This is a genomic window from Paraclostridium tenue, from assembly GCF_039521565.1.
Taxonomy (GTDB): Bacteria; Bacillota; Clostridia; order Peptostreptococcales; family Peptostreptococcaceae; genus Paraclostridium; species Paraclostridium tenue.
This window is the reverse complement of the sequence record NZ_BAAACP010000004.1, coordinates 1-172718: the sequence shown is the minus strand read 5'-3', so window position 1 is coordinate 172718 and position 172718 is coordinate 1. Positions and strand designations below refer to the sequence as shown.

Genomic DNA, 172718 nt, shown 5'->3' with positions numbered 1-172718 from the left:
TATAATTTTTATCTTATCTGTTATATTCCCATCCTCTTTATCTGTTGCCGTTACACCTTCCATTGGATTAAACTTTTCTCCAACTTTTATTGTCTTATCACTCGCATTTATTATTGGTATTTCATTTTTTATAAGTACTATTGGTTGAGTTACATTCCCTGAAAATTCAGAATTTGCCTTACCAACATTTACATTCTTTGAAAAAGAATAACTCTCACTATTACTATTTATATCTTTCCATAAAATTTTATTAGTATTTTTATCATATAATCCATTTCCAGAAATATTTGACGGAGCTATTTTATCTCCCATTTTATCAGTTACTATGTTATCAATTTCTATAGATCCTAATTGTTTTACTTCTTTTGATTTCAATTTTATATTTTGATTATCTAATTGTAAAAAAATTAAATGATTTAAGTTAACTATAGAACTTATATTACTTATCTGATTAGATCCTAAGTTTAAAAATCTTAATTTAGTTAGCTTTTCTAAAGAATTTATATTACTTATATTATTATTATTTAAATTCAAATAACTTAAATTGGTTAAATTTTTTATAGAATTTATATCATTTATCTTATTATCACTTAAGAATAAACCTGTTAAATTAGTTAAACTTCCTATAGAACTTATATCACTTATTTGGTTATAACCTAAAAGAAGCATTTTTAATTTAGTTAAGCTCTCTATGGGTTTTATATTACTTATTTGATTAAAATCTAAATGCAAATAATTTAAGTTAGTTAAATTCCTTATTGGGCTTATATCACTTATTTGATTATCAGTTAAGTGTAATTCAACTAATTTTGTTAAATTTACTATTGGATTTATGTCACTTATTTGATTTTGAGATAAAGATAATTTAACTAAATTTTTTAAATTGGCTATCGGACTTATATCACTTATTTGATTTCTATTTAAGTACAAAGTAACTAAATTTGTTAAGTTTGATATCGGACTTATATCACTTATCATATCTCCATCTAAATATAAGTAAGTTAATTTAGTTAATTTAGATATAGGACTTATATCACTTATTTTTTCTCCATCTAAATGTAAGCTAATTAAATTTATACAATATTGTAGTCCATCTAAATTCGATATATTTGACTCATGTACATTTAACCTTTTTAAGGATTCTAATTCAGACTTACTTATATCTGCATCCAAATCTTTCTTTCTTAACTGTTCATTTATTGCTCTTTTTAAATTTATATCTTTAATATCAATTATTTCACTGCCTTTAACTTTTTCATTTATATCTTTATCATTGTTATTTACTACAGGTTTGTCTTCAAGATTTATGCTATCATCTTTAATTTCATTTTTAGTTTTAGTGTCTATATTTTCAGGATTAGAAATTTCTGTATATGGTTCAATTTTTTTATCCATAGAAACTGAATCTAAAGATTCTTCTTTTTTTAAATTAGTGCTAGTTTCATTTTTATTATTAGATTCTATTTCATCTGCTAATGCATTTACCATCATTGATTGCAAAATCACTGTTGTTGTAATTACTCCCACAATTGTCTTTTTAACATTATTTTTTTTACTCATTTTATTACCATTCTCCCCTTGCTTTCTTAATTTAAATAAAATTTTATTAAACTAAATAACTCCAAATTATGTAAATATTTATCATTTGATATTTTTACCCCAAAATTTTCTTTAAAATCGCAAAAAAATATGAGTAGCATATGCTACTCATATTTATATAACTACTTCTATTGTGATATCTCCATAAGCTTTGCATGTACAACCATACGAGCACCTTCATATTCATAACTACAAGTAGATAAAGTCAAAATTTTATCTTTTGGAGTTACTTTTAGTTTAGATTTCACAATAGATTTATTTTCTATTTTATTTAAAAAGTTTCTATATTCATTTTCTGTTTTAAAATTAGTCTCATTATAATTATCTTTTAAATCCGTTGTATATGCGGAAAATACCTCATAAGTCAGTTTCTTACCTTTTGGAGTTAAAATAGTTATTTTATTATTTTCATTAAAAAATTCTTTTTCGTTAAATTTATCCAACTGAGCAAACATAGTATCATTCTTCATAGAATGACCATATAAAATAGTATTTTCATCATTGAATTTATTATTTCTAAAATCTAAAAAAATAGATCCTGATACTAAATAATTTTTATTTATATCCTTATCAAGATAATAATTATTATCTTTTCCTTGGAGAATTGGATAGTTTATATTTGTATTATTAATAGTTAACCATCCTCTATAATCTTTATTTATATAATATAAATCTAAAGTTTCATTATTTTTTTCTATGTTTTTATCTTTTATTTCTTGAATCTCTTTATATATATTATCTGCTTTTTTATAGCTTATTATTTTTTGAACAATCTTATATGAACTAAATAAAAATATTATTACTAAAAATATATTTACTAAAGTCCTAATTTTATTTTTCTTCATTAATTGAATCACTCCCAATATGGTGGTTTTTTTAGTATTTTAGGTAACTTTGTATTAAAATCACCTTTTGCTGTATTAATTTGCGATTGAGTGATAAAAATACAATCAGCTAAGTTTGCACCTCTTATATCTGCGTCTCTCATATCTGCACCAATTAAATCTGCCTTACTTAAATCAACATCTCTAAGATTTGTGGCAATAAGAAATGCCCCTCTTAAATTAGCACCTTTTAAATTAAATTTTCTAAGATCTAAACCGATACAATCTAATCCTTTAGGTATATTTTTACTTTTATTTTGTTTACAACAAGCTTTATTTCTAACCATTTCACTAGTTTCAGAAAGCAATATATTAACTTTATCTTGATGTGACATTACATCTAATTCTATAAGAGATTTGCAATCTAAATAAGTAATTCTTTCTGTTTCTTTTATCATAAGTCTAATTTTATCATGTATAGAAGTATTTTCTTTAAGTGAAATTGCTTGATTTAAATACCAAAGCATTTCATGGAGTTGTCTCATAATTAGAAAAGCATCAAACATTTGATTTTTAGATTTTGTTTCTTTTCTCCAATCACGTCCATTAAATGTAATTTGAGCTACTTTTTGACCTGCTCCAAAACAATCATATGCACTACACCCTTTAAGACCTTTTTTTCTAAGATTTTTATGTATAGAACATCTAAAATCAGATTGTAAGTTTATGCAAGGAATACCAGCAACTTTATCATTTGGAAACCCTTCTGATTTTGAAAAATATAGTGAAACACAACAAAGTCCAAAACAGTTTTCACAATCAGCTCTTAAACTTTTATATACATCTTTACAACTATCTAAATATTTCATATTTATCTACCTCATTTTTTAGTAAACTCTTTTAGTTAAATCATTATACTTATGTATATTTTTTCCAATGCATTCATTAGTATATATTAGTTATAAAATTATGTCTATATTCTTAATAATGTCTAAATCTAAAATATAATTTCTAAATGCATTGCCATTAATATAACAAATTTCATAAAACATTGATAAAATAATAATATAGGAGGGATAAAATGGAATTTGATAACAAAGATAATATAAAAAATTTAATAATACAAAAAGCCTCTGAGCTTTTTATAAAACAAGGATATACAAAAACTACTATACGACAAATTGCTGATGCTTGTAATTTAGGGCGTGGTCATCTTTATTATTATTTTAAGAAAAAAGAAGAAATAGTTTTGTATTTGTATAAAAATTTAATAGAAAAAATATATTCTTATATAATTAGCCACCCTAATAAATCTATTGACCCACTACTTAGTTATGCAATAACTCAATATATATACATAAAAGTAATTGCAACAAATGATGCTTTTTTTAGAATGTATATAGAAGCCTCAGAGATTTACTCAATTAGAAAAGAATACCTAAAGACTTTATCAGATATATTAAATTCTAACTTAGAAAAACTAGATTATGACTTTAAAAAACAAGATATAAACTTAAGTCTTATAATAGGCTCTGCCGGTGAAGATACTCTCTTACGTAGATTTTATAAAAAAGACATAGACTTAAATCTTGATGAAATAATTGAAAGTACTATAAAAACAAGATTATTATTACTAAATATAAACCATGAAAAAGTAAATGAAATAATTTTAAAAACAAAAGAAGAAACAAAAAATATAAAGATTTATGACATAATAAAAAGTATAAATATAGTTGACATATAGGTTGTACTAATCCTACAATCTATCTGTATAACAATTTGGGCATGCCTAATATTTTAAGGGGGAATAGTCTATGAGGGGATTATCAAAGCAAATAGCTAGAAAAAGTAAGTTAATATTAGTAATAGCTATATTATTACTAATCCCATCAGCAATTGGATTTTTAAAGACAGATATAAATTATGATATTTTAAGTTATCTGCCTAATGACCTATCGACAACACAAGCAGAAGAAATTTTAAAAGATAATTTTGATTGTGGTTCACTTGCTATGTTAATAATTGAAAACATGAAAGATAAAGATGTATCAAAGCTTAAAGAAAAATTAACCACAGTTGAAGGTGTAAATGACGTTTTATGGATTGATGATTTTTTAGATTTATCAGTTCCAAAAGAAATGTTACCTAAAGATATAAAAGACCTCTTATACACAGAAAATTCAACTTTGATGGTTATAAAATTAGAAGAAGGTTCAGCGGCACTTAAAACTTTAAATGCTGTTGAGAAAATTAGAAGCATAACAGGTAAACAAGTATTTCTAAGTGGTATGGCAAGCATAATAAAAGATACCAAAGACATTTCAGATAAAGAAACTCCACTATATGTAATTGTTGCAGTTATACTAACTTTAATAGTTTTAACTTTTACAATGGACTCCTTCGTTACACCATTTATATTTTTGATAAGTATAGGTTTTGCTATAATCTACAATTTTGGAACTAATATAATCTTTGGTGAAATTTCATACATAACCAAGGCTTTAAGTGCAGTACTTCAACTTGGAGTTACTATGGATTATTCAATATTCTTACTTCACAGGTATGATGAAGAACGTGAAAAGTATGATAATCATATAGATGCAATGGCAATAGCAATACAAAATACCACAACTTCAGTTTTTGGAAGTTCTCTAACTACAATAGCAGGGTTTTTAGCACTTTGTTCCATGGACTTAGCCCTTGGAATGGATATGGGATTAGTTATGGCAAAAGGAGTTTTACTAGGAGTCATTTGTACTGTTACAGTACTTCCTGCTTTAATATTAATCTTTGATAAGCAAATTCATAAATACAGACACAAACCAATTTTACCTACATTTAAAAAATCATCTCAAATAGTTGTAAAGCATTATAAATTACTAGTAGTTTTATTTTTAATATTATTTATACCTTCAATAATAGGTTCAAACAATGCAAAAGTATATTATAATCTAGACGAATCTTTGCCTGATGACTTACCTTCTATAATTTCAACTAACAAGTTAAAAAATGACTACAATATGAATAGCACAAATATTATTTTAATTAAAGATTCTCTTAAAACTTATAAGGTTGAACAAATGGTTAAAGAAATAGAAAGTTTAGATGGTATAAATTCTGTGGTTGCACTTGAAAAATTTATAGGTCCTTCAATAGTCCAGGATATAATACCTAAAGATTTACTAAAAGCTGTAAAATCAGGGGGATATGAACAACTCTTAGTAAATTCAGAATATAGAGCAGCAACTGATGAGGCAGGTATTCAAATAGATAAATTAAATAAAATAGTTCATAAATATGATAAAGATGGACTTGTCGGAGGAGAAGCTCCTTTAACAGATGACTTAATAAAAATTGCAGATAGAGATTTTAAGATCGTAAGTTTAGTTTCAATACTAGCAATATTTATAATTATAGCTATAGTATTTAAATCAATATCATTACCTGTAATTTTAGTTTTGGCAATTGAATCAGCAATCTTTATCAATTTGGGCATACCTTATTACACTGGTACAGTAGAACCATTTATAGCTTCTATTGTAATAGGAACTATACAACTTGGTGCAACAGTTGATTATGCAATACTTTTAACCTCTAGATATAAAGAAGAATTAGCTGTAAATAATAATAAGTTTGAAGCTATGAAAGCTTCCATTCAAAGTAGTGCAAGATCTATAATTACAAGTGCATTATCCTTTTTCTCTGCTACAATAGGCGTTGGACTTATATCTAAATTAGAAATGATAAGTGCATTATGTGACCTTATGGCAAGAGGCGCTATAATTAGCATGTTTATAATCATTTTTATGCTTCCTGCAATTTTATTAGTTTGTAACAATTTTATTATAAAAACTAGCAAAAATTTCGTGGTTTCAAAATCTATAGATTTAAATAAGGGGGAAATATAAATGAGAAAACTTAACTTACCTAAAAAATCGGTGGCTACTTTAACTTCACTAATGATATTTTTTAATACTGGTATTTGTTTTGCTGATACAAAAAAAGAAGAGACTGTATACTCAATATTAAAAGATAATGGAAATGTTGAAAAAACAATAGTATCTACTTGGATAAATTCAGATAAAAAGCTCGGCAAATTTACTGACTTAAGCAACCTAAAAAATATAACTAATGTTAAAGGTGATGAAAAACCTACTATAGATAAAGAAAATTTAAACTGGAATATAAATAAAGAAGACTTATATTACAAAGGTGATAGTAATAAAAAACTACCTATTGATGTTGATATAAACTATGAATTAAATGGCAAAAAAGTTAACCCTAAAGATATTAAAGGTAAATCTGGAAAGTTTAAAATAACTATTCAACTAAAGAACAATGAAAAAAGAATTAAAAATATAGATGGTAAAAATAAAGAATTATATGTTCCATTTTTAACAGCTACAGAAGTATTGCTTCAAAGAGATAATTTTAAAAATGTAAAAATAAATAGCGGCGAAATTGTTGATGATGGTAAAAATTGTAGTGTAACTTTTGCATCTTTGCCTGGTTTAAAAGAATCTCTGGATTTAAGTAAAGATATCAAAAACTATTTAGAATTAGAAGATACTTTGATTATCCAAGGAGATACCAAAAAATTTGAAATGCCAAATATAATGATTCTTGCTTCTCCAAAACTTCCAGACCTTAAAAATATAAATGAAAATTCAACATTAAATGATTTATCAAAAGCTTTAAATGACCTATCAAAAGGTGGAGATGATCTTTTGGCTGGCTCTAAAAAATTATTGGATGGAAATAATGAGTTAAATTCTAACTTTGCTAAATTTGACCAAGGTGTTAAGGCTTTAGACAAAGGCTCTAATGATTTAAATAGTGGCATAAATAAATTAAATGATTCTACTCCAACTTTAAATAAAGGAGCAAAAAGTATTAATAACGGTCTTAATCAATTAAATGCTTCTCAAGAAAAAGTTTCAAATGGTGTTGATGCTTTTGTAGAAAATGCAAATAAACTTTTTGAAGCTTATTCTAATATTAACTCAGGTATTACAAATGCTAGTGATGGTGCTAATGCCCTTAAAGAAAGTCTAAGTAATGGTAGTTCTGGTGTTGATTCTTTAATAACTTCAACTAATAATATAGACCAAATATCAGGAGGTTTAAATAATATAGCAAATGCTTTAAGTGAAATAAACCCAGAATTTGCTGACCAATTAAGATCAATGTCAAATTCTTTAAGTCAAGTTTCTCAAGGTCAAAGAGATGGTTTAAATAATTTAAAAGCAGGAATTAACAATGTAGTTGGAGGTGCTAATAATTTAAGTTCAGGACTTTCAAACTTAAAACATGGCTCATCTGATTTTAATTCTAATTTTAAATCATTAGTAAATGCAGGTTCTACACTTAGTGGAAGTCTTAAAAAACTATCAGATGCAACTAGCCAATTAGAAAATGGAAGCAAACAACTTGTAGCTGGAACTGATGAATTAACCAAAGGTTCAAATCAATTAGCAAGAGGCTCAAAAACTTTAGCTGATAGTACTAAAATTTTAAATGATAATTCAAGCAAATTACTTAAGGGAACTAAAGATTTAGCAAAAGGCTCAAATGATTTATACACTGGAGTTAACAAATTTAAAAAAGAAGGTTTAGATAAACTTTATAAAGAAGGAAATACAAAATTATCTGATATCCAAGGATTACTAGATGTAAAAGATGAAATTATGAAATTATCAAAAGAATATAATAACTTCTCTGGGTTAAGCAAAGATATGAATGGTAGTGTTAAGTTTATAATGAAAATAAATGATTAATTTTTTAAGACAGGTATTGCACCTGTCTTTTTATATTTAAACCTATGTAAAGTTAACTTGACAATAAATAATTATGCTATTACAATCTATGTAAAGTTAGTTTTACAAACCGAGGTGATATTTTGAAAAATAAGCTTGAAGAAATAAGAAAACAACATGGATTAACTCAAGAAGAATTAGCTACAAAGTTAGAAGTCTCTAGGCAAACTATAAATTCTTTAGAAAAAGGAAAATATAATCCATCAATATTGCTTGCATTTAAAATTTCTAAATTATTTAAAATGCTTATAGAAGATATATTTATTTACGAGGGGGAGTAAGATTTATGAAAAAAGGGGTAAATTTCTCGATTTTAATATGCGGAATAGTTATGTTTATTGGCAACTTTTTAATTAACAATGAAATTTTTAGTAAATTATCTTTAACTATATCTATTATATTACTTATAATTTTATCAATTAAACTTTTAGTAAATAAATTTATAGATTTAGACCCAATTTACAAAAAGACTAAAGAAATAGATTTAAATGATGAAAGAAATGTAGTAATAAAAGATAAATCATCATCCAAAACTATTGTAACTATGCAATTTATATTAATTATTATTTTAATAATATGTTCATTTATGGAGTTAAATTCAAACTTAAGTCCAATAATAGGTGATACTTTATTTGCTGTACTAATACTACAAACTATATTATTTATAATATTTAATAACTATTACAAAAGAAAAATCTAGATTAACTTAAACCTTTAAGTTACATTACCAAAAATGCTATTATAAAATAGAAATAAAATTTTAATTACAAATCATTTAATAAAATGTAATACCTTGGATTGTATGAATTAAAATTTATATATAAAAGGTCTATTAAATTTTAGTTTAATAGACCTTTTATTTTCTATATTTAAATATCTGACATTTCTAAATTTACAGTTTGAGTATTATCTATAATACTTAAACTTTCATAATCAGGAATATCTTTTTCTAAATTTATAGGTAGGTATACTCTAAATTTAGAGCCTTTATTTACTTCACTTTCTATCTCAATTTTACCCCCATGAATTTCTACAATCTCTTTTACTATGCAAAGTCCTATTCCACTACCTTCATTTTTTCTTGTATATAAATTTTCTACTTGATAAAATCTATAAAAGATATAATTCAATTTATCATTTGGTATTCCTACACCATCATCTTCTACTTCTATAATTAGATTTTCAAACTCTGTCCAAATAGATAAATTTATATTCCCATTTTCATGTGTAAATTTAATGGCATTTGATATTAAATTTAATATAACTCTTTGAATTTGAAACACATCTATAGCTGTGTTTATTTCCTCTTCTTTTGTATCAAATATCATTTTGATATTTTTTCTTTTAGCAAAACAAAGACTTGATTCAAATATATTTTCTACAACACTTACTATATTACACCTTTCTAATTTTAACTTAAACATACCTGATTCAGCTTTAGTTATATCAATTATATTGTTTGATATCTTTAACAATCTATATGAATTTTTATTAATATTTTCTATTTTTTCTAAAAGGTAATCACTATTTATTTTTTTATTAGCACTACATTCTAAAACTCTAGTGGTCCCTAGTATTATATTTATAGGCGTTCTTAATTCATGACTTAAATTAACTATAAAATCAGATTTTAACTTTTCTCTTTCTAAAGCTTTTTGTTTTTCTTCTAATTCTTTTTCTTTTATTTTTCTACGCTTAGTTGCAATTTTAATTATTACTAAAATTACGATTATAATTACTATCACCATTATTAATATTAACCATTTCATCCATATAGGAATTAGAAACTCAAAAATTTCTTTATTCATTACATTAACATCTTTATCTACAAAAAAAGGATTTATATTATATTTATATATACTTTTATAATCAACATAAGCTTTTGCAATTGGCTCTGTAGTGTTTTTAATGTCTTCTATACTAACTCCTTTTCTTAATTTAACCAACATCTCACAAGCTATTTCACCAAGTTCTTTTCCTATATCAATATGCCCTCCAACTATACCTGCGTTCATATAAGTTTGGTCATTAGAATATATAGGTGCATTACTATATTTTTTTATTTCATCTACTGTATATTTAGGACTTTTGTATGTTTTTGAACTTATACTTTGAAATTCACCTGCTATAATATTTACTGTATTATCTGAGTTTTTTATCTTTTTTAATTGACTAGTTATATCCTCTATATAATTGCCTTTTATATAACGTATATTTACTTTTTCTTTTAAATAAGTCTTTACTAATCTGTCTATTTCATATTTTACTGAATTTCCATACTTAGAATCTTCAATTATTAAATTTATATTTTTCATTTTAGGGTTTAAGTCATAAATCAAATTCATTAAATTTAAACTATCATCTCCATGATAAATACCCGCCATATAGGACTTTTCTTCTTTCATTCCAGTAGCTTTATTGTCTACTCCACTAAATATAATTGGTAGCTTATAAAAATTACTGTTTTTATTTAATACTTCTGAACTAAAAACATCATAAGCTTCATCATCTACTGTATATATAGCATCAATACTTCCCTTTGTATATTTTTCATTTAACATACTTTTTAATGATTTTACATACTTATTATCATAATTATTTCTAAAGTCTAAATACTCAACGTTAAAATTAATATCTTCTTCATTATTTTTTTCTATATATGATAATAAACCATTAAATATACTTGATTCCCATATATGCCCCTGATGATATGAGTTTAAAACTAATACATTAAATCCTTTATCTTTAGTGCTATTTGCATGTACTTTATTAACTAACTTACATGTAAAAATACAAATTAATATTAATATTAATATATATTTATTTTTACTTTTTGAAACCTCTATTGTCAAAAAACTCCACCCCTAATGTATATTAAATTAACCTAATCCCCTAATTAATATATAATTCTACACAATAGTTTTTTTTCCTTCAGTTTTTGTGAAATTTTATGTTTTAAATATTTTTTAATTAAATAAAAAAGCATAGACTATATTTTAAAATTTAGTCTATGCTTTTTATTATATTTTTAATTTATAAATTTTTTAATGCATCTAATTGTTCTTCTAATTCAAAATCTTTATGATTTTGCTCTAATATTTTCTTACCTAATAATTCTTTATCCATTAGTTCTTCATCTTTTTTTATTTTTTCATATTCTTTTTCTTTTGAATCCTTGTTCAACTTGAACATCTCCAATCTGTAGTAATTTATAATTATAAATATACCCTTTATTTTTAAGTCAAATCACTAATGTAAGCTCTATAAATATATCCCCTATAAAATTATATACTTTTATTTAATAGTCTAAAATACACGTCATTTTATAAAAAGCTTAATTTAAAGTTTTATCTTCTTGGTTTATGTTTAGTAAGATTTTAGATACTATAAAAAGTACAGGTAATTCTATTAATGGTCCTATTATAAGAGCAAGTGATATAAGTGGTTTGTTAGGAAATGTCGCTACAGCTATTGCAAGAGCTATAGGTGAATTTCTAGCTAATGTAGTTAAATTTAAAGATACATTATCTTCATGACTTAAATTTAGTTTTCTTCCTACAAATTGTCCAACAATTAAATTTATTATAAAAAATAATAATACAGGTATTAATAATTGTAAAAGTATCTGAGGATTTTTAAGAAGTATTTTTCCTTGTGATGCAAACATAAAAACTATAGCTATATTTAAAAAGTAACCTTGGTAATCGCAGGCTTTTGAAACTATATTTTTCTCAAAATAATCTATTCCCTTTTTACTTATAGCCAACTTTCTATATATTAAAGCTCCAAAAAGAGGTATTATTAAACTTACAATTACTCCATTTAAAAGATTTAAAACATCCATTTGAACACTTGATCGTCCAATTAAGAATACATAAACTGGAAGTAAAGTTAATTGAAGTATTAAATTTAAAGGCAATATAGATGCCCCTAATGCTACATTTCCTTTAGCTATTCCAGTAAAAATTAAATACCAATCAGTACACGGTGTTACCATAAGCATTACAAAACCTATTAATAAATCTGGATTGTTATTTAAAAATATTCTTCCAAGTATAAATACTAAAATAGGTGTCCATATAAAATTTATACAAATAGATGTTAGTGTAAATTTTATATTTTTAAATGATTCAGTTATATTTTTTATTGGAATTTGTATAAATACTAAAAATAACATTACCATTAAAGAAGGCATTATTAAATACTCTGAGTATGTTTGTAATAAATCTATCTGACCTAATATTATTCCTATAAAAACCATAAATAATATTATAAAACTTTGAAATTTATTTACATTTTCCATATTATAAGCTCCTTTCATAATTCATATTATAACATAAATGATATGGATTATCATTTTCTTTTCAATTCATAAATTACACATAAACTAAAAAGATGTAGCTTTTAAAAGCTACATCTTTTTAGTTTATATTTAATTTAAAATTCTTTAAATCATCAAGTTCTAAAGGTTTACTATAAAGATAACCTTGTACGTAAAATTTATTAGATGAGGTATCCTTTATAAAATCAACTTGATATTGTTCCTCTACTCCTTCAATTACTATATTTTTTTCTTTCATACAAGATAAATAATCAAAAACTTCTATAACAGTTTTACTAATATCTGTTTCGTGAATGTTATCAATAAAATATTTATCAAGTTTAATAATATCAAATTTAAATTGCCCTAGTATAGATATATTTGAATACTCTACTCCAAAATCGTCTAATGCAACTAAAAATCCATATTTTCTAAGCTTTTCTATATTTTCCTTTGCTTTTTTTTGATCTTTATAAGAATTGTTTTCAGTAATCTCTATACATATGGATTTTTCTTTTATATTTGAATTTTTTATTATTTCTTTAAATCGACCTAATATATTATCATCTTCAACTTCTTTTAAAGATATATTCATAGAAACATAAAACTTTTCTGATAAATTATCTATTTTTTTAAGCTTTTCATAATCTTTTATTATTTTTTTAAGTATCCATATAGATATTTCACCCATCATATCATATTTTTCAATATTATCTATAATTATACTTGGCATTATAAGTTCATTGTTTAGTTTAAGTCTAATTAATGCTTCAAATCCTACAATTTCATTTTCCTTAGGATTTACTATTGGTTGATAATGTATTATATAATTATTTTCTTTTCTATAGTTTCTAATTTTTCTTCTGTTTATACATTTTCTAATTTTAGGATAAATATTAAATGTAAAAATAAATGTAGCTAATATTAATATCAATATCTTAAAAATCACATTTGTAATCTTTATATTAATGCTTTCTTTCCTAAGTTTTTTACTACAAAATTTATATATTATATTTTCATAGTAGTGTTTAGAAAATATATTATTTTTATAATCTTTTAATTTTAGCAACGCCATACCATTTTCATATTCTTTTTCACCATTATTAGTTATATTGTATAAATTTATCAATTCATCTAAAGAAGTTTCTATATATTCTAGTTCTAATGTTTTTTGTGCTAAATTTATAATATTAATATAAATATTTATTGCTTCATTATACTTTTTTTCTTTTGTATATAATTTAGCCAACGACTTATAGTAGATAAATTCTTTATTTTTATAAAAATTTTGTTTATCATTATCTATAAGATACTTGGCTTCTTTTAAATATTTGTTAGCTAATTTAAAATTTTCTTTTTCTAAATAATATTCAGCTTCTACTGTTTTTTTAACTGCTTTTAAGTCATCAAGTTTATTTTCATCTATATATTTTTCATAATTTTCTATTTTGTTTATATAATTTATAGCCTTTTCATTATTTTCTAATAGACTTTCTATTTCTGCTAAATTTATAAATTTATAAAAAATTAAATCAGCTTCTGATCTTTTATTTTTTATTTTAATATTTTTATTAAAATCCATTATTCCTAAAGCAAGTTTATATTGTCCAGTTTGCTTTGCTACTAATGCCATTTCTATAATTGCTCTATATAATTCTTCATCATTACCTAATCTTTCCGCTAAATCTATAACACTTAAACTATGTTCCATAGAGTAAACATATTTAGATGAAATTTTATTTAATTTTGCTAATTTTTTATAAAAATAAAGTTTTGATTCTTTGTTTAATAGATATTCGTAGTTTTTCATCTTATTATAACTTTTTAAAGCTAATTCTCTTCCTTTTTCTGTATCTATTAAACATTCAAATGTCTCCCAAATTATGTTTTGATATTTAACATATTGATTTTTATCTAAACTTTCAAAACTCTCTTTTGCATAATCTATAGCTTTATCTATATTTTTACTATTTTTAGCATCTTTAGCTAAATAATAGTAACTATAAACTTTTGCAAAACTATTTGTTTTTTCACTTAAACTACTTAGTGTCTTTTCAAAGTAGTTTTTAGCCAATTTTTCATTTTTATCATAGTTTAGACTAATATAACCTAAAATAAAATAATCATTAGATTCCTTTTTACTTTGTTTATTAATTTTATTTTTAGCTTTTTTTAAAAATGTCTCACTTAATTTCTCATTATCTACATAATGTTTTTCTATATTTTTTACTATCTGTTGATTTTCTTTACTTATATAAATTTTCCCAATTAATAAAATCAATACTATGATTAACAGTATTATTAGACAATACTTTGTTAGTTTTTTTATTTAAACCCTCTCCCCCTTAATATTCTTTAAATCTTATTTTTTTAATAAGATTTTAATTAAAAACTTATCACAATACCCCCCTAAAACTTTTTATACTTAATATAATATTAAATGTCACACTATTAAATTATAACAAAATAAGACCACATTAATGTAGTCTTATTTTTTATTTTAATATAAGTTCTAAAACAATTAACAACATCAAAAATATTTATAACTATGTTTTATATAAAATTTAACTCCTTATATAATTTTTTATAGTTCCTAAAACTAACATTATAGCACTCCAAAATAATGCACTAGCTGTAAATGCAGCATATTCATCTAAATTATGTATTTCTAAAATTCCTAGTGTAAAAATTGCAACAATTAAAGCAATTATTCTCGATATGATTCTATACTTAGTTACTTTTTTTAGTTCAATCGGATTTTTTATATCATTAACTGGAGACAATATAAATATTCCAACAACACTTAACATTGTAAAAGTTCCAATCAAAGATTTGTAAGTAGTCATATCTTCATAATTACTCAAATATATTGTTAGTATATATATACATAAAAATAATGCTAATCGTATTATGTAGTTTTTATTTTTGTATCCATAAGCAAATTTTCTTATTAGTACATAGCATAATAAAAGTATTATTCCTTGAATTACTTTTTTTAAAATTAAACCAACTAATATTACAGATACTACACTTACTACTAGATATATTAAAGCTCTAATATTAGCTTTATACACTTCATACTTTTTTTCATTGATTTTTGTATTTACTACAAAAATCGATGCTATTTTGTCAGTAAGTGATTCAATCATATTCCCTCCTTTGAATAACTTTTTATTAGTTACTCTATATAATTAAATTCATAAATTTTATAACTTATTTTGATTTAAATAGATTAAATTTTTACATAAACCCCTATATGCAGTTTCATAATCCTGAATCTCCAAATTATATCTTTTAGAAAATGGAAATATTTACTATAAATATTATATAATTTCTAAGTTTTTTTTTCAAAAATAAATTTACATATTTAAAATAAGATTTAAAAATAAGATTAAATACAATTTTTAAATAAAAAAAGACTGTTATTTAACAGTCTTTTTTTAAGAAAATATTTATTATTTTTTATAAGGGATTTTTAGGGGGTTAAGAGGAACTTATATAGTTCCCCTATTTTGATGTCTATATCTTAAAATGATTCAATCTTTTTCATAATTTATTATTTCTTACTAATTTGTTGTTATTTGTCTAATCTTGTTGTCTATGTATACAATATATCATTGTTTTTTATATATAGCTATATTATAAAATTTTTTTATATAAAATTTATTTTTTGTAATATACTTTTCACTAAAAAAGCTCCCTAAATATTAATTTTATTTAGGGAGCTTTTTATTAATCTATAAATGTAGTTACATCTTCTAATGGCTTTCTAGGTGGTTGAGCTGGTTGGTTATCTTCAGCAACGCCTAAAGCTATCATAGACATTAATTCATATCCTGGCTTTTCAAATCCTATAAGCTTTTCTATTTCAGTTTTAGCATGAGTAGGACCTGTCATATAACAAGTTCCATATCCCATTTCAGTTGCAGCTAATAAAAAGTTTTCAACTGCTGCTCCTATACTTTGAGCTCCTGATTGTGGTGATACTAAAACATCTAATATCTCTTTTGGAGCATTATTTTCTTTTAATATCTTATATTCTATCATTTTATATTCACAGCCATAAACTAATACTACTACTGGAGCATTTTTAAAACATGTATAATAATTTATTACACTCATATGTATTTTTTTATCTCTTTCAGTTTTAGCTATCTCTCCTATTTTTTCATGACTCTTAGTTACAATATCTGACATTTTATCTATTATATCTTTATTTTGAAGTACAACAAAGTGCCAGTTTTGTTGATGCTTTGCAGATGGTGCAAAAGTTGCTGCCTTTAATAGTTCAATTATATCTTCTTTTGGTACCTTAGTGTCTTTGAATTTTCTTATACTTTTACGGTTATATATAAAACTTAAGTCTGTCATTATTTTGTCTCCTTTATAAAGCTAATTTATTTTCAAATTAATTATATAAATAAATTAGTTTTATGTCAAACTATTTTTTTATTGCTTATTTTAGTATCATTTTCATTATCTTTAATATAATCTATTGTATGAATATTTAAATAATGATATTATATGCAAATAAATAAATTCTATGTATATGAAAGGGGACATTATGACACAGGATATGACTACTGGAAATCCAGTAAAATTGATTTTATATTTCTCTATACCATTACTTATAGGTAATATTTTTCAACAATTTTATAGTATGGTTGATACTATAATAGTTGGAAATTTTTTAGGTGTTAGAGCTCTTGCTGCTGTTGGTTCTACAGGTTCTATGGTATTTTTAATAATTGGATTTGTATTAGGACTTACATCTGGTTTTTCTGTTTTAGTTTCACAAAAATTTGGGGCAAATGATGAAGAGGGAGTAAAATATGCAGTAGGTAGTGCTATTATATTATCTATTATTATGGCAATTTTAATTACTATTGTAAGTATGGTTACAGCCAAACCACTTTTAAATGCAATAAAAACTCCCAGTGATATAATAGATGATTCTTATGCTTATATAATAGTTATTTATGGTGGTATATTTGCAACATTTTTCTACAATATGATATCTAGTGTACTTCGTGCACTTGGAGATAGCAAAACTCCACTATATTTTTTAATTGTTGCATCTATTTTAAATATATTACTAGATTTAGTCTTTATAGTTAACTTCTCTATGGGAGTAGCTGGTGCAGGTTATGCTACTGTTATTTCACAAGGTTTCTCAGGAATTTTATGTTTAATTTATACATCTAAAAAGTTTCCTATATTAAAATTAGAAAAAAAACACTTTAAATTTGATATTAACTATTTTAAAAAGCACTTAAACATAGGTATTCCAATGGCTCTTCAATTTTCAATAACAGCTATTGGTGCAATAATACTTCAAGGTGCTGTTAATGAATTTGGTTCAACTGTCGTTGCTGCACATACTGCTGCTTCTAGAGTTGAGCAACTTGTTATGCAACCTAGTATAACATTTGGAGTGACTATGGCTACTTACTGTGCACAAAACCTTGGTGCTTTAAATATAGAGCGTATAAAAGAAGGCGTAAAAAAATGTACTATAATAAATATAGGTATAGGTATTGTTGCAGGAATTATGCTTGTAGTATTTGGAGAAAGCTTAGTTAAATTATTTATATCAGATGCAGACCCTAATGTTATTGATTATTCTATGAAGTATTTAACTACAGTTTCATTTTTCTTTATACCACTTAGTTTAATATTTATATATAGAAATTCACTTCAAGGTATGGGATATACTTTTACTCCTATGATGGCTGGAGTCTGCGAACTTGTTGCAAGAACTGTAGTTTCATTTACTCTTCCTTTAGCAATTGGTTATACAGGTGTTTGTTTAGCAGGGCCTTTTGCTTGGATTGCAGCTTGTGTACCTTTAATGATTGATTATTTTAGAAAAATTAATAATCTAAATGCTTCAGAGTGTTGCTCTATGAATGCATAAAAGTCAAAACTATAAAAATCTAGTGCTTTTAATAAAACAAAAGAAGTATTGAGCTTACATAACTCAATACTTCTTAATTATTTTATTAAATTAAAATTCTATATCAGAAAATTCTAAAGCAGTCTTTGAATTTGTTGTATCATCATAATATAATTCACAATTTACTACTTCTTCATCTTCTAATACATTTATAGGTAGTCTAATTATAAACTCACTACCCTCATTAACCTTAGACTTAACTTCTATATCTCCTCCATGCAAGCTTGTAAATATTTTTACAAGAGATAATCCAATTCCACTACCTTCATTTCTTCTTATCATTGTATCTTCTACTTGAGCAAATCGCTCAAATATTTTTTCTAAATGACTTTCATCTATTCCAATTCCATTGTCCTTTACAGAAAAAGTTAATAAATTTTCTATTTTGTCAACATAAACGCTTACATATATGGTCATATTATCTTTTGAAAATTTAATTGCATTTGAGATTAAATTTAAAACTATTCTTTCTATCTTATCTGGATCTACGCTCATTATGCATTCTTCATCACTTGTATCAAATATTATATCTATATTTTTACTAGTAGCATATGGTATAACTGACATAGTAATACTTTCTAATAAAATTATAATATCTATATTTCTTAATTTTAAATTCATAAATCCTGAATCTACTTTTGCAATATCTATTATGTTATTTGTAAGCCTTAGTAGTCTGTTACAGTTTTGCTTTATTATATCTATTTTTTCATTATTACTTTCGGAATAATTATTTTGTACTTTTTTCATATTCATATCTAATATTTGATTAGCAGACATTATTACAGCTACTGGAGTTCTTAATTCATGACTTATATTTGATATAAAATTACTTTGTGATTTATTCATACTTTCAGCTAATTCTTTTGCTTTTATTAATTCTTTTTCATAATGTAGTTTTCTTATTGTATATAATATAAATGAAATCACTACTATGACTAAACTTATTATTAACCCCACACTAGTGTATATTATTTCTCTGTATCTATATATAATATCTATAGGTGTATTTATTACTATAGAGTCTTTTGGTAAGTCTTTTTTACTTATTCTATTATCTCTTAATTGATCATAGTCAAATACAAATTTATTTATTTTATATCCATCAATAATTTTTTCCTTAGGCTTTTTACCTTGAAGTATATCTTTAGCCATCAATCCTGCTATTTTACCTTGGTCATAGTGACTTACTACTCTTCCCCCAACAAAACCACATTGAGTCCCATAATCCATAACTGAATATATAGGTACATTTGCATTTTTCTTTATAAATTCATAAGATTCTTTTATAGATTTTAGAGTTCCCATTTTATCTACATAAGAATATATTACTAGTACTACATCATTATTATCTAAATTTTTTAATTTTTTGCCTAGCTCTTCAAATGTCATATTGTATAAAGACATACTTATAAAATTAATATTTTTATTTTTTTCACGCATTTTTTTAAAATCATATTGTTCATTCAAATGATTTGATGATGCATCTGATATAACATTTATATTTTTTCCTTTATGCAACTTATCTATTAATTCTATATTTTCTTGTATAGAAGTATCTTCTGTTACTCCATATATATTTTCTTCTTTGTTAGCTTTTTTAATTCTATCAGGTGAACTCACACCTAAAAATACAATTGGAGTATCTTTAAATAATTCTTTTTTATACCTTAATCCAAATTCAAGTGCTTGATCATCTGCTAAAATTATAACATCATATTTTTTATTATTTTCTAGCTTATACTTAAGTAGTTCATAAAATTTATTAACGTTTTCTTCATCTAAAAATCTTCTTGAATCCATATACTCCATTTGTATATTAACATCTTTTTCTATTCCATCTTTTATGCCCTCCAACTGATCTGAAAAAGTTTCATAATTAGGACTATACGAGCTTATATACAAAACATTTTTCCAACTTTTATATTGCTGTGCACTTACTATGCTAAAAGATGTTAAATAAAACATAATAGTTAAAAAAGGAAATAATAATTTATCCCCATACCTTCGCATCTTTCTCCCCCAAATCTTACCCAATTTTTATATTTTATCTTTGTCTAAATAACTAATGTCAAGTAATATTATATCAATTTTTACAACTTATTTGTTTAAATTTTATTTTATTATATAAATTTTTTATAAATAAAAGCATTGAACTATAATTTAGTTCAATGCTTTATCTTTTTACTTTTTGCTATTGTATTCTTTAATTAATTGTTCTTCTCCCATTTGTACTAATTTTTTACTCATCATAGCACCTAAACTTCCAGCCATAGCCCCAGCTTCATAAGAAGTCCTATTAGCACCATTTACATGAGCACTTGGAATTCCTAACTCTCCTGCAATTTCTAACTTCATTTGATTTAATGCTTCTTTTGCGTTACTTACTAAAGGCTTTTTTGTCATTTTGTTTCCTCCTTGATATGTTTTCATATAGTTTTTGCAAAATAAAACTTTATTATTATGAATTTAATTCTAGGAAAACTCTATTTTGACAAATTTTTAGATTTTTCTATCTTCTAAAGTTTGAATTTTGGTATTATATTGTATTACTTTTTTATACTTATAAATATTCTTCTATAGCTTCTCGCGCTAATCTATCAGCAATATCATTATATTTATTAGAACTATGCCCCTTAACTTTAATAAAAGTGATATCCATATCTTTACTATACTTTTCTATATATCTAACATACTCTTGAGTATACCCATTTTTAGCTTGCCAACTTCCACTAGCCCAAAGTGCTATATTTTTTAAGTCATGATATATACATATCTTTTTTAAATTTTTATCATAAGCTAATTTGATAGCATATTTAGATGCTTCTATTTCACCTACAATATTCCATTGATCCCATTTATCATGTCCTGCAACTTTAAATTCACATACACTATCATTTTTAAAATCAAGTACAGCAATTCCAGAACCAAAAGTTTTTGATACTCTATCATAACTTCCATCAACAAAAGCAATAAAATCAAAATCATCTTTTATATCTTCTGGTTTTATGTATTTTTCAAAACATTTAACTTTTGCACTACTTCTTATAGGTTTTAACTCCCCTTCTTTAGTCCTTATATTAACTTTATCTGTTATTTTAGTTTTTATGCTTTTGTCTTTACTGATTTTAACTTCTTTTTTAATACCTGTAAATTTTTCAGCTTCTTCTAATGTTTTAAAACTTTTATATATAGCTCCTGGAAATTTATTAACTTGCTCTTTACATTCATCCCAAGTATTGTATATACCAGGCCTTTTTCCCACTTTTACTGCATAATATTTATTACTCAAATCATATTCTCCTATCTTTAGTTTCTTTATAATTTAATATTATTATGAATTAATATATTTATCAAATAAATTTAAAATAGTTTACTATTTTTTAATAACAATTAATTTTTTATTTTTCTCTATTGACTTTTTAATTGAAAACAATTATCATTAAATCAAGGCAAGAATAAATAATAATCAATATCAGTTACGCAATAAGATTAATTTCATAATAAGCCTAAATTTATTAAATATTGTATATTTCCTAAGACAAGCAAACGACAAAAAGGACTGTCCTCCAAACTAACAGTCCTTTTTGTATTTTTTGTTGTATATATTTATAGCTTTATTAAATTTTGGGTATATTTTTTTATCAATATGGATTCTTAATATACTTTGAGATAAAAAAATATTAAATAAACTATTGACTTTTTAATTGAAAACAATTATCATTAAATTAAGTTAGTTGATAATAACTTTCAATATCATATATAGGAGGAACTACATATGAAAATTATATATTGGAGTGGAACAGGAAATACTGAATCTATGGCAAACCTTATAGGAAAAGGAATTTCTAGCCAAGGTAAAACACTAGAGTTATTAAGTGTAGAAAAAGTAAATATAGATGATATAAAAAATGAAGATATACTAATTCTAGGTTGCCCATCTATGGGTAATGAAAATCTAGAAGAAGTTGATTTTGAACCATTTATAGAATCCTTACAAAATCTAGGAAATGGTAAAAAAGCTTGTCTATTCGGTTCTTATGGATGGGGAGATGGAGAATGGATGAGAAATTGGGAGGAACAAATGAAAAGTTACGGATTTGAACTTCCACTAGAATCTGTAATAATAAATGAAACACCTGAAGGTGATGAAGCTACTAGATGTGTTAAATATGGCGAGGATATCGCTAAATTATAAATATAACTTATAAAATTAAGCCATAAATTTTATAAGCCAAAATATGTATCCTAAAAAAATATGTTCAAAAAAATAGAGCCATTTTCTGGCTCTATTTTTAAATTTCTTAATTTTATATATTTAATTTGACTTTTGCTTATCATATAAATTTTTAGCATATATAGTAAATCCACCTAGTATAATTGCACATATGAACACATACGCTTCCACTCCCAGCAAACCTACGTTAAATACTCTAGATAATATTATAATCGTCAAATTAACTAGTGTATGAATAAGTATCGCTACAAATAAATACTTTATCTGATTTTTTCTAACTCCATATAAAATAATTATAGATAATCCTATGTGTATAACTATAGCACATAATCTCTCAAATCCTACTATAAAAGCATCTGTTGCAGTGACTCCTAAATAAAATCCATTTCCTGCTAATGCTCCAATTAATATAACAATACAAGAGATGCCTGTAATTAATATAGCTTCTATCCCTCCATGGCCAAATCCAAAAGCTATACCATCATTATAAGTTCTGTTATTTTTTAATATATACTTAAATGCAATATATCTTCCAATTTCTTCAACTAATCCAGCTGTTAATGCTAAAAATATAGCACTTACCCATGGATTTAAAAACATATTTTCATACCACTTCATTTTTGGAAAAATAAAACTTATAAGTGGCAACCTAATTACTATTTGTGTTATAAAAAATATTAACATACCTATAAAAAAACTTTTTATTCTCTTTCTGTCTTTAATTGCAAAATAGGCTAAACTTCCTAAAGGTATTAAAAAGCATATTCCTATACTTAATATCAAAGCTAATATAATTAGCATATTCATTTTTTTCACCTCTATATTGTTATTTTTATAAATTATAAGCTTAAGTTATAATAATATCAATACTTATTTTGCAACCTAAATTGTCAAATAATACCTTAAAAATTCAAAAAAACTAATAGGGCTACTTTAAAATATTAATACTTTAAAGTAACCCTATTAATTATTTAACATATACACTAGATACATATCCATATTTGCCATCAAATTTTATCTTATGCCAATCAAATCTAGTATCTATAACTTCTACCTTTTGACCTTTTTCTAGATGTCCTATAGTTTTAAACACGTAACCTCTGCCACTTCTAACACTAACATCATCTTCTAATGAAATCGCTGTATTTGTGTTAATTTTAGTTTTTATACTTTTATCTATATTTAGTTGATCTTTTATACCATTAACTATACCATCCGCTATCTTATTTTGGTACTCTTTCGTAGTTAGTTTCTGACCTTCTTCATTGCTAGATATAAATCCACACTCTACAAGTACTGCCGGTATCTCATTATCTCTTAAAACTTGTAAATTGCCTTTTTTAAATCCTCTATTGTATCCATTAGTAAAATTTAGCAAGCTATTTTGCATCTTTTGCGCAAAATTTTTATCTGATTCACTATAATAATATGTCTCTAATCCTTTTATATTTGTATCATCTGCTGAGTTTTGATGTATAGATACAAATACATCTGAATTTGATAAATTTGATTTTTTAGCTCTTTCCCTCAGTGATACATACTCATCACTTTCTCTACTCGTTTCCACATCTATTCCAAGCTTTTTAAGCTTTTCTTCAACTTTATTAGCAATTTGAAAATTTATTTTATCTTCCACTCTATCCATATATGATGAACCATTATCTCTTCCACCATGTCCTGCATCTATAAATACTTTATAATTATTTGCATTAGCTACTGTAAGAGTTGACATAAATGCTGTTGATAAGACTAAAGTTGCAATACTTTTTTTAACAGTTTTAATTTTCAAAAAAATTCCTCCTTTTTAACTTTTATGTAATATTTACTCTATAAATTATTATACATATTTTATTATTTTTTTCAATACTGTATACAATAAATTGTAAATATTTGTCTAAATATATATTTTTACAAAAAATAAACTCATTTTATTAAAAATGAGCTTATTTTCTTAATTTTATATAATTGTCAAAAATTAAAATATCAACTAACAATCATAATTTCTATTTTCATAACATTTATTTGGTCTACATATTTTACCTGAATGTTTACAACAATCTTCTTCCCAAGGTACTAATATTGGGTGGCTACAATTTTCTCCAAAACATTCAATAATATTATGAATTCCACATTCTAATTTATATAATAATTCATCTATACACTCTTGCTCCTTTATAGCATTATTTACATCACATAAAGATTTATCTTGAGATATTTGAGCTTTTTCTAAATTTTTAACTATATTACATAAAGATTTTATAGAATCTTCTAAAGCTTTTTGTATCTTCTCTAAATCATTAGCTAATTTACATACATTATCTTCTATTTTACTTAATGCATCTTTAACATCTTCTTGATTTTCTTTAGCATCATTTAAGTAATCACCTAAATGATCATTTTTATTTTTTATTCTATCTAAAATTTCCTTTGCTTTATAAATTTCTTTTTTACATTTTGTGGACTCACAACAGTTATCACTACATTTGTAATAGCATATATTATCCCATTTTCTACTACTGATATTTCCACATTCACTCCACACTTTGTTTTTGCAACTCATAAAATCTCTCACCCTTTTTTCAAGTTTCAGAACTATGTCTCTGTAATATATATTATGATTGCATATATAAATTGTGACTTTTTTAGCTTTTATATCAATTAGTAAATTTTTTTATAAAATGATGTAATACAAAAAATAAATTATTCAGCTTTTATATGTAATATTTTCTCTATAATATACACACATCCTCTAAAGCCAATATATGGTGTGTCTGGACATATACTAACTTTATCTAAATTAGTATTGGTAACTTGTAAATCCATTTTTGAATCATGATACATATCTATACTTTGACCGTCACCTAAAAGTATTAATAATTCTTTATTAGTTAGATAATCCATTCTATCTAATTTTGAAGCATTTAATTCATCACATGTAATTTTATGTAGTATTTCTTTTCTATCAACTTTAAGTCCTAATTCTTTTAGCATATCACTCATACCCGTAACAGTATCCATATCTCCAAATACAGCACAGTCTTTACTTTTTTCATAAAAATAAAGTTTTCTTTTTATATTAAACATACATTTTTTCACATGATGTATTTCTTTATTATACTTGTCTTCATCTAGTTCATATCCATCTATTTTTTTTATAGCTTCTACAAATTTAATAGTATTTTTAAGTCCATATAAATTTTTATAAATATAAGGTATATTACATCTTTCATGCATACATTGTGCTGCCTTTAAACCTTCTTTTTTAACTACTATATTTAAAGATGCTTTTCCTGCATTTTCTATATCTTCTATACTTGAATCAGCTGTAAATACTGTATTTACATTTTTATTAAATAATTCCTTCATAATTCTTTCTAGTTCTTTAATATCTGACGAGTAATTATACTTATCTATATTAAATCCTACTATATTATATTTATTAAAATCTTTATGATTACTTTTAACTATTTTCTTAGCTAATATTTCTAATGCCTCTTCTACCCCTATGTTATATTCGTCTTTTAATTCACCAGTAGTTATAGGTATTAATCGTGAAGTTATATTATCCTCTAACCTTTCACAAATATTTAATATATTATTTTTTATTTTGAAATCTTTAGTTAATATCATAATAAATATATATTTAATATCTGTATTTTTATCTATTTCTAATATAGCTTTTTCGAATCTATCATATTCTTCAAAATTAACATCACCTTGTTCTATATTAATATAGTATACTTTTGCTTCATCTTCACCATTTAAATTTTCTTTATTTTCTACTTTGTAGTTAGTATTTTTAGCTGGTTCAAACTCAACAACGCAAGCATCTTTTATAGATGATAATGTCCATATTATACCTACTTCATCATTAGCTACTGGGAAATGTTTATAAACATTCATACATAATACCTCCCATATTGTTGTTTTAATATAAATTTGACTAAACTTTTTACTATAGCTAGATTATCTATTCTGCCTACATATGGGTTATGTCTTTTTTAGTAAATTTTATTTAAATGGTTTATTTTATTTTCATAATCTTTTATTTTGGTAAAATATAGGTAAATTGTCCTAAATCATTTAAAAAGTCTACAATTTTAAAAGCCATCATCGAATCGTTTTCATATATAAGCCTTTTAGCTTTTAGTACTTAACTTTTCCCAAGAAAACTTTCTTTTTTGCTAGATTCTGTTTTATTTTATACCCAATATTTTTAATGTTAATCTTAAATTTCTTTTAATTTTATATTTAAATATAAAATAATTTGTATATAAAAAAATTATAGTAATAAATTTTTCAAAATAAAAAGAGAGTCCCATACTCTCCTTGTTTATAATTTAATATTATTAAAAATAATTTTTCCATCAACGATGATTTTAATAATTTAATTCAATTCTTAAAGCTATCCAAATGCTTACAAAACTCATTAAATTCTTCTATGTCTTTTATATTTTGCAAATCACAAATTCCAATCATATACTTACTATATTTATGATATAAAAATTGAACTTTATACATCTCACATTCACTAAATCCATCTTTAAAAGAATATGTATAAGGTATAAAATCATTTAAATTACTTTCAAAATACTTTATTTTAGCAAAGCAAAGTTTATGTATTTGAAAAACCATAGCAAGTGCAGTGTGCCTTTCTACAAACTTTTGTGAAAAATATTCAATAGGCTGATATTTATTTTTTGGATGTCTATATTCCCAATTAAAATTAGAATTTAAATGGAGCCTATATTTTTTTATAACTTTTAATTTTTGTTCATCTAATTTATATTCTATTGAAGTTGATTCCAAAATAATACCCCCCTTTAATTTTATTATATCAACTAATTTTTGGTTTATAAATAATCTCTTTATACTTATAGATTATTTCTATTATATGTAATAGAAAAATTATAAAATACTATAATAAAAAATAGGTAGAAATTGAATAAATTCAAATTCTACCTATTTTTTATTACTTATTTAAAACTTTCTTCAACTGCAACTGCTATAGCAACAGTTGCTCCAACCATAGGATTGTTACCCATTCCTATAAGTCCCATCATTTCAACGTGTGCTGGAACAGAAGAAGAACCTGCAAATTGTGCATCTGAATGCATTCTTCCCATAGTATCAGTCATACCATAAGAAGCTGGTCCTGCTGCCATATTATCAGGATGAAGAGTTCTTCCTGTACCTCCACCAGAAGCTACTGAGAAATATTTTTTACCCTCTTGATAACACTCTTTTTTGTAAGTTCCAGCTACTGGATGTTGAAATCTTGTTGGGTTAGTTGAATTGCCTGTTATAGAAACATCAACTCCCTCATGATGCATTATTGCAACACCTTCTCTAACATCATCGCATCCATAACATCTTACTTTGCTTCTTTCTCCTTTAGAGAAAGCTTTTTCTCTTACTATTTTTAGTTCTCCAGTATAATAATCAAACTCTGTTTGAACATATGTAAATCCATTAATTCTAGAAATTATATAAGCTGCATCTTTTCCAAGACCATTTAATATAACTCTTAAATCTTCTTTTCTAACTTTATTTGCTTTTTCAGCTATTTTTATAGCTCCTTCTGCTGCTGCAAAAGATTCATGTCCTGCTAAGAAAGCAAAACATTTAGTTTCATCTCTTAAAAGCATTCCACCTAAATTACCATGACCAAGTCCTACTTTTCTATCATCAGCAACAGAACCTGGGATACAAAATGCTTGTAAACCTTCACCTATAGCTTCTGCTGCATCTGCTGCTTTCATACATTCTTTTTTTATAGCTATTGCTGCACCTAATGTATATGCCCAACAGGCATTTTCAAATGCTATGTTTTGAGTATCCTTAACTATTTGATAAGGGTCAAATCCCTTTGATTTGCAAAGTTCTCTACATTCTTCTATAGAATTAAATCCGTATTTTTCAAGTACAGAAGTTATTTGATTTATTCTTCTTTCATAACTTTCAAATAAAGCCATTTAAGTTCACCTTCCTTTTTATTATTCATGTCTTGGGTCTATAACTTTAACACCTTCATTAAATCTACCGTATGTAGATTTAGCTTTTTCTAGTGCTTCATTAGCTTCTATACCCTTAGATACCATTTCCATCATTTTTCCAAGGTGAACATACTCATATCCTATTATTTCACTATCTTCATCTAAAGCTACTTTAGTTATGTATCCTTCTGCCATTTCTAAATATCTAGGTCCTTTTTCAAGACTTCCATACATAGTTCCAACTTGACTTCTAAGACCTTTTCCTAAATCTTCAAGTCCAGCACCTACCGGTAAACCACCTTCTGAAAATGCTGTTTGACTTCTACCATATACTATTTGTAAGAACAGTTCTCTCATAGCAGTATTTATGGCATCACATACTAAATCAGTATTTAATGCTTCTAGTATGGTTTTCCCAGGAAGTATTTCAGATGCCATAGCAGCTGAATGTGTCATTCCTGAACATCCTATTGTTTCAACTAACGCTTCTTGTATTATCCCATCTTTAACATTTAATGTTAATTTACATGCTCCTTGCTGAGGTGCACACCAACCTACACCATGAGTTAATCCTGATATGTCTGTTATTTGTTTCGCTTTTACCCACTTACCTTCTTCAGGTATTGGTGCTGGTCCATGATTAGGGCCTTTGTTTATTTTACACATATTTGTGATTTCTGTTGTGTAAATCATAAGAAAGCTCCTTCCTCGGCATAAATTTTTAATATTTTATAAATCATCTACATCTTGTATTGGTCTAATTTGTTTTCCTTTTGGACAACCTGTATAATGTCCATCTGGATCAGACTCACTTGTATTTTCCTCTAAAATAGAGTTTATAACTGAACTTATTCTTTGTTTTTTCTCATTAAAACTCTCTTTTTTAATATTTCTTTTGATATTGTTTTCCTTCATGTTAAATCACCTCATAATTAGGATTGCCAATAATAAAAATATTAAAAATTAAATAGACGAAAACCTAATACGTATTTATTATATTACTATGTTAAATTTAAATCAATGTCAGTTTTATAATACCTAATATTCATATTTTTCTACTTTTTTTGATATATCTTTATTTCGTGATTTTTCAGTAAATTCCAATTTAAATTTATCTTATTAAAACTAAAGATAGCATTACAAAATGCTACCTTCAATTAAGATTTATCACAGTTTTACCATTACTAATTATGATTACACTTACAAGAGTGATTACATATATGTTTGTCATCCTTACATTCTATTTTCCATTCCCAATCATTTGAACTACATCCACATTCTTCTTTATGACATTCTTTAAAACATTGAACACTTGCCTCCAAGCAGTCTTTAGCTTGTTTCATTAATTCTTCGCCTTGTCTTGATAATCTTTTATACTCTTCCCATAAGCAGTTAGCTCTTGAACATTCTTCTATTGATTGTTGTTTTAATCTCTCTGCTCTTTGTTGTGCCTGTCTAGCTTGTTGAGCAATTTTATTAGCTCTTTCTATTATACAATTAGCTTGTTCACATTTTTCTCTTGATATTTGTTGAAACTTACTACATTCACAGCAATCATTATCATATTTTTTGTTGCATCCTTGATTCAATTTACTAAACTTTTTTTTACAGTTATTTGACATAACATTCACCCTTTATATTTTTTCTGATATGATATATTAAATATCAATATCTTAATAATATATATGTATTATTTCTACAAAATGTTATATCTACTATATTTAATTTTTACTGATTATTTTTGAATAGCTTTTATCGGATCTAATTTAGATGCTTTAAATGCTGGTATCATCCCAAATATAATTCCTGTTAATATGGATGTACTTACTGCGTATACAAATCCTTTAAAAGATAATATGGCTTTAAATGGCAATCTATTTGATATATAACCTACCAAAATAATTCCTACAAGTATTCCTAATATACCTCCTACTATAGTTATAAAGGTAGATTCTATTAAAAATTGAGTCATTATATTTATAGGTTTTGCACCGATGGCTCTTCTTATCCCTATCTCTCTTTGTCTTTCAATCACAGACATATACATTATATTCATTACACCTATTCCTCCAACAAATAAAGATACAAGTGTTATAATCTTTACAAATTTATCTATACTTGAAGTCATATTCTCAAGTTCCATATAAGTACTATCCATCTCTTCAGTAATGTAACTACCCTCTAAATCAGGATGTAATTCTTGTAGTTTTATAGCTACGTTGTTAGCTAATTCATATGTATCATATCCTGGAGATACCAATATGTCTATACTATAAATTTCATGATTTCCATAATTATACTTATTAACAAGTTTTTCAAATACTTTTTTAGGCATTAATGAAGTTTGATATTCCATATCTCCAATACCATAAATCATATTAATTTGATTTGCAGTTTCTTGTGTTTGTTCTTTTAAAACTCCTACGATTTCATATATATCTCCATCAATATTAACTCCATTTCCTACAGCATCTTCTGGATTATCAAATAGTTCTGTCGCATTTTGCATAGTTATTAATATAACTTTTCGTTCTTCATCATCATATCCAAAGTTTCTTCCATACCTTACATCTACTTTTTTATCATTCTTATATGAATTTATATCTATAGAAGTTGACTTTTTATCAACATATGCTTCAAATCCATAAGAACTACTCATTTGAGACTCATCACTAGTAGGACCAACCATCTGAACTCCCTCCATAAAAGAAATTGCTTCTATATCTTGTTGAGTAAATGGTTGTAAAAAAATTGAATAATCCATCATGCTATAATTAGAAGGTTCAAATCTTATCGTAGTTTTTTTCTTATTAACTTTATCAGTAGATTCTTTCATCTTAGCTTCAAGACCTGCCCCAATTGAAGTAACTAATATCACAGATGTTATTCCTATTATTATCCATATCATAGTTACAAGAACACGAAGTTTATGTGCTTTTAAATTTGCAAGTGTATTTTTTATTAAATTCATGACTACACCCCCTCAATTATAACACCATCTTTTAACTTTATAAGCTTTGTAGCATATTCAGTTAAATCATTATCATGAGTAACCATTATTATAGTCTTTCCTTGATTATTCAATTTTTTTAATAAGTTCATTATCTCAATACCCGTATCACTATCTAATGCTCCAGTTGGTTCATCTGCAAATATTATTTGAGGATCATTAACAAGAGCTCTAGCTATAGCTATACGTTGTTGTTGTCCTCCTGATAATTGAAGTGGCCTTTGTTTTATTTTATCTAAAAGCCCTACTAATTCTAAATTTTTTTCAACTCTTTCTTTTCTTTCTGCCTTAGAATATCTATTATTATATATCATTGGTAATTCAACATTTTGATATATGTTTAATGTCTCAACTAAATTAAATTGTTGAAATATAAATCCAATGTTAATGTTTCGAAATATTGAGCGTTTATTTTCATTTAAATTAGTTACATCTTCATCCTGAAATAAATAACTTCCCTCATCAAACTTATCTAAAAATCCTAATATATTTAAAAGAGTAGTCTTTCCACTTCCTGATTTACCCATTATCATTACAAACTCACCTTGTTTTATAGATAAGTTTATAGATTTTAAAACATGCAATTTTTCTTTTCCTACACTATAATATTTTTGAATTCCTTTAAGTTTTATTAAGTTTTTCAAATTATTTACCCTCGCTTTCAATTGAACTTTCTTTGCTTGGATAAATACTTTCCCCTTCTTTTATAGTTTTATCATTTGCATATCTTATTACCTCGTCATTTTCTCCTACACCTTCAGTTACTACTGCAAATTCATCATTAGTTTCTTCTGTTTTTACTTCTTGCTTATAGACTATTCCATCTATAACCTTATATAAAAATCTCTTCTCATCTTCTTGAATTAATGAAGTATATGGCACTTTAATTTTTTTATTAGAAACTTCTATAGTATTTTGAACATGGAATCCATTTTTTACATTTGTTAGATCTTTATTTTCTAAGAAATTTATTTTTATATCATAGTAAGACATGTTTTGATTTCCGACATTCTCAACTCCACTTTGATTTGTTGAAGGTCGATCCCCTATAAATGTAATTTTACCTTTAAACTTTTCCTTTGTTGAGTATACTAAAATTTTTATTTCTTGATTTAAACTTACTTTTGATAGATCTTGTTCACTAGCTTGTCCCTTTATATAAAAATCTTCTGATTCTAAAGTCATAATAGGTGGTGTTTGATTTTCTCCCTGTGATTTTTCGTTTATATATACTTTACCACTAAATGGAGCATTTACTGTTGAATACGCTTTATCCTCAAGCTTTTTTACTTGTCTATTTAATTGTTCTATCTCTGATTCTATAGGTTTTTTTAACAATTCATCTTCTATATTCTTTTTTTCATCTTCTTTAGTTTTTATTTGATCTTTTAAATCTTCTATTTCTGAGATAGCACTTTTATTTTTACAAGTAAATAACACTGTGCCTTTTTCTACTTTTTGTCCATCTTCTACTTTTATTTCATCTAATTCTCCATTATCCCCATCTATAAAAAAATCTTCCGATTTATTTGGAACAATTTTTCCATTTACAAATATTTTTTCCTTACCTGGTACAGTGTATATCTCAGGAGTTGCTTTTACTTCTTCCCCTACGTTTGAATTTTTCTTTTTAAAAACAACAAATCCACTTATAAAAATAGCTATTATTACTATTGATCCTATAATAGCTTTCTTTTTCCCCAATTTTATATTTTTTTTCAAAAAAATCCCCCCATATTGCCTTATTTTGTCTTTTACAAATTATATTATATATCAACAGGCATACGTTGTCATCTAATAAAGATTAAAATTTAATTACAACATCTTAATCTTTATTATTCAATTTTTCCATAAAAAAATGAGGGTATACCCTCATTAATTTTCAAATTCAGTATTCTTAACTCTCCATTTTATTAAGTTTATATATAACCAAAATCCATATATACCAAAAGTTATTATAGTTAATATCCACCACTTAATATATTCAAAAAATAATTCTGTTCCGCTTCCTACAAATTTTAATCTTCTTCCATCTATTACAGTATTATCTATTTCCCAACTATATTTTAAACACATTGCCCATGGTGTAGCTATTCCTAGTGTACAAAAACTTATTAATGCTGCTAATATATTAATACCAATTAATCCTAATAAGCTACCTTCAAATCTTGATTTCATACTTAATCCTCCATTAATACTTTTTTAATATTATACATATTAATGATGATAAAGTACATAAACTAAAGTTTAAATTAACCTTAAATTAATCTTAAATAATTTTTTATTTTTAACTTAATTATATTTTCTTATAAATAAAAAAGCTGTATAAAATGCATTTACATTTTATACAGCTTTTTTACTTTAATTAGTTCTCTTCAATTATACCATATCCTAAACCATTTCTTTTATATACTGTGCTTATTTTATCATTTTCTGAATTTCTAAACATATAAAAGTCATGTCCTAAAAGTTCCATTTGTAGTATCGCCTCTTCACTACTCATAGGCTTAATTGAAAATTTTTTAACTCTTTTTATTTTAATATCCTTTTCCTCTATATCATTATCAAAATCATATTCCTCTATATTTTCAAATCTAATACTTTGACTATTGTGTTTTCTATTTTTAATTCTAGTTTTATATTTTCTAAGTTGTTTATATAACTTATCATATACAGTATCTATAGCAGAATATAAGTCTTTTTGGCTATCTTCAGCTCTTATTATATGTCCTTTCACTGGTGCTATTGTTACTTCTATCTTTTGGCACTCTTTTTCAGCACTTATTGTAACTTTAATATCTGTATCTATATTTAGGTACTGTTGCAACTTCTCCATCTTACTTTCTATTTTAGCTTTTATACTTTCTGTAGGTTCAATGTTTTTGCCAATTACTCTTATGTTCATAAGTAGTACCCCCTTGTTATAAAACAATTATTAAATACTTAATTTATTTTTTATCTTGTATTTAATTTAAATTAATTATATACCTAATAAATCATATTTTCTATTCTATTTTTTATAATTTTTTAGTGGTATAATAGTAAGAGTGGGGTAATTTTACACTTTACTCTAAGCATAACAAAAAGCTGTAATAATACTTAATAATAGTATTATTACAGCTTTTATATTTATTGAATTAATTAGTAACTGCTATTTCATCCATTACTGAATTTTCATATTTAGCTATCCATGCTTTTCTTTCTAATTTTAGCATATTAGCTATTTTAGCGTACTCTTCACTAGTGTAATAATTTCTTGGATTATATTTATTTATATCTATACCTTCAACCTCTACAGGCACCATATATCCCCATTCATCATCTTTTATCCACTCAATGTTATCTCTTGCTATTTCTTTCATTATAGTAGTAGATACTTTTATAGTTAACTTTTCTCCTTCAAAGTTTTCTTTTGCACCAACACTTCCTGTATTTAATATGAAACATTCCATATCAGGATTATTTTGTAGTATTTCTTTAAGTTTCATACCTTCTTCTATTTCAGGTCCCATTATAAATGGATTAGTTCCTACGCATCTTTTTGATTGACCAGCTTTAGTTGGGTCTCCAGCCGAAGTTTCTATGGATTCACCTAACATAAATGCATCTAATGCTTGCTTAGGATCTAGTTTTACTACAGGTGGTACTATATCATTTCTTCTAGTTATAAATATTATTTTATTTGCTTTTTCTAAGTCTACAGTATCATCTGTTGTATCTATTTCTTCTCTTAGTATAACACCTCTACCATTTGATGTAAGACTTGTATCATAAAAATCAACTTTTCCATTTTCATCTACTTTTATGTTTTCTAACGCTGCATTTTCACTAGTTGCTGCTTTGTATAAAACACTTTGTTGATCAGGGTTTAACCCTTCTGTTTTTATATAAAATCCATTTTCAGTCCCTACACAGTATCCATTTTCATCCATGAATACAACATCATCTTGTCTTACTATAGCTTTTTCTTCACCCGTTAGTTCATGATCATGTATAGTTAAGGTAGTCTTACCTGTTCCGCTTAATCCAAACATTATAAATCCTACATCTTTTAGATTATTATTTTTATCATAAACTCTAAGAACTTTACTACCAGCATGGAATCCTAATCCACCTGCTTGCTTAACTTTATACATAGCCATTCTTAAAAAAGATTTTTTAGATTCCCCAAAGTAATCACTACCTAGTATAAATGTTACTCCTGACTCTGGGTAAGCAAACATTATTCTTTCTGGCCACTCTGGTACATATATACTTACTAAATCTGGATTTTCTGTATCTGTTGGATTAAATAATGTATTATTCCACATGTGAGCTATTCTAGCATAATTTTTTGAAATATATAGTCTACAGTTAAATGAAAATTTATCATTCATTCCCATTTTTCTATCTACTCTTATCATTTCCTTATCGTTTATATATTCAAAAACCTTAGCTGCTATTTCGTCAGCTTTAGCTTTAGTTATTTCCATTTGGTCTACGCCTGTTTCTATTTCATCAACTATATAAGTATTTTTAGCACTTCTATTTCTAACTTCACTTACATAGCTAGCACTTTTAAATTCAGTTGTTGTTTCCATGTGATTTGATAAATCTCTTAACTCTCTTCTCGTAGGATTTACTATAACTTTCCCAAACAATTCATCATTTATGTTATTTATGTTAAACATAATTCCCCTCCAAGTTTATTTAGTATATCATTTTTACATTATTAGTATATCATATTAATTCAAAAAGTCTACTCTTTTAAAAAAATATTTACATTTTATTTTACACCTTTTATTTTAAAGTGTAAATAAAATAAAAATAGAGCCTATATTATAGACTCTATTTTTTAAATTTAAAGTTGTGTATAAACTTTAAATATATATTTACTTAATAATAAACTTTAGTATTTTACATATTTAAAGTAGATACTATCATATACATAGTTATAACTAACCCCATCCATCCTATAATTGATAATGCCCTAATTAAAACCTTTGAATTCACAAAATCCCCTCCCTAATTCATTAGAGGCTTTATAACCTCATTTGGTATAACAAACTCTACTACTCCCATAGACCCTGGTCCTACCTCATATTTGTCAAAACTAATAACAAGCTCTTTATTTTCATTTATATAAAATTGCTGATCTTTTTTTATAGATTTAAAATTAATTTCAGGATCGATTTCTTCATCTAGCCAATAATATTTATTTTCATCTTTTTTCATTTGATCTTTCATTTGTTGTTTTATATTTTCACTTATAACCTTTATATAATCCTCATTTTTAAATATACCTTGTAAAGTTAATATAGTTTGATTATGTTTATCTATATTGTAGAACTTTCTCTTAGTATCAGAGGAACCTTCCGCAGAATAATTATAAATAACAAGAGATAATATATCATCATTATCAGTTTGGATTTCATACCAAGACTTAACTTCTTTATTTCCTATTTTACTACCTTCTTTTAATGATTTAATTTCCTCTAAATATTGGTTATACATTTGTTTACCTTGTGTTTCAAATTCCTTGTTCAATTTATATTCTAACTCTTTATTATCTAATCCCTCTATTTTAGGAACTTTTATAGATGCTTCATATCCATTTTCTTTTATTTCATAGTTTGAGAAGTTAATTATTTTTACAACACTTCCTATTACAGGAATTTGTTCTAAGTTTTCTGCAAATACTGGACTTATATTAACAGCTCCTATTACTAAGCATAAAGATGCTGCTGTAATTAACCATCTTTGTTGGTTTTGTTTATATTTTTTTTTAGATTCTATAGCATCATTTACTACATATTTTAATCTTTCTGGGATAGGAATGCTTTCATACTCCATTTTCAATTCATCTATTTTATTTATTTTTTTCATAAATTACTCTCCTTAATAATCCTCAGTTTTTATTTTTATCTTAAGCCATCTTAACCCTTTATAAAGTTTTGTTTTAACAGTATTAATATTTTCTGATAAAACATTAGCTATATCTTCAATTTTCATATCTTCAAAATACCTTAAAATAATTATAATTCTATAATCTTCAGGTAATACATCAAGTGCTCTCTCAAGATCTATATCATGATATCTATCATGTACTTCATGCTCATTTATAAATTGTTCTTCAGTAAAACTTATATATTTATTATTTTTTCTTATATAGTCTATTGAACTATTTATTAAAATTTTATAAAACCATGATTTAATAACTTCTATATCTTTAAGTGAATCTATTTTATAAAGTGCTTTACATATAGCATCGTGTACTATATCTAATGCATCATCTTCATTTTTTACATAACTATATGCTATTTTATAGAAACTTTCTTGATTATTTACTATATAGTTTTTAACTTCAGCTTCTTTAATTTTTTTATTTGAGCTCAATAATTTCATTTAAATGTAAAAGCCTCCTTTCTCTCTTCATATATATAGACGTTTTTTATATATCAAAAAGTTTTAATTTTTTCACTTTTATAATATTTTTTTATTTTAATACAAAATATATCTTAATATAGAATTCCCTAAAACATATAAATTTTTATTACTTTTAAATAATGTATTTATATAAGTGATTCACATAAATTAAGAGTATATGCAATTTATTATTTGATATACAACCAGTATATCAAATACTTAAAGATAATTAATTCTTTTATGCAATAAAAAAAGGAGAGTATATACTCTCCTTTTTTTATTGCATAACCTTTTTAACTTCTTTAGCTTTTTTAACATGTTTAATTTCATAAATTGTAAATAATATAAATCCAACTACTGAGAATGCTAATGGTCCACCTATCATAGTAATAGTTTTTGACATACCTTCTGGAGAAGATAATGCTGGCTCTATAATAGTAAATATATTTGCAAATCCTATTATAGCAGTTACAATTACAGATGCTATCATTGCAGCTCCATAAGATTTATATACAACAAATGGCTTATCTAATTCACCTTTTAATTGCTTTTTCTTAAATACAGGGAATGCTGCAGATAAGAACATATATGGTATTGTCATTGCAACATTAGTCATTAAAGTTAATATAGCAAAGAATTCTGCTGCATTACTTCCACCAAATGAAACTATAAGTATCATAGCTACAACTAATATAGCTTGAACTATCATTGCATTTATAGGCATTCCATTTTTTATTTCACCTAGTTTGCCAGGCCATACTTCCTTTGGTGCACCTTGTATTAAAGTCTTTAAAGGCGAATAGCTTAATGTAAAGAATGCTCCAGTTAATGATAAGAACATAGATAATCCAACAAATCTAGCAGTCCATGCTCCCATTGCTAAAGAAGTAGCTTCAGCCATACCTAACCCTTGACCTATTTTAAATCCTAAGTTACTCATTAATATATAAGTAGCATTTGCCATATTAACGTGTTCCCCACCTAATACTTCAGACCAGTTAGTAAACATACCACATGCAAATATTCCAAGTGCATATCCTACAGATATAACTATTGCTGAAATTGCAAGCCCTTTAGGGAAAGTTTTCTCTGCATTTTCAGTTTGGTCAACTAAACCACCTAAAACTTCTAATCCTCCGAACGCAAATACTGCAAATGTTAAGAATGATAATATAGCAAGAGGTGTTTGATAATTTGGACTTGGTGAGTTAGTAAAAGATTGAGCAATATTAGTTATAGGTTCTGCTAATTCTCCAGTTAAAGCAACTACTAGCATTCCTCCACCTAATAATACAATATTAAGTAATGTAACTGCAGTACCACCTACTGATGTTACTTTACTTATTTTATCTACTCCTTTTGATCCTACAAATGTAACTACACATATCCATATAGCTCCTAATATACCTAATGTCTTAACTGAATCTAGTCCAAATATTGTCCAAGTTGCTGTCTTATCAGACCCAAATATTGCATTAGATAGTGGAATCCATAAACTAGATGATACACTTACCATCCATATCATATAAGATGCATACCACATGAATGTTCCTATAAAAGCATATTTAGCTCCTACAGATTTTTCCATCCATGAATACATACCTCCACTTTCTTTTTTAAATGCAGATCCATACTCTGCCATCATAAATGCATAAGGTATAAAAAATAGTACGGCACTTAATACGTACCAAGGTATTGCTGAGTATCCCATCAAATAGAATGCTCTTGGCATGTTAGAAAACCCAAATACTGATGTAAATATCATTAGTATTAATGGCACCAACGTAAGCTTTTTAGTATTATTACTTGGTTTAGACATGTTAATCCCCCTTGAATATAACTATGATTTCTTTTTTATAAATTAATAACAATTTTGTTATTAATTTATCATCCCCTCTTATTCCAAAGATTAACATCATTTTTCTTATTTTTCAATATTATTTATTTTTTACTGAAAATTCATATTTTAATTTTTTTCAAAATAATTAAATAATTGAAAATTTTATTTTAGTATAGATTATAATACATTTTTCTACAATTTATAAACATTCGAGTGTGTTTCCATTTACTTTTATAGGTTTAACTGCTATTTCCTACATTAATTTTCATTTTTCTTTCTTTTGAAGAATTAAATTTAAAATTATATGATTTAATTATTTTTATTTTTTATTAAATATTTTTTATTCATCATTTTTTTAAGAATATAATTTTTTTATAAAATGCTTTATTTTCAAATTAATTTCGTTGCAATTTCATTATATTCTTTCAAATATCTATAAATTAAAAGTTTAAAAATCTAAATATTTTTTTGTTTTTTTATAATAACTATTGATTTTTTATAGATTCCTAAATATAATTATTTTTAATAAACAACAAATTTTAAAACAAGGAGATTAAATTAGTATGATTAATATAAACTTAACTAATTCTTTACAAGTTAATAACTTTTATTTTTATTGGCTATTATAGTTAAGTTTGTATTTATGGTATAGATAAAATAATCATAGATACAAACACAAAAATTGTTTGTATCTATGATGGCTAATTTTAGCTTGTACTTAAGGCCACATAGATAATGCTATGTGGCTTTTTTATCCTAGGCAAATAAGGTCACATAGTGTACACTATGTGGCCTTTTTGCATATAAAATTATAATTAATTAGAAAAGAGGTCAAATTATGAATAAAAATAAAGATATATTAATAATAGGATTCGCCTTATTTTCTATGTTCTTTGGAGCTGGTAATTTAATCTTTCCTCCATACATAGGATTAACATCTGGTAACAACTGGTTAATAAGTTTCTTAGGATTTATATTAGCTGATGTCGGAATAATACTAATATCTATTATAGCGGTTGCAAAAGCTGGCTCATTACAAAATGTTGTAGGAAGAGCTGGTAAAAAATTTGGAATTGTGTTAGAAGTTTTGATGATGCTCTGTCTTGGTCCTATATTAGTTATACCAAGAACTGGTGCAACAACTTTTGAAATGAGTATTTTACCATTGTTTAACAATATCAATCCATATGTATTTTCAATAATATTTTTTGCATTAACACTCATACTTACTATAAAACCAACTAAAGTTATGGATATAATAGGTAAATTTTTAACTCCAATATTATTATCAGCTTTATTATTTTTAATAATAAAAGGTATTTTTTATCCTATTGGTGATTTAGAGAAAGTTAACTCTAATGATTTATTTATAACTGGTGTTACTCAAGGTTATCAAACTATGGATGCTTTAGGTATAGGTGGTGTTGTAGCACTTGTTATGACGTCGTTTTTTAATAAAGGCTATAAAGACAAAAATGAAAATATAACCCTTACTATAAAAGCTTCTTTAATATCATGTATTGGCCTTACTATAGTTTATGGTGGATTAACATACTTAGGGGCCACTGCTTCAACTTTATACAGTAGTAATATATCTCAAACTACTTTGCTCATAAATATAACAAGTACTATTTTAGGTAATTTTGGAACTGTACTTTTAGCTATAATTGTAGGATTTGCATGCCTTACTACATCTATAGGTCTGACATCAGTTACAAGTAAATACTTTGAGGACTTAACTAATAAAAAGTTAAAATATGAATATATAGTAATCTTTATCTGTACTTTTAGCGCTCTAGTTTCAAACCTTGGTGTAGATAAAATAATAAAAATAGCTATTCCTATATTAAGTTTAATTTATCCTGTTTCTATAGTTTTAGTTGTTATGAATATATTTAAAAATGTTTTCACTAAGGATATAACTTTAAAAGGCGCTTCTTATTCTACCCTAATAATTAGCTTACTTACAATTATAGATAGTTTTGGTATTAATATAGATATAATTCACAAACTACCTTTTTCTAGTTTAGGATTTAATTGGGTTATTCCTGCTATATTAGGTGGATTAATAGCTACTTTATTATTTAATGATAAAAAACCAGATAAGTAAATTACTTTGATTTTTAAAATTAAAAATGGCTGTATATTAATACAGCCATTTTACTAAAAATCTTTTATACTTTTCATTTCATATTTATCTAATTGTTCTCTTAATATAGACTTATCTATATTTAATTTTAAATCATCTAAAGTTATATCTAAATCTATATCTGTTTTTATAGTAGCTAACTTTTTAGACATAAAAGCATTTTCTTTTTCTGAAATTAATTTCTTCATAGGATTTCTAATACCTAGCTCATTTTTCCATTCTGTAGCAAGTATCTTTAATCCTTTATCATCTAATCCATCTATAGACTTATATATATCTTCTAAAGTGTCATATTTCTGAAGTAGAGGTATACTTGTTGTATCTCCAAGACCCTTTATTCCAGGTATGTTATCTGATGTATCTCCTGATATAGCCTTATAATCTATAATTTGTGACGGATTTAGATTCTTTACCTTTTTTAAAAGATCTACACTATATTCAAAAGTGTTATTAGGAAGATTAAGATGTTTTAAATCTATATTACATATCTCTGCTAATGAACTTGCTTTTGATGTATTCATCCATACTGTAGTGTTATAGTCTACCAATTGTAAATAATCTTCATCTTTAGTGTATAAAGCTACTGGTATATTTTCTTGAAATTTTTTAGCCAAGGTACCAGCAAAATCATCAGCTTCAAATACATTTTCATAGTTATCACTAGGCTCAGATATAAATACCTTAACTCCTATAGTTTCAAGTATTTCTCTTAATAAATCATATTGCTCTTTTAGTGGAACTTCTATAGGTTTTCTTGTGCCTTTATAATCATCATATATTAATTTTCTAAAAGTCATACGAGTAGAATCTAGACATACAGCTATGTGAGTAGGTTTTTGCTGTTTTATCATAGATAACATAACTTGCATAAATCCGTATACTCCATTTGTATATATTCCATCTTTAGTTTGAAGTATTTTATCATAGTGAAGTTCTTTTTCTTCTATAGTTTTAGCAAACATTATTTGCCTAGGAAGTCTAGCAAAGTAATTAGTGCTTAAAAGTGATGAACCATCTATTATAAGTAATTTGCCTTTACTTTTATCACTATCTAAATTTAAAGATTTTTCTTTAGTTATCTTAACTATATCCTCTGATATAGATTTTTCTTTTTTATTATCTTTTATTGCTTCTTTATTTTTTATTCTAAAATCTGTATTCATTCTAGATCCAACATAACTATTAAGTCTTATATATTCACCTCTAGTTAATTCAGATTCTTTGATTTTATCTTTATTGGCTTGGTTTTGTTCTAGTAAATCAAATAAATCCATATTTGTCTCCTCTTTGTGTAAGTTTAATTAATTATAATAAATTAATTATATCATACTAAGTTAATATTTTTAATGGAAGTAATTATACCATTAATATTCCATATTCATCTAAATAAAAAATTTATTCATTTAATTAGCTTAATTATTTAAGTTTATATATTTAAAATAAAAAAGTTCTAAGATTTTATTTTCTTAGAACTCTTTATTTACTATGCATCAAAATCTACATGTACTTTGCCCATTGGAGTATTTATATCTATATAAGATAAATTAAAGTTTTCATCCATAACATCTATCTTATATTCAAAGAATATATCATCTTCTTTCTTTGACATAAATATATAACTTCCATTTTCTTTTTCTTCTATTTCGTCACATATTTCATCATATATTTCTTCTCCACTTACATATCCATTGTAGCCAGCATTTTTTATTTTATCTTCTATTAATCTGTATATTTCTTCCATTTTGTTACCTTCTTTCTATTCATCTATAAAATACAGTCTACCTTCTGTTTTTATATATTGTCAACCATATTACTTGAATTTTATTTGTAATACTTTTCTTTTAACTTATTAATTTCTACTTTATCTACTCCAATAGCTCTTCCTATGCTTCCATCTAGCATTTGCCATGCTGTATTGTGAACATCTTCAACATTTGTAAAATTTCCTTTTTCCTAATTTTTTAGGTTTTCCAAAAAGAAATCTCTGTGTTTTAGTTTTGTTTTTTCTAGTATAGCCTTTAGTTTATATATATTATCTTGCTTGTACTCAAATTCAGCATCTGATTTAGTTTTATTAAACTCTTTTTCTAAAAGTTCTTGATAAGTATCAGTATAAGATGTTATCTTTCCACCTTCATCTTTAACTTGTATTTTTTCACTACTTTTATTAAAAACTTCTCCAGTAAAACTATATCCAATAATTCCTACAGTAATGACTATAGTTACAATTAATAACGCTTGTTTTATTTTTTTATATTCTCTTTCCTGAAAAATAAAAATCTCCCCCTTTTATTACTTAATTATTATATTTATATTATATATTATCAACCTAATAAAAGGTCTTTTACTTAAAGATTATTTAAAGCAAATATAATTAATTTAATATTTCCTATAAAAAAGAGGGGGATGTTTCAAAATAGATATCTAATGATAACTATTTTAAAACATCCCCTTAAATTTATTGATTATTACTTAATTTTAAAGCTTTATCAAATCTATTAAGTGGTAGTACAGCAATTATTATAGTTGATAATAATCCTTCTACCCCTAAACTTGAAACGTTGTATAAAAATGAATATATAAATACATTCATACCTTCTGGAGCATAGTCTCCAAAGAATACGCAACCAGATATTACATTCATAGATACACTAAGTACTAAAGCAAATAAACATCCTAATATAACTTTTAATTTGTTTTCTTTTCCAAATGTTCCTGCTACTCCAAGTAACATTGTTGGCAGTATATAGTCTAGTAAAAATTGTGCTGGATGAATTATATAAGCACCATTTAATAACTTTAATAAACCATATACTAAACCACCTGTTATTCCTATAGTATTTCCACATAATACTGATAATAACATCGTTGGTAACATTGAAAATAATGAAATTCCTCCACCCTGTGGATATTTTATAAATTCTATCATACTAAGTATATATGATATAGCACTAAACATACCTATTGTAACTATTATCTTGGCATTAAATTTAGTATTTTTTAAACCTTTAAGATAGTATAGAAAAAATACTATACTCCCTATTATTATAATTGCATTAACCATTTTTACCCCTCCATTTTAAACATTCATTATATATATCATCACTTTTTAATATAGCTGATACTATTGCATACCCATCTACATTTATATTTTTAAATGTGTCTATGTTATCTATTGTTATTCCACCTATTAAAACTTTAGGTATATCTACATTTTTATCTATTTTTTCTAATTCTTTTAATGTTACTAATGTTGCATCATTTTTAGTAGAAGTATTAAACATTGCACCTACACCTATGTAATCAGCTCCATTGTTTTTAGCTTCTCTAGCTTCTTTTATATTATGTGCTGATACTCCTATTATTTTATTATCTCCAACTAGTTTTCTAACTTCTTTTAATGGAATATCACTTTGTCCTACATGTACTCCATCTGCATCACAAAGCATAGCAATATCAACTCTATCATTTATTATAAAAAGAACATTATATCTTTTAGTAAGTTCTCTTAGTTTATATGCTTTTTCTAGAAACTCTTTTCCATTAGCATGCTTTTCTCTTAATTGTAATGTTGTTACTCCTCCTTTTAAAGCATCTTCTATACACTTATAAAAGTCTCTTCCTTTTAAGATATCTGAGTCAGTAACTAAGTATAATTTTAATTTTTCTTTCATTATTATATCTCCCTACAATTTTTAAATATATTTAATACTTTTAATTAAATATCATCCTTACTTACTTCTTCATATGCCATATTCCAAAAATCTAATTCATATAAGCTAGACTTTACAAATATTTCTGTAAGTTTTTTTATTTCCTCTTCACTTAAATCTTTACATAGATGATTTGTATATTCTAACCACTCTTTTAATACCTCATCAAATTTATTATCTGAATACATTTTTATCCAATCTTTATAGTAGTTTCCTTCTAAATTGTCTTTGTATGTTTCATATAAATAATGACCAATATAGTTATAACTCCAGTTACAAGGCAGAGTTGCCATTACTATTTCTTTTACTCCACCTGTTAAAGATACTGCTTGCATATAACTTGTATAGCTACTTGAAACCATTTCAAGTTTGCACTTTTCTGCTACTATTGGTGCTACACCTAATCTTTTCATGTACTCAATATGTATCGCAGCTTCATCTTCTATAGATCCATTTGATGCCTTATTGAAAAACTTCATTTCTTTGATAGTATCTGCTTTTACCATTCCCATTGCAAATACTCTTGAAAACTCTTTTAAATATAAATAATCTTGTATAAGATAGCTTTTAAATTTTTCTTTTGGTAGTGTTCCTTCTCCTATTTCCTTTACAAAAGGATGATTTAAGTATCTTTCCCATATGTCTTTAACTTCATCGAATAAATAATCTGTAAATTTCACTAAAATACCTCCACCTTAGAAAATTTTTTTAGTGTTTCTTCATTTAAGTTGTATATATTATCCATTAAACTAACTTTAAAGCTTCCTATTCCTATGTTGTCTTTGTCAGATAATTCTCCGCATAAACTCATTGTAAGAATACCCATACTAGCCCCTTCTAATTTATTTTCACTAACTCCTAAGTAACTACCTATTAAACTAGCACTCATACATCCTGTTCCTGTTATACTTTTTAGCTTTAAAGATCCGTTGTCAACTTTTATAACTTTTTCTCCATCAGTTATAACATCAACCTTTCCTGTTGAAGCTACTACACATTCTAATTTTTTAGCTACTTTTTTTATTATGTCATCTATATTTTCATCTTCTTCAAAAGAATCTACGCCTTTTCCCTTTACATCAAATCCACCTATGTATTTTATCTCTGATGCATTTCCTTTTATAACATCAAACTTAACTTCATTTAATAACTTTTCTACTAATAAAGCTCTCGATTTAGTAGCAAATACACCTACTGGATCTAATACAACTGGTTTATTAAATTTATTAGCAATTTTTCCAGCCTTTAAAAATAACTCTGTATGTGATGAATTCATTGTTCCTATATTTATAACAACGGAACTTGCAAGCGGAATTATCTCTTCAATTTCTTCATAAGAATAACTCATAAGTGGACTTGCACCTAAAGCAAGTGTTATATTTGCACAATCGTTTATAGTTACTTCATTTGTATAATGAAGTACTAATGGATTAACATCTCTTACTTTACTTAATAAATGAAACATATTTTATCCCCCGTTTACCTTAGTTTATTATTTATTTAAATTAAATTTATAGAAATGATGTACAGGACCTACCCCTTTACCTATGTCAAAACTATATTTTATTGCATTTGTTATATATTTTTTGGCCTCTGAAACAGCTTCCTTGACATCTAATCCTAATGCTAAATATGCAGTTATAGCAGAAGATAATGTACAACCTGTCCCATGAGTATTTTTAATATCTAATCTTTCACTTTTATAAATTTCAAAAATATCTTTTCCAATTAAAACATCTACTGCATCTCCATCTAAATGACCGCCTTTCATAAGAACATAATCAGGCCCTAATGATAAGATTTTTTCTCCAACTAATTTCATATCATCTATGTTATTTATTTTAATCTCCGCTATTTCTTCAGCTTCTAGTGTATTAGGTGTTAATATGTACGCTTTAGGTATTAGATACTTAATTAAATTTTCTTTTGCTTCTGGTTTTAAAAGTGAGTATCCACTTTTAGAAATCATAACTGGATCTACTACTAAATTTTTAGGATTATAATTACTCAAAGTATCAACTATAATCTTTATTATTTCTGGACTTGATACCATACCTATTTTTACAGCTTTAGGATATATATCATCAAATACTACCTCTATTTGCTTTTTAATTATTTCCTTACTTAACTCTTCTACTAAAAATACTCCTTGTGTACTTTGAGCTGTAATAGCAGTTATAACGCTCATTCCGTAAGTTCCTATAGCACTGAAAGTTTTTAAATCAGCTTGAATCCCAGCTCCCCCTGATGAATCAGAACCTGCTATTGTAAGAGTTGGTATTTTGTATTTTCCCATTTAATGTCTCCCCCCTTTTATTACAATAAAAAAAGCTATATTCCAACAATAGGAATATAGCTTTTAATTTACTATGCAAATAAATTTCATTTGTATATTAAGTAAAGCTTTCCTACGCTGGCATTATCCAGATCAGGTTTGAGGGTTAATGAATAAAAATTCATCTCTCAGCCATAAGGCACCCCTAGCTATTCATTTTAGATTACAATTTAATTATATATCAGTTTGTATATATGTCAACAAAAACTTATATAAAAAAACACCATCCTAATATTTTATTAAAATGGTGTTTTTTCATTAAGCTAATTCTACTTCTTTTATAGAACCTTCTTCAAATTCTTTTTCACTACTTGCAACAACTAATGTACAAGTATTATCTCCCATTACGTTTACTGTTGTCCTAAACATATCTATTATTCTTTCAACTCCCATTATAAGTCCGATTCCTTCAAGTGGAAGTCCTACTGATTGAAGAACCATAGATAGCATTATCATTCCGACTCCAGGAACACCTGCTGTTCCAACTGATGCTAATGTTGCAGTTAAAACTATTGTTAACATATCATTTAATCCTAGGTTAATACCATAAACTTGTGCTATAAATAATGCTGCAACACCTTGCATTATAGCAGTTCCGTCCATATTTATAGTAGCTCCCATAGGTATAGTAAATGAACGTATACTTTTACTTACTCCCATTTCTTCCATTAGTTCTAAACTTACTGGCACAGATGCATTACTTGATGCTGTTGAAAAAGTAACTGCTGCTACTTTAGTAAATTTACGAACAAAATTTATAAAACTAAATTTAGTAAATAATTTTAATGCTCCTCCATAAACTACAACAACATGTATTAAAAGTCCAAATAAAACTACTAAAATATATTTAACTAATGATCCTATAGCTTGTGTTCCTACAGTTGCAAAAGTATTTGTTATAAGTGCAAATACTCCATAAGGTGCAAATGTCATTATAACACTAACCATTTTCATACAAACTTCATTTGCACTTTCAAAGAATTTCTTTAAAGGTGCAGCTTTTTCTCCAACTAGACTCATTGATATTCCTGTAAGCATTGCAAAGAATATTATTTGCAACATCTCTCCTTTAGCAAAAGATTCTATTGGATTTGATGGTATTATATTTAATACTATCTCTGATAAAGATTGATTTTGTCCAACTGTTGTAGTTTGAGATGCTACTGAACCTAAATCAAGTCCTGCTCCAGGTTTTAGTAATACCCCTATTGCTAAAGATATACATATAGCTATAGCTGTTGTCATTAAATAAAATCCCATTGTTTTAAATCCAATTCTTCCTAGCTTTTTAATATCTTCCATAGCTGATACTCCACATACTAAAGAAACAAACACTAAAGGTACTACCATCATCTTTATAGCTTTAGTAAATCCACTTCCAACTACATTTATAAATCCTCCAAGTAAAAGTGTATCTTTAAAATAGCTTCCTGGCATTTTACTAAGTACTATACCAAATACCATACCAAGAAATAATCCGATTAAAATCTTGCTCGTTAGTCCAAGTTTTTTCATGTATTTATCCTCCGTTTTTTTATTTATGTTTATATTATACATTAAAAATAACTTTTTGTATACTTTTTTAAAGTTTTCGACATTTTTAACTTATTTTTACTTAACAAAATTAATATTTTTAAAAAATAACTTTATTTTATATAATATTATTAATATATTGCTTTATATATTATCTAATATCCGTTAAAAAAACTTATATATCAAACTATTACATATATTTCCTTAAAATATGTTCATAATTATACGATTATTTTTATATAATCAATAAAAAAAAGACTGTAATTAAGCTTTATAAAGCTTAATTACAGTCTTTTTCATCTTTATATTAGTTTAATATTTGTATTTCAATGTTTTGTCTTCCAAAGTTTACACAATCTGATTCACTATTCATAAATATATCTATCTTATTTCCTTTTATAGCTCCTCCACAGTCTTCTGCTGTAAATACCATGTCAAACTTAGGTATATAAACTCTAGTTCCGTATGGTATTACTGAAGGGTCTACAGCTATAGTTCCCCATTTAGGAGTAGTTCCTGTAGCTGTTATATTATGTCCTGAATATGCACTTGCATTTACAGTCATTAAACGTCCATTTTTATTAGTAGAAGCTGTAACTTCTTGTTTTTTAGTTTCTTCTTTTTTAACTTCATTTTTTTCAGTTGTAGCTGAAGCATTATTTTGAGTAGCATTTGACACTACTGTTTTATTTTCTTTTTTAGTTTCATTACTTTGTTGTACTAAAGTATCATTGTTATCTTCTTTATCTTGTTGATTGTTATTAGCTTGAGATTCTGTTAATACATAATCTCCACTTATCCAACCTGTGTTGCCATCTGATAATTGTACTTTGTACCAATTATTTTTTTCTTCTAGTAGTTCAACAACTGTTCCTTCAGTTAATGAACCTATTTTTTCATCTTCTATAGATGGTCCTTTTCTTACATTTAACTTATCAGCTGTTACTGTAGCTTTTTCCTTAGCAGTATAATCTCCATTTACCCAACCTTCTTCTCCGTCTGAAAGTTTTACTTTGTTCCATCCATTACTAGTCTCTAATATCTCAACAACCATTCCTCTATCTAAAGATGCTATTCTTTCATCTTCTATAGATGGCCCTTTTCTTACATTTAATTTTTCTGCTTTTACTACTTCTTTTTCTGCTGCATATATATTATTTGCTGAAGCATACATTCCCCCGATTACTAATCCTAATGTTAACACCAATGATTTTTTAGCTCTTTTATTCATACTCATAAAATTCCTCCATTCAATAAATAAAATTATATATTATTAACTATCTTGTATTTTTAAATTCGCAACTTACGCTTTTGTTACTTTTTTGTAACTTTTAATTAATCTTAATACACTTTTTAGGTTTTGTAAACAGTTTTTAATAAAAAAATTAAAAAGGGTTACAAATCAGTTACAATTTGTAACAAAGCTAAAACATTGAAATTCCAACATTTAATCTATATTTTAAACTGTTTTAATTTTTGCATAAAAAAATTTTATAAATTATCTATTTTTTCATACTAATCTTATATTTGTAACTTATTTTTTAGTTTTTATTTTCTTTTTAAGACTATTTTTAAACCTACTATATTAAATTAGTGACTAGCTTTATATTTATAATCTAATTTTTTAAATTTAATTTCCATTTTAATAACATATATATAGTATAAAAACTAAAGTTTCTATGTTATATAAGCTAAATTAACAAAAGCTTAATCTTAAAATTTTATAGTTTTTAAACAATAAAAAATGAGTGAAGATTACTTCACTCATTTTTATACTTATCCTATTTTTTAGATGAGTCTTCATTATTATTAGTTATCTTAGCTATAACAGGCAATATCAATCCTATTCCCATTAATACTAAAGGTGTTATAACATTTAGTGAAACTCTAAATATCCATTGTGAACTAAATGCTGCTACATCTGTTGGGAACATACCCATTATACATGCAAATGCAGTGAATCCAAAACACCAAGCTCCTACTATAAATCCAAACTTATCATTTTTAATAAACTTATACTCTGTTTTAAACTTATTGCTTAGCTTTTTAAGACCCATATAAGCTAAGAATACCCATAAGTATCTCATTGGCATTACAACTGAATTTAACTTTAATAACCAGTTAAATAATTCATTAGTATTACCTATTCCTAATGCAGGAACTACTATTAAAGTAGAAACTAATATAGCAGTCATTATATACCCATTAACTAAAACCCCATTTTTATTTGTTTTAGATAAAGCTTTAGGTATAAACTTAGCATCTGCTTCACCTAGTAAAACTCTAAGGGGTGCATCTATTGAAAATACTAATGCAGATAATTGGGCAGCAGTATTAGCTAAAGCATATATTATAACAAATAAACTACCTAATCCATAATGTTCTCCAAGTAATTGGAATGCATAATATTGACCATTCATCATTAAATCTTCTGGTATAGCATTAGCATTAAACATCATTCCCATAGCAATAGATCCTAAAAGAGCACATACTGCAACCATTCCAGCTAATACTAACATTCCTTTAGGGAAGTTCTTAGATGGATTTTTTGTATTGTTTACATATGGAGATATTTTTTCACATCCTCCAACTGCAAATACTAACATTGATAAAGTAGTTAAGTATGCAAAGTCAAACTTAGGAACAAATGACTTCACAGTTATATTAGGTGTAGCAACATGTCCGGTTATAGCAGGAGCTGCTAAACCTAGTACTATATATAGTAAAGACATAACAAACATTGACATACCTGCTATATTACCTATAACTTTTAATACTTTTACTCCTTTTGTTGATACATATAAAAATACTAAAAATACTACTAATACCATCGATTGTAATATTAAAGGATTTAATTCTTTTAATACTCCTGCTAATTGTCCAGATGGACTAATTGCCCATGAAAGTGCAATTAATAAAGCTTGTGGCTTTTGAGCTAAATAAGGAACATGTACAACCCAGTATGTCCATCCTGCCATAAATGCAAGCATTGGTGTTGTAGTTGATCTTATCCAAGCTGAAACTCCACCTTGAGAGTCTTTAAATGCAGATCCTAACTCTCCTACCATTAAAGCATATGGTACAAAATATAGGGCAATCATAAATATCCATGAAAATACAACTGTTAAACCTTGATTTGCAAAGTTATTTACAACATTACCAAATCCCCATACCATAACAAATCCCATTAAGGCAATATTTTGCCACGTTAAATTTCTGTTTTGATCAGTCACTAACTTTTTCCTCCTGAAAATTTTGTATGATTTCGTTTTCCATTATATATTATAATATTTTTTTGTCAATATTTAGAATTTAAAATAACATTTATAAAACCTATATAATAATCATAATATTTTGTAAATTAGTTCAGGCTATATATTTTACTATCAAGTTTATATGTACATATTTTTAAAATTTAGCTATAGACATATTAAAATTAAGCCATATTTAATTTTAATAACTTCTTGATTCTAATTTTTTTTGAACTTATTTTTAATTTTGATTTCACATTTTTATAATTTAATTATTATTTATTAATTTTAAAATTTTTTAATAATTTTCTAATATTACACATTATTTACTAAAACATATATCAATTAAAGTACTACATAAATTATTAAGTGATAAATAGCATTTTGTATTTCAAAAAATTTATTTATTTTCTAAATTTTCTTTTTATTAATTGATAACATTTTCATGTATTGTTATACTAATAATATAAACAATATTTATCAATGAAATTTTTTTACTTTTATAAAAAAGTATATTGTTAATAATATATCTTTAATATCAAAATTTTAACTACTAATTGACCCATCTTATTATTTATAACAATAAATTTCTTTAAGTTTATCCTTATTATTTTTTAATTATATATTAGGAGGAATTTTATATGGTTTTAAGAAAAAAACTTGCTTTGTTATTTACCTTATCTTCGGTTGGAGCTTTATCTTTAGTAGGATGCTCTAGCACTGATTCATCTCAAGGAAAGACAAATTCTTCTAATTCTATAGACCCTTATACTTTACTTGCAAATGAAAATGCAAGAAAGGCTATAGTTATGTCTGTAGATACATCTCAAATTGCAGATATTATATTTAATAATGGCTCTAAGGCAATTTCTTTTGTAACTCCAGAAAGTTTAGCCTTTACAAAAGATGGTAAGGACTATAGAGAAATAGCTGGCGATATGGGTTATAAACCAAATGATGAAGAAGCTAAAAAAGCTTGGGAAAAAGCTAAAGAAGAGTTAAACTTTGATACTGTTACACTTGAATTATTGACTTATGAACATGAACTTGATCGAAAACTTGCTGAGTTTATACAAGCAGAACTTAAGGATAATTTAGAAGGATTAGACCTTAAGATAAAACAACAGCCTTTAAAACAAAAACTAGAATTAGCTATAAAAGGTGATTACCATATAAACTTAGATGGATGGGCTGCAGATTATCCTGATCCATTGACTTTCCTTGACCTATTTACTACAGATGGAATGTATGCTAAAAGATTATCTTATTCAAATTCTGATTATGATAAGCTAATAAATGAAGCTAAATTAGCTACTACTCCTGAAGAAAGTTTTGCTAAGTTTGGAGAAGCTGAAAAATTATTCTTAAACAGTGCTCATATATCACCACTTTATCAAGTAGGTGGTTCTTTCCTTCAAAAATCTAATGTTAAAGATATAGTTCGATATACTTACGGTTCTCCAGCTTCATATAAATGGGCAGATATTGATAAGCCTAATAAAGAATTAAATCTAGTTTTAGGTGGTGACATTCCTACACTTAATGTCAGTAAAGCAGCTGATATGGATTCTTTCTACATGCTAACAAATACCATGGAAGGTCTTACAAGAGTTGATGCAAAAGGTGTAGCTACGCCTGCTATGGCTGAAAGCTGGGAACAATCAGAAGATGGTAAGACTTGGACTTTTAAAATAAGAAAAGATGCTAAATGGTCTAATGGAGATCCAGTTACTGCACACGACTTTGAATATTCTTGGAAGAGAACTTTAAATCCTAAAACAGCTTCTCAATATGGATATGTTATGTATGATATAGAAGGTGCTAGTGATTATAATAACGGAAAAGTTGATAATGCTGATAATGTTGGTGTAAAAGCCTTAGATGAGAATACATTAGAAGTTAAATTAAATAGACGTATTAATTACTTTGACCAACTTATGTCATTTTGTGTCTTCTTCCCTCAAAATCAAAAATTTGTAGAATCTCAAGGCGATAAAATTGGTACTACAGCTGAAAATACAATTTATAATGGTCCATTTAAAATGACTAATTGGAAGATGGATGATATTATTGTTTTAAGTAAAAATGATAATTATTGGGATAAAGATAATGTTAAATTAAACACGATCAACTTTAAAGTTGTTAAAGATCCAAATGCTGCAATTAACTTATATGAATCTAATGAAATAGATGTAGTTGGATTATCATCTGAAAATGTTGATAAATATAAAGATTCCAAAGAATTTATGACTACTAAAAAAGCTGAAACTTATTTCTTAATGCTTAATAATAAAGGTTCTAAATAAAATTTTTATGTAAATTTGTAAAATTTGTTTAGAAATCTAATTTTTAGGGTATTTATAATTGCGATAGCTTGTCTTAAATAAAAATTTTAATTCTTGCCTATGAGATTTTTATTTGAAATAAAAAAGGAGCTTCTTAGTCGATCGAAATATCTAAGAAATTGCTCCTTTTTTATTTTATGCTCAAATTCTTTTTAATCAAAATTTTTTTGTAATAATTATACATTTTCAACGTTATATTCACTATCTAATTTTTCTTTATATCCATTTACAAGTGAATCTAGTGCTTGTTTTATTTCATATTCGCTAGGTAATATTACATATCGTCTTGCATCTAATACAAATTTACTTTCCTTATTAACTATATTAACACTAGAAATTTTCTTATTTACACTACCCTTCATATCTAAAAGTAGTTGTGAAAATTCTCCTTTAGTTATATTTTTTAATATTATATAGATTTCTTTTTCTGTAAGTAAGTTCTCATAAGAAACTCTTTCTACTTCTTCATTAAACATTTGCATAACTTCTTTATTTGTATTTTTTATATACTTATTAAGTATAACTCTAGATCCTTTATAAGCTCCTAAAGATCCTAATGCTATACAAACTATATTTAATATAAGATATATAATTGAATTATTTATTAGTTTACCATATTGAGTAATTGCACATAATATAAAAAACGCTAAAGCTCCGCCTAAAAATCCTAATACTAATTTAATATTATTTATTTTATCGTAACTTTCTTTATCTTCTAAGTAAAATTCTTCATCTATAGTATGATCTCTATACTTGTATAAATCTATATTAAGTGAATTATTCGTTGAATGTAGATTATTTGCAAATCTAATGTATTCATTTTTATCTACTGTATTATCTAAGTCTAAGCTATGAATAAATTCTTCTCCAAAAACTTTTATACTTCTTGTAATAGATTTTTTTAGTGCATCTTCTTTAGAGTCTCCATTCCATATAGAAAGAGCGTATTCTATACTTCCAGACATTCCTAAGATATGTTCTGTTTCTACACTTCCATCTATTTCAAAAAAGTCTATTCCTTTTACTTTCCCTTCATTAGCTATAATTTTAGCTTGATTATATGTAAATCTACCTCTTTTTAATATTTTTTTTGGCTCTAATGTTGATTGAGTCATACCTTCTTTTATTCGATCTTCAAAATCCCCTATAGCCTCGTCATATTTATCTATTGGAATTTCAATATTAATAGGACTTCCATCTTCATTTATAAACCTTAATTCACCATAATTTAAGCAAGAATCTACACATCGTTCTCCACTACTGTTATATTTACTTTTTAGTATCTTTGTCATATATAATTTTCACCCTTCGCAAATGAACTTTGATTTTTCTATGGTTTTCACTAATTCACTACATCATCAAATATATCTAGTATAATTAGTGCCCTTTTGTTAAATCAAATATATCTATTAAAATCATTTTTGTTTTATTAAAAACTTCTGTAATTTTAAGAGGTATAGCTAAAACTCTTGAAAAGTTTGATAACATAGATTTCTAGCTTTTCTATTTATAAATTTATTATTTGCATTTTTTCTTATTACTTGTTATTGTCAATTATCTATTCTATAACAAGCCCTCTTTTACTTTTTATAAGTCCAATTTTAAACTTAGAATTTTTATTGCATCTCTACTAAATTTAATAATCTTTTAGTCTTTAAACACTAAAACTCTATCTATACAATATAAGTCCTTTTAATAAAGGATTTATATTGTATTTAATTAGTTAAAAGTTAAGACTTATTATATACATAAATTCTTGAAAGCTAGCTTACTCTATTTTCCTAACTTTTCAAGTTGTATTCTCTATTTTTAGTTCATAGTTTATGTACATAGTACTTACAAAAACCTTCAGCTATAACAGATAAAAACATCATATTTTCAGTAAAGTATCTTTGAGACTTTTCAAATTATAATCTCTTAAAAATTTTTCCCATAATATTTGCCTATTATTTTTTAATTATCTACTTTGAAGATTATTTGCTATTGACCACATTTCATCTACTGCCTGCATACCCTTACTATTATATTGAAATGCTCTTTGAGCTAGTATCAAATCTACCATTTCATTTTGCATGTTTACATTTGACATTTCTACATAACCCTGTAAAATCTTTTTGTTTTGTACAGTTTCAACTTGTGATTGGTCTGCTGTAAATAAACTATCTCCTATAGATGTAAAGTCAGCATCACCTTTAGATGTATATAATTGTATGTCCCCTACTTTATTTTTGTCTAAATATACTTCCCCAAATTTATTTATACTCAAATTTCCATTTTTTAAATCAAGATTTTTTAAATTTCCGTTAATAGTTTGTATATCTAATACATTTCCATTATCATCTACTAATTTTCCTGCAGCATCTAAATTAAATTCACCATTTCTAGTATATGCATAACTTCCATCACTTCTTATAACCCTAAAAAATCCTTCTCCATCTATAGCAAGATTAGTATTTATTTTAGTTTCTTTTATTGCTCCTTGAGAATAATTTCTAGTTACTTGAGATATCCTAGAACCTGTACCTGTTATAGCATCTTTAGAGTTTGTTGGATAAGATCTTTTATCTAGTGATTCTTTATATAAATCTAAAAAACTTACCTCTAATTTTTTATACCCAACAGTTTGAACATTTGTTATATTATTAGATATTGTGTCTATATTAGATTGACTTGATAACATACCCGACTTACTATTATGCATTATATTGTACATATCTTTACCTACCTTACATTTCCTATTTCACTAGCAATTTGTCTAAGTGTAGAATCTATAGTTTGTATAACTCTTTGGTTTGCTTCAAACTCTTTTATAGTTTCCATAGACTCTGCCATAGTACTTATATAATCTACATTTGATCCTTCTACAAACCCTTGTTTTACAGAATAATTATTAGCATTTATTGGATTAGCTCCTGAATATAAATTATCTCCAACTTTTTTAAGACTTTTATAGTTATTAAAATCCATAATATTAAAGTTATAACTATTTCCACCATCTATAATTAATTCGTTGGATGTTGTTAATGTCATTTTACCTCTTCCAACATATATAGGCTCAACATTTTGATTTGCTTTATTTATACCCATAACATTATGTCCACCATTTGTTACTAAATATCCTTGAGAATTAACCTTAAAAGATCCATCTCTAGAATAAAATATATTTCCACCAGAATCTCTTACTTGAAAAAATCCACTTCCATTTAAAGCAAAATCTGAATTATTTTCTGTTGAGATAAAAGTTCCTTGTTTAAAATTAGTACTTACCTCATCTATTTTAGTTCCAAAGCTTACGCCTCCTAAAATCTGTTTAGTTGCGATTCCATTTTTATAGTTATCATTATTTGATAAAATCATCTCATCAAAACTTTTAGATATAAGTTTATCTTCCTTATATCCATTAGTTTTTAAATTAGCTATATTACTTGTTAAAACACTTTGTCTTTCTTGTAAGTTTAGCATTGATGATACAGATGTGTATAATCCTCTTAGCATATTTCCTCCTAATCTAGGTAATTTAATTTTTTCATCATACCTCTTAAATTTAAGATAGCTTTTTTATTTAATTGCGATACTCTAGATTCAGAAACTCCTAATACTTCACCAATTTCTTTTAGTGTTAGTTCTTCATAATAATATAGTGATAGCACTAACCTATCTCTTTCACTTAACATATCTAATGCTTTCGTTACTGTTTCTATTAATTCATCTTTTTCTATAGAATCTTCTATATTTACAGATTCATCTTTAATGATATCGATAAGCTTTAAATCATTTTCACTATCTAAAACAATATTATCAAGAGAGCTTGTGTTTAAATTCAAAGTACTTTTTTTAATCTTATAAACTTCATTTTTTGATATATCCATATAATCTGATATTTCTTCTATTGTTGGTTGTCTAAGATATTTATGTTGTAAGTGTTCTACACAATTTTTATATGATTTTACTTTGCTTAAGCAACCTCTAGATACAGGTGATTGCTTTCTTATCTCATCTATTATATAAGATGTTATTCTTATTGAAGCATATGTAGAAAATTTGACACCTTTTTCTTCATCAAATTTATCACTTGCATCTAGAAGTCCCATAACACCATAACTTACTAGATCTTCAAATTCCATACCTATCTTATTTGTATAATATTTAGACGCAATGCTTTTAACAATAGGCATATTTTGATTTATCAGTTCTTCTTTACTAATCATAACTATAACAACTCCAATCGCTATATATTAACTACACCTTGAGATTTTATTTGAACATCACTAGGTATTTCATTTAATGACAATATAGTTAAATTAGGAAAGACCATTTCTACTAATTTTCTAAATGGTGCTCTTATTTTTGGAGAAACTAATAATATTGGTCTATTGTTATTAAAGTTTATAGACTCTATAGTACTTTGTATTCCTTTAAATATTTTATTAGTAGTATCTGGATCTATAGCAGGATATGTTCCATTTACAGACCTTTGTAAACTATTAGCTACTAAGTTTTCAATTTCCATAGATAATGTTGTTACTGTAATTGAGTTATTATCATCTATTAGCTCAAAGCATATACTTCTACTCATCGCCATTCTTACATATTCGGTAAGTAGCTCTAAATCTTTAGTATTTCTTGCATTATCTGCCAAAGTTTCTAATATAGTAACTCTATCTTTTATAGATACTTTTTCTTTTAATAAGTTTTGGAATATCTTTTGAACTTCTCCTAATGTCATTAAATCTGGTATTAATTCATCTACAACCGCACTATATCTTTCTCTTGTAGCATCTATAATAGCTTTAACTTCTTGTCTTCCCATAAGTTCATGCGATCTAGCTTTTATAGTTTCAAGTAAGTGCGTTACTAATATGGTTGTAGGATCTACAACTGTAAATCCATATAATTCTGCTTCTTCAGCTTTATCTTTTTCTATCCATAAAGCATCTAATCCAAAAGTAGGTTCTTTAGTGGATATACCTTCCATATCTATATCCATTCCCATAGGATTCATGCATAGTAACATATTTGGCATAAGCTCATATGTTGTAACTGGTATTCCTTTTATTTTAATGCTATATTGATTTGGTTCTAATTGTAAATTATCTCTTATTCTTATTGGATGTACAATTATACCCATATCTATTGCACACTGTCTTCTAACAGATACTATTCTTTGTAATAAATCGCCACCATTACTTTCATCTGCTAGTGGAATTATTCCATATCCTATTTCTACTTCTATAGGTTCTACATTTATAAGTGTTGACACATCTTCTGCATTTTCTAAACTTTCTTCAGGAGTAGGTGTCTCTTCTATTTCATGTAATACATCATTTTCTTCAGACTTTTCTTCCTTATTAAGCGTATATCCTATAAATATCGCTCCTGCACCCAAGGTAAAAAATGATAACTTAGGAAGTCCTGGTAAAAGTCCTAATAATACTAATACTATTCCTGCCATAAGTACTGCTCTTGGAATAGACATTAATTGCTTTCCTAATTGATTACTAAAGTTCTCTTCACCATTGACTTTAGTTACTAATATACCTGCTGAAGTTGATATGATTAATGCTGGTATCTGACTTACTAGTCCATCCCCTATTGTAAGTCTTGTATATGTTTGTATTGATTCCATAAAATCCATATCAAGCATTACAACTCCAATTACTATACCTGCAAGTATATTTATTGTAGTTATTATGATTCCTGCAATGGCATCACCTTTTACAAACTTAGATGCACCATCCATAGATCCATAAAACTCAGCTTCTTGTTGAAGCTCTTTTCTTCTTTTTCTCGCTGTTTTTTCACTTATCATACCTGCATTTAAATCTGCATCTATACTCATTTGCTTACCTGGTAAGGCATCTAGAGTAAATCTTGCAGATACTTCAGATACTCTACTTGAACCATTTGTTATAACAACAAATTGAATTATTATTATTATCAAAAATATAATTATACCTACTACATAATTTCCCCCAACAACAAAACTACCAAAAGACTCGATTACATTTCCTGCATATCCTTGACCTAATATAAGTCTTGTTGAGGATATATTAAGTCCAAGTCTAAATAAAGTAGTAACTAAGAGTATTGTAGGAAATATAGATAGTTCTAATATACTAGTTGAAAAAATAGTCATAAGTAATATCAGCACAGAAAATCCTATATTCATAGCTAACATTACATCTAGTAAGAATGGTGGTAGCGGAATTATTATCATAAGTATAATTCCAATTATCCCAAATCCAACTAATATATCAGCTCTTTTTGTAAGATTTAATTTTTCCATTTAAAACCTCTTTTACATTTTTTTGTATCTATTTTTTATCTTATAAACTGCCACTAATACCTCTGCTACTTCTTGATACACCTTTTCAGGTATCTCTTGTTCAATTTCTACCTCTTTATACATAAGCCTAGCTAAAGGCTTGTTTTCTATAATTGGTATATCATGTTCTTTAGCTATTTCTCTTATTTTAAAGGCTACTAAATCAGCTCCTTTTGCAACTACAATTGGTGCTTGGTCTTTTCCCTTTTCATACTTTATAGCTATGGATATATGAGTGGGATTTGTTACAATTACACTGGCTGATGGTACAGCTTCCATCATCCTTCTTGATGACATCTCTCTTTGTTTTTGTTTTATTTTTCCTTTAATTTCTGGATTACCTTCCATTTGTTTATATTCTTCTTTAACTTCTTGCTTAGTCATTTTTAAGTCTTTTTTGTGCATATACTTTTGATAAGCAAAGTCAAGTACTGAAATTACTAGTAATGCTAATAATATGCTTTGTATTAAGCTTTTTATAAGAGTAATAATTGTACTTATCAAATAAGGAAGATATATATCACCTGTTTTAAGTATTCCCATGAAATTTTTCTCCATAAAAGAGTATCCAACCTTAAATAATATAGTTACAAGAATTATACTTTTAATTAAATTTCCAAGTGCCTTTTTTGAAAACATATTTTTAAATCCACTTATTGGATTTAACTTCGATAGCTTAGGTTTTAATGGTTCTCCTGTCATCAAAAATCCACTTTGCATTAAATTTCCTATAGTTGAAAATAAAATAATAATTACACCAATAGGAATTATTATTTTCATAAAACCCGTTAGCATCATCATAAGTAAACTTCCAACGATGTTAAATGAAAATTCATTTGAAAATCCAATATTTAAATACTTTACTATTGATTCTTTAAGTTCTGAAATCACAAAATCAGACATAGAGTAAATTATCATAAGTACACCTAATAAAGTTACTGTTGTTACAACCTCTTTACTCTTAGCTACATTTCCGCTTTTTCTTGCATCTTTTATTTTTTTTGAAGATGGTTCTTCTGTCTTATCATCAGTTGATAAAATTGCACCTAGTGGTGCCATAGCTGATAAATAGGAGCTATGGTGACTTATAAATGTTCCATTTAATATATCTGTCATATGAACTAATAAATTATGTAATTCAGTTAATATAAATGGTAATGAAATTACAAAGAACATTATTCCAACTAATATCTTTAATGGCATTCCTATAATCATTACATTTAACTGAGGAACACTTCTTGATATTAGCCCCATTATAAAATCAGTTATTATAAGAGCTAATATTATTGGTACTGCAATTTTAAATCCAATAACAAAACATTGGATAAATACATTAACTATATATCCATAGTTATTAGTTAGTATAGGACTTCCTACTTTTACAAGTTTAAAACTCTGGCTTATACCTGTTATAAGTTTGTGATGTCCATTCATACTAAAAAACACCATTATTCCAATCCAATAAACCATATTTTCTATTAAAGTATTATTTTCATGACTATTAGGATCATAAATATTTATCATAGATAATCCTAATTGTTGATCTATTAAACTACCTGCTATTTTCAAGCTATTTATACATACACTTGTTATATAACCTAAAACCAATCCTGTTATAGTTTCTATTACTGCAATATGAATAAAATCATATATGCTACTTACTTCTAAATGTACATTAACAGTAAAAGATATTATTACTGACATGAATAAAGTAAAAGTAACTTTAAATGCATTTGGCGTTCCACTCGGAAATATTATATTTATACATGAAAAAAACGCAATCAATCTAATAAATACAAATATCAATTTATAGATTATCCTTTTATTGCTGCTATCATATTCATAATTTTGTTAGTAAACTGTATAAGTTCATTTAGCATCCAAGCTCCTCCAACTACCAAAGTCAATGCTATAACTATTAACTTTGGTATAAAAGATAAAGTTTGTTCTTGGATTTGAGTGGTTGCTTGAAATATACTTACTAATAACCCTACTAATAAAGATAGTATTAGTATCGGTCCTCCTACTAACATTGCTGTATATAAAGTTTCTTTTACTATACTAATTACTACACTTTCATTCATAATGAATACTCTCCTCAATTATTGAAAACTTAACAGTAAAGATTTTATTAATAAATTCCATCCATCTACCATTATGAATAACAATAATTTAAATGGTAATGAAATCATAACAGGTGGAAGCATAAACATTCCCATAGACATAAGTACACTTGATACAACTAAGTCTATTAATAAAAATGGTAAATATATTAAAAATCCAATTTGAAATGCTGTTTTAAGCTCACTAATAGCAAAAGCTGGAACTAATATATATAAAGGAATATTTTCTCTAGTCATCTTTTTTTTGTCTATATCTGAATTTTCAACAAATAACTTTATATCTTCTTGTCTAGTTTGCTTTAATAAAAACTTTCTTACAGGCTTCTCAGCTTTTTCTACAGCTTGTTCAAATTTAATTTCATGATTCATATATGGTTGTAATGCTTGTTCATTTATCTGTTTTACGGTTGGGGCCATAACAAACATAGTCAAGCAAATTGCTAATCCTACTAATACTTGATTAGGTATTGATTGTTGAGCTCCTAATGCTGATTTTATAAACGAAAAAGTTATTATAATTCTTACAAAGCTAGTCATCATAAACACTATAGCGCTTAAAAACATTAGCATTGTAAGAACTAAAAATAATTTCATTAAAGGAGTGTATTCACCTAAGTATGGCGTTATATCATTTAATGTTTGCATCTTCATTCTCCTTTAGTTTGTTTATTACATCCATTGTGTTGTACATATTCTTATTAAATTTAATTTTATTAAATTTAACTTTTTTAAATTTAGAAGGATTAAATTTTAATTTATTACTACTTTTTTTATTTTTTTCAATTTCTTCTAAATCTGCTTTGTTTAAGTCTCTTACTCTTTCTACATTATTAGGTGAGATTAGTAATACACACCCTTCATCTCCAGTTTTCAAAACTATTAAAAAAGTATCTTTACTAATGCTCACCTTTTCTATTACTTTTGCATATCTGTATATGCCCATATTTTGCAAACTAAATCCATTCATCTTATGTGCTATTAAAATTATTAAAAACATTAAGATAATGAATGCACTTAAATTTACTAAATATCGTAACATTTCATCCATAATAAGTTACTTTTGCTCCTTTTTTATATTGAGATTATTTGCTTTGATTTTTAGTGTCTTGTGTTTGTTTATTTTGTTGTGATTGATCATCTTTTTGATCTACAATTAAGATATCAACTCTTCTATTTATAGCTCTATTTTCTGGTGTAGAATTATCTACTAAAGGTTTAAATTCTCCATAACCTTTTACTGCAAATCTTGTTGGCTTTATACCTTTTTTCTCAACAAAGTAACTAACAACACTTACAGCCCTTGCTGTTGATAAGTCCCAGTTTGATGCAAATCTTGAATTATGTATAGGAACATTATCAGTATGACCTTCTACTAAAATATCATTATCCATTCCATTTACTAAAGTAGTTATAGTATCAAGTGCTTGTATACTTGTTGGTTTTAATTCATCTCTACCAGAATCAAATAAAATAGTTTCATCTAATTGTAATATTATACCTCTGTCTTCTTGTCTTACTTTTATAACATTATTAAGATTATTGTTTTCTATTACTTTATTTACTTTTTTCTCTAAATCTTCTTTAACTTCTTTTGCATCTTTTTTAGCTTTATCAATGTCAACTTTTATATCATTTATATCCATTACTTTTGTCACAGCCGTAGATCCTTTTAAAGATTTTTGTAATGCTTCAGATAATTGTTTTAACTTTTGACTGTCTACAGCAGACATTGAATATAGCAGTATAAAGAAAGTAAGAAGTAAGGTTATAGTATCTGCATAGGTGTCCATCCAAGAACTTTCACCCATATCATCATTTTTTCCTCGTCTTCTATCTCTACGCGGCATTTGCTGATCCACCCTCTAACTTATTATAGTAAGCTTTCTTCTCTTTTGGTGTTAAAAAGTTTACTAACTTTTCTTCTATAACTCTAGAGCTATCTCCATTTTGGATACTCATGATTCCACAAATCATCATATCCATACGCTCACACTCTTTTTCACCTTTTATTTGAATATTAGCTCCTAATGGACTTAATACTGCATTTGCCATTAATGCTCCATAAAAAGTAGTTATTAAGGCTGCTGCCATACCTTTTGCTATAGTATCTGGAGTTCCCATATCCGATAGCATTTGTATAAGTCCTATAAGTGTACCAACCATACCAAATGCTGGTGCATATCCTCCCCAGACTTTATAAATTTTAGCACCTTTACTAAAATTATTTTCTGCTTCTGCTACTTCTATTTCTAAAATTTCTTTTATATCTTCCATATCAATTCCATCTATTGCTAGTTCTAGACCTTTTCTTAAGAAATTATCTTCTATTTGTGATACTTCTTGTTCTACTGCAAGAGGTCCATCTTTTCTAACTTTTCTAGCTAATTCTTTGAATTGATCAACTAAATCGACTTTATTTACATTCCCAGATCTTAGGGTTTCTTTTGTCGCTTTAAATCCTGTTTTTATATCATCCATAGAGAATGTTATAAGTACTGCTGCAAATGAACCACCTACTGTTATGGCTAAAGAGGGTGCATCTATAAATGCACCTATCCCTGTACTTCCTAACGATATTCCTAACGCAACGAATCCAAAAACCAGTACAAGCCCTATGGGAGTTAATATATCATTCTTTTTCATATTATCCTCCTAAATTATCTCTTTAAATTTATTATTTCTTGAAGTAATTCATCACTAGTTGTTATAACTTTACTTGCTGCTTGGAATGCTCTTGTTGTTACTATCATTTCTGTAAATTCTTCAGAAAGATCTATATTTGACATCTCTATTGCACCTTGATTTACAAGTCCATGTTTAGTATTAAACATTGGCTCTCCAGAGTTTGCAGTTTGTCCATAAAGATTTCCACTTAAAGACTCTAATCCTTCTGGGTTATGAAATATAGCTATTTTTAAAGTTTGAGCATTTTCAACTTTAGTTCCATCTGCTAAAAGATATGATATTTTACCTTCTTTAGATATATTAAATGATAAAACTTTTTGCATTTTTCCATCTGGATTTCTTTCTTCTTTTGGGATTAGTATTGGCTTGTTATTTCCTCCCTTATCAACTCCCATAACCTTGTATCCATCAGCAGTTACTAAGTTTCCATTTTTATCTAATGTAAATGATCCATCTCTTGTATATGCATTTTGATTTGGACCAACACCTACAACAAAGAACCCGTCTCCGTCCATTGCTAAATCAGTAGGTCTACCAGTTGGTTGTATAGCTCCTTGAGACATGTTTCTAAAGATTCCACTTACCTTTGCACCTATACCAACTTGTCCTGGGTTTACCCCTCCTATTACATTAGGATCATCTGCATTTCCACCAGGAACACTTGAATATATAACTGTTTGATTTAAAGCATCTGAAAATCTTGTAGTTGATTTTTTAAATCCTGTTGTTCCTACATTTGCAACGTTATTACCTACAACGTCCATCTTAGTTTGATTTGACTTCATTCCACTTATTCCTGAATACATTGACTTTAACATAAATTTTATCTCCCTTTTTTATAAATTTATATCTATGTTTTACTTATTTTTACTTGCTTTTATAAGAGATCCATATTCTATGGATTTTATCTCACTTGTTTTATCAACTCTTACATCCATGTATACAATTCCATTTTTCATTTCTATACTTTCAACAACACCAGTTATAGTTTTTTTATTTTCTTCTTCATTTTCTTTTGTTTTTCTTATTTCATTAATATTAATTTCATCTGGGTCATAAGCTTCAATATGCTTTCCTATCATTGAAGATGCCGTACCCATAGCCAAATTTGTCAAAACTCCATTTGTTAATCCTTCAATATTACCCATGCTATTGTTTAAATTTTGCATCTGCTCTAAAGTATTAAACTGAGCTAACTGAGTTATATACTGAGTTGGATCTTGAGGATTCATAGGGTCTTGATGACTCATTTGTGCTACTAATAATTTTAAAAATAAGTTTTTATCTGTTTCTTTTCCAGCCATAACTATAGCTGTTCCATTTTCAGTTTTATTTGAAGATTTAGTGTTGTTTGTTTTCATATTATTTTGTTTTATATTTTTTTGAGTTACGTTCATAAAATTATTCATACTCTAACCTCTAAGCTAATATATTAAAATTCTCTTGCGAGTTAGCTACTTCTTCTATATCTTCTATAGAACTTACTTGCTTATGATTGTTTCTTTTTTGTTTTCTAGGTTCTTCTCTTTTTCCAAATTGTTGATTTAAATTATCTGAAAAGAAATTTTCTGCATTTGGCTTCATAGTCACAACTACATCTTTAGATTTTATACCTAAATCAAATAAGTGCTTATTTATATCACCTATATTTTTATTTAACATTTTAAAAGTATCTTCTTTACTTACATTTATAAATACTTTAGTTGCTTCACTATCTTTCATAAGCTTTATAGTCATATCTCCTAATTCTTTAGGATTTATATTTACTTTTATTTCTTCTATATTATTATTTTTTAAATACTTAACCATCTTTATAAAATCATCTGCCATATTATTTGCTCTTATAGTTACAGCTGGCAAATTTTTATTGGCAATTGAGTCTTGGATAAAAACCTTATTAGATATTGTAGAAAAAGCACTGACATTTTTGTCTAGTATGTTTTCTAAAATATTTAAATCCTTGTCATCTTTTTTAGGTTTCATCTCTACAACGTTGCTTTTATTTGCATTTGTAGATACATTTAACTCTTCATAAGATTTTAAACTTTTTATCTCATCATCTAATTTTTCAATCATATTTAAAGTACTTAAATTATCTACTTCAACTGATTTTTTTGTTTTTTCTACAGTTTTTTTCGACATTTCTTTAATATCTGGATCTATTTCATAATTAGATTTTAATATATTAGAAAATTCTTTTAATAAATTAACTTCTGATTTAACTTCTTTATAATTTTTATCTAAATTTAAATCTTTATCTATATTAAAAATTTTATTAAAATCAAAATCATTACCAAATTCATCTTTAATTAAATCTATTAACTTATCTTCATTTATATCACTTAAATCTAATTGAAGATTTTTGTTATTTAATTTATTAATTATAAAATCCATTTCTTTTTTTACATCATTATCTGTGTTACCTATTTCTTTAAATAGTTTTATATTCGAAATAAGATTTTGTAATAATGACATAATATCCATACTATTATCATTACTAGTGTTGTCTTTATCTAAATCTAAAGAAGAAATTATATCTTCAAAATTAACACTATTTGATAAAAAACTATTTACACTAGTATTTTCAGATGGCTTTTTACTCAATTCTGTAGAAATATTTAAATTAAAATCCATATACAACCATCCTTTATGATATCTTCTTTTTGTTTCTTATGTATGCATATAAAGCAAATTCATCATTTTCTATTTGCTCTTTTCTTTCTTCTTCTTTTCTTAACTTTGTAAGTTTATTTTCTTTTAAAGTTTCTAAAGATTTTCTATTTATCTGTTTTTCAATAAAATTATCTTTTGCTTCAGATACCTTTTTTTCTTTTTCTACTAACATATTGTTACATTCTTCTATTGTTTGGGTAATAAAATATAAGTAGTTAAATCTAATTTTTTGACTAATAGTATCTTCAGATTCATTAAACTTAGAGTATCTTTTATAATCAGAATCTAATGATTTAATATTTTCTTCTAATATTTTTTTATCATTCTGAGCTTTTGTATACTCTAACTTACTTGCTTCTTCTTCTTTTATTTTTATATCTAATAACTTTTGTAACTTAAACTTATATTTTGTCACTTAAAACGCTCCTTGTTATTTAAATATACCTTTTAATTCACTTATACTTTTTTCAAATTCAGTTTTTTCATTTACACCTTGTTTTAAAAATGAATTAACTCTATCTATATATTCAATAGCCATATCTATGTTTTTATTAGAACCATTTTCATATGCTCCTATATTTATTAAATCTTCAGCCTCTTTATAAGTTGCTAATATGTCTCTAGCTAATGATGCAGCATCTTGGTGTTCTTGTTCACAGATTTCTTTCATAAGTCTACTTACACTGTTTAATATATCGATCGCTGGATAATGATTCTTATGTGCTAAATCTCTAGATAAAACTATATGTCCATCTAATATACCTCTTACAGTGTCTGCAATAGGTTCATTAAAATCATCCCCGTCTACTAATACAGTATAAAATGCAGTTATAGATCCTTGTTCTGACATTCCACTTCTCTCCATAAGTTTTGGAAGTAATGCAAATACTGAAGGTGTATATCCTTTTTGTGCAGGTGGTTCTCCTATAGCAAGTCCAACTTCTCTTTGAGCCATAGCAAATCTCGTTACAGAATCCATCATTAATATGACCTTTTTACCTTGATCTCTAAAATATTCCGCAATTGCAGTTGCTGTTAATGCACCTTTTAATCTCATTAGAGGTGATTTATCTGATGTTGCACAAACAACTACAGATTTTTTCATACCTTCTTCTCCTAAATCTCTTTCTATAAAGTCAAGTACTTCTCTACCTCTTTCTCCTATAAGTGCAATAACATTTACATCTGCTTGTGCAGTTCTTGCTATCATTCCTAGTGTTGTACTTTTTCCTACTCCACTTCCTGCAAATATTCCTATTCTTTGGCCTTCTCCACAAGTTAAAAATCCATCGATAGCTCTAATTCCAGTTGGCATAATATTTTTAATTCTTGGTCTTTTCATAGGATCTGGAGGTTCATTTGAAAGACTATATCTTTCTCCACCTAAAATTTCAATATCATCTATTGGATTTCCTATTCCATCAAGAACTTTTCCTAAAAGATCCTCACTACACTTAACACTAAGAGGAATCCCTCTGGCAACTACCCTACACCCAGGTGCCACTCCTGCTAACTCACCTAATGGCATAAGAATTACATTGTTATTTTTAAAACCTACAACTTCACAATTTATAGGTTCATCTGCATAATTGTAAACGGTACATAACTCTCCAACGAAGGATTTTATACCTTCAACTTCTACAGTCAATCCTATTATTTTAGTAACCTTACCTTCTGCTATTACACCTTTTATATCTAAAACTTTATGTTTTAATTTTTCAAAATCTAAATTTATCATAATAGCTCCTCTTTTACTTTTTCTATTACACAGTCAATACCTACAATTAATCTACCTTTATTGGTTTCAATTATTGCATTTCCTGCTTCTATAGAATTATCTGCTAGTACAAAAGCTTGACCTTTTATAGATTTTTCATTTTTTAGAACATTAATTTTTTCATTTATACTTTCTACATAAACTGAATTTGCTTTAATAACAAAATTTTCGCTAATTTCATATTCACTTATAACAGACTCTAGTATATTATTCATAGAATCTATTTCTTTGAATTTTTCTTTAAGTACTTTTTCCGCTATTGTTATACTTAAATCTATTATTTGTTTTTTATTTTCCTTTAAATATTCAACAACTTGATTTTTAGAGTCTATTAAAATACTACTTGCTTGTTGAATAATTTTTTCTGACTCTGACTTTGCTTTTTCAATATGTTCCTCATAAGCTTCTTTATAGCCATCCTCATATCCATTTTGTAATCCTTGTGAATGACCTTCTTCATAAGCTTCTTGTTTTATTTCACAAGCTTTTTCTTGAGCTTCTTCAACAATTTTTGAACTATCTAATTCTGTTTGTTTTAAAATTTCTTCATATTTTTCTTTAGCTTTTAATATCTGTTTTTCTAATTCTTCTTTAGTTTGTTCTAATTCAGTTTTAATTTTTTCATCTTCTTCAACTTGCTCTTTTAAATTTATATTATCTAAGTGAGTAGTTTTTAAAGGCTTAAAACCTTTAAAAACTACTCCATCTGATTTTATAATATTTGTATTTTTAAATGAATTCATCTTCTGAACCTCTAGATAATGTTATTTCTCCAGTATCTTCAAGTCTTCTAACAATATTTACAATAGATTGTTGAGCTTCTTCTACCTGAGATATTTTTACTTTTCCTAGTAATTCTATTTCTTCTCTTAAAGCTTGAGATGCTCTTTGAGATTGGTTTTTAAATATAGCACCTGAAACATCTGAAGATGCACCTTTAAGAGCAAATGCAAGATCTTTAACATTAACCTCTTTAAGAATTCTTTGTATAGCCATATTATCAAGTCTAACAATATCATCAAATATAAACATGTTAGATTTAATTTCTTCAGCCAATTCTTCATTTTTAGATTCAATGAATTTGATTATGCTCTTTTCTGTTTTTCTATCAACATTACTTAATATATCTACTAGACTATTAACTCCTCCAGAACTTTCCATATCTAACTTACCTAGACTAGTTAGCTTTGCTTCTATAGCTTTATCTATAGATTTTATTACAGCTGGTGCTATGTTAGATGTAGTTCCTATTTTTAAGGAAATCTCAAGTTTTAATTCATCTGGTAATTCAGACAATACAAGTGCTGCTTTATCAGGTTGAATATGAGAAAGTAATATAGCTATTGCTTGTGGACTTTCACCTTGTATACATGCAAGTATTTGTTCTGGTTCAGCCTTTCTAGCCGAAACAAAAAGTTTTGTGTATGCATCATACTTTATACCTTCTAGTAACTTAGTTGCCCTTTGACTTCCTAATGCACCATTAAGTAATGATTTAGCACAATCTATACCACCTTCTATAACAAATTCTTTACCTTTATTTAACTCTATAAATTCTTGTAAAACTTCTCTTCTTTCTCTTGGTTTAACAGTATTTATATTAGCTATTTCAACACCTATTTTTTGAATTTTTCTATCAGATAAATTTTTTATTACGCTTGCAGCTACTTCTGGTCCTAAAGTCATAAGTAGTATAGCTGCTTTTCTTGCACCCGTAACTCTTCTAAACTTAGGTATATCCCCTAAGTCAAACGCATTACCTTTAACGCCTTCTTTTTGCAAATAAAATCACCCTTTACTCATTTAACCAACTATTAACTAGATCTGTAACTTGATCTGGGTTATCAGCTGCAAACTGTTTAACCTCATCTTCTAAGCTTATGCTTACTTCGTCTACTTCTTCGTTACTATTCAATCTATTTTGCTCCAATTCTTCTAGTTTTTTGTTGATTAGTTCTACTTCATCTTCTTCTTCTACATTTTCTAACTCTGTAGGTTTACGTTTATTTTTTATAACCATATAAACTACCGTACCTATAAGTAATCCTAAAATAATTAAGATTATTATTCCTGTAACTATTAACATTGTTGATAATGACTTATCTTTGCTTATAGCGTTTTTGATAACTCCAAATGTACTAGTATCTTGTTTTTCTGTTTCAAATCCCATAGAAACTACTTTTACATTATCTCCTCTTTTAGGATCCATTCCTATAGTATTTGCCACCATATCTTGAACATTTCTAACTACATCATCACTTAAATTTCCATTTATAGCTACTGATGCTGTTATCTTATTTATTTCACCCTTTGCTTTTATTGTTTTAGTTTCAGTTTTTCCTGTTTGATACTGAATATTTTGTTCGTTACTTTCAGTACTTCCCGTTCCACTTTCGTTAACGTTACTCATATTATTATCTACGGCTCCACCTGTATTTTGTTTTTCAGTGGATTTACTGCTTGATTTTGATTCATTAGTAATTACTTTATTAGGATCTATTACAAGCTCAGTTTTTTCACTTGCATCAAAGTTTAGATCCGTATTTACAGTTGCTCTTACTTTACCTTGTCCAAATATTGGTTCTAAAAGACCTGTTATTGATCTTTCAAGTTCTTTACTTAAGTCTTTTTCAGCCTTCATAGCCTGATCAACATCACTTAAGTTAGAAGTATTTATATTTCCATTTTCATCAATTAAGCCTTCTGATAGTAGTTTCATATTTTGATCTATTACTTCTACATTTTGTTTAGGTACATTGTCTGTACTTGCGGAAACTAAACATATAATAGATCTTACTTGAGCTGGTTTTAGAGTTTCACCTGGATTTAAATTTAAATAAACTGCAGCTTTTCCTGGTACTGTTTCATTTGCAAAAACTGATTTTTCTCCTTCAGTTATATGTACTCTAGCACTTTCTACTTGTGGAAAAACTTTTATAGTTTTTTCAATCTCCCCTTGAAGCATACGTTGTTTTTTTATTTGGAACTCTTCATCTGTCATACCAAATGATGAACCCTCATCCATTATTTCAAATCCTTTTGAACCATTTGATACATTAGAAGACAATTCCATTCTCAATTTATCTACATCTTTTTTAGGAACTAATATACTATTTCCTTCTATCTTGGTATCCACTTTTTTCGATTCAAGTTCTTTAGTTACCGCTGCTGCATCACTAGATTCTAGTCCTGAAAATAAAACTCCATACTTGTTTGCTCTTGAATAACTTATCCCAAATACTATTGCTAGAATTAAAGATATAATCGCAACTACTATTGCTATTTTTTTCTTTTTAGATAAGGTACCAAACTGTTCTTTTTTAACCAACACAAAATCTTTTACTTTTTGTGGTAATTCCTTTATATTCATCTAAAATTCTCCTTGCTATAAAGTTATAATTGAACTCTATTTAGCTCTTGATAAGCTTCATATACCTTATTTCTAACTTCAATCATTAATTGCATTGACATCTGAGCTTCTTGAGCAGATATCATTACATCATGCATAGAAACATCGCCTCCTTTTAAAAGGCTCTCAACTTTCTTATTTGCATCTACTTGCTTGTCATTAACTTTATCTAATGCATCCTTTATTACATTAGAAAAGTTACTTTCTTTTTCTACACCTTTACTTTTTGTAGCTTTTAACAAATCATTATTTGTTAAGATGTTGTTTACTCCGCTTATAGCACCTATTCCAGTCATAAATCCACTCCTTTTTATCTACCTATTTCTAATGCTTTAGATATCATATTTTTTTGTGCGTTTAATGTATCTATATTAGACTCATAAGCCCTTGAAGCAGTCATTAAATCTGCCATTTCCACTAATATATCTACATTAGGGTATTCTACATAGCCTTGTTTATCTGCATCGGGATGATTGGGTTCATATAGTTTTCTAAGTGGCGACTTATCTTTTTCTATAGAGACTGCTTTTACTCCAAGCATTCCTAACTTTTTGTCGTAATTTTCCTCAAACACAGGAACTTTACGTCTATAAGCTCCACCTTCTTTAGTTCTAGTAGTCTTCATATTGGCAATATTAGATGAAACTATATCCATCCTTAAACGCTCTGCTGATAAAGCACTTTGACTAATTCGCATTCCTCCAAAAATACTCATCTAATTACCTCCCTGTTATGACACTTCTAGCCATTCCTAATTTTATATTAGTTAAAGTTATAAGTGCATTGTATTCAAGGCTTGCAGCTGCTTGATTAACTTTCTCGTTCTCTAAATCAACATTGTTGCCATCTACTCTCATCTTTGTGTTTTCATCTGTTTTGACTTCTATTTTTGGTTTTTTATTTATAGAGTCTTTCAATGTTTCTTCAAAGTTTACATACTTTCTCTTATAATTTGGAGTATTAATATTTGCAATATTGTTAGCAATGACTCTACTTCTAAGTTCTGTTGCATCTAACCCCATCTTGATTAAACTATATGTTTCCATTATTACCTCCTTTTTAGAATAAAAAAAACTACTCTTAAAGAGTAGTTTAATCACTTTTATAATATATCAATGATTGCTAATCGTATTATATAAATTAAAATTAAAATCAGAAAATAAAATATACCTACTTAATGTATAAGTCAAAATCAAATAAATATTTTCTAGTTCTAATATATCTAATAATCTAAGATTAAATATTTAAATGTTTTTGTATACTTATAAAATCATCTTAAGGTATATTAAAAAATCCAATAAATGCTTATATACATTTATACATATTTTTTGATTTTATTTGTAAATTATATAATTATCCATAATTCACGATTTTCATTTTATCAATGATAACAAAAAGTTTATTAACTCTTTGGCAGCTGGCTGGCGTAGTTTATATAAACATTAGCCCCTATAGTTTTGCGTCACTAGATTTCTCTAGATTTGCCTTTGAATATCATTATTCGACTTATATTTCTATTTTATACTATAATTCGACTTAATTCAAGCATTTACTTTAAATTCTAATTTTTCCAACAAATGGTAATTTTCAATATTGTTTTAAAATTAATTTTAAGATATCAAATTATATTAAAATTTACTTTAAAGTGATATGATTTTTTTTAATACTTTAATAAATAGTTTTATAATTAAACATTTATATCTTTTATTAAATTTTATTTTGCATAATTTAATTTTAATTATTTAATTTTTATTATATACAAATTTTAAATACATTAAAATTTGTATACAATATATATTAGAAATAATTCTCAATAATATCTTCTTTTATAAAATTATGAACTTTTTTGCCACAACTTCCATCAGAATTTACGATAACAGTATGTAAAGCTTTTAAACGTCTTTGTTTTTGTTTATCATTTTTTGTTACAACTAAATCGATAAATTTCTCAACTGTCATTCCATCTTCTCCAACTATATAGTTAGCAAAAATATCAAATACATTTTCACTGTAGTATTCTTTTACTAAATCTATATCATATATTAAAACAGGTTTACCTGTAGCCATATATTCAATTAAAACTGATGATCTGTCTGTTATTAAAGCATCAGAAACCTTAAAAGCCTCATAGTAACTTGGTGTATTATCTATAACTATATTTGCAGTAGCTTTTGATGATTCTAATAAATGGCTATATCTTTCATAACACTCTGGAGCTTTAGACTTAACATATGTAAGTTCTAGAGGGTGTGGTCTATAAATAAGACCATATTGTTGATTATTTTTTATAAGTTCAAAAACTTCTTCGATCTCATCTAAAACTTCGTGTCTACCATTTATTACTTTCATAAGATTTGTAGTCCATAAAAATACAGTTTTATCTTTAAATTTATCTTTATAATATTGGCTTATTTCTTGCTTTTCTAAACTATTTACTAAAGCATCAAACTTAGGTGATCCTAAAGATAAAATTTTTTCTTTTTCTAGCCCGCTTGCTTCTGCAATAACTTCAAACGAAGGCGATTGTACAACAACTTTATCAAAACTCCTCGTTGCTATTAAGTTATAAAAATTTATATAAAAAGAAACAGGGTAAGTTCCTAATATCCCATAAGTTATATAAACTAACATGTCTGTATGCTTTTTAAGATTATAAGAAAAATATTCGCTAACCACTTGAGTAGCAGTATTGTATTCATCGTATTGATTATGTACATATATAATATCTGGTTTTAATGATTCTAAGTCAAATTCTCTATAATCAATAACAGGGACATAATCTGGTAGTAAATTTCCTTCATAAGTTAATATTTTCTCTACTTCTCCATTTTCCTTTGAAATTAATCTAAAATAAGGTATTGGCACTACATAGCAATTGCAATTTTCATCTTCACTTGCAGCCTTCCATACACTCTCAAGACTATTCCACATAAAAGCATTATATGGCATAAAAACAATATCAAGTTTTTTATTAACTTTTTCTTGAATTATTTTTATCATTTCAAATAAATGCGCAATAGTTTCATCACAAGCTAATATCTTATTTTCAATGTGATTTTCATGAATACCAATAATATTGTTATAAACTTCTATCGATAATCTATTTAGCTGTTCATCACACTTTTTAACATTATTTAATGCATTTTTAATTGAAACTATCGCTTGTAGTGATATCTCACTCATAAACATGTAATCTGAATCTATATTATTTTTTATATATGTAAGCCCTTCAATTAGAGTTTCTAACAGTTCTAACATTTGTTGCTTTTTATTTATTTTCATAAAATCACATCACTTTCTATTTAAATGTCTTAACTCAGCCCTTGAATAATTATTTTCTCATTAATATAAAATAATGTCTTCCAATATCTGAATATTATTTTATCTCAGTTAAAAATCTCTCGTTTTAAACAACTTCAAATCTATTATCTATAAATTCATCTATAGTTGTATATATTGTTTTATATTCAGCCTTTAATTCTTTAGAATAAAGTTTTTCTAGTATAAGCTGACTTTGAGTAGCTATAAACTAGCATACATATATAATTGATTTTTTATCTAGTATTTTCAATATATTATTAAAATTATTTTTTAGTTTTTTATCCTTTGTATACATAGATGCTACAGCTAACAATACAGTATCAAAGGTACATTTTCTTTTATTATTTTTAACAAATAGTCCATATGTAATAATTATACTTAGATTTATTATTTCTTACTAAATTAGGAATTTTTTTATTTTTCATTAATTTTACCTGCTCTTTTTAATCTGCTATTTATTTATAACCATTTTTAAACCATTCTAAAGCTTCTTGATATTCTTGCATATTGTCAATTTCTTTTAAATTGACTGGAACTGCTTTTAGTGGTAAGTTTGGCGTGATAAGTTTATATACATGATCACTTCCACACTTAAGTTTTTCAGATGATACTTTAAGTAGACCTGTCCATTCATACTCTCCACTTTCTCTTGAAAAACTTGTTACAAATTCTTTTCCATCAATAAAATCTGTTCTTGCATAAACAGGTTCCCTCGTGTATGGATAACAAACTCCTATTGCTTCTTCATCATCATTTAATACAAATCTTTCAAAGTCTTCTGGGTTAAATAAAACATCGCCATCAAGAGAAATTATCATATCTCTTGCATGTTTTTTGCCAAGTGAAAGACTTGCAGCAGTTTTAGTTTCCATATACTTATGATTAAATACGAATGTAATATCCTTTCGATAAGAACAAACTACATCTATTAATTCCTTAGCTTGATATCCTACAACAATTCTTATATCATCAAACTTGTCCATACACTCTAACTGTCTTATTATCAATGGTTTACCGTCAATATCAATTAATGATTTATTAGTATTTAGTCCCAATCTAGTTCCCATACCCGCACAGCTTATAACAATTGTCTTAGAAACTGACACAATCTTCCCTCCTCATAAAATGCATAATCACATACCTTCAATACACTTGGAGCAATATCTCTTACACCACCAAATCCAATTCCGATATCAGCCACTTCTATCATTTTTGCATCATTACTTCCATCCCCAATGGCAACAATTGGACCTTCTAATGTCTTTATAACATCTTCTTTTTTTATTATATGACTTATCCCTTTTATTTCTCCATTTTCTACACAAGCTTTAGATGAAAAATACCTTCCTTTAAATCCCATTTCATCCATAAACTTACAAATCCATGTATCTAAGTTTCCAGTTATAATCATACATCTATCAATATTTTCTAAAATAAATTTAACAAGTTCATCATTTAATTCAATATTTCTAATTATCTCACGTACTTTTTCTATAGATACTTTTTTTAAAAGGTCAACTCTCATAGAGAAACTTTTTTCAAAAGATAGTTCTCCAAGCATAGTTTCTTCAGTTATTTTGCTAATGCTTTCATGTTCACCAATATATTTTGCTATTTCTGGTAATATTTCTACCTTTGTTAAAGTTGAATCTAGGTCAAATACAAATTTATATTCGCTCACGCTATTCCTCCCTTGTGATCTTTCTATAATTGATCTATGCTTTTTTTAGCTTCTTCAACTATATCTTTATCATCACAATTTTCAATTATTTTTTTATAAAATCTCTTAGCTTCTTCTTTATCCCCTAGCAATTCTTTTAAATAAGCAATGTTAAAAACAGTATTAAAATTATTCTTTTTATGTAGCCAGGATTTTTTTAATAAAATTTCAGCTTCATTTAACTTTCCTGTCATTAAAGCTATTACAGCTTTCATATTTAATATTTCAGCTTCTTCACTAAATATAATTTCATACTCTTCAATCATTTTAATTGCTTCATTTAGATTACCGTTATTTATACTACTTTCTATTAATGATTTATATTTCACTTTAAGTTCTTTTAATTCTGCACCTTCATTTAAATTTTCTTCAAACTTAGATATTAGAAGTTTAATACATTTTTTATGATGAGGATTATCAATTAATAAATCTTTTAAATTTCTTATATAAGCTAATTCATCTGTATCTTTGTATTTATCAATTAGATTCATATTAACTACAAATTCATCTTCTTTATTTCTCAATAAAGTTATTAACTCTTCATCTTTTAACTCATTATTATAAACCTGCTTTATGCATTCATATGTATAACTTATATACATTAAAAATAAATTTTCATATTTATCTTTAACTAAGTTGCCATACATTAACAACGATTTAGATAAGCAACTATATACTTGAACCTTTCTATAATCAAGAGTATTTGAAACCCCATCCAAATAATGGTATAATTTAATTATGCAATTTCTTTTAGTTTTTACAATATAATCAGCGAAAGTTTGCATCTCTAGATAACTAACCCCTTTTAAAACATTTTCTATATTGAAATTATTTTCTAAAGCATAATATAAAAGTTCTGCAAAATACACTTCTTTTTCACTATTTAAAATTTCATTGTAAATTTCTTCATTTAAGACTTCTCCTAATCTTATTTTATTTAAAATTCCATAATTTCCACCTATAGTTGAAAGTAATTTATAAATTTTTGGTTTATCATTTTCTTTCACTCTATTTAAAATAGCTTCTATAGCTATTTTAAATTTATTTTCTTGAGCTATAGATCCTGAAATTTTTTCATATAATTCAATTATTTTTTCTTCTTGATTAAGCTTGTAGAAACTCATGAATATAACTAAATATGCATCTTCTAATACTTTTATTGAAATGTCGTCTATATCTTTTACAACCTCTTCATACATTTCTAATTTGTAGTAGTTATCAATTATATTAGATTTACAGTTTTCTTTATGAATTAATGTATCAAAGTTACATTCAATATGACTTGCTTGTGTAGTTATATCATAGTTTTCTAAAAGATATAAATACCTTTTATAGTTTTCTATACTCTTTTTGTATTTGTTTAATTGCTTTTGGCTAGTTGCTAAATAATAATATATATCTATATTTTTATTGTCTTTTTTTATATACTTAGTACATAACTTTTCGCACTTCTCAAATTCAGTTAAATCTATATATAAGCTAGCTAAATCTAAAGTTACAAATATAGGTATATAGTTAATTTTAGTATATATATCATAAGCTTTTTCCATATAATAAAGAGCATCTTCATACTCATTTGCTATTATATAACTTTTTCCTAATTGATAATTCATATATGGATCATTAGGAGATTTTTTTACTTCTTCTATTAAAATTTTTTTATTTCTAACATCTTTTAATTGTTTAATTTCTTCATCTTCAAATAAATATCCATAATGATCAAACATAGCTATATCAGTATATATAGGATTTTTAAATATTGGTTGCTCATGTATAGCTCCTTTATATCCAAATCCTTCATAATTTTTAAATAACCTTAACATAGGAGAGATACTATAACTTTCTCCATCTTGTGAAAGAATATTCTTTAATGTTATACATGCACTATTATATTTATTACATAAATCTGAATTAAAAAATTCTTTAAGCTTATCATAGTTAGTTAACTGTTCATCCGCATCTAATATAAGTATCCAATCTCCACTTGCATGACTAATCGATATATTTCTCATATGTGCAAAGTCATTATTCCAACTGGCAAAAAATACCTTATCAGTGTATTTTTTTGCTATTTCAACAGTGGCATCATCAGACCCTGTATCTAAAATTATAAGTTCACTATTTATCTCTTCCATTAAAGGCTTCAATGCTTTTAAGGTTTTATCCAAATATCTTTCCTCATTTTTTACCATCATCACAATACTTAATAACATATTTAATATCCCTTTCAAATAATTAAATTTAAAAATAAAGAGTAAAGCATATGCTTTACCCCTTAGTTTAAAATTTAATTAATTAGTTAGTTAATTATCTTAATAATTGAGTTACACTCTCAGGTTGTTGCTTAGCTTGTGCAACCATAGCTTGAGATGCTTGAGTTAATATATTTAACTTAGATAACTTAACCATTTCCTTAGCAACATCTATATCTCTTATTCTAGACTCTGCAGCTGATAAGTTTTCAGTAGAAGTTGTTAAGTTAGAAGAAGTACACTCTAATCTATTTTGAGTTGCTCCTAAGTTAGCTCTTCCTGTGTTTATGCTTTCTAAAACTTTATCTACTGCATCAAGGAATGTTTGAGCAGCTTTTGAAGTTGATACATCAGTAACCTTAGATAAAGTCTTAGCTTGAGCAACTAAATCTATTGTAGTTATAGTTCTTACTTCTTTATTAGCTCCTGCTTGTATTGTAAATGACTTAGTTCCACTTAATAAGTTCTTTCCATTGAATTTAGCTTCTTCACCTATCTTAGTCATTTCTTCTTGTAATTGATCTAATTCAGTTTTTATCTTAGCTCTGTCTGTAGTAGAGAAAGTATCATTTCCAGCTTGAACTCCAAGTTCTCTCATTCTTTGAGCTATATTTCCAGCTTCTTGTAAAGCACCTTCAGCAGTTTGTACCATAGATATACCATCTTGTACGTTTCTATCTGCTTGCTCCATACCTCTTATTTGAGCTCTCATTTTTTCAGAAACAGCAAGTCCTGCAGCGTCATCTCCAGCTTTAGTTATTCTTAATCCTGTAGATAACTTCTCCATAGATTTTCCTGATAAAGCAGTGTTTTTTGCCATTTGATTAGTAGCAACCATAGCATTTAAGTTAGTGTTTATTCTCATTTTTATACTCTCCTTAGTTTTTACGACATCCTTGTCTTATTTTTTTATACAATTACTTGGCCAAGTATTGCTTACAATAATATATATCGGAACACTTTTAAAAAACTTTATACTTTTTTATTAAAAATATTTAAATTTTTTTTATTATAATTAATATATGAGTTATTTGCTTGTTTAGACTTCTTGTGTTCCATTATTTCCATCTTAACTTTAATAATATGTTCTTCTATCAATTTATATATTTTTTCATCTATTTTAATTATCCCATCTTCAACAAGCCTTTTTTTAAATAACTTTATATCACTTACATTATCTAAAATTTGTTGTCTTTTATCTAAAAGTTTTTCAATATCATAAGCATTATTATTTTCCAACTTTTCTATAATATCTAGTGATATTTGCTTATACCTTTTAGTTACTTCCTCCATAAAACTACCTCCACAAAACTACACTTGAGCAAAGTAGTTCATTTGAGAATTCAATTTATTCATACTAGCTTCTAATTGTCCAAATTGTTTATACAGCTTCGTTTCTTTATCATCCATTTTTCTTTGAAGTTTTTTTATCATGTCTTCTTGTCTTTTTAATTGTTCTGAGTAATAGTTTTTTACAACAGATGAAGTTTTTTCAAGTCCTGCTTTTCTTGCAAATATAGAAGATGAGCCACCAACATATTTATGCATAGTATTTTTCATATTCTCTAACATACTATCTTTTTCACCTACAAAAGCTTTGAAAACTCGATCGCCTTCATTTTGAAGAGATTTTCTTAATTTATCTTCATTTATAGATAATTGACCTCTTTTATTATAATCTTCATTTGAAGTTAAACCACATTCATTTAAAAATTGAGCATTTTTACCAAATATAGCATTTTGCATACTATTCATAAAACTTCTCATTTCAGAATCATTTCTTAATAATCCTACTTTAGCTTTCTTTTCCCACTTTTCAATTTCTTTTTCACTCATATCTTCCTTTTGAGCATTGGTTAAAGGCTGGTAGTCTTTATTTTTCTTTTCAGTTACAAGTCCATATACCTTATCCATTATTTTGTTGTAATCTTCAACAAACTTTTTCATATTTTCAACTACAGGTTCTACATCTTGAGTTGAATTTATTTCTGTAGTTCCTATAGAATGAACACTATAATTTATTCCATCTATAGTAAATAAATTTGACTCTTGATTTATTTTTATTTCAGGTGATCCATCTTTTGTATTAACTTTTATTTCAGCATTTTCTCCTTTAGATTCTTTACTTAATCCTAAAAAGCTTAATGCATCAGATGAATTACCGTTAGCGTCAACAATATTTAACTTAGCACTTTTACCTGTTTTATTAGTTTTAATAGTGAACTTCCCTGTCATTTCACTAAAACTTGCTTTTACTTTACCATCAGTACTTTCATTTATTTTTGATATTAAAGAATCTAAAGTATCATCAGATTTTATAGTTATTTCTTTTGATATCTCTTTATCTCCATCTCCATATTTTATAGAAAACTTACGTTCTCCTTTTAACCCTAAAGTATCTAGTTTTGCACCTTTAATTATTTTAGTTCCATCTTTAGTTGTATCTGAAGATGTACTTGCAGGTTTAGCTAAGTGCTCTACAGTAAAACTGTAGTCTATATCATTAGCACCCGCACTTCCAGTTGCAGTCATTACTTTTTCATTAGAACTTGATATTTTAACTGAATTCCAAGCTTTTGAACTTGTTATAGAGTCTTTTGATGTTACTGAAAAATATTTATCTTGAAAACTTTTTACATCTTTCATCACATCTCTATATATTTCTTGTTGCCATTTTATAGTTTGTTCTTTTTGCTTTGCTCTATCAACTTTTTTTTGTTCTCCTGAAAGCATTTGTTTTACTACACTATCAGTTTCCATACCCGTCGCAAGTCCTGGTAACCTTACACTATTTACTCTTGTCATAATTATGCCTCCTATTTACCAGTCTTTATTTTTCTATCAACTTCATACCACATATCTCTTATTTCTTCTATTAAAGGTAATACATTATCTATTATATTTACATCTTTTTTTATATTAGCTCTAGATAATTCATTTTTTATAAATTCATAAACATTATATAAATTTTGCATGTATTTACTAGAATCTTTGTCTAGAGTTATCATAAGTTCTAAAAATATATCTTGAACTCTAACTAACTCTTTATGTGCTCTTTCCATATTTTTATCTATTATAGCTAATCTAGCTATCTTTGTATATTTAACTGCACCATCTAGCAACATAAGTAATAATTGTTCTTTAGATGCTGTGTTTACAGAATTTTGTTTATATGTATTATATGGATTTGCCTTATACATAAATTTCTCCTCACCTACTTAAATAACTTAAAAATATCATTAATTTTAGCTATAGCTTTAGAATTTTCATCTTTTACATTTTCATATATTTCTTTTCTGAGTATAACCTTATCTTTAGGTGCATCAATAGCTAGTTTGACACTACCATCATCTATCTTTACAACTTTTATTTCTATATCGTCTCCAATTAGTAAAGATTCATCTTTTTTTCTAGTAATTACTAACATTTTTATCACTTCCTATTTATCAAAGGTTCTTTTATTTGATATTTATCATCTTGTAATATTAATTGTTTCCCTTTATTATTTTTTATATTTATTATTATAGGAGCTTTTAAATTTACTGTACTTTTTTCTAAGGTATTTCCTAGAGTTATTATATTTAATAACAATACATCTTTAGGTGTTTCTATTTGTAATGACTTTATAGTTTCATCATCTAAATTTATTTCATAATCCTTTTTTACATCAAAAGGAGATATAGCTATAAATCCTATATTTTCTTCTTCTGTAGAGTTAATTAATTTAAATTTAGAATCACCTTCAATGTCACTCAGTATAAAAGTTTTGTAATTTTCAAATCCAGGAAGTCCTTTTTCAAATGTTATATTCATAATTACTCCTCCTGACTATCTTAAATAATCCATTACACTAGGTTGTATTAATTTTGACCCAACTTGAATTGATATATTATAAAGCATTTCTGCTGATTTTAATTCTATAAATTTATTTACATGGTCTACATCTTGGTCTAAAGATAATACACCTTTCATATTTAATATATTATCATCATTAAAATCTTTTATTTTTTCTGCAGTATTTACTCTAACTCCAAAGGTAGTTCTTGTATCTACAGTATGATTAAAAAGTTTATCTATATCATCTTTTACAGTTCCTAGTAATTCTTTTTTATTTTTTTCTACGTCTTTACCATTTGATATATCATTCATAAGTTTTGATAAATTATTTATTTGATCTAAATAATTTTTCCCATCATTTTCAAAAATTTCTTTAGCTGAAACATTATAATCCATAGTTATTCCATCTGAAATTTCAGCTTTTAAATCTTTATTATTTACAGCTGGATTTAATTTTAATGTAACAACTCCATCTTTTTCTTCAAATGATACTGGAACTTCATCAACTTCAGTTCCACAAAACATATGTCTTCCACCATGTGAAGTATTTAATGATTCTGCTAGTTCTTTAATTTTTTCATTTAGTTCTGCGTGTATAGCTTTCATTTCTTCATCTGAGTAAGTTCCATTACCTACTTTTAATAAATTGATTTTTATTTCTCCTAGAGTATTCCCAACTTCTGCTAGAGTTGCATCCGTATTATTCATCCAACCTGCTATTTCATCTATATTTTGATTATACTTTTCTGTATATTTAATTTCATTGTTTAAATTCATTATTTTAATGGCCTTGTGCGGATCATCTGACACTCTGTTAATTTGTTTTCCTGAATCAAGTTGTCTATTTATAGCATCCCTTCTTTGTAAGCTTTGTTGCGTATCATACATATGATTTCTAATCATTGAAGAATCTGTTATTCTCATACCTGCCTCCTAAGTTATCTTATTAATCCATTTACTACAACATTTAATAATGAGTCTATAGTTGAAATCACTTTAGCACTTGCATTATATGCATGTTGGAATTGAACTAAGTTTATCATTTCTTCATCTAAAGTTACTCCAGATACGTTAAGTCTTGAATTATCAACATCTTTTAAAATTTTACTTTGATTTTTTTCATTTCTTATAACTTCTTGAGTTTCATTTCCTAACCTTTGAATTATATCATTATAAAAATTGTTTATAGTGATATTTTCTCCACCTATAGATACTTTTTCACCTTTTAATTTATATATCTTTTGTGCTATTTCTGATGACACATTTATATCTGTTTTTTTGCTTAATATATCATCTTTTACTTTTAATATTGGCTTATCTGCAACTTCAAAAAAATCAATTCCTAAAATCTTATTTACATTATCTTTTATACCTTCAGCTAATTTTTTCACATCATCTTTAAAGCCATTTATCTTATCTATCATATCCAGTGAACCTTTTATTTCACCCGATACACCTTTTATTCCTTTAAGATCTGCTTCTGTTATATCTTTTCCATTTTCTAACTTTTCTTTTAATAACTTTTGAACATCTTCATCTTGAATATTCATTTTAAAACTTAGATCATCTAAAATTTTATCTCTTTCATCTAATAAATCATTAGGAGATTTCCCACTTCCTTGGACTAGTTTTATATGTCTTTCTAATTCTTTTAATTGATCTAATTTACCATTTATTTCTTTTATATTTTCATTTAATTTTATTTGAGCACCTTCGCTTAATTTATCTAATTTATTATAAGCTTGATTTATTTTTTTTGATAGATAGTCACTATTTTGTATAACTATATCTTTTGCTCCTTTATCTTTTTCATTTTTAGAAAGCTCTTGCCAACCTATAAAGAAATTATTTATAGATGCTGATATTCCATTTTCTGAAGGTTCATTAAATATTGTTTCCATATTAGTATAGTGATCATATTTAATCTGTATTTCTCCATAATTGTGACTTTCACTTCTAAATTGAAAATCATAAAAAGTATTTCTAATTCTAGTAATGTCTGTAGCTTCAACTCCTGTACCCAGTTGACCTGCACCTAAAGTACTGTTATATCCTGGATAACTATATGCACTCCTTGCACTTTGTTCTACTTTTTGTCTTGAATACCCAGGAGTATTCATATTATTGATATTATGAGAAGTTGTTTGTATTGATGCTTGACTTACACTCATTCCTGTTCTTGCTGATTGTAAGCTACCTAATAATCCTGTCATAGTTTCTCTCCATTTCTCCTATTTGCCTACTTGCCCATAAGCATTGTAAGTACCTATTCCTTGATTTGGTTTTATAACATTCATCATTTTTTTTGTAAAAAATAATCTTTGTTTTAAAATAGTTTGATTTGCTTCTTTTTGCAATTCAATCATTTTTATATTTGATTTTATTTCTTCATATGCTTCTTTAATTTTCTCATCATCACAATTTTCAATTAAAGAACTCATACTAATTTCTTCTGTAATTATATTTCTTCTTTGTATTTCTAACTTAGCTATATCTCTTGATATATTCTCTAAATCTTTAGCTATTTTATCCATCTTTGTTACTTCTTTATTAATTATGAACTCATGCTGTTCATCTAATAAATTTAATAATTTTTTAAATAACTTTCTTTGTTCATATATTATAACTTTTAATTCAGGGTTCAAATCTTTTTCCTCCTAAAGTTTTTCAATTATCTTCTTTGCTAAATCTCTAGAATTTACTTTGTAAGTTCCACTTTCAATTTGTTTTTTTAATCTATTAATTTTTTCCATATCCATTGATTCTTCTTTTGAATTAACTTTACTTAAGTATTTACCTAATTCAGATAGTTCTAATGTATCTGTTTTATTTTTGTTTTTATAATTATTATAATTTTTTATTTTATCCATTTTATATATATTATTGAACGCTATTTTTACATCATTGCTAACTTTCAAAATATACCTCCTCAAGAATTTTAATATTCTTCTTGCATTGATTTTATTTTTGATAACCTTACTGCTATCCTATCATGAATTATCATACTTTCTCCACTTGCTATATTAACTCCATTTACATTTATATCTAAAGGATCTTCTAAACTTTTTTCAAGTTGTATTACATCCCCAACCTTAAAATTAACTATTTTTTCTATTTTTTCACGAGTAGATCCTACTAAAACTTCTAGTTCCATCTTTGCTTCTGATATAGATTCTATAGCATTTATAGGTTCTAATTCACCTAATTCTAATTGTTCAAATTTAGGTTCATAAACTTCTTTTGTTTGTTTTTCATTTTGCATAAATTTATCTCCTTATATCTTATAAATATAAATCAATTAAAAGTCCATTAATTTCATCAATTTGTGATGCCATATCTATATTTTCTTTTTCATTATTAAAGAAATCTCTAGTTATACTTTCTAGTTTTTCATTTACTACATTTACTGTTCTAAAGTAGTTTTGATTCCAAAAACTATCTTTTTTATCTATTTCATAAGCATACTCAACTACAGATTTTAAATATTTTTGTATAGCTTGTTTATAACTAATAACATCTGTATATCCTTTTGTATGTATTAACTTTTTACCTATATCTTTTATTTGATTTAAATATTTATCTACTTCTTCTTTTGTTTTTAATTTATTAACTTGATTAAAACTTTCACTAAAACTTATTCCCTGTTTAATTTTTCTTGTATCTATGCTAGCACTTTCTTGAACTATTTTAAAATCATTTATCTTCATAATTAACCTCTAATAAAATTAACTTATAGCTAATTTGTCATACTTTTGTATTTGCACTTTCCTACTGTATCTATTAATTCGTCTAAATTCATAGGTTTATAACAATAATACCCTTGTACTAAATCACAATTTATAGTTTTTAACATTAAATACTCTGATTCAGTTTCTACTCCCTCTGCTACAACTTTCGCTTTAGTTGTATGAATCATTTTTATTAAACTCTTGATAAACATAGGATTTACATTCATATATTCTACTAATGATTTATCTATTTTTATTTCATCTACATTATAATTTTTTATATAATTTATAGAATTAAACCCTTTACCAAAATCATCTATAGATATTTTTATTCCTGTACTTTTTATTTCGTTTATTATATCGTTTATTTTTATAATATCTTCTATATTTTCACTCTCAGTTAATTCTAGTTTTAATAAATTAAAATTAAAATTAATTTTATTTATACTATTTATCAAATCTTTAATAAAAAATTCATTCTCTAGTTGATTTGGGGATATATTAACCGATAAATCTATTTCTGCATTCACTATATCATTTAAATATTTTATATCTTCACAGGCTTTTTCTAATATCCATTTTCCAAGTATGTTTATATATCCATATTCCTCTGAAAAAGCTATTATTTTTTCTGGATTTATATATCCATGTTCAAAGCTAAACCACCTTATCAACGCCTCTACTCCAACTATCTCTCCACTTTGCAAATCAACTTTTGGTTGATAATATAATTTTATTTCTTCTTTTTTTATAGCTTCTTCTATAGATTTTATACTTATATAATCATCATATCTTTCATTATAAATCTCAAATCCACTTCTTTTTTTTGACAAACTAGACATGCACACTTCCAATTTAGAAGTAGCATCTTCTATATTTAAATCTTTGTCTTTATATATAACAGCTGCAATATTAAATTGAATATATATCTTATACTTATTTTCAACTTTATCTAACAATGTAGCCATTATATTATTCATAAATTTTTTAATATATGCTTCATTTACATTTGGTGTATATATAGCAAATGCAAAATTTGATAGTCTAGCTAAAATCATATCTTTACATTTATAGTTTAAATTTTTAGCTATAAATTTTATTATCTTATTACCTTTTTCAACTCCATAATTAATATTTATAAAGTTTATTCCATCAATTTTAATTCTTATTATAGTTCCATTTGACTTCCATTTTATATAATTACAAAAATACTTTTTATTGTATAAGCCTGTAAGATTATCTTTTCTTGGTATACGCAAAAATATATTTTTCTTAATTTTTTTTAGTTGTCTTTTTTTCATATTTTTCTCCATAAATAAGGAACATACATACTACTATATATAGGTTAAATAAAATTTTAGCCTTTGTAATATTTCATTACCTTAGGAACATATTTTTGAGTTTCTTTTGGCATTAAATATATATCCTCTAAAGACTTAACTCCCCTTCTCATCATTCTAGTAGGTCCTCCATTATATGCCATTAAAGCCATCTCAACATCACCATGATATCTATCTAAATATTCTTTTATGTGCCTTGTACCACCATCTATATTTTGTTCAATATCAAATGGGTTTGTAACTCCTAAATCTCTACAATTTTCCGGCATAAGTTGCATCAATCCTTTAGCTCCTGCTGGAGATTCAGTTTTTGGATTAAAGTCTGATTCAACTTTTATTATTGATTTTATCAATTTTTCATCAACACCATATTTTTTCGATGCTATAGATATAGCATTTTCTATTTTAGTGTTTATATCTTCATTTTTAGAACATACCTTTAATTTATGTCTATTATGTATAGAGTTTACCGTATCTAACTCTTTACTTGAATTTAAACTGTGCTCACATTTACTTACATTCTCAGTCATATTTACATTTTGAATATTATATACTTGATTTTTACTTGCTATCGCTTCTAGTAAATTTATTAACAACATATCAAATCCGTTATTATGACTACTACAATTGCAACTTCTAAAACTATTATTAGACATCAAAGATGCTATTTTAAATAATTCTATATTATCAATCATTTTATCACCTCTACCATATAGTTCTATTAATTATACGTCAATTAACTAAAATACTTGATGTTTTTAAATTTAATAACTTTAAATTAATACAAAAAAATAAGGTCATATTTTTATGACCTTATTTTTTATTAGTCTAGATTTCTTAAATCATCCATTAATTTTGTTTTATCAGCAGTTTTTTCATCTTTCATTTTTATTATTTTTGCAGGAGAACCAGCAACAACTGCTCCAGCAGGAACATTTTCAGTAACTACAGAACCAGCAGCTACAACTGCACCTTCTCCTATTCTAACACCTTCAAGTATTACTGCATTAGCACCTATCATTGCATTATCTTCTACTATAACTGGATCTGCTGAAGGTGGCTCTAACACACCTGCAACTACTGCCCCAGCTCCAAGGTGAACATTTTTACCAAGTGTTCCTCTAGCTCCTATTACAGCGTTCATATCTACCATAGAACCTTCTCCAACTACTGCTCCTATGTTTATAACTGCCCCCATCATTACTACAGCATTTTTACCTATAGTAACCATGTCTCTTATATAAGCACCTGGCTCTATTCTTGCATGCTCATGTAAGTAGTTATACATTGGTATTGCAGAGTTTCTTCTGTCATATTCCATGTGTATATCAACTAACTTATCCTTTTGAGCATCTAAAACTGGCTTTATTGCCTCATAGTCTCCTATTATAGTGAATGAACCGTTGTTTCCAAATACTTTGTAATCTTCAGTTGACTCAGCTTTTAAATCTCCGTTCACATAAACTTTTACTGGAGTCTTCTTCTCAACTGTCTTTATATATCTTGCTATTTCGTATGCGTCATTTAAATTTATCATTCGTTACCTCCTAATTAGCTTAGCATATCGTCCATATTGTAGTATCCAGCTTCTTTATTAACTAAATACTTAGCTGCTGTTATAGCTCCATTTGCAAATATATCTTTAGATTGAGCTCTATGACTTATCATAACTTCTTCATCTAATCCTGCAAATATAGCTTCGTGTTCTCCAACTATTGTTCCACCTCTTACAGCATGTATACCAACTTCATTTTCCATTCTCTTGGCATCTCTTCCGTGTCTTCCGTAGTTATAATTAACTTCTGGTAAAACTTCTTTAACTGCATTGGCAACCATTATAGCTGTTCCACTTGGTGCATCAACTTTTTTATTGTGGTGTTTTTCTATTATTTCTATATCAAATCCCTTTAATGCCTTTGCCGCTTCTTTTACAAGTTTTAGCATTACATTAACTCCTAAAGACATATTAGAAGAATGGAATATTGGTATTATTTTTGAAGCTTCTTTTATTTGTTCTAATTGCTCTTTAGTAAATCCTGTTGTAGCTATTACTAAAGGTGTTTTTGTTTTAAGTGCATAGCTTAACACATCATCAAGTGCAGAGAAATGTGAAAAGTCTATTATAACATCAGCTTCTTCTTTTATCTCACTCATTTTATTATATAATTTATAGTCAGCAGTTTCTCCTGTTGGCATAGAACACCCACAAACTAACTCTGTATCTTTATCTTCATTTACACATCTAGTAAGAACTTTTCCCATCTTACCAAGTGAACCATTTACTATAACCTTTATCATTTTAATCCTCCTAAAACTCAAAACCGTAGTTTACAAGTTCGTCTCTTAAAGCTTTTAAATTATTTTCTTCCATAGGAGCAAGTGGTAATCTTAAATCTCCAACTTCAAATCCTAATATATTCATAGCAGTTTTTACTGGTATAGGATTAACTTCTATAAATAATTTATCTATTAATGCTTTCATACCCAGTTGTAGTTCTCTTGAACCTTTAACGTCACCATTTAAGAATTTTTCTACTAAATCATGAGTTTCTTTTGGGCAAATATTTGCAACTACAGATATAACTCCAACTCCACCAAGTGATAAAAGTGGTAATATAGAATCATCATTTCCTGAGTATATTGCAAAACCTTCTGGCACTAATCTAGCTATTTCTGCTACTTGTGCTATATCTCCACTAGCTTCTTTAACAGCTACTATATTTTCTATTTTTGCAAGTTCTGCTATTACACTAGGTTTTATATTAACTCCTGTTCTTCCTGGAACATTGTATAATATAATTGGTAGTTCTGTACTAGCTGCTATAGTTTCAAAGTGAAGTTTAAGACCTCTTTGATTTGTTTTGTTGTAATAAGGAGTTATTACTAAAAGTCCATCTGCTCCTAATTTTTCAGCTTCTTGGCATAAGTAAACTGAATGCATAGTATCATTAGAACCTGTACCTGCTATAACTGGTATTCTTTTATTAACTTTTTTTACAGTAAAATCTATTACAGCAAACTGTTCTTCATCAGACATTGTTGTAGATTCTCCAGTAGTTCCACAAACTATTAATGCATCTGTGTTATTTTCTATATGATATTCTATTAATTCTCCAAGTTTTTCAAAATCTACACCATCTTCGTTAAAAGGAGTAACTAAAGCAACTCCAGAACCCTTAAATAACATACTCAATACCTCCTAATTTTTATACTAAATCATATTTTAAAAGAAGTTCAGCAATTTGTACAGCATTTGTAGCAGCACCTTTTCTTATATTGTCAGCTACTACCCACATATTTATACCACTGTCTACGCTAAAGTCTCTTCTTACTCTACCTACAAATACTTCATCTCTTCCACTAAGTTCAAAAGCTGTAGGATATACATTATTTTCTATATCATCTACTAATTCTAATCCTTGTGAGTTTGCTAGTAAAGCTTTTAATTCTTCTATATCAAAATCTTTTTCAAACTCTACATTTATAGATTCACTATGTCCATTTACTACAGGTACTCTTACTGTAGTTGCTGTGATTTTTAAATCATAGTCATTTAAAATTTTCATAGTTTCATTTATCATTTTCATTTCTTCTTTTGTGTATCCATTATCCATAAATACATCTATGTGTGGTAAGCAGTTATATGCTATAGGATGTGGATAGAATTTATTTTCTAATCCTTTTATTCCATCTTCTAAATCTTTAGTTCCTTTTACTCCAGAACCTGATACTGCTTGATATGTTGAATATACTATTCTTTTTATATTGTACTTGTCATTAAGAGGTTTTAATGGCACCATTGCTTGTATAGTAGAACAATTTGGATTTGCTATTATACCTTTATGTTCTTTAACAGCTTCTGGATTAACCTCAGGAACTACTAAAGGTACATTTTCATCCATTCTCCATGCGCTTGAGTTATCTACAACAACTACACCTTTTGAGGCAGCTATTGGTGCGTACTTTTCACTTACACTTCCTCCTGCTGAGAAAAGTGCTATTTGTATATCTCTATCAAATGAATTTTCATTTAGTTCTTCTACTGTATATTCTTTTCCTTTAAATTCTACTTTAGACCCTGCTGATCTAGCTGAAGAAAATAAATATAAATTATCTATTGGGAAATTTCTCTCTTCTAATACCTTTAAAAAAGTTCTTCCAACCATACCAGTGGCTCCAACTATCGCAACGTTTACTCTTTTCATATCTATGCGCCTCTTTTCACTTAAAATTTCATAATCCAATAATATATACGTAATTTTAGTATATATTATTTTAAATATCAATGTCTAGTATATAAACATAGCATTAATAGCAATAATTTTTAAAATTTAAGCATTAATGTCCATATCAATAACCTTTATATGTTATATTATGACTTTCATATGTATTTGTGATTCAATTGCAATATCTTATTGTATTGCAAACGCTTAACAATTATGATATAATTCATATAATTTGAATACATCACAAAATAAAAACCGACAGATATTTATTATCTATCGGTTTTTATTTTTTATTTAAATTTTATCTGCATTCATCTACAAATCTCTTGAATAAATTAAGCATATGAGGACTATAATCTACCATCAGTTCTGGATGCCACTGAACACCCAATACAAATTTTTCATTTTCCTTTTGAACAGCTTCTATTATTCCATCATTTGAATATGCTATTACTTTTAAATTATTACCTAAGGTCTTAACACTTTGATGATGATAGCTATTTACTAATACTTTTTCTTTTATAATTTCTTTTAATATAGAATTTTCTTTTATATCTATATAATGAGTTCCTAGATAAGTTTTTGTTTCTTGATTATGTTTTATATGACTTCCTTTTATATATTTCAAATCTTGGTATAAACTTCCCCCTAAAGCTACATTTAATACTTGTAATCCTCTACATATACCAAGTATTGGTTTATTCATTTCTAAAGCTACCTTTATTACTTCTATATCAAATTCATCTATAATCGGATTTATATACCCTAACTCTCTAACAGGTTCTTCTTTATATAAGTTAGGATTTACATCATCTCCTCCAGATATAATTATTCCATCCATAGCACTTACTTGTGCTTTTATATTTTCTTTATTTGTGTTTACAGGAACAACAATCGGTACCCCTCCTGCTTTTTCAATTGCATCTACATAAGCATTTGTAAGATTTACTCTTTCAAGCCCATTAAAAGCTCCTGAATCTATAGTTGCTAATCTTCCCAATACCCCTATTAAAGGTTTCATACTTATCCCTCCATATTAACTAAAGTATTTAACTTAAAATTTGGTCTCATTTCTCCAATTATATCTTTTCGGGCGTTAAATAGTTTTGGGTTTGCAAACTTTTCTAGTTCTTTTAATTCTTTTTTATTTATTAAATTAAGCTGTCTTAAAACTTCCATGGTAGCACATGCAGTTGCTTGAACTGAACCATCCTCAACTTTTATTGCTATTCCAAGTTTATTATTTTTATCTCCAACTAAATATACTCCTTGTGCTCCTGCTTTACCAAATATTCTATCTCCACAAACACTCATAAGTGCAGTGCAAAATCTATCTCTTCCTGCAACCATTTCAGGGTACTTCATCATAGATGATGTTATTTTATTTGCATATTCTTCTTTTTGATCTAACTTTTTAGAATCTGCTAATCTTGAAAATCCATAAGCAAACCTTTCTAGAGGCATAGCATGAACTGGTGCTCCACATCCATCAATTCCAATTATTATATCTTCTTTGTTGTAATCACAAACAAATGATATATTTTCTAAAATTCTTTGTTGAACTGGATGATTTATATCCAGGTATGTATCTAAATCTTCATTTAAATTTTTAGCAGATATTAACATTCCACTATGTTTTCCAGAACAATTATTATGTTCTTGAGTTAAAGGCTCTTTACTTTCTATTAATTCTTTGTATATTTGACTATTGCCAGGGACATGTATACCACAGTTTAACTTATCTACACTTATATTAGCTTTTTGTAATATTTCTCTGGTACACTCTACATGATATTGTTCTCCTGAATGAGATGAGCAGATAAAAGATATTTCTCTATCACTTATATTAAATCTTTTATCTGCTTTTGTTTCTAAGACTTGTATAGCTTGTATTGGTTTTACTGATGATCTTGCGTATATTACTTTTCTTGGATCTCCTAGGGAGTATATAAGTTTCCCCTCTGAATTTACTACGGCTACATGTACGCTATGAGTACATTCAACCAAGCTACCTCTAGTTACTTCTATTGCTTTATTCAAATTCAATCTCCCCCCTAAATTTATTCTTTTATATATATATTTATCTATAATTTAATTAGTACTTTTATTTTTAAATTAATTTAGGGTTTACATCATTTTTTTCATCATCGTATCTATTTAAGTTTTTAAGAGCAGGACCTTCAATTACGTTTCCTTTATAATCAAATCTAGATGCATGACATGGACAGTCCCATGTTTTTTCAGCAGAGTTAAAAGTTAATTCACAGCCTAAATGAGTACAAGTTATATCTACTATATATAATTTTCCATCACTGTCTCTATAAGCTCCACACCTTTTACCATCTACATTAACTACTTTTCCTTCTCCTTTATCTACATTAAAATCTTTCTCTCCAACTTTAAACTTTCCTTTTATATACTCTTTTCCTACATTTAAATTTTCTGTTACAAACTGTGTAGTTAACAAACTACCTTTTCTATTAGGTTTAAATATATTTTCATATTCAGATTTTCTATAACACATTAAATCTTTTATTATAATAGAAGCTAATGTCCCATTACTCATTCCCCACTTACAAAATCCTGTTGCTACATAAACATTATCTTCTTTTTTATTTACATAACCTATATATGGCATATTGTCAAAACTTATATAATCTTGAGCAGACCATTTATATTTAAATTCACTTACTTTAAATTTTTCACCTAGTTTAATTTTTAGCTTTTCGTAAATTTCTTCTTCATTTTTGCATTGTCCAACTTTATGATCTCCTCCCCCTGCTATTATTAAATTTTTACCTTCTCCTGTATAAGTTTTAAATGTAATTCCATTTTCCTCTACATTTAAATACATACCTCTTGGTATTTTTTCTTTGTACTCTCCTCCTAATAAATAAGACCTTTCTCCTTTTTCTTTTGCATAATAAAAATTAAGTCCATCATACCATGGAAAATGGGAAGCCATAATAATATTTAATGCTTTTATTATTTTATGGTCTTTAGTTTTTACTTTATAAATATTTTCTTTTTCATAATCTACAATAGGAGTATGTTCATAGATTTTTACCCCTAGTTTTAGACATACTTTAGTTAGTTCATCTAAATATTTTTTTGGATTAAATTGAGCTTGATTAAAAAATTCTATAGCTCCTTTTACTTCAAAAGGAATATCTAAAGTATTGTGATACTTACATTTTATACCTAAGTTTTCACAAGTATTAAATTCTTCTTTTAACTCTTCTATATAATTTTCATTATCTGCATATATATAAGAAGACAATCTTTCAAAACTACATTCTATTTTGTTATTTTTTATTATCTCTTCTATTAAATCTATAGCTTTTTCATTTCCTTCATAATATAGTTTTGCACTATCTAATCCATACTTATCTCTTATTTTTGAATAAATTATTCCATGTTGTGAAGTAATTTTGCCTGTATTTCTTCCAGAACTTCCACAACCTATTTTATTTGTTTCTACTATAGCTGTTTCAATACCCTTTTTAGATAATAAGTAAGCTGTTGTAATTCCAACTATGCCTCCACCTATTATAAGCGTATCTACCTCTAAATCTTCTTTTAAACTTTCAAAATCTAATCCTTTAGAACTTAACATCCAATATGATTCATTCATAAAATTTTCAACTAGACTATCTAGTTTCTCCTTTCTTATAAATTAATTTCCCTTATATTTGTATATTTCCCTTTTCTTTCTTAATTATTATAAGCACTTATTTTGACTTTAAAAATTTAAAATTTATTTAAGAATGAGTTGATAACTAGTTAAAATTAATAAATCCAGTATAATAAAAAAGATTATAGAGTGTATTAATGTATCTAATTTTAAAAATAACCTTAATAATTTTCTTAATAATAAAATATTTGAATAAACAAAAGAGAGTATCGTATTTCACGATACTCTCTTTTATCTAAATTGGACAAAAGGATTGTATATAACTTAACCAAACGTTAAAGCCGACGCCTTATCAGACTTTTAGTGCGGGAAGGTTATATACAATCCTAATCTCCTAAATTAATACTGATTTATAAAGAAGAACTCACCTGGTCCTATAGGAGCTCCAAGAAGCGCCCAAGCAACTGCAAACACAGTCCATGCAACTAAGAATCCTATAGATATCGGTAACATCATTCCCATTAAGTTACCTATTCCAAAATTTTTCTTATATTTTTGTCCAAAGATTACTATAACTCCCATATAACTCATAAGCGGAGATATTATATTTGTAGATGAATCCCCTATTCTATACATTAACTGTACTCCAGCAGGTGAGAATCCAGCACTCATAAGTATTGGTATAAATATTGGAGCAAGTAAACCATACTTAGACGTACCACCAGCTATAAATAAGTTAACTATTGCTGTAAACCATATAAATGCAATCATCAACATCATAGCCATGAAAGTATTATCTGTTGGTATTTTAGCTACTAATGCTGCACCTAATTGTGCTATATATATACCTAAATGCGAATCATTAAAGAAATTTAAGAACTGTGCAACGAAAAATAATATAACTATTATAGAAGCCATACTCTTCATAGATGTAACCATTGCACCTATAACATCATCTTTAGTTTTAAATGTTCCTGATTTAAAGCCATAAACTATACCTGGTACCAAGAACACTACAAACATTAACATCATTATCATATCGCCACTAAAGAATATAGACTCTAAAAACTTATTTACACCAGTTACTGCCATAGTTCCTTCTGGAGTTATACTAGTCATCGGAACTGTTTTAGATAAATCTCCAACTATTGGTATTACATTGTTTTTATCAAATGGTAAAACTGTTAATAATATAAATGCCACTACTCCAAGTAAACTCATATTAGCAGCTTTAAATGCTTTCTTTTCTTGCTGAGTTAAATCTCCAGTTTTTTCAACAACATCAGCTTCTTTCTTATCATATTTTCCCATACTTGGCTCAACAATCTTATCTATTATAAGAGTTCCGATTAAAACTATTATAAATGTTGATGCCATTAAGAAAAACATATTAGAAGTAGATTTTAACATTGGCGCAAAACTTGTCCCAACTAAAGCATCTCCTGTTTCTGCAGCTGCTTGAGTAAACGGTATTAATAATGCATCAAATGAACCTATAAGTAAGTTTGCACTAAATCCACCCGAAACTCCTGCAAATCCTGCTGCAAGACCTACCATAGGATTTCTTCCTATTGTATAGTAAACTAGTGCCGCAAGAGGTATTAATACAACATATCCTGCGTCAGATGCAATATTTGACATAACTCCTAAAAATATAACAACTGGTGTTACAAGTTTAGCAGGTGTTGCTTTAACTATACTTTGAATTCCTATTGATAAATATCCACTTTGCTCCATTACACCTATTGCTAACATTATTATAAGTATTGCTCCTAGTGCACTCATTCCCATAAAGTTTTTAATAACAGAACCTATTATGTAAGACAATCCATTAGAATATGTTTCTGCTACTGTAGTACCAGAGGCTGTTACTTTTAAAACTTCAATAGGTTTTTGCCCCAATAAATTATTTATAGGGAAACTTCCAAGTTCAGTATTTGCAACTACCCCAAACATTCCAAGTACTGCTGAAAGTAAAAGTACAGCTATTGATATATAAACAAATAATAATGCTGGACTTGGTAATTTATTCCCAACTTTTTCAATTACAGCCATACACGATTGAAGCTTCGATTGCTTTTCTCTTTTACTCGATACATTCAATTCCATAATAATTCCCCCTAAAAAATTTTTAATATGTATGAATCTCTTTTCTTAAAAAGATTATACTATATGCTTTTAATTTTTTCTACAATTTTGAATATTTTAACTTTTAAATATTTTATTTATATTTCGACTTTTTATGTCAATAATATAATTTATTTATATTTAATTTAATTTATCATTTTATATATGTAATTTTTACAAAAAATAAAACAAGGCAAGTGATTATAAATCAAAGCCTTGTTTTATGCGCTTGAAATTTATTGTTTGTCTATGGCAGAAATTTTTATGATATTATATATATAACCATCCCAAGTATTTTTAAACGCTTTCGTTTAAATATTCTAATATACTTTTCCTTATATTATTTTTTCTGCCTACAGTTTCTTTTGAGTTTATCATTGAACTAATAATCGATTCTTCAACAGATTCTATTAAAGCTCTAAACACTAAATCTATTTTTTTTTCATTAATTATGTTAATGCTCACTATATCTCTTTTTTCATAATGATTTATTTTATTTTGTGTTGTAAACGTAACAACTATATCACCACTTCCATTTCCTAAATAAGACCCTGTTCTTCCAAGTGATATACTAGCTCTTTTTGATAATCTTTTTAATTGCCTTTCACTTAGTGGTATATCTGTTGCTATTATAATTATTATAGATCCTTTTTCAAGTTCTGAAATTTCATTGTCAAATGTCTCTTTTATTAATTTTTCTCCATTTATCATTAAATCTTTTTTAAGTCCAAAATTTGATAATACCAAGCTACCTACTGTATATTCTGTTTCATCTAATTTTATAATTCTTGAAGATGACCCTATTCCTCCTTTAAGCTGATAACAACTCATTCCTGTTCCAGCTCCTACTGATCCCTCATCAAATATTTTCTTTGCATTTTTTATAGCATCTAACACATGTTCTTCTTTTAAATAAAAGCTTCTTATATCATTTAAAAATCCATCATTACATTCTAATACTATAGGATTTACAGTTCCAGTTGTATCACCTATATCTTCATTTTCACTTAGCATATACTTAATAAGTCCATTACAAGCTGTACCTATACTTAAAGTATTAGTTAGTATAATAGGAGTTTCTATATTTCCTAATTCCTCTATTTGTATAAGTCCCATGCTTTTTCCAAAACCATTTATTACATAAGAAGATGCCATTACTTTTTCTTTAAATATATTTTCACTATGAGGAAGTACAGCTGTTACTCCTGTTTTTATATCTCCTTCATCTAATGTTACATGACCTACTTTGACTCCATATATATCTGTTATTAAGTTATTTTTACCTTTTTTAAAATTACCTATTTTTATATTGTATTTACTATCAATTCCCACATCTATCACCTCTATATAATCTTTATATTCCTTACTTTTAAATACTTTTATATAAATGTATATTATTTTAAAAGCATATAATTCCTTCTTTTGACAGTCTACATATTTTAATTTAAAATATGTAGTATATATTATTTAAAATTAAGTAGATAGAATGGAGATATGAATTTTGATAGTTATGACGAGAAAAAAACGCATTCTTTATAATATAATTATGGCGTTTCTTTCACTGACAATTGCTACTATTTTAATTGTTCAATTAACACTAAAATTAGGTTATAATTCGGAAATAATTTTAACAAATATAGCTTATACAATTTGGATAATATTTGTTATTGATTTTGTAATTCGATTTTTTATAAGTACTGATAAAAAATCATTTATAAAGAATAATATAATAGACTTAATCTCTATTATACCTTTTCATACATTTTTTATATTACTATCTAATTTAGGAATTTTTCATTTAGGTAAATATATAATTTTATTAAAATTAGTTATGGTGTTGAGAATAGTAGCTATAGTAAAAAGAAGTAATAGTAATTTTTATAGATTTATGAGAACAAATAATTTTAGTTATACTTTGTTTATAGCTTTAATTCTAATATTTTTAAGTTCTATTGCTATGAGTTATTTTGAAAAGTGGAATATAGGCGATTCCCTTTGGTGGAGTATTGTTACTGTCACAACAGTTGGATATGGATATATTTGCCCAAAGACTTTTTCTGGCAGAATTGTTGCATCTATTCTTATGATATTTGGTATTGGCTTTATAGGTTCTTTAACCTCAACTTTATCTACATATTTTATAAAGAAAGAAAATATAAGGCATCATCACCATAAAAAGAAAAATAGCTATACTATCTTAGAAGACAGTATAAAAGATGTATTTATTGGTGCTAGATTTAGTAAAGATGAATATAAAGATATGGTTATACTTGATATCGTAAATAGATTAGAAAACTTTGATGATTTAAGCAAGGATGAAATAAGTACAATGTGTAATGTTCTTAATTCATTAAAAGATAATTAAATTTAAATATTAAAATACAATTATGATATTTATATAAAATTTTATGTATATAAATATCATAATTGTCTATAATGTTAATATAATTTTAAATAAATTTTTAATTATATCACTAAATATACTATACTTATTTCTCCTTTGGAAAAGACGAGTGCTCCACTGACACTCGTCTTTTTATTTTAAATACTCATGAATTTTTTTAATATTTTCTGGCATATTTGCGTCTATTACCCATTTTTTATCTATAATTTTAGTTTCAAAACTTCCTTCAAATGGTATCATATGTTGATTTATAGTAAAATCTTTATCATTTAAGATTTTGCTTTGAAGCTCTTTTATATCATTTATAGGTATATTAGTAGTTACTTGAGACATCATCTCCATACTTACTTCAAATCTTTTACCTGAATCTAACTTTTCATATTTTACAAGTATAGCTTTTAATACATTTCTTTGTCTTTGAGTTCTTTCGTAATCTCCATTACCTACTTTTCTTATTCTACAATAAGCCACGGCTTGTCTACCATTTAAAGTTTTTAAACCACTTCCTTGTATATAATCAGTTCCTGCTGGTAATTTTTCTATGTTGTTTATTTCATTTAAGTTTTGATTTATTTGATTTGCTTCATAATCTTTTAAATCTATATCTACTCCACCTATTATATCAATTACCTTTGCTAAGCTAAAAAAATCTACACTTACATATTTATTTATATCTAATTCAAAATTTGAATTTATAGTTTCCATTGAAAGTTCAGCTCCTCCATAAGCATATGAATGATTTAACTTATCTCTTCCATGACCTTTTATATCTACTAAGGTATCTCTAAGTATTGATACTAGATTTATTGTTTTTGTTTCAAAATTTATATTTGCAACCATTATAGAATCTGATCTTGATTTTTCTTCTTTACTTCTTCTATCTAGTCCAAATAAAGCAATATTCATAGATTTTTCATTTTTTAAAGCTTCTTGTTTTGCTTCTTTCTTTGAAATTTGTTCTTTTTTATGATTTTCTTTTATCATAAATGTTAATATTCCTACTGGAATAAATATAATTAGTAATAAGATTACTATAATTTTTTTATTAATTTTCACAAATTCACTTCCTTACATTTTATTTATGCTCGTTATAATTATTAACAATTTATTATTATAACATAAAAATTCCTAAGCTTTTAAAAGCTTAGGAGTTTTATTCAATAGATTTATTAAATTCTTTTAAGGTTTTAATTTCTTCTATTATTTTGCTTAGATGATAATTAAACACAGGACTTTTATTTTCTTCAACATCAAAACTTATTTCTTCTGTATTGTATAACTCTCTTAATGCATTATAGTTATCTTTATTTAAATACAGTTTACTTTCTAGTAATTCTATTGATTGCATGTGAAAATAAATTTCTCTACATATATTTATTGATTTTTCTAAATTTTCTATATCTGCATCATGCTTTCCACCATAATCTAGTTCATCTGTTAATTTTGAATATATTTTATCAAGTTGTTGTATATTTTTCTTAAATAAGTTTATGTCTAAATCTTCCTCGTTTACGATTTTAGATTCTATAAGTTGTATTGCAGATTTTTCTATATTTTTAAATTCAGCTATTGTTTTTGCTAAATAATTAGGTCTAGCTATTAAGTAGTTTGTTACAACACCTATAATTACTCCAACTGAAGTATCTATAACCCTGTGAATTGAGTAATATGCTGGATTATATGTACCAACACCTAAGTGTATTGCTAAAAATGTTACGCAAGATACTACTACTGAACTTATTTTTAACATATTACAAGTATAAATTGTAAGCATTATACCTATACCACATAAAATAGGCTCTCCTGGTTGAATTAAAGCAAATAAAAATCCGATTATACCACCTACAATTGTTCCTTTTACTCTATTTAATCCTACTTTCATAGAACCCTTTACTGTGTCTTGAACTGAAATTACACAAGCTATTGCACAGTAAAATAATTTTTGAACAAGGAACTTTCCTAATAACAGACATATCATTATTGCTATACCTGTTTTTATAGTCCGCATCCCCATTTTTTTTAACTTCAATGTCTTTACCTCCTAGTATATATCCGATTAGTCTAATTTTTTATGTAATGTATATTTATATAGTATAATTTATTCTTTAAAATTTTGGTATACTTAAAATTTTTTATTTTACAATTTATTTCTATCATATTTATATATATGTAATCATTTCATAATATTATTCAGCAAATCTCAAAATTCAAGTAAAAAAGGATGTCAAATTTAATGACATCCTTTTTTATTTAAATTCTATAATTATATTCCAGCTTGTTCTTTTAAAAAGTTAGCTTTATCAGTTCTCTCCCAAGGTAAATCTAAATCACATCTTCCAAAATGTCCGTATGCTGCAACATTTTTATACATAGGTTTTCTTAAATCTAAATCCCTTATTATTGCTCCTGGTCTTAAATCAAAGTTTTTATTAACTAAATCAACTAAAACTTCATCACTAACTTTTCCTGTTTCAAAAGTATCTATAAATATAGATAACGGTCTAGCAACACCTATAGCATAAGCAAGTTCTATTTCACATTTATCTGCAAGTCCTGCTGCAACTATATTTTTAGCAACATATCTTGCAGCATAAGCTGCTGATCTATCAACTTTTGTAGGATCTTTTCCAGAAAAAGCTCCTCCTCCATGTCTAGAATATCCACCATAAGTATCTATTATTATTTTTCTACCAGTAAGTCCTGTATCTCCTTGAGGTCCACCTATAACAAATCTTCCTGTTGGGTTTATATATATTTTAGTTTCCTCATCTAATAAATCACTTGGTATAACTACTTTTATAACTTTTTCTATTAAATCTCTTCTAATTGTATCATTGTCTACTTCTTCTCCATGTTGAGTAGATATTAATACAGTGTGAACTCTAACAACTTTATCACCATCATACTCAACTGTAACTTGAGTTTTTCCATCTGGTCTTAAATAACTTAACTCTCCATTTTTTCTAACTTCTGTTAACCTTCTTGCTAACTTATGTGCAAGAGATATTGGAAGTGGCATTAATTCTTCAGTTTCATTACAAGCAAAACCAAACATTATTCCTTGGTCTCCTGCTCCTATTTTTTCTATCTCATCATCACTAATCTCTCCACTTTTATTTTCTAAAGCTTCATCAACTCCCATAGCTATGTCTCCTGATTGTTCATCTATAGAAGTTATAACTGCACAAGTATCTCCATCAAATCCAAACTTTGCTCTAGTATATCCTATACCTTTAACTGTTTCTCTAACTAATTTAGGTATGTCTACGTAAGTATTAGTACTTATTTCTCCCGCTACTAGTACTAATCCTGTTGTAACTGTAGTCTCACAAGCTACTCTTGCTAGTGGGTCTTTTTCTAAAAGTGCATCTAATATTGCATCTGATATTTGGTCACATATTTTATCTGGATGCCCTTCTGTAACGGATTCCGATGTAAATAAGTGTCTTGCCATTTAAAATTCCTCCTAAGTTTATCTATTTATTTTATCGCTTACTATAAGTGCTAATTCTCTTAAAATCTTACATGCAACAACTGTGGATACATTTGTATTATCATAATCTGGACTAAGTTCTACAATATCTAATCCTACTAAGTTTATATTTGAATTTTTAAGTACCTTAAATACTTCTTCAAATTCTCTATAACTTATCCCTCCTGGCTCTGGAGTTCCAGTACCTGGAAATATTGATGGATCTAATACATCTAAATCAATAGTTAAATATACATTCTTACCTTCTAAAGATTTAACTATATCTAAAAAAGTATTTATTGTGTGAGTTTCCATATATGTATGCTTTTCTTTTAAAGCAAAATCAAACTCTTCTTTAGTTCCAGATCTTATTCCAAATTGAAATATCTTTCCATCTCCTACAATGTCCCAAATACGTTTTATAACTGTAGCATGAGAGTTTTTGTTATTATTATACTCGTCTCTTAAATCTGTATGCGCATCAAAATGAAGTACATATATATCATTATATTTTTCATAAACTGCTTTAAATGATGGTAAAGTTACTAAATGTTCTCCACCTATCATAAAAGGAACTTTAGAATCATCTACAATAGCTTTCGTTCCTTTATATATTTCATCTAAAACCTTATCCGTATTTCCTATGCTAAGTTCTAAATCTCCAATATCACAAATTTTATAATCATCCATATCTAAATCAAGAATTGGGCTGTATGTTTCAAGTCCATAAAATTCAGGTCTCATAGAAGATGATGCAAATCTAGTTCCTGGTCTATTTGAAGTAGTTCCATCAAAACCTGCTCCAAATACTATAAGTTTACTTTCATTGTAATCATCTTCCATAGACATAAATGTTGGTGTATTATAAAACTTATTTTTCATTTAACATATCCACTACATATTGAGGTAACATAAATGCTCCACTATGAATGTTACTGTTATAATATTTAGTTTTTAAACCTAGTTTTTCCCAATCTTCTTTATTTTGATCATTTATTGGATCATATTTTTTAGACGCAAATCCAAACAACCAATGTCCTGATGGATAAGTTGGTATATGAGCTTGATAAACCTTAACTATAGGGAATAAATTTTTAATTTTTTCATTTGCTCTTTTCATTTCTTTAGCATTAAAATCAAAGTATGGACTTTCATTTTGATTTACAAGTATTCCTTCATCACTTAATACTCTGTAGCAGTCTTTATAAAAATCAACTGAAAATAATCCTTCTCCAGGGCCTATAGGATCTGTTGAATCAACTATTATTAAATCATAAGATTTATCTTTTGAATTTTTTACAAAAGCTACTCCGTCTTCAAAATATAAATTAACTCTCTTGTCATCTAATTTGCAAGCACATATATCTATATACTCTTTAGATGCATCTACTACCATTTTATCTATTTCAACCATATCTATTTTTTCTATTTGAGGATATCTAGTAAGTTCTCTTACAGTACCACCATCACCTCCACCTATAACTAATACTTTTTTTATATTCATATTAGTAGCCATAGGAACATGAACTATCATATCGTGGTATATAAATTCGTCTTTATAATTTACCATCATTAACCCATCTAGAGTTAAAAACTTTCCAAGTTCCTTACTGTCAAATACGTCTACTCTTTGAAATTTTGATTGTTCACTAAATAAGTGTTTATCTACTTTTATTGAAAAACGTACATTATCTGTCCATTCTTCTGTGTACCAAAGTTCCATAACTTAAGTCCTCCAAATTTTTGAATTTAATTTTTTATGTTATTTATATTTATGTTTTTATTTGTCTATTTTACTGGTCTTTTGACCATATTTTATTTGTATGTTATAATTTAATTTGAATTTAATTTTTTATTTGTTTATTTTTATTTAATTTAGGTGATTTTTATTTATATAGCTTCTTGTGGCTTATGAGTAATGTTACCTAAATCTTTTTTTGCAAATTTTTGTATTTTAGAAGTTAAACCTCTTGGTATCTCTGTTGATTCACTTCTTTCTGCTTGTAACAATTCTTCTAATAGTTCAAAACTTTTCCAAGGATCTATATCTCCACAAGTGAAAAAATCAGCTGATGCATATCCGTATTCTGGCCATGTGTGTATAGTTAAATGAGATTCAGCTATTATAACAGCTCCTGAAACCCCCCATGGATTAAAGTGATGAAATACCGAATCAACTATTGTAGCTTTTGCATTTAGTGCCGAATCGTTCATGAATTTTTCTATAAGCTTTGGATCTCTTAATATATCCTCATTACAGTTGTAGTACTCTACTAATATGTGTCTTCCTAAAGTTTCAAATTTCATAGTTGCACTCTCCTTATTCAGTTTTTTGAATTTAATTTTTTATAACTAATATATAATCCAAGTTTTTATCTTTCATATCACATAAATATGCATTATTTTTCTTTAGTAATTTTATGTAATCGATTATTTCTTTTGTAATTTCTTCTCCAGGCGTTACTATTGGTATTCCTGGTGGATAAGCCATTATAGACTCACCTGAAATCCTACCTACACATTCATCAATTAAAATCATTTCTTTGTCTTTATAAAAAGCATCTCTTGGATTTAATTTTTGTATTGGATTTATTTGCTTAGTTTTTATAACTTTCATTTTTTCTTCTTTTTTATAGATATTAGATATTGCTTCTAAAGAATCAATTAGTTTATCAACATCTTCTTTTGTAGTCCCAATGGATATAAGAGCTAGTATATTATACAAATCTCCAAGTTCTACTTGAACTGAAAACTCTTGATAAAGCAAATCATATACTTCATGACCTGTTAAATTAAGTTTTGCTACATTTATGCAAAGCTTAGTTTCATCTACAAATTTAACTCCATCATTTCCTAAATTTTCAGTAGTAACAACTTTAATTCCTTTTATTTTATTTATTCTTGCTTTTGCATATCTTGATAAATTAAGTGCTTTTGATAATTGAGCATCTCCATCTAAAACTAAGTTGGATCTTGCTCCATCAATGCTTGCCATTAATAAGTATGATGATGATGTAGATTGAATCATATTTATACTTTGCAATACCTTACTTGATTCTATACGTTCATTATTTAAAAGTAATGCAGAGGCTTGAGTTAGAGCTCCTCCAGTTTTGTGAATACTTATAGCTGACATATCAGCTCCTAAGCTTATACTTGGAGGTGGTAAATCTTTATGAAATGGAAAATGTGCTCCATGTGCTTCATCAACTAAAACTAAAACATTTTCCTCATGACACAACTCAATTATAGCTTCTAAGTTACTACATGCTCCATAATAAGTTGGATTTAGTAAAAATAAAGCTTTTATATCTTTATGATTTTTAAGTTCATTTTTTATATCTTCATAAGATACATTTAAACTTATTCCAAGTTCATCATCAAATCCTGGTTGTATAAATACAGGTTCTCCACCAGTAAGTATTAAAGCATTAATAACCGATTTATGAATGTTTCTTGGAAGAAGTATCTTATCTCCTGGATTTATAGTGCTTAAAACCATAGCATGTATAGCCGATGTAGTACCATTTGTTATAAAAAAAGCATCGTCTGCATTATAAGCATTTGCTAATAAATCTTGAGCTTTTTTTATAATTCCACTTGGATTTGAAACATTATCCATAAGAGGCGATGAATTTATATCCATTTTCATAATATCCTTACCAAAATACTCATTTAAAACTTCTACTCCTTGATGTCTAACATGACCAGGAACATCAAAACAAGCTATATCTTTATTAGAGTAATCTTTCAAAGAAGTAAGTAATGGAGTTTGTTTATGACTTAATGTAAGGTCACTAAAAAAATTATCTTCTAACTTTTCTCCAATAGCTTCCATTTTAATCCTCCTTTCTATATTTTAAAATCAAATCTAAAAGTAAAGATTATTATTTCTATTCATAAAATTTAGTTTTATTAAACTTACAATATTTATTATATTAAGTTTTCATTTTTTTGCAAGCAATTTTTTTATATTTTTAAAATTTTTTATTATTTTTTAATTTTAGTATTCCTTCTATTTTTATATCTAACTTTTTATTTTTGTTTATATTAATTTTTTATAAGTTTAGTATAACTAACCTTTCGTTTACATTAATTTTTTGTAAGTTTAGTATAACTAACTTATTTTTAAGTTTTTCCAGTACTTTAATTCGATATCTATAATTTTTTAAGTATATCAATGCTAAACTTTTTTAAACAAATCAAAAATTCGTTTTCATATATTTAAAATAAATATTTATTAAAATCTTAATAAAAAAAGCTCGTATTTACATTGTATTTTGTAAATACGAGCTTTTTTATATTTATATTAAGCTAATTCTAAAGCTATATTCATCATTCTTGTAAATGCTGTTTGTCTTTCCATAGCAGTTGTAGCTTCACCTTTAAATGGACAATCTGATATTGTTAATATACAAAGTGCATTAACTCCAGCTCTTGCAGCATTCATGTAAAGTGCAGCTGACTCCATCTCTACAGCTAATACTCCCATTTTAGCCCATTTAGCTAACCCTTCTAATCCATCATCTCCATAAAATACATCACTACATAATATATTTCCAACCTTAGGTTCAACACCTTGACTCTTAGCTATATCTACAGCTTTACTTAGTAACTCATAGCTTGCAGTTGGTGCAAAAGTTCCTGGTAAGTTATATTGTGATGCATAGTTAGAATCTGTGCATGATCCCATTCCTATAACTATATCATGCATTTTTAAATCTTCATGTAAAGCTCCTGCTGAACCTATTCTTATAAGATTTTTTACTCCATAAAAATGAATTAACTCATATGTATATATTCCTATAGATGGACATCCCATACCTGTTCCCTGTACAGATATTCTTCTTCCTTTGTAGTATCCTGTGTAACCATTCATTCCCCTTACAGTATTATATTGAACCACATCTTCTAAAAAGTTTTCCGCTATAAACTTAGCTCTTAGTGGATCTCCTGGTAATAATACTGTTTCTGCTATATCTCCTAATTTTCCGTTATTATGTGGTGTTGGTGCTCCCATTGCCATAATCTTTTTCTCCTTTAACATTTATTTTTTTAACTAATATTTTAATGATACATTATATTCTTTTTTATTAAATAATTTATTTATCTTTGAAACTGATATACTATTTAACTTTTATTAAATTTTATGAATAAAAATACATATATATACATATGTTATCTATTCATTTAATCTATACTTTTTTAATTTGTTATACACTATATCATATATATATTTTACATTTTTTTACCTAATAATACAATACTTTAATTTAATTTTTAGAATTTTTATAATATAATTTAATTTTTAATTTAAATAAATAATAAAACCTTGCATCTTGGCAAGGTTTTATTATTTACTTTATGCTAAATTTTTATTACTTTCCTTTATAACTTGTTGAGCTATATTAGCTGAGTGATCTGCAACTCTTTCTAAGTTACTTAATAAATCTAAGAAAATCACCCCAGCGTCTATATTACAATCATTTTCATTTAATCTTCTCATATGATTTACTCTACAAGTTTTTTCTATCATATCAACTTGTTCTTCTAGCTTTATAACTCTACAAGCTAGATCTACATCAGATTTTTCCATGCACTCTAGTGCTGTATTATAAGTTTCTATAACTTTTTCATATAATTCTTTTAATTCTTTCACTCCATCTTTAGATACATTTAAGTTGTTTTCTATAGTAGACGTTGCAAGTTCCGCAATATTTTCAGCATGATCTCCAACTCTTTCTATATCATTTACAGTGTTAAATAATAAATCTACACTTTCCCTTGAATCATAATTTAGTGAAGTTTTAGATAGTTTTAATAAGTAATTTAATATACTTTTTTGTAATTTATTTATAAACTTTTCTTCTTCAAAAGAAGCATCTACCTTAGATTTTGATTTTTCTAAAAATCCTTCCATTGCATTATTTAAACTTAATTTAGCTTTTTCACCCATTCTTAAAGTTTCTTTTACTGTATTTGATAAAGCTATTGATGGAGTTTCCATCATTCTTTCATCTATGTACTGAACAGTTTTATTTTTATCCTTCTCAGCTTCTTTTTCTGGCATAAGCTTCATAGTAAGTTTAACTATATATTTTGAAAATGGTAATAATAATATAACATTTATTACATTAAATAATGTATGAGCATTTGCTATTTGTCTACTTACATCATCTGGATTTAAATTTTGAACAATCATAGTTATTGGCTTAGTTAAAATCAACATAAAAACAATTGTTCCAATTACGTTAAATACTAAATGCATTACTGCTGCTCTTCTAGCATTTATACTTGCTCCTATACTAGATATTAACGAAGTAACACAAGTTCCTATGTTTTCTCCATATAATATAGGAAGTGCTGCAGTTAAAGGTATTAATCCTTGAGATGCAAGTGCTAATAACATACCCATAGATGCACTTGAACTTTGAACTATTGCAGTTATTCCAAAGCCTAATAATATGCCTAATATCGGTTGATTGCCAAAAGCTACTAAGGCATCTGTAAATCCTTTATACTCAGCTAATGGCTTTACAGCTTCTTTCATAAAATCCATACCAGTAAATAATATACCAAATCCAATTAATATTTCTGCTATTGTCTTTGTCTTTTGATTTTTAGAAAATAGGTATATAACAATACCTATACCTAATGCTAAAGGTGCTATTCCAACCAAATCAAGTGATACTAATTGCGCTGTTATAGTTGTACCTATATTTGCACCCATTATAACTCCTATAGCTTGGGGTAATGTCATAATGCCTGCGTTAACAAATCCTACTACCATAACTGTAGTTGCACTACTACTTTGTATAATTGCTGTAACCAAAGCTCCAACTAGAACCCCCATTAATACATTGCTAGTTAAAAGCTCAACTATTCTTTTTAATTTTTCTCCTGCCGATTTTTGAAGCCCATCTGCCATAAGGTTCATACCATATAAGAAAAGCCCCAGTCCTCCCATCAAACTTATCGCTATTTGCACTTAATTTATTCCTCCTTGATATATAAATATAAAAAATTATTTTACCTCTTTCGTTATTTTAATTTTACCAAATATTTTGTCAATTTTAGTTAAGTGGATGTTAAGAAAATTAATCATCTGTTAACTAAGTGTTAATATATTGTTAAGAGAATGTTAACTGTTAAAAAGCAATTAAGTTTTAGTTAAAAATCGAACTTTTACGTTAAAAATTTTAAAATTTCGTTAAAAGAATAATAAAAGCGAGTAAACTATTAATTTACTCGCTTTTTATATATTTATCTATTAATTACTCTTGTTCCTGTATACCCATTTAATGCTTCTTTTGCTTTTTCCAAGGAAGTTATTATAGCTTTACCATTTTTATTATTCTCAACAAATTCTATACAAGCTTCAATTTTGGGAAGCATAGATCCCTTTGCAAAGTAACCTTCTTTTATATATTCCTTTGCTAACTCTATATCCATAGTATCTATAGCCTTTTGATTTTCTTTGTTGTAGTTTATATACACTTTCTCAACAGCTGTTAATATTAAAAGTGTATCAACCTCTAAATCTGTTGCTAATTTACAACTAGATTTATCTTTATCAATTACAGCATCTACTCCTATATAAGAATTTTCTTCTTTTATTATAGGAATACCACCTCCACCTACAGCTATAACTATACACTCTTTTGATAGTTTTTTAATTACATAAGCTTCTAGAATTTCCTGTGGCTTAGGAGAAGGTACTACTCTTCTATAACCTCTATTACTATCCTCTATAAATTTATATCCTTTTTCCTCACTTATTTTTTTAGCTTCCTCTTTACTATAAAACATACCTACTGGCTTTGTTGGATTAAAAAAAGCTTCATCCTTTTTATCAACAATAACTTGTGTTATTAAACTTACAACATTCATTTTAATACTTCTTTTATTTAACTCTTCCTTTATAGATTGTTGAAGATGATACCCTATATAACCTTGACTCATAGCTCCACATTCAGCAAAAGGAAAACTTGGTGTATTTCCTCCATTACTTGAAGCAAAATCCATAGCCAAATTTATAACTCCTACTTGAGGTCCATTCCCATGACTTACAATTACTTCATATCCTTCTTCAACTAAATCCACAATTATTTTAGAAGTATTTTTTACTAATTTTAATTGTTCTTTAGGATCTTTTCCTAAAGCATTACCTCCAAGTGCTATAACTAAACTTTTCATAGTCTAAACTCCAAGTGTAGCTAATATCAAAGCTTTTATAGTATGCATTCTATTTTCTGCCTCATCAAATACAACAGAATTTTCAGATTCAAATACTTCATTTGTTACTTCCATTTCTGATATCCCAAATTTTTCATATATTTCTTTTCCAACTTTTGTATTTAAATCATGGAAAGCTGGTAGACAGTGCATAAATATAGCATTTTCTTTAGCATTTTCCATAACCTCTACATTAACTTGATATCTTTTAAGCTTATCAATTCTTTCTTTCCATACTTCATCTGGCTCTCCCATAGATACCCAAACATCAGTATATATTACATCAGCATTTTTACTTCCTAAATATATATCATCTGTTAAAGTTATGATAGATCCACTTTCTTTTCCTATTTCTTTACATTTATCTACCAAGTCTTTTGAAGGAAATAAATCTTTAGGAGCACAAGCAGTAAAATTTAATCCCATCTTGGCACAACCTATCATCAATGAGTTGGCCACATTATTCCTTGCATCTCCCATATATACAAAATTTACTCCTTTTAGCTTACCTATTTTTTCTTCTATAGTTAATAAGTCAGCTAATACTTGAGTAGGATGAAATTCATCTGTTAATCCATTCCAAACAGGAACCTTTGAAAATTCACTAAGCTCGTTTACTATTTCTTGAGAAAATCCTCTGTATTCTATACCATCATAAAGTCTTCCAAGTACTCTAGCTGTATCTTTTATTGATTCTTTTTTCCCCATTTGAGATCCACTAGGACCTATATAAGTTACTCCTATTCCTAAATCCATTGCAGCTACTTCAAAAGCACATCTAGTTCTAGTTGAATCTTTTTCAAATAATATTGCTATATTTTTCCCTTCTAGTTTTTTATGTTGTTTTCCCATTTTTTTAGCAGTTTTATAAAGTTTAGCCAAATCCAATAAACATCTTATTTCATCTTCTGTATAATCTAATAAAGTTAAAAGTGATCTTCCCTTTAGATTAGTCATTTTGATACCCCCTAAAATTTATGTCTATTCTTCTCTAATCAATGGCATTGACATACACCTTGGACCTCCTCGGCCCCTCGATAACTCTGATGATGGTATTTTATGAACTTTAATTCCATATTCTTGTAATAACTTATTAGTTATATAGTTTCTTGAATAAACTACAACTTCACCTGGTCTAATACATAATGTATTAGATCCATCATTCCACTGTTCTCTTTTAGAAATTATTTCATCCCCTCTACCACAAGGTATAAGAGTCACTTTTTCTAAATTTAAATAATTTGCAAGTATTTTATCAAGTTCCATGCTAATTTGTTTTATATTTAAAGTCATGTTGTCATTCTTTTTTATTTCATATATATTAAGTGGTCCTTGTATTTGAGGATGCACTGTAAATTTATCATAATCAACTTGAGTAAATACTGTATCTAAATGCATAAATGCTCTACATTTAGGTATATCAAAAGCTAAAATTGTATTTACTTCGCAATCTTGGCTTGAATAAAATAATTCTTTAGCTATTTTTTCAATAGCTTCAGGTGTTGTTCTTTGAGATATTCCTATTGCAATAACCTCATTATTTAATATTAAAATATCTCCACCTTCTATTGAAAATTCAAAATTTCTATCATACCATCTTTTTATATTTTTAAAATCTTTATGGTATTTGAATATATAATCTGAGTATATAGTCTCTCTATTTCTTGTTTGTGAGTACATTTTATTCATACTTATCCCATTTGAAATACTTGAAAATGGATCTCTTGTAAAATATAAATTCGGCATTGGATCTGTTAAAAATGGATAATCATATTCTATATGATTTTTAAGACTTAGACCTTTTATTTCATTTTTTCTTATACCTGCCATAGTTTTTCTTATTAAAGCTTCGTTATCATCTATATCTTTTAAATACATATAAACCAAACTTTTTATTTTTTCATCTTTTATACTTGCTTCTTTTATAAATTGATTTATAAAAGTATCTTTTACATTGTCATCATTTAAAATATCTTGCATTAAATCATGTAAGTAAACTACTTCTACTCCATTTGACCTTAATACATTTGCAAATTCATCATGTTCTTTTTGCATAACTTCTAGGTATGGAATATCATCAAATAATAAATTTTCTAAAGTTTCTGGTGTCAAATTTTCAACTTCTTCTCCAGGTCTATGAAGTAATACTTTTCTAAGTGTGTTTATTTCACTTTTTACATTAATGTTGTTTTTGTTAAATATATTGTCTTTCATGTGAAATTTCACCTCTTTTATATAAAAGTATCTTAATTTATTCTACTAATAAAGGTAATCTAATGTGATATGTTTTATCTTCTTCCATATGACCAATATGTACAAATTATATATTTTTTTTATTTATTAATATAATTTTTGATATAAAGATAAAAAACCTTAGTATAAACTAAGGTCTTTTTTACTAATAAAAATTTATTTAAATGTATTATTTATATCATTTGGCTTATCAGGTCCAGCTCCAGCTCTATAATAAGTAGTTTTATTTCCATATTTATCAATTTCAACTATCTTTTCTTTATCTGTATTAGTGTTCTCACTTTCCATATAAAGCATTTCTTTGAAAAATCCTTTTACTCCGCTTAAAAATGAATTATTTTTCAAAATAAGCACCTCCAACTAAAATTTATGATTTAACATAGTAGTCATTTTTAGTTTTCTCTTATTTGAAAAACAAATACAGTAAATTTTTGCATAAATCTATTTCATAACTTTTTTTATTAATTTTAATTTATCTTTGTATGGTGGAAATACTAATTTTATATCTATTTTACTATTTCGTTTTACAATTCCTTTTTCATAAGTAAAAGTTTTAAAACTATCATATCCGTGATATCTTCCCATTCCAGAAGTTTTAACTCCACCAAAAGGTAAATTTGTAGATGCAACATGAGTTATAGTGTCATTTATACAACCACCACCAAATGTAAAGTTTCTCATAATATATTCACTAAAATCTTTATCTTCACTAAATACATACAAAGCTAGTGGAGTTTTATAAAGATTTAAGTAAAATTTAATATCATCTAAATCACTATATTTTATTATTGGCATTAATGGGCCAAAAATCTCATCTTCCATAACAGCATCATTATAGTTAACATTTACTATTATAGTTGGTGAAATATATCTTTTTTTTAAGTCTATCTCTCCACCAAATACTATTTTTTCACGATCTTTATCTATTATATTTTTTAATCTATTCATATGACGATCATTTACTATTCGTCCAAATTCTTTATTTTCTTTTATATTATCTCCGTAAAATTCAGTTATAGTGTACTTTAATTTTTCTATAAATTTATCGTAAATATCTTCATGAACTAATAAATAATCTGGAGCTATACAAGTTTGTCCTGCATTTGTAAATTTCCCCCAAACTATACGTTTTGCACTTATATCTAACTTTGCAGTTTTATCTACTATAGTTGGAGATTTTCCACCTAGTTCTAATGTTGTCGGAGTTAAATGTTTACTTGCTTTTTCCATTACAATTTTACCTACGTTTACACTGCCTGTAAAAAATATATAATCAAAATTTAGATCTAATAATTTACTATTTACAGTATAATCTCCAATTACAATATCTACATATTTTGTTTGAAAACATTCTTTTATAATTTTTACTAAAACACTTTCAACATTTACAGTGTATTCTGAAGGCTTAATAACAGCTGTATTTCCTCCCGCTATAGCTCCTATTAATGGTTCTATAGTTAATTGAAATGGATAATTATAAGGCCCTATTATTAAAACACTACCATAAGGACAATTATATACATAAGATTTGCCTGGTATTTGAGCTACATCATTTCTAACTCTTTTTACTTTATTCCACTTTTTTATATTTTTTAAAGCATGATTTATAGACCTATATATAAATCCAACTTCTGTTGTATAACTTTCAAATTCAGACTTTCCTAGGTCTTTATAAAGTGCATATATTATATCTTTTTCATACTTTTTTATTGTTGTTTTTAAGTTTTTTAAGGCTTCTATTCTATAATCTATACTTATAGTTCCAACTGAGTTTAAATACCTTTTTTGAGTTTCTAATATATCTATATAAGTTTTCACGTTATCATCTCCAATTAAGTTTTATAAGTTCATTATATATTATTTTTATTACTCATATAGATTTTTACCCTAAAATTAATAAAAGCAAGCATCGTATAAATCATATACTATGCTTGCTTAAATTTTTTTATTTTACAGGTTTAAGTTTTGATGTAAAGTGTCTTAAAACTTTAGGTTGCCAAGTTATTTCATATCCATTTATTTCACTAGCTCTTTCTTTTATAGATATTAAAGCATCTACTATAACATCTAAGTGAGCTTGTGTATATACCCTTCTTGGAACTGCAAGTCTTGTAAGTTCAAGTTCTGATTGGCGTTGTTCTCCTGTAACTGGGTCATTGTCTAACATATATGAACCTATATCACAAGATCTTATTCCAGCTTCTTTATATAACTCAATAGCTAAAGCTTGTGCTGGGAATTGATAATATGGTATATGTGGTAATAATTTTTTAGCATCTATAAATATTGCATGCCCTCCAACTGGTGATTGATAAGCTATTTCTGCTTCATCTAATCTATTTGCAATGTATTCCATTTGTCCTATACGATATCTTAAATAATCATAATCTATTCCTTCATAAAGTCCTACTGCTAAAGCTTCTAGATCACGTCCTGCTAAACCTCCATAAGATACAAATCCTTCAAAAGATATTGTACGAGCTTTTATATTATCATATAATTCTTCATCATCTTTAATTCCTATAAGTCCTCCCATATTTACTATGGCATCTTTTTTAGAACTCATAGTCATCATATCTCCGTAACTAAACATTTCTCTAACTATTTCTTTTATAGTTTTATCTTCATATCCAACTTCACGAGTTTTTATAAAGTAAGCATTTTCAGCATATCTAGCAGCATCTATAAGTACAGGTATATTATACTTTTTAGCAACTTTATATGTTTCTCTCATATTTTTCATAGATACAGGTTGCCCACCAGCAGTGTTGTTAGTAACAGTCATTATTATTACTCCAACATTTTCTGGCCCAAATTCATTTATAAGATTTTCCATTCTAGCTACGTCCATATTTCCTTTAAATGGTGCGTATTTTACAGTATCTAGTGCTTCTGGCACTACACAGTCTATAGCTTTTGCCCCTGTAAGTTCAACATGTGCTCTAGTCGTATCAAAGTGCATATTTGAAATTGCATACTTCCCAGTCTCAGCAAACAAAGGAATTAAAACCTTTTCAGCCGCTCTACCTTGATGTACTGGTTGTATATATTTATATCCAAAAATATCTTTAGCTGCATCTACTAATTTAAAGTAGCTACTAGCCCCCGAATATGACTCGTCTCCTAACATAACTGCTGCCCATTGCTTCGAACTCATAGCACCAGTCCCACTATCAGTTAATAAGTCTATGTACACATCATCTGCTTTTAATGAAAATAAGTTATAATTTGCATTTGCTATCTTTACTTCTCTTTCCTCTTTTGTTGTCATTTTGATTGGTTCTACCATTTTGATTTTGAATGGTTCTGCTACGTATTTTTTACTCATAATAAAGACCCCCATGCTTTTAATAGTTTAACTTTATTTATGATGTATTTAAAATGTCATTGATATGATGTTGATTTGTCTTTCTAACTTTAATATTATCAAATAAACTCTATTGTATCAATACATATATAAAAAATATGAAAGCTTAATTTAGTATAAAAAATTAAGCTTTCATATTTTTATTTAAATTATAAGTATCGATCACTATATAATTTTATACTATTTACATTTATATCTCTTACCAATCTAAAGCTATCTATTACCCAATTAAAATCTTTAATTCTTATACATTTAGTTAAAACTAACATTATAAAATATATGAACATAGAACTAATCACTTTGTTTATAAAGTTACCACTTAAATATGTAGATAAAATCACAGCTAAACTTACACATATAATAGGTTTTAAAACCCAACTAAACAACTTAAACTCTAATTTAGTTGATGTTAAAACATTTATCATATTAAGTACAAAGTTTAAAATATTGCTAGTAAATATAACTATTATAAAACCCTCAATGCCTCTTATAGGTATAATAAAGTATATAATAATTATTCTAACTATCATATCAACTAAATTTATTTTTAAAAGTGTCACTTGTTTATTTAAAGAATTTAATATTCCATCCATAATACGCTCTAGATACATCACAGGAATTACAGGTGCTAAAATTTTTATTATAGTACCTATTTCATTATTATTATATATCATCAATCCAATTTCATCAGAAAATGCTATAAATACTCCTGATGCAAATATCGATATTATAAAAGTTACTCTAAATACATTTGAAATAATAAAATTAACCATTTTATTTCGATTAAGAGAATATGCCTCTGATATTTCAGGGATTATTAAAGTTGCAAAAGAACTTAAAAATACTGCAGGAAAATTAATTATAGGTAAAGCCATTCCTTTTATCATTCCGAATATAGATAAAGATGTTGCTACAGAAGTCCCTGACATTCTAAGGGCATTTGGTATTAGTATATCCTCTATAGTTCTAAGTCCACTTTGGATATATGAACTCGATGCTATAGGAAGTGCAATTTTAGTTATATCAATAATACTACATTCATTATAATTACTACAAGTTACTGTTCTATTTAAAGTTCTTGTCTTAAACGTACACAATATATATGCATATATACAAGATATTATTTGCCCTAAAGCCATGCCAACGCAAATTAAAGCACATATTTTTTCTATATTTGTATCTAAAAATATATTTATAGATACCACTACAATAGACATCATTATTAGTTGTTCTATTATTTCTGTTGAAACTGATTTTACTACTTCTCTAGCTCCATAAAAATATCCACTCAAACAAGAGGATATTCCTATAAATGGTAAACTATAGGATAGTATTTTTAAAGATGTAATAGATCTTTCATCTTTTAGTAATACTATACCTATATATTCAGAACAATAAAAAAGTGCCAAAGATGTAATTAAACTAAAAAATAAACTGTATATACATCCTTTATTTACTATTGACCTTATAGAATTTTTGTTCCCTTTTCCTACTTGTTCTGCTACAAGCCTGGTAATTGCTATTCTAATTCCTGCACTTGAAAATGTAATTGCCATAAAATATACAGACATTATAAGTTGATATAACCCCATTCCCTCAGTTCCTATTTTTTTAGATAAATATACTCTAAAATACATAGAGACCAATCCAAAAATAATAGTAGAAAAAGTCATTATTACTGCATTTATTATAAGTTTCTTTCTTCTCATATAATCACCCATCATATACTAAATTTGTACCTTATACATTTTTAATATATATGTGGTTTTTATAAATAAAATTCTATAATAATTTTATATTAGATGTTAAGCTTGTCACATAATCTAATGCACAAGCTGCATTTTCTTCATTTGCCATTATAGTTAAATAATCTCCACCTATTAAAGTTGTATTTCCTCTTGGTATTATTTCTTTTCCACCTCTTGTTATAGAAACTATTAAACAATTTTCTGGCCAAGTTATATCTTTTATTTGTTTATGATCTATTTCGCATCCTAATTGAACTACAACTTCCATAAGACTCTTTTTAACTTGGCTTGGTACAAATTTATTAGACCCCTTTTCTATCCATCTATGAAGAAGACTTTCATATATAGGTTCAGACTTAAGTAAATCTGATGTTATATACGCAACTACACACACTATAGATAATGCAAGCAGATGGTCAAAACTACCTGTCATTTCACAAATTAATATAATTCCTGTTATAGGTGCTTTTACAATAGACGCAAAATGACCTGCCATAGCAAGTATTATAAAGTTTAATATATACATACTTGGAATATCAAAAACATTTGTTGCTACTATTCCAAATATATTTCCTATTAATGAACCTAAAACTAATAGTGGAAAAAATATACCTCCTGGAACTCCAGATCCAAAACAAATAAATGTAAATACAAATTTAACAAATAAAAATAATAATAGCATCTTTAATGTTATTGAATCATTACCTAAAGACATTATAAGTTCATGACCTCCCCCTAATAATATAGGTGCTGTCAATCCTATAACTCCAGTTATTAAAAATGGGATTATGACTTTTATTTCTGTACTTAATTTAGAGTTTTTAAAAATTGATTGAGTTTTTAAAATACCACTATTAAATATAACACCACTTATTCCTACTGCTATTCCTAATATTATTAAAAGCCAATAATATTTTAAATCCATTGGCTTAACCCCAACAAAACTAAGAGATTTTCCAATTCCTAAAATATTTTTAGTAACAAAATCTGACATTAATGCAGATGACATTACAGATAATAAAACTAATGGTGAAAAGTTTTTATGAACTTCTTCTAACGCAAACATCACTCCAGATATAGGCGCATTAAATGCAGCAGATAAACCAGCACTTGCTCCACTAGTTATTAAATATTTTTCTTCTACACTAACTCTTTTGAAAATTTTTGCAAACCCTTCTCCAACGCTAGCCCCCATTTGAACAGATGGGCCTTCTCTACCAAGAGATAAACCTGCTCCTAAAGCTATAAGTCCACCTACAAATTTATTAATCAAAATTCCAAACCAATTTCCTTTTAGCTTTTGCATCAATATACCTTCAACTTGTGGTATACCACTTCCACCTATCATAGGTTCTTTTTTAAGCATTAAAGCTACTAAATAACCACTTATTATTAAAAGTGCAAATATTAAAACTGTGCTTAACATATTGCCTTTACTATAACTATAAAAACCAATAAATATAGATGATAGTTTCTTTAACATTATTCTATGAAGTACTATGATTAATCCAACTAAAGCACCTATTATTGCACTTTCTAGTATAAGTTTAAACTTTAAATTTTTAGTATGTCTTAATAAATTACAAGTTCTTTCTTTATCCATTTAAAGACCTCCTTTTTTAACCAATATATATTATACTACTAAATCTAACTTTTTTAAATTGTATACAATATGTAAAATTCTTTATTTTAATATTTTTTATAAAAATATTTTAACTTTGTTGATTCCATATTTATTTTTTTTAATATATAATAAAATTTAATAACCAATTATTAGAAAGGGTATTTTAATGACAAAAGAAACACATTCATCTGGAGGGTATCTATTTATAGCATTAACATTTTTTAAATTCGATAGTATATATTTAAATAATTATAATATTTTATATAAATTAATACTTTTTGCAATTTGTTTTCAATCTGCTAATCTAGGATCAATGCTTCCTGATTTAGATACTAGAAAGTCATACATAAGTAAAAAATGGCCTTATCTATCAAAGTTTATATCAAAAAGATGTAAACATAGAGGTTTTACTCATAGCCTTTTAATTTTATTAATCTTATTACAATTTCTAAAATTAATAATTTTAATAGGTGAAAATAATATTATATTAATTTGTATATCTTATGGAATCTTAACTGGATATACTTCACATATAATATTAGATGCTTTTACTTATGAAGGAGTAGATTTATTTTTTCCTTTAGGTTTTAATTTAAAACTTTCAAGACTTAAAACTAGCTCAAAAGGTGAAAGATATGTTTATAAAATTATAAAGTTTATCTCCATGAATCTAATACTTTACAATCTGTATATGTTATTAGAATTAAAAATATAGCCCCTATTTTATTAGGGGCTATATTATATATATATCAGAAAACTCTATTTGAATTTTTTTATTCATATCTATAGATTCATTTATGATATAATTTAGGTTTTCATCTTGAATTATTGTTTTATTAGGTATACTAACTTTAAATTCAGTTCCTACTCCAACTTTACTACTTACATTTATAATTCCTTTATGTAATTCTACTAAAGATTTGACTATTGATAATCCTATTCCACTACCTTCACTTATTTTTGTTAATCTATTATCTACTTGCTTAAATTTTTCAAATACATAATCTATTTTATCATTTGGTATACCTACTCCAGTATCTATAACACTTATATCTATATAATCATCATTACATTTTATTTTCACATCTATTTTTCCAGTCTCTTTATTATATTTTATGGCATTAGATAATAAATTTAGCATTATACGTTCCATTTTATCACTATCAAAAGATATTATTTTTTCTTCTTCATCAGTATCAAATATAAGTTCTATATGTTGAAATTTGCTAAATTCAATAACTGAGTCACAAATACTTTCAACAAAATTTACTATATCTTTATTTTTTGGATTATAATCTAAACACCCTGAATCAATTCTCGTTGAATCAATTAAATTATTTACTAACTTTAAAAGTCTCATTCCATTTTGTTCTATTATATTCAAATATCTTATTAATACATTTATATCTCCATGTTTTATTTTAGATATGCTTTTATCTATTAATTGAACTGATGAAAATATTAAATTCAATGGAGTTCTAAACTCATGAGTTAAATTTGAGAAAAAATCTAGTCTAAGTTTTTCTAACTCTCTTTCTGTAGCTTTTTTTTCAGTTAAATCTATTACAATTCCAATAATACCTACAACTTCTTTTTTATAATCCCATAATGGAACTTTTGTTACTTCTATAAATTTATCATCTTTACTTCTTTCCATATAAGTTTCATCTACTGTAGTGACTTTATATTTTATAACCTTATCATCAGATTGTCTATATATATCTACTTTTTCTTCAGCTATATTTAAATCATAATCTTTTTTACCAATAACTTTTTGTCTATTTAATTCTAATAACTCCCCAAAAGCTTCGTTACAATATAAATATACTCCTTGAATATCTTTATAAAATATTGGTATTGGTAAGTTATCAACTATTACCTCTAACATTTTATTTCTATTTTCTATACCTAGAGCAGTTTTTGAATTTACATAATCATAAACTTTAAACCCATAAGTTCCTATAACATTTTTATCTTCATCAATCATAGGATGTATAAACATACTAACCCATTGATTATCTTCAAATATTACTTTTTCGATGCTACTTTTATTTTTATTTAATACAAGTTTTTCATATTCTTCAATGTATATAAAGTTATTAATATTAATTTGAGAGTCTTTTTTTCCTATTATTTCATCCTTACATATACCAGTCATTTCTTCAAAGTTTTTATTAACTTTTATATATCTACCATTTATGTCTTTTATCCATATAATAGCCTTTAAATTGTTTTGTATAGCTAAGTTGTAATTATTATTAATACTATAAATTTGAAACCACATATAGAAATTATTTTTATCATCTATATTTAAGATTATTTTATATGTATCTTTTAGGTTACATACATACTGATACTTTGTAAACTTATTATCTTTTTCTTTAGAAAATAAATTTAATTCCTCTCTTGACATTCCTAAAACACTAGTTAAATCTTTATCTATTATTCCATATTCATTTTTAATATTTAATTTTCTAAGTAATAAATCATTTCCCCCTTTAATTATATAATCTGCACTTTTAGATTCTATGTTCCCTGTATATTTCCCCCATATATAAGGAATAGGACAACTATCTAAAATTTCTTTATATTTATGGACCTGCAAATTTATCTCCCCTTATTCTCTATACCGATTTATTTACTATAATTATAGCAAATAAATACAAAAATCTCGATTATAATTTATAATCTAGATTAACATTTATGCATAAATATCTGAAAATTCTACTTTTATTTTTTCTATATAAGAATTTTGTAGATTCTTATCTAAGATAACAAATTCAGAGTTTTTTGCTATTTTATTTGGTATTTGTATTTTAAATTTTGTCCCTTTATCTAATTCACTATTAACTTTTATATTACCACCATGCATATCAACTAAACTTTTAACTAGATATAATCCGATTCCACTTCCTTCACCTCTTCTAATTATATTGTTATCTACCTGTTTAAATCTATCAAATATTGAACTTAATTTATGAGGAGGTATTCCTATTCCATTATCAGATATTTCTATCTCTATCATGTCGTCTATTTCTCTTATATATATTTTTATAAGTCCATTGTCTTTGCTAAATTTAATTGCATTTGATAGTATATTTAATATTATACGTTCTATTTTATCAAGATCAAATGAAATAACTTTTTCTTCAATTTCTGTATCAAATATAATTTCTATATTTTTATATTTTGCAAAATCAACTATAGATTGACAAATACCTTCGACAAAGTTAATGATATCATAATTTTGAGGATTGTAATCAAAATACCCTGATGTTATCTTATTTGAATCAATTATATTATTTACTAGCTTTAATAATCTATATGTATTTTGAGTTGCCATATTTAGATATTTTGATATAGACTCTTCTTCTTTTATTCCACTACCTTCTACTTTTAAATTTAATACTTGTAATGAACTAAATATTAAATTTAATGGTGTTCTTAACTCATGAGACAAATTAGTAAAAAATTCAGACCTTATTTTATTTAATTTTTCAAATTCTAGTTCTTTTTTTATATCTATTAACCATATAGTATATTTATTACCTTCTATATTTCTAGATACAAACTCATAATCTTTATTAATTTTTTTTATATGTACTCTAATATTATCTTCCTTTGATACTGACTCTAAAATTTCATTAATATTATCTAGTATAAATACTTCATTTAGTTCTCTTCCTGTAATATCATTTTTTTCTATGTCTAATAACACCTCTAATGTATCACTGATTTTTTCTATTTTAAATGAATAACGACTATTCGAACTTTTTTTTAATTCTCCAAATATATATAAAATTGGAGACGAATTCAATATATATTTTTCATAATAATTGGATTTCATAATAACCCCCACCTTTAAAACAAAATAAAAAATAATTATATTAAAACTTCTATTTATTTACAACTTTTTCCTTTTATATTTTCTTATTTTTTTTAGACATTTTATTTAAAATATATATTTTTAAAGTTTTATCTTGTTTTTATGTTATTTAATAAAGTTTTAATATATTAAAACTTTATTAAATTTTCTATATATTTCATATACAATTTTATTTTTATTAATTTTTATTAAAATCTTTTAATAATAATTACGTAAATTTTTAATATTTGTTGTTTTATATATTAATTACAAATAACATAGGAGTGTGTGTATATGCGTAGATATAACTTTAAAGAAATTAATGATATTTATGGAAAAATTAGTCCATTTGAATTTAAAGATAAATTAATCAAATTGGCAAAGTTTAGAGCTATGGAAAGTGGTAGAAGAGTTTTAGATGCTGGTCGTGGTAATCCAAATTGGACAGCTGCGACACCTAGAGAAGCATTTTTTACATTTGGTCAATTTGCAGTTAATGAAACTCGTGAAACATGGAGTGAAAACGATTTAGCAGGAATGCCTAGAAAAGAAGGTATAGCTACACGTTTTTATAAGTATATTTACGATAATTTAAATATGCCAGGAGCTAAATTAGCTAAAGATATAGTAGATTATGGAATTGAAAAACTTGATTTTGATCCAGATTCTTGGGTTTATGAATTAGCTGATGGTATAATAGGTGATAATTATCCATCTCCTGATAGAATTCTTAATCATATAGAAAAAATAGTTACTAAATATTTAATAAAAGAAATGAAATATGATACTAAAAAAGGTGGTCCTTTAAGTATATTTGCTGTAGAAGGTGCAACAGCTGCTATGTGTTATATATTTGATTCTCTAATGGCTAATGAATTGTTAAGAAAAGGTGATAAGATAGCTATTATGACTCCTATATTTACACCTTACTTAGAAATACCACATTTACCAAGATATGATTTTGAGGTTATTCATATAAATGCTGATGAGGTTGACGAAAATAATAATCATACTTGGCAATACTCAAAAAAAGAATTAGAAAAACTTAGTGATAAATCTATAAAAGCTTTATTTTTAGTTAATCCTAATAACCCTGCATCTATAGCTATAGATGAAAATAGTAGTAATAATTTAGTCAATGTTGTAAAAAATAATCATCCTGATTTAATGATAATATCAGATGATGTTTATGGTACATTTGTTAATGGATTTAAATCTATAATGTCGAGTTTACCTTATAATACAATAGGAGCTTATTCTTATTCTAAATATTTTGGTGTAACTGGATGGCGTTTAGGTACTTTAGCTCTTCATCATGACAATGTATTTGATAAGCTTATAAACGAACTTCCTGCGGATTTAAAATCATCAGTAAACAAACGTTATAGTGATATGAGTTTAAATCCAGATAAAATATCATTTATGGATAGAATAGTAGCTGATAGTAGACTTGTAGCTCTTAACCATACTGCTGGTTTATCTACTCCTCAACAAGTTCAAATGGCATTTTTCTCAGCATTTGCATTAATAGATGATAAAGACTCTTATAAAAAAGTTAATATGTCTATATGTAAACGTAGACAAAAACTACTTTATGACGCTTTAGATGTAGAAATAAAAAAAGATATACATGATGCTTCTTATTATGTAATATTTGATATAATGAAATGGGCTACTAATAATTATGGAGAAGATTTTGCAGACTTTATAAAAACTAATTATAAACCATCTGATATGTTATTTAAACTAGCAAATAACTATTCAATTGTATTATTAAGTGGTCATGGATTTTATGGACCAGAATGGTCTGTAAGAATATCTTTAGCTAACTTAGACGATAATGCTTATACATTTATAGGTAACGCTATAAAAGAAGTCTTAAGTTATTATGTATATACATGGAAAAGAATTAAAACAAATAATTAAAATTATAATATAAAGTAAAAAGGCTTCTATTTAAATAGAAGCCTTTTTACTTTATATTTATCTTCTTAAACTATACTTTATTTCATATCTTCCAATTTTACAATTTCCTAATTTTAATCTAGATACTATTTCTGATTTATCTTTTTCAAAAAATTTTGCACAATCTTCTATAGACTTAAATACTTCAATAACTTCATTTTTTTTATCAATTAATTCAATTCTCTTTTTACCACCACGTCTAATTATTTTCCCATAAACTTTAAAATACTCATCATATTCATAATCCATAGTTTCAAATTTATAATACATATGTATTGGTTCTATTTTATTACTTGATAATATTTCTTCTCTTTTATCTTCTGGAATATCACTATTCCATAGCTCATTATGTAAAAAATTAAATAATTCTACTATATTCATATTCCCTATCTTTTTAGGCGATATATCTACTTTAAGCTTCTTGTTTAAAAATTTTACAGCTTCTCCAAAATAGTCAGTATATCCATATTGTAAATTTTCTTTTATATATTCTATAGGTACTCCTAATTTTTTACTACACTCTTTATATGTTTCAAATATAGTTTCTTCATTTGTATAAACATCTATTGCTTTTATTCTTTTTTCTCTTTGAATTTTAACTAGCTTTATATAATCTTCTTCTTCTTTTGTTAGAATTTCTTGTTTTATATCATTTAGATTTTCTAATTTTTCTTCTTTTGTGTGTTCTTTTTTGATTTCTAATTTAGAAGTGATTTCTTGATTTATATTTGGATTTTCTTTTTTTATATTGTCTTCTTTTTCCTTAATGTTTATAATTTCGACTTCTTCTTTATGTGTTTTATTTTCCTTATTAATTTTTATAAAATTTAATAATTTCTTTAACAAAATTGTTCCTCCTATATCTTCTGTCTCATTCTCTAATCAGCTTTTAGTACTATTATAGTATACTAAAAATTCGTGTATTTATATATAAAAATATACTTATTTGTCAAAATAAGTATATTTTTATATATAAATACACCTACCAAAATTGGTAGGTGTAAGGTTATATCTTAACTAATATTAGCTAGCTTTTTTATTATTATTGTCTTTATTTACATGTTTCTTTTCATAGAAATAATATAATCCGAATCCTATTAAACCAAATAATACTGGTCCAGCTATCATTGTTAATGTATCTTTTAATCCTGATGGCGATGATAATGTTGGTTGTATTATAGTAAATACATTAGCGAATCCAACTAATATACCTATTATTACAGCAAAAGTTAATGCCATTCCAAAACTCTTATAAACTACAAATGCTTTATCAACTTTACCCTCTAATTGTTTCTTTTTAAATGCAGGGAATGCACTTGATAAGAATAAGTAAGGTATAGTCATTGCAACATTAGTCATAAGAACTAATAAAGCAAAGAATTTCTCTGCACTCTTACCACCAAATGATACAATAAGTATCATAATTATAACTATTATAGCTTGAACTTTCATAGCATTTATTGGCATTCCATTTTTTATTTCTCCTAATTTACCAGGCCAAACTTCTTTTGGCGCACCTTCTATAAGAGTTTTTAATGGAGAATAAGTTAATGTGAAGAATGCTCCTGATAATGCTAAGAACATTGATAAACCAACAAATCTAGCAACCCAAGCACCCATTACTAATGAAGTAGCTTCACTAGCTCCAAATGCAACACCTAATTGATATCCTAAGTTTTGCATTAATACATAAGCAACGTTAGCCATATTCACATCATTAGCTGATAATATATCACTCCAGTTAGTAAACATACCACAAGCGAATATACCTAATGCATATCCTACAGATATTACTATAGCCGCTAAAGTAAGTCCTTTAGGGAAAGTTTTTTCAGCATTTTCAGTTTGGTCAACTAATCCACCTAAAACTTCTAATCCACCAAATGCAAATATAGCAAATGTTAAGAATGATAATACAGTTACTGGAGTTTGATATCCTGGGTTTGGAGAATTTGTAAATGCTTTAGCCACATTGTGTATAGGTTCTGCAAATTCACCTTTATTCATTGCTACAACAGCAACCCCACCTATTAATAAAACTAAGTTTAATAATGCAACTGCAGTACCACCTACAGAAGTTACTTTAGTAATTTTTTCTATACCTTTAGTAGATACATAAGTAACTAAAATTATCCATAATGCTCCTATTATACCTAATGTTTTAACTGAACTTAATCCAAATAAAGACCAAGTAGCAGTAGCATCATATCCAACTATAGCATTTGATAATGGTATCCATAAAGTTGAAGCAACATTTACCATCCAAATAATATAAGATGCGTACCACATAAATGTTCCTACAAACGCATATTTAGGACCTACAGATTTTTCCATCCAAGAATACATACCACCTGATTCTTTTTTGAATGCAGATCCATATTCAGCCATCATGAATGCATATGGTATAAAAAATAAAATTGCACTTAATATATACCAAGGTATGGCTGCATATCCCATTAAGAAAAAGGCCCTTGGCATATTAGCAAACCCAAATACTGATGTAAATATCATAAGTACTAAGGGAACTAATGTTAGTTTTTTAGCATTGTTAGTGTTTCCTGCCATTTGATTTCCTCCTGATTGAATTTTATTAATGCTTTTTACTTCAAAGATTAGCTAATCTTTCTTTTTTAAACTAGTTTAACCTTTTCCGTTTTACATATAATATCACAATTCTACATTTTTTCCAATACATTTTAAACTTAATTAAATTTTTAGATTTTATAAATAATTTCAAAAAAATATCTTAATAAATATAGTGATATAATTTATTATTACCTTAATAATATTAAATATTTATATTGAAGTTTTTGTTATTTTTAAGTAAGTTAAATTTCTTATTTTATGTATAAAAAATAGAGGTATTAACCTCTATTTTTTATACATTTAAATCGATTTTCATTCCAATTAAATCTTTATATTCATTTATAGCTGGATTAACTATTTCTTCAACAAATTCAACTACTTGAATAGGAGCTCTTCCTACGAAATTTTTAGGATCCATTATAGATAATATCTCTTCTTTGCTCATCTTAAATGTATCACAATCTTCAAGTATTAAATCTAATAAGTTATTATCTTTACCTTCTTGTTTAACTCTCTTAGCAGCTTCCATAGAATATTCTCTTATTACTTCATGTAACTCTTGTCTATCTCCACCTCTTTTTACGGCTTCCATAAGTATTGTTTCTGTTGCCATAAAAGGTAACTCTTCATTTATATGTTTATTTATTATATTTTCATAAACAACAAGTCCATCTGTAACGTTTATACCTATTTCAAGTATAGCATCAACTGCCATAAATGCTTGAGGTATAGCTAATCTTTTATTTGCAGAATCGTCTAAGCTTCTTTCTAACCATTGAGTAGCTTGTACAAGTGCAGGGCTTAAAGACTCAGCTATAACATATTTAGATAAAGATGCTATTCTTTCACTTCTCATTGGATTTCTTTTATATGCCATTGCAGATGATCCTATTTGATTTTTACCAAATGGTTCTTCTAATTCCTTTAAACTTTGTAATAATCTTATATCGTTTGTCATCTTGTGCATACTTTGAGCTATTCCAGATAATATAGATATAACTTGATAATCTAATTTTCTAGTATATGTTTGTCCACTAACTGCATAAGATGCTTTATATCCCATTTTTTCACAAACTAATTTATCTAGTTTTTTTACTTTTTCATTATCATTTTCAAATAAACTTAAGAAACTTGCTTGTGTACCTGTTGTACCTTTAACACCTCTAAGTTTCATATTATCTATTCTAAAATTTAAATCCTCTAAATCTATAACTAGATCTTGTGCCCAAAGACAAGCTCTTTTTCCTACTGTTGTAAGTTGGGCAGCTTGAAAATGAGTAAACCCTAAAGTTGGTATATCTTTATTTTTAAGTGCAAATTCTTTTAAGTTGTTTATTAAGTTAACTAATTTTATTCTTATAAGCTTTAATGCTTCATCCATTTGAATTACATCTGTGTTATCTCCTACATAAGCACTAGTAGCCCCTAAGTGTATAATTCCCTTTGCACTATCACATTGTAATCCATAAGCTTTAACATGACTCATTACATCATGTCTTACTTCTTTTTCTATTTTTTTAGCTTCTTCAAAATTTATATTATCTATATTAGCTTTTAATTCATTTATTTGCTCATCTGTTATATTAAGTCCTAATTCTTTTTCTGATTCTGCTAAAGCAACCCATAATCTTCTCCAAGTTGAGAATTTAAATTGTGGAGAAAATATATAACTCATATCTTTACTGCAATATCTATCTATTAATGGATTTGCATATGTACTATATTTACTTTCCATATTAACTAGCACCTTCCTTACACCTTTATTTATTATAAATTTATTATATATAATTTAACGAACAATAACAAGTTATTTTTTGTTTATGTTCATTTTATCACTATTCATAATATAATCTATACTTTCACTATCTACAAAGTTTAATACATATTTATACCTAATTGCATAATATTTATCACTCCACCCTAATTGATTTTTAATATCTTCTTCTCCTGCTCCTAATCTTAAACTTATCGCAGCAAATGAATGTCTAAAATCTTTCGCTGAGTAATTACTAAGTCCAGCTATATCTAAAGCTTTCTTTACTATTATCCTTACATTTCTATCAGTTATAGAATTACTTTTTTGACTTATAAATACAAAATCATCAGTTGGCATTATAGGTTCAGGTAATCCTAAGTAATTTCTATAATCTTCTATTAAAGAAAAACAATATGGATGAAGTTTAACAATTCTTTCTTTCTTATTCTTTCCAAGTCTTACATATCCATTATCTTTTTCATCTAACATTAAATCTTTCCATTTTAAATTTACAAGTTCACTTAATAAACATCCTGTAGTTATTAAAAATACCATAATTAATCTATCTCTCATATTTAATCTTGGTAGAGCGTCTATTAGTTTGTTTATCTCTTGAATACTAAGCACGTCATCTTTAGTTTTAATTCTACTTACTTGTGGTTTTTTAACTAATTTAAAAGGATTACTTTCTATATATTCTTCTTTTTTCATAAAATTATAAAAGCTATGTAAATAACTATAAATTTTTTCTGATGTTGATTTTGCATAATTATCTCTCACAAATTCCATAAAGCTATCACAGTTTTCTTTTGTTATTCCTATTAAATCCTTATTTTTATTGAATTCTTTAAATAATATAACTTTGCTTAAATAATCATGTCTAGTAGCTGGATTATGTTTTTTAGAGAAATCTTTAAAAATTTCAAATTCATATTCATTTAATAAAGTTTTTTCTTTCATTTTTATCCCCTTATTTTAAAATTTCTTAAATTTCTTAATTATCTCTAAATACATTCCTAATATATTGAATATATTCATTAATATTGATATACTTTATTTTACGGGTAAAATATATTTAATTAGGAGGTATTAAAATTGCTAGAAATTTTTAGAGCCATTATACTTGGTATAGTTCAAGGTATAACGGAATGGTTACCTGTAAGTAGTACAGGACATCTAATTTTAGTTGAACAATTCGTAAAATTTGATTTTTCAAAAGTTTTTGTAAGTACTTTTATGGTTGTAATACAACTTGGTTCAATACTTGCAGTATTAACACTATATTTTAAAAAATTAAATCCTTTAGACAGTTCAAAAACTGAAAAAGAAACAAAGGATACTATAAACTTATGGATTAAAGTTATTATAGCTGTTATACCATCTGGTATATTAGGTTTATTATTTGATGATCAAATAGATGCTTTATTCTTTAACCCAACCACAGTATCAATAACACTTATAGTTTATGGGGTTATTATGATAGTACTTGAAAATAGAAATAAAAAACCTAAGGTTAATGATTTTTCTCAACTTACATATAAGTTAGCATTTGGAATAGGTATTTTCCAATGTTTAGCTCTTATACCTGGGACATCAAGATCTGGCGCAACTATAATCGGTGCTGTACTATTAGGAGCATCAAGATATATAGCTGCTGAGTTTTCATTTTTCTTGGCTATACCAACAATGTTTGGAGCAAGTGCTTTAAAACTTTTAAAAACAGGTACTAGTTTTAATGGTTTTGAATGGTCAGTTATAGCAGTAGGTTTTATAACAGCATTTATAGTTTCTGTATTTGCTATTAAATTCTTAATGGATTATATTAAAAAACATGATTTCAAAGCATTTGGTTATTATAGAATAGTACTTGGTATTATAGTAATAACTTATTTTAGCTTCATAGCTTAATGTAAATAAAAGAAGCACAATGTGCTTCTTTTATTTTTTTGACTCTACTAGTAGCTTTATTATATCACTTGCACTTTCATTAAAAGTCGTTATTATACTTAAATAATCAGTTGCTCTATTTATAGCTAAATAAACTTTATTCAAATCTCCTACAAAGTCATTAACTTGGTAATCTTGTGTAATATCGTTTATGCTATGATTATATAACATTTCTAATTCACAAAATATTATAGCTTTATACTCTAAGTTTTTGATTGAGTATATATTAGATATAGTTACTCCTGCTTTTTTAGATATATTAGTTAATTCATCATCTCCATAAACATATGGAATATCATTTTCTTCTAAGTCCTTTTTTAACATATATTGAAAATATATAGTTTTACCGTTTTTTAATCTTTTTTTATTAAAAGGATAAACAACAGCTATATCTGAATAATTTAATCCTTTTTTATGCGTTAAATATTCAATTTCCCAAAGAATAGAACTTATCTGTTCTTCTATATCAGAAACTTTTATTATATCAACAGCTTTATTGCTTTCTCTTATAGGACTTGATAAGTAGTAAATATCATCTTTTATATTAGATCTAATACTTTTTATATATTCATTTGAGTTTATGTCAAAGTTATTTACAAATTCAACCAAATGATTGCTTTGTCTATAATTTTTATCTAGAGTAATTATATTATCAAATTTTATATTACTCCATGAGTCTTTAAATATACTTAAATTGCTTGTTATATTAAGCCCTTTACATTCAAATCCATTAAATATAAATTTTGATTTGTATAAAAATTCACGTATAAAATCCAATTGACTACTTTCAAAACTTTCTATTTCATCTATAAAAATTCCTTTAAACATACTTCTATTTTTTATAGTATTTTTAGCTTGTAATACAAGGCTTTTATAAACCTTTTCAGGATTATTTTTAAGTGTGTTATAATCAAATACCAAGTTATATATTTTAGCTAATTTAAATAAAAAAGAAGTAAATGTATGTACCTCAATATTATTATTATCTTTATATAGTATATCTAATCTTTCTTTTATTTCATTTCTAAGTTGCTTAGTATGTGTAAATATTATAAATTTATGATGAGGATAAACCCTAGCTAATTTAATTGCTCTAGCTAATAGCATGGTCGTTTTTCCACATCCTGATGGGCCTTTATATAAAGTATTCCCATATTTTATAGATACTATATCCTCAATCTGATTTCTTTCTAACATAGTAGCTGTATATCTATAATCTTCATTTGAAAAAGATATTTTTTTTAATTTTTTATTTAAATTTAAATTATCATTTATAACATAATATTCTGGACATACTTGTAATAAAAATAAATTGAGTAAAATTTCTTCATTAGATTCACCTAAATATTCATCTATACTCATTTCATAATTCATAATTTTGTAAAGCTTATTTTTATCTATTATATTATTTTCTACAAAATCATTATATTCTTCACTATCGTATATAGTTACGTATGGCATTACAAATATATAGTTATAATTTATGTTATTTCCTATTTTACTCATTTTTTTTCTTAAAAGATCGTATTCTTCTTCCATTATTTCTAAAAGTTCATCTTCTAATATCATAAATAAATCTTCTGTCGTGTCCATAAACTTTATAAATAAGACACGATTATCTTTTATATATAAAAGATCTGTATTTATTCCTTTAAAAGGAGTCACCTTTGGCACTACATTTGCTTCCTCTTTCATAGTTTGATAAAAAATTTCTTCAAATTCTTTTATCTTTAATGCATCTAGTTCGGAATTTATATTTATGTACTGACTCAATTTCTCATCCCCCTTATTTTATATAATTATATCATTTTCATTAACTTTTTTCTATATTTGATATATTTAATATATTATTTCCATCATATAATGCATTTAATCTATTAATTTTAATATTATATTAAAAAGGGAAACTTTAATAAGTCTCCCTTGAATTTACATTTTATAATTATTTTGTAACCATATATTCATCTTTCTTCTTATTTCATTTTTCTTTACTTCATCAAAATTAGCATCATTGATATTATAAGTTTGAACTAATTTCTCAACATTAGAAGGATATTCTAAAAAATTCCCATTTTTATTTTCAAATCCAATACTCATTATATCATAACTATTTTCATTTGTATTTATTACAACTCCATATTCAACAGGCTCATCAATTTTAGTACTATTTGATATTTTTACATATTGGTTTTTTGATAAACTACTAAGCATATTTTATCTCCTTTCATCTTTTAAATTTATTATTATCTTTTTAAGTAAATATTATTATATAGATAACTAAAATTTATATTAAAAAAAGCGAATATATCAATTGATACATTCGCTTGCATTATTTTCTTATTTAGCATATTCTATTGCTCTTGTTTCTCTTATTATACTAACTTTTATTTGACCTGGATATTCTAATTCATCCTCTATTCTCTTAGTCATATCTCTAGCTAATAAATGTATATCTTCATCACTTACATTTTCAGGTTTAACCATTATTCTTATTTCTCTACCTGCTTGAATTGCAAATGATTTATCTACACCTTCATATGAATTAGCTATTTCTTCAAGTTTTTCTAAACGCTTAATATATGCTTCTAAAGTTTCACGTCTAGCACCTGGTCTAGCTGCTGATATAGCATCTGCAGCTGTAACTAAAACAGCTTCTATAGTTTGTGGTTCATAATCTCCATGGTGAGTGCTCATAGCATGAATAACATCTTTAGATTCTTTATATCTTCTAAGTAAATCCATACCTATCTCAACATGAGTTCCTTCCATTTCGTGGTCAACTGATTTACCTATATCATGTAAAAGTCCTGCTCTTTTAGCTAATTTAACATCTGCACCTATTTCTGCTGCCATTATACCTGCTATATGTGCAACTTCTATAGAATGTTTAAGAACATTTTGACCATAACTTGTTCTATAGTTTAATCTACCTAAAAGTCTTATTAATTCTGGATGTAATCCATGAACCCCTGTTTCAAATGCAGCTTGTTCCCCATATTCTTTAATAATATTATCTACTTCTTTTCTAGCCTTTTCAACCATTTCTTCGATTCTAGCAGGATGTATTCTTCCATCAGCTATAAGTTTTTCTAGTGCTATTCTTGCAACTTCTCTTCTTATAGGATCAAATCCTGATAGTATTACAGCCTCTGGAGTATCATCTATTATTAAATCTATTCCAGTTAAAGTTTCTAGTGTTCTTATATTTCTACCTTCTCTACCTATGATTCTTCCTTTCATTTCATCATTAGGTAAATTAACTACTGTTACAGTAGTTTCAGCAACATGGTCTGCTGCACATTTTTGTATAGCATACCCTATTATTTCTCTAGATTTCTTGTCTGCTTCTTCTTTAGCCTGAGATTCTATTTCTTTTATCATTATAGACATCTCACGTCTTACATCTCTTTCTGCATTAGTTAATATAATTTCTTTTGCTTTATCAGAAGTTATACCTGATATGCTTTCTAATTTTTCTAATTGTTGAACTTTGATAGCTTCAATTTGTTCTTCTTTTTTATCAATCTTTTTTAACTTATCATTAAGAACATACTCTTTGTTTTCTAACGTTTGAAGTTTTTTGTCTAAGACTTCTTCTTTTTGTATTATTCTTTTTTCAAATTTTTGTACTTCAATTCTTCTTTCTTTATTTTCTTTTTCTGCTTCATTTCTCCATTTATGGATCTCTTCTTTTGCTTCTAATAGTTTTTCTTTTTGTAGTGTTTCTGCTTCTTTGTTTGCTTTATCTATTATATCATCAGCCATCTTTTCAGCTTGGCCAATTTTAGCTTCAGATATGTTCTTTCTTACAAAGTAACCAACTATAATACCCACAAATATTCCCAATAAAGCGCTTATTATTGCCTCTATGACATCCACCTCCTTTGTTAATGTAAACCGTCAACTACAGTATTTATAACATATGTTTTTATAAACTAAATAAGAATATTTCATTCTCATTTAATTTTATAATTTTTTCTACCTGGTGTCAAGTTAATAGGAGGTATACAGACTATTATTCTCCAATATTTTCTATTGAGTCTTCGTTTTCTTGTTCGCTTTCTCTATGCCCATCTAATTTATAATATTTTCTTACTAAAGCTTCTATTTCTTCTGTTAAATCAGGATTATCTGATAAAAACTTTTTAACATTTTCTCTACCTTGTCCTAACTTAGTATCATTATAGCTATACCAAGCTCCTGATTTCTTAACGATATCTATGTCTGCAGCTATATCTAATAAATCGCCAACTTTAGATATACCTTCACCATACATTATATCAAACTCACATTGCTTAAATGGAGGTGCAACTTTATTTTTAACTACTTTTACTCTTGTTCTACTTCCCATTACTTTATCGCCTTGCTTTATAGTATCTATTTTTCTAACATCTAATCTTACTGAAGAGTAGAATTTAAGAGCACGTCCACCTGTTGTAGTTTCTGGACTACCAAACATTACTCCAACTTTTTCTCTTAATTGGTTTATAAATATAGCAACACAGTTAGATTTTTTTATAGATCCTGTTAATTTTCTTAAAGCTTGTGACATAAGTCTTGCTTGAAGACCCACATGTGAATCTCCCATATCCCCTTCTATTTCAGCCTTAGGTACTAATGCTGCAACAGAGTCTACTACTATTATATCTATAGCTCCACTTCTTATAAGAGCTTCAGCTATTTCTAAACCTTGTTCCCCTGTATCTGGTTGTGAAACTATTAAATTATCTACATCAACTCCCAATGCTTTTGCATATACTGGGTCTAATGCATGTTCTGCATCTATAAATGCTGCTATACCACCTTGTTTTTGAGCTTCTGCTACTGCATGTAATGTAACTGTTGTTTTACCTGAAGATTCTGGTCCATATATTTCAACTATTCTTCCTTTTGGAAGACCTCCTATTCCAACTGCTATATCAAGACCTATAGATCCAGTTGGGATTACATCTATAGCCATTCCACCAGCTTCACCTAGCTTCATTACTGATCCTTTACCAAAATCTTTTTCTATTTGAGATAGCGCTGAATTTAATGCTTTTAATCTTTCTTCTTGTATTCCTGCCATTTATAATACCTTCCCTTCTATAAATCATTTATATTATCTTTAAGTTATAATCAAACATTTGTTCTATACTTATTATAGCTTTTTTACTACTTAAAGTCAATTAAATAATACATTATTAATAGTATTAACTCTAATTATATCAATTTATACATATTTTCCCATAAGTTTAATTGGTTAAAAATAAAAAAGTGAGTATATTCAATATATACCCACCTTTTTATATACTTACTTACTTTCCATAAATAAGTTTCTATTTATATATATATACTCCCACCCAGAGTAAAGAGTAAGTAATGTTGCTATTAATATAATTATTTTGCCTGTATCTAAAAGTAACATATTTCCAGTTTGTGCAGCTAGTAAAAGCACGACTATTGCTATCATTTGTGAAATAGTCTTTAATTTACCTCCAGAGCTAGCTGCTATAACTTTTCCATCAGCTGCTGCAATAGCTCTTAATATACTAACAGTAAGTTCTCTTGCTACTATTATAATAACCATCCATGCTGCAACTAAATCAAATTCTATCATAGTAGTTAGTGCTGATATAACAAGTAACTTATCTGCAAGTGGATCCATGAACTTTCCAAAGTCAGTTATTAAATTATATTTTCTAGCTATATGCCCATCCATTGCATCTGTAACAGAAGCTATTATAAATATCATACAAGCTATTATAAACTTGTTAGGTATGTTTATCATCATTATTATTATAAATACAGGTATTAAAAATATTCTAAATAAAGTTAATTTATTAGGCAAGTTCATTAACTACATCTCCCATCAAATCATACTCTAAAGCATTATTTATTTTAACCTTAACAAAATCTCCTGGTTCAAGTTGATTTTCAGATTTAACATAAACTATACTATCTATTTCCTCAGCATCACCTTGAGTTCTTCCCACATAAACCTTATCTTCTATTTGTTCTTCTATTAAAACTTCATATTCATTATTTATCTTTTTAGCATTTAATCTTTGAGATATTTCTTGTTGAATTAACATAAGTTTGTCTCTTCTTTGTAATTTTATATCTTCTTCTAAATGATTAGGTAATTTATCAGCTGCAGTGTCTTCTTCTCTTGAATAAGTAAATGCTCCTAATCTATCAAATTCTATATCCTTAGCAAATTGTACCAATTCATTAAAATCTTCTTCAGTTTCTCCTGGGAAACCAACTATTATAGTTGTTCTTAATGTTGCATCTGGAATATAGCTTCTTATCATATCAACCTTAGACTTTATATCTTCTTTAGTTGTATGTCTATTCATTAATTTTAAAACTTTATTACTTGCATGTTGTATCGGCATGTCAAAATAATTACATATGTTATCATATTTCTTTATTACTTTTACAAGTTCTTCTGTTATTGACTCTGGATATGAATACATTATTCTTATCCATTTTATACCTTCTATTTGTGCAAGTTCTTCTAATAATTGTGGCAACTTAACTTCACCATATAAGTCAAGTCCATACTTAGTAGTGTCTTGTGCTATAACTACAAGTTCTTTAACTCCGTTAGATGCTAATTCTTTAGCTTCTCTTATTATATCTTCCATTTTTCTACTTCTATATTTACCTCTTAATTTAGGTATTATACAGTAAGTACAGTGATTGTCGCATCCTTCACCAATTTTTAAATAAGCCATATAATCAGGAGTTGTAACATATCTTGGAAGATCTTCATTATATGCAAATTCTATATCATTTAAACTTACTATATTATTTTCCTTTTCAAGTCCTGCTATTATTTCATCTATTTGTTGATAACTTCCTGTTCCAACTATTGCATCTATTTCTGGTATCTCTGCTTGTAATTCATTAGAATATCTTTGTGCTAGACATCCTGTTACAATAAGTAATTTTAAATTTCCAGTTTCTTTTAATTGTGCTAAGTCAAGTATAGTATCTATAGATTCTTGCTTTGCTGATTCAATAAAGCCACAAGTATTTACTAAGATTATATCAGCCTCTTCAAAATCTCCTACTAGTTTATATCCTTTTCTATTTAAAATTCCCATCATTATTTCTGCATCTACTAAGTTTTTCGAACATCCTAGTGACTCTAACGCTATCTTTAACATTTAAATTGCTCCTTCCTTTGCTGCTTTATGAAAATCTATTAGTTCTAAAAGAGATTGTTCCATATTATCACAATTTATAACTTTATTATATTTATATTTATCAACTGAATGCCCATATAATGCATCGTAATATTCTACTAAATAATGTTCTACAAGTTGTTCATATTTTCCTTCATTAAATAATTCAATATAATAATCAACTTTAGCATTACCTAATCTTTTTCTAAATTTATTTATACATTGTATTAAGGCTTCAAAGTTTTTATTTTCTGTGTATATATAATCTCTACATAATCTATCTACTCTAGATTTAATACTACATTCTAATAATATATGATAGCCATCTCTTATTATTCCTTCATATATTTCATTTGGAACATTAACATGACCAACTCTTTTACTTTCACTTTCTATAAATATATAATTACTTTTTGAAAAATATAGTTTTTCAAATATATTAGTTTCAAACTTTTTCTGTGTTGGAGGCTTTTCATTAAACATTATAAATCCAAAAGTAGAACCACTATTTTTAGCTATTCCTTCTAAATCTATAATATCTATACCTTTTTCTTCTAACATCATTAGCATATCTGTTTTACCAACACCTGTTAAACCATGAAGTACTATAAATTCTTTAGTATCCATAACAGTTTTAAAGTAATCTAATACAAAGTTTCTATAGGCTTTATATCCACCTTCTAATTGATATACATTTACACCTAAAGTGGCTATCATATTTGCTAAACTTCCGCTTCTCATTCCACCTCTAGCACAATATATAACTATGTTTTCATATTCATTAGCTAAACTTAAAACTTCCATATACATATGTTTTAATTTATCTTTAACATAATCAAATCCTTTTTGTATAGCCTCATGCTTTCCTTGCATTTTATATATAGTACCTATATCTTTATGTTCATTGTCACTAAATAATGGCATATGAAAAGCATCTAATATATGATCTTCATTAAACTCTGCTTCTGTTCTAACATCTATAAATATAGTGTTTGGTAAATTTAATGCATTTTTTACACTTATTGTTTTCAAATTTATTCACCTTCTAAATTTTCTAAATCTTGTTTACTTATTAAAACTTTTCTCGGCTTACTACCTTCGCTCTTTCCAACAATTCCTCTTTCTTCCATAGAATCTATAAGTCTTGCCGCTCTATTAAATCCGATTTTAAACTTTCTTTGAAGCATCGAAGCTGAAGCTTGTCCACTTTCAACTACAAATTCTATAGCTTCACTTAAAAATTCATCTACATCACTTGATTGTTCTTTTGATATTTTACTTATACTATCTACAATACATTCTTCATATTTAACTTCATCTTTTACTTGACTTTTTACATAATCTATAACTCTTTCAGATTCAGATTCAGATATAAATGCACCTTGAAGTCTTACTGGTTTTGCCGCCCCTAATGGGTAAAATAACATATCTCCTTTACCTAAAAGTTTTTCAGCTCCACCCATATCAAGGATTGTTCTTGAATCAGTTTGAGATGAAACAGCAAATGCAATTCTTGAAGGTATATTAGCTTTTATAACCCCAGTTATGACATCAACTGATGGTCTTTGTGTAGCAACTATTAAGTGCATACCAGCAGCTCTTGCCATTTGAGCCAATCTACAAATATAATCTTCAACATCATTAGCACTTACCATCATAAGGTCAGCAAGTTCGTCTATTATTATAACTATTTTAGGAAGTTTTTCTTCACTCTTTTCATTATAACTAGTGATATCTTTTACACTTGATTCTGCAAATAGTTTATATCTTCTGTTCATTTCTGTAACTGCCCAATTAAGTGCATTAGCAGCTTTTTTAGGATCAGTTACAACAGGTATTAATAAATGTGGTATACCATTGTAATTTGCAAGTTCAACAACCTTAGGATCTATAAGTAAAAACTTAACTTCATCAGGGTTTGATTTATATAATATACTATTTATTAAAGTATTTACACATACACTTTTTCCTGAACCTGTAGATCCTGCTATAAGTAAATGAGGCATTTTCCCAATATCAGCTATTATCGGCTTTCCTGCTATATCTTTTCCAAGTCCCATAGCAAGCGGTGATTCAAATTTATTAAATTCATCACTTTCAAGAACTTCTCTTAAAGTAACCATTTGTGCTTCTTCATTTGGTACTTCTATCCCTATTGCACTTTTACCTGGTATTGGAGCTTCTATTCTTATGCTTTTTGCGGCTAAACTAAGAGCTATATCATCTGTTAAATTTACTATTTTGCTTACCTTTACTCCTGGACTTGGTTGAAGTTCATATCTTGTTATAGTAGGTCCTACTGTTACTTGATTAACTTTTGCTTCAACTCCAAAATCAGATAAAGTTTTTTCTAGTAAAGATGCATTTTTTAATACTTTTTTCTTACTCTTATCATCAGGCTTTGAGTCTATTTTATTTAACAAATCAACACTAGGTTTTTTGTAATTTTCATAACTTGACTCTGTTTTTATATCCATAGGTTGAGTCTTTTCTAAGTTATCATTTTGCTTAATTGAAGTCTCTGTTTTTTGATTAGGTTTTGCTTTTTGTAATTCTTTTAAGACCTCTAATTCAGGCATACTTTGAGTACCTTCTAAAATTTCTAAATAGTCATCATCTGCTTTATTAAAACCTACTATCTTTATTGTTTTGTCATTTTCATCATCTTCTATACTATTTTCACTTATTTCTTCTTTTTTAGATTTACCTCTTAATCCAGTTTTTGTAACCATAGTATTTTCATCAACTTCTTCAGTAACCATATTAACCATAGCATCTTTTAAGTTTAAGGCTTTTTCTTTAAAAGTAAGATTACTATTTTTGCTTTTTTGAGTTTTTACTTTTATCTTATATATTAAATCTTTTAAAGATATATTAAATGTAAATAAACATGTTATTAGTAATGCAAATATACTTATTAACCATGCACCAGTTACCCCAAATATCTTAGTTACATAATATGTAATAACTGTAGCTATAAGTCCACATCCATTTCCTTGTGCAGCTTGTTTAGTTACCTCTTTAATTACATATGAATTAGTAGGACTATCTATAGGTAAATTTTTTGCATTTATAAGTCCATAAAATATGAATATAAAAATTACACCTACATAATATAACTTAGTACTTTTAATTCTATAGATATATTCATTTTTTTCAAAAAATCCTAAAACACCACTAATAATTATTATAAATGGTATAGCTATTGATAATTTTCCGAACAATCCTAAAAATATATTTTGTATAAATGTACCTAATAGTCCCATAGAACTAGAGTTTAAACTATATAATAAGAATATACCTATAAATATAGTTATCAGGTTATTATATTCAGCTTTAAAACTTGATTCCATACTTTTCTTCTTTTTAGATTTTTTCTTAGCCATCAATCTCACCTCTTAAAAATAAATTTATACAAGAATTAATAAACTCCAAAATCATAGCAAAAAGTGCTAATGTATTTAAACACTAACACTTTTATATCTTCTAATTATAGCATATATTCTATTATTTAACCAAATTTTATTTGATTACATTTTTGTTATCTTCATTACTCTCTTCATTTATCAATTCTCTTAATTTAATCATAGCTTCTTTTAATCCACCAACTTCATTTATAAGCCCACAATCTACTGCTTCTTTACCTATTAATACACTTCCAACATCACTTACTAATTCTTCTTTAGAATACATTAGCTTTTCTAAATCTTCTTTTTCTATATCTGATGTTCTAATTATAAACTGAGTTATACGCTCTTGCATCTTTTTAAAATATTCAAAAGTTTCATTAACTCCAATAACTAATCCATTAGTTCTTATAGGATGAACTATCATAGTTGCAGTAGGAGCTATAAATGAGTAATCTCCTGCTGTTGCAAGTGGAACTCCTATACTGTGACTTCCTCCTAACACAAGAGTAACAACTTTTTTAGATATACTATTTATAAGTTCTGACATTGCAAGTCCAGCTTCAACATCTCCACCTACTGTATTTAAAATTATTAAAACACCTTTTATATCTTTGCTTTCTTCTATTGCAAACAACATAGGTATTATATGCTCATACTTTGTAGATTTTTTTTGTGGATTACCAGCAAAATGACCTTCTATTTCACCTATTATAGTTATACATTGAATATCTTTTATATCTTGATTTGGTATATTTGGAACTCCCATTTGCTTAATGTTTTGTATATCTTCAGCTTCTTCACGACTATCTTGTTCTTCTTGAGATTTTAAGTTAATACTTTTATTATTATTGGAATACATCATATGTAGCCCTCCTTTTAAGATTTAATTTAAATCTATTTTCCTTTAGGGTGTTTACTTATTGGTCTAGATGTATTTTGAGCTACTGAGCCACTTTTTTTAGGTCTTAAATGTGCTGGTAAGCCTAATTCTTCTCCAAATTCTAATTTAAAATGTGGTTGTTTATTATCTGTCTTTTTATTTTTATTTGACATAAAAATATCCTCCTTTAAGGTTAACTTTACATATAAGTTAACCAAAAAAGGAGGATATTATTAATTTAATTTAAATTCTTCATGAATTGCATGAACAGCATTTTTCATATCTTTTTCTTCAACTAAGCAAGATATAGTCATGTTTGAATCTGAAGTTTGTAATAAATTTATTTTAGCTTTTGACAATGCTCTTACTATTTTTGCCATCACTCCTGGTGTTCCAGTCATTTTAGATCCAATTAAAGTTACCTTAGCACAATTTTCTTTTACTTTATAATCAAGATTGTGCGATTTAAGTATTTCTTTTAATGAATTTAACTTATCATGATCTATTACAAAAGCTTTTTCTTCTATAAAGAAGTTTATCATATCTAAACTTATTTCATTCGCTTCAATCTCATCCATTATATCTGTAAATATATCTTCTCTTGATTTAACTTTAATTTGAGCAACTCCACTTGTATGAGCTACTGCTGTCATAGTGTTTATAGTTTTTTCTTCTTTATTTACTTCAAACTTAGGACTCATACCACTTATTTTAGTTCCTGGATGTGATGGATTTAAAGTATTTTTTATATTTAAAGTAATTGATCCACTTTTTGCAATTTCAACTGCTCTTGGGTGTATTACTTTGGCACCCTTATCTGCCATTTGAAATACTTCTTCATAATTTATATAATCTAAAACCTTAGCTTCAGGCTCAACTCTTGGATCTGCTGTCATTATTCCATCAACATCTGTATATATCTCAACATTCTTACATTCTAGTGCTTTACCTATAGCAACCGCAGAAGTATCACTGCCACCTCTTCCAAGAGTAGTTATTTCTCCACTTTCTGTTGTTCCTTGAAAACCTGCTATAATTACAACTTTACCTTCATCTAATTCTTTATATATTCTTTCTGGCTTAATATCTACTATTCTAGAGTCAGAAAAATTTCCATCAGTGTATATACCAGCTTGACTACCTGTTAAAAATACAGAATCTATACCATGTCCTTTTAACATGTTAGTAAGTATAGTTCCTGATATTATCTCTCCACAAGACATTATTAAATCTAACTCTCTTTTAGATGAATCATCATTAACACCTTTACATAAATTTATTAACGTATCAGTTGCATAAGGTGCTCCTTTTCTTCCCATAGCTGAAACTACAACAACTAAATCTAATCCTTTGTCTTTATAGTCTTTTATTATATTGCAAACTTGTTGCATTTTTTCATTAGATTCCACAGATGTCCCACCAAATTTTTGAACTACTATTGTCATATTATCCTCCTAATACATGCCTTCATATTCTATTATAATCATGTCATTACCAATTTTTTTTACATTTCTCCACGGTACTTCAAGTACTGATTTATCTTTTCTAAATCCAAAAAATCCTCTTTCTCTAGGAATTAATAAAGCTAATATTTTCCCTGTAGTATCTTCAATTATAAGGTCGCACTCTCCAACAACTCCCAATCTTTCTCCTGTAACTAAATTTACAATCTCCTTACCTGCTACTTCAGATAAATTCATAAGTATCCCCCCATATAAACTAATATATCTTTATTTAGATAAGCTTAATTATATGTCTAATCTAATTAGTCTAAAGTTATATTCTCTACATCTCTTCCTACGATACATACTCCAATATTTTCTTTATTAAATACCTTGTCTATAATTAAGTCTATTCTAGCTCTATCAATATTATTTATACTTTCTATAATATCATTAGGATTTTTTACTTTCCCAGTTAAAATCATAGCCTTACCGATTGACATCATTCTACTACTAGTACTTTCTAAACCTAGAATATAACTTCCTTTTAACTGTTCTTTACTTTCTTTTATCTCTTTATCTGTAAGATGATTTTTTCTTAAGTTATCAATTTCTTCTAATACTAAATTATATACTTTTTTTAAATTTTCGTTACTCATACTTGCATATATACCAAGTTCTCCACTTTTTCTATAAAGACTAGGCGCTGAATATATAGAATAAACAAGTCCTTTATTTTCTCTTATATTTTGAAATAATCTAGAACTTATACTTCCTCCAAATATATTATTTATTATAGATAAAGCATATGCATCTTCTCTATCTTCCAGCGGTACTGCTTTTAAGCTTATAGCCAAATTAACTTGTTCAGTATCTTTATTTTTAGCTATAAAACAAGGATTAAATTCTGGTGTAGTTATTTCTATATCTACATTTCCTTTAGGTAAATCTTTAAATTTATTTTCTATTAATTTAACCATTTCTTCAAATTTAAAATTACCACTAATTGATATTACAGAGTTGCTAGCTACATAATATTTATTAAAATAATCTTTTATAGTATCTTTATTAATATTGTATAAAGATTCTTTAGTTCCTATTATATTCATTCCAAGAGCATCTGTTTTGTATATTCCTTCCATAAGTAAGTCATATACTAAATCTTCTGGAGAGTCTTCATACATTTTTAGCTCTTCTAATATAACTTGTCTTTCTTTTTCTATATCTTCTTTATCAAATAATGGATTTAAAAACATATCACTTAGTATATCTAATCCTATATTTATATGCTCATCTAATAATTTAACATAATAACATGTACATTCCTTACTAGTAAAAGCATTTATTTGCCCACCTAAATTATCTATTGTACTAGCTATTTCTTTTGATGTTCTATTTTTAGTTCCTTTAAATAGCATGTGTTCTATAAAATGTGATACTCCACTTAATTTTTCACTTTCTATTCTAGATCCTGCATTTACCCATACTCCTAATGTTATGGATTTTAAATAAGGTATTTCTTCTCCTACTATTGTAAGTCCATTTTCTAACTTGTGTATCTTATACATACTCATCCTCCAATTTGATTTGTGCATTATAATATTTATGATAATCATTTATGTTTGTATCTTAGTTAATGTCCTTTAAATTATAATTTAGTAAAATAAATTATTCAACATCAAAATAACTTAAATAAACTTTTAAAGCTCAAATACATCACTAAGTTTTCCTGGTTTTAAATTTTTACTTTCAATTATCCCTATAATATCATCAATACCTTCAGCACTTGCATGTGTAGGATGCATAAGTATTATACTAGAATCTTTCATATCTTTTGACTTAACTCGATTTATAATAACATCTGGTTCTTGTCTATTTTTCCAATCTATTGTGTCTATATCCCATTTGTAAGGCGTGTATCCTAAATCAATAGAAGCTTTTACAGTATCTTTATTAAATGAACCTCCTGGTGCTTGAAAAAATTTAGTTTCTTTTTTTATTATATTTTCTATTATTTCTTTAGATGTTTTTATTTGTTCATAGTTCTTATCGTAGTTTAATGTAGCATAATCTAAATGTTTATATCCATGATTAGCTATTTCATGTCCTTTTTTTTGAATTTCAAGTAGAAATTCAGGGTTTTCTTCAGCCCATCTGCCTGTTACAGCGAAAGTTATCTTAGCATTTTTTTCATCTAATACTTTAAGTATCTTTTCTATATATTCACTTTCCCATCCTAGGTCTACGTTGCAACTTATTGCAACGTGACCACTATTGGATTTTGTTCCATTGTAATATGGTTCCTCTGCTTTATAAAACATATTAATTGTAGGCGTCGTCCCTTTTTTAGACATAAATATAATTCCTATAATTGCTAGTACTATAACTAGTGATATTATTAAAATTTTTTTTACCTTCTTTTTATTAAGTACCATCATTATCATAAAAAATTTCCTCCCAATATGTACAATTTACTCTCATTAAATTGTATTAGGTAGTCTAACTTTTTATGCATTTATATTATATATTGTATTTTTAAATGCTTATATAACTTAAAATGCTTTTACTATTGTAAAAAATGCTTATATATTTTTTTGCATAATAAAACACCCTCTTATATTTTACTGGAGGGTGTTTTATTTTAGAAATTATTATTTATCTTCATTCTCTTTATTTTCTTTAACTTCTTTTTTCTCTGGTTTTGGTAAAAGAGCTTTTCTAGATAAATTAACTCTTCCTTTTTCATCTATCTCAGTTACTTTTACTGTTACTTCATCTCCTATATTTAGTACATCTTCAACTTTATTAACTCTTTCATGTGCTATATGAGATATATGAAGTAATCCTTCTTTTCCTGGAAGTATTTCAACAAAAGCACCAAAGTTCATTATTCTTGTTACTTTACCTGTGTAAGTTTGTCCTACTTCAGCTTCAGCAACTATATCATGTATAAGTTGTTGTGCTTTTGCTATCATTTCAGCATCTATTCCACTTATAAATACTTCTCCTGTTTGTTCTATATCTATTTTAACACCTGTTTCATCTATAATCTTAGTTATTATTTTTCCACCAGGTCCAATTACGTCTCTTATCTTATCTGGGTTTATATTCATTGTTACTATCTTAGGTGCATACTTAGAAAGTTCTGGCTTAGGAGCATCTATTGTCTTTCTCATTTCATTTAATATGTGTATTCTACCTACTCTAGCTTGTTTTAAAGCTGTTCTTAGTACTTCTTCATCTATACCAGCTATTTTTATATCCATTTGTATAGCTGTTATACCATGTTCAGTTCCTGCAACTTTAAAGTCCATATCCCCTAAATGATCTTCCATTCCTTGTATATCTGAAAGTACTGCAACTTTATTATCATGTTTTATAAGTCCCATAGCAATACCTGCAACCATATCTTTAATTGGTACACCTGCATCTAAAAGTGATAATGTAGATCCACATACACTTCCTTGAGAAGTTGACCCATTTGAACTTAAAACTTCTGATACTACTCTTATTGCATAAGGAAACTCTTCTTTTGAAGGTATAACAGGAAGTAATGCTCTTTCAGCAAGTGCACCGTGACCTATTTCTCTTCTACCTGGACCTCTTGATGGTCTAGCTTCACCAACACTATATGCTGGGAAGTTGTAGTGATGCATATATCTTTTACTTTCTTCTTCATCAAGTCCATCAAGTATTTGAACATCACCTAAAGCTCCAAGTGTTGCTATAGACATAACTTGAGTTTGACCTCTTGTAAATAATCCAGAACCATGCGCTCTTGGTATAAACCCATTATCACACCATATTGGTCTTATTTCATCTGGCTTTCTATTGTCAGGTCTTATATTTTCATGCACTATAAGCTTTCTTACTTCTTCTTTTATTATAGCATGTAACGTTTCCTCTATATCTTGTCCGAACTCTTCTACTATATCTTCAAAATGAGCAAAAGTTTCTTCTTTTACTGCATCCATCTTTTCCATTCTTTCAAGCTTTTCTACAGTTTTAACTGCTTCTTTCATTTTATCTGTAGCAAACTCACGAACAGCTTTTTCTACTTCTTCATCTATTTTATAAAGAGTAACCTCTATTTTTTCTTTCCCAACTTCAGCTGCTATAGTTTCTACGAACTCAACAACCTTTTTAATTTCTTCATGTGCAAATAATATAGCTTCTAACATCAATTCATCTGGTATTTCTTCAGCTCCAGCTTCAACCATCATTATTGCATCTTTAGTACCTGATACTACAAGGTGAAGAGAACTTTTTTCTCTTTGTTCTGCTGTTGGATTTATAACAAATGCTCCGTCTACTAACCCTACTAATACAGAACCAGTTGGTCCGTTAAATGGTATATCAGATATAGATAAAGCTACAGATGATCCTATCATGGCCACTATATCAGGAGTACAATCTTGATCTACTGATAAAACAGTTGCAACTACTTGTACATCATTTCTAAAACCTTTAGGAAATAGTGGTCTTATAGGTCTATCTATAAGTCTTGATGTAAGTATAGCTTTTTCTGAAGGTTTACCTTCTCTTTTTAAGAAACCTCCTGGTATTTTACCTACTGAATATAATTTTTCTTCATAATCAACACTTAAAGGGAAGAAATCTATTCCATCTCTTGGTTGAGCTGATTTTGACACATTTACCATAACCATAGTTTCCCCGTACTGAAGTATAGCGCTTCCACTAGCTAGTTCGGCAATTTTTCCTATCTCAACAGAAAGTTCTCTTCCTGCAAAATCCATCTTAAAAACTTTATGTTCAAACATTAATGCTTGTACCTCCTCTTTATTAAAACCGCGTTTAGTATCCTATGTACTATCTTATCAAAAATACTATAATTTAACAACATAAAAGTAAATTACTGGCTTGTATTGATATGTTTTAGAGATACAAAACGTAACTTAGCAAATATTTTATTTAAACTTATTATTTGCTTAATATGTAAAATTTAATACATTTAATTTGAACAACTAATAGCTATTATATCTGGTCCTGTATGTGAGCATATACAAGCCCCACCTCTAGTTAAGTATATATTTTTAGCTTTTATTGCTTCTTGAACTTCTTTTTTAAGAATCTCAAACTCATTTTTATTAGCTCCACAACCTATCATTACATTTTTATCTTCAAAACTATCATATTGCTCTTTAAGCAAGTCTATTAATTTATGTATTACATTTTTTTTACCTCTTACTTTTGTAAGTAAAGATATATTCCCATCTTTTACCGAAAATACAGGTTTTAAACTTAACATATTTCCAATAGCGGCTGTCGTTACAGAAACTCTTCCACTTCTTTTTAAATATTCTAAACTATCTGGTACAAAAAATAGATTAACACTCTCTCTTAAAGCTTCTAGTCCATCTACTATAGACTTAGCATCTAACCCTTCATCTATAAGTTCACATGCTTTTATAACATACTGTCCGCTTCCTAAAGATAAGTTAAGTGTATCAAATATATGTATATCTCCATCTGTATCATTTTTCGCCATAACTGCACTTTGATATGTACCTGAAGATTTCGATGAACCACTTATACAAACTATAGAGTATTCATCTTTATATTTATCGAAAGCTTCTTTAAATTGCATATATGTAGCTTGAGATGTTTTAGGTACAGTTTTTATTTTTTTCATAGTTTCGTAAAACTCTTCCTCGGTCATATCTACACCATCTTTGTATTCTTTATCTTCTATTATTATAGTTAATGGAATTATTTCTATGTTATGTTTTTCTGCTAACTCCATAGGTATATCACATAAACTATCACACATTAATTTTATTTTCATAGTAAATCCCCTCCTAAAAGAAAAATTTCTATATAAATTATCATTATTCCTTTATATATTTTAATTTAATATTATTATAGTTGCAAATTATTTCTATTTTCAATAAAAACTGTATTTATTTAAAATATTTAAAACAAAAGAAGAAGGTATAAACCTTCTTCTTTATTAAAATAATTAAATTATTTTCTTAATCCTAACTTAGCTATTAAAGCTCTGTATCCTTCTAAGTCCTTTTCTTTTAAGTAAGCTAATAAGTTTCTTCTCTTACCTACCATCTTTAAAAGACCTCTTCTTGAGTGATGATCTTTTTTGTGAACTTTTAAGTGACCATTTAATTCATTTATTCTAGCTGTTAATAAAGCTATTTGTACTTCTGGAGAACCAGTATCTCCTTCAAATCTTCCGAATTCTTTTATTATTTCAGTTTTGTTCATTTGTGAATACCTCCATTATTTTATTAAATCCCCAATTACTAAGCATTGATTGGAGTGTTCAAATGCCGAGTAACGGTTCACGAATCTTATTTTAACACAAAATATGTCTACTTGTAAATATACTTTTTGTATACAAAGTTAACGTCTTTATGTAATTGAGCTTTTAATTCATCTAAAGAATTAAATTTTCTTTCATCTCTTATTCTTTCTAAAAACTCAATTTTAATTATTTGACCATATATGTCTTTATTAAAGTTAAGTATATTAGTTTCTATAGATAAACTTTGTCCATTTACAGTTGGATTATAACCTATGTTAGTGGCTCCATAGTAAGTCTTATCTTTTAAGTATACTTTAACTGCATATATACCACATTTAGGTATAATTAAATTATTATCTATATTTAAATTAGCAGTTGGAAAACCTATAGTTCTGCCTAGTTTCTTAGCATGAATTACTTCACCTTCTAGACAATAATTTCTACCTAGAAATTCTTTTATATTATGAACTTTCCCTTGACTAATAAGTTGTCTTATATAGCTACTACTAACTCTTATATTATTTATTTTTATAGGGTTTATAACTTCAACTTCCATATTATATAATTTTCCAAGTGACTTTAATTTATCTACAGTACCTTCTTTATTTCTAGCAAAAGTAAAGTCATGTCCTACTATAACTTTTTTACACTTTAATTTATCTATTAAAATTTCTTTAACAAAGTTCATGGCAGATATTTTAGTCATATATTCATTAAATGGAACCATTAAAATCATATCTACACCTAATGATTTTAATATATTTATTTTTTCGTCATTCGTAATTATACTTTTTATAGAATTTTCCCTAAAATATCTCATAGGATGATTTTCAAAAGTAAATACTATGCTTTTGAATTTTTTGTGTTTAGCTTCTTTAACAGCTTTTTTTATTAATTTTATATGCCCTTTATGAATACCATCAAAATTTCCAATTGTTATAATACTATTTTCAATATTTACTACTTTATCTAATGATTTTATAATAGTCATAATAAATTCTCCACTACTTATATTCTATATAAATAGTTTATCACTTTTTAAGCATAATGTCCCATCAACTTTTAGGAATTTCCCAACTCCTAAAAACTTATTTTCACTGTATACTCTTACAAGTTCATCTCTTTCATTAAAAGTTCCTTTTACAAATCCTTTTTTATACACTATAGCTCCATTAACATACGATTTAACAGCTAATGGATTTATATGTATATCATTAAAGTTTGATAATACATAATCTATATCATATAGATGTTTATCTAATTTATCTTCTTTATATAATTTTTCTAATTCTTCTAATGTTATTGCATTTTCTAAATTAAATTTCCCTGATGATGTTCTTAGTAAAAAAGACATATGTCCTCCACAACCTAATTTTTCACCTATGTCGTAACATATACTTCTTACATAAGTTCCCTTAGAACATTTAACATAAAACATTATCTTATTATCCTTAAATGAAAGTATATTTAATTCTTTTATATTAACATCTCTATACTTAAGTGTTATTTCATCAGTTCTTCCAGCTCTAACTAAATCACACATTCTTTTACCATTGATTTTAAGAGCAGAGTACATTGGTGGAAGTTGTTTTATTTCACCTCTTTGAGTATCAAATGCTTTTTCAAGATCATCCATACTTATATTACCAACTTCAAACCTTTCTATTATTTCTCCTGATGAATCATAAGTATCTGTGTTTATACCTAAAGTCAGTTCACAAATATACGATTTATCCTTATTAAGTATAAGTTCACTTACTTTTGTAGCTTTTCCTATACATATAGGTAGTACCCCTGATGCATCTGGATCAAGGGTACCTGTGTGACCAACTTTTTTTATGTTTAAAATTTTTCTAACTTTTCCTACAACGTCATGAGATGTCATACCTGTAGGCTTTAATATATTTACTATTTTATTCATACTAATCATCCTTAAATATGTTTTAAAACTTCGTCAATCACCATTTTTTTAACGTTTTCTATAGTATCTTTTATAGTACATCCAGAAGCTCTAACATGACCTCCGCCTCCAAAATGTTGTGCAATAGTACTAACATTTACATAGTTTTTAGATCTAAAACTTACCTTGACCTCATTAAGTCCTTTTTCTTTAAATAAAATACCAACTTCAACTCCATCTATGTCTCTAGTATATGATGTAACTCCGTCTGCATCATTAAAAGAAATTTGATTTCTTTCTAGCATATCCATTGTTAACATCATACTAGCAACTTTTCCCTCTACAATATCTAAAGTATCGAGAGCTTCACCTAGTAACTTATAATAATTGTATGGATTGCTTTGGAATATTTTTTGAATTATAACATCTTTTTTAGCTCCTGTACAAACTAAATCATACGCCATTAAGTAACTGCTCGGATTAGTGTTTGAATAAGAGAAATTTCCAGTATCTGTTAAAAGACCTGTGTATAGACAAGTTGCTATAGTTTCATCTATTATATTTTCACCTACAACTTTCGAAAACTCTTTTAGTAAGTTGTACACTAATTCACAAGTAGATGATTCATTTGGATTTATATAATTTAAATCTCCAAAATTATTATTACTTGCATGGTGATCTATACAAATTAATTTATTAACAGACTCTTTTATATGTTCACTAACACATATTCTATTTGCATCTCCACAATCAAGAGATATTAAAATATAATCACTTATATTAACATCTATTTCTTCAGATTTTAATATTTTTATATCTTTAACTAAAAATTTTAAATTAACAGGTATAGTATCATCTAATACATATAATACATTCTTACCTAATTTTTTAAGCGTGTAATACATAGATAATGTAGAGCCTATATTATCTCCATCCGGACTATAATGAGAGGTAACAATAAAATTGTTACCTTCCCTTATAGCTTTTATAATATTTTTAATATTATTTAGCATAGATCACTCTCCTTGAGTTTCTTCATCAGAATCTTTTTTATTATTTTGATTCTCTTGATTCACTTTTTTAATTAGATTTTCCATATACATTCCTTTTTCTATAGAATCATCTAATTTAAATATAATTTCCGGAGTATGTCTAAGCTTTACATTTCTTCCTACTTCTTTTCTTATATATCCACAAGCACTCTTAAGTCCTGCCATGCTTGATTCTTTATTTCCACCTAGTATACTTACATATACATAAGCATAACTTAAATCATTAGTTACTTCAACATCAGTAACACTAACCATAGAATTTATTCTATAGTCTTTTATTCCACTTATAAGCATTGTACTTACAACTTTTCTTATTTCTTCGCCTATTCTTTGTGTTCTATTGTATGATGCCATAATATCGACCTCTTTTTACTATTTTAATTTTCTTTCAACTTCTTTAGTTATATAAGCTTCTATTATATCGCCTTCTTTTAAATCGTTGAAATTAGTGATTGTTATACCACATTCATATCCATGGTTAACTTCTTTAGCGTCATCTTTAAATCTCTTTAATGCTGCTATTTCACCTTCATGGATTATAAATCCATCTCTTACAACTCTTACTTTACCATTTCTAAATATTTTACCACTTAAAACATAACATCCAGCTACAGTACCAACTCCAGATATTTTAAATGTTTCTCTTACTTCTGCCTTACCTGTATCTTCATCTATATATTCTGGGTCTAACATACCTGTCATAGCAGCTTGTACATCTTCTATAGCTTTATATATTATTGTGTAAGTTCTTATATCAACTTCTTCTTTTTTAGCCATTACTTCAGCAGTAGCAACTGGTCTTACGTTAAATCCTATTATTATCGCATTAGATGCTCTTGCTAGCATAACATCAGATTCAGTTACAGCTCCAACACCACCATGTATAACTCTTACAGCAACTTCTTCATTAGATAATTTTTCTAAAGATTGTTTAACAGCTTGAACAGAACCTTGAACATCAGCTTTAACAACTAAGTTAAGTTCTTTAACATCTGCATCTGCCATTTGGTTGAAGAATTCATCAAGACTTACTCTTTGGTTAGATTTTAACATTTCTTCTCTAGCTATATGTTGTCTCTTCTCTGCTACACTTCTAGCTATTTTATCAGTAGCTACTGCTACGAATTGATCTCCACCTTGTGGAACTTCTGATAATCCTAATATCTCAACAGCAGTAGATGGTCCAGCAGTCTTAACTCTTCTACCCTTGTCATTTATCATAGCTCTTACTTTACCACAAGCAGTACCTGCAACTACAGGATCTCCTACTTTTAAAGTACCTCCTTGAACAAGAACAGTTGCAACTGGTCCTCTACCTTTATCAAGTTGAGCTTCTATTACAGTACCTATAGCTCTTTTATTTGGGTTAGCTTTTAATTCTTCTACTTCTGCAACTAATAGAATCATTTCAAGTAATGCATCTATATTAGTTTTTTGTCTAGCTGATACTGGAACTGATATTACATCTCCACCCCAATCTTCAACTAATAATCCTTGGTCTGCTAATTCTTGTTTAACTCTATCAACATTAGCAGCTGGCTTATCTATTTTATTTATCGCAACTATTATTGGAACTTCTGCAGCTTTAGCATGGTTTATAGCTTCTATAGTTTGTGGCATTATACCATCATCTGCTGCAACAACTAATATAGCCATATCAGTTACTTGTGCTCCTCTAGCTCTCATAGATGTGAAAGCTTCATGTCCTGGAGTATCTAAAAATACTATTTTTTCTCCATTTATAGTAACTTCTGATGCTCCTATATGTTGAGTTATTCCTCCAGCTTCATTTGTAGTTACACTTGTTGATCTTATAGCATCTAGTAATGACGTTTTACCATGGTCAACGTGTCCCATTACAGTAACTACAGGAGGTCTTTTTACTAAATCTTCTTCTTTATCTTCTTCTATATCAATTAATTCATCTATTTCAGCTTCTTCTTGCTCTGTCATATCTTTTTCAACAAGCTCAAATCCATAATCCTTAGCTACTAATGAAGCTATTTCAAGGTTTAACTCTTGATTTATTGTTGCCATAGTTCCCATTTTCATAAGCTTCATTATTATTTCTGTAGCTGGTTTTTCTAAACTATTAGCTAATTCTTGAACAGTTAATTTTCCTTCAACTGATACAGTTGGAAGTCCACTACCTGATATAGATTCATCACCTAATAATTCCATTGCCATTTCTGCATCATCTTGACTTAATTCATCATTTTTGTTTTTTACGTTTATATCTAGTTCTCCTAGCTTAGCTATAAGTTCTTCGCTAGTCATTCCTAAATTTTCTGCTAATTGGTATACTCTTGTTGACACAAGACCACCCCCTATTATATTTTTGTATTTTCAATAAGTTCTAAAACCTTATCTGCAAAGCTCACGTCTTTTATTCCCATAACTGCTCTAGGCGCTTTTCCTATAGCTAACCCTAATTGTAGTTTTGTTGAATATGTAACGCATGCTATATTTCTAAAAGATGTTTTATCTTTAAATAGCTTTTTCGTATTATTTGAAGCATCTTCTGCCACTATTACTAATTTTACCCTATTTTTTTTTATATCAAGCATAGTAGAGTCATCACCTGATACTAGCTTTCCTGCACGTTGTGCTAAGCCTAAGAATGAGTAAATTTTGGCTTCATTGGATTTATTCATTGTCACCTATCTCCTTCATCAGGCTTTCATATACTTCATCAGGAACTTCAATTTTAAAAGCTCTACTTAAAGCTTTGCTTTTAATTGCTTTTTTTAGACATTCGCTACAGTTACAAATATATGCACCTCTACCATTTGCTTTACCTGTTTTATCTAAAAATATTTGTCCTTCTTTATTTTTGACAATTCTTATTAACTCTTTTTTATTGTCTCTATCTTGACAAGCTATACACTTTCTTTGAGGAACTTTCTTCACCTTTTGCAAATGTATCACTCCTTATAATTAAGCATCTAATTCTTCTTTATTATCTGCTTCTTTAGCTGCTTGACTTTCGCTTTTTATATCTATCTTCCAATTAGTAAGCTTAGCTGCAAGTCTTGCATTTTGCCCTTCTTTACCTATTGCAAGTGATAATTGATAGTCAGGAACTACAACTAAAGCACTCTTTTCTTCTTCATTTACATCTACAGATACAACTTTTGATGGACTAAGTGCTGCAGATATAAATTCTACTGGATTTTCACTATATTTAATTATATCTATTTTTTCATCGCCTAATTCATCAACAATATTTTTAACTCTTGATCCTTTAGGTCCAACACATGCTCCTATTGGATCTATGTTTTCATCTACAGAGTAAACTGCCATCTTAGTTCTTGATCCAGCTTCTCTAGCGATGCTCTTAACTTGAACAGTACCTTCAAATATTTCAGGGACTTCCATTTCAAATAATCTCTTAACTAAACCTGGATGGCTTCTTGAAACAGTTATTTGAGGCCCTTTGTTAGTTTTCTTCACTTCTAATATATATACTTTTATTTTTTGTCCTGCTTGATAGTATTCACCTGGTATTTGCTCTGCTTGAGTCATTATAGCTTCTATTCTTCCAAGGTTTACATGAACTATATTTTTATTTACTCTAGCAACTTCTCCTGTTACTATTTCATCTTGCTTATCTATAAATTCATTATATACTATATCTCTTTCAGCTTCTCTTATTCTTTGAACAACTACTTGCTTAGCTGTTTGAGCTGCTATTCTTCCAAATTCTGTAGTAGTTATTTCACTTTCTATTATATCACCGATTTCATAGTTAGGACTTATTTGTCTTGCCTCATCTATTTCTATCTCTAAGAATGTATCATATATATCTTCTGAATCAACAACAACTCTTTGAGAGTAAACTTTTACATCTCCTTTTTCTCTATCAAAGTATACTCTAACATTTTGAGCAGATCCAAAATTTTTCTTATAAGCAGTTAAAAGTGCTTGTTCTATAGTATCTATAAGTATATCTTTATCAATTCCTCTATCTTTTTCTAATTCATCTAATGCTTCTATAAACTCGTGGTTCATTTTTTTGTCCTCCTATATTAAGTTTTAATTAGAATTTTATAGCAAGTCTTATAAGTGCTATATCTTTTTTATCAAATTCCATTTCTTCATTATCAACTATAAGTTTAACTATTTTATTGTCCACTAACTCAACTAATTGAGCTTCAAAATGTTTTAATCCATTTATAGGTTTATATAATTTAACTTCTACGTCTCTTCCTGCATATCTTATAAAATCTTTTTCTTTTTTAAGTGGTCTATCAAGACCTGGTGAAGATACTTCTAAGAAATAGTTTTCTTTTATTGGGTCTTTTTCATCTAATATTGGATTTATAGCTCTTGTTATAACTTCACAGTCATTTAGAGATACTCCTCCATCTTTATCTATAAATATTCTTAAATAATATTCTCCAGCTTCTTTAACATATTCAACATCAACTATCTCTATGTTGTGTTCATTAGTTATTGGAAGTACTAACTCTTCTATTAATGATTCTGTACTCTTTTTCATTTTGCTTCCCTCCTATTCAGTTGTTATTTTATAGCATTGTAAATGCTATAATAAAAGAGTGAGAACTTTTCGTCTCACTCTTAGTTTTTGCATTATATACTATTTTATATACTATGATACCATAGATTGTTTTTATTTGCAAATTTTCTAGTATTATTCAATAGTGAAACTCCAGTTTCCTTTTATATTATATCTATTTCCTTCAAATTTTATATATAATTTAGCACTTTGTATTTTTATTTTCTTTCATAGTGCTATAAACACATTTTTCATTCTATTTTTCAACAACTTTATCTTCTATAAACTTATATATTCTATTAAAGTACTCCTTGCCTAAAATGTCATATCCATTAACATGTTGGACTTTATCTATAAGCCAAAGTTCTTTTTTATTATGAGGTATATTATCATATATTATCTGACTACCCTTTGGAGAACATACTTTATCTTCTTTTCCATGTATTAAAAACATAGGCGTAGTTATATGCTGTACTGATTTATATGGTTTTACATCTTCATAATCAAATCCCGATTTAATTTTAGTATATATATTTCCCATAGTTCTTGCATATCCTACAGGTAAAAGTGGTATATTTTTCGCTTCAATACCTAACCTTATAGCATCAGACATTTCATGATATGGTGAATCAGCTATATAAAAATCTACATACTTATTTTTTTCATTTATTTCAGAATGCATTACTACAGTTGCAGCCCCCATTGAATGTCCATGAGCTCCTAATAATCCATTAGGGTATTTTTTATGAATAAATTTCGCAACATTTTCTAAATCATATTTTTCTCTTAAACCAAAAGTATAATCACTTCCTCCAGTTTTACCTGTATGTCTTTGATTATACAACATAACATTATATCCATAGTCTAAGTATTCATATGCCTTTTTTAAATATTCATAGTAATTACTTTCAATTCCATGAACTAGTATTATTGTATTGTTAGTATTTTTATTAGATTTTATAAATTTACCTTCTATTTTATATCCATTTTCTGGCGAGTTTATAAATACATCTTCATACTTATAATTTTTAAGTTTTTCTAGTGGTCTTCCTTCTCTATGAGAAAATACTTCTACTATATCTTCATCTTTTATTTTTTGAACAGAACCAACTGAACCGTCATATACTAAAAAACCAACTACGTAAGATATTATTAAAAATAATAATATAAAAACTGATGAAATTATTATAATTGCTTTTTTCTTCATTTAATTCCTCCTGATATTATTATCTAGTACTAATACTTAGTATATATTAACTATTAATTTTTTTCTACTTATTTTTTATAAAAATAATATATTTGTTAAAAATAAAAAAAGATTAGCTTTTAGCTAATCTTTTTTTATTTCTAATAAACTACAATCTTGAGATGTATATATTCCACTTCTACCAGCAAATACATAACTTATTACACAAGCAATAAACAAGTATACTATGCTATCAGACCCAAATAATTCTATACCCATTACAAAAGATGCTATTGGAGTTTTAGTAGCTCCTGCAAATACAGCTATCATACCAAGCCCTGCTAAAAAAGCTATCGGCAAGCCCATTATTCCTGCTAATAAATTTCCTAGTGTTGCTCCTATTACAAATAACGGAGTAACCTCACCACCTTGAAATCCTACCGCTAATGTTAATGAGGTTAATAGTAGTTTTATTATAAATGCATTCTTGGCTACAGGTGCATTAAATGCATCACTTAATAAATCTAAACTTAGCCCAAGATATATTCTAGTTCCAAGTATTAAGACTATAATAATAATTATTATACCTCCTATAAAACTCTTTAAAGGTGTATTAGGTATTTTTTCTGCAAAGAATTTTTTAAAACTATGTGTAAGTTCAGCAAAAAGTTTACTTACAAGTCCAAATATAACGGCACATATTATAACTTTAAAAAATACATCAACACCATCTATCGAAGTTCCTATATTATAATGACTATGTTGTACTTTAAATAATTTTGCTACAAAATTTCCTATGTAACTCGCTATTAAGCAAGGTATTATAGCTTCATATCTCATCTTTCCCACAGTACTTACTTCAAGTCCAAATATAGTTCCTGCAATTGGGGTCCCAAACACTACCCCGAAACCACTACTCACTCCACTTATTATAAGTATTGTGTAATCTATCCCTTTTAATTTTAAAATTTTACCTATCTTAGAAGATACACTTGCTCCTATTTGAACACCTGTACCCTCTCTACCTGCTGAACCACCGAATAAATGAGTTATAAATGTACCAAAAAATACTAATGGAGCCATTCTAAACGGAATGTTTCCTTCTCCTTGATTAATTCTCTCAATTATTAAGTTATTTCCTTTAGATGAGTCTCTTCCATATCTAGAATATAAATAACTTACAAATGCTCCACCTAATGGCAATAAGTATAATAACCATGGATTTGCTTGTCTTGTAGTGGTTGCCCATTGTAGACTCTTTAAAAAGAATGATATTATTATTCCTACTGCAATTCCAGATATAGAAGCTAATAAAAACCACCTTAAAAATAATATAGATATTAATTCACTTTCTTTAACATGTGACCTAAACTTATTCAATTTCATCACCTCATTCATGTTCTTTGTTATGTTTATTTTTCACTCATAAGATATTACTCCTCTTATTTTTAAAGTTCAAGTTTTTTATGTCAAAGTAAACACTAAGTTTATGTTATTTATTTATATAATTTAAAATAAAAAAAGTAGACTACCAAATAGTCTACTTTTTATTGGAGCTAGTGATAGGAATCGAACCTACAACCTGCTGATTACAAGTCAGCTGCTCTACCGTTGAGCCACACTAGCATATGGCGGGAATAACAGGGCTCGAACCTGTGACCCATTGATTAACAGTCAATTGCTCTACCAACTGAGCTATATTCCCGAATTTAAATATTTGGAGGCGACACCCAGATTCGAACTGGGGATCAAGGAGTTGCAGTCCACTGCCTTACCACTTGGCTATGTCGCCTTAACCTTACTCTATAAGTATATAATTTTTTTATTAATTTGTTAAGTATTTTTTCAAATTTTTTCTAACTTTTGATCGACATTTTTCTCATCTATCTTGATTAAATTATTAATACCTTTATTAATTAAATAAATTCCTAGAACTAAATATGCTAAACTCCAAAATAAATTTATTGGCATTGGTATTATAACAAGTAAATTATTTATTAAATGAAGCAATATGCAAATTTTTATAGATTTTGTGTAATAGTATATAAATCCTAATAAAATAGCTCCTCCAAATGCGGTAATGCCTTGAATTAAATTAAAATGAACAATTGCAAATACTATAGATGAGTACAATATAGCTTTTAATGGTTTATTGTAATATTTTTTTAGAAGACTTTTTAATAAAATACCTCTAAATACTAGTTCTTCTAATATAGGTCCTACTATAACTATTTGAATACATATAATTATAATTCCAATTAAGCCTCCACTATTTATATATTTACTCACAAAAGAACTTTCAAAGTTATTTAAGTTATTTATATTATAGTATTTACTCAGAATAAATATTAATACACATTTAACTAATATATATCCTAAAATCATACAAAAAGAATAAAAAAAATAATACACCTTAGAATGTTTTCTCATACTTTCTAAACCATCCCATAAATTTATTTTATTTGAAGTAAAATTACAAAGTAATATTAAAGTTATATCAATTAATAATAAAATTATGGAAATTAATTTAAATGGCAAATTCTTTTGTATATGTATAAATACTATTGAATTTATAATCATAATAGCAACAATAATAATTGATGCTACTATACCTTTATTAAATTTTAATTTTAGATTTTTAATTAGAACCTCCCCCTATGTTGTTATACTAAGTTTATAGCTTTTGATTAAAAGCTATAAACTTAGTAATTTAGATTTTTTATTAACTAAAATAAAGATAATTGATTTTCATCACTCATATTTTCAAGTGATCCATGATTGGTAAGTGTTTCTATTACAGTTTTAGATATCTTAGTCCTTTTTCTTAAATCTTCTTTAGAAATAAACTCTCCATTATCTCTTTCTTTTTGTATATTTATAGCTGCGTTCTCTCCAACTCCTTGTAGTGCTATCATAGGAGGAAGCAATGTCTTTTCACCTACAACTTGGAATTTTTTTGCATCTGATTTATATATATCAACAGGAATTATTTTTATATCTCTTGCATACATCTCAAGTGCAACTTCTAAAACTGTTAGCATATTTTTTTCTTTTGTTGTTGCATCATTTCCAAGTTCTTCAATTTCTTTAATTTTTGCTTTTATTGCAGGTAATCCCTTTACAATTAAATCTGCATCAAAATCTTCAGCTTTAGTCGTAAAGTAAGTTGCATAAAAAGCTTCTGGGTAATGTACTTTGCAATATGCAAGTCTAAAAGACATCATAACATATGCAACCGCATGTGCTTTAGGGAACATGTACTTTATTTGTTGACAAGACCATATATACCATTTAGGAACATCATTTTTTTCCATTTCTTCTATATGTTCTGGTTTTAATCCTCTTCCTTTTCTAACACTTTCCATTATAGTAAAGGCCATTTTAGGCGGTAGACCTTTAAATATAAGGTAGTTCATTATATCATCACGAGTTGATATAACATCTTTAAGTCCAACTATTTCTTTTTGTACAAGTTCTTGTGCATTGTTTAACCAAACATCAGTACCATGAGAAAGTCCAGATATACGAACAAGTTCTGCAAATGTTGTAGGTTTTGTATCAAGTAACATCTGTCTAACAAACTTTGTACCAAACTCAGGTATTGCAAGTGATCCTATAGGACAGTTTATCTCTTCAGGCGTAACCCCTAGTGCATCTGTTGATGTAAATAGAGACATTGTCTCTTTATCATCTAAAGGTATAGTTGTTGCATCTATTCCAGTTATATCTTCAAGCATTCTTATGATGGTCGGCACATCGTGCCCTAGTATATCAAGCTTTAGTATTCTACCACTTATAGAGTGATAGTCAAAGTGAGTTGTTATAACTCCACAAGAAGTATCATTAGCAGGATATTGTATAGGTGTAAAATCATAAATATCTTTATAATGTGGTACAACCATAACTCCTCCTGGATGTTGTCCTGATGTTCTTTTTACTCCAGTACATCCATTAGCAAGTCTTAATGCTTCTGATGATGTTGTGTTTATATTATTTTCTTCTATATACTTTTTAGCATACCCAAAGGCTGTTTTTTCTGCAACTGTGCCTATTGTACCCGCTCTATAAACATATCCTTCTCCAAATAGTTCTTCTGTATATTTATGAATCACCGGTTGATATTCTCCCGAGAAGTTAAGGTCTATATCTGGCTCTTTATCTCCTTCAAATCCTAAGAAAACCTCAAATGGTATATCATGTCCATCTTTTTTTAATGGCCTTCCACATTTTGGACAATCTTTATCTGGTAAGTCAGCACCTGATCCCCATTCACCTATTTCATAAAAATAAGAATATTTACATTCTTCATTTTCACATATATAATGTGCAGGCAGAGGGTTAACTTCTGTTATATCACTCATAGTAGCTGCAAAAGAAGAACCTACGGACCCTCTAGATCCAACTAGATATCCGTCTCTTAAAGACTTTGTAACTAACTTTTGAGATATTATATACATAACTGCATATCCATTACCTATTATAGAATTAAGCTCTCTATCAAGTCTTGCTTTAACAACTTCCGGCATTGGATCACCGTATATTCTTTTAGCCTTTGCATAACACATTTCTCTAAGTTCAATATCCGATCCTTCAATTACTGGTGGATATGTGTCATCAGGTATAGGTTTTATAACCTCAACCATATCAGCTATCTTATTTGGGTTAGCTATTACAACTTCATAAGCCTCAACAGGATCTAAGTAATTAAATTCATCTAGCATTTCATTTGTAGTTCTAAAATGAAGATAAGTTTCTTCTTCGTCAACCTTAAATCCTTGAGAATTTTTAAGTACCTTTCTAAGTACTGCTTCATGTTTATCTAAAAAGTGAACATCTCCTGTAGCTACTGGTATTTTACCAAACTTCTTTGCTACTTCTATTAATCTTCTATTTAAATCTCTTAATTCTTCTTCATCTTTAACTTCGCCTTTTTCAATCATAAATCTATTGTTATCTATAGGCATAACTTCTATATAATCATATAAATCTATTACTTTTTCCATTTCTTCATCAGGTAAATTCTTCTTTACTGCATTGAAAACTTGCCCTGCTTCACAAGCTGATCCAATTATTAATCCTTCTCTATGCTTTTCTAATACACTTCTTAATATCCTTGGAGCTCTATAAAAATGATTTACATGAGCATCTGAAACAATTTTATAAAGATTTTTAAGGCCTGTATAATCTTTTGCAAGTAATGTTATATGATTTGTTGCTATCTTGGTATAATCTAATTCACCTAACTTTTCATTTACATCACTTAATTTTTCTACTTCTTGTTTTTGAAGCATTTCTAAAAATTTTATAAATATATGAGCTGTAGCTTCAGCATCATCTACTGCCCTATGGTGATTTAAAAGTGGTATTCCTAGATCTTTTGCTATTACATTTAATCTATGTCTTTTTAAATGTGGTAAAAGTACTCTAGCTAGTGTTAATGTATCTATACTTTTATTTTTAAATTCTAATCCTTGTTCTCTACTTTTTTGAGATATAAACCCCATATCAAAATCCGCATTATGAGCAACTAAAACACTATCACCTACAAATTCTAAAAACTTAGGTAGTATTTCCTCTATAGTAGGTTTGTCAGCTACCATATCATTAGTTATCCCTGTTAATTCTTGAATTTTATATGATATATCAGCTTCAGGATTTATTAACTCACTAAACCTATCAACTACTTTGAAGTTTTCTATTTTTACTGCACCTATTTCTGTTATCCTATCATTTGTATTTGAAAATCCTGTTGTTTCAATATCAAATACTATAAAACTTTGAGATAAATCATTATCATTAGGGTCTTTTATTATCGGTAATTCATCTTCTACCAAATAACCTTCTACTCCATATATAACCTTGATACCATGTTTTTTAGCTGCATCCATAGCTTCTGGAAATGCTTGAACTACACCATGATCAGTTATTGCTATTGCAGGATGTCCCCATTTAGCTGCTCTTTCAACTAATTTTTTTGTTGAGCATACAGCATCCATTGAAGACATTTGTGTATGAGCATGAAGTTCCACTCTCTTTACATCTGAAGTATCTATTCGTTCTTCTTTTACTTCTTTTTTTATACCACTTATTGTCATTGTAATTTCTCTTTGGTAATTATCGTAAAGTGCATCTCCTTTTATTTTTAAATAAGCTCCTTTAGTTACAGAATCTATAACCTTATCTTTATTCATATCATTTAAAAATAATTTACAACTAATTGAACTTGTATAATCTGTAACTGCCGCAATTAAAAGGACTTTTCCATTTCTTAATTCTTTTAACTCAATATCAAATACTTCTCCTACTATACACACAGTTCCAGAATTTTGATTTAATCTATTTATTTTTTCAACTGGAGCATTTACATTATCTCCATAAATATATTCATCTTTAATTGCAATTTCTATTGCTTGATTGCCTTCAACTTCCTTTTCTTCATCTTCTACATTTATAGATTCAGCTATTCTTTCTTTTACCATTTCTTCAATTAAATTATCATTTTTCTTAATAAGTTTTTCTACATTAGGTCCTTTATTTACTGACTTTTCAAATATAATTTCAATATCTAATCCAGCTTCTTCACTCAATACATTTTTTAATACTTGTACAGCATTTTGTTTTATTAATCTTTTGTAAAAAAGCTCTGATGGTAATTTTATTTTTAAAGTTTCATCTATACACATATACTCAACATTTTTTACCCATCCATTTAATGATGGACATAATTTTGTTAAAATATATATGATATTTACCCAGTATTTTTTTATAATGTCTTTTGTTTTTTGCTTTTCTAATTTTATATACCTTATCTTAATTTTGACATCATTAAAATAATCTAGTTTTTCTTTTAACTCTTGTCTTAAGATTTCTATATAATCGTAACTTATTATATTTTTAGAACTTAAATATATATATATTAATTTTTCTTCTTTAAAATATGTTACTTTATTTATGTTTACATCTACTAATTGTTTATTTAAAATATTATTGTTTATGCATAATTTTTCTAAATAATCTTTAACACTTTCCATAAGAAGTTCCCTCCTCTCTATCAAATCATTATATCATATATATAAAACTTTTTTTATTAGGATTAGCTACAAACTATACAATCTTTAATAATATATTATATATTATACGTCATAGTTTAGGTGGTGATTTTTATAGTTAATTTTGATAATAACTTGATAAATAAAATTTTAGTTATCTATGAAGATTTGGGAGAGAAGAAATTTATAAAAAAAATAGTTAAGGATATAAATATCGATAAAAAGTTATATTTATTTTATTTTAAAAGAAAATTTGTACCTATATGTACTCTTCCAAAATTCAGAATTATCTTGGTATCTAAACAAGGATTCATATCTTTTTGTTATAATTTTTTTTCTTTTCTACACTCAAAAAACTTATTTTTAAATGTATCTTATAAAAATATAATGTCTATTGCTAAATTTGTTATATATCATGAAGTAGGTCATATACTCGATAAAAGTATAAATGACAATAAAGCTGAATATAATCAAACACTTAAAGTTTTTATTAATAAACTTATTGAATACGATATAGATATAGACGTAGAAAACCTCCATAAGAAAAATCTACCATCGGATGTAGAAGAGTGTGTTTTAAAACTTAAAAAAAATTTGATAAATAGAGAATCTACAGCTTGGAAAATAGCTTATGATTTGATTGAGTTTCAAGATAAAAATGAAGAACTTATATTCACCAATATGAGAGAGTATGCACTTGCAACTTATAATTTTGGAAATATCCAAAATATTATTAATGAAAACAATGTAGATGTTTTCCTTAAATATAAAAAAGTAATATAAAAAATAATGAGGATATTAAATCCTCATTATTTTTTATATTATCTATGTACAGGTATTTCAAATATTAAATTACTATTAGTATCATACATACCTATAAACTTATACATTATTCCTGATATAGCATTAGCCCAGTTTACGTCAGTTGCATATTGATGGTGTAAATGATCATAACTCCATCTCATTTTATATAGTGTATTTTGACCGTAGCTACCATGATGTATATAATTCGAAGAAATCCATTTGGCAGATCCTTCTATAGTTTTTTCTACACTAGTCCAACCATTTTTATATGCAGCTTCTGCTCCTGATAAGTTTGCAGTTCCATCAAATGCTCCTATCCCAAAAAAGTTATATACTTTAACTGGCTGTGGTAGAGGTTTTCCTTTGTATGAAGTTAGAACTTGTCCTTGAGCAAGTGTAGATCTTCCATATCCAGTCTCTAACATAGAATGTCCTACTAAATATGATAAATCTATATTGTACTTACGAGCTGCATTTATAAATGCTTGTCCTTGATTATAAAATACATTAGTTCCACTTGATGCAGGTTTTAGACTATTTAAATATCCATTTAACTCTCCGGCAGTTATTCCTCCTTTATAACTATCTAATCTTAGGAATTGTAACATTCCTTTTTTCCCATCTTTAAAATTCTTAGGATTTAGATAATGTTCTATGTCAGATCTACTTGCATTAATAAATCCGCCTGAAGATGAAGCTATCATATTTACTTTTGATAACTGTTTATTAATATGGTCTTGTAATGAATGATTTTCATTTTTATAATTAACAGTTGCTCCATTTACTACTTCTGAACTATCTCCTCCGGAATCAACATCTCCATTATAATCTTTTAAGTATGTACTTGATACGTATGCTTCTTTTCCATTGTATTTTATCTTTGACCATCCATTACTTTCTGATATTACTTCTACTTTTTCATTATGTTTAAGCATTCCTATTAATCCGTGACTTGTTGATGGTCCACTTCTTACATTTAACGATGTTGCTGTTACTACTTTTATTTTCGTAGGTCCTTCATTTGGTTTTTCACTTTGATTTGGATTAGTATTTGTGTTACTATCTCCAGCATCTTTTAAGTAATCACTTGATACGTATGCTTCTTTTCCTTTGTATTCTATCTTTGACCATCCATTACTTTCTGATATCACTTCTACTCTTTCATTATGTTTTAACGTTCCTATTAATCTATAACTTGTTGATGGTCCACTTCTTACGTTTAATGATGTTGCTGTTACTACTTTTGTTTTCACAGTTCCTTCATTTGGTTTTTCACCTGGATTTTGATTAGT

General features: G+C 26.8%; 157 protein-coding genes, 3 tRNA genes, 1 pseudogene and 2 riboswitches. Of the genes and pseudogenes, 14 read left to right on the top strand and 147 right to left on the bottom strand.

The features are described 5' to 3' along the window. The 3 genes from ABFX13_RS05030 to ABFX13_RS05020 all read right to left on the bottom strand — a co-directional run. Positions 1–1560, bottom strand: a 1560-nt coding sequence (locus ABFX13_RS05030) for a leucine-rich repeat domain-containing protein (RefSeq protein ID WP_346043344.1), incomplete at its 3' end; no start/stop codon positions are given. Positions 1561–1727: 167 nt separating this feature from the next. After that, the gene (gene srtB / locus ABFX13_RS05025) at positions 1728–2444 is read right to left on the bottom strand and encodes a class B sortase (protein ID WP_346043342.1); all 717 of its coding nucleotides are present in this window, start codon (positions 2442–2444) and stop codon (positions 1728–1730) included. An 8-nt stretch (positions 2445–2452) separates the two neighbouring features. Further along, positions 2453–3292 carry a pentapeptide repeat-containing protein gene (locus ABFX13_RS05020; protein ID WP_346043338.1) on the bottom strand — a complete coding sequence of 280 codons (840 nt, stop codon included), beginning with the start codon at positions 3290–3292 and terminating at the stop codon, positions 2453–2455. 212 nt (positions 3293–3504) lie between these two features. Between ABFX13_RS05020 and ABFX13_RS05015 the strand changes: the two genes are divergently transcribed. From ABFX13_RS05015 to ABFX13_RS04995, 5 genes are all read left to right on the top strand, one after another. After that, positions 3505–4167, top strand: coding sequence for a TetR/AcrR family transcriptional regulator (locus tag ABFX13_RS05015; RefSeq protein WP_346043334.1), 663 nt, complete (start codon positions 3505–3507; stop codon positions 4165–4167). Between the two features lie 70 nt (positions 4168–4237). Further along, a complete protein-coding gene (locus tag ABFX13_RS05010) occupies positions 4238–6331 on the top strand; it encodes an efflux RND transporter permease subunit (protein WP_346043330.1) in 2094 nt (697 codons plus the stop codon). Beyond that, positions 6332–8200 carry a hypothetical protein gene (locus tag ABFX13_RS05005; protein WP_346043304.1) on the top strand — a complete coding sequence of 623 codons (1869 nt, stop codon included), beginning with the start codon at positions 6332–6334 and terminating at the stop codon, positions 8198–8200. It abuts the gene before it with no gap. A 122-nt stretch (positions 8201–8322) separates the two neighbouring features. After that, positions 8323–8520, top strand: a complete 198-nt coding sequence (locus ABFX13_RS05000; RefSeq protein ID WP_346043300.1) for a helix-turn-helix transcriptional regulator — start codon at positions 8323–8325, stop codon at positions 8518–8520. A 5-nt stretch (positions 8521–8525) separates the two neighbouring features. Further along, entirely contained in the window at positions 8526–8939 is a 414-nt protein-coding gene (locus ABFX13_RS04995) for a DUF2178 domain-containing protein (RefSeq protein WP_346043295.1), read from the top strand. Between the two features lie 169 nt (positions 8940–9108). Here the strand turns inward: ABFX13_RS04995 and ABFX13_RS04990 are convergent, their stop codons facing one another. The 6 genes from ABFX13_RS04990 to ABFX13_RS04965 form a co-directional block, all read right to left on the bottom strand. Then, on the bottom strand, positions 9109–11091 hold the full coding sequence (locus ABFX13_RS04990; protein ID WP_346043291.1) for an ATP-binding protein: 1983 nt from the start codon (positions 11089–11091) through the stop codon (positions 9109–9111). A 181-nt stretch (positions 11092–11272) separates the two neighbouring features. Next, entirely contained in the window at positions 11273–11422 is a 150-nt protein-coding gene (locus ABFX13_RS04985; RefSeq protein WP_346043288.1) for a hypothetical protein, read from the bottom strand. Between the two features lie 151 nt (positions 11423–11573). Next, positions 11574–12542: an arsenic resistance protein gene (locus ABFX13_RS04980; protein WP_346043286.1), complete on the bottom strand. Its 969-nt coding sequence runs from the start codon at positions 12540–12542 to the stop codon at positions 11574–11576. 118 nt (positions 12543–12660) lie between these two features. Next, entirely contained in the window at positions 12661–14841 is a 2181-nt protein-coding gene (locus ABFX13_RS04975; protein WP_346043279.1) for an EAL domain-containing protein, read from the bottom strand. A 283-nt stretch (positions 14842–15124) separates the two neighbouring features. After that, positions 15125–15709 carry an accessory gene regulator B family protein gene (locus ABFX13_RS04970; RefSeq protein ID WP_346043274.1) on the bottom strand — a complete coding sequence of 195 codons (585 nt, stop codon included), beginning with the start codon at positions 15707–15709 and terminating at the stop codon, positions 15125–15127. Between the two features lie 583 nt (positions 15710–16292). Further along, entirely contained in the window at positions 16293–16931 is a 639-nt protein-coding gene (locus ABFX13_RS04965; RefSeq protein ID WP_346043271.1) for a nitroreductase family protein, read from the bottom strand. 193 nt (positions 16932–17124) lie between these two features. On the opposite strand from ABFX13_RS04965, the gene ABFX13_RS04960 reads away from it, so the two are divergent. Beyond that, positions 17125–18477 carry an MATE family efflux transporter gene (locus ABFX13_RS04960; protein ID WP_346043267.1) on the top strand — a complete coding sequence of 451 codons (1353 nt, stop codon included), beginning with the start codon at positions 17125–17127 and terminating at the stop codon, positions 18475–18477. A gap of 90 nt (positions 18478–18567) precedes the next feature. Here ABFX13_RS04960 and ABFX13_RS04955 read toward each other — a convergent pair whose 3' ends face one another. The 3 genes from ABFX13_RS04955 to ABFX13_RS04945 form a co-directional block, all read right to left on the bottom strand. Then, positions 18568–20484 carry a sensor histidine kinase gene (locus ABFX13_RS04955; protein ID WP_346043265.1) on the bottom strand — a complete coding sequence of 639 codons (1917 nt, stop codon included), beginning with the start codon at positions 20482–20484 and terminating at the stop codon, positions 18568–18570. A gap of 216 nt (positions 20485–20700) precedes the next feature. Further along, the gene (locus ABFX13_RS04950; protein WP_346043263.1) at positions 20701–20922 is read right to left on the bottom strand and encodes an alpha/beta-type small acid-soluble spore protein; all 222 of its coding nucleotides are present in this window, start codon (positions 20920–20922) and stop codon (positions 20701–20703) included. A 157-nt stretch (positions 20923–21079) separates the two neighbouring features. Next, entirely contained in the window at positions 21080–21808 is a 729-nt protein-coding gene (locus ABFX13_RS04945; RefSeq protein WP_346043261.1) for a ribonuclease H1 domain-containing protein, read from the bottom strand. 486 nt (positions 21809–22294) lie between these two features. Here ABFX13_RS04945 and ABFX13_RS04940 point away from each other — a divergent pair, with 486 nt between their 5' ends. Next, positions 22295–22714, top strand: coding sequence for a flavodoxin (locus tag ABFX13_RS04940; protein WP_346043258.1), 420 nt, complete (start codon positions 22295–22297; stop codon positions 22712–22714). Positions 22715–22834: 120 nt separating this feature from the next. Here ABFX13_RS04940 and ABFX13_RS04935 read toward each other — a convergent pair whose 3' ends face one another. From ABFX13_RS04935 to yjeM (ABFX13_RS04850), 18 genes are all read right to left on the bottom strand, one after another. Beyond that, a complete protein-coding gene (locus ABFX13_RS04935) occupies positions 22835–23560 on the bottom strand; it encodes a YhfC family intramembrane metalloprotease (RefSeq protein WP_346043255.1) in 726 nt (241 codons plus the stop codon). A gap of 160 nt (positions 23561–23720) precedes the next feature. Next, positions 23721–24542: an N-acetylmuramoyl-L-alanine amidase gene (locus ABFX13_RS04930; RefSeq protein ID WP_346043252.1), complete on the bottom strand. Its 822-nt coding sequence runs from the start codon at positions 24540–24542 to the stop codon at positions 23721–23723. A 198-nt stretch (positions 24543–24740) separates the two neighbouring features. Beyond that, positions 24741–25313 (bottom strand): hypothetical protein, encoded by a 573-nt coding sequence (locus ABFX13_RS04925; protein WP_346043250.1) that lies wholly within the window; start codon positions 25311–25313, stop codon positions 24741–24743. Between the two features lie 140 nt (positions 25314–25453). Then, the gene (locus tag ABFX13_RS04920) at positions 25454–26656 is read right to left on the bottom strand and encodes a nitrogenase component 1 (RefSeq protein WP_346043248.1); all 1203 of its coding nucleotides are present in this window, start codon (positions 26654–26656) and stop codon (positions 25454–25456) included. A 489-nt stretch (positions 26657–27145) separates the two neighbouring features. Further along, positions 27146–27562 (bottom strand): hypothetical protein, encoded by a 417-nt coding sequence (locus ABFX13_RS04915; RefSeq protein WP_346043245.1) that lies wholly within the window; start codon positions 27560–27562, stop codon positions 27146–27148. Positions 27563–27729: 167 nt separating this feature from the next. Next, on the bottom strand, positions 27730–28728 hold the full coding sequence (locus tag ABFX13_RS04910; RefSeq protein WP_346043243.1) for a GGGtGRT protein: 999 nt from the start codon (positions 28726–28728) through the stop codon (positions 27730–27732). 21 nt (positions 28729–28749) lie between these two features. Further along, positions 28750–29442, bottom strand: a complete 693-nt coding sequence (locus ABFX13_RS04905; protein ID WP_147545512.1) for an iron-sulfur cluster assembly scaffold protein — start codon at positions 29440–29442, stop codon at positions 28750–28752. 36 nt (positions 29443–29478) lie between these two features. Then, on the bottom strand, positions 29479–29664 hold the full coding sequence (locus ABFX13_RS04900; RefSeq protein WP_346043240.1) for a hypothetical protein: 186 nt from the start codon (positions 29662–29664) through the stop codon (positions 29479–29481). 269 nt (positions 29665–29933) lie between these two features. Continuing rightward, entirely contained in the window at positions 29934–30371 is a 438-nt protein-coding gene (locus tag ABFX13_RS04895) for a hypothetical protein (RefSeq protein ID WP_346043238.1), read from the bottom strand. 113 nt (positions 30372–30484) lie between these two features. Beyond that, positions 30485–31720 (bottom strand): ABC transporter permease, encoded by a 1236-nt coding sequence (locus ABFX13_RS04890; protein WP_346043236.1) that lies wholly within the window; start codon positions 31718–31720, stop codon positions 30485–30487. A gap of 2 nt (positions 31721–31722) precedes the next feature. Beyond that, positions 31723–32403, bottom strand: coding sequence for an ABC transporter ATP-binding protein (locus tag ABFX13_RS04885; RefSeq protein ID WP_346043233.1), 681 nt, complete (start codon positions 32401–32403; stop codon positions 31723–31725). A gap of 1 nt (position 32404) precedes the next feature. After that, positions 32405–33481 carry an efflux RND transporter periplasmic adaptor subunit gene (locus ABFX13_RS04880; protein WP_346043230.1) on the bottom strand — a complete coding sequence of 359 codons (1077 nt, stop codon included), beginning with the start codon at positions 33479–33481 and terminating at the stop codon, positions 32405–32407. Between the two features lie 153 nt (positions 33482–33634). Next, a complete protein-coding gene (locus ABFX13_RS04875) occupies positions 33635–33937 on the bottom strand; it encodes a DUF898 family protein (protein ID WP_346043228.1) in 303 nt (100 codons plus the stop codon). Between the two features lie 187 nt (positions 33938–34124). Further along, positions 34125–34664: a ribosome hibernation-promoting factor, HPF/YfiA family gene (gene hpf, locus ABFX13_RS04870; RefSeq protein WP_346043225.1), complete on the bottom strand. Its 540-nt coding sequence runs from the start codon at positions 34662–34664 to the stop codon at positions 34125–34127. Positions 34665–34896: 232 nt separating this feature from the next. Continuing rightward, a complete protein-coding gene (locus tag ABFX13_RS04865) occupies positions 34897–36429 on the bottom strand; it encodes a phosphoenolpyruvate carboxykinase (ATP) (RefSeq protein ID WP_346043221.1) in 1533 nt (510 codons plus the stop codon). Positions 36430–36763: 334 nt separating this feature from the next. Then, positions 36764–37624 (bottom strand): anti-sigma-V factor RsiV, encoded by an 861-nt coding sequence (gene rsiV / locus ABFX13_RS04860; protein ID WP_346043218.1) that lies wholly within the window; start codon positions 37622–37624, stop codon positions 36764–36766. Between the two features lie 12 nt (positions 37625–37636). Beyond that, complete coding sequence (sigV, locus tag ABFX13_RS04855) at positions 37637–38143, bottom strand: RNA polymerase sigma factor SigV (protein WP_346043216.1); 507 nt, start codon at positions 38141–38143, stop codon at positions 37637–37639. Between the two features lie 298 nt (positions 38144–38441). Next, a complete protein-coding gene (gene yjeM / locus ABFX13_RS04850; protein WP_346043214.1) occupies positions 38442–39983 on the bottom strand; it encodes a glutamate/gamma-aminobutyrate family transporter YjeM in 1542 nt (513 codons plus the stop codon). 859 nt (positions 39984–40842) lie between these two features. On the opposite strand from yjeM (ABFX13_RS04850), the gene brnQ reads away from it, so the two are divergent. Beyond that, positions 40843–42114 carry a branched-chain amino acid transport system II carrier protein gene (gene brnQ / locus ABFX13_RS04845; protein ID WP_346043211.1) on the top strand — a complete coding sequence of 424 codons (1272 nt, stop codon included), beginning with the start codon at positions 40843–40845 and terminating at the stop codon, positions 42112–42114. A 53-nt stretch (positions 42115–42167) separates the two neighbouring features. Here the strand turns inward: brnQ and ABFX13_RS04840 are convergent, their stop codons facing one another. The 11 genes and pseudogenes from ABFX13_RS04840 to ABFX13_RS04795 form a co-directional block, all read right to left on the bottom strand. Then, positions 42168–43427, bottom strand: a complete 1260-nt coding sequence (locus tag ABFX13_RS04840) for a 5'-3' exonuclease (RefSeq protein ID WP_346043208.1) — start codon at positions 43425–43427, stop codon at positions 42168–42170. A gap of 209 nt (positions 43428–43636) precedes the next feature. Beyond that, on the bottom strand, positions 43637–43894 hold the full coding sequence (locus ABFX13_RS04835; protein ID WP_346043206.1) for a hypothetical protein: 258 nt from the start codon (positions 43892–43894) through the stop codon (positions 43637–43639). Between the two features lie 80 nt (positions 43895–43974). Then, a pseudogene (locus ABFX13_RS14740) lies at positions 43975–44091 on the bottom strand (hypothetical protein); the annotation flags it as partial. 520 nt (positions 44092–44611) lie between these two features. Beyond that, positions 44612–45217, bottom strand: coding sequence for an energy-coupled thiamine transporter ThiT (thiT, locus tag ABFX13_RS04830; protein WP_346043204.1), 606 nt, complete (start codon positions 45215–45217; stop codon positions 44612–44614). Further along, positions 45210–45827 carry a thiamine phosphate synthase gene (gene thiE, locus ABFX13_RS04825; RefSeq protein WP_346043202.1) on the bottom strand — a complete coding sequence of 206 codons (618 nt, stop codon included), beginning with the start codon at positions 45825–45827 and terminating at the stop codon, positions 45210–45212. The genes thiT and thiE overlap by 8 nt, the downstream gene beginning before the upstream one ends. 44 nt (positions 45828–45871) lie before the next feature. Further along, positions 45872–46546, bottom strand: a complete 675-nt coding sequence (tenA, locus tag ABFX13_RS04820) for a thiaminase II (RefSeq protein WP_346043200.1) — start codon at positions 46544–46546, stop codon at positions 45872–45874. Further along, positions 46546–47331 (bottom strand): hydroxyethylthiazole kinase, encoded by a 786-nt coding sequence (gene thiM / locus ABFX13_RS04815; protein ID WP_346043196.1) that lies wholly within the window; start codon positions 47329–47331, stop codon positions 46546–46548. Before thiM ends, tenA begins: the two co-directional genes overlap by 1 nt. 27 nt (positions 47332–47358) lie before the next feature. Continuing rightward, positions 47359–48162, bottom strand: a complete 804-nt coding sequence (gene thiD, locus ABFX13_RS04810) for a bifunctional hydroxymethylpyrimidine kinase/phosphomethylpyrimidine kinase (protein WP_346043193.1) — start codon at positions 48160–48162, stop codon at positions 47359–47361. 92 nt (positions 48163–48254) lie between these two features. Next, a riboswitch (TPP riboswitch) is annotated at positions 48255–48358 on the bottom strand. Between the two features lie 101 nt (positions 48359–48459). Continuing rightward, the gene (locus ABFX13_RS04805; protein WP_346043190.1) at positions 48460–49716 is read right to left on the bottom strand and encodes a dicarboxylate/amino acid:cation symporter; all 1257 of its coding nucleotides are present in this window, start codon (positions 49714–49716) and stop codon (positions 48460–48462) included. Between the two features lie 325 nt (positions 49717–50041). Then, positions 50042–50971, bottom strand: a complete 930-nt coding sequence (locus ABFX13_RS04800) for an SH3 domain-containing protein (protein WP_346043188.1) — start codon at positions 50969–50971, stop codon at positions 50042–50044. A gap of 544 nt (positions 50972–51515) precedes the next feature. After that, complete coding sequence (locus ABFX13_RS04795) at positions 51516–52967, bottom strand: amino acid permease (RefSeq protein ID WP_346043185.1); 1452 nt, start codon at positions 52965–52967, stop codon at positions 51516–51518. A gap of 659 nt (positions 52968–53626) precedes the next feature. Between ABFX13_RS04795 and ABFX13_RS04790 the strand changes: the two genes are divergently transcribed. Next, positions 53627–55291, top strand: a complete 1665-nt coding sequence (locus ABFX13_RS04790) for an ABC transporter substrate-binding protein (RefSeq protein WP_346043183.1) — start codon at positions 53627–53629, stop codon at positions 55289–55291. Between the two features lie 215 nt (positions 55292–55506). Here ABFX13_RS04790 and ABFX13_RS04785 read toward each other — a convergent pair whose 3' ends face one another. The 49 genes from ABFX13_RS04785 to ABFX13_RS04545 all read right to left on the bottom strand — a co-directional run bounded on the left by ABFX13_RS04785 (position 55507) and on the right by ABFX13_RS04545 (position 101839). Continuing rightward, complete coding sequence (locus ABFX13_RS04785) at positions 55507–56622, bottom strand: hypothetical protein (RefSeq protein WP_346043180.1); 1116 nt, start codon at positions 56620–56622, stop codon at positions 55507–55509. A gap of 665 nt (positions 56623–57287) precedes the next feature. Continuing rightward, entirely contained in the window at positions 57288–58043 is a 756-nt protein-coding gene (locus ABFX13_RS04780) for a flagellar hook-basal body complex protein (RefSeq protein WP_346043178.1), read from the bottom strand. Between the two features lie 8 nt (positions 58044–58051). Further along, positions 58052–58825 (bottom strand): flagellar hook-basal body complex protein, encoded by a 774-nt coding sequence (locus ABFX13_RS04775; RefSeq protein ID WP_346043176.1) that lies wholly within the window; start codon positions 58823–58825, stop codon positions 58052–58054. Between the two features lie 8 nt (positions 58826–58833). Then, complete coding sequence (locus ABFX13_RS04770) at positions 58834–59538, bottom strand: sigma-70 family RNA polymerase sigma factor (protein ID WP_346043173.1); 705 nt, start codon at positions 59536–59538, stop codon at positions 58834–58836. Positions 59539–59558: 20 nt separating this feature from the next. Then, entirely contained in the window at positions 59559–61616 is a 2058-nt protein-coding gene (flhA, locus tag ABFX13_RS04765) for a flagellar biosynthesis protein FlhA (protein WP_346043171.1), read from the bottom strand. 12 nt (positions 61617–61628) lie between these two features. Next, positions 61629–63461, bottom strand: a complete 1833-nt coding sequence (locus ABFX13_RS04760) for a fused FliR family export protein/FlhB family type III secretion system protein (protein ID WP_346043169.1) — start codon at positions 63459–63461, stop codon at positions 61629–61631. Between the two features lie 8 nt (positions 63462–63469). Next, entirely contained in the window at positions 63470–63739 is a 270-nt protein-coding gene (fliQ, locus tag ABFX13_RS04755; protein WP_147545592.1) for a flagellar biosynthesis protein FliQ, read from the bottom strand. A gap of 18 nt (positions 63740–63757) precedes the next feature. Next, positions 63758–64423, bottom strand: a complete 666-nt coding sequence (fliP, locus tag ABFX13_RS04750; protein WP_346043164.1) for a flagellar type III secretion system pore protein FliP — start codon at positions 64421–64423, stop codon at positions 63758–63760. Beyond that, a complete protein-coding gene (locus tag ABFX13_RS04745; RefSeq protein WP_346043161.1) occupies positions 64407–64826 on the bottom strand; it encodes a flagellar biosynthetic protein FliO in 420 nt (139 codons plus the stop codon). The genes fliP and ABFX13_RS04745 overlap by 17 nt, the downstream gene beginning before the upstream one ends. Positions 64827–64860: 34 nt before the next feature. Continuing rightward, entirely contained in the window at positions 64861–65625 is a 765-nt protein-coding gene (locus tag ABFX13_RS04740; protein WP_346043158.1) for an OmpA/MotB family protein, read from the bottom strand. Continuing rightward, a complete protein-coding gene (locus ABFX13_RS04735; RefSeq protein ID WP_346043156.1) occupies positions 65615–66421 on the bottom strand; it encodes a motility protein A in 807 nt (268 codons plus the stop codon). The genes ABFX13_RS04740 and ABFX13_RS04735 overlap by 11 nt, the downstream gene beginning before the upstream one ends. A 14-nt stretch (positions 66422–66435) precedes the next feature. Continuing rightward, positions 66436–67281 carry a flagellar hook-basal body complex protein gene (locus ABFX13_RS04730; protein WP_346043154.1) on the bottom strand — a complete coding sequence of 282 codons (846 nt, stop codon included), beginning with the start codon at positions 67279–67281 and terminating at the stop codon, positions 66436–66438. Positions 67282–67320: 39 nt separating this feature from the next. After that, on the bottom strand, positions 67321–67872 hold the full coding sequence (locus ABFX13_RS04725) for a flagellar hook assembly protein FlgD (RefSeq protein WP_346043150.1): 552 nt from the start codon (positions 67870–67872) through the stop codon (positions 67321–67323). A gap of 10 nt (positions 67873–67882) precedes the next feature. Further along, the gene (locus tag ABFX13_RS04720) at positions 67883–69097 is read right to left on the bottom strand and encodes a flagellar hook-length control protein FliK (RefSeq protein WP_346043148.1); all 1215 of its coding nucleotides are present in this window, start codon (positions 69095–69097) and stop codon (positions 67883–67885) included. A gap of 13 nt (positions 69098–69110) precedes the next feature. Continuing rightward, positions 69111–69551 carry a flagellar export protein FliJ gene (fliJ, locus tag ABFX13_RS04715; RefSeq protein WP_346043145.1) on the bottom strand — a complete coding sequence of 147 codons (441 nt, stop codon included), beginning with the start codon at positions 69549–69551 and terminating at the stop codon, positions 69111–69113. A gap of 15 nt (positions 69552–69566) precedes the next feature. Beyond that, positions 69567–70874, bottom strand: a complete 1308-nt coding sequence (gene fliI, locus ABFX13_RS04710) for a flagellar protein export ATPase FliI (RefSeq protein WP_346043135.1) — start codon at positions 70872–70874, stop codon at positions 69567–69569. Further along, complete coding sequence (locus ABFX13_RS04705; protein WP_346043132.1) at positions 70871–71656, bottom strand: FliH/SctL family protein; 786 nt, start codon at positions 71654–71656, stop codon at positions 70871–70873. Before ABFX13_RS04705 ends, fliI begins: the two co-directional genes overlap by 4 nt. Beyond that, positions 71643–72695, bottom strand: coding sequence for a flagellar motor switch protein FliG (gene fliG, locus ABFX13_RS04700; protein WP_346043130.1), 1053 nt, complete (start codon positions 72693–72695; stop codon positions 71643–71645). The genes ABFX13_RS04705 and fliG overlap by 14 nt, the downstream gene beginning before the upstream one ends. A 13-nt stretch (positions 72696–72708) precedes the next feature. After that, positions 72709–74283 (bottom strand): flagellar basal-body MS-ring/collar protein FliF, encoded by a 1575-nt coding sequence (gene fliF / locus ABFX13_RS04695; protein ID WP_346043127.1) that lies wholly within the window; start codon positions 74281–74283, stop codon positions 72709–72711. Between the two features lie 23 nt (positions 74284–74306). After that, on the bottom strand, positions 74307–74618 hold the full coding sequence (gene fliE / locus ABFX13_RS04690; protein WP_346043122.1) for a flagellar hook-basal body complex protein FliE: 312 nt from the start codon (positions 74616–74618) through the stop codon (positions 74307–74309). A 14-nt stretch (positions 74619–74632) separates the two neighbouring features. Further along, complete coding sequence (gene flgC / locus ABFX13_RS04685) at positions 74633–75037, bottom strand: flagellar basal body rod protein FlgC (protein ID WP_346043120.1); 405 nt, start codon at positions 75035–75037, stop codon at positions 74633–74635. 4 nt (positions 75038–75041) lie between these two features. Continuing rightward, on the bottom strand, positions 75042–75368 hold the full coding sequence (locus ABFX13_RS04680) for a flagellar basal body protein (protein WP_346043118.1): 327 nt from the start codon (positions 75366–75368) through the stop codon (positions 75042–75044). Positions 75369–75731: 363 nt separating this feature from the next. After that, positions 75732–75818, bottom strand: a riboswitch (cyclic di-GMP riboswitch). 301 nt (positions 75819–76119) lie between these two features. Then, a complete protein-coding gene (locus ABFX13_RS04675) occupies positions 76120–77604 on the bottom strand; it encodes a CDP-glycerol glycerophosphotransferase family protein (RefSeq protein WP_346043116.1) in 1485 nt (494 codons plus the stop codon). 494 nt (positions 77605–78098) lie between these two features. Beyond that, complete coding sequence (locus tag ABFX13_RS04670) at positions 78099–78749, bottom strand: NTP transferase domain-containing protein (protein ID WP_346043112.1); 651 nt, start codon at positions 78747–78749, stop codon at positions 78099–78101. Then, entirely contained in the window at positions 78722–79324 is a 603-nt protein-coding gene (locus ABFX13_RS04665; protein WP_346043110.1) for an HAD-IB family phosphatase, read from the bottom strand. Before ABFX13_RS04665 ends, ABFX13_RS04670 begins: the two co-directional genes overlap by 28 nt. A gap of 23 nt (positions 79325–79347) precedes the next feature. Then, on the bottom strand, positions 79348–81576 hold the full coding sequence (locus tag ABFX13_RS04660) for a glycosyltransferase (RefSeq protein ID WP_346043108.1): 2229 nt from the start codon (positions 81574–81576) through the stop codon (positions 79348–79350). A gap of 94 nt (positions 81577–81670) precedes the next feature. After that, positions 81671–82480: a flagellin N-terminal helical domain-containing protein gene (locus ABFX13_RS04655; RefSeq protein WP_346043105.1), complete on the bottom strand. Its 810-nt coding sequence runs from the start codon at positions 82478–82480 to the stop codon at positions 81671–81673. A 107-nt stretch (positions 82481–82587) separates the two neighbouring features. Further along, positions 82588–82908 (bottom strand): flagellar protein FliT, encoded by a 321-nt coding sequence (gene fliT, locus ABFX13_RS04650; protein ID WP_346043103.1) that lies wholly within the window; start codon positions 82906–82908, stop codon positions 82588–82590. Between the two features lie 18 nt (positions 82909–82926). Continuing rightward, entirely contained in the window at positions 82927–84420 is a 1494-nt protein-coding gene (gene fliD, locus ABFX13_RS04645; RefSeq protein WP_346043099.1) for a flagellar filament capping protein FliD, read from the bottom strand. An 11-nt stretch (positions 84421–84431) separates the two neighbouring features. Then, on the bottom strand, positions 84432–84815 hold the full coding sequence (gene fliS, locus ABFX13_RS04640; RefSeq protein ID WP_346043097.1) for a flagellar export chaperone FliS: 384 nt from the start codon (positions 84813–84815) through the stop codon (positions 84432–84434). A 14-nt stretch (positions 84816–84829) separates the two neighbouring features. Then, positions 84830–85042: a carbon storage regulator CsrA gene (csrA, locus tag ABFX13_RS04635; protein WP_346043094.1), complete on the bottom strand. Its 213-nt coding sequence runs from the start codon at positions 85040–85042 to the stop codon at positions 84830–84832. Between the two features lie 5 nt (positions 85043–85047). Further along, complete coding sequence (gene fliW, locus ABFX13_RS04630; protein WP_346043091.1) at positions 85048–85428, bottom strand: flagellar assembly protein FliW; 381 nt, start codon at positions 85426–85428, stop codon at positions 85048–85050. A gap of 15 nt (positions 85429–85443) precedes the next feature. Next, positions 85444–86376 (bottom strand): flagellin N-terminal helical domain-containing protein, encoded by a 933-nt coding sequence (locus ABFX13_RS04625; RefSeq protein WP_346043089.1) that lies wholly within the window; start codon positions 86374–86376, stop codon positions 85444–85446. Between the two features lie 14 nt (positions 86377–86390). Continuing rightward, a complete protein-coding gene (flgK, locus tag ABFX13_RS04620; protein WP_346043087.1) occupies positions 86391–87665 on the bottom strand; it encodes a flagellar hook-associated protein FlgK in 1275 nt (424 codons plus the stop codon). Between the two features lie 18 nt (positions 87666–87683). Then, positions 87684–88097, bottom strand: a complete 414-nt coding sequence (locus ABFX13_RS04615; RefSeq protein WP_346043084.1) for a flagellar protein FlgN — start codon at positions 88095–88097, stop codon at positions 87684–87686. A 12-nt stretch (positions 88098–88109) separates the two neighbouring features. Then, on the bottom strand, positions 88110–88370 hold the full coding sequence (gene flgM, locus ABFX13_RS04610; RefSeq protein WP_346043082.1) for a flagellar biosynthesis anti-sigma factor FlgM: 261 nt from the start codon (positions 88368–88370) through the stop codon (positions 88110–88112). A gap of 20 nt (positions 88371–88390) precedes the next feature. After that, a complete protein-coding gene (locus tag ABFX13_RS04605; RefSeq protein WP_147545683.1) occupies positions 88391–88714 on the bottom strand; it encodes a FliM/FliN family flagellar motor switch protein in 324 nt (107 codons plus the stop codon). A gap of 19 nt (positions 88715–88733) precedes the next feature. Beyond that, a complete protein-coding gene (locus tag ABFX13_RS04600) occupies positions 88734–89159 on the bottom strand; it encodes a YaaR family protein (RefSeq protein WP_346043077.1) in 426 nt (141 codons plus the stop codon). 29 nt (positions 89160–89188) lie between these two features. Beyond that, positions 89189–90481, bottom strand: a complete 1293-nt coding sequence (locus tag ABFX13_RS04595; RefSeq protein ID WP_346043075.1) for a GGDEF domain-containing phosphodiesterase — start codon at positions 90479–90481, stop codon at positions 89189–89191. Between the two features lie 56 nt (positions 90482–90537). Then, positions 90538–91215, bottom strand: a complete 678-nt coding sequence (locus ABFX13_RS04590; protein WP_346043072.1) for a lytic transglycosylase domain-containing protein — start codon at positions 91213–91215, stop codon at positions 90538–90540. 128 nt (positions 91216–91343) lie between these two features. Then, positions 91344–92057 (bottom strand): 2,3,4,5-tetrahydropyridine-2,6-dicarboxylate N-acetyltransferase, encoded by a 714-nt coding sequence (gene dapD, locus ABFX13_RS04585; protein WP_346043068.1) that lies wholly within the window; start codon positions 92055–92057, stop codon positions 91344–91346. A 14-nt stretch (positions 92058–92071) separates the two neighbouring features. Then, positions 92072–92818, bottom strand: coding sequence for a 4-hydroxy-tetrahydrodipicolinate reductase (gene dapB / locus ABFX13_RS04580; RefSeq protein WP_346043066.1), 747 nt, complete (start codon positions 92816–92818; stop codon positions 92072–92074). A 10-nt stretch (positions 92819–92828) separates the two neighbouring features. Further along, entirely contained in the window at positions 92829–93707 is an 879-nt protein-coding gene (dapA, locus tag ABFX13_RS04575; RefSeq protein WP_021128727.1) for a 4-hydroxy-tetrahydrodipicolinate synthase, read from the bottom strand. A gap of 19 nt (positions 93708–93726) precedes the next feature. Beyond that, positions 93727–94725 (bottom strand): aspartate-semialdehyde dehydrogenase, encoded by a 999-nt coding sequence (locus ABFX13_RS04570; protein WP_346043060.1) that lies wholly within the window; start codon positions 94723–94725, stop codon positions 93727–93729. A gap of 322 nt (positions 94726–95047) precedes the next feature. After that, positions 95048–95767, bottom strand: a complete 720-nt coding sequence (locus tag ABFX13_RS04565) for a gamma-glutamyl-gamma-aminobutyrate hydrolase family protein (protein ID WP_346043054.1) — start codon at positions 95765–95767, stop codon at positions 95048–95050. Positions 95768–95769: 2 nt separating this feature from the next. Beyond that, on the bottom strand, positions 95770–96786 hold the full coding sequence (locus tag ABFX13_RS04560) for an asparaginase (protein WP_346043052.1): 1017 nt from the start codon (positions 96784–96786) through the stop codon (positions 95770–95772). Between the two features lie 70 nt (positions 96787–96856). Further along, complete coding sequence (locus ABFX13_RS04555) at positions 96857–98380, bottom strand: FAD-dependent oxidoreductase (RefSeq protein WP_346043050.1); 1524 nt, start codon at positions 98378–98380, stop codon at positions 96857–96859. A 399-nt stretch (positions 98381–98779) separates the two neighbouring features. Next, positions 98780–100489, bottom strand: coding sequence for an AbgT family transporter (locus ABFX13_RS04550; RefSeq protein WP_346043048.1), 1710 nt, complete (start codon positions 100487–100489; stop codon positions 98780–98782). A gap of 315 nt (positions 100490–100804) precedes the next feature. Next, entirely contained in the window at positions 100805–101839 is a 1035-nt protein-coding gene (locus tag ABFX13_RS04545; RefSeq protein WP_346043046.1) for a DmpA family aminopeptidase, read from the bottom strand. Between the two features lie 178 nt (positions 101840–102017). On the opposite strand from ABFX13_RS04545, the gene ABFX13_RS04540 reads away from it, so the two are divergent. Next, positions 102018–102872: a potassium channel family protein gene (locus ABFX13_RS04540; RefSeq protein ID WP_346043354.1), complete on the top strand. Its 855-nt coding sequence runs from the start codon at positions 102018–102020 to the stop codon at positions 102870–102872. Between the two features lie 171 nt (positions 102873–103043). Here the strand turns inward: ABFX13_RS04540 and ABFX13_RS04535 are convergent, their stop codons facing one another. From ABFX13_RS04535 to ABFX13_RS04455, 17 genes are all read right to left on the bottom strand, one after another. Next, positions 103044–103967 (bottom strand): LCP family protein, encoded by a 924-nt coding sequence (locus tag ABFX13_RS04535; protein WP_346043044.1) that lies wholly within the window; start codon positions 103965–103967, stop codon positions 103044–103046. Between the two features lie 97 nt (positions 103968–104064). After that, positions 104065–104940 (bottom strand): FUSC family protein, encoded by an 876-nt coding sequence (locus ABFX13_RS04530; protein ID WP_270646654.1) that lies wholly within the window; start codon positions 104938–104940, stop codon positions 104065–104067. 234 nt (positions 104941–105174) lie between these two features. Further along, on the bottom strand, positions 105175–106365 hold the full coding sequence (gene metK / locus ABFX13_RS04525; RefSeq protein ID WP_346043041.1) for a methionine adenosyltransferase: 1191 nt from the start codon (positions 106363–106365) through the stop codon (positions 105175–105177). A gap of 18 nt (positions 106366–106383) precedes the next feature. Beyond that, a complete protein-coding gene (gene speB, locus ABFX13_RS04520; RefSeq protein WP_346043038.1) occupies positions 106384–107265 on the bottom strand; it encodes an agmatinase in 882 nt (293 codons plus the stop codon). Further along, positions 107255–108106 (bottom strand): polyamine aminopropyltransferase, encoded by an 852-nt coding sequence (gene speE, locus ABFX13_RS04515; protein ID WP_346043036.1) that lies wholly within the window; start codon positions 108104–108106, stop codon positions 107255–107257. Before speE ends, speB begins: the two co-directional genes overlap by 11 nt. 167 nt (positions 108107–108273) lie before the next feature. After that, positions 108274–108690: an adenosylmethionine decarboxylase gene (gene speD, locus ABFX13_RS04510; RefSeq protein ID WP_055334769.1), complete on the bottom strand. Its 417-nt coding sequence runs from the start codon at positions 108688–108690 to the stop codon at positions 108274–108276. A 31-nt stretch (positions 108691–108721) separates the two neighbouring features. Beyond that, on the bottom strand, positions 108722–110221 hold the full coding sequence (locus ABFX13_RS04505) for an aminotransferase class I/II-fold pyridoxal phosphate-dependent enzyme (RefSeq protein ID WP_346043033.1): 1500 nt from the start codon (positions 110219–110221) through the stop codon (positions 108722–108724). A 471-nt stretch (positions 110222–110692) separates the two neighbouring features. Then, entirely contained in the window at positions 110693–111403 is a 711-nt protein-coding gene (deoD, locus tag ABFX13_RS04500; RefSeq protein WP_346043349.1) for a purine-nucleoside phosphorylase, read from the bottom strand. 342 nt (positions 111404–111745) lie between these two features. Beyond that, entirely contained in the window at positions 111746–113371 is a 1626-nt protein-coding gene (locus ABFX13_RS04495; protein ID WP_346043030.1) for a Na/Pi cotransporter family protein, read from the bottom strand. Positions 113372–113646: 275 nt separating this feature from the next. Then, a complete protein-coding gene (gene arcC, locus ABFX13_RS04490; RefSeq protein ID WP_346043028.1) occupies positions 113647–114579 on the bottom strand; it encodes a carbamate kinase in 933 nt (310 codons plus the stop codon). A gap of 3 nt (positions 114580–114582) precedes the next feature. Then, positions 114583–115575: an ornithine carbamoyltransferase gene (gene argF, locus ABFX13_RS04485; RefSeq protein ID WP_346043025.1), complete on the bottom strand. Its 993-nt coding sequence runs from the start codon at positions 115573–115575 to the stop codon at positions 114583–114585. Between the two features lie 24 nt (positions 115576–115599). Beyond that, positions 115600–116832: an arginine deiminase gene (gene arcA, locus ABFX13_RS04480; protein WP_346043022.1), complete on the bottom strand. Its 1233-nt coding sequence runs from the start codon at positions 116830–116832 to the stop codon at positions 115600–115602. Positions 116833–117027: 195 nt separating this feature from the next. Further along, positions 117028–117216 carry a hypothetical protein gene (locus ABFX13_RS04475; protein ID WP_346043018.1) on the bottom strand — a complete coding sequence of 63 codons (189 nt, stop codon included), beginning with the start codon at positions 117214–117216 and terminating at the stop codon, positions 117028–117030. Between the two features lie 96 nt (positions 117217–117312). Continuing rightward, complete coding sequence (locus tag ABFX13_RS04470; protein ID WP_346043016.1) at positions 117313–118689, bottom strand: aldehyde dehydrogenase; 1377 nt, start codon at positions 118687–118689, stop codon at positions 117313–117315. A gap of 127 nt (positions 118690–118816) precedes the next feature. Next, positions 118817–120199, bottom strand: coding sequence for a tryptophanase (locus ABFX13_RS04465; RefSeq protein WP_021128834.1), 1383 nt, complete (start codon positions 120197–120199; stop codon positions 118817–118819). Between the two features lie 188 nt (positions 120200–120387). After that, entirely contained in the window at positions 120388–121947 is a 1560-nt protein-coding gene (locus ABFX13_RS04460; RefSeq protein ID WP_346043013.1) for an oligosaccharide flippase family protein, read from the bottom strand. A gap of 73 nt (positions 121948–122020) precedes the next feature. After that, the gene (locus ABFX13_RS04455; RefSeq protein ID WP_346043011.1) at positions 122021–123589 is read right to left on the bottom strand and encodes a ClC family H(+)/Cl(-) exchange transporter; all 1569 of its coding nucleotides are present in this window, start codon (positions 123587–123589) and stop codon (positions 122021–122023) included. Positions 123590–123776: 187 nt separating this feature from the next. Between ABFX13_RS04455 and ABFX13_RS04450 the strand changes: the two genes are divergently transcribed. Beyond that, a complete protein-coding gene (locus ABFX13_RS04450) occupies positions 123777–124325 on the top strand; it encodes a metal-dependent hydrolase (RefSeq protein WP_346043009.1) in 549 nt (182 codons plus the stop codon). 18 nt (positions 124326–124343) lie between these two features. Here the strand turns inward: ABFX13_RS04450 and ABFX13_RS04445 are convergent, their stop codons facing one another. Together ABFX13_RS04445 and ABFX13_RS04440 are read right to left on the bottom strand one after the other, a co-directional pair. Next, positions 124344–126215 (bottom strand): PAS domain-containing sensor histidine kinase, encoded by a 1872-nt coding sequence (locus tag ABFX13_RS04445; RefSeq protein WP_346043007.1) that lies wholly within the window; start codon positions 126213–126215, stop codon positions 124344–124346. 96 nt (positions 126216–126311) lie between these two features. Then, positions 126312–127457, bottom strand: coding sequence for a sensor histidine kinase (locus ABFX13_RS04440; protein ID WP_346043005.1), 1146 nt, complete (start codon positions 127455–127457; stop codon positions 126312–126314). 312 nt (positions 127458–127769) lie between these two features. On the opposite strand from ABFX13_RS04440, the gene aspD reads away from it, so the two are divergent. Beyond that, positions 127770–129401, top strand: a complete 1632-nt coding sequence (gene aspD / locus ABFX13_RS04435) for an aspartate 4-decarboxylase (protein WP_346043002.1) — start codon at positions 127770–127772, stop codon at positions 129399–129401. Positions 129402–129458: 57 nt separating this feature from the next. Here aspD and ABFX13_RS04430 read toward each other — a convergent pair whose 3' ends face one another. The 4 genes from ABFX13_RS04430 to ABFX13_RS04415 all read right to left on the bottom strand — a co-directional run bounded on the left by ABFX13_RS04430 (position 129459) and on the right by ABFX13_RS04415 (position 134742). Then, a complete protein-coding gene (locus ABFX13_RS04430; protein ID WP_346042999.1) occupies positions 129459–130286 on the bottom strand; it encodes a hypothetical protein in 828 nt (275 codons plus the stop codon). Between the two features lie 177 nt (positions 130287–130463). Further along, positions 130464–132005 (bottom strand): glutamate/gamma-aminobutyrate family transporter YjeM, encoded by a 1542-nt coding sequence (yjeM, locus tag ABFX13_RS04425; RefSeq protein ID WP_346042997.1) that lies wholly within the window; start codon positions 132003–132005, stop codon positions 130464–130466. Between the two features lie 313 nt (positions 132006–132318). Then, positions 132319–133761, bottom strand: coding sequence for an adenylosuccinate lyase (gene purB, locus ABFX13_RS04420; protein WP_346042995.1), 1443 nt, complete (start codon positions 133759–133761; stop codon positions 132319–132321). Between the two features lie 72 nt (positions 133762–133833). After that, on the bottom strand, positions 133834–134742 hold the full coding sequence (locus ABFX13_RS04415; protein WP_346042993.1) for a tyrosine-type recombinase/integrase: 909 nt from the start codon (positions 134740–134742) through the stop codon (positions 133834–133836). Between the two features lie 135 nt (positions 134743–134877). On the opposite strand from ABFX13_RS04415, the gene ABFX13_RS04410 reads away from it, so the two are divergent. Then, positions 134878–135690, top strand: coding sequence for an undecaprenyl-diphosphate phosphatase (locus ABFX13_RS04410; RefSeq protein WP_346042990.1), 813 nt, complete (start codon positions 134878–134880; stop codon positions 135688–135690). Positions 135691–135720: 30 nt separating this feature from the next. On the opposite strand, the gene ABFX13_RS04405 is transcribed toward ABFX13_RS04410, so the two are convergent. The 33 genes from ABFX13_RS04405 to ABFX13_RS04245 form a co-directional block, all read right to left on the bottom strand. Beyond that, complete coding sequence (locus tag ABFX13_RS04405; RefSeq protein ID WP_346042988.1) at positions 135721–137502, bottom strand: DEAD/DEAH box helicase; 1782 nt, start codon at positions 137500–137502, stop codon at positions 135721–135723. Between the two features lie 156 nt (positions 137503–137658). Further along, positions 137659–137940 (bottom strand): hypothetical protein, encoded by a 282-nt coding sequence (locus ABFX13_RS04400; RefSeq protein ID WP_346042985.1) that lies wholly within the window; start codon positions 137938–137940, stop codon positions 137659–137661. 126 nt (positions 137941–138066) lie between these two features. Next, positions 138067–139608, bottom strand: a complete 1542-nt coding sequence (gene rny / locus ABFX13_RS04395) for a ribonuclease Y (RefSeq protein ID WP_346042983.1) — start codon at positions 139606–139608, stop codon at positions 138067–138069. 136 nt (positions 139609–139744) lie between these two features. Further along, positions 139745–140797: a recombinase RecA gene (gene recA, locus ABFX13_RS04390; RefSeq protein WP_346042981.1), complete on the bottom strand. Its 1053-nt coding sequence runs from the start codon at positions 140795–140797 to the stop codon at positions 139745–139747. 225 nt (positions 140798–141022) lie between these two features. Further along, positions 141023–141565 carry a CDP-diacylglycerol--glycerol-3-phosphate 3-phosphatidyltransferase gene (gene pgsA / locus ABFX13_RS04385; protein WP_346042979.1) on the bottom strand — a complete coding sequence of 181 codons (543 nt, stop codon included), beginning with the start codon at positions 141563–141565 and terminating at the stop codon, positions 141023–141025. Next, entirely contained in the window at positions 141552–142886 is a 1335-nt protein-coding gene (gene rimO, locus ABFX13_RS04380; RefSeq protein WP_346042977.1) for a 30S ribosomal protein S12 methylthiotransferase RimO, read from the bottom strand. The genes pgsA and rimO overlap by 14 nt, the downstream gene beginning before the upstream one ends. Continuing rightward, entirely contained in the window at positions 142887–143936 is a 1050-nt protein-coding gene (mnmH, locus tag ABFX13_RS04375) for a tRNA 2-selenouridine(34) synthase MnmH (protein WP_346042973.1), read from the bottom strand. 2 nt (positions 143937–143938) lie between these two features. Further along, a complete protein-coding gene (locus tag ABFX13_RS04370; protein WP_346042971.1) occupies positions 143939–146290 on the bottom strand; it encodes a DNA translocase FtsK in 2352 nt (783 codons plus the stop codon). Between the two features lie 136 nt (positions 146291–146426). Beyond that, positions 146427–147176, bottom strand: coding sequence for a ClpP family protease (locus ABFX13_RS04365; RefSeq protein ID WP_428833860.1), 750 nt, complete (start codon positions 147174–147176; stop codon positions 146427–146429). 32 nt (positions 147177–147208) lie between these two features. After that, positions 147209–147367 (bottom strand): hypothetical protein, encoded by a 159-nt coding sequence (locus tag ABFX13_RS04360; protein ID WP_346042969.1) that lies wholly within the window; start codon positions 147365–147367, stop codon positions 147209–147211. Between the two features lie 60 nt (positions 147368–147427). Further along, on the bottom strand, positions 147428–148639 hold the full coding sequence (gene dapG, locus ABFX13_RS04355; RefSeq protein WP_346042967.1) for an aspartate kinase: 1212 nt from the start codon (positions 148637–148639) through the stop codon (positions 147428–147430). A 9-nt stretch (positions 148640–148648) separates the two neighbouring features. Beyond that, positions 148649–148894 (bottom strand): YlmC/YmxH family sporulation protein, encoded by a 246-nt coding sequence (locus ABFX13_RS04350; RefSeq protein WP_250672831.1) that lies wholly within the window; start codon positions 148892–148894, stop codon positions 148649–148651. A gap of 65 nt (positions 148895–148959) precedes the next feature. Then, on the bottom strand, positions 148960–150204 hold the full coding sequence (locus ABFX13_RS04345; RefSeq protein WP_346042963.1) for a M16 family metallopeptidase: 1245 nt from the start codon (positions 150202–150204) through the stop codon (positions 148960–148962). A gap of 132 nt (positions 150205–150336) precedes the next feature. Beyond that, the gene (locus tag ABFX13_RS04340) at positions 150337–151080 is read right to left on the bottom strand and encodes a polysaccharide deacetylase family protein (RefSeq protein WP_346042961.1); all 744 of its coding nucleotides are present in this window, start codon (positions 151078–151080) and stop codon (positions 150337–150339) included. Positions 151081–151287: 207 nt separating this feature from the next. Beyond that, on the bottom strand, positions 151288–153417 hold the full coding sequence (gene pnp / locus ABFX13_RS04335; protein ID WP_346042959.1) for a polyribonucleotide nucleotidyltransferase: 2130 nt from the start codon (positions 153415–153417) through the stop codon (positions 151288–151290). 191 nt (positions 153418–153608) lie between these two features. Beyond that, the gene (locus ABFX13_RS04330; RefSeq protein WP_346042957.1) at positions 153609–154442 is read right to left on the bottom strand and encodes a DegV family protein; all 834 of its coding nucleotides are present in this window, start codon (positions 154440–154442) and stop codon (positions 153609–153611) included. Positions 154443–154621: 179 nt separating this feature from the next. Next, positions 154622–154876: a 30S ribosomal protein S15 gene (rpsO, locus tag ABFX13_RS04325; RefSeq protein ID WP_147545838.1), complete on the bottom strand. Its 255-nt coding sequence runs from the start codon at positions 154874–154876 to the stop codon at positions 154622–154624. A gap of 107 nt (positions 154877–154983) precedes the next feature. Then, positions 154984–155907: a bifunctional riboflavin kinase/FAD synthetase gene (locus ABFX13_RS04320; RefSeq protein ID WP_346042954.1), complete on the bottom strand. Its 924-nt coding sequence runs from the start codon at positions 155905–155907 to the stop codon at positions 154984–154986. A 24-nt stretch (positions 155908–155931) separates the two neighbouring features. Continuing rightward, positions 155932–156837: a tRNA pseudouridine(55) synthase TruB gene (gene truB, locus ABFX13_RS04315; RefSeq protein WP_346042952.1), complete on the bottom strand. Its 906-nt coding sequence runs from the start codon at positions 156835–156837 to the stop codon at positions 155932–155934. 11 nt (positions 156838–156848) lie between these two features. After that, positions 156849–157829 (bottom strand): DHH family phosphoesterase, encoded by a 981-nt coding sequence (locus ABFX13_RS04310; protein WP_346042950.1) that lies wholly within the window; start codon positions 157827–157829, stop codon positions 156849–156851. A gap of 3 nt (positions 157830–157832) precedes the next feature. Then, positions 157833–158222 carry a 30S ribosome-binding factor RbfA gene (gene rbfA / locus ABFX13_RS04305; protein WP_346042948.1) on the bottom strand — a complete coding sequence of 130 codons (390 nt, stop codon included), beginning with the start codon at positions 158220–158222 and terminating at the stop codon, positions 157833–157835. A gap of 18 nt (positions 158223–158240) precedes the next feature. Further along, complete coding sequence (gene infB / locus ABFX13_RS04300) at positions 158241–160184, bottom strand: translation initiation factor IF-2 (RefSeq protein WP_346042946.1); 1944 nt, start codon at positions 160182–160184, stop codon at positions 158241–158243. Between the two features lie 14 nt (positions 160185–160198). Next, positions 160199–160522 (bottom strand): L7Ae/L30e/S12e/Gadd45 family ribosomal protein, encoded by a 324-nt coding sequence (locus tag ABFX13_RS04295; protein WP_346042944.1) that lies wholly within the window; start codon positions 160520–160522, stop codon positions 160199–160201. After that, positions 160515–160787, bottom strand: a complete 273-nt coding sequence (gene rnpM, locus ABFX13_RS04290; RefSeq protein ID WP_346042942.1) for an RNase P modulator RnpM — start codon at positions 160785–160787, stop codon at positions 160515–160517. The genes ABFX13_RS04295 and rnpM overlap by 8 nt, the downstream gene beginning before the upstream one ends. Positions 160788–160805: 18 nt before the next feature. Further along, the gene (nusA, locus tag ABFX13_RS04285; protein WP_346042940.1) at positions 160806–161879 is read right to left on the bottom strand and encodes a transcription termination factor NusA; all 1074 of its coding nucleotides are present in this window, start codon (positions 161877–161879) and stop codon (positions 160806–160808) included. A 28-nt stretch (positions 161880–161907) separates the two neighbouring features. Further along, complete coding sequence (locus tag ABFX13_RS04280) at positions 161908–162369, bottom strand: ribosome maturation factor RimP (RefSeq protein ID WP_147545859.1); 462 nt, start codon at positions 162367–162369, stop codon at positions 161908–161910. Positions 162370–162643: 274 nt separating this feature from the next. Beyond that, a complete protein-coding gene (locus ABFX13_RS04275) occupies positions 162644–163594 on the bottom strand; it encodes an alpha/beta hydrolase (RefSeq protein ID WP_346042937.1) in 951 nt (316 codons plus the stop codon). A gap of 123 nt (positions 163595–163717) precedes the next feature. After that, positions 163718–164953 (bottom strand): chloride channel protein, encoded by a 1236-nt coding sequence (locus ABFX13_RS04270; protein ID WP_346042932.1) that lies wholly within the window; start codon positions 164951–164953, stop codon positions 163718–163720. Positions 164954–165124: 171 nt separating this feature from the next. Next, a tRNA-Thr gene (locus ABFX13_RS04265) sits at positions 165125–165199 on the bottom strand. A 3-nt stretch (positions 165200–165202) separates the two neighbouring features. Continuing rightward, a tRNA-Asn gene (locus tag ABFX13_RS04260) sits at positions 165203–165278 on the bottom strand. Between the two features lie 13 nt (positions 165279–165291). Then, a tRNA-Cys gene (locus ABFX13_RS04255) sits at positions 165292–165365 on the bottom strand. A gap of 53 nt (positions 165366–165418) precedes the next feature. Next, positions 165419–165862, bottom strand: a complete 444-nt coding sequence (locus tag ABFX13_RS04250) for a CPBP family intramembrane glutamic endopeptidase (protein ID WP_346042930.1) — start codon at positions 165860–165862, stop codon at positions 165419–165421. 437 nt (positions 165863–166299) lie between these two features. After that, a complete protein-coding gene (locus ABFX13_RS04245; RefSeq protein ID WP_346042927.1) occupies positions 166300–170604 on the bottom strand; it encodes a PolC-type DNA polymerase III in 4305 nt (1434 codons plus the stop codon). Positions 170605–170757: 153 nt separating this feature from the next. Between ABFX13_RS04245 and ABFX13_RS04240 the strand changes: the two genes are divergently transcribed. Beyond that, entirely contained in the window at positions 170758–171405 is a 648-nt protein-coding gene (locus ABFX13_RS04240; RefSeq protein WP_346042925.1) for a hypothetical protein, read from the top strand. Between the two features lie 38 nt (positions 171406–171443). Here ABFX13_RS04240 and ABFX13_RS04235 read toward each other — a convergent pair. After that, the coding region (locus ABFX13_RS04235; protein ID WP_346042923.1) for an N-acetylglucosaminidase at positions 171444–172718 on the bottom strand (1275 nt) is incomplete at its 5' end.

Bases quoted from the DNA above. Each gene is read 5' to 3' on its own strand.
- srtB (WP_346043342.1), bottom strand. From the start codon at position 2,444: ATGAAGAAAAATAAAATTAGGACTTTAGTAAATATATTTTTAGTAATA.
- ABFX13_RS05020 (WP_346043338.1), bottom strand. From the start codon at position 3,292: ATGAAATATTTAGATAGTTGTAAAGATGTATATAAAAGTTTAAGAGCT.
- ABFX13_RS05015 (WP_346043334.1), top strand. From the start codon at position 3,505: ATGGAATTTGATAACAAAGATAATATAAAAAATTTAATAATACAAAAA.
- ABFX13_RS05010 (WP_346043330.1), top strand. From the start codon at position 4,238: ATGAGGGGATTATCAAAGCAAATAGCTAGAAAAAGTAAGTTAATATTA.
- ABFX13_RS05005 (WP_346043304.1), top strand. From the start codon at position 6,332: ATGAGAAAACTTAACTTACCTAAAAAATCGGTGGCTACTTTAACTTCA.
- ABFX13_RS04995 (WP_346043295.1), top strand. From the start codon at position 8,526: ATGAAAAAAGGGGTAAATTTCTCGATTTTAATATGCGGAATAGTTATG.
- ABFX13_RS04980 (WP_346043286.1), bottom strand. From the start codon at position 12,542: ATGGAAAATGTAAATAAATTTCAAAGTTTTATAATATTATTTATGGTT.
- ABFX13_RS04970 (WP_346043274.1), bottom strand. From the start codon at position 15,709: ATGATTGAATCACTTACTGACAAAATAGCATCGATTTTTGTAGTAAAT.
- ABFX13_RS04965 (WP_346043271.1), bottom strand. From the start codon at position 16,931: ATGACAGACTTAAGTTTTATATATAACCGTAAAAGTATAAGAAAATTC.
- ABFX13_RS04960 (WP_346043267.1), top strand. From the start codon at position 17,125: ATGACACAGGATATGACTACTGGAAATCCAGTAAAATTGATTTTATAT.
- ABFX13_RS04955 (WP_346043265.1), bottom strand. From the start codon at position 20,484: ATGTTTTATTTAACATCTTTTAGCATAGTAAGTGCACAGCAATATAAA.
- ABFX13_RS04950 (WP_346043263.1), bottom strand. From the start codon at position 20,922: ATGACAAAAAAGCCTTTAGTAAGTAACGCAAAAGAAGCATTAAATCAA.
- ABFX13_RS04940 (WP_346043258.1), top strand. From the start codon at position 22,295: ATGAAAATTATATATTGGAGTGGAACAGGAAATACTGAATCTATGGCA.
- ABFX13_RS04935 (WP_346043255.1), bottom strand. From the start codon at position 23,560: ATGAATATGCTAATTATATTAGCTTTGATATTAAGTATAGGAATATGC.
- ABFX13_RS04925 (WP_346043250.1), bottom strand. From the start codon at position 25,313: ATGAGTTGCAAAAACAAAGTGTGGAGTGAATGTGGAAATATCAGTAGT.
- ABFX13_RS04920 (WP_346043248.1), bottom strand. From the start codon at position 26,656: ATGAATGTTTATAAACATTTCCCAGTAGCTAATGATGAAGTAGGTATA.
- ABFX13_RS04910 (WP_346043243.1), bottom strand. From the start codon at position 28,728: ATGGCTTTATTTGAAAGTTATGAAAGAAGAATAAATCAAATAACTTCT.
- ABFX13_RS04905 (WP_147545512.1), bottom strand. From the start codon at position 29,442: ATGATTTACACAACAGAAATCACAAATATGTGTAAAATAAACAAAGGC.
- ABFX13_RS04900 (WP_346043240.1), bottom strand. From the start codon at position 29,664: ATGAAGGAAAACAATATCAAAAGAAATATTAAAAAAGAGAGTTTTAAT.
- ABFX13_RS04895 (WP_346043238.1), bottom strand. From the start codon at position 30,371: ATGTCAAATAACTGTAAAAAAAAGTTTAGTAAATTGAATCAAGGATGC.
- ABFX13_RS04890 (WP_346043236.1), bottom strand. From the start codon at position 31,720: ATGAATTTAATAAAAAATACACTTGCAAATTTAAAAGCACATAAACTT.
- ABFX13_RS04875 (WP_346043228.1), bottom strand. From the start codon at position 33,937: ATGAAATCAAGATTTGAAGGTAGCTTATTAGGATTAATTGGTATTAAT.
- hpf (WP_346043225.1), bottom strand. From the start codon at position 34,664: ATGAACATAAGAGTAATTGGCAAAAACATTGAACCTACAGAAAGTATA.
- ABFX13_RS04865 (WP_346043221.1), bottom strand. From the start codon at position 36,429: ATGTTTAACATAAATAACATAAATGATGAATTGTTTGGGAAAGTTATA.
- rsiV (WP_346043218.1), bottom strand. From the start codon at position 37,624: ATGAAAAAAATAAATAAAATAGATGAATTGAAAATGGAGTATGAAAGC.
- sigV (WP_346043216.1), bottom strand. From the start codon at position 38,143: ATGAAATTATTGAGCTCAAATAAAAAAATTAAAGAAGCTGAAGTTAAA.
- yjeM (WP_346043214.1), bottom strand. From the start codon at position 39,983: ATGTCTAAACCAAGTAATAATACTAAAAAGCTTACGTTGGTGCCATTA.
- brnQ (WP_346043211.1), top strand. From the start codon at position 40,843: ATGAATAAAAATAAAGATATATTAATAATAGGATTCGCCTTATTTTCT.
- ABFX13_RS04840 (WP_346043208.1), bottom strand. From the start codon at position 43,427: ATGGATTTATTTGATTTACTAGAACAAAACCAAGCCAATAAAGATAAA.
- ABFX13_RS04835 (WP_346043206.1), bottom strand. From the start codon at position 43,894: ATGGAAGAAATATACAGATTAATAGAAGATAAAATAAAAAATGCTGGC.
- thiT (WP_346043204.1), bottom strand. From the start codon at position 45,217: ATGGTTAATGCAATTATAATAATAGGGAGTATAGTATTTTTTCTATAC.
- thiE (WP_346043202.1), bottom strand. From the start codon at position 45,827: ATGAAAGAAAAATTAAAATTATACTTAGTTACTGACTCAGATATCTTA.
- thiM (WP_346043196.1), bottom strand. From the start codon at position 47,331: ATGTTTCATTTATTAAGTAAAGTAAGAGATGTTAATCCATTAGTACTT.
- thiD (WP_346043193.1), bottom strand. From the start codon at position 48,162: ATGGGAAAATACAAAATACCAACTCTTACAATAGCAGGTTCTGATTCA.
- ABFX13_RS04805 (WP_346043190.1), bottom strand. From the start codon at position 49,716: ATGAAAAAACTTGGACTAACGAGCAAGATTTTAATCGGATTATTTCTT.
- ABFX13_RS04800 (WP_346043188.1), bottom strand. From the start codon at position 50,971: ATGAGTATGAATAAAAGAGCTAAAAAATCATTGGTGTTAACATTAGGA.
- ABFX13_RS04790 (WP_346043183.1), top strand. From the start codon at position 53,627: ATGGTTTTAAGAAAAAAACTTGCTTTGTTATTTACCTTATCTTCGGTT.
- ABFX13_RS04785 (WP_346043180.1), bottom strand. From the start codon at position 56,622: ATGACAAAGATACTAAAAAGTAAATATAACAGTAGTGGAGAACGATGT.
- ABFX13_RS04780 (WP_346043178.1), bottom strand. From the start codon at position 58,043: ATGTACAATATAATGCATAATAGTAAGTCGGGTATGTTATCAAGTCAA.
- ABFX13_RS04775 (WP_346043176.1), bottom strand. From the start codon at position 58,825: ATGCTAAGAGGATTATACACATCTGTATCATCAATGCTAAACTTACAA.
- ABFX13_RS04770 (WP_346043173.1), bottom strand. From the start codon at position 59,538: ATGATTAGTAAAGAAGAACTGATAAATCAAAATATGCCTATTGTTAAA.
- flhA (WP_346043171.1), bottom strand. From the start codon at position 61,616: ATGGAAAAATTAAATCTTACAAAAAGAGCTGATATATTAGTTGGATTT.
- fliQ (WP_147545592.1), bottom strand. From the start codon at position 63,739: ATGAATGAAAGTGTAGTAATTAGTATAGTAAAAGAAACTTTATATACA.
- fliP (WP_346043164.1), bottom strand. From the start codon at position 64,423: ATGCAAACATTAAATGATATAACGCCATACTTAGGTGAATACACTCCT.
- ABFX13_RS04745 (WP_346043161.1), bottom strand. From the start codon at position 64,826: ATGGATGAAATGTTACGATATTTAGTAAATTTAAGTGCATTCATTATC.
- ABFX13_RS04740 (WP_346043158.1), bottom strand. From the start codon at position 65,625: ATGCCGCGTAGAGATAGAAGACGAGGAAAAAATGATGATATGGGTGAA.
- ABFX13_RS04735 (WP_346043156.1), bottom strand. From the start codon at position 66,421: ATGAAAAAGAATGATATATTAACTCCCATAGGGCTTGTACTGGTTTTT.
- ABFX13_RS04730 (WP_346043154.1), bottom strand. From the start codon at position 67,281: ATGTTAAAGTCAATGTATTCAGGAATAAGTGGAATGAAGTCAAATCAA.
- ABFX13_RS04725 (WP_346043150.1), bottom strand. From the start codon at position 67,872: ATGAATAATTTTATGAACGTAACTCAAAAAAATATAAAACAAAATAAT.
- ABFX13_RS04720 (WP_346043148.1), bottom strand. From the start codon at position 69,097: ATGGATTTTAATTTAAATATTTCTACAGAATTGAGTAAAAAGCCATCT.
- fliI (WP_346043135.1), bottom strand. From the start codon at position 70,874: ATGATAAATTTAGATTTTGAAAAATTAAAACATAAAGTTTTAGATATA.
- ABFX13_RS04705 (WP_346043132.1), bottom strand. From the start codon at position 71,656: ATGAATTCATTTAAAAATACAAATATTATAAAATCAGATGGAGTAGTT.
- fliF (WP_346043127.1), bottom strand. From the start codon at position 74,283: ATGAATATAAAGGAATTACCACAAAAAGTAAAAGATTTTGTGTTGGTT.
- fliE (WP_346043122.1), bottom strand. From the start codon at position 74,618: ATGACTGGAATAGGTGCTATAAGCGGAGTAAACAACATCTTAACAAAT.
- flgC (WP_346043120.1), bottom strand. From the start codon at position 75,037: ATGAGTATTTTTGGAGGAATGCGAATTAGTCAAAGTGCTTTATCAGCA.
- ABFX13_RS04680 (WP_346043118.1), bottom strand. From the start codon at position 75,368: ATGGAAACATATAGTTTAATCAAGATGGGGTTAGATGCAACAGAACTT.
- ABFX13_RS04675 (WP_346043116.1), bottom strand. From the start codon at position 77,604: ATGAAAATAAATAAAAAGCAACAAATGTTAGAACTGTTAGAAACTCTA.
- ABFX13_RS04660 (WP_346043108.1), bottom strand. From the start codon at position 81,576: ATGTTATTAAGTATTGTGATGATGGTAAAAAATGAGGAAAGATATTTG.
- ABFX13_RS04655 (WP_346043105.1), bottom strand. From the start codon at position 82,480: ATGAGAATAAACACTAACTTAAATGCTATGGTTGCTACTAATCAAATG.
- fliT (WP_346043103.1), bottom strand. From the start codon at position 82,908: ATGGAGGAAGTAACTAAAAGGTATAAGCAAATATCACTAGATATTATA.
- fliD (WP_346043099.1), bottom strand. From the start codon at position 84,420: ATGACAAGAGTAAATAGTGTAAGGTTACCAGGACTTGCGACGGGTATG.
- fliS (WP_346043097.1), bottom strand. From the start codon at position 84,815: ATGTATAAGGCAAATCCATATAATACATATAAACAAAATTCTGTAAAC.
- csrA (WP_346043094.1), bottom strand. From the start codon at position 85,042: ATGTTAGTAATTACTAGAAAAAAAGATGAATCTTTACTAATTGGAGAC.
- fliW (WP_346043091.1), bottom strand. From the start codon at position 85,428: ATGAATATAACATTTGAAAAAGGACTTCCTGGATTTGAAAATTACAAA.
- ABFX13_RS04625 (WP_346043089.1), bottom strand. From the start codon at position 86,376: ATGAGAATAACAGATTCTTCAATGATTAGAAATCATATGTATGATACG.
- flgK (WP_346043087.1), bottom strand. From the start codon at position 87,665: ATGACAGGATTATTAGGTAGCTTACAATCAGCAAGAACAGGAATGAGT.
- ABFX13_RS04605 (WP_147545683.1), bottom strand. From the start codon at position 88,714: ATGCAAAATGAAAAACAAACAAAAGAAGTTTATGAACCTAAATTTGAA.
- ABFX13_RS04600 (WP_346043077.1), bottom strand. From the start codon at position 89,159: ATGAAGATAAATGATTTTAAAATAGTTCAAGAAAGTGCTAGCATAGAT.
- ABFX13_RS04595 (WP_346043075.1), bottom strand. From the start codon at position 90,481: ATGAAAAAAAGACAACTAAAAAAAATTAAGAAAAATATATTTTTGCGT.
- ABFX13_RS04590 (WP_346043072.1), bottom strand. From the start codon at position 91,215: ATGATTGATAATATAGAATTATTTAAAATAGCATCTTTGATGTCTAAT.
- dapD (WP_346043068.1), bottom strand. From the start codon at position 92,057: ATGATAAATTTAAATGACGCATACGAAATAGCAAGATATATAAAGACA.
- dapB (WP_346043066.1), bottom strand. From the start codon at position 92,818: ATGATAAAGGTTATAGTAAATGGTTCACTTGGTAAGATGGGAAAAGTT.
- dapA (WP_021128727.1), bottom strand. From the start codon at position 93,707: ATGTTATTTAAGGGTTCTGGAGTTGCTTTAGTTACTCCTTTTAACGAA.
- ABFX13_RS04570 (WP_346043060.1), bottom strand. From the start codon at position 94,725: ATGAAAAGAGTAAACGTTGCGATAGTTGGAGCCACTGGTATGGTTGGA.
- ABFX13_RS04565 (WP_346043054.1), bottom strand. From the start codon at position 95,767: ATGAAACCTTTAATAGGGGTATTGGGAAGATTAGCAACTATAGATTCA.
- ABFX13_RS04555 (WP_346043050.1), bottom strand. From the start codon at position 98,380: ATGAATGAATCATATTGGATGTTAAGTTCTAAAGGATTAGATTTTGAA.
- ABFX13_RS04550 (WP_346043048.1), bottom strand. From the start codon at position 100,489: ATGGAATTGAATGTATCGAGTAAAAGAGAAAAGCAATCGAAGCTTCAA.
- ABFX13_RS04540 (WP_346043354.1), top strand. From the start codon at position 102,018: ATGACGAGAAAAAAACGCATTCTTTATAATATAATTATGGCGTTTCTT.
- metK (WP_346043041.1), bottom strand. From the start codon at position 106,365: ATGGCAAGACACTTATTTACATCGGAATCCGTTACAGAAGGGCATCCA.
- speB (WP_346043038.1), bottom strand. From the start codon at position 107,265: ATGAAAAATAAGTTTTATAATACACCAACATTTATGTCTATGGAAGAT.
- speE (WP_346043036.1), bottom strand. From the start codon at position 108,106: ATGGAACTTTGGTACACAGAAGAATGGACAGATAATGTACGTTTTTCA.
- speD (WP_055334769.1), bottom strand. From the start codon at position 108,690: ATGAAATTTGAAACTTTAGGAAGACACATATTAGTAGAGTACTACAAC.
- ABFX13_RS04505 (WP_346043033.1), bottom strand. From the start codon at position 110,221: ATGGAAGCTATTGGAGAAAAGTTAGAAGATAATTTTTTTAGTGACCTT.
- deoD (WP_346043349.1), bottom strand. From the start codon at position 111,403: ATGGGAGCACCAACACCACATAATAACGGAAAATTAGGAGATATAGCA.
- arcC (WP_346043028.1), bottom strand. From the start codon at position 114,579: ATGAAAAGTTTAGTTATAGCACTTGGAGGTAATGCTTTAGGAAAAGAT.
- argF (WP_346043025.1), bottom strand. From the start codon at position 115,575: ATGACTAATCTAAAGGGAAGATCACTTTTAACTTTATTAGATTATACA.
- arcA (WP_346043022.1), bottom strand. From the start codon at position 116,832: ATGAAAGACAATATATTTAACAAAAACAACATTAATGTAAAAAGTGAA.
- ABFX13_RS04465 (WP_021128834.1), bottom strand. From the start codon at position 120,199: ATGAGTAAAAAATACGTAGCAGAACCATTCAAAATCAAAATGGTAGAA.
- ABFX13_RS04460 (WP_346043013.1), bottom strand. From the start codon at position 121,947: ATGAGAAGAAAGAAACTTATAATAAATGCAGTAATAATGACTTTTTCT.
- ABFX13_RS04455 (WP_346043011.1), bottom strand. From the start codon at position 123,589: ATGGATAAAGAAAGAACTTGTAATTTATTAAGACATACTAAAAATTTA.
- ABFX13_RS04450 (WP_346043009.1), top strand. From the start codon at position 123,777: ATGACAAAAGAAACACATTCATCTGGAGGGTATCTATTTATAGCATTA.
- ABFX13_RS04440 (WP_346043005.1), bottom strand. From the start codon at position 127,457: ATGAAATCCAATTATTATGAAAAATATATATTGAATTCGTCTCCAATT.
- aspD (WP_346043002.1), top strand. From the start codon at position 127,770: ATGCGTAGATATAACTTTAAAGAAATTAATGATATTTATGGAAAAATT.
- yjeM (WP_346042997.1), bottom strand. From the start codon at position 132,005: ATGGCAGGAAACACTAACAATGCTAAAAAACTAACATTAGTTCCCTTA.
- purB (WP_346042995.1), bottom strand. From the start codon at position 133,761: ATGGAAAGTAAATATAGTACATATGCAAATCCATTAATAGATAGATAT.
- ABFX13_RS04415 (WP_346042993.1), bottom strand. From the start codon at position 134,742: ATGAAAGAAAAAACTTTATTAAATGAATATGAATTTGAAATTTTTAAA.
- ABFX13_RS04400 (WP_346042985.1), bottom strand. From the start codon at position 137,940: ATGCTTAGTAGTTTATCAAAAAACCAATATGTAAAAATATCAAATAGT.
- recA (WP_346042981.1), bottom strand. From the start codon at position 140,797: ATGGCAGGAATACAAGAAGAAAGATTAAAAGCATTAAATTCAGCGCTA.
- pgsA (WP_346042979.1), bottom strand. From the start codon at position 141,565: ATGAACTTGCCTAATAAATTAACTTTATTTAGAATATTTTTAATACCT.
- rimO (WP_346042977.1), bottom strand. From the start codon at position 142,886: ATGTTAAAGATAGCGTTAGAGTCACTAGGATGTTCGAAAAACTTAGTA.
- ABFX13_RS04370 (WP_346042971.1), bottom strand. From the start codon at position 146,290: ATGGCTAAGAAAAAATCTAAAAAGAAGAAAAGTATGGAATCAAGTTTT.
- ABFX13_RS04365 (WP_428833860.1), bottom strand. From the start codon at position 147,176: ATGATGTATTCCAATAATAATAAAAGTATTAACTTAAAATCTCAAGAA.
- ABFX13_RS04360 (WP_346042969.1), bottom strand. From the start codon at position 147,367: ATGTCAAATAAAAATAAAAAGACAGATAATAAACAACCACATTTTAAA.
- dapG (WP_346042967.1), bottom strand. From the start codon at position 148,639: ATGACAATAGTAGTTCAAAAATTTGGTGGGACATCTGTGGAATCTAAT.
- ABFX13_RS04350 (WP_250672831.1), bottom strand. From the start codon at position 148,894: ATGAATTTATCTGAAGTAGCAGGTAAGGAGATTGTAAATTTAGTTACA.
- ABFX13_RS04345 (WP_346042963.1), bottom strand. From the start codon at position 150,204: ATGTATAAGATACACAAGTTAGAAAATGGACTTACAATAGTAGGAGAA.
- ABFX13_RS04340 (WP_346042961.1), bottom strand. From the start codon at position 151,080: ATGATAATGATGGTACTTAATAAAAAGAAGGTAAAAAAAATTTTAATA.
- pnp (WP_346042959.1), bottom strand. From the start codon at position 153,417: ATGTTTGAACATAAAGTTTTTAAGATGGATTTTGCAGGAAGAGAACTT.
- ABFX13_RS04330 (WP_346042957.1), bottom strand. From the start codon at position 154,442: ATGAAAATAAAATTAATGTGTGATAGTTTATGTGATATACCTATGGAG.
- rpsO (WP_147545838.1), bottom strand. From the start codon at position 154,876: ATGAACAAAACTGAAATAATAAAAGAATTCGGAAGATTTGAAGGAGAT.
- ABFX13_RS04320 (WP_346042954.1), bottom strand. From the start codon at position 155,907: ATGACTATTATAAAATCATTAGATAAAGTAGTAAATATTGAAAATAGT.
- truB (WP_346042952.1), bottom strand. From the start codon at position 156,837: ATGAATAAAATAGTAAATATATTAAAGCCTACAGGTATGACATCTCAT.
- ABFX13_RS04310 (WP_346042950.1), bottom strand. From the start codon at position 157,829: ATGCTAAATAATATTAAAAATATTATAAAAGCTATAAGGGAAGGTAAC.
- rbfA (WP_346042948.1), bottom strand. From the start codon at position 158,222: ATGGCATCATACAATAGAACACAAAGAATAGGCGAAGAAATAAGAAAA.
- ABFX13_RS04295 (WP_346042944.1), bottom strand. From the start codon at position 160,522: ATGAATAAATCCAATGAAGCCAAAATTTACTCATTCTTAGGCTTAGCA.
- nusA (WP_346042940.1), bottom strand. From the start codon at position 161,879: ATGAACCACGAGTTTATAGAAGCATTAGATGAATTAGAAAAAGATAGA.
- ABFX13_RS04280 (WP_147545859.1), bottom strand. From the start codon at position 162,369: ATGAAAAAGAGTACAGAATCATTAATAGAAGAGTTAGTACTTCCAATA.
- ABFX13_RS04275 (WP_346042937.1), bottom strand. From the start codon at position 163,594: ATGAAGAAAAAAGCAATTATAATAATTTCATCAGTTTTTATATTATTA.
- ABFX13_RS04245 (WP_346042927.1), bottom strand. From the start codon at position 170,604: ATGGAAAGTGTTAAAGATTATTTAGAAAAATTATGCATAAACAATAAT.